The sequence below is a fragment of the Roseicyclus marinus genome (assembly GCF_030163795.1).
GTDB classification, from domain to species: Bacteria; Pseudomonadota; Alphaproteobacteria; order Rhodobacterales; family Rhodobacteraceae; genus Roseicyclus; species Roseicyclus marinus.
The window spans coordinates 1-228,063 of sequence record NZ_JASJOF010000007.1 but is presented as its reverse complement, the minus strand read 5'-3'; the positions used below and the strand labels follow the sequence as shown (position 1 = coordinate 228,063).

The 228,063-nt window shown below is 65.1% G+C and carries 215 protein-coding genes, 2 tRNA genes and 1 pseudogene (1 of these 218 only partly in view); 79 read left to right on the top strand and 139 right to left on the bottom strand.

The features are described 5' to 3' along the window. Positions 1-756, bottom strand: partial view of an SDR family NAD(P)-dependent oxidoreductase gene (locus tag QQK63_RS12905; RefSeq protein ID WP_277823943.1) — the 5' portion only. 66 nt of this gene lie to the left of the window's left edge; 756 of the gene's 822 nt are visible here — the first part of the coding sequence; its start codon is at positions 754-756; the stop codon falls past the left edge of the window. 78 nt (positions 757-834) lie between these two features. Then, entirely contained in the window at positions 835-1,794 is a 960-nt protein-coding gene (locus tag QQK63_RS12900) for a sugar ABC transporter substrate-binding protein (RefSeq protein ID WP_277823945.1), read from the bottom strand. Positions 1,795-1,997: 203 nt separating this feature from the next. Between QQK63_RS12900 and QQK63_RS12895 the strand changes: the two genes are divergently transcribed. The 8 genes from QQK63_RS12895 to QQK63_RS12860 all read left to right on the top strand — a co-directional run bounded on the left by QQK63_RS12895 (position 1,998) and on the right by QQK63_RS12860 (position 11,778). Next, positions 1,998-3,851 (top strand): ABC transporter substrate-binding protein, encoded by a 1,854-nt coding sequence (locus tag QQK63_RS12895; RefSeq protein WP_277823947.1) that lies wholly within the window; start codon positions 1,998-2,000, stop codon positions 3,849-3,851. Then, on the top strand, positions 3,833-4,639 hold the full coding sequence (locus tag QQK63_RS12890; protein WP_277823949.1) for an SDR family NAD(P)-dependent oxidoreductase: 807 nt from the start codon (positions 3,833-3,835) through the stop codon (positions 4,637-4,639). Before QQK63_RS12895 ends, QQK63_RS12890 begins: the two co-directional genes overlap by 19 nt. 67 nt (positions 4,640-4,706) lie before the next feature. Then, positions 4,707-6,005 carry a M24 family metallopeptidase gene (locus QQK63_RS12885; RefSeq protein ID WP_277823951.1) on the top strand — a complete coding sequence of 433 codons (1,299 nt, stop codon included), beginning with the start codon at positions 4,707-4,709 and terminating at the stop codon, positions 6,003-6,005. 90 nt (positions 6,006-6,095) lie between these two features. Further along, positions 6,096-7,073 carry a thiamine pyrophosphate-dependent dehydrogenase E1 component subunit alpha gene (locus tag QQK63_RS12880; protein WP_277823953.1) on the top strand — a complete coding sequence of 326 codons (978 nt, stop codon included), beginning with the start codon at positions 6,096-6,098 and terminating at the stop codon, positions 7,071-7,073. 11 nt (positions 7,074-7,084) lie between these two features. Continuing rightward, complete coding sequence (locus QQK63_RS12875) at positions 7,085-8,080, top strand: alpha-ketoacid dehydrogenase subunit beta (RefSeq protein WP_277823955.1); 996 nt, start codon at positions 7,085-7,087, stop codon at positions 8,078-8,080. Continuing rightward, positions 8,070-9,434, top strand: a complete 1,365-nt coding sequence (locus QQK63_RS12870; RefSeq protein ID WP_277823957.1) for a biotin/lipoyl-containing protein — start codon at positions 8,070-8,072, stop codon at positions 9,432-9,434. Before QQK63_RS12875 ends, QQK63_RS12870 begins: the two co-directional genes overlap by 11 nt. Positions 9,435-9,451: 17 nt before the next feature. Then, entirely contained in the window at positions 9,452-10,876 is a 1,425-nt protein-coding gene (locus tag QQK63_RS12865; RefSeq protein ID WP_277823959.1) for an NAD-dependent succinate-semialdehyde dehydrogenase, read from the top strand. 11 nt (positions 10,877-10,887) lie between these two features. Beyond that, positions 10,888-11,778, top strand: coding sequence for a 2-oxo acid dehydrogenase subunit E2 (locus tag QQK63_RS12860; RefSeq protein WP_277823961.1), 891 nt, complete (start codon positions 10,888-10,890; stop codon positions 11,776-11,778). Positions 11,779-11,833: 55 nt separating this feature from the next. On the opposite strand, the gene QQK63_RS12855 is transcribed toward QQK63_RS12860, so the two are convergent. The 3 genes from QQK63_RS12855 to QQK63_RS12845 are packed head-to-tail and all read right to left on the bottom strand — an operon-like array spanning position 11,834 to position 16,639. Beyond that, positions 11,834-12,406, bottom strand: a complete 573-nt coding sequence (locus QQK63_RS12855; protein ID WP_277823963.1) for a YdeI/OmpD-associated family protein — start codon at positions 12,404-12,406, stop codon at positions 11,834-11,836. A gap of 37 nt (positions 12,407-12,443) precedes the next feature. Then, positions 12,444-15,563 (bottom strand): efflux RND transporter permease subunit, encoded by a 3,120-nt coding sequence (locus QQK63_RS12850; RefSeq protein WP_277823965.1) that lies wholly within the window; start codon positions 15,561-15,563, stop codon positions 12,444-12,446. A 5-nt stretch (positions 15,564-15,568) separates the two neighbouring features. After that, positions 15,569-16,639: an efflux RND transporter periplasmic adaptor subunit gene (locus QQK63_RS12845; protein WP_277823967.1), complete on the bottom strand. Its 1,071-nt coding sequence runs from the start codon at positions 16,637-16,639 to the stop codon at positions 15,569-15,571. Positions 16,640-16,714: 75 nt separating this feature from the next. Here QQK63_RS12845 and QQK63_RS12840 point away from each other — a divergent pair, with 75 nt between their 5' ends. The 3 genes from QQK63_RS12840 (at position 16,715) to metG (ending at position 20,529) form a co-directional block, all read left to right on the top strand. After that, positions 16,715-17,341: a TetR/AcrR family transcriptional regulator gene (locus tag QQK63_RS12840; RefSeq protein ID WP_277823969.1), complete on the top strand. Its 627-nt coding sequence runs from the start codon at positions 16,715-16,717 to the stop codon at positions 17,339-17,341. A gap of 135 nt (positions 17,342-17,476) precedes the next feature. Beyond that, complete coding sequence (locus tag QQK63_RS12835; protein ID WP_277825881.1) at positions 17,477-18,697, top strand: MFS transporter; 1,221 nt, start codon at positions 17,477-17,479, stop codon at positions 18,695-18,697. A gap of 110 nt (positions 18,698-18,807) precedes the next feature. Continuing rightward, a complete protein-coding gene (gene metG, locus QQK63_RS12830; RefSeq protein ID WP_277823971.1) occupies positions 18,808-20,529 on the top strand; it encodes a methionine--tRNA ligase in 1,722 nt (573 codons plus the stop codon). A gap of 335 nt (positions 20,530-20,864) precedes the next feature. Here metG and QQK63_RS12825 read toward each other — a convergent pair whose 3' ends face one another. The 10 genes from QQK63_RS12825 to coxB form a co-directional block, all read right to left on the bottom strand. Next, on the bottom strand, positions 20,865-22,262 hold the full coding sequence (locus tag QQK63_RS12825; protein WP_277823973.1) for an FAD-binding oxidoreductase: 1,398 nt from the start codon (positions 22,260-22,262) through the stop codon (positions 20,865-20,867). Positions 22,263-22,293: 31 nt separating this feature from the next. Continuing rightward, positions 22,294-22,878, bottom strand: coding sequence for a GNAT family N-acetyltransferase (locus QQK63_RS12820; RefSeq protein WP_277823975.1), 585 nt, complete (start codon positions 22,876-22,878; stop codon positions 22,294-22,296). Further along, positions 22,878-24,140, bottom strand: coding sequence for a M16 family metallopeptidase (locus QQK63_RS12815; RefSeq protein WP_277823977.1), 1,263 nt, complete (start codon positions 24,138-24,140; stop codon positions 22,878-22,880). The genes QQK63_RS12820 and QQK63_RS12815 overlap by 1 nt, the downstream gene beginning before the upstream one ends. Further along, on the bottom strand, positions 24,137-25,522 hold the full coding sequence (gene thrC, locus QQK63_RS12810) for a threonine synthase (protein WP_277823979.1): 1,386 nt from the start codon (positions 25,520-25,522) through the stop codon (positions 24,137-24,139). The genes QQK63_RS12815 and thrC overlap by 4 nt, the downstream gene beginning before the upstream one ends. 15 nt (positions 25,523-25,537) lie before the next feature. Further along, positions 25,538-26,212 carry an SURF1 family protein gene (locus tag QQK63_RS12805; RefSeq protein ID WP_277823981.1) on the bottom strand — a complete coding sequence of 225 codons (675 nt, stop codon included), beginning with the start codon at positions 26,210-26,212 and terminating at the stop codon, positions 25,538-25,540. Positions 26,213-26,442: 230 nt separating this feature from the next. Further along, positions 26,443-27,261 (bottom strand): cytochrome c oxidase subunit 3, encoded by an 819-nt coding sequence (locus tag QQK63_RS12800; RefSeq protein ID WP_277823983.1) that lies wholly within the window; start codon positions 27,259-27,261, stop codon positions 26,443-26,445. 26 nt (positions 27,262-27,287) lie between these two features. Continuing rightward, entirely contained in the window at positions 27,288-27,869 is a 582-nt protein-coding gene (locus QQK63_RS12795; protein ID WP_277823985.1) for a cytochrome c oxidase assembly protein, read from the bottom strand. After that, positions 27,866-28,060: a hypothetical protein gene (locus tag QQK63_RS12790; RefSeq protein ID WP_277823987.1), complete on the bottom strand. Its 195-nt coding sequence runs from the start codon at positions 28,058-28,060 to the stop codon at positions 27,866-27,868. The genes QQK63_RS12795 and QQK63_RS12790 overlap by 4 nt, the downstream gene beginning before the upstream one ends. Beyond that, complete coding sequence (gene cyoE / locus QQK63_RS12785) at positions 28,060-28,998, bottom strand: heme o synthase (RefSeq protein ID WP_277823989.1); 939 nt, start codon at positions 28,996-28,998, stop codon at positions 28,060-28,062. The genes QQK63_RS12790 and cyoE overlap by 1 nt, the downstream gene beginning before the upstream one ends. A 92-nt stretch (positions 28,999-29,090) precedes the next feature. After that, positions 29,091-29,981, bottom strand: coding sequence for a cytochrome c oxidase subunit II (gene coxB / locus QQK63_RS12780; RefSeq protein WP_277823991.1), 891 nt, complete (start codon positions 29,979-29,981; stop codon positions 29,091-29,093). A 190-nt stretch (positions 29,982-30,171) separates the two neighbouring features. Here coxB and tldD point away from each other — a divergent pair, with 190 nt between their 5' ends. From tldD to QQK63_RS12755, 5 genes are all read left to right on the top strand, one after another. Next, entirely contained in the window at positions 30,172-31,596 is a 1,425-nt protein-coding gene (tldD, locus tag QQK63_RS12775) for a metalloprotease TldD (RefSeq protein ID WP_277823993.1), read from the top strand. A 261-nt stretch (positions 31,597-31,857) separates the two neighbouring features. Continuing rightward, the gene (gene dprA, locus QQK63_RS12770; RefSeq protein WP_277825883.1) at positions 31,858-32,994 is read left to right on the top strand and encodes a DNA-processing protein DprA; all 1,137 of its coding nucleotides are present in this window, start codon (positions 31,858-31,860) and stop codon (positions 32,992-32,994) included. A 141-nt stretch (positions 32,995-33,135) separates the two neighbouring features. Further along, a complete protein-coding gene (topA, locus tag QQK63_RS12765) occupies positions 33,136-35,865 on the top strand; it encodes a type I DNA topoisomerase (RefSeq protein ID WP_277823995.1) in 2,730 nt (909 codons plus the stop codon). Positions 35,866-35,989: 124 nt separating this feature from the next. Continuing rightward, positions 35,990-36,571, top strand: coding sequence for a nitroreductase family protein (locus QQK63_RS12760; RefSeq protein ID WP_336618793.1), 582 nt, complete (start codon positions 35,990-35,992; stop codon positions 36,569-36,571). Next, a complete protein-coding gene (locus QQK63_RS12755; protein WP_277823997.1) occupies positions 36,568-37,275 on the top strand; it encodes an EI24 domain-containing protein in 708 nt (235 codons plus the stop codon). The genes QQK63_RS12760 and QQK63_RS12755 overlap by 4 nt, the downstream gene beginning before the upstream one ends. Here the strand turns inward: QQK63_RS12755 and QQK63_RS12750 are convergent. Together QQK63_RS12750 and mce are read right to left on the bottom strand one after the other, a co-directional pair. After that, entirely contained in the window at positions 37,244-37,525 is a 282-nt protein-coding gene (locus QQK63_RS12750) for a DUF1467 family protein (RefSeq protein ID WP_277823999.1), read from the bottom strand. The two genes, QQK63_RS12755 and QQK63_RS12750, sit on opposite strands and share 32 nt — an antisense overlap. Further along, entirely contained in the window at positions 37,525-37,929 is a 405-nt protein-coding gene (gene mce, locus QQK63_RS12745) for a methylmalonyl-CoA epimerase (RefSeq protein ID WP_277824001.1), read from the bottom strand. Before mce ends, QQK63_RS12750 begins: the two co-directional genes overlap by 1 nt. Positions 37,930-38,109: 180 nt before the next feature. Here mce and QQK63_RS12740 point away from each other — a divergent pair, with 180 nt between their 5' ends. Next, positions 38,110-38,820, top strand: a complete 711-nt coding sequence (locus QQK63_RS12740) for a response regulator (protein WP_277824003.1) — start codon at positions 38,110-38,112, stop codon at positions 38,818-38,820. A 69-nt stretch (positions 38,821-38,889) separates the two neighbouring features. Here the strand turns inward: QQK63_RS12740 and aspS are convergent, their stop codons facing one another. The 3 genes from aspS to QQK63_RS12725 form a co-directional block, all read right to left on the bottom strand. Beyond that, positions 38,890-40,677, bottom strand: coding sequence for an aspartate--tRNA ligase (aspS, locus tag QQK63_RS12735; protein WP_277825887.1), 1,788 nt, complete (start codon positions 40,675-40,677; stop codon positions 38,890-38,892). A 134-nt stretch (positions 40,678-40,811) separates the two neighbouring features. Next, positions 40,812-41,612 (bottom strand): FG-GAP repeat domain-containing protein, encoded by an 801-nt coding sequence (locus QQK63_RS12730; protein ID WP_277824005.1) that lies wholly within the window; start codon positions 41,610-41,612, stop codon positions 40,812-40,814. Continuing rightward, positions 41,612-41,935, bottom strand: a complete 324-nt coding sequence (locus QQK63_RS12725) for a 2Fe-2S iron-sulfur cluster-binding protein (RefSeq protein WP_277824007.1) — start codon at positions 41,933-41,935, stop codon at positions 41,612-41,614. The genes QQK63_RS12730 and QQK63_RS12725 overlap by 1 nt, the downstream gene beginning before the upstream one ends. 81 nt (positions 41,936-42,016) lie before the next feature. Here QQK63_RS12725 and QQK63_RS12720 point away from each other — a divergent pair, with 81 nt between their 5' ends. Beyond that, the gene (locus tag QQK63_RS12720; RefSeq protein ID WP_377133430.1) at positions 42,017-42,436 is read left to right on the top strand and encodes an OB-fold nucleic acid binding domain-containing protein; all 420 of its coding nucleotides are present in this window, start codon (positions 42,017-42,019) and stop codon (positions 42,434-42,436) included. 85 nt (positions 42,437-42,521) lie between these two features. Beyond that, on the top strand, positions 42,522-43,079 hold the full coding sequence (locus tag QQK63_RS12715; protein ID WP_277824011.1) for a peptidoglycan-binding domain-containing protein: 558 nt from the start codon (positions 42,522-42,524) through the stop codon (positions 43,077-43,079). Positions 43,080-43,141: 62 nt separating this feature from the next. Here the strand turns inward: QQK63_RS12715 and QQK63_RS12710 are convergent, their stop codons facing one another. The 7 genes from QQK63_RS12710 to QQK63_RS12680 all read right to left on the bottom strand — a co-directional run bounded on the left by QQK63_RS12710 (position 43,142) and on the right by QQK63_RS12680 (position 50,260). Further along, positions 43,142-44,545, bottom strand: a complete 1,404-nt coding sequence (locus tag QQK63_RS12710; RefSeq protein ID WP_277825889.1) for a Do family serine endopeptidase — start codon at positions 44,543-44,545, stop codon at positions 43,142-43,144. Positions 44,546-44,817: 272 nt separating this feature from the next. Continuing rightward, the gene (locus tag QQK63_RS12705; RefSeq protein WP_277824012.1) at positions 44,818-45,018 is read right to left on the bottom strand and encodes a DUF2065 domain-containing protein; all 201 of its coding nucleotides are present in this window, start codon (positions 45,016-45,018) and stop codon (positions 44,818-44,820) included. A gap of 11 nt (positions 45,019-45,029) precedes the next feature. After that, complete coding sequence (gene hflC / locus QQK63_RS12700) at positions 45,030-45,923, bottom strand: protease modulator HflC (protein WP_277824014.1); 894 nt, start codon at positions 45,921-45,923, stop codon at positions 45,030-45,032. Further along, positions 45,923-47,089, bottom strand: coding sequence for an FtsH protease activity modulator HflK (gene hflK, locus QQK63_RS12695; RefSeq protein ID WP_277824016.1), 1,167 nt, complete (start codon positions 47,087-47,089; stop codon positions 45,923-45,925). The genes hflC and hflK overlap by 1 nt, the downstream gene beginning before the upstream one ends. A 94-nt stretch (positions 47,090-47,183) precedes the next feature. Beyond that, positions 47,184-48,626 (bottom strand): FAD-dependent oxidoreductase, encoded by a 1,443-nt coding sequence (locus QQK63_RS12690; protein ID WP_277824018.1) that lies wholly within the window; start codon positions 48,624-48,626, stop codon positions 47,184-47,186. An 87-nt stretch (positions 48,627-48,713) separates the two neighbouring features. After that, on the bottom strand, positions 48,714-49,502 hold the full coding sequence (gene rpiA, locus QQK63_RS12685) for a ribose-5-phosphate isomerase RpiA (RefSeq protein WP_277824020.1): 789 nt from the start codon (positions 49,500-49,502) through the stop codon (positions 48,714-48,716). 38 nt (positions 49,503-49,540) lie between these two features. Further along, on the bottom strand, positions 49,541-50,260 hold the full coding sequence (locus tag QQK63_RS12680) for a thiamine diphosphokinase (protein WP_277824022.1): 720 nt from the start codon (positions 50,258-50,260) through the stop codon (positions 49,541-49,543). 125 nt (positions 50,261-50,385) lie between these two features. On the opposite strand from QQK63_RS12680, the gene QQK63_RS12675 reads away from it, so the two are divergent. Continuing rightward, a complete protein-coding gene (locus QQK63_RS12675; RefSeq protein ID WP_277824024.1) occupies positions 50,386-52,533 on the top strand; it encodes a hypothetical protein in 2,148 nt (715 codons plus the stop codon). A 69-nt stretch (positions 52,534-52,602) separates the two neighbouring features. On the opposite strand, the gene QQK63_RS12670 is transcribed toward QQK63_RS12675, so the two are convergent. Continuing rightward, positions 52,603-52,830 carry a DUF2842 domain-containing protein gene (locus QQK63_RS12670; RefSeq protein WP_277824026.1) on the bottom strand — a complete coding sequence of 76 codons (228 nt, stop codon included), beginning with the start codon at positions 52,828-52,830 and terminating at the stop codon, positions 52,603-52,605. Between the two features lie 27 nt (positions 52,831-52,857). Continuing rightward, positions 52,858-54,153, bottom strand: coding sequence for an adenylosuccinate synthase (locus tag QQK63_RS12665; protein WP_277824028.1), 1,296 nt, complete (start codon positions 54,151-54,153; stop codon positions 52,858-52,860). A gap of 314 nt (positions 54,154-54,467) precedes the next feature. Between QQK63_RS12665 and secG the strand changes: the two genes are divergently transcribed. Next, complete coding sequence (gene secG / locus QQK63_RS12660; protein ID WP_277824030.1) at positions 54,468-54,833, top strand: preprotein translocase subunit SecG; 366 nt, start codon at positions 54,468-54,470, stop codon at positions 54,831-54,833. A gap of 169 nt (positions 54,834-55,002) precedes the next feature. Then, positions 55,003-56,646 (top strand): CTP synthase, encoded by a 1,644-nt coding sequence (pyrG, locus tag QQK63_RS12655; protein ID WP_277824032.1) that lies wholly within the window; start codon positions 55,003-55,005, stop codon positions 56,644-56,646. A gap of 77 nt (positions 56,647-56,723) precedes the next feature. Here pyrG and QQK63_RS12650 read toward each other — a convergent pair whose 3' ends face one another. Beyond that, the gene (locus tag QQK63_RS12650; protein WP_277825891.1) at positions 56,724-57,932 is read right to left on the bottom strand and encodes a DegT/DnrJ/EryC1/StrS family aminotransferase; all 1,209 of its coding nucleotides are present in this window, start codon (positions 57,930-57,932) and stop codon (positions 56,724-56,726) included. A gap of 56 nt (positions 57,933-57,988) precedes the next feature. Further along, positions 57,989-58,654, bottom strand: a complete 666-nt coding sequence (locus tag QQK63_RS12645; RefSeq protein ID WP_277824034.1) for an HAD-IA family hydrolase — start codon at positions 58,652-58,654, stop codon at positions 57,989-57,991. 158 nt (positions 58,655-58,812) lie between these two features. Between QQK63_RS12645 and glmU the strand changes: the two genes are divergently transcribed. From glmU to QQK63_RS12590, 11 genes are all read left to right on the top strand, one after another. After that, positions 58,813-60,180 (top strand): bifunctional UDP-N-acetylglucosamine diphosphorylase/glucosamine-1-phosphate N-acetyltransferase GlmU, encoded by a 1,368-nt coding sequence (glmU, locus tag QQK63_RS12640; protein ID WP_277824036.1) that lies wholly within the window; start codon positions 58,813-58,815, stop codon positions 60,178-60,180. 4 nt (positions 60,181-60,184) lie between these two features. Beyond that, the gene (glmS, locus tag QQK63_RS12635; protein ID WP_277824038.1) at positions 60,185-61,993 is read left to right on the top strand and encodes a glutamine--fructose-6-phosphate transaminase (isomerizing); all 1,809 of its coding nucleotides are present in this window, start codon (positions 60,185-60,187) and stop codon (positions 61,991-61,993) included. A gap of 2 nt (positions 61,994-61,995) precedes the next feature. Further along, positions 61,996-62,307, top strand: coding sequence for a hypothetical protein (locus tag QQK63_RS12630; protein ID WP_277824040.1), 312 nt, complete (start codon positions 61,996-61,998; stop codon positions 62,305-62,307). After that, positions 62,304-62,900 (top strand): GNAT family N-acetyltransferase, encoded by a 597-nt coding sequence (locus QQK63_RS12625; protein WP_277824042.1) that lies wholly within the window; start codon positions 62,304-62,306, stop codon positions 62,898-62,900. Before QQK63_RS12630 ends, QQK63_RS12625 begins: the two co-directional genes overlap by 4 nt. Next, positions 62,897-63,580: a DNA alkylation repair protein gene (locus QQK63_RS12620; protein ID WP_277824044.1), complete on the top strand. Its 684-nt coding sequence runs from the start codon at positions 62,897-62,899 to the stop codon at positions 63,578-63,580. Before QQK63_RS12625 ends, QQK63_RS12620 begins: the two co-directional genes overlap by 4 nt. Before the next feature lie 168 nt (positions 63,581-63,748). After that, a complete protein-coding gene (locus QQK63_RS12615; protein ID WP_277824046.1) occupies positions 63,749-64,393 on the top strand; it encodes an SDR family NAD(P)-dependent oxidoreductase in 645 nt (214 codons plus the stop codon). Between the two features lie 139 nt (positions 64,394-64,532). Then, on the top strand, positions 64,533-65,771 hold the full coding sequence (locus QQK63_RS12610; RefSeq protein WP_277824048.1) for an aspartate kinase: 1,239 nt from the start codon (positions 64,533-64,535) through the stop codon (positions 65,769-65,771). Positions 65,772-65,946: 175 nt separating this feature from the next. Continuing rightward, a complete protein-coding gene (locus QQK63_RS12605; RefSeq protein WP_277824050.1) occupies positions 65,947-66,174 on the top strand; it encodes a hypothetical protein in 228 nt (75 codons plus the stop codon). 117 nt (positions 66,175-66,291) lie between these two features. Further along, positions 66,292-68,535 (top strand): phosphoenolpyruvate--protein phosphotransferase, encoded by a 2,244-nt coding sequence (gene ptsP / locus QQK63_RS12600; protein ID WP_277824052.1) that lies wholly within the window; start codon positions 66,292-66,294, stop codon positions 68,533-68,535. Positions 68,536-68,631: 96 nt separating this feature from the next. Further along, positions 68,632-69,903, top strand: coding sequence for a SulP family inorganic anion transporter (locus QQK63_RS12595; protein WP_336618794.1), 1,272 nt, complete (start codon positions 68,632-68,634; stop codon positions 69,901-69,903). A 67-nt stretch (positions 69,904-69,970) separates the two neighbouring features. Further along, a complete protein-coding gene (locus tag QQK63_RS12590) occupies positions 69,971-71,584 on the top strand; it encodes a GMC family oxidoreductase (protein ID WP_277824054.1) in 1,614 nt (537 codons plus the stop codon). A gap of 75 nt (positions 71,585-71,659) precedes the next feature. Here the strand turns inward: QQK63_RS12590 and QQK63_RS12585 are convergent, their stop codons facing one another. After that, positions 71,660-72,136 carry a GNAT family N-acetyltransferase gene (locus tag QQK63_RS12585; RefSeq protein WP_277824056.1) on the bottom strand — a complete coding sequence of 159 codons (477 nt, stop codon included), beginning with the start codon at positions 72,134-72,136 and terminating at the stop codon, positions 71,660-71,662. Positions 72,137-72,215: 79 nt separating this feature from the next. On the opposite strand from QQK63_RS12585, the gene QQK63_RS12580 reads away from it, so the two are divergent. From QQK63_RS12580 to QQK63_RS12560, 5 genes are all read left to right on the top strand, one after another. Then, positions 72,216-72,821, top strand: coding sequence for a flavin reductase family protein (locus QQK63_RS12580; RefSeq protein WP_277824058.1), 606 nt, complete (start codon positions 72,216-72,218; stop codon positions 72,819-72,821). Positions 72,822-72,946: 125 nt separating this feature from the next. Next, on the top strand, positions 72,947-73,816 hold the full coding sequence (locus QQK63_RS12575) for an S-methyl-5'-thioadenosine phosphorylase (protein ID WP_277824060.1): 870 nt from the start codon (positions 72,947-72,949) through the stop codon (positions 73,814-73,816). A 7-nt stretch (positions 73,817-73,823) separates the two neighbouring features. Further along, positions 73,824-74,717 (top strand): alpha/beta hydrolase family protein, encoded by an 894-nt coding sequence (locus tag QQK63_RS12570; protein WP_277824062.1) that lies wholly within the window; start codon positions 73,824-73,826, stop codon positions 74,715-74,717. Positions 74,718-74,829: 112 nt separating this feature from the next. After that, positions 74,830-75,477 carry a DUF2927 domain-containing protein gene (locus QQK63_RS12565; protein ID WP_277824064.1) on the top strand — a complete coding sequence of 216 codons (648 nt, stop codon included), beginning with the start codon at positions 74,830-74,832 and terminating at the stop codon, positions 75,475-75,477. 29 nt (positions 75,478-75,506) lie between these two features. Then, positions 75,507-76,046: an adenine phosphoribosyltransferase gene (locus QQK63_RS12560; RefSeq protein ID WP_277824066.1), complete on the top strand. Its 540-nt coding sequence runs from the start codon at positions 75,507-75,509 to the stop codon at positions 76,044-76,046. On the opposite strand, the gene QQK63_RS12555 is transcribed toward QQK63_RS12560, so the two are convergent. Next, entirely contained in the window at positions 76,031-76,810 is a 780-nt protein-coding gene (locus QQK63_RS12555; RefSeq protein ID WP_277824068.1) for a hypothetical protein, read from the bottom strand. The genes QQK63_RS12560 and QQK63_RS12555 overlap by 16 nt on opposite strands. 146 nt (positions 76,811-76,956) lie before the next feature. On the opposite strand from QQK63_RS12555, the gene QQK63_RS12550 reads away from it, so the two are divergent. Continuing rightward, positions 76,957-77,042, top strand: a tRNA-Leu gene (locus tag QQK63_RS12550). A 158-nt stretch (positions 77,043-77,200) separates the two neighbouring features. On the opposite strand, the gene QQK63_RS12545 is transcribed toward QQK63_RS12550, so the two are convergent. The 5 genes from QQK63_RS12545 to QQK63_RS12525 form a co-directional block, all read right to left on the bottom strand. Next, positions 77,201-77,524, bottom strand: coding sequence for a DUF6280 family protein (locus QQK63_RS12545; RefSeq protein WP_277824070.1), 324 nt, complete (start codon positions 77,522-77,524; stop codon positions 77,201-77,203). Positions 77,525-77,781: 257 nt separating this feature from the next. Further along, complete coding sequence (locus tag QQK63_RS12540; RefSeq protein ID WP_277824072.1) at positions 77,782-78,639, bottom strand: rhomboid family intramembrane serine protease; 858 nt, start codon at positions 78,637-78,639, stop codon at positions 77,782-77,784. A 63-nt stretch (positions 78,640-78,702) separates the two neighbouring features. Continuing rightward, positions 78,703-79,971 (bottom strand): hypothetical protein, encoded by a 1,269-nt coding sequence (locus tag QQK63_RS12535; protein WP_284283220.1) that lies wholly within the window; start codon positions 79,969-79,971, stop codon positions 78,703-78,705. Positions 79,972-80,142: 171 nt separating this feature from the next. Further along, a complete protein-coding gene (locus QQK63_RS12530; RefSeq protein ID WP_277824076.1) occupies positions 80,143-81,528 on the bottom strand; it encodes a TolC family outer membrane protein in 1,386 nt (461 codons plus the stop codon). A gap of 74 nt (positions 81,529-81,602) precedes the next feature. Next, positions 81,603-82,256 (bottom strand): protein-L-isoaspartate O-methyltransferase family protein, encoded by a 654-nt coding sequence (locus QQK63_RS12525; protein ID WP_277824078.1) that lies wholly within the window; start codon positions 82,254-82,256, stop codon positions 81,603-81,605. 151 nt (positions 82,257-82,407) lie between these two features. Between QQK63_RS12525 and QQK63_RS12520 the strand changes: the two genes are divergently transcribed. Continuing rightward, positions 82,408-82,481: transfer RNA gene (locus QQK63_RS12520), tRNA-Cys, on the top strand. A gap of 87 nt (positions 82,482-82,568) precedes the next feature. Here the strand turns inward: QQK63_RS12520 and QQK63_RS12515 are convergent. The 23 genes from QQK63_RS12515 to urtA all read right to left on the bottom strand — a co-directional run bounded on the left by QQK63_RS12515 (position 82,569) and on the right by urtA (position 110,399). Then, positions 82,569-83,600, bottom strand: coding sequence for a tyrosine-type recombinase/integrase (locus QQK63_RS12515; RefSeq protein WP_277824080.1), 1,032 nt, complete (start codon positions 83,598-83,600; stop codon positions 82,569-82,571). A gap of 589 nt (positions 83,601-84,189) precedes the next feature. Next, positions 84,190-84,906 (bottom strand): M48 family metallopeptidase, encoded by a 717-nt coding sequence (locus tag QQK63_RS12510; protein WP_277824082.1) that lies wholly within the window; start codon positions 84,904-84,906, stop codon positions 84,190-84,192. Next, a complete protein-coding gene (locus tag QQK63_RS12505) occupies positions 84,903-88,133 on the bottom strand; it encodes a type I restriction endonuclease subunit R (protein WP_277824084.1) in 3,231 nt (1,076 codons plus the stop codon). The genes QQK63_RS12510 and QQK63_RS12505 overlap by 4 nt, the downstream gene beginning before the upstream one ends. Then, complete coding sequence (locus QQK63_RS12500) at positions 88,130-89,842, bottom strand: DUF6119 family protein (protein WP_277824085.1); 1,713 nt, start codon at positions 89,840-89,842, stop codon at positions 88,130-88,132. Before QQK63_RS12500 ends, QQK63_RS12505 begins: the two co-directional genes overlap by 4 nt. Beyond that, a complete protein-coding gene (locus QQK63_RS12495; RefSeq protein WP_277824087.1) occupies positions 89,839-91,098 on the bottom strand; it encodes a restriction endonuclease subunit S in 1,260 nt (419 codons plus the stop codon). The genes QQK63_RS12500 and QQK63_RS12495 overlap by 4 nt, the downstream gene beginning before the upstream one ends. Continuing rightward, complete coding sequence (locus QQK63_RS12490) at positions 91,091-92,611, bottom strand: type I restriction-modification system subunit M (RefSeq protein WP_277824089.1); 1,521 nt, start codon at positions 92,609-92,611, stop codon at positions 91,091-91,093. The genes QQK63_RS12495 and QQK63_RS12490 overlap by 8 nt, the downstream gene beginning before the upstream one ends. Before the next feature lie 58 nt (positions 92,612-92,669). Next, positions 92,670-92,975: a hypothetical protein gene (locus QQK63_RS12485; protein WP_277824091.1), complete on the bottom strand. Its 306-nt coding sequence runs from the start codon at positions 92,973-92,975 to the stop codon at positions 92,670-92,672. A gap of 8 nt (positions 92,976-92,983) precedes the next feature. Next, on the bottom strand, positions 92,984-93,661 hold the full coding sequence (locus QQK63_RS12480) for a restriction endonuclease subunit S domain-containing protein (protein ID WP_277824094.1): 678 nt from the start codon (positions 93,659-93,661) through the stop codon (positions 92,984-92,986). 273 nt (positions 93,662-93,934) lie between these two features. Continuing rightward, on the bottom strand, positions 93,935-94,819 hold the full coding sequence (locus QQK63_RS12475; RefSeq protein ID WP_277824096.1) for an ArdC family protein: 885 nt from the start codon (positions 94,817-94,819) through the stop codon (positions 93,935-93,937). Between the two features lie 528 nt (positions 94,820-95,347). Beyond that, on the bottom strand, positions 95,348-96,490 hold the full coding sequence (locus tag QQK63_RS12470) for an SAVED domain-containing protein (RefSeq protein ID WP_277824098.1): 1,143 nt from the start codon (positions 96,488-96,490) through the stop codon (positions 95,348-95,350). A 19-nt stretch (positions 96,491-96,509) separates the two neighbouring features. Then, a complete protein-coding gene (locus QQK63_RS12465; protein WP_277824100.1) occupies positions 96,510-96,980 on the bottom strand; it encodes a Mov34/MPN/PAD-1 family protein in 471 nt (156 codons plus the stop codon). After that, positions 96,958-98,703 carry a ThiF family adenylyltransferase gene (locus tag QQK63_RS12460; protein ID WP_277824102.1) on the bottom strand — a complete coding sequence of 582 codons (1,746 nt, stop codon included), beginning with the start codon at positions 98,701-98,703 and terminating at the stop codon, positions 96,958-96,960. The genes QQK63_RS12465 and QQK63_RS12460 overlap by 23 nt, the downstream gene beginning before the upstream one ends. Continuing rightward, positions 98,700-99,935 carry a nucleotidyltransferase domain-containing protein gene (locus QQK63_RS12455; protein ID WP_277824104.1) on the bottom strand — a complete coding sequence of 412 codons (1,236 nt, stop codon included), beginning with the start codon at positions 99,933-99,935 and terminating at the stop codon, positions 98,700-98,702. Before QQK63_RS12455 ends, QQK63_RS12460 begins: the two co-directional genes overlap by 4 nt. A gap of 544 nt (positions 99,936-100,479) precedes the next feature. Further along, complete coding sequence (locus QQK63_RS12450; RefSeq protein WP_277824106.1) at positions 100,480-100,854, bottom strand: hypothetical protein; 375 nt, start codon at positions 100,852-100,854, stop codon at positions 100,480-100,482. An 18-nt stretch (positions 100,855-100,872) separates the two neighbouring features. After that, on the bottom strand, positions 100,873-101,280 hold the full coding sequence (locus QQK63_RS12445; RefSeq protein ID WP_277824108.1) for a hypothetical protein: 408 nt from the start codon (positions 101,278-101,280) through the stop codon (positions 100,873-100,875). A 10-nt stretch (positions 101,281-101,290) separates the two neighbouring features. Further along, complete coding sequence (locus QQK63_RS12440; RefSeq protein ID WP_277824111.1) at positions 101,291-102,988, bottom strand: relaxase family protein; 1,698 nt, start codon at positions 102,986-102,988, stop codon at positions 101,291-101,293. Further along, complete coding sequence (locus QQK63_RS12435) at positions 102,982-103,395, bottom strand: plasmid mobilization protein (protein WP_277824113.1); 414 nt, start codon at positions 103,393-103,395, stop codon at positions 102,982-102,984. The genes QQK63_RS12440 and QQK63_RS12435 overlap by 7 nt, the downstream gene beginning before the upstream one ends. A 41-nt stretch (positions 103,396-103,436) precedes the next feature. Continuing rightward, a complete protein-coding gene (locus QQK63_RS12430; protein ID WP_277824115.1) occupies positions 103,437-104,291 on the bottom strand; it encodes a helix-turn-helix domain-containing protein in 855 nt (284 codons plus the stop codon). Between the two features lie 191 nt (positions 104,292-104,482). Next, positions 104,483-105,184, bottom strand: a complete 702-nt coding sequence (urtE, locus tag QQK63_RS12425) for an urea ABC transporter ATP-binding subunit UrtE (RefSeq protein ID WP_277824117.1) — start codon at positions 105,182-105,184, stop codon at positions 104,483-104,485. A 1-nt stretch (position 105,185) separates the two neighbouring features. Next, on the bottom strand, positions 105,186-105,926 hold the full coding sequence (urtD, locus tag QQK63_RS12420) for an urea ABC transporter ATP-binding protein UrtD (RefSeq protein ID WP_277824120.1): 741 nt from the start codon (positions 105,924-105,926) through the stop codon (positions 105,186-105,188). Beyond that, complete coding sequence (gene urtC, locus QQK63_RS12415; protein WP_277824122.1) at positions 105,923-107,092, bottom strand: urea ABC transporter permease subunit UrtC; 1,170 nt, start codon at positions 107,090-107,092, stop codon at positions 105,923-105,925. Before urtC ends, urtD begins: the two co-directional genes overlap by 4 nt. Before the next feature lies 1 nt (position 107,093). After that, positions 107,094-109,061, bottom strand: coding sequence for an urea ABC transporter permease subunit UrtB (gene urtB / locus QQK63_RS12410; protein ID WP_277824124.1), 1,968 nt, complete (start codon positions 109,059-109,061; stop codon positions 107,094-107,096). A gap of 69 nt (positions 109,062-109,130) precedes the next feature. After that, a complete protein-coding gene (urtA, locus tag QQK63_RS12405) occupies positions 109,131-110,399 on the bottom strand; it encodes an urea ABC transporter substrate-binding protein (protein ID WP_277824126.1) in 1,269 nt (422 codons plus the stop codon). Between the two features lie 128 nt (positions 110,400-110,527). Between urtA and QQK63_RS12400 the strand changes: the two genes are divergently transcribed. Further along, positions 110,528-111,403, top strand: coding sequence for a LysR family transcriptional regulator (locus QQK63_RS12400; protein WP_277824128.1), 876 nt, complete (start codon positions 110,528-110,530; stop codon positions 111,401-111,403). 8 nt (positions 111,404-111,411) lie between these two features. On the opposite strand, the gene bhcR is transcribed toward QQK63_RS12400, so the two are convergent. Next, the gene (bhcR, locus tag QQK63_RS12395) at positions 111,412-112,260 is read right to left on the bottom strand and encodes an HTH-type transcriptional regulator BhcR (protein WP_277824130.1); all 849 of its coding nucleotides are present in this window, start codon (positions 112,258-112,260) and stop codon (positions 111,412-111,414) included. A gap of 171 nt (positions 112,261-112,431) precedes the next feature. Here bhcR and bhcA point away from each other — a divergent pair, with 171 nt between their 5' ends. The 4 genes from bhcA to bhcD all read left to right on the top strand — a co-directional run bounded on the left by bhcA (position 112,432) and on the right by bhcD (position 116,863). Beyond that, entirely contained in the window at positions 112,432-113,622 is a 1,191-nt protein-coding gene (bhcA, locus tag QQK63_RS12390; protein WP_277824132.1) for an L-aspartate--glyoxylate aminotransferase BhcA, read from the top strand. 10 nt (positions 113,623-113,632) lie between these two features. Beyond that, positions 113,633-114,598 (top strand): beta-hydroxyaspartate dehydratase BhcB, encoded by a 966-nt coding sequence (gene bhcB, locus QQK63_RS12385; RefSeq protein WP_277824134.1) that lies wholly within the window; start codon positions 113,633-113,635, stop codon positions 114,596-114,598. Between the two features lie 103 nt (positions 114,599-114,701). Beyond that, on the top strand, positions 114,702-115,865 hold the full coding sequence (gene bhcC, locus QQK63_RS12380; protein ID WP_277824136.1) for a 3-hydroxy-D-aspartate aldolase BhcC: 1,164 nt from the start codon (positions 114,702-114,704) through the stop codon (positions 115,863-115,865). A gap of 32 nt (positions 115,866-115,897) precedes the next feature. Further along, complete coding sequence (gene bhcD / locus QQK63_RS12375) at positions 115,898-116,863, top strand: iminosuccinate reductase BhcD (protein ID WP_277825895.1); 966 nt, start codon at positions 115,898-115,900, stop codon at positions 116,861-116,863. Positions 116,864-116,992: 129 nt separating this feature from the next. Here the strand turns inward: bhcD and QQK63_RS12370 are convergent, their stop codons facing one another. Next, complete coding sequence (locus QQK63_RS12370; protein WP_277824138.1) at positions 116,993-117,442, bottom strand: nucleoside deaminase; 450 nt, start codon at positions 117,440-117,442, stop codon at positions 116,993-116,995. Here QQK63_RS12370 and QQK63_RS12365 point away from each other — a divergent pair. Next, positions 117,441-118,322, top strand: coding sequence for a pseudouridine synthase (locus QQK63_RS12365; RefSeq protein ID WP_377133482.1), 882 nt, complete (start codon positions 117,441-117,443; stop codon positions 118,320-118,322). The genes QQK63_RS12370 and QQK63_RS12365 overlap by 2 nt on opposite strands. Here the strand turns inward: QQK63_RS12365 and QQK63_RS12360 are convergent. From QQK63_RS12360 to ftsY, 3 genes are read right to left on the bottom strand one after another with little or no spacing between them, the layout of a single operon-like run. Continuing rightward, positions 118,276-118,908 (bottom strand): inner membrane-spanning protein YciB, encoded by a 633-nt coding sequence (locus tag QQK63_RS12360; protein ID WP_277824140.1) that lies wholly within the window; start codon positions 118,906-118,908, stop codon positions 118,276-118,278. The genes QQK63_RS12365 and QQK63_RS12360 overlap by 47 nt on opposite strands. An 11-nt stretch (positions 118,909-118,919) precedes the next feature. Beyond that, positions 118,920-119,822: an EamA family transporter gene (locus tag QQK63_RS12355; protein ID WP_277824142.1), complete on the bottom strand. Its 903-nt coding sequence runs from the start codon at positions 119,820-119,822 to the stop codon at positions 118,920-118,922. Between the two features lie 32 nt (positions 119,823-119,854). Beyond that, a complete protein-coding gene (gene ftsY, locus QQK63_RS12350) occupies positions 119,855-121,003 on the bottom strand; it encodes a signal recognition particle-docking protein FtsY (RefSeq protein ID WP_277824144.1) in 1,149 nt (382 codons plus the stop codon). 130 nt (positions 121,004-121,133) lie between these two features. Between ftsY and QQK63_RS12345 the strand changes: the two genes are divergently transcribed. Then, positions 121,134-122,249, top strand: coding sequence for an alkane 1-monooxygenase (locus QQK63_RS12345; RefSeq protein WP_277824146.1), 1,116 nt, complete (start codon positions 121,134-121,136; stop codon positions 122,247-122,249). 61 nt (positions 122,250-122,310) lie between these two features. On the opposite strand, the gene QQK63_RS12340 is transcribed toward QQK63_RS12345, so the two are convergent. From QQK63_RS12340 to QQK63_RS12315, 6 genes are all read right to left on the bottom strand, one after another. Further along, on the bottom strand, positions 122,311-123,150 hold the full coding sequence (locus QQK63_RS12340; protein WP_277824148.1) for an ATP-binding protein: 840 nt from the start codon (positions 123,148-123,150) through the stop codon (positions 122,311-122,313). A gap of 5 nt (positions 123,151-123,155) precedes the next feature. Then, positions 123,156-124,022, bottom strand: a complete 867-nt coding sequence (gene tatC / locus QQK63_RS12335; protein ID WP_277824150.1) for a twin-arginine translocase subunit TatC — start codon at positions 124,020-124,022, stop codon at positions 123,156-123,158. Continuing rightward, positions 124,019-124,552 carry a Sec-independent protein translocase protein TatB gene (gene tatB, locus QQK63_RS12330; RefSeq protein WP_277824152.1) on the bottom strand — a complete coding sequence of 178 codons (534 nt, stop codon included), beginning with the start codon at positions 124,550-124,552 and terminating at the stop codon, positions 124,019-124,021. The genes tatC and tatB overlap by 4 nt, the downstream gene beginning before the upstream one ends. A gap of 102 nt (positions 124,553-124,654) precedes the next feature. Beyond that, entirely contained in the window at positions 124,655-124,888 is a 234-nt protein-coding gene (locus QQK63_RS12325; protein WP_277824154.1) for a twin-arginine translocase TatA/TatE family subunit, read from the bottom strand. A gap of 128 nt (positions 124,889-125,016) precedes the next feature. After that, a complete protein-coding gene (locus tag QQK63_RS12320; protein ID WP_277824156.1) occupies positions 125,017-126,099 on the bottom strand; it encodes an ABC transporter ATP-binding protein in 1,083 nt (360 codons plus the stop codon). A gap of 79 nt (positions 126,100-126,178) precedes the next feature. Beyond that, the gene (locus tag QQK63_RS12315; RefSeq protein ID WP_277824158.1) at positions 126,179-126,958 is read right to left on the bottom strand and encodes an SDR family oxidoreductase; all 780 of its coding nucleotides are present in this window, start codon (positions 126,956-126,958) and stop codon (positions 126,179-126,181) included. 126 nt (positions 126,959-127,084) lie between these two features. Between QQK63_RS12315 and QQK63_RS12310 the strand changes: the two genes are divergently transcribed. From QQK63_RS12310 to QQK63_RS12295, 4 genes are all read left to right on the top strand, one after another. Beyond that, on the top strand, positions 127,085-128,092 hold the full coding sequence (locus QQK63_RS12310) for a Hint domain-containing protein (protein ID WP_277824160.1): 1,008 nt from the start codon (positions 127,085-127,087) through the stop codon (positions 128,090-128,092). A 166-nt stretch (positions 128,093-128,258) separates the two neighbouring features. Beyond that, entirely contained in the window at positions 128,259-129,869 is a 1,611-nt protein-coding gene (locus QQK63_RS12305) for a peptide chain release factor 3 (RefSeq protein WP_277824162.1), read from the top strand. Between the two features lie 146 nt (positions 129,870-130,015). Further along, the gene (locus QQK63_RS12300; RefSeq protein WP_277824164.1) at positions 130,016-130,636 is read left to right on the top strand and encodes a hypothetical protein; all 621 of its coding nucleotides are present in this window, start codon (positions 130,016-130,018) and stop codon (positions 130,634-130,636) included. A gap of 269 nt (positions 130,637-130,905) precedes the next feature. Next, complete coding sequence (locus QQK63_RS12295) at positions 130,906-132,615, top strand: DEAD/DEAH box helicase (protein ID WP_277824166.1); 1,710 nt, start codon at positions 130,906-130,908, stop codon at positions 132,613-132,615. A gap of 72 nt (positions 132,616-132,687) precedes the next feature. On the opposite strand, the gene QQK63_RS12290 is transcribed toward QQK63_RS12295, so the two are convergent. The 37 genes from QQK63_RS12290 to QQK63_RS12110 all read right to left on the bottom strand — a co-directional run bounded on the left by QQK63_RS12290 (position 132,688) and on the right by QQK63_RS12110 (position 166,631). Beyond that, the gene (locus QQK63_RS12290; RefSeq protein WP_277824168.1) at positions 132,688-134,364 is read right to left on the bottom strand and encodes a ribonuclease J; all 1,677 of its coding nucleotides are present in this window, start codon (positions 134,362-134,364) and stop codon (positions 132,688-132,690) included. Continuing rightward, positions 134,361-135,140, bottom strand: a complete 780-nt coding sequence (locus QQK63_RS12285) for a type III pantothenate kinase (RefSeq protein WP_277824170.1) — start codon at positions 135,138-135,140, stop codon at positions 134,361-134,363. Before QQK63_RS12285 ends, QQK63_RS12290 begins: the two co-directional genes overlap by 4 nt. 12 nt (positions 135,141-135,152) lie before the next feature. Continuing rightward, positions 135,153-135,929 carry a biotin--[acetyl-CoA-carboxylase] ligase gene (locus QQK63_RS12280; RefSeq protein WP_277824172.1) on the bottom strand — a complete coding sequence of 259 codons (777 nt, stop codon included), beginning with the start codon at positions 135,927-135,929 and terminating at the stop codon, positions 135,153-135,155. Next, positions 135,919-137,367 (bottom strand): NADH-quinone oxidoreductase subunit NuoN, encoded by a 1,449-nt coding sequence (gene nuoN / locus QQK63_RS12275; RefSeq protein ID WP_277824173.1) that lies wholly within the window; start codon positions 137,365-137,367, stop codon positions 135,919-135,921. Before nuoN ends, QQK63_RS12280 begins: the two co-directional genes overlap by 11 nt. 9 nt (positions 137,368-137,376) lie before the next feature. Further along, the gene (locus tag QQK63_RS12270) at positions 137,377-138,921 is read right to left on the bottom strand and encodes an NADH-quinone oxidoreductase subunit M (RefSeq protein ID WP_277824175.1); all 1,545 of its coding nucleotides are present in this window, start codon (positions 138,919-138,921) and stop codon (positions 137,377-137,379) included. 10 nt (positions 138,922-138,931) lie between these two features. After that, on the bottom strand, positions 138,932-141,058 hold the full coding sequence (gene nuoL / locus QQK63_RS12265; RefSeq protein ID WP_277824177.1) for an NADH-quinone oxidoreductase subunit L: 2,127 nt from the start codon (positions 141,056-141,058) through the stop codon (positions 138,932-138,934). 5 nt (positions 141,059-141,063) lie between these two features. Then, the gene (nuoK, locus tag QQK63_RS12260) at positions 141,064-141,372 is read right to left on the bottom strand and encodes an NADH-quinone oxidoreductase subunit NuoK (RefSeq protein ID WP_277824179.1); all 309 of its coding nucleotides are present in this window, start codon (positions 141,370-141,372) and stop codon (positions 141,064-141,066) included. A gap of 85 nt (positions 141,373-141,457) precedes the next feature. Further along, the gene (locus QQK63_RS12255) at positions 141,458-142,072 is read right to left on the bottom strand and encodes an NADH-quinone oxidoreductase subunit J (RefSeq protein WP_277824181.1); all 615 of its coding nucleotides are present in this window, start codon (positions 142,070-142,072) and stop codon (positions 141,458-141,460) included. A 1-nt stretch (position 142,073) separates the two neighbouring features. After that, the gene (locus tag QQK63_RS12250; protein WP_277824183.1) at positions 142,074-142,490 is read right to left on the bottom strand and encodes a carboxymuconolactone decarboxylase family protein; all 417 of its coding nucleotides are present in this window, start codon (positions 142,488-142,490) and stop codon (positions 142,074-142,076) included. Further along, positions 142,487-142,981: an NADH-quinone oxidoreductase subunit NuoI gene (gene nuoI, locus QQK63_RS12245; protein WP_277824185.1), complete on the bottom strand. Its 495-nt coding sequence runs from the start codon at positions 142,979-142,981 to the stop codon at positions 142,487-142,489. Before nuoI ends, QQK63_RS12250 begins: the two co-directional genes overlap by 4 nt. 1 nt (position 142,982) lies before the next feature. Then, positions 142,983-144,020: an NADH-quinone oxidoreductase subunit NuoH gene (gene nuoH / locus QQK63_RS12240; protein WP_277824187.1), complete on the bottom strand. Its 1,038-nt coding sequence runs from the start codon at positions 144,018-144,020 to the stop codon at positions 142,983-142,985. A gap of 10 nt (positions 144,021-144,030) precedes the next feature. After that, a complete protein-coding gene (locus QQK63_RS12235) occupies positions 144,031-144,345 on the bottom strand; it encodes a hypothetical protein (RefSeq protein WP_377134113.1) in 315 nt (104 codons plus the stop codon). 95 nt (positions 144,346-144,440) lie between these two features. After that, the gene (gene nuoG / locus QQK63_RS12230) at positions 144,441-146,462 is read right to left on the bottom strand and encodes an NADH-quinone oxidoreductase subunit NuoG (protein ID WP_277824191.1); all 2,022 of its coding nucleotides are present in this window, start codon (positions 146,460-146,462) and stop codon (positions 144,441-144,443) included. A 77-nt stretch (positions 146,463-146,539) separates the two neighbouring features. Continuing rightward, positions 146,540-146,968, bottom strand: coding sequence for a DUF5333 domain-containing protein (locus QQK63_RS12225; RefSeq protein ID WP_277824193.1), 429 nt, complete (start codon positions 146,966-146,968; stop codon positions 146,540-146,542). Positions 146,969-147,098: 130 nt separating this feature from the next. Next, positions 147,099-147,353 carry a hypothetical protein gene (locus QQK63_RS12220; protein WP_277824195.1) on the bottom strand — a complete coding sequence of 85 codons (255 nt, stop codon included), beginning with the start codon at positions 147,351-147,353 and terminating at the stop codon, positions 147,099-147,101. Positions 147,354-147,529: 176 nt separating this feature from the next. Continuing rightward, entirely contained in the window at positions 147,530-147,871 is a 342-nt protein-coding gene (locus tag QQK63_RS12215; protein WP_277824197.1) for a hypothetical protein, read from the bottom strand. A gap of 99 nt (positions 147,872-147,970) precedes the next feature. Next, positions 147,971-148,228, bottom strand: coding sequence for a hypothetical protein (locus QQK63_RS12210; protein WP_284283219.1), 258 nt, complete (start codon positions 148,226-148,228; stop codon positions 147,971-147,973). Positions 148,229-148,302: 74 nt separating this feature from the next. Further along, positions 148,303-149,598 carry an NADH-quinone oxidoreductase subunit NuoF gene (gene nuoF / locus QQK63_RS12205; protein ID WP_277824216.1) on the bottom strand — a complete coding sequence of 432 codons (1,296 nt, stop codon included), beginning with the start codon at positions 149,596-149,598 and terminating at the stop codon, positions 148,303-148,305. A 53-nt stretch (positions 149,599-149,651) separates the two neighbouring features. Then, positions 149,652-149,888: a DUF5337 domain-containing protein gene (locus QQK63_RS12200; RefSeq protein WP_277824218.1), complete on the bottom strand. Its 237-nt coding sequence runs from the start codon at positions 149,886-149,888 to the stop codon at positions 149,652-149,654. Positions 149,889-149,970: 82 nt separating this feature from the next. Next, positions 149,971-150,480 carry a hypothetical protein gene (locus QQK63_RS12195; protein ID WP_277824220.1) on the bottom strand — a complete coding sequence of 170 codons (510 nt, stop codon included), beginning with the start codon at positions 150,478-150,480 and terminating at the stop codon, positions 149,971-149,973. 41 nt (positions 150,481-150,521) lie between these two features. Continuing rightward, the gene (locus QQK63_RS12190) at positions 150,522-151,232 is read right to left on the bottom strand and encodes an NADH:ubiquinone oxidoreductase (protein WP_277824222.1); all 711 of its coding nucleotides are present in this window, start codon (positions 151,230-151,232) and stop codon (positions 150,522-150,524) included. 66 nt (positions 151,233-151,298) lie between these two features. After that, positions 151,299-151,541, bottom strand: a complete 243-nt coding sequence (locus QQK63_RS12185; RefSeq protein WP_277824224.1) for a hypothetical protein — start codon at positions 151,539-151,541, stop codon at positions 151,299-151,301. Positions 151,542-151,648: 107 nt separating this feature from the next. Beyond that, positions 151,649-152,773 (bottom strand): NADH-quinone oxidoreductase subunit E, encoded by a 1,125-nt coding sequence (locus QQK63_RS12180; protein ID WP_277824226.1) that lies wholly within the window; start codon positions 152,771-152,773, stop codon positions 151,649-151,651. Between the two features lie 96 nt (positions 152,774-152,869). Continuing rightward, positions 152,870-154,090 (bottom strand): NADH-quinone oxidoreductase subunit D, encoded by a 1,221-nt coding sequence (locus QQK63_RS12175; RefSeq protein ID WP_277824228.1) that lies wholly within the window; start codon positions 154,088-154,090, stop codon positions 152,870-152,872. Next, complete coding sequence (locus tag QQK63_RS12170; protein WP_277824230.1) at positions 154,087-154,704, bottom strand: NADH-quinone oxidoreductase subunit C; 618 nt, start codon at positions 154,702-154,704, stop codon at positions 154,087-154,089. The genes QQK63_RS12175 and QQK63_RS12170 overlap by 4 nt, the downstream gene beginning before the upstream one ends. Positions 154,705-154,735: 31 nt before the next feature. Then, positions 154,736-155,260, bottom strand: a complete 525-nt coding sequence (locus QQK63_RS12165; RefSeq protein WP_277825899.1) for a NuoB/complex I 20 kDa subunit family protein — start codon at positions 155,258-155,260, stop codon at positions 154,736-154,738. Beyond that, positions 155,260-155,625: an NADH-quinone oxidoreductase subunit A gene (locus QQK63_RS12160; RefSeq protein WP_277824232.1), complete on the bottom strand. Its 366-nt coding sequence runs from the start codon at positions 155,623-155,625 to the stop codon at positions 155,260-155,262. The genes QQK63_RS12165 and QQK63_RS12160 overlap by 1 nt, the downstream gene beginning before the upstream one ends. A 140-nt stretch (positions 155,626-155,765) precedes the next feature. After that, a complete protein-coding gene (locus QQK63_RS12155; RefSeq protein ID WP_277824234.1) occupies positions 155,766-157,331 on the bottom strand; it encodes an AMP-binding protein in 1,566 nt (521 codons plus the stop codon). An 82-nt stretch (positions 157,332-157,413) separates the two neighbouring features. Then, entirely contained in the window at positions 157,414-158,391 is a 978-nt protein-coding gene (locus tag QQK63_RS12150; protein ID WP_277824236.1) for an NADPH:quinone reductase, read from the bottom strand. A gap of 97 nt (positions 158,392-158,488) precedes the next feature. Next, complete coding sequence (locus QQK63_RS12145) at positions 158,489-159,268, bottom strand: crotonase/enoyl-CoA hydratase family protein (protein WP_277824238.1); 780 nt, start codon at positions 159,266-159,268, stop codon at positions 158,489-158,491. Then, positions 159,255-160,115 (bottom strand): hydroxymethylglutaryl-CoA lyase, encoded by an 861-nt coding sequence (locus QQK63_RS12140; protein ID WP_277824240.1) that lies wholly within the window; start codon positions 160,113-160,115, stop codon positions 159,255-159,257. Before QQK63_RS12140 ends, QQK63_RS12145 begins: the two co-directional genes overlap by 14 nt. Next, positions 160,108-160,770, bottom strand: a complete 663-nt coding sequence (locus QQK63_RS12135) for a glutathione S-transferase family protein (RefSeq protein ID WP_277824243.1) — start codon at positions 160,768-160,770, stop codon at positions 160,108-160,110. Before QQK63_RS12135 ends, QQK63_RS12140 begins: the two co-directional genes overlap by 8 nt. Beyond that, on the bottom strand, positions 160,767-162,722 hold the full coding sequence (locus QQK63_RS12130; RefSeq protein WP_277824245.1) for an ATP-binding protein: 1,956 nt from the start codon (positions 162,720-162,722) through the stop codon (positions 160,767-160,769). The genes QQK63_RS12135 and QQK63_RS12130 overlap by 4 nt, the downstream gene beginning before the upstream one ends. Positions 162,723-162,816: 94 nt before the next feature. Continuing rightward, positions 162,817-164,442 carry a carboxyl transferase domain-containing protein gene (locus tag QQK63_RS12125; protein ID WP_277824247.1) on the bottom strand — a complete coding sequence of 542 codons (1,626 nt, stop codon included), beginning with the start codon at positions 164,440-164,442 and terminating at the stop codon, positions 162,817-162,819. After that, the gene (locus QQK63_RS12120; RefSeq protein WP_277824249.1) at positions 164,439-165,008 is read right to left on the bottom strand and encodes a hypothetical protein; all 570 of its coding nucleotides are present in this window, start codon (positions 165,006-165,008) and stop codon (positions 164,439-164,441) included. Before QQK63_RS12120 ends, QQK63_RS12125 begins: the two co-directional genes overlap by 4 nt. Further along, positions 165,005-165,289 carry a hypothetical protein gene (locus QQK63_RS12115; protein ID WP_277824251.1) on the bottom strand — a complete coding sequence of 95 codons (285 nt, stop codon included), beginning with the start codon at positions 165,287-165,289 and terminating at the stop codon, positions 165,005-165,007. Before QQK63_RS12115 ends, QQK63_RS12120 begins: the two co-directional genes overlap by 4 nt. A 178-nt stretch (positions 165,290-165,467) precedes the next feature. Continuing rightward, a complete protein-coding gene (locus tag QQK63_RS12110; RefSeq protein WP_277824253.1) occupies positions 165,468-166,631 on the bottom strand; it encodes an isovaleryl-CoA dehydrogenase in 1,164 nt (387 codons plus the stop codon). A gap of 132 nt (positions 166,632-166,763) precedes the next feature. Between QQK63_RS12110 and QQK63_RS12105 the strand changes: the two genes are divergently transcribed. The 13 genes from QQK63_RS12105 (at position 166,764) to QQK63_RS12045 (ending at position 180,065) form a co-directional block, all read left to right on the top strand. After that, a complete protein-coding gene (locus QQK63_RS12105) occupies positions 166,764-167,630 on the top strand; it encodes a PhzF family phenazine biosynthesis protein (protein WP_277824255.1) in 867 nt (288 codons plus the stop codon). A gap of 42 nt (positions 167,631-167,672) precedes the next feature. Continuing rightward, the gene (locus tag QQK63_RS12100; protein ID WP_277824258.1) at positions 167,673-168,122 is read left to right on the top strand and encodes a tellurite resistance TerB family protein; all 450 of its coding nucleotides are present in this window, start codon (positions 167,673-167,675) and stop codon (positions 168,120-168,122) included. 10 nt (positions 168,123-168,132) lie between these two features. Further along, positions 168,133-168,858 carry a phosphate/phosphite/phosphonate ABC transporter substrate-binding protein gene (locus tag QQK63_RS12095; RefSeq protein ID WP_277824260.1) on the top strand — a complete coding sequence of 242 codons (726 nt, stop codon included), beginning with the start codon at positions 168,133-168,135 and terminating at the stop codon, positions 168,856-168,858. 120 nt (positions 168,859-168,978) lie between these two features. After that, entirely contained in the window at positions 168,979-169,755 is a 777-nt protein-coding gene (locus QQK63_RS12090; RefSeq protein ID WP_277824262.1) for an ABC transporter ATP-binding protein, read from the top strand. A gap of 39 nt (positions 169,756-169,794) precedes the next feature. Further along, on the top strand, positions 169,795-170,514 hold the full coding sequence (locus tag QQK63_RS12085) for a transporter substrate-binding domain-containing protein (protein ID WP_277824263.1): 720 nt from the start codon (positions 169,795-169,797) through the stop codon (positions 170,512-170,514). A gap of 168 nt (positions 170,515-170,682) precedes the next feature. After that, complete coding sequence (locus tag QQK63_RS12080; protein ID WP_277824265.1) at positions 170,683-171,564, top strand: ABC transporter permease; 882 nt, start codon at positions 170,683-170,685, stop codon at positions 171,562-171,564. Then, a complete protein-coding gene (locus tag QQK63_RS12075) occupies positions 171,561-172,400 on the top strand; it encodes an ABC transporter permease (protein WP_277824267.1) in 840 nt (279 codons plus the stop codon). Before QQK63_RS12080 ends, QQK63_RS12075 begins: the two co-directional genes overlap by 4 nt. 10 nt (positions 172,401-172,410) lie before the next feature. Next, entirely contained in the window at positions 172,411-173,745 is a 1,335-nt protein-coding gene (locus tag QQK63_RS12070; RefSeq protein ID WP_277824269.1) for a glutamine synthetase family protein, read from the top strand. A 74-nt stretch (positions 173,746-173,819) separates the two neighbouring features. Continuing rightward, the gene (locus QQK63_RS12065) at positions 173,820-174,530 is read left to right on the top strand and encodes a type 1 glutamine amidotransferase (RefSeq protein ID WP_277824271.1); all 711 of its coding nucleotides are present in this window, start codon (positions 173,820-173,822) and stop codon (positions 174,528-174,530) included. Continuing rightward, positions 174,527-175,897 carry a glutamine synthetase family protein gene (locus QQK63_RS12060; RefSeq protein ID WP_277824273.1) on the top strand — a complete coding sequence of 457 codons (1,371 nt, stop codon included), beginning with the start codon at positions 174,527-174,529 and terminating at the stop codon, positions 175,895-175,897. The genes QQK63_RS12065 and QQK63_RS12060 overlap by 4 nt, the downstream gene beginning before the upstream one ends. Then, positions 175,894-177,195 (top strand): NAD(P)/FAD-dependent oxidoreductase, encoded by a 1,302-nt coding sequence (locus QQK63_RS12055; protein WP_277824275.1) that lies wholly within the window; start codon positions 175,894-175,896, stop codon positions 177,193-177,195. Before QQK63_RS12060 ends, QQK63_RS12055 begins: the two co-directional genes overlap by 4 nt. A gap of 126 nt (positions 177,196-177,321) precedes the next feature. Then, positions 177,322-178,563 (top strand): DegT/DnrJ/EryC1/StrS family aminotransferase, encoded by a 1,242-nt coding sequence (locus tag QQK63_RS12050; protein ID WP_277824277.1) that lies wholly within the window; start codon positions 177,322-177,324, stop codon positions 178,561-178,563. Between the two features lie 134 nt (positions 178,564-178,697). Then, positions 178,698-180,065 (top strand): aminotransferase, encoded by a 1,368-nt coding sequence (locus QQK63_RS12045; RefSeq protein ID WP_277824279.1) that lies wholly within the window; start codon positions 178,698-178,700, stop codon positions 180,063-180,065. Between the two features lie 36 nt (positions 180,066-180,101). Here QQK63_RS12045 and QQK63_RS12040 read toward each other — a convergent pair whose 3' ends face one another. From QQK63_RS12040 to QQK63_RS12025, 4 genes are all read right to left on the bottom strand, one after another. After that, positions 180,102-180,425 (bottom strand): hypothetical protein, encoded by a 324-nt coding sequence (locus QQK63_RS12040; protein WP_277824281.1) that lies wholly within the window; start codon positions 180,423-180,425, stop codon positions 180,102-180,104. Between the two features lie 4 nt (positions 180,426-180,429). Then, positions 180,430-181,005, bottom strand: coding sequence for a polyhydroxyalkanoate synthesis repressor PhaR (gene phaR, locus QQK63_RS12035; protein WP_277824283.1), 576 nt, complete (start codon positions 181,003-181,005; stop codon positions 180,430-180,432). 192 nt (positions 181,006-181,197) lie between these two features. Next, positions 181,198-181,644 (bottom strand): Phasin, encoded by a 447-nt coding sequence (locus tag QQK63_RS12030; RefSeq protein ID WP_277824286.1) that lies wholly within the window; start codon positions 181,642-181,644, stop codon positions 181,198-181,200. Positions 181,645-181,802: 158 nt separating this feature from the next. Then, positions 181,803-183,608: a PHA/PHB synthase family protein gene (locus QQK63_RS12025; protein WP_277824288.1), complete on the bottom strand. Its 1,806-nt coding sequence runs from the start codon at positions 183,606-183,608 to the stop codon at positions 181,803-181,805. Positions 183,609-183,725: 117 nt separating this feature from the next. Between QQK63_RS12025 and phaZ the strand changes: the two genes are divergently transcribed. Then, on the top strand, positions 183,726-184,988 hold the full coding sequence (gene phaZ, locus QQK63_RS12020) for a polyhydroxyalkanoate depolymerase (RefSeq protein WP_277824289.1): 1,263 nt from the start codon (positions 183,726-183,728) through the stop codon (positions 184,986-184,988). Between the two features lie 88 nt (positions 184,989-185,076). Here the strand turns inward: phaZ and QQK63_RS12015 are convergent, their stop codons facing one another. Both QQK63_RS12015 and QQK63_RS12010 read right to left on the bottom strand, forming a co-directional pair. Further along, the gene (locus QQK63_RS12015; RefSeq protein WP_277824291.1) at positions 185,077-186,054 is read right to left on the bottom strand and encodes an alpha/beta hydrolase; all 978 of its coding nucleotides are present in this window, start codon (positions 186,052-186,054) and stop codon (positions 185,077-185,079) included. Next, entirely contained in the window at positions 186,047-186,796 is a 750-nt protein-coding gene (locus tag QQK63_RS12010; protein ID WP_277824293.1) for an alpha/beta hydrolase, read from the bottom strand. Before QQK63_RS12010 ends, QQK63_RS12015 begins: the two co-directional genes overlap by 8 nt. A 188-nt stretch (positions 186,797-186,984) precedes the next feature. Between QQK63_RS12010 and thrS the strand changes: the two genes are divergently transcribed. Next, the gene (gene thrS, locus QQK63_RS12005) at positions 186,985-188,940 is read left to right on the top strand and encodes a threonine--tRNA ligase (RefSeq protein WP_277824295.1); all 1,956 of its coding nucleotides are present in this window, start codon (positions 186,985-186,987) and stop codon (positions 188,938-188,940) included. A 114-nt stretch (positions 188,941-189,054) separates the two neighbouring features. On the opposite strand, the gene QQK63_RS12000 is transcribed toward thrS, so the two are convergent. The 6 genes from QQK63_RS12000 to QQK63_RS11975 form a co-directional block, all read right to left on the bottom strand. Beyond that, positions 189,055-191,073, bottom strand: coding sequence for a M3 family metallopeptidase (locus QQK63_RS12000; RefSeq protein WP_277824297.1), 2,019 nt, complete (start codon positions 191,071-191,073; stop codon positions 189,055-189,057). A gap of 65 nt (positions 191,074-191,138) precedes the next feature. After that, positions 191,139-192,188, bottom strand: a complete 1,050-nt coding sequence (locus QQK63_RS11995; protein WP_277824299.1) for a HesA/MoeB/ThiF family protein — start codon at positions 192,186-192,188, stop codon at positions 191,139-191,141. After that, positions 192,188-192,655, bottom strand: coding sequence for a dUTP diphosphatase (gene dut, locus QQK63_RS11990; RefSeq protein ID WP_277824301.1), 468 nt, complete (start codon positions 192,653-192,655; stop codon positions 192,188-192,190). Before dut ends, QQK63_RS11995 begins: the two co-directional genes overlap by 1 nt. Positions 192,656-192,703: 48 nt before the next feature. Further along, on the bottom strand, positions 192,704-193,900 hold the full coding sequence (gene coaBC / locus QQK63_RS11985; protein WP_277824303.1) for a bifunctional phosphopantothenoylcysteine decarboxylase/phosphopantothenate--cysteine ligase CoaBC: 1,197 nt from the start codon (positions 193,898-193,900) through the stop codon (positions 192,704-192,706). Positions 193,901-193,962: 62 nt separating this feature from the next. Next, positions 193,963-194,817 (bottom strand): ChaN family lipoprotein, encoded by an 855-nt coding sequence (locus QQK63_RS11980; protein WP_284283218.1) that lies wholly within the window; start codon positions 194,815-194,817, stop codon positions 193,963-193,965. 87 nt (positions 194,818-194,904) lie between these two features. Further along, complete coding sequence (locus QQK63_RS11975) at positions 194,905-195,786, bottom strand: RNA polymerase factor sigma-32 (RefSeq protein WP_277824307.1); 882 nt, start codon at positions 195,784-195,786, stop codon at positions 194,905-194,907. A 428-nt stretch (positions 195,787-196,214) separates the two neighbouring features. Between QQK63_RS11975 and QQK63_RS11970 the strand changes: the two genes are divergently transcribed. After that, a complete protein-coding gene (locus tag QQK63_RS11970) occupies positions 196,215-197,765 on the top strand; it encodes a YifB family Mg chelatase-like AAA ATPase (RefSeq protein ID WP_277824309.1) in 1,551 nt (516 codons plus the stop codon). Here the strand turns inward: QQK63_RS11970 and gshB are convergent. The 3 genes from gshB to rsmI form a co-directional block, all read right to left on the bottom strand. Then, the gene (gene gshB / locus QQK63_RS11965) at positions 197,762-198,694 is read right to left on the bottom strand and encodes a glutathione synthase (protein WP_277824311.1); all 933 of its coding nucleotides are present in this window, start codon (positions 198,692-198,694) and stop codon (positions 197,762-197,764) included. The genes QQK63_RS11970 and gshB overlap by 4 nt on opposite strands. Before the next feature lie 111 nt (positions 198,695-198,805). Continuing rightward, on the bottom strand, positions 198,806-199,162 hold the full coding sequence (locus tag QQK63_RS11960) for a YraN family protein (protein ID WP_277824313.1): 357 nt from the start codon (positions 199,160-199,162) through the stop codon (positions 198,806-198,808). Continuing rightward, on the bottom strand, positions 199,159-200,052 hold the full coding sequence (gene rsmI / locus QQK63_RS11955) for a 16S rRNA (cytidine(1402)-2'-O)-methyltransferase (protein WP_377133537.1): 894 nt from the start codon (positions 200,050-200,052) through the stop codon (positions 199,159-199,161). The genes QQK63_RS11960 and rsmI overlap by 4 nt, the downstream gene beginning before the upstream one ends. A 114-nt stretch (positions 200,053-200,166) precedes the next feature. Here rsmI and QQK63_RS11950 point away from each other — a divergent pair, with 114 nt between their 5' ends. Genes QQK63_RS11950 through murJ form a run of 3 tightly spaced genes read left to right on the top strand, consistent with a single transcriptional unit; the run spans position 200,167 to position 205,736 of the window. Continuing rightward, positions 200,167-201,336 carry a penicillin-binding protein activator gene (locus QQK63_RS11950; protein ID WP_277824317.1) on the top strand — a complete coding sequence of 390 codons (1,170 nt, stop codon included), beginning with the start codon at positions 200,167-200,169 and terminating at the stop codon, positions 201,334-201,336. Continuing rightward, a complete protein-coding gene (locus QQK63_RS11945) occupies positions 201,296-204,124 on the top strand; it encodes a [protein-PII] uridylyltransferase (protein ID WP_377133540.1) in 2,829 nt (942 codons plus the stop codon). Before QQK63_RS11950 ends, QQK63_RS11945 begins: the two co-directional genes overlap by 41 nt. Position 204,125: 1 nt before the next feature. Beyond that, positions 204,126-205,736: a murein biosynthesis integral membrane protein MurJ gene (murJ, locus tag QQK63_RS11940; protein WP_277824319.1), complete on the top strand. Its 1,611-nt coding sequence runs from the start codon at positions 204,126-204,128 to the stop codon at positions 205,734-205,736. A gap of 99 nt (positions 205,737-205,835) precedes the next feature. Here the strand turns inward: murJ and QQK63_RS11935 are convergent, their stop codons facing one another. Further along, entirely contained in the window at positions 205,836-206,519 is a 684-nt protein-coding gene (locus tag QQK63_RS11935) for a rhomboid family intramembrane serine protease (RefSeq protein ID WP_277824321.1), read from the bottom strand. A 103-nt stretch (positions 206,520-206,622) separates the two neighbouring features. Here QQK63_RS11935 and trpS point away from each other — a divergent pair, with 103 nt between their 5' ends. Beyond that, positions 206,623-207,648: a tryptophan--tRNA ligase gene (gene trpS, locus QQK63_RS11930; protein ID WP_277824323.1), complete on the top strand. Its 1,026-nt coding sequence runs from the start codon at positions 206,623-206,625 to the stop codon at positions 207,646-207,648. A 13-nt stretch (positions 207,649-207,661) separates the two neighbouring features. Here the strand turns inward: trpS and QQK63_RS11925 are convergent, their stop codons facing one another. The 13 genes from QQK63_RS11925 to QQK63_RS11865 all read right to left on the bottom strand — a co-directional run bounded on the left by QQK63_RS11925 (position 207,662) and on the right by QQK63_RS11865 (position 217,437). Then, positions 207,662-208,390, bottom strand: a complete 729-nt coding sequence (locus tag QQK63_RS11925) for a ZIP family metal transporter (protein ID WP_277824325.1) — start codon at positions 208,388-208,390, stop codon at positions 207,662-207,664. 71 nt (positions 208,391-208,461) lie between these two features. Then, the gene (locus QQK63_RS11920) at positions 208,462-209,610 is read right to left on the bottom strand and encodes a WD40/YVTN/BNR-like repeat-containing protein (protein WP_277824327.1); all 1,149 of its coding nucleotides are present in this window, start codon (positions 209,608-209,610) and stop codon (positions 208,462-208,464) included. Between the two features lie 69 nt (positions 209,611-209,679). Continuing rightward, positions 209,680-209,820: a hypothetical protein gene (locus tag QQK63_RS11915; RefSeq protein WP_277824329.1), complete on the bottom strand. Its 141-nt coding sequence runs from the start codon at positions 209,818-209,820 to the stop codon at positions 209,680-209,682. A gap of 167 nt (positions 209,821-209,987) precedes the next feature. Then, a complete protein-coding gene (locus QQK63_RS11910) occupies positions 209,988-210,767 on the bottom strand; it encodes a succinate dehydrogenase iron-sulfur subunit (RefSeq protein ID WP_277824331.1) in 780 nt (259 codons plus the stop codon). A gap of 28 nt (positions 210,768-210,795) precedes the next feature. Continuing rightward, positions 210,796-211,068, bottom strand: coding sequence for a hypothetical protein (locus tag QQK63_RS11905; RefSeq protein ID WP_277824333.1), 273 nt, complete (start codon positions 211,066-211,068; stop codon positions 210,796-210,798). Between the two features lie 5 nt (positions 211,069-211,073). Next, positions 211,074-212,894 (bottom strand): succinate dehydrogenase flavoprotein subunit, encoded by a 1,821-nt coding sequence (gene sdhA, locus QQK63_RS11900; RefSeq protein ID WP_277824335.1) that lies wholly within the window; start codon positions 212,892-212,894, stop codon positions 211,074-211,076. Positions 212,895-212,901: 7 nt separating this feature from the next. Further along, positions 212,902-213,273, bottom strand: coding sequence for a succinate dehydrogenase, hydrophobic membrane anchor protein (gene sdhD / locus QQK63_RS11895; protein WP_277824337.1), 372 nt, complete (start codon positions 213,271-213,273; stop codon positions 212,902-212,904). 12 nt (positions 213,274-213,285) lie between these two features. Continuing rightward, complete coding sequence (gene sdhC / locus QQK63_RS11890) at positions 213,286-213,669, bottom strand: succinate dehydrogenase, cytochrome b556 subunit (RefSeq protein ID WP_277824339.1); 384 nt, start codon at positions 213,667-213,669, stop codon at positions 213,286-213,288. 186 nt (positions 213,670-213,855) lie between these two features. Continuing rightward, positions 213,856-214,896, bottom strand: a complete 1,041-nt coding sequence (locus tag QQK63_RS11885) for a MaoC family dehydratase (RefSeq protein WP_277824341.1) — start codon at positions 214,894-214,896, stop codon at positions 213,856-213,858. Continuing rightward, on the bottom strand, positions 214,897-215,100 hold the full coding sequence (locus QQK63_RS11880; protein WP_277824343.1) for a DUF1737 domain-containing protein: 204 nt from the start codon (positions 215,098-215,100) through the stop codon (positions 214,897-214,899). It lies immediately after the preceding gene. A 7-nt stretch (positions 215,101-215,107) separates the two neighbouring features. Further along, positions 215,108-215,662: an NnrU family protein gene (locus tag QQK63_RS11875; protein WP_277824346.1), complete on the bottom strand. Its 555-nt coding sequence runs from the start codon at positions 215,660-215,662 to the stop codon at positions 215,108-215,110. Next, complete coding sequence (locus QQK63_RS11870) at positions 215,662-216,573, bottom strand: HpcH/HpaI aldolase/citrate lyase family protein (RefSeq protein WP_377133551.1); 912 nt, start codon at positions 216,571-216,573, stop codon at positions 215,662-215,664. Before QQK63_RS11870 ends, QQK63_RS11875 begins: the two co-directional genes overlap by 1 nt. A 111-nt stretch (positions 216,574-216,684) precedes the next feature. After that, positions 216,685-217,437 (bottom strand): sulfite exporter TauE/SafE family protein, encoded by a 753-nt coding sequence (locus QQK63_RS11865; RefSeq protein WP_277824350.1) that lies wholly within the window; start codon positions 217,435-217,437, stop codon positions 216,685-216,687. A gap of 158 nt (positions 217,438-217,595) precedes the next feature. Between QQK63_RS11865 and mdh the strand changes: the two genes are divergently transcribed. Beyond that, the gene (gene mdh / locus QQK63_RS11860; protein WP_277824352.1) at positions 217,596-218,558 is read left to right on the top strand and encodes a malate dehydrogenase; all 963 of its coding nucleotides are present in this window, start codon (positions 217,596-217,598) and stop codon (positions 218,556-218,558) included. A gap of 43 nt (positions 218,559-218,601) precedes the next feature. Further along, positions 218,602-219,261 carry a class I SAM-dependent methyltransferase gene (locus QQK63_RS11855; protein ID WP_277824354.1) on the top strand — a complete coding sequence of 220 codons (660 nt, stop codon included), beginning with the start codon at positions 218,602-218,604 and terminating at the stop codon, positions 219,259-219,261. 78 nt (positions 219,262-219,339) lie between these two features. Here the strand turns inward: QQK63_RS11855 and QQK63_RS11850 are convergent, their stop codons facing one another. Continuing rightward, positions 219,340-220,275, bottom strand: a complete 936-nt coding sequence (locus QQK63_RS11850; protein ID WP_277824356.1) for a hypothetical protein — start codon at positions 220,273-220,275, stop codon at positions 219,340-219,342. Positions 220,276-220,421: 146 nt separating this feature from the next. Between QQK63_RS11850 and pepT the strand changes: the two genes are divergently transcribed. The 6 genes and pseudogenes from pepT to QQK63_RS11820 form a co-directional block, all read left to right on the top strand. Further along, positions 220,422-221,666, top strand: coding sequence for a peptidase T (pepT, locus tag QQK63_RS11845; protein ID WP_277824358.1), 1,245 nt, complete (start codon positions 220,422-220,424; stop codon positions 221,664-221,666). 183 nt (positions 221,667-221,849) lie between these two features. Continuing rightward, entirely contained in the window at positions 221,850-223,043 is a 1,194-nt protein-coding gene (sucC, locus tag QQK63_RS11840; RefSeq protein ID WP_277824360.1) for an ADP-forming succinate--CoA ligase subunit beta, read from the top strand. Between the two features lie 16 nt (positions 223,044-223,059). Next, positions 223,060-223,326, top strand: a complete 267-nt coding sequence (locus QQK63_RS11835) for a hypothetical protein (RefSeq protein ID WP_277824361.1) — start codon at positions 223,060-223,062, stop codon at positions 223,324-223,326. Between the two features lie 11 nt (positions 223,327-223,337). Beyond that, on the top strand, positions 223,338-224,219 hold the full coding sequence (sucD, locus tag QQK63_RS11830; RefSeq protein WP_277824363.1) for a succinate--CoA ligase subunit alpha: 882 nt from the start codon (positions 223,338-223,340) through the stop codon (positions 224,217-224,219). Positions 224,220-224,291: 72 nt separating this feature from the next. After that, a complete protein-coding gene (locus QQK63_RS11825; protein WP_277824365.1) occupies positions 224,292-227,252 on the top strand; it encodes a 2-oxoglutarate dehydrogenase E1 component in 2,961 nt (986 codons plus the stop codon). A gap of 4 nt (positions 227,253-227,256) precedes the next feature. After that, a pseudogene (locus QQK63_RS11820) lies at positions 227,257-228,039 on the top strand (biotin/lipoyl-containing protein); the annotation flags it as partial. Between the last annotated feature and the right edge of the window lie 24 nt (positions 228,040-228,063).

The following is a 228,063-nucleotide window of genomic DNA, read 5'->3' as shown; positions in this document are numbered from 1 at the left end:
GGCGAGGAAGGTGGTCGTGCCGGTGATGTCCTGCGGTCGCGCGACGCGGCCTTTCAGGATCTCGGAGGAAAACTCCTCCATCGCCTGGCCGGGGCGCTCGGCGGCCCCGATGTCCATCAGGTCGCGGTCCACCTGCTCCCACATCTCGGTGGCGACGACACCCGGGGCGAACCCTGTCACCGTGATGCCATGCTTGGCAAGGTCGCGGGCCGCCGATTGTGTCAGACTGACTACGGCCCATTTCGAGGCGCAATAGGGCGCCACGTTGTCGAACCCCTGACGCGACGCGACCGAGGCGGTGTTGACGATCTTGCCCACCGTCCCGTCCGGCGCGGGGCCCTGCGCGATCATCTGGCGCGCGGCCTCCTGCATGCCGATCAGGCATCCCAGACCGTTCACATCCATGATGAGATGCCAATTGTCCTCGGTCACGTCGAGAAAGTTCATCGGCTTGTTCACGCCGGCATTGTTGAACACCACGTCCACCCGGCCAAAGGCTTTTGCGGTCGCTTCGATCATCGCGCGGACCTGCGCGCGGTCGCGCACGTCGACGCCGACGGACAGAACGGCCTCGGGGGCGATCCCCGGCCGCGCCCGGTTGGCTTCGGCCACCTCGGCCACCTGATCGGCGTTCAGATCCGCCAGACAGACCGTTGCGCCCTCATCCAGAAGCGCCTCGGCGATGGCGCGTCCGATCCCGCGCGCCGCACCGGTCACGATGCAGACACGCCCTTCTACCCCACGCGGTTCAGCCACGGTGAATACCTCTGTCGTCTGGCAATGGTCTGGAAAAAAACGGGGCGACGGCAGGCCGCCGCCCCATCAGGGAGGGGATCAGAAGACCGGGCGGGTAAACTCGCCCATGTTGTCTTGGGTGATCTTGGGCGTGTCGAAGTAGTTCAAGAACGGAACATCTTCGCCGGCCAGGATATCGAGCGCGGTCTGAAGCGCCGCCTCGGCATCGTCGACCGGGGATTGATAGATCGAACCCCAGTATTCGCCGCGCTCCATCGCGTCGTAGCCGACCGCGAAATTGGTCGCGCCGACAAAGGTGATGCCTTCGGCACGGCCAGCGGCCAGTGCCGCATTCAGCGCGCCGACACCCATGTTGTCGTCACCCGAATAGACGCCGTCGATATCGTCATATTGGACAAGGAAGGCCTCCATCACGCGCTGGCTGTCCTCGCGGTTCCAGTTGCCCGGCTGGCTCGCCACCAAGGTGACGTTCGGGCACACCTCGGGCAGACGCTCCTCGAAGCCCTCGGCGCGTTCGATGGCGGTCGTATAGCCCGGCTGACCGGTGATCTGCACGATCTGCGCCTCGTCCTGAATGCCCATCGCGGTGAAGCGCTCGCACATGATTTCGGCGGCGCGCGCGCCTTGGGTCACGTTGTCCGGCCCCGAGAAGGAGCGGATGAACTCGAACCCTTCCTCGGCGATGTTCGAATTGGTGATGACGACCGGGATATCGGCCTGATGGGCCTGCCGCACGGCGGGGATCACGGCCTGTCCGTTGGTCGGCCAGATGATCATCGCGTCGACCTCTTGCTGCACGAGGTCCTGGATCTGGGCGATCTGGCGGGCGACGTCGCCGCCGGCGTCCAGAACCACGACTTCGACATCGGGGTTGGCTTCCGCCGCCGCGATGAAGGCCTGTTCATAGGTCGTCTGGTAGCTGTCGACGCCCACGTTGTTTTGCGTGATTCCGATCGTATAAGTCTGCGCCGCCGCGGCACCGCCCATCGCGATGAGCGCGGTCGAGCAGGCAAGCAAAAGCTTGGTGTTGCGGGTCATGTCTTTCCTCCCTGTGTCGGTCTGGTGATTGCCGCTGCCTCCCAGCCCGGGAATCGCCCGGTGCAATCTGACCCGATCCAGCGCTGTTTCACCCCCCGAAGACTCGTCCGGTTTTGTCCGTTTTGGACATTTTGATATCCATTTTGAACATTTTCAGCCATCGTATCCGGATATCAAATTGAACATTGCATGGAGGATAGCCCATGACGCGCTCCCCGATCCGGGTCGCCGGGCAACGTGCCAGCGGAACCATGAACAAGCAACCGAGCGAAATCCTCCAATTCGGACAAGACGCCACATCGCTCGGCGGCCGTCTTGGCGTGGCCTCCGCCGAGGCGGAACTGGCCCGCGTGGTCGATTTCCTCGGTGAGCTGTGCCGCGAGATCGACACCTCGCTCGACCCGACCACACCCAATCCGCACCTCAACATGATCCTGCACCTGATGCGCGGACATATCGAGGGGCGGATGGTTTCGTCCTCCTCCATGGCTTCCGCCTCGGGGGTGCCCTATGCCACCGCGATGCGCAAACTGGCCGAGATCCAGTCCGCAGGCCTTGTCGAACAGCGCCCGCGCACGAAATCGGGGCGGACCTTTTCGCTCCACCCCAGCGAACAGCTGCTCGAAGAATTCGGTCAGGTCGCAAGCCGCATCGGACGGTTGGCGCGGGCCACCTTCGACGCGGCGCCGCCCGAAGAGACCGAGGATTATTTCTACGGCGGCTCCTATGTCTCGAGCCAGGCGGCCATCGCGCCCCCCCGCGCGCTGCTCGCGCCGCTCAAGCTGGCGGGCGGCCTGCGCATCCTGGTGCATGGCGATCCGACCTTCATGGTCATGGAAAACCTCAAGCGCCAGTTCGAACAGATGGTGGGCACCGACATCCACCAGCGCGCCTTTTCCATCGACCGCCTGCATCAGGAAACGCTGCGCAACGCCGAGCGCAAGCGCAGCGCCTATGATCTGATCGCGGTCGATCTGCCGTGGATCGGCGAATTCGTGACCAAGGGCGTGATCCGCCCCCTGACCGAGGTGATGGATACCGACCGGCTCGATCCCGGCGATTTCCACACGGCGGGCTGGCGCGCGACGCATTGGAACGGCGTGCCCTACGGCGTGCCCAGCCAGACCACGCCGGAACTGATGTTCTACCGCAAGGATTGGTTCGCCCGCGATGGCATCACGCCCCCCGTCACCGCCGACGAGGTGATCGAAGCCGCCCGCCATTTCCACGACCCGCGCGCCGGACGCTACGGTGTGGCGTGGAATGCCGCGCGCGGCACGGCGCTTGGCCATACCTTCATGATGACCTGCGCGGCCTTCGGCCAGCCCATCATCGACCTGCCCGAAATCGCCGGCGGATATGACGCGGCCCGCCTTGGCCATGGGCCATGGCAGCCCCGGCTCGACACCGACCGGGCGCTTGCGGCCGCTGAATACCTGATGGAGCTTCTGGATTATTCACCGCCCGATATCTTGTCGATGTCGTGGTACGAACGGGTCCGCCCCTATGCGGCGGGCAAGGTGGCGATGGCCTATGGCTACACGCTGCTCGCTCCGTATTTCGAGTTGGATGAAACCTGCCCCGCCCATGGCAACACCGGCTACCTGCCCCATCCCCATGGACCCGAGGGCGCGCCGATTGCGCCCGTGGGTGGCTATGCGCTCTGCATCCCGGCCAATCTCGCCCCCGAACGGGTAGAAGATGCCGCCGAGGCGCTGATCGCTTTCACCTCGCCCGGCGCGCAAAAGCTTTACGTGCAGAACGGCAGCCGCACCGCGCCCCGCTATTCCGTGGGTGCCGACCCCGAGGTGCGCCGCCTGTCGCCGATTTTTGAGACCGTCGACCAGATGTCCTGGCGCGACGAACTGCAATTCTGGCCGCGCCCGCCGATCCCGCAGGTGTCCGAGATCATCAAGCTTTGCGGCCTCGAACTGCATGACATGCTGCGCGGCCTGACCCGGCCCCGCGACGCGCTGGCCCGGATTCAGGCCCGCGCCGAAGAGATTCTGGAAGACACGGACCACGAGGGAGGAAACCGATGGACCCCGAACGACTGAAGGGCAAAAACATCCTGATCACCGGTGCCGCGCGCGGCATGGGTGCCGCCAACGCAGAGGCCTTCGCCGCGCAAGGGGCCAATGTCTGCCTCGGCGATCTGGATCTGGACGCGGCGCAGGAGATGGCCAACCGGATCAATGCCGCCGGAAACGGTCGCGCCATCGCCGTCCGCATGGACGTGACCAAGCGCGCCGACAATGCCGCCGCCGTCGCCGCAACTGTCGAGGCCTTCGGGTCGATCAACGTGGGCCTGTTCAATGCGGGCCTGAACAAACCCCGGTTCTTCATGGACATCGACGAGGACAACTGGGACCTCATCATGGATGTGAACACCAAGGCGATGTGGCTGGGCATGCAGGAAACCGCCCGCCAGATGATCGCCCAGGGCAAGGACGGCGGCCCCTACAAGCTGATCAACGTGGGCTCCATCGCCTCGCGCAAGCCGCTGATCGACGTGACCGTCTATTGCACCTCGAAATACGGCTGTCTGGCGCTGACCCATTGCGGCGCGCTGGCGCTGGCTGAACACAACATCACCGTCAACGGCTATGCGCCGGGCGTGGTGGTCACGCCGCTGTGGGAACAGCTCGACAAGGACCTCGTCGATATCGGCTTCAAGGACCGCGAAGGCCAAGCCTACGAGGACATCGTGCGCGATGCGCTCCAGATCAAGCGCGTCTCCTACCCCGACGACATCACCGGCACCGCCTCCTTCCTTGCCAGCAAGGACAGCGACTACATGACCGGCCAGATGATCCACATCGACGGCGGCTGGTGCATCCAGTAACGCCATCCGTTTCCGCAAGAGACCCAACCGTGACGGCAGGCCCCGCGCCCGCCGGGAGGAGATTTTCATGTCACGCGCCCTGATGCCGAACCTGCTGACCCCCCAGGACCTCAACCCCAATTGGGAATGGCGTGACCGCCTGCCCGCATGGGGCCACACCTCGGTGGATTTCGAACGCCGCATCGACCATGACCGCCTGCGCCGCTATCGGTTGGCCCGCACCCGCCAATCGCTTCAGGCCTCGAATGCGGGCTCGTTGTTGCTCTTTGACGTCAACAACATCCGCTATGTCTCGGCGACCAAGATCGGCGAATGGGAACGGGACAAGATGTGCCGTTTTTGCCTCCTGACCGGCGACGACAGCCCCTATGTCTGGGATTTCGGCTCGGCCGCCGTCCATCACCAGCGCTATTCCGACTGGCTGGAGCCCGATCATTGCCTCGCCGGCGTGGTCGGCATGCGCGGCACCATCCCGCCCGAATTCGGCCTGATGAAGAAATACGCCAAGATGATCGCCCAGCTGATCAAGGATGCGGGCATGGCCGACATGCCGGTCGGCGTCGATTACGCCGAAACCGCCATGTTCCACGCGCTGCAGGAAGAAGGCATCAAAGTCGTCGACGGCCAGCAGATCATGCTTGCCGCCCGCGAGATCAAGAACTGGGACGAGATCCAGTTGCTCACGCAGGCCGCCGCCATGGTCGATGGCGTCTACCACATGATCTACGAGGAACTGAAACCCGGCGTGCGCGAGAACGACATCGTCGCGCTCTCGAACAAGCTCCTTTACGAGATGGGTTCGGACGATGTGGAGGCGATCAACGCCATCTCGGGCGAGCGTTGCAATCCGCATCCGCACAATTTCACCGACCGGCTGATCCGGCCCGGCGACCAGTGCTTCTTCGACATCTTGCAAAGCTACCAGGGCTATCGGACCTGCTACTACCGCACCTTCAACGTCGGGAGGGCGACGCCCGCGCAGAACGACGCCTACGTCAAGGCGCGCGAATGGATCGATGCCTCCATCGCCATGATCAAGCCCGGTGTCACCACCGACAAGGTGGCAGAGGTCTGGCCGACCGCCGAAAGCCTGGGCTTCCCCAACGAGGACGCGGCCTTTGGCCTGCAATTCGGCCATGGTCTGGGTCTCGCGCTGCATGAGCGCCCGATCATCAGCCGCGCGGTCAGCCTCGATCATCCGATGGAGATCCAGACCGGCATGGTCTTCGCGTTGGAGACCTACTGCCCCGCCGCCGACGGCTATTCCGCCGCCCGCATCGAGGAAGAGGTGGTGGTGACCGAGACGGGCTGCGAGGTGATCAGCCTCTTCCCGGCCGAGGACCTGCCCATCGCCAACCGTTACTGAACCTTCGGGAGATGGGGGGCTGTCTGCCCCCCATACCCCCCGAGAGTTTTTCACCAAGATGAAGGACGCATCCGTCCGGGGACCAGATCCATGGCAAAGCCCAAGACCAATACCGAGGATTACCTGCGCATGTATGCCCAGATGGTCCGCATCCGCACCTTCGAAGACAACGCCAACCAGCTCTATCTTTCGGCCAAGATGCCGGGGCTGACCCATATGTATTCCGGCGAGGAAGCCGTCGCCGTCGGCATCTGCGAGGCGCTGACCGACAGCGACCGCATCACCTCCACCCATCGCGGCCATGGTCATTGCGTGGCCAAGGGCGCGGAATTCAAGGCGATGTTCTGCGAGCTTCTGGGCAAGGCCGAGGGCTATTGCCGGGGCAAGGGCGGCTCGATGCATATCGCCGACCAAAGCCACGGCAACCTTGGCGCCAATGCCATCGTGGGCGGGTCCATGGGGATCGCCACCGGATCGGCCCTGCGCGCGAAACTCTTGGGGCAGGACGATGTGACGGTCTGTTTCTTCGGCGATGGCGCGACCGCGCAGGGCCTCATGTACGAGGTGATGAACATGGCAGCCCTTTGGAAGCTGCCGGTCATCTATGCCTGCGAGAACAACGGGTATTCCGAATACACCAAGACCGAGGAAATCGCCGCGGGTTCGATCATCGCGCGGGCCGAGGCCTTCGGGATCGAGGCGCATCAGGTCGACGGGCAGGATGTGCTGGCCGTCAACGAACTGACCCAGAAACTGGTCGCGCGCGCCCGCAAGGGCGAAGGTCCCTTCTTCATGGAACTGATGACCTACCGCTACCACGGCCACCACGTGGGCGACATCAACCGCGAATACTACCGCTCCAAGTCCGAGGAGAAGGACTGGAAGGACAATCGCGACCCGATCATCCGCTTCCGCGCCTTCCTCGTGGAACAGGGCATCGCCACCGAAGCGGAGATCGAGGCGATGAACGCCGAGATCGAAAAGGATGCGGCAGAAGCCGTGGCCTATGCCGAAAAGGCGCCCTACCCCCCGGCCCATGAGGTCGACATGCACGTTTACGCGGAATGAGGAGAGAGACGATGCGGGAAATCACCCTGTCCCAAGCCGTGAACGAGGCGCTGGCCGAGGAAATGCGCCGCGATCCGACCGTGTTCATTCTGGGCGAGGACGTGGCCGAGGCGGGTACGCCCTTCAAGGTCCTGTCCGGTCTTGTAGAAGAATTCGGCACGTCCCGCGTCATCGACACGCCGATTTCCGAACCCGGTTTCGTCGGCATGGCGGTGGGCGCCGCGATGACCGGCGCGCGGCCTGTCGTCGACCTGATGTTCGGCGACTTCATCTATCTCGTGATGGACCAGCTCTGCAATCAGGCGGCCAAGCAGCATTACATGTCGGGCGGCAAACTGACCGTGCCGATGGTGCTGCGCACCAACCTTGGCGCGACGCGGCGCTCGGCGGCGCAGCACTCGCAATCCCTGCAGGCGCTCGTGGCCCATATCCCCGGCCTCAAGGTCGCGCTGCCATCATCGGCCTACGAGGCCAAGGGCCTGATGAAGACGGCCATCCGCGACAACAACCCGGTCGTCATCTTCGAAGACAAGCTGATGTACCAAGACAAGGCGCCCGTGCCGGAGGAGGAATACCTGATACCCTTCGGTGTCGCCAACGTGAAGCGCGAAGGGCGCGACATCACCCTGATCGCCACCTCGTCGATGGTGCAAGTGGCCGAAAAGGCCGCCGCCCTTCTTGCACAAGAAGGTATCGAGGCCGAGGTGATCGACCCCCGCACCATCGTGCCCTTGGACGAGAAGACCCTGCTCGACAGCGTGAAAAAGACCAGCCGCGCCATCGTGATCGACGAGGGCCACCAAAGCTATGGCGTGACCGCCGAGATCGCCAGCCGCCTGAACGAAAAGGCCTTTTACCACCTCGATGCGCCGGTGGTGCGGATGGGCGCGATGGATGTGCCCGTCCCTTTCAGCCCCGCGCTCGAGGATCTGACCGTGCCCACCCCCGAGGCCGTCGCCGCCAAGGCCCGCAGTCTCTGCGCCGGGGAGATGACAGATGCCGCGTGACGTGACCATGCCCCAGCTCGGCATGGCGCAGGATGCGGGCAAGATCGTGTCCTGGCTGAAATCGCCGGGCGAGGCCGTGACCAAAGGCGACGCGCTCTTCGAGGTGGAAACCGACAAGGCCGTGATGGAGGTCGAAAGCCCCGCTGACGGCTACCTGACCGGCGTGGCCTATCCCGAGGGCGCGGATGTGCCCGTGGGTCAGGTCATCGCCCGCATCACCGACAGCCCCGAGGAGACGGGGCCGGACGACGCAGGCGACGCCCCCGCCCCCCAAGCCGCCCAAACCGCCCAAGCCGCCCCGGCCGAGACGCCCGCGGCCGAGGACATCCTGCCCGAGGGCCATCAAATCACCATGCCGCAACTGGGCATGGCGCAAGACAGCGGCCTTCTGGTGTCGTGGCTCAAGGCCCCGGGTGATGCCGTGGAGCCGGAGGATATCCTCTTCGAGGTCGAGACCGACAAGAGCACGATGGAGGTGGAGGCTGGCCGCAAAGGCTGGCTTGCCGCGACACTGGCCGCACCGGGAGAGGACGTGCCCGTGGGCGCGCCCGTGGCGATCTTGTCGGATATGGAGCCCAAGGCCCCCGTCGCCCGCGCGCTCAAGGACAAAGCGCCCAGGGCTCGCGCGAAACCGGACCAGTCCAAGGCGGACCGGACCGAAACGGCCCCGGCCAAATCGGCACCCGTTGCCGCCAAACCGGCCCCGGCTGCCGCCGCCCCCACACCATCGGGCGGTCGCATCCTCGCCTCGCCCAAGGCCCGCCGCCTCGCGCGGGAACAGGGGCTTGACCTCGCCCGGCTGGCAGAGGCCGGACATCCCCAGCCTTTCCATGTCGCCGATCTCGACACGCTCCGGGCGCTGCCCGCGGTCACGCCCAACGAAACCCGGGCACAGGCCGCGGCCTCCCGCCGCCTGACGGCGCTGTGCCCCGCGGACGGGCTGACCCCCTTTGCCGCATGGGCCGCGCGCGACCTGTCGCTCACCGATGCCGATGCGATCCTCGCAGGCCTTGCGGGGGCGAGCCTTGGCCGCCCTGACCCCGTCACGATCGCGGTCGACCGGTTCGGCACCACGCGACACTTCACCGTGCCGCCGGGCCGTGCGCTGGGGGGCGTCACCGAAACCGAGACCGACGCGCCGCCCGCGCTCCGGCTCCGCGACCTGCGCGCCACGCGCGTGGCCAGTGTCGCGATGGGGGCCGAGGATGCGCCCGTCCTGACGCTTGCCCCGGACGGTGCGGGCCTGTCGATCACGCTGGAATGCGCCGCAGACCAGCTTTCCACCGAGGCCGCTATCGCGCTTCTGACCGAATTCGCAGGCCGGATGGAGCAGCCGCTCCGCCACCTGCTCTGACGCGGGGGATAACCCAGATGCTCTACACCGACCTTTACATCGACGGCGCATGGCACAAGACCGACACGCGCTTCGACGTGATCAACCCGGCCACCGAAGAGGTCATCGCCTCCGTCGCTTCGGCCGATATCGCCGATGCGGATGCCGCGCTGGATGCCGCCGAGCGCGCCATGGCCGATTGGGCAAAACGCACCCCCCGCGAACGCTCCGAGGTGCTGCGCCGCGCTTGGGAACTCATGACCGCCCGCCTCGATGATTTCGCGCGTCTCATCACGCTCGAAAACGGCAAGGCCGGGTCCGACGCCCGGGGCGAAGCCGCCTATGCGGCCGAATTCTTCCGCTGGTTCGCCGAAGAAGCCGTGCGCGCCGATGGCATGATCACGCGCGCCCCCGCCTCGGGCGCGCGCATAATGGTCCAGCACAAGCCCGCGGGCCTCGCCGTGCTGGTGACGCCATGGAACTACCCCGCCGCGATGGGGACGCGGAAAATCGCGCCCGCGCTGGCCGCAGGCTGCGCCGTGATCATCAAGCCCGCCTCCGAAACGCCGCTCACCATGCTGGCCCTGATGCCCCTGCTGGAAGAGGCGGGCGTGCCCAAGGGCCTTGTGAACGTGCTGCCGTCGAAACGCACGGGCGCGCTGGTCGATCACATGCTGCACGACCCCCGCGTTCGCGTGGTCAGCTTCACCGGCTCGACCGGCGTTGGCCGCAAGCTCCTGAAATCCGCCGCCGATCAGGTGCTGAAACCGGCCATGGAACTGGGCGGCAACGCGCCCGTTCTCGTGCTGCATGACGCCGACATGGACGCCGCCATCGAAGGCACGATGCTGGCCAAGATGCGCAATCTGGGCGAGGCCTGCACCGCCGCGAACCGCATCTATGTCCACGACAGCATCGCCGCCGAATTCACCAAGCGGCTTGCCGCGCGGATGTCCGCACTCAAGCTGGGCGATGGCAGAGATCCCAGCGTCGATGTCGGCCCGCTGGTCAATGCCGATACCCGCGACAAGGTGGCGGCCTTCGTCGCCGATGCGCTGGCCAAGGGCGCCACGCTTGAATGCGGCGGCACGATTCCCGAGGGTCCGGGCTATTTCTACCCGCCCACGGTCCTGTCGAATGTCTCGCAAGACGCCGATTGCGTCCATGACGAGATCTTCGGCCCCGTCGCCGCGATCCAGACCTTCACCGACGAGGAAGACGCCATCGCGCGCGCCAATGCGACCGAATACGGGCTGGTGGCTTACGTCTTCAGCAGCGATTTCCGCCGCGCCATGCAGGTCTGCGAACGGCTCGATTATGGCATGGTGGGCCTCAACCGCGGTCTCGTCTCCGACCCGGCCGCGCCCTTCGGCGGGACCAAGCAATCGGGCTTGGGCCGTGAAGGCGGGCATGAGGGGATGCTCGAATTCATGGAAACCCAATACATCTCGGCAGAATGGTGAGGGAAACAGCCATGAGCGATATCTCGGCCAGCCCCACGACCCGGCGTCTCGCGCTGGAAAAGGGCATCGACATCGACGCGCTGGCGCAGCGCCTCGGGCGCACCACGCTCGGCCCCGAGGATCTGGAGGGCGCGGATCGCGCCGCCCCCGGTCCGGCAGCCCCCGCCGCCGATACCGCCTATTGGGATGTGGATCATTCCGCCCATGGCCCGGTGACCCACGAACCCATGAGCCGCTTCGCGCAGGTCGCCGCCCGCAACCTCGCGGCGGCGCAGGCGCTCATCCCTGCCGTCACCCATCACGACCGCGCCGACATGACCGCGATCGAAGGACTGCGCAAAGCTTGGAAACCCGAGGCCGAGGGGCGCGGCGTGAAGCTGACGGCGCTGGCCTTCCATGTCGCGGCCCTGGCGCGATCCTTGCGCGCCTTTCCCCGGTTCAACGCCTCGCTCTCGCCCGACGGGACGACACTGATCCTCAAGGATTACGTCCATATCGGCATCGCCGTGGATACCGAACATGGCCTGATGGTCCCCGTCATCCGCGACGCCGACCGCAAGGGGCTCTGGACCATCGCGGCCGAGATCGCCGATCTCGCCGCCCGCGCGCAGGTCCGCAAGATCGGCCCGCAGGACATGGGCGGCGCCTCCATGACCATCACCAATCTGGGCGGCATCGGCGGCACGGCCTTCACCCCCATCGTGAACCCGCCCGAGGTGGCGATCCTCGGCCTGACGCGCACCGAAACCGTGACCGTCTGGGACGGCGACACGCCGCGCCCGGTGCCCATGGTCCCGCTCGACCTCTCCTATGACCACCGCGTCATCAACGGGGCCGATGCCGCGCGCTTCCTGTCCCACTATGCAAAGCTGATCGCCGATCCGCGCCGGATGCTCGTCTGACGGGGCGGCGCTGGCGCGGCCCCGCGCCCGCCGCCACAGGTCCGACCACCCGCCCCTAGTATTGCGGCACCTTCCGCGCGAGGGCGGCATGATCCGCCACGATGCCGATCCGCTTGGCCCGCGTCTCCGGCCGCTTGGCCGTGGCGATCCATCTCAGGATGTTGCGCCGATAGGACGGCGCAGCCGCGCGCCACCAGTCAAGCCCGCCTGCCGCCGCCAACCCCGCGACCAGATCGTCGGGCTCCTCCAGCGCATCCACCGCCTCCAGCGCCTCCAGTAGCCCGCTTTGCCGCGCGCGCTCGAACGCAGCCCGCCCCGCCGGTTTCACCCGACCCTCCCGCTCAAGCCGCGCGAACCTGTCCCTGTAGCTCCGCGCCCAGACCTCTTGGCTGCGCGGCGCGATCAATTGCATCGTGCGATCGGCATCAAGCTTCATCCGCCGTCCGTCGATCCAGCCATAAGCCAACAGCGCATCCAGAACCTCGTCGCGCGACACGTAAAGCTCGGGGAAAGCGGCCTTCCACGTGACAAGCCACACACTCTCGCGCTGACAATGATGGGCCTCCAACCACGCCCACAGGTCGCTGGCCGAACGGACCTCCACCTTTCCCACATCCTTGGCCGCCATCGGCGCTCTTTCCCTGCCTGTCTTCCCGAGGCCCCGCCTATTCCGCGGCCAGCCGGTCGCGCCGCGCCATGCCCTCCGCCGGTGCGCGCCCCTCTGCCCCACGCACGGCCGCTTGGCCCGCGCGTCGTTCGCGGCGCAGGTAGCTGTGGTAGATCGCGGGCACCCCGATCAGCGTCAGGACCGAGGCAAAGCCCAATCCCGCCATGATCGCCACCGCCATCGAGGCAAAGAACGCATCCCACAACAGCGGCGTCATCCCCAGGATCGTGGTCGCCGCTGCCAAGAGGACCGGCCGCAGGCGGCTGATCGAGGCGGTGACGATGGCCTCGTCCTGCGACAGCCCCTCCTCGGCCTTCTGCGCATCGATCTCCTCGACCAGAACGATGGCGTTCTTGATCAGCATCCCCGACAGGCTCAACAGCCCCAGAAGCGCGGTAAAGCTGAACGGCAAGCCGGTCCACAACAGGCCCAGCCCCACCCCCGTGACCGCCATCGGCACCACCGTCCAGATCACCAGCGTCTGGCGCAGCTTGCCAAACAGCAAGAGCGTGATCAGCAACATCGCGCCGAAGGCCAGCGGCATCTGCCGCCCGAGGCTCGCCTGCGCCGTCGACGCGCTCTCGTATTCGCCACCCCACGCCATCCGGTATCCGGGCGGCAGCTCCATCGCCTCTATGGCGGCGCGGACCTCGGCAAAGGCTTGCGCCGGCAACACATCGGCCTTTGCGAAAGCCTGCACGCTGATCGTCGGCACCCGGTTGCGGCGCTGCACCAGCGTGTCGCGGGCGATCACCTCGAACCCGTCCACCACTTGGTCCAGGCTGACGAAGCGGTCCGCCACCGGGGCATAGACCAATTGGTCGACAAGCTCGGCACCGGGCACCTGCTCGGCGCGCGGGGTCCGCACGATGACCGGGATCAGCCGATCGCCCTCGCGGATCGCGCCCGCCTGCACCCCGTCGGTGGCCAAGGCCACGGCCTGCGCCACATCCCCGCGCGCGATGCCCAGCGCCTGCGCGCGGTCGGCGGCAAAGATGGGCCGGGTGACAAGCTCGCGGTCGCGCCAATCGGTCCGCTCCACCGTCAACAGGTCGGTCTCCGTCTCGAGGATGCGCTGCGCCTCGGCGGCCAACCCGCGCAGGACGACCGCATCCGGCCCGCTCAGCCGCACCTCGACATCGGCCCCCACCGGCGGGCCGTAGATGATCTGCTGCACCCGCGTCTCGGCCCATGGCACCTCCTCGGCCGCAAAGGCCGACAGCGCGTCGCGCAGGGCCGGGATCTGCGTATGATCTTCGACCCGGATCACGATCTGGCCATAGGCCGGGTTCGGATCCTCGGGCGTGTAGGTCAACAAGAACCGGGTCATCGGCCCGCCGACGGTGGTGGTCACCGCCGTCACCTCCTCCCGCTCCAGAAGCCAACCCTCGATCCGCGCCAGATCCTCCGAGGTCGCCGCGATCGACGTGCCCTGCGCGGCCATGTAATTCAGGTAAACCAACGGCGTCGTCGCGGGCGGAAAGAATTGCTGCTTGACCAGCCCCATCGCGGACCCGCCCGCGACAAAGGCCCCGATCAGTCCCACAAGCACCAGGTACCGCAGGCGCAACGCGCCGCGCACGACCAGGCCATAGGCCCGGAAAAACGCCGTGTCATAGGGGTCCGCGGCATCCGCCCGCGTGTCGACGCGAAAGAAATAGCTGGCCAGCAAGGGCGTGACCGTGACCGCCAGCAACCACGACAGCAACAGCGATATGCCGATCACCGCAAAGAGCGAAAACAGGAATTCCCCCGAACTGTCCGGGCTCAACCCGATCCCCGCAAAGGCGAGGATCCCGATGATCGTAGCCCCCAAAAGCGGCACCTGCGTGCGCCGCGCGACCTCGGCCGCGGCCTGCGCGGCGCGACGGCCCCGCCGCATCTGAACCTGCATCCCCTCGGCCACCACGATGGCATTGTCGACCAGCATCCCCATCGCGATGATCAGCGCGCCAAGGCTGATCCGTTCCACCTTGATGTCGAAAAGATTCATGAAAAAGAATGTGAAGGTGACGTTCAGGAACAGCGTGCCGCCCACCACCACGGCCGCCCGCCACCCCATGAACAACGCCAACACCCCGATCACCACACCGACCGACAGGGCAAGGTTCACCACGAAATCGCCATTGGCCTCGGCCACGACGCGGTGCTGCTCGTAGATCGGGTCGATCGTGACCCCGACCGGCAAAAGCTGCGCGATCTCCGACAGACGCGCCTCGACCGCCGCGCCGACCGTGACGATATTCTCCGATGTCAGCCCCGAAATCCCCAGCGTGAAGGCCGCGACACCGTTGTGGCGGATGATCTGCCCGGGGTCGTCCACCGTCCCCCGCGTCACCCGCGCCAGATCCGTCAGGTTCAGGACCTCGCCCGCATGGCCAAAGCTCAACGCCCCGATCTCGGCGGCGCTGTCTTGCAGGGCGGGCGCCTCGACGCGCAGATCGCTGCGCCCCTGCGACAACGACCCCGCGGGCGACAGGGCATCGGCCTGCGTGATCGCCCCAAGGATCGCGGCGGGCGGCACGCCCAGCGCGGCCAGCGTGGCACTCGACGGCTCGACATGGATCGCCTCTTCCGGCAGCCCGCGCAGTTCCGCATTGGCGACACCGGGCACCGCCGCCACCTCGCGCCGCAGAAAACTTGCGATCTGGTGGATATCGGCATCGCCGTAACCGGGCGCCGACACGGCATAGAGCAGCCCGAAGACATCGCCGTAACTGTCGTTGAACATCGGCGTCAGGGCTCCGGGCGGCAGGTCCGGTGCGACATCGGCGATCCGGTCGCGCAGATCGTCCCAGATCTGGGGCAATTCCTCCCCGCCAAATGTGTCGCGCACCTCGACCTCGATCACCGACAGGCCCGGCCGGTTGGACGAGGTGATCGTCGCCACCTCCCCCATCTGCTGCAATTCCGCCTCCAAAACCTCCGAAACCTCGGTGGCAACCTCCTGCGCCGTCGCGCCGGGATAGGGGGTCAGAACCAGCGCCGATTTCAGCGTGAAGGCCGGATCCTCCAGCTTGCCGACCCCGACATAGCCCGCCAATCCGCCAAAGACGCAAAACAGGATCAGAAGCCAGGTATACAGCGGCCGTTCGATGGCCAGACGCGCGATCTGCAAGGCTCTCACTCCGATCCGCCGATCAGACCCGCGTAGCGGGCCAGCGGCGCACCGTCCGGCACCTGCTGCGCCCCGATGGCCACGATCTCGGCCCCGGTCTCCACCCCCTCGACAACCAGCGCGCTGCCGGTCGGCGCGCCCACATCGACCGCGACATGCCGCGCGACGAGGCCCGGATCGCCAGCCTCCACCGCCACGACATATGTCGCCCCTTCGGGCGTCGTCGCGATGGCGGTCGCGGGCACAACCGGCCCCGGCTCGGCGACGGGCAGTTCCGCCCGCACCACCACGCTCTGCCCCGGCAACAGCGGCGGCAAATCCTCGCCCAGAACTGCAAGCGACACCCTGTAGCTCTGCCCCACCGGTCCCGTCTCGGCCCGGAATTCGCGCAGCGCCAGCGGAAATTCCGCCCCGCCCCCGGGCAAAAGACCGACAAACGTCACCGCCTCGGGGTCACCGACCGCGCGCAACACGCGCTCCGGCAGATCAACCTCGACGCGGAGTTCGGACAGGTCATGCAGCCGCACGACCGGCTGTCCCGGCTCGACGATGGCCTCGGCATGGGTCAGCCGCGCCGCGATCATCCCGTCGAACGGCGCGACAAGCCGCGCATCCTCCAGCGCGGCCCGCGCATCGCGCAGCGCCACATCGGCCAGGTCCCGCGCCGTCCGCAGCATGTCCACATCGACCGTCGCGGCCACGTTGCGCGCGGCCAGCGTCGCGGCGCGATCAAGATCGCGCTGCGCCTGCGCCAGATCCAGCGCCGCGCGCTCCACCGCCCGCTCGAACGGCCCTAGCTCCAGCGCGGCAAGCAGACTGCCTTGGCTCACCGCGCGGCCCTCGACCAGGTCCACGTGGTCCAGCCTGCCCCCGACCTCGAAGGCCAGTTCCACGGTATCGCGCGCCGCCACCTGCCCGAAAAACTGTCGCGCGACCGCGGCCTCGGGCGCAGTCAGAACCAGCGTGCGGACAGGGATCGGCGCCGCCCGATCCTCCTGCGCCGGGGCAATCGGCGCCGACAGGGCCAGACCCGCCGCGGCACAGGCCCCCAAAACCATCCGTTGAAACTTCATCATTGCAAACCATCTTCCCGTCGGGGAGAACAAACCAACCGACCGGTTGGTAGGTTAGGAGGGAGAAGGTCCCAGTCAATGGCAGAGCTGCAGAAAACACGCGCCGGCACGCGTCGGCACGAGATCGTCGAGATCGCGACGCGCCTCTTTCTCGAAAACGGCTTTGCCGCGACCTCCATGTCGATGGTCGCGGCGGCGGCGGGCCTGACCAAGGCGTCGCTTTACCACCACTTTCCCGGCAAGGAGGATCTCTTCGCGGCCTGCGTCACCGATGGCTATGCCGCCGAATTGTCCCAGCTTCGGACCATCGCCGAAGATCCCTCCACACCACCGCCCGACAAGATGCGCGCGGCGCTGATGGCGCTCTACGACACGATCATCACCTCGCCGGTGGGGCGCATGTCGCCCCTGATCGCCGAGGTGTCGCGCGCCTTTCCTTCCGTCGCCCGCTCCTTCCACGACGATTACATCGCCCCCCAGCACCAGATCCTTGCCCGCATCATCGCGGACGGGGTGCGCAGCGGCCATTTCAACGACCTAGACCCCAAACTCTTCCTGCATCTCGTCTTCGGGCCGATCGTGACCCTTTCCCTCTCGCGCGAGATGTTCGCGACCTTCGCCGACCTCGACCGGTATTTTCCAGTCACGGACCTCAGGGACGGACATATCGACACCCTGATGCGCCTGCTCGCCCGCTCCGGCTGACCCGGCAGGGCGGGCGGTCCCGGCCCGCCACGCGCACATCCTCCCGAAAACCGACCCCCGGCCGACGAAAACATGGGTGCATCCCGCGCCATCGCCCGCTACGCAGGTCTGGCACATCTCCAAGACCCGACCACCATGCGCCTCATCATCTCCTTCGCCGCGCTGTTTCTCTCGGTGCTGCTCTTGCAACTCTCCTCGGGGGGCGTGGGGCCGCTCGACGTGCTGTCAGGCACGGAACTGGGCTTCACCAACGGGCAGATCGGCCTTTTGGGCTCGGCGCATTTCTTCGGCTTCTTCATCGGCTGCTGGTGGGCGCCGCGCGTGATGGGCTCGGTCGGCCATTCGCGCGCCTTCGCGGCCTTCATCGCGGCGGGCGCCATCGGGCTTCTGGCCCATATGATGGTCGTCGATCCCTATGCCTGGTCGGCCATGCGCGCGGCCACCGGTTTTTGCGTCGCGGGCTGCTACACGGTGATCGAGGCGTGGTTGCAGGCCAAGACCGACAATGCCAACCGGGGCCGCACCATGGGTACCTACCGCATGGTCGACACCGGCGGCAGCCTGATCGCGCAGCTGATGATCGGCGTCCTCGATCCCGCCTCCTATGTTTCCTACAACCTCCTGGGCATCCTGTGCATCGCAGCGCTTCTGCCGCTGACGTTGACCCGCACCCCCCAACCCGACACGGGTGCCGCCCCCCGCCTGCGCCCGGGCCTTGCCTGGCGGCTCTCGCCGCTGGCGGTGGCGGGCGTCATCGTCTCGGGCGTCTCGGGCGCGGCCTTCCGGATGGTGGGGCCGCTCTACGGCGCGCAGGTGGGGCTGACGGCCGATCAGATCGGCCTCTTCCTCGCCGCCTATGTCCTTGGCGGGGCCTTCGCGCAATGGCCCGCGGGCTGGGCCGCCGACCGCCATGACCGGCGCACCGTGCTCTTGTGGTTCTCGGCCTTTTCCATCGCCGCTTGCGGCATCACCGTCGCCTTTTCGGGCCTCGGCGTCGCCGCGATCTTCGTCGCGGCCCTCGTCTTCGGGGCCGCGACCTTCCCGATCTATTCCATTTCCGCCGCCCATGCCCATGACTGGGCCGAGGATGACCAGCGCGTCGAACTGTCGGCCGCGCTCATGTTCTTCTACGCCATCGGGGCCATCGCCGCCCCCGTCGGCACCGCTTGGCTGATCGCGGCCTATGGGCCTGCCGCCCTCTTTGCGTTGATCGCGCTGGCCCATGTCGGCCTTGTCGTCTTCGGCGTGATCCGGATGCGACTGCGCCCCCCCGCCCAACCGCGCGGCCCCTATGTCTGGATCCCGCGCACCTCGTTCCTCGTCGGGCGCATCTTCCGCCGCACCGGCCGGGATTGAGGCCGCGCGCCGCCCGCGTGGCCAACCCCTCACGCATCCTGCCATCCCCTCTGGCCATGCCCGCGCCCGCCCGCTAAACCCACGCCCACGCGCATCCGAAGGGCAAGGCCATGGCACGCATCCTCATCACCTCGGCGATCCCCTACATCAACGGGATCAAGCACCTCGGCAATCTCGTCGGCAGCCAGCTGCCAGCCGATCTCTTCGCCCGCTACAAGCGCGCCCGCGGCGACGAGGTGCTGTTTCTCTGCGCCACCGACGAACACGGCACCCCCGCCGAGCTTGCCGCCGCCAAGGCGGGCAAACCCGTGGCCGAGTATTGCGCCGAAATGTGGGCGGTGCAGGACGCGCTCGGGCGCGGCTTCCGGCTGTCCTTCGACCATTTCGGCCGCTCCTCCTCGCCCCAGAACCACCGCCTGACCCAGCATTTCGCGGGCCGACTGGCCGAGGCCGGCCTGATCCGCGAAGTGTCGGAAAAACAGGTCTATTCCAACGCCGACGGCCGTTTCCTGCCCGACCGCTATATCGAGGGCACCTGCCCCAATTGCGGCTATGACAAGGCCCGCGGCGATCAATGCGAAAACTGCACCAAGCAGCTCGACCCCACCGACCTCATCAATCCCCGCTCCGCGATTTCCGGCGCCACCGATCTGGAGGTGCGCGAGACGAAACACCTCTACCTGCGCCAATCGGCGATGCGCGACCAGCTGCGCGCCTGGATCGACAGCAAATCCGACTGGCCGATCCTGACCACGTCCATCGCCCGCAAATGGCTCGACGATGGCGACGGGCTGCAGGATCGCGGCATCACCCGCGATCTCGACTGGGGCATCCCGGTGAAGAAGGGCGATCAGGACTGGCCGGGCATGGAAGGCAAGGTCTTCTACGTCTGGTTCGACGCCCCCATCGAATACATCGCCTGCGCCGCCGAATGGGTCGAGGCGGGCAAGGGCCCCGGATCGGAGAAAGGTTGGGAACGCTGGTGGCGCACCGACAAGGGCGCCGATGACGTGCGCTACGTACAGTTCATGGGCAAGGACAACGTGCCGTTCCACACGCTCTCCTTCCCCTCGACGATCCTCGGATCGGGCGAGCCGTGGAAGCTCGTCGATTACATCAAATCCTTCAACTACCTGAATTATGACGGCGGCCAGTTCTCCACGAGCCAGGGCCGCGGCGTCTTCATGGACCAGGCGCTCGAGATCCTGCCCGCCGATTACTGGCGCTGGTGGCTCCTGTCCCATGTTCCCGAAACCTCGGACACCGAATTCACTTGGGAAGCGTTCCAGCAGGACGTGAACAAGGACCTCGCCGATGTGCTGGGGAATTTCGTGAGCCGGATCACCAAGTTCTGCCGCTCGAAATTCGGCGAGACCGTGCCCGAGGGCGGCACCTACGGCCCGCAAGAGGAGGCGCTGATCGCCGATCTCGAAACGCGGCTCCGTCGGTACGAGGCCCATATGGACGCGATCGAGATCCGCAAGGCCGCGGCCGAGCTGCGCGCGATCTGGGTCGCGGGCAACGAATACCTGCAATCGGCAGGCCCCTGGACCGTGTTCAAGGAAGACCCCGACCGCGCCGCTGCGATCACGCGGCTCGCGCTGAACCTCATCCCCTTCTACGCCGGGCTGTCATCGCCCTTCATCCCCGATGCCGCCGCCACCATGGCGGGCGCCATGGGCGTGGATCTTGCCTGGCACGATAGCGCCGAAACGGCCCTCGGCGCCCTGAAGCCGGGTCATGGCTTCAGCGTGCCGGATGTCCTCTTCGCCAAGATCGACGATGCCACGCGGGAAGATTGGGCCGCGCGCTTCGCAGGCGTCAGGCGCTGACGGCAGGGGCAGAGGGGGGCCAGCCCCCCGTCGCGCTTTGCGCGCCTCCCCCCGGGATATTTGGAAAACAGAGAAGGCTCTAAACGCTTTCTTCACCCTTTTCGGCGCAGCTTGGTCTTGCGGTACAGGCGGGGACGCCGATGACCGCAAACGGAGAAGCCCCGACCGGCTGCTTGACCGGTCGGGGTCATCCTTGTCCCCGTCTTCTCTGTTTCAAAAATATCCCCGCCGGAGGCTCCAACAGACCTCACAAGCACGCCGCCAGCCATGGCATTGGATGCGCCACCACCCCAAGGAGCGCCCCCAACAGGGGCGCGACGCGGGGATCGCCGCCCTCAGGCCCGCAACACCGCACCGGGGTTCAAGATGCCCAAAGGGTCCAGTGCCGCCTTGATCGCCCGCATCGCCGCCAGTTTCCCCGGATCGCCGTAGCGCTCGAGGTCCTCGACCTTGAGCCGCCCGACCCCGTGTTCCGCCGAGACCGACCCACCCAATTCCTGAACAAGGTCATGCACCGCCCGCTTGATCGCGCCGCGCTGGTTCTCGTGATCGGCGGGCGATTTGCCGGGCATCGGGAAGACGTTGTAATGCAGGTTCCCGTCGCCCATGTGGCCGAAACAATTCAACCGGAATTCGCCCACGGCGCCTATCCGCTCGGGGGCCATGGCGATGAAGCGCGGGATCGCCGCGACAGGCACCGAGATATCATGCGACGAGATCGCGCCGATCCGGCGATTGGCCGCCGGGATATTCTCCCGCAGCGCCCAGAACTCGGCCCGCTGCGCCTCGGATTGCGCGATCACGCCATCGCTGACCAGATCCCGCTCATAGGCTTCCGCGAAGAGCGCCTCCAGCGCCTCTTCCGGGCTTGCCCCCGCGCCCATGCCCAGATCGATCAGGCAGATCCAGTCAGGGCGCGGATCGAAGGGCTGGCGCGTTTCCGGCCCCACCGCGTCGAGGAACAGCAACCCCTCGCGCCCGATCAGTTCGAACGCCGACAAAGACGGGCCCACCATCGCCTGCGCCAGTTTCAACAGCCCCAGCGCCGCCTCGGGCGAGGGCACGACCATCATCGCCGCCCCAACGGCCGCCGGTTTCGGAAACAGCCGCAACGAGGCCGCCGTGATCACCCCCAGCGTCCCCTCCGACCCGATCAGCAGATGCCGCAGGTCATAGCCCGTGTTGTCCTTGCGCAGGGGCGACAGCGTGTCGATCACCGTGCCATCGGCCAACACCGCCTCGACCCCAAGCACCAGATCGCGCGCATTGCCGTAGCGGATCACGTTCACGCCGCCCGCATTGGTGGCCAAAAGCCCGCCCAGCCGCGCCGATCCCTGGCTTGCCAGCGTCAGCGGGAAAATCCACTCCTCGGCTTCGGCGGCGGCATGGATCTCCGCGAGGATCGCGCCCGCCTCCACGATCATCGTGCCGGCCTCGGCGTCAAAACTGCGGATCGCGCGCATCCGTTCCAGCGACAAGATCACGGGCGGCGTGCCCTCTTCGGCCAATTGCCCGCCGACCAGCCCCGTACCCCCGCCATAGGGGATGACCGGGGCGCGCATCTCGCTGCACAGCCGCAGCACGGCCGCGACCTCCGCCACCGATCCCGGCGCCACGATGGCCGCCGCCTGCCCGTGCCAGCGTCCGCGCGGTTCCTCCAGGTAGCTGGGGGCCACCGCGCGCAGCGCCGCGGCAGGCAGGATCGCGGCCAGTCTTTGGGCAATGTCGCTCATGGTCTCGTCCCTCCCCCGCCCTGGCCCGGCCTCAGCCGATCTCGGTCCGCCCGCGCCGATCATGGCGCAGATGGGCGTACAGCACATGATTGCGCCAGCGCCCCGCGATCTGCAGATAGCTTTGCGCCACGCCTTCGTATTTGAACCCCGCCTTTTCCAGCACCCCGCGCGAGGCGGCGTTTTCCGGCAGGCAGGCGGCCTCGACCCGGCTCAGATCCTGCTCGCGAAAGGCATGATGCACCACCGCCCCGATGGCCTCGCGCATATACCCTTGGCGGGCATGGATCTCCCCGATCCAATACCCCAGCGTCGCCGATTGCGCCGGCCCCCGCCGGATATTGTCCAGCGTGATCGCCCCCAAAAGCACCTCGTCCGCCCGGCGAAAGATGAAAAGCGGCACCGCACTCCCCTGCCCCAGCGCCCGCTGCGACCAGTAGACCCGGCCGGTGAAGCTCTTGCGGCTCAGGTGGTCGGCGGCCCATGTCGGCTCCCACGGCGCGAGGAATTCGCGCGACGCCTCGCGCAGCGCCGCCCAGGACCGGTAATCGCCATGCCGCGGCAGGCGCAGCGTCAGGCGCTCGGTCTCCAGCCTCAGATGCCGTTTGCGCGCCAGCATCACGCCGCCAGACGCTCCCGCACCCGGCCCAGATCCGGGGCCTTGCCGACCGGCCCGTAAAGCGCCATCGCCGCTTGACCCGAGGCGACCAGCGCCCCCGCATGCTCCCTCAGCCCCGCCAGATTGACCGCGTCGATCCGCTCGACCGTTTCCTCCAAGGGCGGCACCCGGTTCCAGATCGCGACCAACCGCGCCAACCGCTCCGCCCGCGACGAGGGGCTTTCAAGCCCCATCAAAAGCCCCGCCTTCATCTGCGCCCGCGCCCGCGCCAACTCCGCTTCGGTCATGTCCTCGGCCGAGCGGCGCAATTCATCCACCGTCAGCCCCACCAGTTCCGGCAATTCCTTGCCCGATGTCCCGGCATAGATCGTCAGCATCCCGGTATCGTCGTAGCTGCCGACAGAGGCATAGATCGTGTAGCACAGCCCCCGCTTCTCGCGGATCTCTTGGAACAGCCTCGACGACATGCCGCCGCCCAGCGCACTGGCATAGATCTGCGCGGTATAGATATCGTCCGACCGGTAACCGGGCGCTTCCAGCGCAAGGGTGAAATGCGCCTGCTCCAGCTTCTTCACCACCCGCCGCTCGCCGCCCGCGAAAACCGCCGCCTCCGGCACCACGGGCAAGGACCGCGGCAGATGGCCAAAGGCCGCTTCGGCCAACCGCACGATCTCGTCGTGATCGACCGCACCCGCCGCCGACAGGATCAACTGGCCCGCCCCGTAATGCTCGGCCACGAACCGGTCGAAATCCCCCCGGTCAAAGGCCCGCACCCGTTCGGCGGGGCCAAGGATCGTCCGCCCCAGCGCCTGCCCCGGATAGGCCTCTTCCTGCAACCAGTCGAAAATGATGTCATCGGGCGTATCGGCGGCCTGCCCGATCTCCTGCAAGATCACGCCCCGCTCCACCTCGATCTCGCGCGGATCGAAAACCGGGTTCAGCACGATATCGGCGATCAGGTCGAGCGCCAGAGGCACATCTTGCCGCAACACCCGCGCATAATAGGCCGTCACCTCGCGGCTCGTATAGGCGTTGATATAGCCGCCCACATCCTCGATCTCTTCCGCGATCTGAAGCGCGCTGCGCCGCGCCGTCCCCTTGAACGCCATGTGTTCCAGGAAATGCGCGACCCCGTTCTGCTCGGGGGCCTCGTGCCGCCCGCCCGCCGACACCCACAGGCCCAGCGCGGCCGATTCCAGCCCCGGCATATACTCGGTCACGATCCGCAGACCGTTCGACAGGGTGTGAATAGCCACGCTCATCGGGCCAAGGCCTCGCGCACATGGGCCTCGAGGGCCGCAAGATCATTGGGAACCCGGCTCACCCGCTCGGGACGTTCGAACAGATCGGCCATGCGGGGCGGCAAGCCGGGCCGGATGCCTGTCGCCGCCTCGACCGCGTCGGGGAATTTCGCCGGATGCGCGGTCGCCAACGTCACAAGGGGCGTGGCCCCAACGAAATCTTGCGCCACATGCACACCCACCGCCGAATGCGGGCACAAGAGTTCGCCCATCTCGGCCCGCGCCCGCGCGATCATCGCGGCCGTCTCGGCCTCCGACGCGCGCCCGCTCGCGAAATCGCCCCGCAACGCCTCCAGCGCCCCTTGGCTGATGTGAAAGCCCCCGGCCTTCAACTCCGCCATCAATTGCGCCACCGCGCCCCCGTCACGCCCATAGGCGTCGAACAGCGCGCGCTCGAAATTCGAACTGACCTGGATATCCATCGACGGGCTGATCGAGGGCGCAACGCCTTGCGTCACGTAATCCCCCGTCGACAGCGCGCGGTGCAAGATGTCGTTCTGGTTCGTCGCCACCACCAGCTTCTCGATGGGCAATCCCATCCGCTTGGCGAGATATCCGGCAAAGATATCCCCGAAATTCCCCGTCGGCACGCAAAACGACACCTTGCGATGCGGCGCGCCCAAGGCGACGGCGGCAGTGAAATAATAGACCACCTGCGCCAGAACGCGGGCGAAATTGATCGAATTCACGCCCGCCAGCCGCACCTCGTCGCGAAAGGCGAAATCGTTGAACATGTCCTTCAACCGCGCCTGCGCGTCATCAAAGGTCCCGTCGATGGCCAGCGCATGGGCATTGGCCTCGGTCACGGTGGTCATCTGGCGGCGCTGCACCTCCGACACCCGGCCATGGGGATAGAGGATGAAGACATCGACATTCGACAGGCCGCGAAAGGCCTCCATCGCTGCCGACCCCGTGTCCCCGCTCGTCGCCCCCACGATGGTCACGCGATCGCCCGACCGCGCCAAGGCCGTCTGGAACAGCTGACCGATCAGCTGCATCGCGAAATCCTTGAAAGCCAGCGTCGGCCCGTGGAACAGCTCCAGCAGGAAATGATTGTCCTGCAATTGCTTGAGCGGCGCGCGCGCCGCATGGCCGAACCCCGCATAGGCCCGCGCGATGCAATCGCCGAATTCCGCATCGGTGAAACTCTCGCCCACGAAGGGCCGCATCACGCGAAACGCGACCTCCTCATAGGACAGGCCCGCCAGCGCCGCGATATCGCCGGCACTCATTTTGGGCAGCGTCTCGGGCACATACAGCCCGCCATCGCGCGCCAATCCCGTCAGCATCGTGTCTTCGAAGGTCAGCACCGGGGCCTGACCCCGGGTCGAGATATAGCGCATGGGCGCAGGTGTCCCCTAGTCTGGTCGCAGCCTGATACGCCACAGCAGAAACACTGTCATCCCCAACCAGACCAGCGCCAGCAAAAACCATGTCACGGCGTAGTTCAGATGATCGTTGGGAATGCCCTCGCTGGTCACCGGCAACGGCGTAACCCCCGCCTCCGCAGGCTCCATCGCCCGCGCGATCACAAGCACCGGCTCCGTCCCCAGATGTGCCGCCATCACGCCCACATCGCGCGCGAACCAGATATTGCCGGCCACGTCATTTTCGGGCGTGAACCCGTCCCGCTCCTCGGGCCAATGCAGATTGCCCAACACCGCAACCACGCCATCGGGCGGCGCGGGCAGGTCATCCGCCACCGGCAAGACACCCCGGTCCAGCAGAACCCGCCGCCCGCCCGCGGTCTCCAACACGGAAATCAGCCGGTAGCCTGCCCCGATCCCGCGCTGGCTCACCAGAACCCGCAGGGCCTCCTCCCCGATCCGGCCCGCCACCTCGACCGGCAGGTAGCGATCGGCCTCCGGGTCGGGCGCATCGGGCAGGGCCACGGGCGCATCCGCGATCCGCGCCTCGATATCGGCCAAGATGGCTTCCTTCCAGCCCAGCCTCTGCAGCTGCCAGACCCCCAGCGACACGAGGATGGCGATACCGACCGCCCCAAAGACCGCAACGCTGATCATCCGCCCCATGGCATCCTCCAAGGAAAAAGGCCCGCCGCATCTGGCAGGCCTTCACGTTTCATCAAGGTTAACGTCCCCGCCCCTTCATCTTGGCCCGAAAACTCCGGGGGGAGGCCGCAGGCCGTTGGGGGGCAGCGCCCCCCGAACTAAAGACTCTTGGCAGAGCCCCCCACCACCTAAAGAGTCGTGGCAAAGCTCCAGTCAGGACAAAACCGGGGGGATCACCCCCCGGCCCATCCTCAGCCGATCACGACCGCCTGGCCCCAGATGTAGACCGCCAGGAACAGGAACAGCCACACCACGTCGACGAAGTGCCAGTACCAGGCCGCTGCTTCGAAACCGATATGCTTCTCGGCGGTGAAATGGCCCTTCAGCACCCGCAGCCAGCAGACGAACAGGAAGATCGTCCCGATGACCACATGCGCGCCATGGAACCCGGTGGCGAGGAAGAAGGTGGCAAAGAACTTGTCGCCACCAAAGCTCCAGCCGTAATGCGCGATCAGCTCGTAATATTCGAACGCCTGCAACCCGGTGAAGATCAGGCCCAGCACGACGCCGATGATCAGCCCGTTGGCCACGTCCTTGCGCGGCCCGCCATGAACCAGCGCATGGTGCGACCAGGTCACGGCACAGCCCGACAAAAGCAGGATCAGCGTGTTGATCAGCGGCAGGTGGAACGGGTCCACCGCGTAGATTTCCGGCGGCACGTAGGCGGAGGCCACGTATTCGTTCATCGGGTAGAGCGCGTGTTTGAAGAACGCCCAGAACCACGCGACGAAGAACATCACTTCGGACATGATGAACATGATGAAGCCGTAGCGCAGGCCGATCCGCACCACCGGCGTGTGATCGCCCGCGTTGCTTTCCGACACCACGTCGGCCCACCAGCCGAACATGACGTAGAGCGTGGCGACAAAGCCCATGGCGAACATCCAGGGCAGGCCGCCATGCATCCAGTTCACCGCCCCGAAGAGCATGACAAAGGCCGCACCGGCCGCCATCAGCGGCCAGATCGACGGGTTGATGATGTGGTAATCGTGGTTCTTGGCGTGGGCCATGGGTGTCGTCCTCGGTCCGGTTTTCTCTAGTTGGCCACGGCGGCCGGGGTGGCCAGCGCGGCATAATCCTCGGGGATGTCCGTCACGTGGAACGTGTAGGACAAGGTGATCGCGGGCGTGCCGCGTGCCTCGGGGTCGTCAAGGATGGCAGGATCCACGAAAAACGTCACCGGCATCTCCACCCGCTCGCCCGGCTGCAACACCTGCAACTCGAAGCAGAAGCAATGGATCTTGACGAAATATCCGCCCGTCTCGAAGGGCGCGACATTGAAGCTCGCCGTTCCCGCGATGGGTTCGTCGGTCGGGTTGTAGGCCTCGTAAAAGGCCAGCCCCGTCTCCCCGATCCTGATGTCCATATGCGGCTGCATCGCCCGGAATTCCCACGGCATGTCGCGCGCGCGGCTGGCGTCGAACCGCACCCGGATCGTCTGGTCCAGCACCGTTTCGCTGCCCGCTTCCGCCACCTGCGTGGTGCCGCCAAAGCCAGTCACCCGGCAAAACCAGTCGTAGAACGGCACCGACGCCCAGGCCAGGCCCGCCATCACCACGATCACGCCCAGGCAGCGGGCGACGATCTGGCCATTCGACAGTTTCGTCGTCTCGCTCATTGTCCCGTCTCCACCGGCGGCGTGATCGACACGCGCGGCGTGTGGTCATAGGCCTCCATCGACGCGCCTTCGCGGATCTTGGCGATGGTCAGGCCAAAGACGATGGCGGCAAACCCCACAAGGCTCAGCGCCACGCCGATGTTGCGCCCCATCCGGCGCTTGTGCAGGTCATGCGTCTGCGTGATCGGCATCAGGAAATCCCCCAGGCACGCAGCCCGGCATCCGCCAGAAGCGCGCCGAAATGCAGGAAAAGATAATAAAGCGAGAACCGGAAGAACCGCTTTTCGACGACATAACCATCAGCCTGCGCGGCCTCCTCGGCCCGGCGCCAGATATCCCACGCGCCTTTCAGGAAGATCGCGTTCAGAACCAGCGCCGCCGCAAGATAGACCGGCCCCGCCACCGAGGTCAGCCCAAGGCCCAGCGCCACGGGAACCAGCAGCACCGTGTAGATCCAGATCTGCCGCCGCGTCTCGGACCGGCCATGGGTGACGGTCAGCATCGGCACCTTGGCCTCGTGGTAATCCGACTTCATGAACAGCGCGAGCGCCCAGAAATGCGGCGGCGTCCACATGAAGATCAGCGCGAACATCAGCACCGCCTCAAGGCTCACCGACCCCGTCGCCGCCGCCCAGCCGATCATCGGCGGGAATGCACCGGCCGCCCCCCCGATCACGATGTTCTGCGGCGTCGCACGCTTGAGCCACATCGTGTAGATCACCGCGTAGAAAAAGATGGTGAAGGCCAGGATGCCCGCCGCCAGCCAATTGGTCGCCAGCCCCAGCATCGCCACCGAAATCACCGACAGCCACAGACCCAGCGACAGCGCCTCGCCCGCCGTGACCTTGCCCGCGGGCACGGGCCGCTTGGCGGTCCGGCGCATCACCGCGTCGATATCGGCATCATACCACATGTTCAGCGCGCCCGAGGCCCCGCCGCCCAGCGCGATGAACAAGATCGCGGTAAAGCCGATCATCGGATCGACCGATCCCGGCGCCACCAACAAGCCCACCAGCGCCGTGAACACGACAAGCGACATCACCCGCGGCTTGAGCAGCGCGACATAATCGCCGAACCGGGCCTCGCCCTCGGCGGTCTGGATCGTGGTGTTGGTCGTCAGGTCGCTCATGCGTCTTGTCGCTTCATCTTGACCGTAGGCCGGGCCGTCTGCCCGGCCTTGCTTTCATTGCTCGGGCCGGGCGCCTGCCCGCCCCGTCCCGATCACTCGGCCGAGGCCAGTTCGATCACGCCCGGCGCGCGCATGTCGCCGATCGACGCGAATTCCTGTGCATCGCCGTTGATCCATGCATCGTATTCTTCCTGCGTCACGGCGAACACGGTGATCGGCATGAAGGCATGGTTGACGCCGCACAGTTCCGAACACTGGCCGAAATAGACGCCCTCCTGCCCTTCCTCGACCTCGAACCACAATTCCGCCAGACGGCCCGGAACGCCGTCCTGCTTCACGCCAAAGGCGGGCACGGTCCACGAATGGATCACGTCGGCCGCCGTCACCTGCACCACCACGGTCGCGCCGGTCGGCACCACCATCGCGGTATCGGTGGCCAGCAGATGCTCGTCGGGCGAATAGCCGAAATCGGCCAGTTCTTCCTCGGTCAGCATGAAGCTGTCGTAGGCGATGCCGTGCTCGGGATATTCATAGCCCCAGTACCACTGGTAGCCGGTCGCCTTCACCACGACATCCGCCTCGGGAATGGTCTGCTGCTTGAACAGCACCGGCAGCGAGAAGGCACCGATCACCACGAGGATGATCAGCGGCACGACCGTCCACGTCACCTCGATCTTGGTGTTGTGGGTAAAGGTCGCCGGCGTGGGGTTGGCGCGCTCGTTGTGGCGGAAGACCGACCACAAAAGCAGCGCGGTCACGAACAGCACGATGACCGTCATGATCACGATAAGAAAGGAATCGAGCGCCCGGATATCGCGGGCGAGTTCCGTCACGCCCGGCTGAAAGCCCATGGCTCCCGGCACCGGCGCCCCGATGATCTCCAGCCCGTCGCGCAGGCCCGCGGTCTGGGCCGCGGCCGCGCCCGCGACCAAGGTTGCACCAATACCGGCCCATAGGCCGCACAGGGTCTTGCGAAGCATCATGTTGGTCTGTCCTGTCGTTCACGGCGAACCCGCCCGCGCGATCTGCGCGGCAGGCCTACCGTTGCGTTCTGTCTGGGGCGGACCATATAGCTGGGGGCCGGGCAAGGCATTTGGTCTAAATGTCTCACCCCCCGCCCGTTTGATCTGGATCATGTCGCAGATGCCGCGAAACCCCAGCCCCGGAGGCCCGATGTCCGACCCCACGCCCTTCCGCCCCTTCGACACCCACCTCGACGAGGGCGCGGCGCTTGCCATCCTGCGCGCAGCGACCGACGGGGCCGAGGATGGAGAGCTGTTTTTCGAACGCCGCCGGTCCGAAATGCTCCTGTTCGATGACGGACGGGTCAAGACAGCCAGCTACGACGCCGCCGAAGGGTTCGGCCTGCGCGCCGTCAAGGGCGAGGTCGCAGGCTATGCCCATTCCACGGAAATCTCCGAAAATGCTCTGAAACGCGCCGCCGAAACCGCGCGCCTCGCCGTCGGTGCGGGCGGCGGCACGCTGGCCGATGCGCCCAAGGGCACGAATGCCCGCCTCTATACCGACGCCGACCCGATGACCGGCGCGGAATTCGGCGTCAAGCTCGACACCTTGGCCGAGATCGACGCCTATGCCCGCGCGCTCGATCCCCGCGTGGTTCAGGTCTCCGCCTCCATGGCCGCCAGCCATCAGGAGGTCGAAATCCTTCGCCCCGAAGGCGGCCGCGTCCGCGACGTGCGCCCGATGGTGCGCCTCAACGTCTCGGTGATCGTCGAAGAGAACGGCCGCCGCGAATCGGGCAGCGCAGGCGGCGGCGGCCGGATCGGCCTGACCGGCCTGATGACCCCCGACCATTGGCAGGCCCTGGCGCGCGAGGCACTCCGCATCGCGGTCGTGAACCTCTCCGCCGAAGCCGCCCCCGCAGGCGTGATGGACGTGGTCCTCGGCCCCGGCTGGCCCGGCATCTTGCTGCACGAGGCCGTGGGCCACGGGCTCGAGGGCGATTTCAACCGCAAGAAACAATCGGCCTTCGCGGGCCTCATGGGCCAACGCGTCGCCGCCCCCGGCGTCACGGTTCTCGATGACGGCACGATCCCCGACCGACGCGGCTCCATCACCGTCGACGACGAAGGCACGCCCAGCGCGAAGAACGTCCTGATCGAGGATGGCATTCTGGTGGGCTACATGCAGGATCGCCAATCCGCCCGCCTGATGGGCGTCGCCCCCACCGGCAACGGCCGCCGCGAAAGCTACGCCCATGCGCCCATGGCGCGGATGACCAACACCTACATGCTCGGCGGCGATGCCGATCCGGCGAGCATCTTGTCGGACCTAAAGGACGGGATCTATGCCGTGGGCTTCGGCGGCGGTCAGGTCGACATCACCAACGGCAAATTCGTCTTCTCCTGCACAGAGGCCTACCGCGTGAAGAACGGCGTCGTGGGCGCGCCGGTCAAGGGCGCGACGCTGATCGGCGACGGCGCGACCGCGCTCCAGCAGATCCGCGCCATCGGCAACGACATGGCGCTCGACCCCGGCATGGGAAATTGCGGCAAGGCCGGTCAATGGGTGCCGGTGGGCGTGGGTCAACCGACGCTCCTGATCGGCGGTCTCACCGTCGGCGGCTCCGCCGCCTGACAGGAGGGGGCGGGCGGCATCCGGCCGCCCGACACCCCCCTCAGGCAGGGTTTCCTGATGAAACCTTGCAAGCCGCGCGCGGCCTTAACGATCCATCAAGATGTGCCGCCGAAATTTAACCCGTCGGCAACGGATGCCGCCAAACTGGCAACTTTCGGTAAGCACCCGTTAACCGATTGCGGCCAGTCTCGCCTCATGTGGCGCCTGTCCGAATCCTCCCCCGCCCCGCCCTATCCGGTCCCCGATCCGTGGTCCGACGCGATGGACCATGCCCTGTTCGAGGCACCCACCTCCTACATCCCGCCCCCCGTCCGCGACCCTGCCGAACGGCTGGCCCGCCTCCGCCTGATCCGCTCCCGCCGCGTCGGCCCCGCCACCTACCTGCGGCTTCTGGCCGAACATGGGTCAGCTGCCCAAGCGCTTGAGATATTGCCACAAATCGCCCACGCCGCCGGGGTCGAAAGCTACCAGCCCTGCCCCGAACCCGTCGCCCTGGCCGAACTGAAAGCCGCCAAACGCATGGGGGCAACGCTCCTCTGCCTCGGCGATCCCGAGTATCCCGCAGCCCTCGCAGGCATTCCCGACGCCCCGCCGCTCCTCTGGGCACGGGGTCGTAACGACCTGTTGTCAAGGCCAATTCTGGCGCTCGTCGGCACCCGAAACGCCTCCGCGCTCGGCAGCCGGATGGCCCGAAACCTCGCCGCCGATCTGGGCGCGGCGGGCTTCGTCGTGGTCTCGGGCCTTGCGCGCGGCATCGACGCGCTGGCCCATCGCGCAAGCCTCGACACCGGCACGATCGCGGTGATGGCGGGCGGGCTCGACGTGATTTACCCCACTGAAAACACGGAACTTTCCCATGACATCGCCCGGCGCGGCCTGCTGCTTTCGGAAATGCCCTTCGGCTGCGAACCGCAGGCCCGCCACTTCCCCCGCCGCAACCGGATCGTGGCGGGCCTCGCCCAGGCCGTCATCGTGGTGGAGGCTGCCGTGCGCTCCGGTTCCCTCATCACCGCGCGCCTTGCCTTGGAACAGGGGCGCGAGGTCATGGCCGTGCCCGGCCACCCGCTCGACAGCCGCGCAGGCGGCGGCAACCTCTTGATCCGCGACGGCGCAGCCCTCATCCGAAATGCCGAGGATGTTCTTGAAATCCTTGGCAATCCGTCGCCTGCGCCCAAGCCAACCAAGTGCGACGCCAGCGCGCAAAAGACCCCCAACGCCGCCCCCGAAGGCGGCGTGGAAGGTGCGATCCTCGCGATCCTGACCGAAACCCCCGTGGCCGAGGATCAGCTGATCCGGACCTTGGGCCAACCGCCCCGCGCCGTGGCCCAGGCGCTTGCCATTCTCGAAATGGCCGGCCGCATCACGCGCGGCGCAGGCGGCATGGTCGCCCGCAGCTGACGACGGCCTTTCCGTCGCGACAGGAATTCCCGCATTGAAAATGCGGGCTTTTCCCCTCATCCCCTGCCGCATTGACAAGCCGGGCCCAGACCCCACATGGTCCGCCGCCACATGGCCCCCCGGCCCAACAGGAAGTTCCGCATGCCCGTCGTCGTCGTCGAATCGCCCGCCAAGGCCAAGACAATCAACAAATATCTGGGCAGCGACTACATTGTTCTCGCCTCCTACGGCCATGTCCGCGACCTGCCCTCCAAGGACGGATCGGTCGACCCCGAGGCGGGATTCGCGATGGAATGGGAAATCGCGACCGACAGCAAAAAACATGTGAAAGCCATTGCCGAGGCACTGAAATCCGACCCGGTCCTGATCCTCGCCACCGACCCCGACCGCGAGGGCGAGGCGATTTCGTGGCACCTGCAGGAGGCGCTGACCAAGCAAAAGGCGATCAAGGCCGGCACCGATGTCAGCCGCGTGGTCTTCAACGCCATCACCAAATCCGCCGTGACCGAGGCGATGAAAAAGCCCCGGCAGGTCGACATGGAATTGGTCGAGGCTTATCTCGCCCGCCGCGCGCTCGATTACCTTGTGGGCTTCAACCTATCGCCCGTTCTGTGGCGGAAACTCCCCGGCGCGAAATCGGCGGGCCGCGTGCAATCCGTGGCGCTGCGCATCATCACCGACCGCGAGATGGAGATCGAGGCCTTCCGCGCCCGCGAATACTGGTCGGTCCGCGCCATGCTGCAAACGCCCCGCGGGCAGGAGGTCGAGGCACGCCTGACCCATCTGCGCGGCAAAAAGCTCGACCGCTACGACCTCGCCACCGCCGCCGAGGCCGGCCTTGCCGTGCAGGCCGTAGCCTCCCGCGCGCTCAGCGTCACCGATGTCGAGGCCAAGCCCGCCAACCGCAACCCCGCGCCGCCCTTCATGACCTCCACCCTCCAGCAGGAGGCGAGCCGCAAATACGGCATGGGCGCGCGCCAGACGATGAACGCGGCCCAGCGTCTCTATGAAGCGGGCCACATCACCTACATGCGGACCGACGGCATCGACATGGCCCCCGAGGCCGTCCACGCCGCCCGCGACACGATCAAGACGCGCTACGGGGCCGAATATGTCCCCGCCGACCCGCGCATGTACAAGAACAAGGCCAAGAACGCGCAGGAAGCGCATGAATGCATCCGGCCCACGGACCTGTCCAAGGCGCCCGATGACATCCGCCTGTCCGAAGATGACCAGCGCAAGCTCTATGATCTGATCTGGAAGCGCACCATCGCCAGCCAGATGGAGGCCGCACGCCTCGAACGCACCACCGTCACCATTGCCAGCGCCGATCAGCAGGTCGAATTGCGCGCGACCGGGCAGGTCGTGCTTTTCGACGGATTCCTCAAGGTCTACGAGGAAGGCCGCGATGACGAGGCCGACGAGGACAGCCGCCGCCTGCCGCAGATGGCGCGGGGCGAGGCGCTGAAACCCGCCGCGGACGCGCTGAAAGGCGAATGGACCAAGCTTGCAGGCGATGGCGCAACCGCGGCGGGGGGCGATCTGCGCAAGTCGGATGCCGCCCTTTTGTCCGCCGATGGCGCAACGCTCGGCCAACAGCATTTCACCCAGGCGCCCCCCCGCTATACCGAGGCGACGCTGGTCAAGCGGATGGAGGAACTGGGCATCGGGCGACCCTCGACCTATGCCAGCATTCTCGACACGATCGTGGCGCGCGGCTACGTCCGCAAGGACAAGAACCGCCTGATCCCCGAGGACAAGGGGCGGCTCGTCACGGCCTTTCTCGTCAATTACTTCCGCCGCTACGTCGAATACGACTTCACCGCCGATCTGGAAAACCAGCTCGATGAGGTCAGCGCGGGTGACCGCGCCTACAAGGATGTCCTGACCGCCTTCTGGCGCGATTTCTCGGCCTCGCTCTCGGAAACCTCGGAACTGCGCATCACCGATGTGCTGGACAAGATCAACGAGGTGCTGGAACCGCATCTCTTCCCGCCGCGCCCCGACGGGTCCGACCCGCGCGCCTGCCCGTCTTGCGGGGCCGGGCGGCTGTCGATGCGCACCGCGCGGTCGGGCGGGGCCTTCATCGGCTGTTCCAACTATCCCGAATGCCGCTACACCCGCTCCTTCGGCCCGCCCAATCCCGACGGCGATGACGGCACGGCCATCGGCCCCGACGGCAAGATGCTGGGCGTCGATCCCGACACGTCCGAACCCGTGACGCTGCGCGACGGCCGCTTTGGCCCCTATGTCCAGCTGGGCGACGCGACCGAGGACAACCCCAAACCCAAACGCGCCTCGCTCCCCAAGGGGTGGCAGGCCGATGCGATGGATATCGAAAAGGCGCTCAAGCTTCTGTCGCTGCCGCGCATGGTCGGGTCCCACCCCGAGGACGGCCAGCCGGTCGAGGCTGCGATCGGCCGTTTCGGCCCCTACGTCAGCTACAAAGCCAAGGAGGCGGCCAAGCCGCTCTACGCCAACCTCCCCGAGGTAGACGAAGTCTGGTCCATCGGAATGAACCGCGCGGTCGAACTGCTGGCCGCCAAGGCCGCAGGCCGCAGCGGGCGCGGCTCTGCCGCCGCCCCGCTCAAGGAACTGGGCGAGCATCCCGAACATGGCGGGCCGGTTCAGGTCATGCCGGGGCGTTACGGGCCCTACGTGAAATGGGACAAGGTCAATGCCACGATCCCCAAGGATATCGCCCCCGAGGCGGTGACGCTGGAACAGGCCGTGGAGTTGATCGCGGAAAAGGCGGCGAAATCGCCGGCCAAAGGCAAGGCAAAGGCCAAGCCGAAAACCGCCAAGGCCAAGACAACCAAGCCCAAGGCAGCCGCGAAACCCAAGGCCAAGGCGGCGGCCAAAAAGACCTGACCGGGCGAAAACACGGAAAAACAGCAGTTTTTCGACGCGGAAACCTGCAGTTTTCCGCCCCCGTCACAGATCGTGCCCAATCGCGCGAACAGCGCCCCTTGATCCCCGCCCTCGGACACCTGACATGACCGGCATGGATACGCGCACACCCCTTGATTTTCTCCTGACCCGCCGCTCGGTGCCGGTCCGGATGCTCTCGGCCCCCACGCCCGACGACGCCACGTTGCGGCAGCTTTTGACCGCGGCCGCACGGGTGCCCGATCATGGCAAGCTCGTCCCCTTCCGCTTTGCCGTGCTGCGCAAACCCGCCGTCGACCGGCTGGCCCGCGTGACGCAGGACATCGGGACCGCGCAAGGGCGCGACCCCGACAAGCTGGTCAAGCAGGCGCAGGCTTTTCTCGACGCGCCGATGACGGTCGCGGTCATCTGTACCCCGCGCCCCGACACGCCGATCCCGCTGGTGGAACAGGAACAGACCGCCGCCCTTGCCTGCCTCAGTCTCGTGAACGCGGCAGAGGCGGCGGGCTTCGGCGGCCATTGGCTGACCGGCTGGATGGCGCGCGACCGCGATTTCTTGCAGGCCGCGCTGGGGCTCGAGCCGCCCGAACTCGTGGCGGGCTTCGTCCATCTCGGCACGCCCCGGGGTGAACCGCCAGCCCGCCCGCGCCCCGATCCCGACGCCATCACCCAATGGATCGAGACATGATCTTTTCCGCCTTTCTCAAGGCTTTGGGCCAGATCTCGGACCGACGGTTCCTGCTGGTGCTGGCCTTGGGCGTGGGGCTGACGCTGGCCTTGCTCATCGGCTTTTACGTCGCCTTCGTCGCGTTGGTCGGCTGGCTCCTGCCCGAAAGCTTCACCCTGCCTTGGCTGGGCGAAATCGCATGGGCCGATGCGGCGATCAGCTGGGCGGCCGTGCCGATCTTCTTGCTTTTGTCGGTCTTTTTGATGGTGCCTGTCGCCTCGGCCTTCATGGGGATTTTTCTCGAACAGGTGGCCGACGCGGTTGAGGATGTGCATTACCCCGGCCTGCCGCCCGCGCGCAGTGTCGGCATTCTCGAAGGGATGGGTGATGCCGCCCGGTTTCTGGGCGTGGTGCTGGGCGTGAACCTCGTGGCACTGGTGGCCTACCTGATCTTCGCGCCCATCGCGCCGATCCTGTTCTGGGTGGTCAATGGCTTTCTCCTGGGCCGGGAATACGGCCAACTGGTGGCCCTGCGCCGGACCGATGCGGCAGGCGCGCGGGCCTTTCGGCGGCGCAATTCAGGGACGCTCTTCGCCGCCGGTGTGCTGATGGCCGTGCCGCTGACGATCCCGGTTGTGAACCTGCTGGTGCCCATCCTCGGGGCAGCGACCTTCACCCACCTGTTTCACAGGCTCAACCGGGCTGCCCCATCCCGAACCGGGTGAACAGGTCGATATCCTCGATCGTGACGACACCGCTCAGGATGATGCCCGCGATCACCGCCCAGATCACCGCCGCCACGCCCGAGGTGACCAGAAACCGCCGCTTGAGCTGCGGGTTCACCGGGGCCGAGCCATGGGTGCCGACGACCCGTTCGCCCGCATCCGACTGGCTGGTCACGCCGACCTGCAACACGACGAACAGCGTCATGAACCAGATGATCGCGTAAAGCACGAGACCCGTGACGACACCCATCAGACCTGCTCCAACTCGACGAGGGTTCCGGTGAAATCCTTGGGATGCAGGAACAGCACAGGCTTGCCATGCGCGCCGATCTTGGGCTCTCCATCGCCCAGAACACGCGCACCTGCGGCCTTCAGCTTGTCGCGCGCGGCAAGGATATCCTCGACCTCGTAGCAGACATGGTGGATGCCGCCCGACGGGTTCTTGTCCAGAAAGCCTTTGATCGGGGAATTCTCGCCCAAGGGGTACAGCAATTCGATCTTGGTATTGGGAAGTTCGATGAAAACGACCGTCACGCCATGGTCGGGCTCGTCCTGCGGCGGGTTCACCTTCGCGCCCAGCGTGTCGCGGTATTGCGCGGATGCAGCCTCCAGATCGGGGACGGCGATGGCGACATGGTTCAGGCGGCCGATCATGGGCGCTTCCTCCTTGGTGGCTTGGCCGACATATGGCCGCCCATACCCGCCCTGCCAAGGGATGAAGCGCCGCAGGCGGTGCGTTAACACATGCTCAACCTTGCCCCGCCCTAATCGGTGCGCAACAGCGACTCGGTCGGGCTGCGCCGGCCGAGCGACCAACAGAGGGGCTTGGGGCCGATGGACGATATTTTTCAGACCTTGGGCGGCAAACCACGCCCGACACCCGACCGCCCGCTTTTGGGCCTGACCATTCTCGTGGTGGAGGACAGCCGCTTCGCGTCCGAGGCGATGAGGCTTTTGTGCCTGCGGTCCGGCGCGCGGATCCGGCGGGCGGATTGCATCGCCTCGGCCGAACGGCATCTGACCTTGTACCATCCGTCCGTCGTCATCGTGGACCTCGGGCTGCCCGACGGATCGGGGCTTGACCTGATCGCGCGGATCCACGCCCTGCGCCCGCGCGTGCCCGTCGTGCTGGGCACGTCAGGGGCCGACCCGTCCGAGGCGGAAGGGGAGGCCCGCGTGGCCGGGGCCGACGGGTTCCTGCCCAAGCCCGTGGAAACGGTAGCCGCATTCCAGGCTGCGATCCTCGCCCTTCTGCCGCCGGAGATGCGCCCGGGCCTGTCCCCCCACGCGGTCGAGGGCGGCACGGTCACGCCCGATACCCTCTCCTATCGGGAGGATCTGAGCCATGCGATGGCGCTCTTGGCGCAGCCCGACCCGCCGCTGGGCTATCTGCGGCGGTTCCTCGTGGGCGTGGCACGCAGCGCGCAGGACGAAGCGCTCGAGGGGCGCGCCGATGCGCTGGACACGGGGCTGGACCCGGCCGGGCAGCAAGCCTTGCGGCACTACCTGTCGCATCGCATCGCGGGCCTACCCCTGGCGCTGTGACGACGCCCCGACATGAAAAAGCGGGCCGGCGGCCCGCTTTTCCCCGAATTTGTGGAAAGCCCCCGCCGCTCAGTCGCGCGGAATGACGCGCAGGCCCAGTTCCATCAACTGGTCGCTCGTCGGGTCCGAAGGCGCGTTCATCATCAGATCTTCGGCGCGCTGGTTCATCGGGAACAAGATGACCTCGCGGATGTTCGACGTGCCCGCCAGGATCATCACCAACCGGTCGATACCCGCCGCACAGCCGCCATGGGGCGGCGCGCCGTACTGGAACGCATTGACCATGCCGCCGAACCGCTTGCGCACCTCCTCCTCGCCATAGCCCGCCAGTTCGAAGGCCTTGAACATGATCTCGGGCTTGTGGTTGCGGATCGCGCCCGAGATGACCTCGTAGCCGTTGCAGGCCAAGTCGTATTGGTAACCCAAAACCTTGAGCGGATCGCCCGAAAGCGCATCAAGCCCGCCCTGCGGCATCGAAAACGGATTGTGGGAAAAGTCGATCTTGCCGGTCGCCTCGTCCCGCTCGTACATCGGGAAATCCACGATCCAGGCAAAGGCGAAGCGGCTCTCGTCGATCAGGCCAAGTTCCTGCCCGATGGCCGTGCGCGCCCGGCCCGCGATGGCTTCGAATTCCGCAGGCTTGCCCGCCAGGAAAAACGCCGCATCGCCTGCCTTGAGGCCAAGCTGAGCCCGGATCGCTTCCGTCCGCTCGGGGCCGATGTTCTTGGCCAAGGGGCCCGCCGCCTCGAGGCTTCCATCCTCGGCATCGCGCCAGAAGATATAGCCCATCCCAGGCAGCCCCTGCCCCTGCGCCCAGGCATTCATCCGATCACAGAACTTGCGGCTGCCGCCCGTGGGGGCGGGAATGGCGCGCACTTCGGTGCCGTCCTGTTCAAGGATACGCGCGAAAATCGCGAAACCCGAGCCTGCGAAATGTTCGGACACCACCTGCATCTCGATCGGATTCCGGAGGTCGGGCTTGTCGGTGCCGTATTTCAGCGCCGCTTCGGCATAGGAGATGCGCGGCCATTGATCCGCGGGATCGGTGCGGCGGTCGCCGCCGAATTCTTCGAACACGCCCTGCAGCACGGGGCCGACGGTGCCAAAGACATCCTCCTGCTCGACAAAGGACATCTCCATGTCGAGCTGGTAGAAATCGGTGGGCGAACGGTCGGCGCGCGGATCCTCGTCGCGGAAACAGGGCGCGATCTGGAAATAGCGGTCGAAACCCGACACCATCAGGAGTTGCTTGAACTGCTGGGGCGCCTGCGGCAGGGCATAGAACTTGCCGGGATGCAGACGGCTTGGCACCAGGAAATCGCGCGCGCCCTCGGGGCTGGAGGCTGTGATGATCGGCGTCTGGTATTCGCGGAAGCCCAGATCCCACATGCGCCGCCGGATCGAGGCCACGACATCCGAGCGCAGCTTCATGTTCTCCTGCATCGCCTCGCGGCGCAGGTCGAGGTAGCGGTATTTCAGCCGCGTCTCCTCGGGGTAATCCTGATCGCCGAAGACCTGCAGCGGCAGATCGCCCGAGACCCCGCCCAGAACCTCCACGTCGCGGATGAACACCTCGATCTCGCCGGTGGGGAGTTTCGGGTTCACGAGCGATGGGTCGCGCGCCTTCACCACGCCGTCGATGCGGATGCAATATTCGGCGCGCAGCTTTTCCACCTGCGCAAAGACCGGGCTGTCAGGGTCGCACAGAACCTGCGTGATCCCGTAGTGGTCGCGCAGGTCGATGAAGATGACCCCGCCATGATCGCGCCGACGATGCACCCAGCCCGACAGGCGGACGGTCTGCCCGGTGTTCTCGGCGGTCAGGGCGGCGCAGGTATGGCTGCGATAGGCGTGCATCATGGGTCCCTTCGGGCGGTTCTGGCGTCGCGCCGATAGACCGCTGGCGCGCGTCGAAGTCAACCCCGGCGGGGCGCAAGTGGCAGGCTGCGGGAGCCTCCGGCGGGAGTTTTTCGGCCAAGATGAAGGAGGGGTCAGTCCCGGCAGGCCAGCGCCGCGACCACAGCGGCGGCGGAGAAGGGCGCAAGCGCCCGTGCGGTCAAGCCCCCGGCCCCAAGGCTGACGCCCATCAGTCGCGACCAATCGGCATCGGCCAGCACCAGTTCGGGGCCGGTGCCGCAATCGCGCAAGCCGCCGGTGATGAAACCCTCGCCGATCCGGTGATTGGTCAGACCGGGCAGCGCCGCGACCTCGACCAGCGCGCCTTGGGCGGGCAGGTAGCGCCAGACGCGCAGGGTGCGGGCAAGATGCGGGCGGTCGACATAGGCGATTTCGATCGCGCCATCCCCGTCCAGATCGGCCGCCGCGACCGGGGCGAGCCAGCGGTTGCGCTGGCCGATATTGGGCGTGGCGGTGAGCAGCCGGAGGCCCGGACCATCGGGCGTGATCGCGTAGACCGCGAGCCGCGCGCCAAGGTCCCGGTGCGATTGCACCACGAGGATCTCGGATCGCCCGTCACCATCGAGATCGGCCAGACGCGGGGCGAGATCCTCGAAGACCTCCGCCTCGGGCAGGGTGACACGGGCCACGGCACAGGACGGATCGTCGGACAGCAGCACGGCGAGCGTGCCCGCCTCGACCCCGTCGCCCAGCACGGCATGGGCGTAGCGCGTCGTGGGATCCTCGAACCAGGCGGCGGCGGGGCCGGGCGCAGGCGCGGGATTGACGGCAAGCGATCCGTCCATGGCCCGACCGGACCAGGGCGGCGCGTCGCAGGCGACAGCGGGCGTCGCGGCAAGACAGGCGGCCAGGACAGGCCCGACCGCCCCGCGCATCAGATCTGTTTCTCGGGCATCTGCACGACCAGACCATCCAGCGCATCCGAGACCTTGAGCTGGCAGGTCAGCCGCGAGCGGCTCGGGTCGGGCTGGTAGGCGAATTCCAGCATGTCCTCTTCCATCGGATCGATCTCGGGCAGTTTCGCAACCCAGTCGGGATGGACATAGACATGGCAGGTCGAGCAGGCGCAGGCGCCGCCGCAATCGGCCTCGATCCCGGGAATGTTGTTGTCGCGGGCACCTTCCATCACGGTCAGGCCGTTGGGCACGTCCACGACATGTTCGGTTCCATTGTGCTCGATATAGGTGATCTTGGCCATCTGGTTCCCTGCTCTGGCGATCCGGTACTGCTTCGGCAGTCAGGTAATACGCGAGAGGCCCGCTTTCCAGCCCGAATTCGGATGCTTGCGCCGCAGTCTTTATGTTCTACATTCGTTCTCATGGAACCCGCCACGCGCCCCCCCGATTGGCCAAGACCGCCGGCCTGCCTGCCGCATCACCTGCTGCACCTGCCGCCCGAGGGCGCGCGGGTGGCGGTGGCGGGGCTCGTGCTGGTGCGCCAGCGGCCCGGCACGGCCAAGGGGGTGATCTTCGTCACGCTGGAGGATGAATTTTCCACCTGCAACGTGGTGATCTGGCAGGCGATCTACCAACGCTTTCGTCGGGCGGTGATCGCCGGGCGGCTCTTGCGCGTCACCGGGCGGGTGCAGCGGCAGTCGGGGGTGACCCATGTGGTCGCCGAGACGGTGGAGGATCTGTCGCACATGCTGGACGATCTGGTGCGCCTGCACGAGCCGACACGCGCCGCCGATCAGCCCTGAGCGACAGCGCGCTTTCGCAAAAGGGCGAAACCCGCTATCCTGTCCACCAACGAAAAGAGCCAAAGCGCGGCGAGCAGTCATCCAGATGCGTCCCCTGTTCCTGATCCCCGGGCTTCTGGCCCTGTCCGCCTGCCTACCCGCGGGTGAGCGCAGCGCCTTTGCCGATCCGTTGATCGCGGGGGAAAGCGCGGTCGAGGTGATGCGCGGATCGGGCCCGCCGAATGCCGATCCCTCCGCCTGCTACGCGCAGCAATCCACCCCCGCGGTGATCGAGACGGTGACCGAACAGGTGATGATCCAGCCGCCGCAGCTGACCAGCGACGGGCGCGTTCTGGAACCTGCCATCTTCGTCAGCGAAAGCCAGCAGCGCATCGTGCGCGAACGCCGCGAATTGTGGTTCGAGGTGCCCTGCGAGATCCAGGCGCGCGATGCGGCCTTCATCACCTCGCTGCAACGGGCGCTGGCGGCGCGCGGTCTTTATGGCGGGCCGATCAATGGCGAGATGACGCGGCGCACCGAACGCGCCGTGCGCGATTTCCAGGCACCGCAGGGATTGGACAGCCCGATCCTGTCGCTGGCCGCAGCCCGGCAGCTGGGCCTGTCGCTCTGGGACCCGGAACTGGCGGCGGCCGGCGGCGGCTGAAATCCCACGAAAAAGGCCCCAACCTTGCGGCCGGGGCCCCGTGATCTGCCGTCGAAACGGCCTTATTCTTCGAGGCTGAGCGCGACGAACCGCGGATTGCCCGCCCGCCGGATCAGGAGAAGCACGGATTTCTGGCCCGCATCCGTGGCCGCACGCACCCGCGCGCCGAAATCCGACACGCTGGTGACAGGCTGCTGCGCCACCTCGGTGATGATGTCGCCGGCTTGCAGCCCCTTGGCAGCGGCATCCGAGGCGGGATCGACCGTTTCGATCACCAGCCCGTTGGCCACGCCCTGCGCCCCGAGTTGCTGGCGCAATTCGTCGGTCAGCGGCACCAGCTCCATCCCGAGCACCTCGGCCGAAGGGGTCGGCACGGGCGCGCCGTCCGGCGTCGTCGCGGACAGGCCTTCGGCTGTCTCGCGCCGTCCCAGCGTCACGTTCAGGGTTTCGGTGCCGCCGTCGCGGAAGACGACCACGCGCACCGTCTCACCCTCGGCGCTTTCGCCCACGATCCGGACCAGACCCCGCGTGTCGTCGATATCCGCCCCGTTGAACGTCAAGATGACATCGCCCACCTCGATACCGCCGTCGAGCGCAGGGCCCTCGGGCACGTCGGTGACAAGTGCGCCGCGCGCTTCCTCGAGACCCAGACCTTCGGCCAGCTCCTCGGTCACGTCCTGGATCCGAACGCCCAGCCAGCCGCGCCGCGTCTCGCCGAATTCGCGCAGCTGGCCGACCACGTTGGTCACGACATCGGAGGACATGGCAAAGCCGATGCCGATGGATCCGCCCGTGGGCGACAGGATCGCGGTGTTCACGCCGATCACCTCGCCCGCGAGGTTGAAGAGCGGCCCGCCCGAATTGCCGCGGTTGATGGCGGCATCGGTCTGGATGTAATCGTCATAAGTACCCGACAGCGCGCGACCCGAGGCGGATACGATCCCGACCGAAACGGAAAAGCCCTGCCCCAGCGGGTTGCCCATCGCCATGACCCAATCGCCCACGCGCATGGCCGAACTGTCGCCAAAGGGCACAAAGGGCAGCGCCTCGTCGGCCTCCACCTTCAAAAGCGCGATATCGGTGTTGGGATCGGTGCCGATGATCTCGGCCTCCAGCGTGAAACCCTCGCGGAATTCGATCAGGATCTCGTCGGCCCCTTCGATGACGTGATTGTTCGTCACGATATAGCCGTCCTCGGAGATCACGAACCCCGACCCCAGGGCCTGGCTCCGGCGCGGCGGGCGCTCGGGATTGCCGCGATCGAGGAAGTCGTTGAAGAAATCCTCAAGCGGCGAGCCCTCCGGCACGATCGGCGCGGGGCCGCCCTGCCGGCCTGCGACGATGGCGGATGTGGTGATGTTCACGACGGCATCGCCGACCTGATCGACCAGATCGGCAAAGGTGGCGGGTGGCGCCGATTGCGCGCGGGCCTGCATCGCGCCCATGATGGTCGCAAGGGCAAGCATCGCCGCGATCAGCGCGCCGATGGTCCGGCGATAGATGCTCGCCACATCCTCGCGCGGCGCGGCCAGCGCGCGGGCACGGTGCGGCTGGCGGGTCTCTTGGGCCTGGTGGATCGTCACGGAATTTCCCTCCTGTCAAGCCATGCAGACCACCGCGGCTCGCGGGTGGCCCATTCCTCAGATATTCGGTCGCAGGGCCCGCTGTTCAATCCCTATCACGTCATCGCGGGGTGACATTCCTGTCACGACGGCGTGAAACCGCTGCGGTCGGCGGATCACATCGCGCCCGCGCTGATCGCCCAGGACACGAGGACAGCGCCCAGCGTCACCGCAGCCAATCCGATCAGGCGGCGCGTTTCGACCGGGATCTGGTTCATCAGCTTCAGCAGGTCTTCAAGACGCGAAGGGGCCAGTGCGAACACCAGCCCCTCGATCACGAGAACCATGCCAAGCCCTAGAACAAGGATCAGTCCCAAGGCGCCGCCCGTTACTGGATCGGCGCGGGCACAGCGAGACCCGAACCGCCGAGGTACTCGAAGAACTCGCTGTCGGGCGAGATCACCATGGTCGAATTGCGCTGCATCAACGCCCGCTCATAGGCCGTCATCGAGCGGTAGAATTCAAAGAATTCCTGATCCTGACCGAAGGCATTGGCGAAGATCCCGTTGCGCTGTGCGTCAGCCTCGCCTCGGATGATCTCGGCCTCCCGACGGGCATCGGACACAAGCTCGACCACGGTCCGGTCGGCCTGTGCGCGGACGCGCTGCGCCGCTTCCTCGCCGCGGGCGCGTTCGTCGGTCGCCTCGCGTTGCCGCTCGGCCCGCATCCGGGCGAATGTCGCCTCGAGGTTCTGGATCGGCAGGTTGGTCTGCTTGAGACGCACATCCAGCACCTCAAGCCCCAGCGCCGCGGCGCGCAGACGTGCCTCGGCGGTGATCTGGTCCATCAGGCGCGACCGCTCGGACGACAGGATCGTGTTCGAGGTCACGCCATCCGCACCCAGAACCGCGCGGATCGTCGGGTTCAGGATGCCTTCCAGCCGTTCCTCGCCCGCACGGATACCACCTGCACCGACAGCCTGCCGGAACTGCACCACGTCCATGATGCGGAACCGGGCAAATGCGTCGACCACCAGACGCCGGTCATCGGACGGCGTCACCTCGATCGGCGTGGTGTCGAGCGACAGGATACGGTCATCGTAATACACGACCTCCTGGATGAACGGGATCTTGAAGTTCAGGCCCGGCTCTTCGATCACCTGACGGATCTGACCGAATTGCAGCACCAGCGCGCGCTGGCGTTCGTCGACCACGAAGACCGAGCTCAGCAGGACCGCGAAGCCCAGCACGACGACGGGAATGATGTAAGTGATACGGCGCATCAGTTCGAGCTCCCCGTCGTGGTGGTGGTGCCGGGGTTCCGGCGCAATTGGTCAAGCGGCAGGTAGGGCACGACGCCGTTCGATCCACCGCCTTCCTGGTCGAGGATGACAAGATCCACATCCCCCAGAACGCGCTCCATCGTCTCCAGATACAGACGGCGGCGCGTCACCTCGGGTGCCAGGCGGTATTCGTTGAGAACGGCAAGGAAGCGGCTCGCCTCACCCTCGGCCTCGTTCACGACCTGCGCGCGATAGGCTTCGGCCTGTTCGAGGATCTGGGCGGCTTCACCGCGCGCCCCTGCCAGAACCTGGTTGGCATAGGCATCGGCGCGGCGTTCCAGCTGGTCGCGGTCCTGTTCGGCGGCCTGCACGTCGCGGAAGGCGTCGATCACCTCGCCCGGCGGGTCGGCCCGGTCAAGGTTCACACGCACCACGTTCACACCGGAATCGTAGCTGTCGAGGGTCGATTGCGTCAGTTCCAGCACCGTATCGGCGATCAGCCCGCGGTCGCGGTTCAGGATCGGCGCAAGCTGGCTTGCCGCGATCACCTCGCGCATCGCGGCCTCGGCCACGGCGGTCACGGTCGCCTCGGGATCGCGCAGGTTGAACAGGAACAGCGACGGGTCGGTGATGTTCCAGACAACCTGGAAATCGATGTCGACCACGTTTTCATCGGTCGTCAGCATCAGGCCGTCATTCGACGACCCCGCGCGCGCCACACCGATGGCAACCGTCCGTTCCGAGGTCACGTTGACCACTTCGGCGGTGATGATCGGCCAAGGTGCGAAATTCAGACCGGGCTGCCCGATGGAATGGAATTCCCCGAACAAAAGCTCGACCGACTGTTCTTCGGGACGCACCGTGTAGATCGAGTTGAACGCCCAAAATCCCAAGGCCGCCACAAGGCCCGCGATCCAGATGGTGCGCGGGCTGACCGGCAGATCGCCGCCGCCACCGCCACCACCGCCCGAGCGGCCGCCGCGACCGCCCATCAGGACGCGCAGCTGTTCCTGCCCCTTGCGGACGATCTCGTCGAGTTCCGGGATCTGCTGGTCGCCGCCACCGGGACGCCGGCCGCCCGGCCCGTTGTTGCCACGGTCGCCGCGGTCGCCACCACCGCCCGAGCCGCCACCGCCGCCCCAGGGTCCGCCATTATTGCCAGCCATCGATCGTCGTTCCCCTCACACTGGTCGTCTGTGTCATGTCATATGGGGCGTCGCGCCCCGATTGCACCGCAAGCTGTGCGTTTTTCCGCACAAATCAAGCCGTGCGAACCGGCGTTCTCATCGTCACCAGTTCCTCGGCCATGGTCGGATGCACCGCGACGGTGCGGTCAAAATCCTCTTTCGTCGCGCCCATCTTGACCGCGATGCCCGCCAGCTGGATCATCTCGCCCGCATTGGGCGCGACGATATGACAGCCCAGCACGACCCTCGTTTTCTTGGAAACCACCAGCTTCATCAACACCCGATCCGCCCGCCCGGCAAAGGCGGTGCGCATCGGCCGGAAGGACGTGCAGTAGATCTCGACCGGTTCGCGGTCCCGCGCTTCCTCTTCCGTCAGGCCCACGGTGCCGAATTCGGGCTGGGTGAACACCGCCGACGGGATCAGGTCGTGATCGACGGGCGTGGGGTTGCCCTTGAACACCGTTTCGACAAAGGCCATGCCCTCGCGGATCGCCACCGGCGTCAGGTTGACGCGGTTCGTCACGTCCCCGATCGCATAGATCGAGGGAACGGCCGTCTGGCTGAAGTCATCGACCACGATCTCGCCGCGCCGCCCGATCTCGACGCCCGCCTCTTCCAGCCCCATGTCATGGGTGTTGGGGGTGCGCCCGGTGGCAAAAAGCACGGCATCGAACACCTGCTCCATCCCGTTCGACGCCTTGACCCAGACGGGGCCATCGCCGCGTCCCTCGGGGGGCGGGGGCGTGTCGGAGGATGGCAGGCCCATGCCCTCTTCGCTCGGCACCGACAGATGTTCGGCATCGGCCGCCGCCATCTCGACGATATTGGTGCCCAGATGCAGGTTCACACCGCGTTCCTGCATCTGGTCGGAGATCAGGCCCCGCGCCTCCTCGTCGAACCCGCGCAGGATCTGCGCCCCGCGGTAGAATTGCGTCACCTCGACCCCCAGCCCGTTCAGGATGCAGGCGAATTCGCAGGCGATATAGCCGCCACCGACGATCAGCATGGATTTCGGCAGGCGCTGCATCTGGAACAGGTCGTCCGACACCATGCCCAGATGTGCGTTGGGCATGTCGGGCCGCTGCGGCCTGCCGCCCGTCGCGATCAAGATATGCTTGGCCGTCCGCGTGCTGCCATCGGCCAATCGGACGGTATGGGCATCGGCCAACCGCGCGCGCTGGTCGTAGATCTCGACCTTGGACCCTTCCAGAAGCCCCCGATAGACGCCTTCGAGCCGGTCGAGTTCCCGGTTCAATTGCCCCGAGAACCGCGCCCAGTCGAAATCGCCATCCTCCAGATCCCAGCCATAGGCGCGGGCATCGGCGAATATCTCGCGGTACTCGCTGGCAAAGACCATGAGCTTTTTCGGCACGCAGCCCCGGATCACGCAGGTCCCGCCCAGCCGGCTGTCCTCGGCCAGCGCGACGCGCGCGCCGCCTGCGGCCGCAACACGGGCGGAGCGAACGCCCCCCGACCCGCCACCGATTACGAAGAGGTCATAGTCGAAATCCGCCATGCGAGGGGTCGCCCTGTCTGTCCGTGGTTGCTCAACAGGGTATCCCACGGTCCGGCCCGCGATTCCAGCCCGACCGGCCCGGCTGCGTCATTCCGGGGTGTCGGCGAACAGGTTTTCGCGGTCGGTGATGTCGATGCGCTCGCGCTCCACCGTGCCGTTGTTGATGTCGCGCACCTCGACCGTCCCGTCGGCATTACCGATCACGAGAACGTCGCAGATATCGAGAAACAGGCCATTCTCGACCACGCCGGGGATCTGGTTCAACACCAGCGACAACTGCGCGGGATTGGCGATGCGCCGCAGGTGAAGATCGAGGATGTAATTGCCCTCGTCGGTGCGGAACGGATCCGCCCCGTTCAGACGCAGGCTGGCCGAGCGTCCCAGAACATCGACATTCGACAGCATCTCCTCGATCAGCGCCTTGGTCGTCTGCCAACCAAAGGGGATGACCTCCACCGGCAGGGGAAAGGCGCCCAGCGTGTCGACCTGCTTGGACAGATCCGCGATCACCACCATCTGGTCCGACGCCGTGGCCACGATCTTTTCATGCAGCAAGGCACCGCCGCCGCCTTTGATGAGGTTCAGGTTGGGGTCGTATTCATCCGCCCCGTCGATCGTCAGGTCGAGCCAACGCACTTCGTCCAGCGTCTTGACCGGCACACCCACCTCGCGCGCCAACTCGGCGGTGCGCGCGGATGTGGCAACGCCGGTGATCTTCATCCCCTCGTCCCGGATCAGATCACCAAGACAGCGCACCATCCACGCGGCGGTGGACCCGGTCCCGAGGCCGACGCGCATCCCGTCCTCGACGAAATCGACGGCGCGGCGCGCGGCGATGTACTTGGCCTTGTCGATGGGGGAAAGCGCAGCGGTCATGGAAAGCCGATCCTGTGTCTCGATCCGTCACGCCTCGTTCATACCCAAGCATCCTTCGATGCGCGAGACCAAAGTGACGCCGCCTGAAGCGCGCGCGCCGCACCGGCCAGATGCGCGCGCGGCAAGATCAGCAACATGCCCGCCCCATCCAGTGCGATCCGCACCCGCCCGCCGCTCGCACGGTTCGAGGTGCCGATCCGCGTCGCGGGATGAAAGGCATGGCCATCGAGCGGCCAATCCAGCCCCTCCGACCGCCCCGTGACGCGCGCCAAGGGAAACAACGAAACCCGCGTGCCCTCGGGCAGATCCAGCGCGATCTCGGGCGGGGCGTGCAGCACGATATCTTGCGCGCCCAGCACGATGCAGCGCGCCTCGGCGCGCGCAATGAGCCCGTGATAGACCGACAATTCGTGATCGACCCGCGCGCCCGTGAACCCCACGGCCACCACGAAGGGCGCCCGCACATGGCGCAGCGCCTTGTCGAAATCTGTCGTCATCTGTTCGGGGATCGCATGGATGCGACCGGCCGGGATCCGCACCCGATCCTCGGCACTCAGGCTGTCCATGTCGCCGTAAACCGCCTCTGGCACAAAACCTGCATCGAGCGCCGCAACGGCACCGCCATCGGCGGCCACGATCCTCGGGGCAAGCGCAAGCGCCTCGTGCAGATCGTGCGGCGCGGCGGGGCCACCACCCACGAGGGTCACGCCCTCATCCGAGGAAAAAAGCGGCGCATCGAACGGCACATTGTCGCCCATATTCGGAAAATTCTCCTTTGAAACGCCCAATTCCCGTCGCGTTTGTGGGGAATCACTTTGGCAGACAAGGAACAACAGGTAAGAACATCCGGCCCCGTCCGGTCGAGCAGAACTGGTTGAGACCCATGAGCGACGCGAACAAGATCCTCACTGTGTCCTATGGCACCTTCTCCTGCACGCTGGAAGGGTTCGACAACCCGTTCCAGGCGATGAAGGCGATCGCCGAATATTTCCGCGACCTCGCGGCGGAGGACCGGTATTTCGGCGCGGAACCACCCACCCCCGACACGGAGATGCTGCATCGCATCACCGAGGCCGCCATCCAGCGCCGGGTCGAGGCGCGGATGATGGAAAGCGGTCTCCTCTTGCGCCAACATGCGGACGCGGCACCTGCACCCACCGCAGCGCCCGCTGCCGCCGCAGCCGCAGCGACCGTGACTGAACCCGCACCCGAGGAAACGCCGACGGCCAAGGCTCCGGCTCCGGCTGCGCCTGCACAAACCGACAGCGAAGCAAAAGCCGCCCCCGCGCGCGAGGTGCCCTCCGACATGGCCGAGGTGGCTCAGGCCCCCGAAGACGCTGCACCGGCCCCGGTGCAAACGTCCGAGGCACCCACCGATGCCCCGCAAGCCGCCGAGGAAGACAGCACCCCCGCGCCGGTCGACGCCACACAGACCGAAGCGGACCCGATCGCCGCTGACATGGACATCGGGACGGACGGCGACGACACCATCGCCGCCGTCGCCGCCGCGCTCTCAAGCGACGACACCGACGCCGCCACCACGCAGGACACGCAGGACACGGATCCCGTCGAGACCGATTTCCTCGCCGCCGCTGACGACGAGGACGAAGACGAGGACGAAGACGACGATCAGGACGATGACGATGACGCCCTCCTGTCCGAGGAGGAAACGACTTCGATCTTCGCCGCCAGTGATGATGCGGACGAAGCCGCGGACCTCGACGACGACGGCTATTTCGGTGACACGCCCGCGATGGATGGCGCCTCGGTCGCCGAACGGCTGGCACAGATCCGTCAGGCCGCCACCGAAGCATCCGAGGTCGAGGACACGGAACCCGAGGCCAGCGCCGCGCCCGAAGCCGCGCCCGCCCAGCTTTCCGCCGAACCTTTCGCATCCGATGATTTCGAGGATGACAACGCGCCCACCGATGACGACGCGGCCATCACGGCAGCCATCGCCTCGGTCACGGCACAAATGCCCGCACCAGCCCCGGCGGCCGATCTCGCACCGGCCGCAGCACCCGCGCCCGCAGCAGCCCCGGCGCAGGCCGAGGCAGATACCGATGACGCGATCCTCGGCGCGGTCGATGCGGCGCTGGCCACCGACACCCCGCTAGAGGCACCCGCCGCCGAGCACGCGCCGGTGCCCGCAGGTGTCGATCTTCGCCTGCTGTCCGAGGCCTCGGATGCCGATCGGCTCTTCGACGCGACGGATGCCCGCCTTGCCGATGCCGACACCTCGCGGCGCCGGGCCAATATCGAACATCTCAAGGCCGCCGTGGCCGCGCGCAGCGCCGAACGCCAACTGGCACCCGAAGGCGATGATGCTGCTGCCGACAGCACCGCCGATTACCGCGATGACCTGGCGCAGGTGATGCGCCCCCGCCGTGTGCGGGTCGATGTCACCCGCCGCGCGGGCGAGACGCGCCCCGCGCCGCTGGTCCTCGTGTCCGAGCAGCGCGTCGAGATGGACGAACCCGTTGCGCAACCCGCCGAACAGATTCGCCCGCGCCGCGTGGCCATGGGCGGCGGCGAGGCGCAATCGCCCGTCCGGCTGGCCAACACCGCCGACGCGCGCGTCGTACCCCGGTCGCGCCCGGTGGCCAACAGCCTCGTGCAACTGGCCCAGCGCGCCAGCGTGATCATGAGCCTTGGCCGGAACGGCGAGGCGCCGACCACCCAGCCCACGCCCGCCGAGCCTGCGCAGCCCGCGGCACCTGCCCGCGAAAACCGCCCGGCTGACGTCGATACCGGTCTCAGCCATGGTGACCGTTTCGCCATCCGCCTCGAATCCAGCGACGCCGTCGAAATCGACGAAGTCGTCGAACTGGCGGCCGTCTATGCAAGCGAGACCTTCGGCACCGAAGGCTTCGACCGCACCGCCTTGTTCGACATGATCGTCGAGGCGACGGAACACTCGATCCCCCGCCGGGACATCATGGAGGCATTCAGCGCGTTGATCCGCGCGGGCCGGATCGAACGCCTATCGAATGGCACGTTCCACCTCGTGGACGCCCCCGACGCCCCCTGAAGGCGCCCCCGCAAACGCAAAAGGCCCCGCATACTCCTGCGGGGCCTTTTCGCATTCATGCGCCTATTGTCACTCGTGCGGCGGCGCGTCCGGATCGGCCTGTCCCACACCCTTGAACACAGCCTTGAGCGGCAGGGCCCACAGGATGCCCAGAATGGTGTAAATGCCCAGTTCCAGCCAGATCGACGGGCGGTCGAACAGGCTCATGATCCACCACGCCAGCGCGATATAGGCCGGCAGACCGAAGATCAGGATGACCAGCGACAACCGCCGCCGGGTTTTGTAGCTCAACGCCATGGGTGTCCCTTCCGGGTCGTTCGGATGTCAGTCCGCGAACGGGTCGGTGACAAGTATCGTGTCGTCCCGTTCGGGTGAGGTGGACAGTAGGGCCACCGGGCATTCGATCAACTCTTCGATGCGGCGGACGTATTTCACCGCTTCGCCCGGCAGATCGGCCCAGCTGCGCGCACCCTCGGTCGAGGCGGACCAACCCGGCATTTCCTCGTAGACGGGAACGCAGCGCGCCTGCTGTTCGGCGGCCGTGGGCAGGTAGTCGAGCAGCTGGCCGTCGAGGTCGTAGCCCACGCAGATCTTCAGCGTGTCGAAGCCGTCCAGAACGTCGAGCTTGGTCAGCGCGATGCCCTTGACGCCGCTCGTGGCGCAGGTCTGGCGCACAAGGCAGGCGTCAAACCAGCCGCAGCGCCGCTTGCGCCCCGTCACCGTGCCGAATTCACGCCCCCGCTCGCCCAGCCGCTGGCCATCGGCATCCTTCAGCTCGGTCGGAAACGGCCCCTCGCCCACGCGGGTCGTATAGGCCTTCACGATGCCCAGAACGTAATCGATGGCGGTGGGCCCAATGCCGACACCCGTTGCCGCCTGCCCCGCGATCACGTTGGACGAGGTGACGAAGGGATAGGTGCCGAAATCGATGTCCAGCAGCGCGCCCTGCGCCCCTTCGAACAGGATGCGCTTCCCGGCCTTGCGGTTCTCGTTCAGCACTCTCCAGACCGGCGCGGCATAGGGCAGGATCTCGGGCGCGATGGCGCGCAGCTTGTCCAAAAGCGCGTCCCGATCGACCTCCTCGATCCCGAGGCCCCGCCGCAGCGGGTTGTGATGTTGCAGCGCCCGGTCGACCCGCGCCTGCAATGTCGCATCATCGGCCAGATCCGCCACCCGCACCGACCGGCGGCCCACCTTGTCCTCGTAGGCCGGGCCGATGCCCCGCCCGGTCGTACCGATCTTGGTGCCGGCGCTCGCCGCTTCCTCGCGCGCCCGGTCCAGTTCGCCATGGATCGGCAGGATCAGCGGCGTGTTCTCCGCGATCATCAGCGTCTCGGGCGTGATCTCGACGCCCTGCTGCCGGATCGACGCGATCTCGCCGACCAGGTGCCAGGGGTCCAGCACCACGCCATTGCCGATCACGCTGAGCTTGCCGCCGCGCACCACGCCAGACGGCAGCGCGTTCAGCTTGTAGACCTTCCCGTCGATCACCAAGGTGTGACCGGCATTGTGACCGCCTTGGAACCGGGCGATCACATCGGCCCGCTCGCTCAACCAGTCGACGATCTTGCCCTTGCCTTCATCGCCCCACTGGGCGCCGACGACGACAACATTGGCCATGGCGGATCCTCCGGTTCTAAAGCCCCGGGCGCTATACCGGGGCCGTGTCCGGGTTGAAAGCAGAGTCTCGCCTGCCATGCCGTCCTTGTCGAAAGATGCGACATGCCGCCGCGCATCCCGCCACACCACGGGTCGGCGGAAAGAAACGGTATACATTCGTGTCCCGTGGCGGGTTTCGCTTCACTTGCAACAAAATTCTTGCATGTGAAAGCCCGACTCGCGCTATGGTTGTCGGCACGGGTCTTGCGGCGGCATGCCGCATCCCATAGAGAGACGCGAAATTACGAGCCCGGCCTCGCAAAGGGACCCCGCCCATGGAAAATGTCATCCTCGTCGTCCACCTGATCCTCGCGATCTGCCTGATCGGCGTGGTGCTGTTGCAGCGCTCCGAAGGGGGCGGTCTGGGCATGGGCGGCGGTGGCGGCGTGATGACGGGACGCCAGGCCGCCACCGCGCTCGGCAAACTGACCTGGGCCTTCGCCATCGCCTTTCTCGCCACCTCGATCACCCTGACGATCCTCGCCGCGCAGAACTCGGCCGGGTCCTCGGTCCTCGACCGCGTGGGAACGGGCACGACCGAACAGGCGCCCACCGACGATGGCTCGCTCCTGCCGCCCGCCGATGCGCTTCTGCCGCCTGTGACGGGCGATGCGCCCGCCCTGCCGCCGCGCACCGACTGAGGCAAAAACCTCGTATATCTAGGGGATTTTCCCCCAATTCTCACAGGATTTAGCGGTTCGGCTTGCAGGGTCGGGCCGAATCCGGTTATTCTCAAATCCCGTGGTATTGGGATTGGCAGACAGGGTTGCGGACGCATCGCAGCCCACCCGACGCGGGAGAGCTTTCGACATGGCGCGCTATATTTTCATCACCGGCGGTGTGGTCTCCTCGCTTGGCAAGGGTTTGGCCTCGGCGGCGCTGGGGGCGCTCTTGCAGGCCCGCGGCTTCACGGTCCGCCTGCGCAAGCTCGACCCCTATCTCAACGTCGACCCCGGCACGATGTCGCCCTTCGAGCATGGCGAGGTCTTCGTGACCGATGACGGCGCGGAAACCGATCTCGACCTTGGCCATTACGAACGCTTCACCGGCGTCGCGGCCCGCATGACGGATTCGGTCTCTTCGGGCCGAATCTATTCCAACGTGCTCGAGAAAGAGCGGCGCGGCGATTACCTCGGGAAAACGATCCAGGTGATTCCCCACGTCACCAACGAGATCAAGGATTTCCTCCGCATCGGCGAGGATGAGGTCGATTTCATGCTTTGCGAAATCGGCGGCACCGTGGGCGACATCGAAGGCCTGCCCTTCTTCGAGGCGATCCGCCAGTTCGGTCAGGAAAAGCCGCGCGGCCAATGCATCTTCATGCACCTGACGCTCCTGCCCTTCATCAAGGCCTCGGGCGAGCTGAAAACCAAGCCCACGCAGCATTCGGTCAAGGAACTCCGCTCCATCGGCATCGCGCCCGACATCCTCGTCTGCCGCTCCGAAGGGCCGATCCCTGCCAAGGAACGCGAGAAACTCGCGCTCTTCTGCAACGTCCGCCCCGATGCCGTGATCGCGGCCCAGGACCTCGCCTCGATCTACGAGGCCCCGCTCGCCTATCACCGCGAAGGCTTGGATCAGGCCGTGCTCGACGCCTTCCAGATCAGCCCCGCGCCCCGGCCCGACCTGACGATCTGGGAAGACGTGGCCGACCGCATCCACAACCCCGAGGGCGAAGTGCGCGTGGCCATCGTCGGCAAATACACGCAGCTCGAAGACGCCTACAAATCCATCGCCGAGGCCCTGACCCATGGCGGCATGGCCAACCGCGTCAAGGTCAAGGCCGAATGGATCGACGCCGAGATCTTCGAACGCGAGGATCCGGCCCCCTGGCTCGAAGGGTTCGACGCGATCCTCGTCCCCGGCGGCTTCGGTGAACGTGGCACCGAGGGCAAGATCAAGGCGGCCGAATTCGCCCGCACCCGCAAGGTGCCTTATCTCGGCATCTGTCTCGGCATGCAGATGGCCGTGATCGAAGCGGCGCGCAATCTCGCCAGCTTGGGCGACGCCGGCTCCGAGGAATTCGACCACGAAGCCGGAAAAAAGCGTTTCACGCCCGTGGTCTACCATCTCAAGGAATGGGTTCAGGGCAACCACAAGGTCAAGCGCAAGCTGACGGACGCCAAGGGCGGCACGATGCGCCTCGGGGCCTATGACGCCGTGCTCAAAGAAGGCTCCAAGGTGGCCGAGGTCTATGGATCCTTGGCCATCGAGGAACGCCACCGCCACCGCTACGAGGTCGACATCAAGTACCGCGAGGCGCTCGAGGCGCAGGGCCTCAAGTTTTCCGGCATGTCGCCCGATGGCCGCCTGCCCGAGATCGTCGAGGTCGAGGATCATCCGTGGTTCATCGGCGTTCAGTTCCACCCGGAACTGAAATCCAAACCCTTCGCGCCGCACCCGCTGTTCCGCGACTTCGTGCGCGCGGCCAAGGAAAATTCCCGTCTGGTCTGAAGAGAGCGGAAAACTCGAGTTTTCGGCGCCGGAAATCTCGGGATTTCCGTCCCGTTTTCCTGCAGGAAAACGCTCCCTTACTCCGCCGCCTGCGCGCTCGCTCCCATGACCTCGTCGCGGATGATCGACCCGATCAACCGCACATCGGCCTCCGAGAATGTCAGCGGCAGGCGCATGTCGATCAGCCCCGCAAGGATCGCATCGGTCCTCGGCAGGTACTGCGGCGGCGCATAGCGCCAGCTGTCATAGCGCGAGGTGAAGGCGACGGGCTCCCTCGCCCCGAACCATTTCAGCTCCACCCCCCGCGCCCCACAGGCCGCAACCAAGGCGCGCACCGCCTCCCCTGACCAGTCCGGCAACAGGAACTGGAAGGACGAACCGACGATGCTTTCCTGTGGCGGGCGTTCGATCAGCCGCACACCCGGCAGGTTGCGCAACCCTTCCTCCAGCGTGCGGTAAAGCGCGTTCCACCGCGCAACCTGCGCCGGCAGATCGGCCAGTTGCGGGCGCAAGATCGCGGCCCGCAAATGATCCATCCGGCCCGAGACATTGGGCGTCTCGTATTTCACCGTCGCGAACCGGTCGACGGATGGCCCCGCCGTGTGCCGCCCAAACAGCATGTAGGACCCCGACAACATGATGGCGCGCGCCATCACATCGGCATCGTCCGACACCAGCAGGCCGCCCTCGCCCGAATTCATGTGCTTGTAGGTCTGGGTCGAATAGCAGCCGATCACCCCATGACGCCCCGAAGGCGTGCCGCGCCACGCGGCCCCCATCGTATGCGCGCAATCCTCGATCACCTGCAGGCCATGGACCCGCGCCACCTCCATCAGCCGGTCCATGTCGCAGATATGCCCGCGCATGTGGCTGAGCAGCAGAACCCGCGCCGCCGACGCACGCGCCTTCACCGCCAGATCGTCGATGTCTATGGTCAAGGCTTCGGTCGTCTCGACGAATACCGGATCCGCCCCAACGCTGGCGATGGCCCCCGGCACCGGCGCGAGCGTGAAACCGTTCGACAAGACACGGTCTCCATGGCCGACGCCGAGCGCCCTGAGCGCACACCCCATCGCATAGCCGCCCGACGCGACGGCCAGCGCGTAGCGCGCGCCGGTATAGGCCGCAAATTCGCGCTCCAGCGCCGAAACCTCGCCCTCTTCCTCGCCGATCAGGTTGTAACGGTGCAGGCGGCCGGACCGCATGACGGCGACCGCAGCCTCGATCGCCGCCTCGGGGATCGGTTCTTGCTGGGTGAACTTGCCTTTGAAGACGGGTTTTTCCATGGGGCGAGAATTGGCGGGCGTGGCCGCTTCGTCAATGGCCCCTCGCCCGAATAGCGTCATGGGATCAGCCGGTCGATGATCGCATCGAGCGCGTCGTAATGCTCGATCAGGGCTTCGGGCTCCAGATCGGCCACCGCCTGCCCCATTGGCCCGAAGGTAACGAGCGCGCAGGGCCGTCCGGCGGCGCGCGCCGTCTCGCGGTCCGTCACCGTATCCCCGATCAGGATCGACCGTTCCATCGCCCCGCCCGCCCGCATCACCGCCTCGCGCAGCGGTGCGGGATCGGGTTTGCGCACCGGCAGCGTGTCGGCCCCGATCAGCGCGCCGAATTCCCCGCGAACCCCCAGACGGGTCAAGAGCGTCTCAGCCAAGCCCTCGGGCTTGTTGGTGCAGATGCCCACCGCCACGCCCCGCGCCTTCAACCGCGCCACCGCCTCCATCGCGCCGGGGTAGAGCGTCGTATGCGTGTCGATCGCCGCGCCATAGGCGTCGAGCAGCAGCGGATAGCCCGCCTCGACCATCGCGCCGTCATCCTCCAGCGCCATCCGCTCTGCCGCCAACCGCAGCATCGCCCGCCCGCCGCGCAGCGCGACGCCGTCATCGGCCCCCATCGCCAGTTGCGGGGCATGGCCCATCATCCCGAGCGCGGCATTGGCCGCCGCGATCAGATCGCCCGCCGTATCCGCCAGCGTCCCGTCGAGGTCGAAGATCACGCAGCGCATGAGTATCCTTTCGTTAAGATCTCGGCAGTTTCGTTAAGATCTCGGCAAGTTTCTGCCCCCGTTTGTAACAGGGCGTTAAGCAAAGTGAAGCAGCCCGCGCTTGCACCAGCACCGGCCATAGGTAAAACGGGCGCAAGCAAGAGAAAGCAGGCAGACCCATGTCCGAACCGCAGGCCGCAAGGCCCATCGCCCTCATCATTCTTGCTGCCGGGCAAGGCACGCGGATGAATTCGGACCTTCCCAAACCCCTGCACAAGCTGGGCGGAATGCCACTTGTCGCCCATGCGCTTTTCGCGGGCGCCACGCTCGAGCCGTCGCGGATCGTCGTCATCACCGGCCACGGCGCCGAAGCGGTGGAGGCAGCCGTCGAAGATCTCATGCCCTTTGCCACCTGCGCCCGTCAGGAACCGCAGCTGGGCACTGGCCATGCTGTCCTGCAAGCCGCTGATGCGCTTGCAGATTTTGAAGGCGACGCCATCGTCCTTTACGCCGACACGCCCTTCATCCGCCCCGAAACACTGGCCGCGATGCAGGCCGCGCGTGCCACGCATGACATCGTTGTGCTGGGCTTCCGCGCCGCCGATCCGGGCCGCTACGGACGCCTGATCCTCGACGGCGACCGGCTCGACCGCATCGTCGAGGCCAAGGATGCCACGCCTGCGGAACTCGCCGTCGACACCTGCAATTCCGGCCTTCTGGCCGCCGACGCCCAAACGCTCCTGCGCCTTCTGGCCAAGGTCACAAACAACAACGCGGCAGGCGAGTATTACCTGACCGACCTGCCCGCGCTCGCCCGCGCCGAGGGTCTGTCGGCCACCGCCATCCTCTGCCCCGAGGCGGAAACGCTCGGCATCAATTCCCGCCCCGAACTCGCCGCAGCCGAAGTCACGTTTCAGACCAACAAGCGCTTGGAAATGCTGGACAATGGCGTCGCCATGCAAGCCCCCGACACGGTGTTCTTCGCGCTGGACACATGGATCGGCCGCGATGCCGAGATCGAACCGAATGTCGTCTTCGGCCCCGGCGTCACGGTGGAATCCGGCGCGCAGATCCGCGCCTTTTCTCATCTCGAAGGCTGCCACGTCAGCGCGGGCGCGGTGATCGGCCCCTACGCTCGCCTGCGCCCCGGCGCGGAAATCGGCAATGACGCGCGCATCGGCAATTTCGTCGAGGTGAAAGAAGCCCAGATCGGCGACGGGGCCAAGGTCAACCACCTGACCTATATCGGCGACGCGACCGTGGGCGAACGCACGAACATCGGCGCGGGCACCGTCACCTGCAACTACGATGGCGTGATGAAGCACCGCACCACCATCGGGCGTGACGCCTTCATCGGCTCGGACACGATGCTGGTGGCCCCCGTCACGCTGGGCGACCGCGCCATGACGGCTAGCGGGTCGGTCATCACCGAGGATGTCCCCCCCGGCGCATTGGCGTTGGGGCGGGCAAAACAGGTCAACAAGCCGGGGCTCGCCGTCAAGCTGATGGACCGGCTGCGCGCGATCAAGGCGGCAAGGAAAGGCTAGACCCATGTGCGGTATCGTCGGCATTCTCGGCACCCACGAGGTTGCCCCCCTGATCCTCGAGGCGCTCAAGCGTCTGGAATATCGCGGTTATGACAGCGCGGGGATCGCCACGCTCGACGACGGCGATCTCGACCGCCGCCGCGCGGTGGGCAAACTCATCAACCTGTCCGACCGGCTGGTCCACGAGCCCCTTCCCGGCAAAACCGGCATCGGGCACACCCGCTGGGCCACCCATGGCGCGCCCACCGAGGCCAACGCCCATCCCCACCAGAAAGGCCCGGTCGCGGTGGTCCACAACGGGATCATCGAGAATTACCGCAGTTTGCGTGCCGAACTTGCTGGCGCGAATTTCGAAAGCGAGACGGATACCGAAACCGTCGCGCATCTGTGCGCCCATTATATGGCTCAAGGCCTGTCCCCGCGCGATGCCGCGCTGGCAACCACCGCGCGCCTCGAAGGGGCTTTCGCGCTTTGCTTTCTCTTCGACGGCGAGGATGACCTGATCGTCGCCGCCCGAAAGGGATCGCCGCTGGCCATCGGTCATGGCGAGGGCGAGATGTTCGTGGGCTCGGACGCCATCGCGCTCGCGCCCCTCACCGACCGGATCACCTATCTGGAGGAAGGCGACCACGCCTTTGTCACCCGCGCGGGCGTCGAGATCGTCGACGAACACCACAATCCCGTCAGCCGCGCCGAAACGCGGATCGAAGCCCGCGCCGCCGTGATCGACAAGGCGGGCTACAAGCATTTCATGGCCAAGGAGATCCACGAACAGCCCCTGGTCTTCACCGAGGCCTTGGGCCGCTACGCGCCGGGCGCGGCCCCGGTCTTTCCCGAAGCGCTCGATTTCACCCGCTTCGACCGGGTCGTGCTGGTCGCCTGCGGCACCGGCTATTATTCCTGCCTGACGGCCAAATACTGGTTCGAACAGGTGGCGGGTCTGCCCTGCGAGGTCGATGTCGCCTCCGAATTCCGCTACCGCGAACCGCCCGTCGCCCCGCGCACACTGGCGCTCTTCGTCAGCCAATCGGGCGAAACCGCCGACACTTTGGCAGCCCTCCGCTACATGCGCGGGCGTGCCGATCTGGTGGCAAGCCTCGTGAATGTCGGCACCTCCTCGATCGCGCGCGAAAGCGATGTGGCGCTCGCGATCATGGCAGGGGTCGAGGTCTCCGTCGCCTCGACCAAGGCCTATGTGAACCAGTTGGGCGTTCTGGCGCTTCTGGCGCTCCATGCGGCGGGCCAACGCGGCGTGATGAGCGCCCCCGAACTCTCCGCCGAGATCGAGGCGCTGCGCCATGTCCCCGAACAGATGCGCCATGTCCTTGCCCTCGAACCCCGGATCGCGGCCATCGCAGCCGGTCTGGCCGAGGCGAAATCCGCCCTCTTCCTCGGGCGCGGGGTGATGTATGCCACGGCGCTCGAGGCGGCGCTGAAGCTCAAGGAGCTCAGCTACATCCATGCCGAGGCCTATGCCTCGGGCGAACTGAAACATGGCCCCATCGCGCTGATCGACCGCAGCCTGCCGGTGCTGGTTTTCGCGCCGCATGATGCGCTTTTCGACAAGACCGTCTCGAACATGCAGGAGGTCATGGCCCGGGGCGGTCAGGTTACGCTGGTGACCGATGCCGCAGGCGCCGCCACCGCCGCCGATGGCACGGCCGCCGTCCTCACCCTGCCCTCCGCCGGGCGTCTGACGGCGCCCATGCTCTACGCCATCCCTGCCCAGCTTTTGGCCTATCACACCGCCATCGCAAAGGGCACGGACGTCGACCAGCCCCGCAACCTCGCCAAATCCGTGACGGTGGAGTGACGATGCAGCGCGACGTGTTCCAAAAGGAATTTCCCAACGAAAAGGGCATCGACCGGCACACGCTCTCGGCCGGATACGACGCGGCGAAATCGCTCTTCCTGCTGTCGGCCTGCGACGCGGGTCCCCTGCACGAGTCCATGGCGGGCGACTGGGACCACGAATACGGGCGCGAGATCACCCAAGACGAAATGGCGGCACTCTGGCCGCTCATCGTCCGCGAACTGGCCAAGGTTCACGGCGAACGTACCATCGCGCTGATCGACGCGCTGTCGGCCGAGGCGGGGATCGATCCGCAAAGTTGGTCCTGGACGTGAGCCGCCTCGGCCCGCCCGACCTGAGCCTGACCGGGCGGAATGTCCGGCTGGTGCCACTGTCCCCCGACCATGCAACAGCCCTTGCGGCTGAAGTGAAAGCCGGTCGGCTGCATGAGCTTTGGTACACTTTCGTCCCGCCGCCCGAGGGCATGGCGGCCGAGATCGACCGCCGCCTCGCATTGCGCGACCGGGGGGAGATGATCCCCTTCACGATCCTCGACCCGACCGGCGCGGCCGTCGGCATGACCACCTACATGCATATCGACCATACGACCCCAAGGGTCGAGATCGGCTCGACCTGGATCATCCCGTCGGCGCAGCGCGGCCCCGTGAACACGGAAGCAAAACGCCTGATGCTTGAACAGGCCTTTGACGTCTGGGGCTGCCTTGCCGTCGAATTCCGCACCCATCGCCTGAACCAGCAATCCCGCCGCGCTATCGAGCGGCTTGGCGCGCAACTCGACGGTATCTTGCGCGCGCATCTTAGGATGCCCAACGGCACGATCCGCGACACGGCGGTTTATTCCATCACCGCAACCGATTGGCCGACAGTGAGGGCGCATCTCGATTGGCGGATCGCGCGGCCCAGATGACGCCCGCCGACGCCCTCGCCACGCTCCGTTCCCACGCGGATGTTGCCCGCGCCGCCGAGATGGCCACCTATCACAAACAGAGCCGCGAGGTTCTGGGCCTGTCCAATGCGCTGACCGGCGAACTGGCCGAGGCTTGGCGCAAATCACTCGACCAGCCGGGCCTCGTAACGCTTGCCGAAGGCCTCTGGGCCAGCGACATCTTCGAGGCACGGATCGCGGCCGGTAAACTTTTCATTCAGGCCCGGATGCGCCCCGACGATGCCCTCGCTTGGGACTGCATCCTTGGTTTCGTGCCCGGTTTCGACAGTTGGGCCATCGCCGATGCCGTGGCCCAAGGTGGCCAGAAACGCGTGGTGCAAGATCCCGCTCGCCTCGACCGGATCCAGACCTGGGTGGGCAGCGACCACGTCTGGACCCGTCGCGCGGCGCTGGTCTTCACCCTGCCCTTCACCAAGTCGCGTCACCCGAACCCGACCGAGGCCGCCGCCCGCGCCCGCATCCTCGGCTGGTGCGAAACGCTGGCCTCGGACCCGGATTGGTTCATCCAGAAGGCCATCGCCTGGTGGCTGCGCGATCTGTCGAAACGGGACCCGGCCATGGTAACGACCTGGCTTGCCAGCCATGGCCAAACGCTCAAACCCTTCGCCCGGCGCGAAGCCGCCCGGTACCTGCCCGATTAACCTGCCATCAAGGTTAACGGCCCCTTCATCTTGGCCGAAAAACTCCGGGGGAGGCGCGCAAGGCGCGACGGGGGCAGAGCCCCCCAGGACAGGGCGCGCCACCCGCACAGACCTTGCAATTCCTGTCATCCCCGTTACCCCGGGCCCTCGGAAACAGGAGGATCGACCATGCATGTTCTGATCACTGGCGCCAGTCGCGGCATCGGCAAGGGTCTGGCCGACGCCTACCGCGCCGAGGGGGCCGAGGTGACGGCGACCGCGCGCGGCGCGACGGGCGCGGCGCGTTTGGACGTGGCCGATCCCACCTCGGTCAAGGCGCTGGCCGACCGGATGGAAGGCCGCGCCATCGATCTCCTGATCTGCAATGCCGGGATCTATTCCGACAAGGGTCAGTCGCTTGACGATGGTTTCGCGCCCGCACTCTGGGCCGAGACCTTCTCGGTGAACGTGACCGGCGTTTTCCTGACCATACAGGCGCTTTTGCCCAATCTCTCCTTGGCGCAAAGCCCCAAGATCGCGATCATCGGTAGCCAGATGGGCTCGAACACCCGCGCGCCGGGCGGCAGCTACATCTACCGCGCTTCCAAATCCGCCGTTCTCAACCTCGGACGCAATCTTGCCGCCGATCTCAAACCGCGCAAGATCGCGGTCGGCGTCTATCACCCCGGCTGGGTGCAGACCGACATGGGCGGAGACGCTGCAGAGATCACGACCGCCGAGGCGATATCGGGACTGACAGCGCGTTTCGCAGCGCTTGATCTGACCCGCACGGGCTGTTTCGAAACCTGGGATGGGCGCGACCACCCGCTTTGATCCCCGCGCCGCGCGAGCCCGGCCGTGTGTGTGCAAATTCGTGGAAAGATGAAGCCAGGGGCCTGCCCCGATCCCGCCCGCTCTTGCAGGCGGGCACCTGTCGCCGTATGACGCGCGGCGTCTGGCAAAGGGACGGGCCATGTCCATTCTGGTGATGAAATTCGGCGGCACGTCGGTCGCCACGCTCGACCGCATCCGCCGCGCCGCCAAGCGCGTCGGCCGCGAGGTCGCGAACGGACATGACGTGATCGTCATCGTCTCGGCGATGGCGGGCGAAACCAACAAGCTCGTGGGCTTCGTCGAAGAGACCTCGCCGCTCTACGATGCGCGCGAATATGACGCCGTCGTCTCATCGGGCGAGAATGTCACCGCGGGACTGATGGCGCTGACGCTTCAGGAAATGGATGTGCCCGCGCGCAGCTGGCAGGGGTGGCAGGTGCCTTTGATCACCAGCTCCGCCCATGCGGCGGCCCGGATCGAGGAGATTCCGACCGAGAACATCCTCAAGAAATTCGGCGAAGGCATGAAGGTCGCGGTGATCGCGGGCTTTCAGGGCATCAGCCGCGAGGGACGGATCACCACGCTCGGGCGCGGCGGGTCGGACACCAGCGCGGTCGCCTTCGCCGCCGCCTTCGACGCGGTGCGCTGCGACATCTATACCGATGTCGATGGGGTCTACACGACCGATCCCCGCATCACCTCCAAGGCGCGCAAGCTTGACCGCATCGCCTTCGAGGAGATGCTGGAACTGGCTAGCCTGGGCGCCAAGGTCCTGCAGACGCGGTCGGTCGAATTGGCGATGCGTTACAACGTGAAGCTGCGCGTGCTCAGCAGTTTCGAGGAAATGTCGGATGACGCGGGCACGCTCGTCTGTGCCGAGGAGGATATCGTGGAAAGCAATGTCGTGGCCGGTGTGGCCTATTCCCGCGACGAGGCCAAGATGACGCTGCAAGGCGTCGCAGACCGCCCCGGCATCGCCGCAGCCATCTTCGGCCCCTTGGCCGAGGCCGGCGTCAATGTCGACATGATCGTGCAGAACATCTCGGACGGCGGCACGACCGACATGACCTTTTCCTGCCCGGTGAACGAGGTGAAGCGCGCCGAAAAGGCGATGGCGGACGCCAAGGCGGCGGGCGCGATCGATTTCGCGGGCCTCGTGGCCGATACCGATGTCTGCAAGGTCTCGATCGTTGGCATCGGCATGCGCAGCCATGCAGGCGTCGCGGCCAAGATGTTCCAGACGCTCCGCGACGAAGGGATCAACATCAAGGTGATCACCACCTCCGAGATCAAGGTGTCGGTCCTGATCGACCGCAAGTACCTGGAGCTGGCGGTGCAGGCGCTGCACGACGCCTTCGGGTTGCATCGCGCGGCCTGAGACAGCGAACCTTTCCCGCCCCGCAGCGCGATCCGCGCGCGGGGCAGGGATGCAAAACCACGCCGGGCCTTGCGCTCCGTGCAATGCTGCATTGCAGCATTGGCCCTAACCGAGATTGGGGCGCAGCCCTATTTCCTGTCGTGATCGAACACAAACTCTATCGACAGAGGCCATCATGGCAACCCAGACCCTTTCTCAGAATTCCGCCAACCACCCGCTTGTCGCGCAGCTTGGCCACTTCTTCGCCGCGCTCGCGCGCGCCTTCGCACTGTCCAAGAACGCCGAGGCCCGCTTTGACGAGATCCGGTCGCTTCAAGCGCTGAGCGATGCCGAACTGGCCCGCCGTGGCATCGCACGCGAAAACATCGTGCGTCACGTCTACGCGGATCTTCTGAACGACTGACCCGGAATTTGCGCGCGACGGGACAACCAATCCCGTTGCGCGCCCCCATCCCCCCGCGCTATCCCTGATCCCCGGAACAAGGGGCGCCCCGTCGCAGGTCGCCCGTGGGCGAGGGTGATGGCACAAGGGACCGAAACCGAAAGCCGCAAGCTGCTGAGCCGCTTGCAGGCCGTCATGGCGGATGCCAGCGCCGGGCAGGAACGGCTCGACCGCATCACACGCCTGATCGCGGATTCGATGGGCACGGAAGTGTGCTCCATTTACCTGCTGCGCGATTCCGACACGTTGGAACTTTGCGCCACGCAAGGCCTCGCGCCCGAGGCCGTCCATGTCACCCGGATGCGGATTGGCGAAGGATTGGTGGGCCGTGTCGCCCGCGCCGCCCAGCCGATCAACACAGCCAACGCACCCGCCGAACGCGGCTTCCGCTACATGCCCGAGACGGGCGAAGAACGCTATTCCAGCTTCCTCGGCGTGCCGATACAGCGCCTCGGCGAACGGCTGGGCGTGCTGGTCGTGCAATCCAAGGATGCGCGCGAATATTCCGACGACGAGGTCTATGCCCTCGAGGTCGTCGCCATGGTTCTGGCCGAGATGACCGAGCTTGGCGCCTTCATCGGTGAGGGCGCGGCGCTTGCGGAACGCCACAAGAGCCAGGCGATGTTCCGCGGCGCCTGCGCACAGGAAGGCACGGCCATGGGCCATGTCTGGCTGCATGAACCCCGCGTGGTCGTGACCCGCCCCGTCGCCGACGACCCGGAAGCGGAACTGGCCCGCCTGCGCGGCGCGGTAGACCAGTTGCGCCTCGACATCGACGACATGCTGACCCGCGCGCCGCTGGCCGATGGCGAACAGCGCGAAGTGCTCGAAGCCTACCGGATGTTCGCCCATTCCCGCGGCTGGATGCGCCGCATGGAAGAGGATATCGCCCGCGGCCTGTCCGCCGAAGCGGCGGTGGAAAAGGAACAATCGACCGCGCGGGCGCGGATGGAAACCGTGGCCGACGCCTATATGCGCGACCGGCTGCACGATCTCGACGACCTGTCGAACCGGCTCCTGCGGCGGCTGACGGGACAAGGCAAGGACACCGGCGCCGAATTGCCCGCCGACCCGGTTCTGGTCGCCCGCAACATCGGGCCCGCCGAATTGCTCGATTACGGGCGACGCCTGCGCGGTGTCGTGCTCGAGGAGGGCTCGGTCGGCAGCCATGCCGCCATCGTCGCCCGCGCACTGGCCATTCCGTTGGTGATCCATGCGCGCCCCATTCTGACCGAGGCGTTGAACGGCGATGCGATCCTCGTCGATGGCGATCAGGGCATCGTCCACCTGCGCCCCGAGGAAAATGTCGCCGCCGCCTTCCGCGACAAGCTTGCGATGCAGGCCGAGGCGCAGGAGCGCTACGCCTCGATCCGCGACAAACCGGCCGAGGCGCTGTGCGGCACGGTGGTCTCGCTTCAGATGAACGCAGGGCTGATGGCCGATCTGCCCTCGCTGCCCTCATCAGGGGCCGAAGGCGTGGGGCTTTTCCGGACCGAATTGCAATTCCTGACCCGCAACAAGGTGCCGCGCAGGGGCGAACTGGCCGCGCTTTATGCTCGTGTCATGGAGGCCGCGGGGGCCAAGCGCGTGGTTTTCCGCACCCTCGACATCGGGTCGGACAAGGTGCTTCCCTACATGAAGCCGACCGAGGAACCGAACCCCGCGCTTGGCTGGCGCGCGATCCGGGTGGGTCTCGACAAGCCGGGCGTGATGCGGATGCAGCTGCAGGCGCTGATCCGCGCGGCCAATGGTCGGCCGCTGTCGGTGATGTTCCCCTTCGTCGCGCAGCTCGAGGAATACACGCAGGCGCGCGATCACCTCTTGCGCGAGATGGACCGCGAGGCCGCACTGGGCCACACCCTGCCCGAGACGCTGGAAATCGGCGCGATGCTGGAAACCCCCAGCCTCGCCTTCGCGCCGCGCCGTTTCTTCGAGGAGTGCGATTTCATCTCGATCGGCGGGAATGACCTGAAACAATTCTTCTTTGCCGCCGACCGCGAGAACGAGCGCGTGCGCCGCCGCTACGACACGCTCAACGTCAGCTTCCTGACCTTTCTCGAACAGATCGTACACCGCTGCGGCGACACCGACACGCCGCTCAGCTTCTGTGGCGAGGATGCGGGCCGCCCGGTCGAAGCCCTGTGTTTCGCCGCCATCGGCCTGCGCACCCTGTCGATGCGCCCGGCCTCCATCGGACCGGTCAAGTCGCTGATCCGCCGCGTCGACCTGCGCGAGGCGCGGGCGGTGATCAACGAGGCCCGCGCCAGCGGCGCACAATCCGTGCGGCCCGCCGTGATGGACTGGCTCAAGCGTCAGGGCTGAGCGCCCCTTGCACCCGCTACCGGCGCGGCGCAAGGATAGGCTACGGGCGGTGATCCCGGGGGACGGCCCCGGAACGACGCTCCGCGAACGTGCCTCATGCTGACGCCCAAGATCCTGACCACGCTCCCCCAGAGCACGCCCAAAAGCGTGCTGGCCGATCTCGTCGCCGGCGTGACCGTGGCCATGGTCGCCCTGCCCCTCAGCCTTGCCATCGCCATCGCGTCCGGCGCGGCCCCCGAAACGGGGTTGGTGACGGCCATCGTTGCGGGCTTCCTGATCTCGGCGCTTGGCGGCAGCCGGGTCCAGATCGGCGGCCCCACCGGGGCTTTCATCGTGGTGGTTCATGGCGTCATCGCCACCCATGGGTTCGACGGTCTGGTGCTTGCGACACTGATGGCGGGGGTGATCCTGATCATCGGCGGCCTGCTGAAGGCGGGCAACCTGATCCGGCTGGTCCCTGAACCGGTGATCAACGGTTTCACCATCGGCATCGCGGCGATCATCGCGCTCAGCCAGCTGCCCGATGCAATGGGCATCAAGCTGCCCGAGGGCACGCCCGCCGATGCGCTAGACCGCATCCCCGCGATCTGGGAGGCGCGGGCAAGTTTCGATTGGCCGAGCTTTGCCATAGGTCTTGGCGCGATCCTCGGTATCATCGCGTTGCGCCGCCTCTTTCCACGCTTTCCGGGCCTGATCGTGGCCGTCGGCGCGGTGTCGGTCGTTGTCGCGCTCCTGAACCTGCCGGTCGACACGCTGGGTTCCCGTTTCGGGATGCTCCCCGACCGGCTGCCCCTGCCCCGATTGCCCGAGATCACGCTGGCGCGACTGATAGATCTTCTGCCCTCGGCGCTCATCATCGCCTTTCTTGCGGGGATCGAATCGCTTTTGTCGGCCATGGTTGCCGACCGGATGGTGGACGGGCGCCACCGCCCCAATGCCGAAATCCTTGCGCAGGGCGTGGCCAATGTCGGCTCGGCCCTGATGGGGGGCTTGCCTGCCACCGGGGCCATCGCGCGCACCGCGACCAATGTGCGGGCGGGCGGGCGCACGCCGCTTGCGGGCATCTTTCACGCGGTGGTGATCCTTGCCGTGATGATGCTGGCGGCCCCGCTTGCCGGCTATCTCGCCATGCCGGCGCTGGCGGGGCTTTTGTTGGTCACGGCTTGGAACATGTCGGAACCTCAGCATTGGCGCGGCTACCTGACCTCGGGCCGCGTATCGGACCGGATCTTGCTTCTCCTGACCATGATACTGACCGTTCTGGCCGATCTGACGGTCGCCATCGGGGTGGGCGTGGCATTGGGCCTTGCGCTCCGGCTTGCCCGCCGCGACGTGCCGCCCGCGGACTGGACGCCGCCCGACAGGTAGCGGTAGACCGGTGCGCGGGAATGGTGCGGGGATGGTGGGCAGGATTGCCCACCCTACGGGGGCAGGCATGATCACGCAGGATTTCGGCGAGTGGGACGTGGTGATCGTCGGCGCGGGCTCGGCGGGCTGCGTGCTGGCCAATCGCCTGTCCGCAGATCCAGAATGCCGGGTCCTGCTGCTCGAGGCCGGCGGCAGCGACAACCGTCTTTGGGTCCATGTGCCGGTCGGCTACCTCTACGCCATGGGCGATCCGAGCCTCGACTGGTGCCTCAAGACCGAAGCCGAGCCGGGCCTGAACGGACGCGCGCTGAACTATCCGCGCGGCAAGGTTCTTGGCGGCTGCTCCTCCATCAACGGCATGATCTACATGCGCGGGCAGGCGCGCGACTATGATCTTTGGCGACAGATGGGCAATACCGGCTGGGGCTGGGACGACGTGCTGCCCTACTTCAAGCGCTCCGAGGCCTATCACGGCGGCGGTGACGACACCCATGGTGACAGCGGCGAATTGCGCGTCGAACGCCAGCGGCTGAACTGGCCCATCCTCGACGCCGTGGCCGAGGCGGCCGAGGAACTGGGCATCCCCCGCAGCCCCGATTTCAACCGCGGCGACAACGAGGGCGCGGGCTATTTCGAGGTGAACCAGAAACGCGGCCTGCGCTGGAACGCGCGCAAGGCGTTTCTCGATCCGGTGCGCCGCCGCCCCAACCTTCGCATCGTCACCGGGGCCGAGGTGCGGCACCTCTCCTTCGACGGCAAGCGCGCAACCGGGGTCATCTTCGTCCAGGACGGGGCGGCCCATCACGCGCGCGCAGGCGGCGAGGTTGTGCTGGCGGCAGGCGCCATCGGCACGCCGAAGATTCTCGAATTGTCCGGCATCGGGCGGCCCGACATCCTGCGCCCCCTAGGCATCGAGATGCGGCACGACAGCTCCGGCGTGGGCGAAAACCTTGCCGACCACCTTCAGATCCGCACGATCTTTCGCATCACGGGCGCGCGCACGCTCAACGACACCTATGCCAGCCTCCTCGGCAAGCTGAAGATCGGCCTCGACTACGCGCTGACCCGCTCCGGCCCCTTGGCGATGGCCCCCTCGCAACTTGGGATCTTCACCCGCTCCTCCTCCGAGCATGAGACACCCAATATCGAATACCATGTCCAGCCGCTCTCGCTCGAGGCCTTTGGCCAGCCGCTGCATCCCTTCCCGGCGCTCACCGTCTCGGTCTGCAACTTGCGGCCGGAAAGCCGCGGCTCGGTGCATGTCACACAGGCAGACCCGGCCGCCCCACCCGCGATCCGACCCGGCTACCTGACCGCCCCCGCCGATCAGCGCGTGGCCGTCGACTCGATCCGCCACGCCCGCCGCCTGATGGCGACGCGCCGGATGGCGGAATTCGCGCCGACCGAGATCAAGCCGGGCCCCGAGGTGGATGGCGAGGCGGCACTCCTGAAAGCGGCGGGCGACATCGCCACGACGATCTTTCACCCGGTCTCGACCGCGCGGATGGGCCCCGACCCCGGCGCGGTGGTCAGCCCCGACCTGACCGTGAACGGGATCGGCGGTCTGTCCATCGCCGATGCCTCGGTCATGCCGTCCATTCCCAGCGGCAACACCCATGCACCCGTGACGATGATCGCGGAAAAAGCGGCCGAGATGATCGCGGCGCGCCTTCGCGGCTGACGCGGCAAAACTGCAGTTTTGCCCGACGAAAAACTGCAGTTTTTCGTCACGGAAAACGCGCGTTTTCCGCCGCCCTCACCGCGTCCAGCGCGTAACCTTGCCCGTGACGCCTGCCCAATGGCCGATGCCCAGAACCCGGTCCGGGTTCGTCGGCGGCGGCATCTCCACGCCCTCGAGCTTTACGAAACCGAAGCGGCGGTAATAGGGCTCATCCCCCACCAGCATGATGCGCGGCCAGCGGTCTTCCTCTGCCCGCTTCATCCCTTCGCGCATCAAAAGCCCGCCCAATCCCTCGCCCTGCCGCGTCGGGTGAACCGCCACGGGGCCGAGCAAAAGCGCCTCGGCCCGCCCAACGCGCACCGGCCAGAAGCGGATCGCGCCCGCAAGGATGCCGTCGGGATCGCGCGCCACAAGGCAAAGCCGCGCCACCGGCGGCACAGCTTCGCGCAAACGGTAAGACGACAGCGCCTCGCGCCCCGGCGCGAAACATGTGTCGTAAAGCGCCTCCACTTCCCAGCGGTCCGCCGATGTTTCCTGCTCCAGCCGATACATGCCCGCCGTGCCCTGCCTCTGGCCCTTGGCCTAGCATGCCGCTAGGTCTGGCACAAACCCGAGCAAGGAGATGCCGCCCATGTTCTATCGCCCCGCCGATGGCCACGGCCTGCCCCACAACCCGTTCAACGCCATCGTGACGCCCCGGCCCATCGGCTGGATCTCCACCCGGGGCGCGGACGGCTCGGAAAACCTGGCACCCTATTCCTTCTTCAACGCGGTCGCCTATGTGCCGCCCCAGGTCATGTTCGCCTCGACCTCGGCCAAGGAGGATCGCGGCGACACCAAGGACAGCGTCGCCAACATCCGCGAGACGGGCGTCTTTTGCGTGAACGTGGTGGAATACGCGATGCGCGACGCGATGAACCGCACCTCGGGCCCGTGGCCCAAGGAGACGGATGAATTCGCGCTGGCTGGCATCGACCGGGTCGATTGCGAAACCATCCCCTGCTCGCGCGTGGCAGGCGCACCCGCATCGCTCGAATGCCGGCTGACGCAGATCGTGCGGCTGGAGGGTGAGGCGAATTTCGCCGTCTTCGGGGAAGTCACGGGCATCCACATGCGCGACGATTGCCTGAAGGACGGGGAATTCGACGTCCTGTCCTTCAACCCGCTGACGCGCATGGGCTATCGCGATTACGCCGTGATCCGCGAGAAATTCAGCCTGAAGCGGCCCGGAGAATGACGGCGCGCGGGCGGCGCAGGCCGGGCTGACCGTATTTGGGGGAAGATGAAGGGGACAGGGCTTGCTGTGCGCCCCTCGGGATGCTTGGCTGAGGCGCGCGGCGGTTGGCACGAAAGGGCAAGGCGATGCAGACCATGATCGGGGTGATCGGCGGATCGGGCGTCTACCAGATCGACGGACTGGAAGAGGCCCAATGGGTCGAGGTGCAAAGCCCCTTCGGCGCGCCCTCGGATGCGGTGCTGACCGGGCGGCTCGGCGGCGTGCCCATGGCGTTTTTGCCGCGCCACGGGCGCGGGCATGTGCATAGCCCGACCTCCGTTCCCTACAGGGCCAATATCGATGCGCTGAAGCGTCTGGGCGTGACCGACGTGATTTGCGTCTCCGCCTGCGGCTCCTTCCGCGAGGAGATGGCGCCGGGCGATTTCGTGATCGTCGACCAATTCATCGACCGCACCTTCGCGCGCGAAAAGTCGTTTTTCGGGCCCGGCCTTGTCGCCCATGTCTCGGTCGCCCACCCGACCTGTCCCCGGCTGGGCGCGGCCTGTGCGCAAGCGGCCCGCGCCGAAGGCATCACCGTGCATGAGGGCGGCACCTATCTGGCGATGGAAGGGCCGCAGTTCTCGACCCTGGCCGAATCGAAGCTCTACCGCGAGGTCTGGGACTGCGACGTGATCGGCATGACCAACATGCCCGAGGCGAAACTCGCCCGCGAGGCGGAGCTGTGCTACGCCTCCGTCGCCATGATCACCGATTACGACAGCTGGCATCCCGACCACGGCAGCGTCGACATCAGCGACATCATCCGCGTCCTGAGCGGCAATGCCGACAAGGCCCGCGCGCTGGTCGCACGCCTGCCGGACCTGCTGAGTGCGGACCGCGCGCCCTGTCCGCATGGGTGCGACCGGGCGCTGGATCATGCCATCCTGACCGCCCCGGACCGGCGCGACCCTGCGATGGTGGCGCAACTGTCGGCTGTGGCGGGCCGCGTGTTGTGACAGTGCGATGCTGAATGCCGCGCGTCTGTGGCAGCTTCTGGGCCAGCCGGGCGGCACGACCGACAGGGCGCGGGGCGACCCCGGCGCAGGCGTGGAACTGGGCGCGCACAGGCTGCACCGCTTTATCCTGACCATCGGCAGCACGCAGATCCCCGCGATCTACCTCCGCCCGACCGGAGCAGGGCCTTATCCTGCCGTTCTCTACTGCCATGCCCATGGCAACCGCTACGAGATCGGGGCCGAGGAACTGGTGCTCGGCCGTCCTGCCCTGCACGGCCCCTATGGCCCGGCGCTGGCCGATCTGGGCGTCGCAAGCCTGGCCATAGACCTCGCCCCCTTCGGCGGACGGCAGGACGAGGGGCCCGAGGCGGCGCTGGTCAAGGCCGCGCTCTGGCAGGGTCGGCCGCTGATGGGGCGGATGCTGGCGGACTTGCACGCCGCCTTTCGCTGGCTGGAAGCGCGCCCCGAGGTGGACGCGGCGCGCATCGCCACGCTGGGCCTGTCGATGGGCGGCACCCATGCCTATTGGCTTGCGGCGCTCGAGCCGCGCATCGCGGCCTGCGCGCATCTGTGTGTCCTTGGCGATATGGCACCTCTGATCGCCACGGGCGCGCATGACCTGCACGGGCCCTACATGACCGTGCCGGGCCTTCTGACCGAAGGCGACATGGGCGATGTCGCGGCCCTTGTCGCGCCACGCCCGCACTTCGTGGCCTTGGGCCAAACGGACCCGCTGACGCCGCCAGAGGCGTACGATCCCGCGGTGGCGCGGCTGACGCAGGCCTATGCCAATGCGCCGGACCGGCTGCACCTGCACCTTTCGCCCCGGACGGGCCATGTGGAAACGCCCGAGATGCGGCACGAGGCGCTGGCCTTTCTCGCCCGTCACCTGGTCGGCTGATCCGCTCCGCCCGCGATCTTCGCGCAACAGCCAGCCAACCCCTTGGCGCGACCCGCTTGCGCGCGGGCACGGCTTGCCGTCACCTGTCGCCATGCGTAACGGGCTTATCCTTGTGACCGGCCTCACCCTTGCCGCCACGGCGGTCGAGGCGCAGGAATTCGTGCCCTTGCCCGGCTTGGTCTCGGATCACGATTTCTACCGCCTCGTCGCCTGCGGGGCCGAACCGGGCGGGCCCTGCACCAAACCGATGATCCGCTGGCCCGAGGCGCGGCGGGGCGAGATGCGCGTGGGCATCGCTGCTGTCGCCACGACCTTTCCCTCCTACAAGTTCGACCTCATCGACCGCGCCATCGATGCCGCCATCGACCAGATCAACGCCTCGGGCGCGGATCTGCATCTGACCCGCGCCTACGAAGGCGATCTGGACGTGCCGCTGTTCCTCGTCGACACGCCGCAGGGCGGCAGGATCTCGGGCACGAGCCTGCCCGATCTCGACGGAGCCGACATGGCGATTGCCCGCGTCGCGCTCCGCTCGCGCGGGGAGGATATCGTTTCGGCCGCCATCGCCATCAGCCAGGACATCAACCGGCGCGAGATCGCCTCGGTCGTGCTCGAGGAACTGGTGCAGGCGATGGGCCTGCCGACGGATGTCGACAGCCCGTCCTATGGCACTTCGATCTTCGCCGAATACAGCAATTCCACCGTCTGGCTGCGCGGTCAGGATGCCGCCGCGCTGCGGCTCCACTATCCGCGCCCCTGAACGCGCCCACAAGAAGGACAAGATCCCCGATGACCGCCCACAAAACCGTTCAGGATTACATCCGCACGATCCCCGATTTCCCGCATGAGGGGATCCTGTTCCGCGATGTCACGACCCTGTTTCAGGACGCGCGCGGATTCCGGCTTGCGGTCGATCAATTGCTCTCGCCCTATGTCGGCGCCCGTATCGACCGCGTGGCGGGGCTGGAGGCGCGGGGCTTCATCCTCGGCGGCGCAGTGGCGCACCAGCTGTCCAAGGGTTTCGTGCCAATCCGCAAAAAGGGCAAACTGCCCGCGCGCACCATCGAACAGGACTATGAACTGGAATACGGCCGCGCCACGGTGGAAATCCACGATGATGCGCTGGAGCCGGGCGAAAAGGTCCTGATCGTCGACGATCTTCTGGCCACGGGCGGCACCGCCGAGGCGGGCATCCGGCTGGTCGAACGGCTCGGGGCCGAGGTGGTGGGCTGCGCCTTCGTGATCGACCTGCCGGATCTGGGCGGCCGCAAGCGGATCGAGGCGATGGGCGTGCCCGTCCACGCGATCTGCGCCTACGAAGGGCTCTGACCCCCGCCGAGGCAGTCGAGGATCACATCGAGCGTCACCTGCGGTCCGCCGATGACCTGCCCGTCCACAACGACGGAATAGACCGCATCGGGCCGGACGGCGCGGGCGCGCAGGTCGCAGGCCTCTGTCGGGCGGTCGTGTCGCGCGGGGATGCGCAGCGCCGACAGGGCGCCCAACATCCGCCGCGCCCGGTCTTCCAGCGCGCCGCATTCGCCGGTGGTCTGGATCACCACGCCCGGCCCCAGCGCCATGGCCCGCCTGTCCCAGTCGTCCGGCAGGTGCGGCAGGGCCAGGGGGCCTTGCAGGATACGCCCGATCAGCCGCACGCCACAGGGCCCCTCGTCCAGCGTGAGCCAGCCGCGACCAGGCGCAACCTCGGGCGCGATCAGGCCCGGTCCCCGCCCGATCAGGGCCAGAACTGCCCCAAGCCCGTAATAACGCGCGAATCCTTCCGCGACGGACCACAGCCGCGCCGCGCCGTCGCGGGCCACCAGATCCGGCGCGATCCGCAGATCTTGCACCACTAGCGCGCGGTCCGCTCCCTCGATCGGACGCCACGCCAGCTTGCCGGGCTGAAAGATCACCAGACCTGTCGCAGGCTGTCTGAGCAGCCGGATCTGCAAACCCTCGGAAAATCGCGCCATCAGCCAGTCGCGGTCCATCGGCGCGTGACCGGCGGGCAGATCGGCATCGACCCGCGCAAAGGCGCTGCGCTCGAACGTCGGCGGGGAAACCGTTACCGTATCGCGTCCGTGGTGGGGCATGGCACCTCTCCTGGCCATCCGGGGCTGCGCGTCCGGGTCCAGAATGCGGCAAAGCCGCCGCCGCCGCCTTGATCTGTCGCAAGGTCGCGCGACAGGTCGCCGCCCGATTGCCAAGCCTGCGCCAAGCCGCTAGCCATGCGCCCGATGCGGGCGTGATGGAATGGTAGACATATCGGACTTAAAATCCGTGGGCCTTTGTGCCGTGGGGGTTCAAGTCCCCCCGCCCGCACCAATCAGACCAGATGCCGGACCGCGCCGGGCGCGTCGCGGCGATCATTCGCCCCGGTAGATGCCCAAGGGCGGGCACAGCCCGGCTGAGCGATATTCTTGAGTGCGAAAAAGAAAACGCGCCCCGGAGGGCGCGTTTTTCTGGTTTTGGTCCGATCCGCCTCAGGCGGCTTCGGCCTCGGCGTCGGCCTGATGGCGGCGTTCGCTCTCTTCCCGGCTCAGTGCGACCGACGTCCGGACGCCCTGCGCAACGAAGGCCATCAGGCCCTTCACCACGCGCTCGTTGGGGTCGATGCCGGCGCAGCTCAGCACTTCACGGCCGTCGCGCGACCGTGCCCAGCGGGCGATCTGCTCGGGGCCATTGCCGTATTTCTTGTCATCCGCGATCGCATCATCAAGCGCGGCAAGCACCACGGCGGCAAAAAGCTTGCGCGCGCGTTGGCCTTGTTCGAAGTTGAAGGCAGTGCCATCAACGAAATCCCGCATTTCGTCGTCCTTTTTTGCTCTTGCGTTTCCGGCGTGAGGACCCTTCTGCCCGATCTGTGTGCGATTCTGTGATGCGATTATCACAACCTTGCTATGCGTTCTGCGCATGGCTTGATCGGGAAGTACACAGATTCCAGTAGGTTTTCGATCCCCAGAGCGCCAGATATAGGCGCTGCCTCACGTTCATCAAGATTTTGTTAATGTTTTGCCACAATTGGGCACAGCAAATCCTCTTGCGTCGGCCAAAAACGGCGTTCTCAGTCCCGACCGCCCGACCAGGGCGTGCGCGGCCCACGGCGGCTGCCACTGCGTGGGATACGCGACAGGTCGGCCAATGGCCGGGTCGAGGCCCGATCGCTGCGCACCTGCCGAACACGGGGAATGGGGCTGCGGCGGCTGCGCTCCATGACATATTCCACCTCGTCATGCGGCGGCTTGCCATGCCAGTGCGCCCAATAGTCGGGGCCACCGCGCCGCAGCCATGCGGGCAGCACCAGCAGCACACCGGCCACGAAGCCGCCCGCATGCGCCCAATAGGCCACGCCGCCGCCCGCCACATCCATCGACAGGCCGTTGACCAGCTGCAACCCGAACCACAGGCCCAGCATCAGCCAAGCGGGAATGGTGAAAACCCGGATCAGGAAGACGATGATCACCAGCACGTCGATCCGCGCGCGCGGGAAAAACAGCAGATAGGCCCCCATCACCCCGGCAATCGCCCCCGAGGCACCGACCATCGGCACGGTGGATCCCGGCCCCGCGATGATCTGTCCCGCCGCCGCCGCCACGCCCGAGGCGAGGTAGAAGCCCAGAAACGTCACATGCCCCAGCAGATCCTCGAGATTGTCGCCGAAGATGTAGAGGAACAACATGTTCCCGATCAGGTGCATCCAACCGCCGTGCAGGAACATCGAGGTGATGACGGTATGCCCGTCCTGCCCCCGCAACACCTCGGCGGGCACCAGCGCCCAATCCGCGTAGAACCCCATCAGCAGCCGCTCCGAGCCTGACAGGGCCGGATAATAGCTTAGGAAGATCAGCACGTTCAGAACGATGAGGCCCCAAGTGACAAAGGGGGGCCGGTTCGACGGGTTATGATCGCGCAGCGGGAACATGGATCCTACCTTGGACCGGCGCGGCCACGGGTCAAGGGTGGGCGCACATTGCGGCCGCCCACCTCACTCCAGATCCTGCGCGGCAAGGGCCAGCCTGACCTCGCGGCGGACCATCTTGCGCACGTTGCGCGTGATCCGCTGCCCTAGAACGCCCTGCAATTCCTCGCGCACCACCTCGGCCACGATCTGGCGCAAGGTCTCCTCGTCCAAGATCCCATCCTCGGCCTCGGGAAAGGTGAAGGGCTGCGGCTCGTCGCCCAGATCCTCGACATCCGGATCGTCGTCCTGATCCTCGACATGCGGCTCGCCATCGCCATGCTCAGCGGGCTGAGCCTCGTGACGGCCCTCGGCGGAAGGTGCTTCGGTGCGTTCCTCGGCGGGCGGAGCGTCGTTACGCTCCTCGGCGACAGGCGCCCCGGATGGCGCATCGGTATTTGTGGTGGCCGCGCGATCTACGGCAACAGGGCGCAACACCACCCGGCGCGGCGCCAAGGGAACCTTGGCCCCGGTGCGCTTGGCCCCGGTGCTTTTGGCCTCGTCCACCGGGTCCTCCCCGATCGCCGTTTCGTCGGTCATCGGGCTCTCCCTCCGGTCCGGGTTATCCTGCGCCGCGCCGGTGTTGGCTGCCTCGCCCGCAGGCCGGGCGGTCTTATCCTCGCCCGCAGGCCGGGCGGTCTTATCCTCGCCCGCAGGCCGGGCGGTCTTATCCTCGCCCGCAGGCCGGGCGGCCTTTTCCTCGCCCCCTGCCTCAGCCTCAGCCTCAGCCTCGGCAAAGCCCGTGGCTTCAGTGACCGGCGTGTGACGATCGGCTACCGCGTCCTCGCTCATGCCCGTTCCCGCAGCGACATCCTCGCCGCCGGTCTGACCGCGCACCATCGCCAGATCGCGCAAGGCCCGCGTCGCGCCCGCATCGGGCCAGTTCGTATCGCCGGTTTCAGGCTCGAAGACGGGCTCCTCCGCATCACCCTCAGCCGCCGGCTCGAAGGAGCTTGCATCGGCTGCGGGACCGGGCGGGACCGGCGCCGATTGCTCGGCTATGGCATCCTCGATCGCTTCCTCGGCGCTGCTCTCGATTTCGCCCCAATCCGAAAGACGATCCTCAAGTCCCCAAGCGGGATCCTCGGATGTCGCTTCGGTTGCGGGCGATGCGGATGGCACCGGCGTCCAAGGATCGTCAGGTTCGGTGACGCGCTGCGCTGCCGTCAGCACGAGGCGCGGGGCCGCTGAGGTCGGGGCCGCCACCAGCGGCGCACCCTGCCCCTCGGAGACAAGGCGACGGATCGAGGCCAAAACATCCTCGATCTCGCTCACGGATTTTGCAGGATCCGACATGACCGCTCACTCCTCGACCGGACGAATACCCCGCATGGCGCAGAAGTCACGACCGGAACGCACGTCCCCTCGACCCGGGGGGCTTGCCCCGGACCATAGCCGGAACCGCTTCACCGCACAACGGATAGCTCGCTGTCCCGACTGCCGCGCCCGGGGCCGGATCACGCCGCCTCAGTCGCGCCCGATCGCCTGCAACAGCGTGTCCAAACGGTCTCCCTGCGGCGAGGCGACACGCGGCCGCCCCCCGGGAAAGGCGGTCGAATAGGCGCCCACGTCATATTCCGGCACCGGAAGCTCCAGATGCGCGACCGTCATCAGCCCCGACGCCGCTAGAATCCCATAGGAGGCCGCGTAAAGATCCGATTGCGCCTCAATCCGGCCAATCCGCGCCTCCAGCAGGTCCTGCTCGGCATCCAGCACGTCAAGCGTGGTCCGCGCGCCCAGCGAAGCCTCTTCACGCACACCCTCGAAGGCCAGCTGCGCCGCACGGATCCGCTGATCCGAGGCCTGGATCTGCGCCGTGGCGATGCGCAGCCGCGCATAGGCATTGCCGAGGTTCTGCAAATTGATCAGCACCTGCTGGTTCAGGCCGAACCGCACCGCCTCGACCTGTGCCAGCGCCTGCCGCTCCAGCGAAGCAAGTTGCCCGCCGCGATAGATCGGTTGCGTCAGGGTCAGGCCGATGCTGGCGCTGTTGCCCTCTTGCCGGGCCGTCGGCGCGCTGGTGGTCTCCCCGCGCGACAGGTCGAGCGTGATGTTGGGCCGGGTGGCGCCCCGCGCCTCCTCGACCCCGAATTCCGCCGCCGTCACCTCGAACTGGCGCGCCAGAACGGAGGGATGCACCTGACGGGCCAATTGCTGCGCCGCCTCTTCCGACGCCGGAAGCCGCGGCAGACCGCCCGGATCGGGCAGGCCGTTGGGGTAGCGCCCCACCGCGATGTTGAACAATTCCCGCGCGATCTCCAGCGTGCCTTGGGCGGCGGCCAGGGCCGAGCGTGCCGTGGCCAGCTGCGATTCGGCCTGCGCCACATCGGTGCGCGTATCCTCGCCCACCTCGAACCGGTCGCGCGCCGCGCGGAGCTGCTCGGTCAGGACCCGCACGTTGCGTTCGCGCACGCCCACGATCTGCGCCGCTTCCCAGACCTCCAGATAGGCGGTGACCGCATCCAGCAGCACCTGCTGCTCCAGCGCGACCAGTTGCTGGCGCGCGGCATTGACCGCCGCCTCCGCGCCCTGCCGCGCGGCGATCCGCGACCCGCCTTGGTAGATCGTCAGCTCGCCCAGCAGCCGGAAGGTCGTGGTGGTCGTATCCGCCACCAGATCGCGCGAGGTGGAGGCGACGAAATTGACCGTCGGCAGGAGCGCCGCATAGGCTTGGTTCACGCCCTCGTCTTCGATCCGCAACAGGTAGCGGTTCTGCTCCAGCAGTTGTGAATTGGCATAGGCATCCGCCAAAACCTGCCGCAAGCTGTCGGCATGCGCCGCCCCCGGCAGCATCAGCGCCAGCGCCACCGCCGCGGCGATACCCCGCCCGATCCTCGAAACCCTGCCCATCATCGCCTCACCCCGTCACCTGGCCCCGTTCGGCCGCTCACGGATCCCGCCTGTGGAACCCCGGCGCGTGGCGCGCCTCAAAATACGAAACTCGGTGCCCGCGCAAAGCCCGGCAGCACGGGAGCCGTCGCGTTGAATTCCATCTGCCACGACACCTTGCCACGCGCCTTCACGCCCAGCCGTGCCTCGCCCAGTGCCCCCTGCATGAAGACGGCAACGATACGGCCCCCGTCCTTCAACTGGTCCAAGATAGCCTGCGGAATCTCCTCGACACCGGCAAAGACCGCGATGGCGTCATAGGGGGCGTTGCGGGCCGACCCCTCGACCAGCGGGCCGGTCAGGACGGCGGCATTGTCCGCGCCCTGCGCCAACAGCGCGGCTTCCGCCTCGCGGGCCAGCGCCTCGTCCTCCTCGACCGCGACCACGGCCTCGGCCATCCGCGCCAGAAGCGCGGTGGTATAGCCCGTGCCCGGCCCGATCTCGAGCACCAGATCCTTCGGCGTGACCTCCAGCGCGTTCAGCATCTTGGCGATCGTGCGCGGCTCCATCAACTGACGCCCGCCGCTCAACGAAACGGGGCCGCCGACATAGGCCAGATCGCGCGACGCGGCGGGCACGAAGGCCTCGCGCGGGACGACCAACATGGCGTCGATGACGGTGAAACTGGTCACATCCGACGGACGAACCTGTGTGTCGACCATCGTGCGGCGGCGCTCTGCGAAGTCAGCCATGGGAACTGAACCATTCCGTATAGTTTTCCTGAAAACGTCTTGGCACAGCCCGCCCGGGTGCGCAACGGCGGCGTGGACCTATGCGACGATGAACCCCTATCGCGGCTTGCGCAGTCTCCCCGCTTGGGATACGTCACACGCCACACCCGGCGGCGAGTTGGCGGAGTGGTTACGCACCGGATTGCAAATCCGTGAAGACCGGTTCGATTCCGGTACTCGCCTCCATTATTTTCAACGGGTTAGTGCTGACTGTGTTCATTGGGGTATCACCTCGGGTATCAAGTTCCTGTTCCGGTCATGTTCCGTTCGCCGCTATAGCCGCGCCCATAGCTTCCTTTTCTCCGCCGCCGAAGTCGCACGCATGATCTGACGAGCAAGCCCAGCATATTTGATGATCATCGCTTTAGACGTGTGACCGCTGTAACTAGCGATTTCGTCGTCAGAGCAACCCGACCAAGCCAGCTCCATCACCCCGCGATAGCGCAACGCGTGTTGATCGTAGGCCATCAGGCCAAGCCGCTTGCGTTCGTTGATCATGATACGAGCCATCGCGTGATAATCCATTGCGGAGCCATCGGTGCGAGTGAGGATATGGCGCGACGGATGCGGCTCAAACCCGAGGCAAGCCTTGTGACGGTCCAGCGCTGCCTTCAATTGCGGAGTACATGGCAGTCTCAGGTCAACCTTGGTCTTGTTCTGGCTCAACTCAAGGTGCCAGCCGTCATAGTCACCCCATAGAAACTCGACCCAATCGCCAGGACGCTGGACGCTACCGACGCCGATTTCGAAGATCAGCAGAGGCAAAGCCTTGCCTTCATTTCGCATCTTCTCCACTGCCCAATCCGTCCACGGCAAGTGTGGTTTCTGTCGGCTCTTTGGAACCTTGAGCGGTTCAATGTCGATTGCCGGGTTATCCTTGCGCCAACGCTTGCGGATCGCCAGCTTGGACAACATGCTCACCGCCGTTGGAATGTAGTTTGCAAAACGAATGCGGTGGCGGTTCTTTTCCATTGCATCGTAAATATCGGCTTGACTGAGGCGGGCCACGTCTGCGTCACCGATCTTGTTCCTGAGATACTCGAAAACCAGTTCAAGGTCTTTACGGTACCGCGGAGAAAGGCTGGCCCACTTATCGGTTTCCAGCATATCATCAATAAGTGTGCCCCAAGACGTCTTCGCGGCAGCCCTCTTGCCACTTACGATTTCCCAATACTGTCGATCAAATTCGGCGCTACCTTCGTCTGCTGTGATCCGCCCCAGATAGACCATCTTACGATTTAGGTATTTGCGCACATACCAGCGACCCGCCGGGTGTTGCCAAAGAAATTTCTTGCGGCTTACCATTCTATTAATCCAATTCCCGCTGCCATCCTGCCAGTAACAATCGCTCGAAGTTGCTCCACGTCCCAACGCTCGAGACCTCCGATTGCCATTGGCTTTGGCAGAACGCCTTGCCTCACTAAGGATCGAAATTCTGCAGGCTTCATGTCGAGAAGGAGCGCAGCAGTTCGTTCGTTGGCGAACAAGGGAGTGATTGAGCGCACAGCGTAAGGCCCCAAGTCGTCCTGGCTTCGTCAGATGCACGAGTGTTGCTCCCCAACAAAGTAATCGACAAGGAGGCACTCGACGAAGCCTCGCATGGTTCCATTTGCGAAAATTCGTGAATTTCCGCTGCGAAAATCCATAGGTCAAAGACATAAATTCACCTCGCCGATCAAGGTTCGTTGGCTGCGAGAGGTCACCGAACCCAACGACATGCGATGCGAAAAAAACGAAAAGCCGCCTGTGAAAATTCTGCAGGAATACCAGATTTAATGCTGGAGACAGATACGTTTTTCCCGCGATGCGGCATTTTTGTCACATTTTTACCCATCGAAGCGACTGGCGTCGCGCAAAACTCACCGAGGTCACAAGGGCGTTCTGAACTCTGCGGTCAGGCGAGTTGTCGCTCAAGTCTGAGCTTTCGTTCTTCCCATTCGGGCATCACGTGCGCCAGTAGCCCGAAGAAAGCAGGTCCATGATGGGGATGTGGAATATGGCACAGTTCGTGGGTAATGACATAGTCAATGGACTCCGTGGAGGCCCCGATCAGCGCCCGGTTGAGAATCAAATTGCGCCGCCCTGTCATTGATCCCCACCGCAAATTCAGCTCTCGAATGATAATGCTGTTCGGAACGACCTTCTCGGGGTCTGGAAAGCGCCCTCGACAGATGTCCAAGCGTTCCGCGAATTTGATCTGGGCACGCTGCAACATCCAGTCTCGCACGAGCTCACGGGTGTGGGCGGATCGACTTGGCTTGGTGCTCAAAACCATCAGACGACCGCGCTGCATCTTGACGGCGTTCTGTATCCCAGGGACCACTTTAAGCTTATATTGGCGACCTAAGTACAGGTGGGTCTCGCCACCGATATAACGCCGTTCTGGCGTTTTGGGCTGGAACTGGTCGTAGTAGCGCAGCTGCTTGCAAATCCACGGCGCGCGTTTACGTACCTTTTCTATGATGCGTTCAGAGCTCGCGTCTTCGGGCGCGACAACCTCGACCCGCTGGTCGGGCAAGACGCTTATTGACAGGGTTTTACGAACCCGCCTCACGACAGAAAAACGGATCGTCTCACTGCCGAAGCTTGCCTCAAGAACCTCGGCATTCATCCGGGGAACCTCGCCCGCGCGATATCCATAATCCGCAGCTCGATGTCGTCGAGAAGGTCGAGGGGAATGTCGATGCCCTTCTCGTCGCGCACGACATCGAAGAAGTAGTCGTCGATGGCGTTGCGCATGTTGTTCTGCGCCATCTCGTTCGACCAGACATCGACGATGTGGTGATCCTTGACGATCCCGATGATCGACCGCGCGACATCGGCTGTCACCGTATCCTCAACGCCGCCGTTGATCTCCTTCAGGATAGGCTCAAGGACGCCGAAGACGGCTTGAGCGTCCGTGTCGCCCTTGATGCTTTCGGGCATGTCTCGGCCATGATCACGGCGCGCAACGCGCCCCGCCAAGTCCATGACTGTCTTGAGGTAGTCCTTCTCCGAAATCCGCTTCTCGCGGTAATCGCGGATCGTTTCCGCCAGCATCTCGGAGAACTGCCTGTAGAAGGAAGGGTCTTCCTCCATCTTTTCCGTGATCGTGCGTTTGGTGGCGCTTGCAATGCGGTCTGCCTTGGAAGCGGCGGTCGTGCCTTCTTCTTCGATCACGGCGTTCAGAGCGTCAGGATCGTTGATGTTCACCAGGTCGATGATGACCTCGGCAGGTTTTGCCGTGACATGATCGTCGAGCAACTTTTGAATCTTGGGCTCGAACTCCTTCACATCGACGGTTTCCTGATAGCGTAGCTGAACGGAACGCTTCAGCTCTGAGAAGGCTTTCCAATCTTTCGTGAAGGTGGCGACCGCCGCCTCGTCGAACACGTCATAGAGCTTCTCGGAGGACAGCGAGATGTGCAGGCAGCGACCATAGTCCTTCAGTCGAGAGTAGAAGTCTTCCCGCTTGGCATCATCCGCCAAGAGCTGCTCGAACTGCTCCATGTCCTTCTTGTTGCGAACCTCCTTGAAAACATCCCAGAGCTGGTCGTGCAGCTGCGGCAGCCTGCGGATTTCCTCGCGAATGTCGTGCAGCGATCCGGCAACATCCTCGCCGTCGAAACCTTCGAAAGCGCTGTAGGTTGTAAGCGCTGCGTCGAGCTCGCCAAGCAACCCTTCATAATCGACGATGAAACCGAACTGCTTCTCCTTGTCGTCGTCCTCATAGAGACGGTTCACACGGGCGATGGCTTGAAGAAGATTATGTTCCCGCAACGGCTTGCACACATAGAGCACCGTGTTGCGCGGAGCGTCGAAGCCAGTCAGAAGCTTCGAGACGACAATCAGGATTTCGGGATCGCCTGAACCCTTGAAGGCGTCGATGATCTGGCGATTGTACTCGTCCTCGGTTTTGTGCTTGGCCATCATCTTGTCCCAGAACTTGCGCACCAAGTCCTTGGATTCCTGATCGACCTCCTCGTTCCCTTCCTTGTCGTCAGGGGCGGAGATGATGATCTCGCTCGTCACATGGCCTATTTCGTCGAGAACCTCCTTGAAGCGCACTGCAGCGGCCTTTGAAGGTGCCACCAGTTGCGCCTTGAAACCTGTGCCCTGCCAATACTGGCGGAAGTGCTCTGAGATATCGAACGCCTTAGCGCGGATGGCTTGGCTCGTCTTTGACAAGGCATCCATGCGCGAGAATTTTCGCTTCAGATCAGCTTTCTGCTTTTCCGTCAGCCCCTCGCTGATCTTGTCGAACCATGTATCGACGACATCGCCGCTGACCTGCTGCTCAACCAAGCGCCCTTCGTAGAGCAACGGGACAACAGCTTCGTCCTTCACTGCCTGATCAATCGTATATTTGTGGATCAGCCCCCCAAACGTATCGAGGGTGTTCTTGTCCTTCTTCAAGAGCGGTGTGCCGGTGAAGCCGAGATAACAGGCGTTCGGCAAGATGCGCCGCATCTTCAGGGCGAACTTGCCGTGTCCGCCATAGCGGCCTGTCTGGCTGCGGTGGCTTTCATCGACGAGAACGAAAATGTCAGCGCTGTCGTCCTTGAAGTCGCCCGCCTTCATGGCGGTATCGAACTTGTTGATGATCGTCGTGACCAAAGGCGTGCGGTTCCTGATCAGCTCGATCAGATTTGCCCCCGTGGCTGCTCGCACGGGTTCAAGGTCGCAGGACTTGAACGTCCCCTTGATCTGCTTGTCCAGGTCATCGCGATCCGTGACGATCAGGATACGGGGGTTCTTCACGTCCTTGTCGAGAGCAAGAGCGCGCCCAAGCATCACCATCGTCAGGCTCTTCCCTGAGCCTTGCGTGTGCCAGATCACGCCGCCTTTGCGACGCCCTTCCAGATCGAAACCTTTCAGTCGAGCGAGGGCTATTCTGATGCTGAAAAATTGCTGATGACGGGCGATCTTGCGCACCCCTCCATCGAAAACCGTGAACCGGCGCACAAGGTCGAGAAGGCGTTTTGGGCGGCACATCGCATAGATGGCGCGATCCTGCTCACTGATCGACCTCTCCCCTCCCGCTGCCAGCTCCTCGAAGAAGCCCTGTGCATCGGCCAAGTAACCGGAGAAGACAGCGTTCTTTTCCTCTGCACTCAGCGGGCGATTGATCGCGGCGAAGATATCCGCGTCCTGATCCTCTTCATTGCGCCAAGTTTGCCAAAACTTGCGCGGCGTGCCCACGGTGGCATAGCGAGCTTCCTGCCGCTTCATGCTCATAAGCAGTTGGGCGTAGTGAAAGAGCTGCGGGATGTTGTCTTCGTTCTGATATCCGATCAGCTGGCTGTCGGCTTTCTTGAGCGACTCCGTAGGGCGCTTGTTCTCAATCACGATGAACGGAATGCCGTTCACGAAACAGACGATATCGCAGCGACTTGGCTTGGTACTGGCCGTCCGCTCGACACTCATCTCCGCCGTCACATGGAAGACGTTGTTCTCGGGTGTCTCCCAGTCGATGTACTTGAAGGAATAGCTCTTGCTATCACCTTCAATCGCCTTGGAAATCGTCGTGCCCAGAACCAAGAGATCATAGATGTCCTGGTTCGTGCCCTTCAGCCCCTTGAGTTTGTCAGGGGTCGGCTTGAGGCGGCGTAGCGCCTCGTGAGCGTCTTCCAGATCGAAGGAATAGGTCTTGCCGCGATAGCTGTAGCTGTTGAGCTTCAGCATCTGCTCCACAACGATGTCGTCGAGGATCACGTTGCGGGGTTTCCCCCGCAGCTGATCGACTCTCGCCTGTGACAAGGGCTGGAAGCCTAGCGCCACCAGAGTTTGGATCGCTGGTATCTGTGATTGATACTTTTCTGCGGGGTTGAAACCTTGAGGTGCAGAGTACTGATTCATGCTGCCTCCTCAATCACATCATCGATACCTTCGTCGTCATCATTTCCGCCATCACCATCGCCATCGTCAGAATCTGAAGCAGGCTTTTCAATAAGCTCGATTGCGACTGGAATGCCGAACTGTGCGAGGCGCTCGGCAGCGGCTTGGAAACTTACCTTGCTGAAGAACGGCAAATCGAGAGTCCCGTCTGCATAAGGGGGTCTCATGATGCCATAGACGACACGGTAGTCCTCTCGAACCACTTTTTCGGTACTCTTGGGAAGGTGGACCTCGAAACCGGCCTTGACTGACTTTACCTTGGCGCGAAGCTTCTTTCTGAACTCCTTGTCAGAGACGAAGGCATCCGCACTGACAACGCCCTGCGACCAGAGGTGACTGATCGGTCCGGATGAGTTTCCATCTTTCAGATGGATGAAATCCTTCTTGTCCGAAAAGAAGTCGCAAGGTTCGATATTTGCATATCGCACGTTCTGCGGGTTGATCTTAGTCCGATCCAGCTTGACCAAGTCGTCGCGACTGGCCTCAAGGTGGTCAATTAGTTCTTCCTCGTTTCGGCAGGTGGTCTTGCCAACAATGGTAACCCGCTCAATCGCGTTGAAGGCGGCTTCGATACGGTTCTTGAACGATTTCTCGACTTTGTACCAATCACCAGCGAAGAGGACATAATACTCTTCGCTCGCACCTGTGCCGAGCGTTGTTTCATAAACAAAACAATCATACACACGCCACTTCTCAGAAAACTCGCCTTCGTCATCAGCCTTCGCCTTGACGCGGTGCTTCTCCTTGATTTCGGAGATTTCGCCTTTGAAGGCGCAGCGCTTCAACTCTGCGATATAGTCCTTGATGGAAAGGCTGTGGAAATTTGTGCCGTGGCTTCCAAAACCGTTGTAATGTAGCAGAGACCCCTCAGTGTAATTTACGATTTCTGGGGGCGTCATGTGTAGATCGCTTGCCTTGCCCGCCTTCAGATCCTTGATCGCCTTTTCGATACTCGCGTCTAGCTTCTCGATTGTATCTTTTTCCTCGACTCTCCGCATGTTATCGACCCATGCGAACTCTTTTTGATAGGTCGTTTTGGTGTACTCCGAGATGATCTCCGCGCACTTCTCATGGAACTTGTCCGGTTCCACTCGGCACGTGATCGACAAGCTGTCCTTACCGGCAACGAAACTGGCAAAGGCAGGTTTGCGTGGCGTGCCACCCGCGACTCGGGCGAGATCGCGAAGCATATCAACACCGAAAGCCTGGACATCGCTGTCCTTGCTCGCTTGCACACGTTTCTGAAACGTGACGGCATCTGGTGTTGCCAGATCAATGGATCGAAGCTTGTCTCTCGGAACACTGTTGAGCGTGACCCGCAAGCCGAACTGACGCTCGAAAGCGTGATCGTTCAATGCGATATGGGCATGACCGAAACACACGGCGGCAATGCGATCCGCGACGGGAATGAAGACAACCGCGCCTGCACCGCCTGTGAAGATGCCTTCGGGCAAATCGGGGCTGACTTGCTGCAAAAGATCACGCCAGCGAGGCGGATTAGAGTAAATCTGTCCGATGAACAGCCGTGCTCCGTCGCCCGCGCCCCACGGCCGTTCTTCAAGTGCTCGATCAGCGTCTGGTGCAAATGTCTCAGTGAAGGCGTCTTCAGGCGTACGTCCTTTCCGTAGGAGCCGGACGTTGAGCGTACGCATTTTTGTTTTCTCAGTCATGCCGCCGCCTCTTCATCGTCCGAGACTTCGACACGCCATTCGCCCGTCAGAAGCTTCTGCATCAGGCCGCGCTTCTGGTCGGTCAGGGCTTTGATCTCGGCATCCAGACAGGCCAACTCGGCATGTGAGGCGTTCACGACATCGGCGATTGCCGCTTGCTCGTCAGGGTCCATCGGCAGATGGAGCTTCCCTTCGAGGAACTGCTTGTTGGTCACGGCAATCGTGTTCTTGGCACCCTTCTGCACCAACGGGTGCAGATAATTGCGCGCAGCCAAGGGCGACTCGAAGAGCGCGTCGAGGATGACGCCAAGCGCATAGCTCTGCGGCGTGTAAACGCCATAGAGCGGGGAGACGATGACCTCTCGGTCGATCTTGCTCTGCTTGATGATCCCAAGCGGGAAGTCGCCCGTGGGGCTCTTGGTGTAGACGATATCGCCAGGCAAAACACGGTTGTAGTGATCGGTGCTCGCCGCCGAGAAAGACCGCCCGAGATGCTCGACCTGATTGACCAACCCCTTGTGAACCGAGACGGAGTAAACCTCCTCAGCGCCAGTGGACTTCGAGCCATGCTCGTGCAGAACGTCGCTCAGGGGTACCTTGCACCATTCGCCAGTGAACCCGTGCAGACGCGCCTTGCCCGTGAAGAGATGGGTGCGCAGCCATATACGGCGACGGATATTCAGAGCCCGCAGGGCGCTGAGCTTTTCGAGCGCCTCGTCCCAGGTCCGCAGAATCGCCGCGATCTTCAGTTGCTCGGGAAGCGGAGGAAGTAAAACCTCGACAGTTGCGAGGTCTGGTGCATGAATATGGACAACAGATTGCCCTTTTCCCAAGCGAGCCTTCTGGCGAACCACGGGATCAGAGTTCAAAGCGTGAGCGAGAAAGACAGCGTTTTGACCATGCCCTCTCAAGATGACTGTATCGCCCCCAACCCAAGCCCGCTCCTTTCCCGTGTAAGTTACGACTTTTCCGATTTCCTCAGCAGTTTCCCCTGAAGCCGCAAATACGATATCACCGTGCTCCAAAGCGCAGGCTTGGTCGGCGGCTGAAGGCGATACTTTAGAGACAAGACCCGTGGTTACGGTCTCATACGTTGAGTAGATTTCTCCATATCGCAAACATGGATACCCCTCTTCACAGACGTCAGAACGGGCTATTCCTTTGCCTTTTACGAATACACCGAGCTCGCCAAGCTTAATTTTCGCCCATCCTGTCTTCGGTAATAGTTCTTCGATTGTCAGCTCATGTTCACGCATCAATTCCGAGCTCCTTCAGATAACCCGACATCTTGGCGCGTACGTCTGCTAGCTCGCCCTCGATCCGCACGATGTCCGCCTGCACGGCGGCAACGTCGATCTCTTCCTCCGGCTCGAAGGTGTCGACGTAGCGCGGGATGTTGAGGTTATAACCGTTCTCAGCAATCTCATCGGTGCTGGCGAGGTGGGAATACTTATCAACCTCGGTGCGGGCGCTGTAAGTATCAAGCACCCGTTTGATGTGGGTGTCCTCGTCCATCACGTTCTGGGCTTTGCCAGGCGTGAACTCCTTGCTCGCGTCGATGAAGAGCACGTCCTTGCGATCCGCGTTGGCACCGCCTTCCTCGCGGGAACGGTCGAACACAAGAATGGCGACGGGGATGCCCGTGGTGGTGAAGAGGTTGGCAGGCAGCCCGACAACGGCGTCGAGGAGGTTTTCCTCGATCAGCTGCTGGCGGATTTTGCCCTCTGCCCCGCCCCGGAACAGCACACCATGCGGGACGATCACCGCCACGCGCCCTGACTGGCGCTTGGCGATCTCGATCATGTGCGTGATGAAGGCATAATCACCCTTGGACTTGGGCGGAATGCCCCGCCAGTAGCGGTTGTATTGGTCTGTATCCGCATCATCCGCGCCCCACTTGTCGAGCGAGAACGGAGGGTTGGCGAGAACGACATCGAATTTCTGAAGGTGGTCGCCCTCGATCAGCGCAGGGCTGTTCAGGGTATCACACCATTCGATGCGCGCGGCGTCTCTGGCGTGCAGGAACATGTTCATCCGCGCCAGTGCCCAGGTCGCGCCGTTCACCTCCTGCCCGTAGAGGGCGAAGTTGTTCGAGCCGACCATTTCAGAAGCCTTGATCAACAGCGAGCCAGAGCCACAGGCAGGGTCACAGATCGTGTCGCCTTCCTTTGGTGCGGCGAGTTTCGCCAGCAAGCCCGAGACGGGAGCTGGGGTAAAGAACTCCCCTGCCTTCTTGCCCGCGTCCGAGGCAAAGCGGGAAATCAGGTAGATATAGGTTTCGCCGATGATGTCTTCCTTCACCCGCGACGGGCGCAGGTCGAGGGCAGGCTTGTTGAAGTCTTCGAGGAGGTTCTTCAGGCGGCGGTTGCGATCCTTGGTGCGACCAAGGTTCGATTCCGAGTTGAAGTCGATGTTGCGGAACACGCCTTCGAGCTTGGTGCGGTTCTTGTCTTCGATGTCTTCGAGGGCGATGTTGATCAGCTCGCCGATATTCGGCTCGTTGCGCTGCTCGTAGAGGTCATAGAAGCTTGCGCCTTCGGGCAGGTAGAAGCGCTCGCGCTCCATGCGGCGGCGGATGCGCACATCATCGTCACCATACTGCTTGCGGTAGGTCTCGAAGTGGTCGTTCCAGTTGTCCGTGATATACTTCAAGAACAACATCACCAAGATGTAGTCCTTGTATTGCGCGGGATCGACCGCGCCCCGGAAGGTGTCGCAGGCAGCCCATGCTGCGTTGTTCACTTCCGCCTGTGTCAGTCTATCGTTCATTTTCAAATCCTTTTGCGTCTGATTTAGGGGCGGGACATGTGCCCGCCCCAAGTTTCTCTCAAATCAAGCCACACGGCGGGTTGAACTGCGCGCGAAGCTGACGCTCGATCAGGACACGATCTCGGGCATCGGCATAAATTGCGGCCACCGACAGCTCCGAGTGCCCCTGGCCGCGCCAACACGGAGCGCGGTCATGGTTGGAGACACGTTCCCGGATATTCTGCGACTCGCCGACATCGACCACGCTCCAGGACGACATCGTACTGCGCCGACCAAGGATCACGTAGACGCCGGAGCGCGCCTGCAAGTTGTTTTCATTGCCGAAGGGGCCTTCAGCGTGGTAGCTTCCGATGGTGATGGACATTGTTCGCCTCATGAGTTTGTCCGTTGCGATTTGCCCACGGTTTTTGAGGGGCCATGGGCACCGTTATGCTCAGCTTCATTGCAGTGAAGCTGAGCACTTCGCACCTGCTGGAGCAGGGCGAATCTCGTGAATTTCCTTTTCGCTTCAGCCAATTCGTGCAGGAGTCGCGTTTCCGTTGCGGACAACGCGTCAAGTTCTGCGATCATCCGCTGCACGTCCAGACTGGGGATGTGCAGCGGCAGTGTTTCGAGGCACTCCCTAGGGATCATCCGAAGGTTTGTTCCTCGCGCGCCTAGGTCCAAGTAACGCTGCGCTTCATGCTGATTGATCGACCACACCACGTATTCAGGGAGGAGACCTGCCACTTTCGGGCGGATTATCATCACAGGAAGCAAGGCCACCGTAGCCTCGCCAGCCCCCCCCACGACAAGGCTGGCAGTGTTGTTCTCTCCGCGAGAGCGGAAAAGTACATCGCCGAGCTCAATCAGGTAGCGGTCGAGCTTACCGTCGAGATCATATCTCCCCGCAGAGCCAAGATCGACTTGCTCGCCATGCAGGTCTCGGAGCTGGATCGCGCGAACACCCTCCCCGGCACTCTCTTTGAGGGCGGCCCTGGCAGTGTAGCCAGCTCGGATTTCACAGGCTTCGCCCAGTGTGACATTTTTTATACTGTAGGTCATGCTCATACAAATGAGCTTGGGGTGTCTCTCTGTCAAGAATTTTTTCGTAGGTCATCCTACAGCAAATTTATTATGAGCCAGCGCTTTTCCTTTCATCGCCCTGTGGGGCTCGCGGGCATCTCATGCCCGTCCGCGCGAAGCGCTAGGCCTGTCGGTGGGTGGCCTTCAGGTTGCCCGCCGGCAGGTCACCCAGAAACCGCCCTCGACCATGATCACGCAAGAACGCGAAAGACCCCCGCCTTCTGACGGGGGCCTCGATCATTTCGGCGGTGCGAGCTGTTACTCGGCTGCCACCCGGTCGGCCTGCGCGGTGCGGGCCATGATGTAATCCACGGCCTTCTGTGCCTCCGACGCGGCGCGGAATATCGCGCGGTTGTCTTCCTTCATCGCGGCAAGCCACCCTTGGACATAGGCTGCGCTCTGGTCGAATTCCGGCTCCATCCCGATCTGCGCGCAAAGCATGCAGTTTCCGATTTCCGCGACCAGCTCCTCGAAGGCGTAGGACTTGCGGTCGCTGAACCGGCCCCAGCGGTCCAGCCGCTTTGTCGCCCCGGTCCAGTGGGTCAGCTCGTGGGCCAATGTCCCATAATACCCTGCCGCCCTGTGAAACGTGCCGATCGGCGGCATGTGGATCCGGTCCGTCTTGATGTTGTAATAGGCGCGCGGCTCCTCGGTCACGTCGATCTGCGCGCCGGTCGCGGCAAAGAACGCCTCCAGCTCAGGGTCGGCTTTGGTGCCAAGATCACGCGGTGGTTCGGGCAGGATGTAGTATTCAGCGGGCAAGCCCTCGATCTGGTCGGCGTTGAACACGCGGTAGGCCTTGGCATAGGGGATCTGGCGCTCTTCGCCGGTCTCGTCCTCGCGCTCGATGGTGCCGAATTTCACCACGGTGGCGGATTTCTCGCCCTTGCGAACGTGACCCCCAAGCTCTTTGGCCTGATTGAACGTCATCCAGCGGCTTGAGCAGTAGCCCTTCGACATCGCGGTGGCCCAGAGCATCAGGATATTGATCCCCCGATAGACTTCCCCGTTGAAGCGTTCCGGCAAGCTGACCGATGCCCCGGAACCGGTCCACGGCTTGCGCCAAGGCGGCGTCCCCGCCTCGATCTGCGCGACGATCTGGTTCGTGACGTGCGAATAAACGTCAAACTTCTCTGCGGTCATTTGTGACCCTCCTTGAGTGACGCGGGCCGGGACTTCTCCCCTTTCCGCCAATGGGCGGGCCTTCCTGTTCTGATCTTTGGAATGCCCATGCATTCCGAAGGGCAGAGCAGGTAAGGGCAAAGCCCGTCCTGCGGCCTGGCGGGGCCGAGACAACCGGGTGGAGGGCGTGAATTTGGGAGGGAACCGCGCGCCTGCGCGTGGGAGGAACCGGAATTCTCGACCGGAACCTACGCCATAGGCGGCGCTTGCCGGTTTTCTCGGATCTGCCGGGATGGCAGACGGATCAACAGGGTTAGGTAGAAGAGTCAGGGTTGGGGTGAGCGGGCTTTAGCCCGTCGACCTCCCTGCCCTGTCAATCTTTAATTGTGCAACGGTACGCAACCGAGACTACGAAACTTCACCAAGTGCCAAACAAATGTACTGCGGCGGAAAATAAGCTGAGCAAGCCAATGGCTATGCGTCCATCGGCGAAAACACGATCGGCCCAGAGCGGACTTTCGTTGTCCTTTTAGGCGCTGCGGCGCAGCTTCACCGAAGCGGTCGTTCAGGACCCGAAGCCCCAAATGTTGCACCCAGCTCTGAGCGATAGACTACTTTGGCATCGTCAAGGCCAGCGACGGGCATGGATACACCCCACGGATAGGCGACGGGTTTTCCGCGCTCATACTGATAAACTACGATTTCCGGCAGATTCCGCTTATCATAGCGCCTACCAAATGTGAAAACCACGCTGTTTGGTGCGGCGAGCACAAAATGCAATCGCTTTACGCCTTTCGCGGCAAGGTTTTTCACGACCTCCAGAAATTCCTGCGCCAGGCGATTCTGCTTTTGTTGCGACCAATGCCCGTCTGAAGACATACCATCGAGAGTCAGTTTGACCCTCGGTAGATTAAACGTCGTCGCCAAGTCGTCATTCTGGATCGGGTAGGAGACTGCCGTTGCCACCACCACCTCTGGCGCATCTTCTATCGCTTCGATCCCGTCCACTTTGAATTGGGCGCCGTCGTCAGGCCCCTCGACCTTGCGCCATGCTTCCTGAGAGCGGTCCCAGTCATAGGTGACGATGTTGCCTTCATCGTCGAGCAAGACGCCCGTCAGGAACGTGTAGGGGACTGAAGTCAGTCCGCCATAGACGGTCGTCAGATTAGCCCGGTCACCATCCATCTTGTTCTGCAGAACGGAACGATGCATTGCTGTGATGTCGTTCACGGCTCTTTCTGGCGCGATCACCTGACCGTCTAACCTGTTTCTCAAGTCCAGCAAGACGGGCACCACTGTGCCCTTCCGGTGTTTCGCCACCGTGTCCGCCAGTGAGTTGCCGTTGTCGTCCCGCAAACCGCGCGCCTCGATAACGATGTTCCGCAACTTCGATCGCGCCCGGGCATCTCCCACGAATCTGGTGGTCGCCAATACTAGGCCGACGAAAATGAGAAGGAACGCGGCCCCAAAAATGAGGACATCGATGGTTTCGAGCCCCGCCTCAATGCGGACAACGCCTTCTGGAAGGGCCCCAAGCGCAAATCGCAAAAGCTCAAGGATCAAGGGCACTCCGCCAAAGATCGCGATCAATAGACCTGCGCCCGTTCCGATCAGGAACCGTTCGATCGTTGTGACGCGAAACCACCAGTCGATGAGCTTGGTAAGAACGGTGTCGAAGTGTCGTCTCAGCATTCCTGAATAGGTCTTTCTTCTAAGTGGCGGACTCCACACGTATGACGCTGACCACGGACGGGGGATGGCCGCGCACAAAGAGATGCGCGCTGCATTCAAAGCACCAATACCATCTCAGCCGACTGATGAAGAGCACGGCAAAATCAACGCCTCCAGAGCCGTCCACGAGGTCCTGCATGGCATGCACGTCTTGAAGACTTGGGTTTACGCTGAAGCTCGGGTGGCTGTGCCATTCGCCCAGATAGTTGAAGCGAGTGTAGTTGGCGCCCGTTCTTTCGAAGAAGGCCGAAAGGGCCGCATCGTGATGATCGGCGTCGCGCAAGAATTGCGCGCGCGTTCCGCCGGATGTGTCAACGCTGAAATCGACGATACGAAATAGTTGGTCGGCGATCTCTTCTCCCATCAAGATGCCGCCGATCTCACGTGACCCTGACCTGAAAAGATGGCGTCGCATACGTCGTAGAACATCAGTCGGCAGCTGCACCTGCATCGGCGTCCTCCCTTGGAGGCAAATGAGCCTTGACAATTTCAACCAAGGCGTCCGCGTCAAGCGGTTCGACTTTTTCACCCCATTCGCCAGCAGGGATCAAATCGATTGGCCGCGTGTCAAAAGGTTGATCGAAGAGCCACTCTGACGAAAGGCCTATGACGTAAGCAGAGAAGGGAAAGATGCTGCCGTCCGGGCGGGCCAGCAGATCGATCACGAAGCGACTGGCATGCGCGGCAATGACACTAACCTCAGCGTCGTCAGCCACCATCGGAGTCCCGTCAGCGCCCTGCCCGCCATAGCGCTCTGGATCAACCGGCCTGATCCACTCAACGCCTTGATCTTCGCACCACCTGTCAATCTGTCCCCGTGCCAGCAGCGGCACTGGATCGACGTGGGGCCGCGCTCTTCCGACAAGGCCTCCAATTCCTCCAGCAAACACCTGAGCCCAGACCATTGGCTTGCTTTTGCGCGAGGCCATCGACGCAATCATGTTAAATGCGGTGGGCGACCCGGTGGCGTCTATGAGCACATCGCAGTCGCCAAGTGCCTCAAGCGCGCCGACCATCGACGCCGCACTTTCCTGGCCGCCAAGTGTCATGCGAAATACTCTGACACTGACCTCAGGCGCCAGGTTCTTAAGTCGCTCGCGCAGGCCAAACGCTTTGTGCGCGCCCGTTGCACTCAGGTCCAACTCGTTGCGCACCGTATTTCCGGGGAAGAAGATGTCTTCATCAATCAGGAGGAATTTGCCGACACCAGTTCTGCAAAGACCGGCCGCAACCTTCGACCCAACGGAGCCACATCCAACGATTCCAACGGTCTTGTCGGCGAGCACCTTGAACTCGTCTGGCAAGCGTTGTTGCGCGGCCGGGACCATCACAGTCTTGTACGGGATGATTTTACGGTCGTCTGCTTTGCCGAAGATCGAGAACAGTTCCCACTTATCTTCGTCACCCAAGAGCAAATAGGTGAACGCATCAGTGTCGAGCAAGCGACCGCAAAGGTCGCCGAGATCTTGTTCGTACAGAAAGGCGCCAAGGGTTTTTGCACTGACAGCACGAATATCCCCGGCGCCCGGCACCCGCACAACAGTCCCAGTTTCTGGCGCATATCCTTCGGGCAGTATCAGGTCGCTTACCCAAATGGGATCATCCTTCAGCCCGATCCGCGTCATTGAAGCGACATAGATGGTTGCCGTTTTCCGCTCTGAAAACGTGAACTCGTATTCTTGGCCATCCGGCAAGCTGTTGATCGCGACCAAATCCCTCTCGCTCATCAAGAACCGACAAGGCTGAGAGCGAAGGTCGCGTCCGAGCGATGCGGTATGTGCGGATCGCGCATGCACGATCTCGCCGGTCTCGGGCTGCTCTTCGGAAATCAGGCGCTGGCAGCTTGCTACCATATCAGCGCCCGTAATCGAAGGATGCCAATTATCTGGGCGGTGTTCGAGACAAAGCTCGCCCTCAGCGCCGTACTGATGGTTTGAAATCCGCGATGCGTCGTCCGTGAAAATCATCGGCGGGGCATCTGGAAAGATGCTCGGATACCGCATCCGAAAGCCAAAGCGCTTGTCGCCATGCATGATGGCAAAAGTGACGCACATTTCGAGATCACTGTTGGCCTGCCAGTTCTCGACAGACAGCCAATCCACGCCGCTCTCGAGCTCGGCGAGGGCGGCCTTTTCGCTCACCAGTCTTGAATGCTGTAACAGCCACCAAGTCATGCAAAACCATCAGGCTTTTTGGGAGTACGAGGCGCATCAGAAAAGGAAACATTCGGAGCAGAGGCCGCGGATGCAACCCCTGCCGCTTTCACAAGACCGGGCGAGCCTGGCCGCGTCGGCTGCAACGCAGCATCACTGGCCTGATCGGTGAGGTCCCGCCCCATACGGCCTGCCAGCACCGTCGACATTCGCCGGTGTTCTACCAGGCGGCTTGCGGTGGAGAAATCCTCTCGCGCTTGCTTCAACCAATCGAAAAACGCGTCAGCACGCTCGGGATACTCCTCCCACTTGTCCGCGAAATTCTCGAGCGCGTCCGTTGGATTCTTGATGACGTATTTCGTCCCATCGTGCTCAATGGCCTCTTCCATCCGGCTCAGGATCGATAACAGAGCATAACCGATCGTTTCTTCGCCTTGGTAGGCGTGCGCGGCGAGCGTGGAGATGATGATCGAAATTGGTTTGTCGGTGGGATCGTCAGCGAACATGGTGTCACGGTGCCGCTTCAGAATCATGATCGCGGACTGCAGCGGAGTGCGAACGCGGTATGTCGGGATGTCTTCGATACTGGCGGTCACACCCTCAGCACGCATCTCTTCCAAAATCTGCTGTCGCCTGCGAAGGAAGACGTCGCCCATGCGCGATTTGAACCACTCCGCGTAGCCACGCGGATTGGAGCGCGGCCATTCGTCCGTGATGACGTCATACGCCGCTTCCTCATTGTCCGTGATGGCAATGGCCGTGTCGGCGTAGGTTGCATCGAGACTGCGGGCCTCGAGCATCAGCCGCTGGTCCTCGGCGTTCGGAATACAGGGCACAATGTCCATGTGAAATTTCACGCCATCGGCGTATTCGAGGCGCCAGCAGCGTCGGCCCTCGTGCACCGGTTTCTTGATGCCTTTGCTGTCTCGGTAGAGCTTGATTTCTTTACCCAGTAGGTCCTTCAGATCGTGCTGCGAAAGGTCCGACTTGCTCAGACTTGTGAGCGAACAGGCACAGTCCACGTCATACTCTTCATCTTCAGACACTGGCCTGATGACCGTGCCCAGCCGAAAGGAACCCTGTACAAAGATGTCGGGATTATGGTCCCGGACACTGGACGAGTCCCGATGCAGCCAATCACCAAGTGATTTATAGCTCTTTTCAGCCTGTTCGTAGCGCGCAGATGGAATTTCGAGCGCCTTTGCCAGAGCTTCAAGATATGCTTCAGCCTGCTTTGTGATCGTGACAGCCATGCTCAACTATTCCCCTTCGTTCCTCGACCATATGAGTTTCTGGTAGGCAGATTACAACGCGCTGAACGTCCGTTGCTTCTTATCTGACAGTGTTCCATCGCACCCCCAGAGAACGACCGCTTGCTCGTCGGCAAGCCAGGTCTATCGCGCCCGCAACGAACGTCGGCTTCCCGCCCAGATCGTTTATGCGGCGCTTGACCTTCATCCTTACGCTGCTCAATCCACAGCTGTCTGAATACATCGCGAGATCACCCAGCCCCATCCGGGACCATCCGCCGCGCTGCAATCTCATTGACAGCAAGATCGAAGATCTCTTGGCAATCAGCCGACAAATCGACACGTTCCTCGAACTCATACATCAACGCGGCGCTTGGGAGCATATCCAGAGTTCCTGCGGTTCGAAGGACAGCCTCGAAAGCTTCGAGAGCTTCGGGCCCGCACCCTTCAAGGCTCGACACAAAAATTGGGGAACCGTTCATCGCCTTCCGTTCCATGGAGTGTCTGAACCGCCCTTGTTTTAATAGGGTGGCTTCAAGCCGTTCAGTCAGGGCCGTGGCCCCCGTTCGATCTCGGCTTCAAACGGGTCGCCTGGGAAAAGATTGGGCCCAGAGATCTCATCATCCTCTATGTCACTATAAAGGCGATCGACCGCCTGAAAGGGTGTCGAAAGGGGAAGCCCCGCGCTGCTCATAGCTTGAACAATCGAGCGCGTGAGCGTCGTCGCCCTTTCGACAGGGTTCTTTGCGGGGTCGGCTATGCTTTGCAGAAGGGACGTCTCTCCTGTGATCCCGTATGTTGTCGCATGCGCAAGCCAAGCGGCAGCGTTCCCAGCGGTCAAACGATCTAACGCCGAGCTTTTGTGGTCGCTCGCAAATGCGCGCAAGCGCGCAAACGCGGCAAGGGTGGGGTCATTGGTCATGTGATTAGCCTTTTTTGATTATAGAAAGCGAACGGCAAGCAATACACCGATGACGCTGCCCAGTAGGCCTGACACGGCGGTCGCGGCCACAATCATCATTACCATTTCGCGAATGCTTTGCCGGTGTCGTTCCAGCTCCCCTACCAGAGGCATGGTCGAATTCGCGACTTTGGCGACATGGGCCTTTAGGTCGGCGTCGACATGAACGGTCACGCCGGCGTCAATCTGTCCTTGAAGGCTTTGGTAGATGCGCTTCGTAGCGGCCGCCTGTTCCTTGATTTGTCCCTCGGCGCTTATCAGCAGCTTGACGGTCTTGCGAAGTGCATCCACCTGATCGCGCGCGTTGTGCAGGAACCGCCGGAGGTCGTGCTCTAGCAAGTCCACTGGTTCGGATGCATAATCGGGGTGTTGAAAAGGATCTGTCATTGGCTTTCTCCTACGGCTTTGGTTTGGGGGTCGGACTTGATACACGCGGAACGATCACCGAAATCGGGCGCAACCTGTGGCGCGCCTGGAACGACATTTGGGGGGACGAGTTGTTAAGAACCGCTGCGCTGCGCGTCGCGGCATTTGGCCCGCCTATCCGCGCGAGCATCCCAAGACTCTGGCTGAGATGCCGGCGTTTCAGTTCTGTTTCAGCTTCTCTTCGGCGGACTTCGCTAGCCGAAAGCTCTCTTGCAACTGTTTGTCCAGCGATTTGAAGTTCGCTTCTTCGACGAACAAGCCAAGCAATGCGGTTATCAAGGAACTTTGAGACTGGCTGAGCAAGCTCATGCAATCGGCCAAGCCAGCCAGCCGTTTCTCGATCATGTTCGTCGAGCGCTTTTCCAAACCGCTCAATTCCTTGGCGGAGGTCTCGCAGGCTGAAACTAACCGCTCGACGCAGGCGAGCAAGTCGCGCTCCAAGGGCGTCAGGCTCATTCACTCCTCCAGAATTTCGATGCAGTAGACTGAATGGCCGTCGACTGTGCAGGTCCTCAGCTCGGCTCGTGCAGGATCGAGCGTCAGCCAGATTTGACCTCTCCGCTCGATCCGCGTCAGGCCTAGGTCGGCCAACTCGGACCGCTTCATCTGCAAAGCCCAAAAGTAGCTCGCGACCATCATCGAGGCGATCCCCGTCACAATCAGCCCCGAGATCACGTAAGGCGAGATCGTCAGCCAGCGCCGGATCTGCTTGTTCCGCGTCTCGAACAAACTCCTGTTCTCGTTGAGGAATTGTTGCATATCGCTCTCGATGGTACGCTGCGCGGCGCTCGCAATAGCTTTCAAATCGGTTCTGAAGCTCTGCAGCTGGGATGCCGTCGAGACGACGTGTTCCTGCCTGATCACGTCGAGCTCCTCGTTCAGCTTCTCGCTCAGCCGGATCGGCTTGCCAGCGTTCATGGAAAATCTCTCCTTTCAAGCGCCAGCGTTCACCGGTCTCGGGGTCCTGGACGGTCAAGTAGGCCTTGCCAACGCGGGGCAGTTCAAACCCCGCGTCCGTGAGCACGTCGATCATGCTGGCGCGATCTTCGATCAGACACATAGAAATCTGGTCGAGGATCCACGCATGCAGCTCATCGCGGCCCTGGGCACGGGTCGGAGCCTCGATGGTGTCGCGCACTTCCCGGACGCGCTCTGGGTCCATCGGGTCAGCCCAACCGTGACGCTGGTTCATCAGGTCACGCAAACTATCATAGGCATCCTGATAGCCAGGCGGCGCGATGTTCAGGCTGCGTCCGGTGGTCAGTTCAAGACGCGGCATGCAGAAGTGCAGCTCGACGCGGTGCTCGTGGCTGTGGCGAATCCAAAGTATGTCGAATTGCTCGCCGTCCAGACCCGCGAAGGCCAGCTTCTCGAAGGCTTCCATGACTTCGGATTGCTGTGCGTCAGTCGGCGCGTCCTGAGCCTCAAAGCTGATCACGCCCGAGCGGTAGGTCCACTGGTGGCAGCTGGCGTCGATCAAAGCCTCGGTGCGGCTGGGGTCGCCGTGCAACACCTCGGGCAAGGGGGCGCGGATCACTGTCAGCGGCTGACCATCGGCATCGCGGATCAAGTCGCGGTTGCCGTCATAGTCCAGCACGCACTCGGCCAAGAGGTAGCCGATCGGCCCCGCGCCCGCGCCCTTGCCGTTGGGGAAGAATTTGATCAGCACCGCCGTGCCTCGTCTAGAAGCAGGGCTAGCTGGCGTTCGATCATCACGAGGCTGCGCGCTATGGTCAGGCTGTCGAGATCGGTGCGACCCACCAGCATCGCGCGGTTCAGCCAACGCGCGATCTGGTTGAGGTTGCCGCCGATGCGCCCCACCGCCAGCACCAGGGCTGGATCGACGCGCGGCACGGGCTTGCGGCGGCGCGCTGCGGTCAGGCCAAGAGCCTCACGCAAGAGCGTTGCGGCAGGAAGACCAGCGGCTTCGGCCTGGGCGCGCAGCTCGGCCTTCTCGTTGGCCGTGCAACGGAAAACGAAGGTCTCCGTCAGCGCCTCCTTTGCGCGGGTGGGGTTCGAAGGGGAGGCTTGCCGCCCCTCGCAAGGTCCCGGGTCAGCAGCGCCAGCGTATGACATGGGTCGCCTTGCTGTTTGCGCTTCGGTGGAATTGGTGGCGCTCATGATCTAAGCCCAGCCGCCTGGATTTGCGCCTGTGTCACCAGCTTTATGGCCAGCAATGCGTCGACCTGGCTGGGTGTGATGTGGCGGCAGAGCGGATGGCGGTTCGTGACCCAACCCGCCAAGCCCGCCAGCGCCTTGGCCTGATTTGCCTTCGTCTCTTCTCGGCCCGTGGCAATGTCCTCGATATAGGCCCGCCACTTCCAAGACTTGAACCAGTTGTCCGAGAAACAGACCTTAGACCGGGTGAAGCCCGTGCTCTCGTTCGCGTAGGCCCTCACAGCCTGCAACAGGTCCTCGAACTCCGTCCCGGCATCCAGGGCCTCCCTGATCCGCCTGAGACAATCCGCCTTCCCCCGCACCCGGTCAGGAGGATAGGCCGCCAATACCTTCTCAGCCTCCTCATCCTCCGCCGCCGCGCGCTCGCGCGTAGGAGGTTTATGGATGAATTTAGGATGGTTTGGGGGCCGTGGTGGCCCCGGTACCCCGGCCACCGTGGCCCCCGTTCCGGGGCCAGTCTGGACGGGGTCCACTGTGGCCCCCGTCTCGATTTCGGGTTCTGCGGTCAGTTCCAGCGCCTCGACCTTGGCCAGATCGATCCGGTAAGCGATGGTGAAACCGTTCTTGCATTTGCGCACGCCAGTCTCGACCAGAATACCTTCCCTCCGCAACTCCCGGATCGTCCGTTTGACCGTGCTCTCCCCCAGCTCAGTGTGCCGTTGAATCGTGCCCTTGGAACACCAGATGCCCGAACCATCGTCGCTCGCCTTGTCGGCCAGAAACATGATGATCTGCTTGCGCGTGGCACTGCCAAACTTCCGCTCGGCACACGCATTCGCCACACGCCAGCTCATCGAGCAGCCCCCGGGGCGAGATGGGGGCAATTTTCGAAGGTATCAGGTTCTCTTACTGTTCGGCATATGTCCTGATACCAATTTAAGCCTAAGTACTTGTTTTGATTTACATGATGGAGGGATTTCAAATCCGTGAAGACCGGTTCGATTCCGGTACTCGCCTCCACCCTTTCCCTTCCAGTGGCAGTCCCTCACCCTTTCAGGCTGAAGGCGTTTTGCACCGCCTCGCGCGTCGTGTCGGCCTTTGCCGCCGAAAACACCGTCGCGCCCCGGCTCAGCACATGGAACCGATCCGCCAGCGCATAGGCGAAATCGAAATATTGCTCGACCAGCACGATGGCCATCTCGCCCTCGGCGCGCAGCTGTTCGATCACCCGCCCGATCAACTGGATGATGTTGGGCTGGATGCCCTCGGTCGGCTCGTCCATCAGCAAAAGCTTGGGCCGCGTCACCAGGGCCCGCCCGATGGCCAACTGCTGCTGCTGCCCCCCCGACAGATCGCCGCCGCGCCGGTTCTGCATCTCTTTCAGGACCGGGAACATCTCGTAGATCCGGGCGGGCACGACGCGTTCGGACTTGGGCAGGCAGGCAAGCCCCGTCTCGAGATTCTCGCGCACCGTCAGCAGCGGAAAAATCATCCGCCCCTGCGGCACATATCCCACCCCCATCTGCGCCAGCCGGTGCGCGGGCAGTTTCGGCAGGCTCTGCCCGTTCAGGATCACCTCACCGCCCGACCGCGCATGGGTGCCCGCGATGGCTTTCATCAGCGATGTCTTGCCAACCCCGTTCGTGCCCATGACGCAGGTCACCTGCCCCTTGGGCGCGGTCAGCGACACCTTGTTCAGGATCTGGCTGCCGCCGTAGTGAAGCGTCAGATCGCGGGTTTCCAGCATCTCAGCGCCCCAGATAAACTTCGATGACCCGCTCATCGGCCATCACGTGATCGAGCGAGCCCTCGGCCAAAACCGATCCCTCGTGCAGGACCGTGACCCGGCACTCCAGCCGCCGCACGAATTCCATGTCATGTTCCACCACGACGACCGCATGGCTTTGCGCCAGCCGCTTGAGCAGCGCGGTAGTATGCTCCCGCTCCTCGGTCGTCATGCCCGCCGCGGGTTCATCGACCAGCAAAAGCCTCGGGTCCTGCGCCAAGAGCATCCCGATCTCCAGCCATTGCTTCTGCCCATGGCTCAGGATGCCGGCGGGCCGGTCCAGATGGTCGGACAGGCCGATCTCGGCCGCGATCTCGTCGATCCGCGCGCGATCCGCCTCGGTCACCCGGTCGAACAGCGCAGCGATGGGGCCTCGCGGTTTCTTGAGCGAGACCCGCAGGTTGTCCCACACGCTCTGATCCTCGAAAACGGTTGGGCGCTGGAACTTGCGCCCCACACCCACCTGCGCGATCTCGGCCTCCGACAACGCCAAAAGCGACCGCCCCGTCTCGCCCCAGCGCACGCTGCCGGTATCGGGGCGCGTCTTGCCGGTGACGATATCCATGAAGGTCGTCTTGCCCGCGCCATTTGGCCCGATCACCGCCCGCATCTCGGGGCAGCCGATGACGAAACTCAGGTTGTTGATCGCGCGGAACCCATCGAAACTGACGGAAATCCCCTGCACCTCCAAAAGCGAGTTCATGCGCGGTCCTTCCTGACGATGTAATCGACCAGCCCGCCCAGACCCTTGGGCGCGAACAGCGTGACAAGCACAAAGCCAAGGCCCAAAAGGACCGGCCACCAATCGACCCATTCGATCGTATAGATACCCAGATCGATATCGGGCGCCCGCCCGCCGGTGAAATAGGTCGACAAAAGCGACACCGCCGCCGCCCCGATCACCGCCCCGTAAAGCCGCCCGCGCCCGCCGATGGCGACCCAGACCGCAAGGTAGATCGAGGCGATGGGCGCGATCTCGTCGGGGTTCACGATGCCCGCCTGCGGATAATACAGCGCCCCCGCGATCCCGCAGATCACGCCCGACAGCGTGAACACGAACAGCTTGTAGGCCTCGACCCGGTAGCCAAGAAACCGCACCCGCTGCTCGTCGTCGCGGATGCCGCGAATGATGTTGCCGAACTTGCCCGACACCAGCCAGACCGCGCCCACATAGGCCAGCCCCAGCGCGGCGGCCGAGGCCCAGAAAAACCAGATCGAGATCCTGTCCTGCCCCACTGTATCCAATCCGGGGATATTCTGGAGGCCCGACAGACCATTGTTTCCGCGCAGCCCCGTGTCGTTCTGGAACAGGTACAACGACAGGGCGAGCGTCATCGCCTGCGTCAGGATCGACAGGTATACCCCCGTCACCCGGCTGCGGAACGCCAGCCAGCCAAAGACCAGCGCCAGCACCCCCGGCACCAGCACCACCAACAACAGGCTCAGAACCAGGCTGCCCGAGGCCGCCCACATCCACGGCCAGTCCGTTGCCCCCACCACCGAAAAGATCTGCGCCGCCGTGGCGTCGCTCACCTCGGCTTCGGTCGGCGGGATCACCCCGCCCATGAGATTCGCGCGCACCACATCCTCGGTCCGGGCCGTCATCAGCCACATGCCGATGCCATAGCCCCCCAGCCCGAAGAACGCGAAATGCCCAAGGCTCAGGATGCCGCAATAGCCCCAGACCAGATCCATCGCCAAAGCCGCAAGGCACAGGCACAGCGTCATGCCCAGAACCTTGGTGAAACTGACCGAAATGGCCCCGGTCCCATAGGCTTCCGACATCACCGTCACGCCCAAGGCCAACAGCGTCAGCACCCCGATGAAGATCGGCACCGACGGGTTGCGGGCAAAGATCGAGCGTTCCATCTCAATCCCCCGCCGCACGGCCGCGCAGCGCGATGATGCCGCGCGGACGGAACTGGATGAACAAGATCACGAACAAGATCATGTAGGTCTGCGCGGCCAGCGTGTTCGTGGGGTTCAGCCATTCGATGAATTTCTGCAAACCCCCGATCATCCCCGCCCCGATCAGCGTGCCGAAAATGTTGCCGACGCCGCCCACCACGACCGTCATGAAACTCTGGACGATGTAATTCGACCCCAGATCCGGCACGACCTGCGCGAACAGCCCGATGGCCACCCCGGCAATCCCCGCGATCCCCGATCCAAGGCCGAAGGTCAGCATGTTGATCCGGTCCGGGTTGATCCCCATCGAGGCCGCCATGGCCGGGTTCTGCGTCACCGCCCGCACCTCCAGCCCCAGCCTCGTGCGGTTCAGCACCAGCCAGAGGAGCACGAAAAAGATCACGCCAAGCAGGAAGATCGCGATCCGGATCGACGAGATCGACACCACGTCATTGATCGCAACCGACCCCGCCAGCCAGTCGGGCGGCGTCAGCGGCCGCGCCTGCGTGCCGAAGATCTGGCGCACGATCTGTTGCAGCGCGATGGAAATCCCGAATGTCGCCAGAAGCGTCTCGAGCGGGCGATGATACAGCCACCGGATCACCAGCCGCTCCATCGCCACCCCGCCCGCGAATGTCACCGCAAAGGCAAGCGGGATCGCGATGGCGATCGAAAGCGTGTAATCGGGCACGATGGTCTGCACCACGTAGCCGGTGTAGGCCCCGATCATGATGAATTCGCCATGGGCCATGTTGATGACCCCCATCACGCCGAATGTGATGGCAAGCCCGATGGCCGCAAGAAAATAGATCGAGGCAAGCGACAACCCGTCCAGCGACAGGTCAAGCACCCGGTAGGCGCCGACCCGCATGTCGATCCCCTCCAGCGTGTCGCGCGCGGCATCGGTCACCGCCACCGACGCCTCCCTGTAGACCTCGTAGAACACATGCGCGTCCAGCGCCGCCGTCACGTCCGCCTCGGTCGGCGCGGGCAGGGCCAGCCCCTCGGCCACTAACGCGGCATAGGCCCGGTCGCGCGCGGCATCGGTATCCAGCTGCGCCACCGGAACGCCGCCCACGCGCCCCTCGACCACATGCGCGGCGAGGATGTCGCGCTGTTCCGCCCGGCTGATCCGCGCGGGCGCCAGCCCCGCCTCCACCAGCATCGCATAGGCCGCGACCTCGTCGATATCGGACCCCGGCTCCAGAACGCGGGCAAGGTTCCCAACCTCGGGCAGCGCCACGCCCACGCCGCTCGTCACCGCCAGGAGCGGGTTCAACGTCGCCCGCGCCACAAGGCTCACATTGCCCGCAAGGCTTTCGATCGCCGCCACCCGGTCGGCATCATCCGTGTCGAAGGCGATCACCAGCTTGGGCAGCAAAACCTCGGCCAATTCGATCACATCCGGATCGCTCTCCGTCGCCAGCAGGTCGCGCAACAGCGCCAGATGGCTCTCCTCCGGCGCATTGTCGATGGCCGCCAGCGCCGCCAACCGCTCCGCCGGATCCTCCGCCCCCAACTGGAACGCCACCAGCGCCGAGGCGATGACCGTCTGCACGCCCCTGTTGGGCCGTAACTGCGCCACCTCGCGGCTGGTCGCCGTCCCGATCTCGGCCCCTGTGACGATATCCACCAAAACCAGCGGATCGGCATCGGGATCGGCCACATAGACGAACAGCCCGTCGGATTGCCGCTGGTACACCTCGCGCGCGGCCCAGCGCGTCAGAAAGCCCGGCACCTCGGGCAGATCGCTGGCGATCAGCCTGTCCAGAACCTGCTGCACCGTCTGGCGCGAGGCATTGGCCACGAGATCGGCCTCCACCTGCAACAGCGCCTGAAGACCCGTGCCCGCATCTTGCGCCAAGGCGCGCGGCCCATGACCCAGCGCCAAAAGCGCCACGGCCAGCACCACGATAAAACGTCGTATCATTCTGGAACTGCTCGGAAAAAAGGGTTGCGGGTGGCCCCGGGATCAGGGCCACCCGCCGCAAGCATCGGCTCAGTAATTCGACTGGATCTGCACGCAGGTGCTGGTCTGGGTGTTGTACATCCCACAGCCCAGACCCGGCCAATCGCTTTCAAGAACCGCCGATTCCGGCAAGAAATCGGTCCAGGCATCGCCCGGCACCGGATCGGTCTGGCTGATGATGTCGAACTGCCCGTCCGCCCGGATTTCGCCGATCAGCACCGGCTTGGTCAGGTGATGGTTGGGCAGCATTTCCGCGATGCCGCCGGTCAGGTTCGGCACCTGGATGCCGTACATGGCGTCACGCACCGCATCCACATCGGTGGTGCCAGCCGCCTCGACCGCCTGCACCCACATGTTGAAGCCGATGTAATGCGCTTCCATCGGGTCATTGGTCGGGCGCGCCTCATCACCGATGAAGTCATGCCATGCGGTGATGAAGGCTTCGTTCTCCGGCGTATCGGCGCTCATGAAATAGTTCCATGCCGCCAGATGCCCCGCCAAGGGCGCGGTGTCGAAACCGGCCAGTTCCTCTTCACCGACCGAGAAGGCCACGACCGGAATGTCATCGGCCGAAACGCCCTGCGCCGCCAGTTCCGCGTAGAACCCCACGTTCGCATCGCCGTTGATGGTCGAGATCACGCCAACCTGCTGGCCACCCGCGCCCAGCGCCACGACATCGGCCACGATCGACGACCAATCCGACTGACCGAAGGGCGTGTAGTTGACGAAGATGTTTTCTTGCGGAATGCCCGCATCGAGCAGGTATTGCTCCAGAATGCGGTTCGTCGTGCGCGGATAGACGTAGTCGGTCCCGAGCAGGGCGAAAACCTCGACCCCCAGCTCGTTCAGGTAGTAATCGACCGCCGGGATCGCCTGCTGGTTCGGGGCGGCGCCGGTGTAGAACACGTTGCGGCTCGATTCCTCGCCCTCGTACTGCACCGGGTAGAACATCAGCCCGTTCAGTTCCTCAAGCACCGGCAGCACCGACTTGCGGCTCACGCTGGTCCAGGCGCCAAAGATCACATCGACTTCGTTCACGGTCAGCAATTCGCGGGCGCGCTCGGCAAACAACGGCCAGTCAGACGCGGGGTCCACGACCACAGGCACGATCTCTTGGCCCAAAAGACCACCGGCCGCGTTCTGCTGTTCGATCAGCATCAGCATGACATCGCGCAGCGTCGTTTCCGAAATTGCCATGGTCCCGGTCAGCGAATGGAGGATACCGACTCGGATTTCCGCGCTTGCAGCATGGGCGGAAACTACGGCCATTGCGCTGGCAAGAAGGAGTTTTTTCATCATTTTGTCCCAGGTTCACAGGCAGTCACTTCGCTGCCGCAGCAAAGTGAACGCGGATTGACCCTGTGTTGTCTGCCGTTAATTTGGCCCCGGAGTGGTGCAATTTTTGCATCACGCCTCGGGGGTCGCTGATGCGCCATCTCAAGATCTACCGCACGATCCGGCTCATCCAGCGCACCGGATCCATCCGCAAGGCGGCCGAGATCCTGTCGATCTCGCCCTCTGCCCTCAACCGCTCCGTGCAAAGCTTCGAGGAAGAACTGGGCCTGCCCGTCTTCGACCGCGTTCCGGGCGGCGTGCGCCTGACCATGGCGGGGGAATTGCTGCTCGACCTTCTGGATCGCCACCTCGTGGCCTTCGACGACCTGCGCGCGCAACTGGGCCACCTGCGTGAGGGCGTCAGCGGCACCCTCTCCATCGGCCTTGGCGCCGACATAGGCGCGGGTGTTGTCCTACAGGCCGTGCGCGCCTTCGAAGATGCCTTTCCCGGCGTCTCCGTCACCCTCATGACCGACGACACGACACAGCCCCTGCACAGGCGCGAGGTGGATCTGGCGATCTTGACCAATCCCGAAACCGATGATGCGGTCGAGGTGGTCCATGCCCTCCGCATCCCCATCACCGCCCATTGCGCCCAGACGGAGGATGCGCCGCCAAAAACCCTGTGGGACATGGTGGATCACCGCCTGCTCCTGCCGCCCCTGCCCACCGGCACCCGCACCGTCTTCAGCCATGCGCTGCGCCGCCACCGGCTTGACCCGGGCACCACCACCACGCTGGCCGCGGCGCAGGTCGCAAGCCTTCTGTCACACCCCGGCCGGATCGCCGTCTTTCCCGAAACCGTTTTTCTGGGCGATGCGCCTGCCACCCTGCGCCTGCCCGTCGCCTTGGGCGATGTGCAGATCTGTGTCCTGCGCGCGGCGCGCGTGCCGCTGATCCGCCCGGCCCAGACCTTTCTCACCATCTTGCAACGCAGTCTCGACGCCGCGCTGCCTGCCCCGGTCTAGACCGCGCCTCAGCCCCGCGCCTCAGCGCCCAGCGCCGCCGACAGATCCGCCGCAGCCCGCGCCACCGCCTCGGCCAGCCTTGGCGTCTCGCGCACCGAAACCCGGCTCACCGGCCCCGACACAGACAGCCCCGCCACCGCCTCCCCGGTCCAGTCGAACACGGCCGCCGCGATGCAGCGCATCCCCTCGTTCTTCTCCTCGTCGTCGATGGCATAGCCCCTCGCCCGCGTTTCCTGCAGATCGGCGCGCAGATCGGCGGGATCGGTCAGCGTCCGCGACGTGAACCGGTCCAAGGGTGCGGTGGCGATATAGCGCGACAGCCGGTCATCGGTCATCTGCGCGAGCAGCGCCTTCCCGATCCCCGAGGCATGCATCGGTGACAGCGTGCCGGGCGGAAAGAACGCCCGGATCGAGGCATGGCTTTCAACCTGGCTCACGAACAGCACATGCGCCTCCCGCGCGATGCCGAGGTTCGCGGTTTCCCCCGTGGCCTCCATCAGCTTGCGCAGGATCGGCCGCGCCCGGTCCACCACGGATGTCCGCCGCAGATACCGCGCCCCGATCAGAAAGGCGCGCGGCCCGATATGCCACAGCTGCGCCCCCGCCTCGAATTCCACCAACCCCCGCGCCTCCAGCGTGGTCAGGATGCGATAGGTCGTGGCGGGCGACTGGTCGGTGTCGGCGGCCAGTTCCGACAGGGTCGCGCCGGGCATGGCCGACAGATGCTCGAACACCGCCATGGCCCGATCCAGAGATTTGATCGTGTTCTGGTCGGTCTTGTCGTCCCACGCCTTGGGCCGCCCGCGGGCGCGCTGGCCCCCGGAGCGGGCGGATTCGGCGGCTTGATCGTCACGCATCTGACCCTCGCTGCAGTGCAGTGAAAAACTCTTTCACCATATGAAAAAATATAAACCACTGAAAAATATTACAATACCTTCACGCTACCATTTTTGAAAAACCTTTTCAAAAAAATTGTGCGCTGGATGCGCAAGCCCTACCTTCCTGTCAAGAGATGAGGAGAGACCCTGATGAGCCTGCAAAACCCGGTCTTCATTCCCGGCCCGACCAACATGCCCGAAAGCTTGCGCCGGGCCTGCGACATGCCGACGATCGACCACCGCTCCGACCTGTTCAAGGATATCCTCCACCCCGCCCGCAACGGGGTGAAGCGGGTGATCCGGTCGTCCGTGGCCGAGGTGTTCCTCTTCCCCTCCACCGGCACCGGCGGTTGGGAAACGGCCATCACCAACACGCTTTCGCCCGGCGACACCGTTCTGGCGGCGCGCAACGGCATGTTCTCCCAGAAATGGATCGACATGTGCCAGCGCCACGGCCTGACCGTCGAGATCGTCGAAACCCATTGGGGCGAGGGCATTCCCACCGCAAGGTTCGAGGAAATCCTCACCGCCGACACCACGCACAAGATCAAGGCCGTTCTCGCCACCCATAACGAGACCGCGACCGGCGTGCGCTCCGACATCGCCGCCGTCCGCCGCGCCATGGATGCGGCCAAGCACCCCGCACTTCTCTTCGTCGATGGCGTCAGCTCCATCGGTTCCATGCCCTTCGAATTCGACGGCTGGAAAATCGACGTCGCCGTGACCGGGTCGCAAAAGGGCTTCATGCTCCCCGCGGGCCTCGGCATCGCGGCCTTCTCGCCCAAGGCGATGGCTGCTGTGGAAACCGGCGGCCTGCCGCGCACCTATTTCGACATCCGCGACATGGTGAAGGGTTACGCCGTCAACGGCTATCCCTATACGCCCGCCGTGGGCCTCCTGAACGGGCTCAAGACCGCCTCCGACATGCTGATGGAAGAAGGTCTCGACAACGTCTTCGCCCGTCACACCCGCATCGCCTCGGGCGTGCGCGCCGCCGTCGCCGCCTGGGGGATGCCGCTTTGCGCCGTCCGGCCCGACCTCTATTCCGACACGGTCAGTGCGATCCGCACCCCTGAAGGCTTCGACGCAGGCCGCATCGTGACCCATGCCAGCAAGCGCTACGGCATGGCCTTCGGCGCAGGTCTCGGCCAGGTCGCGGGCAAGGTCTTCCGCATCGGCCATCTGGGCAGCCTCACCGACTCGATGATGCTCTCGGGCCTGGCCACGGTCGAAATGGTCATGGCCGATCTCGGCCTCGACATTCGCCTCGGCTCGGGCGTTGCCGCCGCACAAGAGGTCTATCGCTCCACCGCCGCGCCCGTCGCGCTGGCCGCCGAATAAGGGGAACATCATGAAAGACGCGATCGAGACCCATATCCCGACCTATGACGACGTGCTTGCCGCCCATGAGCGGATCAAACCCTACATCCACCGCACGCCCGTCCTGACCTCGCAATTCATGAACGAACTGACCGGCGCCGATCTGTTCTTCAAATGCGAAAACTTCCAAAAGGCCGGCGCCTTCAAGGTGCGCGGCGCGTCCAACGCCGTCTTCGGCCTGTCCGAGGAGATGGCGGCCAAAGGCGTGGCGACGCACAGCTCGGGCAATCACGCGCTGTCCCTGTCCTATGCCGCAGGGCGTCGTGGCATCCCCTGCCACGTGGTCATGCCCCGCACCGCCCCCGAGGCGAAAAAGGCCGCCGTGCGCGGCTATGGCGGCACGATCACCGAATGCGAACCCTCCACCACCTCGCGCGAGGCCGTCTTTGCCGAGGTTCACGCCCGCACCGGGGCAGATTTCGTCCATCCCTACAATGACCCCCGCGTCATCGCGGGACAGGCCACCTGCTCGCGCGAGCTGATGGAACAGGTCGAAGGCTTGGATGCCGTGATCGCCCCCATCGGCGGCGGCGGCATGGTCTCGGGCTGCTGCCTGACGCTGTCCAACATCGCGCCCCATGTGGAAATCTACGCCGCCGAACCCGAACAGGCCGATGACGCCTATCGCTCGTTCAAGGCGGGCCACATCATCGCCGATGACGCGCCCAACACCATCGCCGACGGGCTCAAGGTGCCGCTCAAGGAAAACACCTGGCATTTCGTGTCGCAGCACGTCACCGATATCCTGACCGCCAGTGAACAGGAAATCATCGACGCCATGCGGCTCACATGGGAACGGATGAAGATCGTGATGGAACCCTCCTGCGCGGTCCCGCTCGCCACGATCATCAAGAACCCCGACATCTTCCGCGGCAAGCGCGTCGGCGTGATCATCACCGGCGGCAATGTCGACTTGGGCAAGTTGCCCTGGATGTGAGGCAAAGGGTGGGCAGGATTGCCCACCAGTCCGGAACGCCCCGATCCGAACCTTCATAAGGTGGGCAAACCCCACCATTCCGCACAAACCCGGAGAGACCCCCATGAAAGACCACATCGATATCGAAACCCTCGAAGTCGGCTACGACATCCCCGCCCTGCCCGGCATGCCCGAGAACGAGATCCAGACGCCCTGCCTGATCCTCGACCTCGACGCGCTCGAGCGGAACATCAAGAAGATGGGCGATTACGCCAAGGCCCACGGGATGCGCCACCGGGTGCATGGCAAGATGCACAAATCCGTCGACGTGGCGAAACTCCAGGTCGAACTGGGCGGCGCCTGCGGCGTCTGCTGCCAAAAGGTGTCCGAGGCCGAGGTTTTCGCCCGTGGCGGCATCAAGGACGTGCTCGTCTCCAACCAGGTCCGCGAACCGGCCAAGATCGACCGCCTCGCCCGGATGCCGAAACTGGGCGCGCGCACCATCTGCTGTGTCGATGATCTCGCCAACGTGGCCGACCTGTCTGCCGCCGCGGTCAAGCACGGCACCCAGATCGAATGCCTCGTCGAAATCGACTGCGGCGCGGGCCGCTGCGGCGTGACCACCACCCCTGCCGTCGTCGAAATCGCCAAAGCCATCGACGCCGCCCCCGGCCTGAAATTCGCAGGCCTCCAGGCCTATCAGGGCGCGATGCAGCACATGGACAGCTACGAAGATCGCAAGGCCAAGATCGCCGTCGCGGTCGCCATGGTCAAAGACGCCGTGGACACTCTCAAGGCCGAAGGGCTGGAGTGCGACATCGTCGGCGGCGGCGGCACCGGCTCCTACTATTTCGAGAGCACCTCGGGCGTCTATAACGAGCTTCAGTGCGGCTCCTACGCCTTCATGGATGCCGATTACGGCCGCATCCTCGATCAAAACGGCAAGCGCATCGACCAGGGCGAATGGGAAAACGCGCTCTTCATCCTGACGAGCGTCATGTCCCACGCCAAGGCCGACAAGGCCATCGTCGACGCAGGGTTGAAGGCGCAATCGGTCGACAGCGGCCTGCCGGTCATCTTTGGGCGCACCGACGTGCAATACGTCAAATGTTCAGATGAACACGGCGTCGTCGCCGACCCCGAGGGCGTGCTGAAAGTGAACGACAAACTGCGCCTCGTGCCCGGCCATTGCGACCCCACCTGCAACGTCCACGATTGGTATGTCGGCGTGCGCGGCGGCAAGGTCGAGGTCGTCTGGCCCGTCTCGGCACGCGGCAAGGCGTATTGAGCATGGATGGCGGCAAATCCCCCGCCCATGAGCTGGCGATCATTCCCGAGGGGATGATCGCCGACCTCCTGACCCGGCAGGCCTCCTTCGACGCGGTGGAAAAGGTCTTTGCCGCCATGGCCTCGGGCGATGCGGTGAATTTCCCCGTGGTGCGCGAGGCGCTGGGCCACGAGGATGCGCTCTACGGCTTCAAGGGCGGCTTCGATGCGGTGGGCGGTGTTCTGGGCCTCAAGGCCGGTGGCTACTGGCCCCACAACCTGGAACGGCGCGGGCTGATCAACCACCAATCCACCGTCTTCCTCTTCGATCCCGACAGCGGCCGGGTCAAGGCGATGGTGGGCGGCAATCTCCTGACCGCACTCCGGACGGCCGCCGCCTCCTCCGTCTCGATCAAGCACCTGGCCCGGAAGGACTCCAAGGTGCTGGGCATGGTCGGCGCAGGCCATCAGGCGAAATTCCAGCTCCGTGCAGCCCTCGAAACCCACGCCTTCGACGAGGTCATCGGCTGGAACTACCACCCCGACATGCTGCCGGGCCTCGCCGCCGTGGCCGAGGAGATGGGCCTGCCCTTCCGCGCCGTGGACCTGCCGGGCCTCAAGGCGGCGGATGTGATCATCACCATCACCTCCAGCTTCGCCCCCTCGCTTCTGGCCGAGCATGTCTCGCCCGGCACGCACCTGGCCTGCATGGGCACGGACACCAAGGGCAAGCAGGAGGTGGAGGCCGCCCTTCTGGCGAAGGCCACCGTCTTCTGTGACGAGGTCGCCCAATCCGTCACGATCGGCGAGGCGCAACATGCCGTCGCCGCTGGCCTGATCGGCGCGGAGCGCGTCACCCCCATCGGCGCGGTGATCAACGGCACCCACAAGGGCCGCCGCACACCGGACGAGATCACGCTCTTCGACGGCACGGGCGTAGGCCTGCAGGATCTGGCCGTGGCCGATGCCATAGTGACAACCGCGCTGGCCCAAGGTCTGGCCACCGTCATCCCCATCTGACCCGTCCCGCCGGTGGCCCCTTGGGGAGCCTCCGGCGGGAGTTTTTCGGCCAAGATGAAGACAGGAGTCCCGCTTCATCTTGGCCCATAAACTCCGGGGGAGTCCGAAGGACGGGGGCAGAGCCCCCAACTACCTCCGCGCCGCGAAGAAGTCCTTCAGGAGTGCGGCCGCCTCCGCCTCCCCGATCCCACCATAGACTTCCGGCGTCCAATGCGCCTGCGGATGGTCGAAGACGCGCGGCCCCTGCGCCACGCCGCCCGATTTCGGGTCGGAGGCGCCGTAATACAGCCGCGACAGCCGCGCCGCCGCGATGGCCCCCGCGCAGGCCGGGCAGGGTTCCAGCGTCACCCAGAGATCGCAACCGGTCAGCCGCTCCGATCCCAGCACCCGGCACGCCTCCCGGATCGCCAGCATCTCGGCATGGGCGGTCGGATCGACCAATTCCCTCATCCGGTTGCGCGCCCGCGCGATCACGACGCCCTCGCGCACCACGACCGCGCCCACCGGCACCTCGCCCGCCTCGGCCGCCGCCCGCGCCTCCTCCAGCGCCGCATCCATGAATGAGGTGAAACCGCCCATGCCCCGTGATCCCGCCTTTCGCTTTGCCTGTCAAACCGCTATGCGGGCGGACATGTCAGACCCCGAACGCATCGCCAAACGTCTCAGCCGCGCCGGCATCGCCTCCCGCCGCGAGGCGGAGCGCATGATCGCTGAGGGCCGCGTCACCGTGAACGGCTCGATCATCGACAGCCCCGCCCTGAACGTGACCGAGCGCGACCAGATCACCGTCGACGGCAAACCCGTGGCCGAGGCCGAACGCCCGCGCCTCTGGCTCTACCACAAGCCCACGGGCCTCGTGACCACGGCCAAGGATGAAAAGGGCCGCGAGACGGTTTTCGACAAGCTCCCCGAGGATATGCCGCGCGTGATGAGCGTCGGCCGCCTCGACCTCAATTCCGAGGGGCTGCTGCTTCTGACCAATGATGGCGGCATCAAGCGCAAGCTCGAACTGCCCGCGACCGGCTGGCTCCGCAAATACCGCGTGCGGGTCAAGGGCGCGCCGACCGAAGCCACGCTCGAGCCGCTGCGCAAGGGCCTCGTGATCGAGGGCGAGCGGTTCCAGGGGATGGAGGCCACGCTCGACCGCCAGCAGGGCGCCAATGCCTGGCTCACCATCGGCCTGCGCGAGGGCAAGAACCGCGAGATCCGTCGCGCCATGGCCGAGATCGGGCTGGAGGTGAACCGCCTCATCCGCATCTCCTACGGCCCGTTCCGGCTCGGCACGCTCAAACCGGGCGAGGTGGAAGAGATCAAGCCCCGCGTCCTGCGCGACCAACTGGGGATCGAAGCCGCCGTCGAAGGCCATGCCGTCGCCAAGGACAAGCCCAAGCGCCCGCCGGTGCGCAAGAAATCTACGCCCCGTCCCCTCGACCGCCCCGGTCGTCCGTCCCGGCGCTGAGGCTCTCGCGCTCCAGCAGTTTCGCCTGCAGCATGAAGGCCGCAAACAAGAAGGCGGGCAGGCCGAAGGTCTCGAACGTCACCCAGAACTCCGTCGATTGTGTGCGCCAGACGATTTCATTGGCCACCGCCATCACCGCAAAGGCCAGCGCGATCCGCCGCGACAGGATCAGCCAGCCGCGATCCGTCATCGGCAGCATCTCTCCCATCAAGACCTTGAGCCAGCCCTGCCCGCGCAAAAGCCCGATCCCGAGCGTCACGGCAAAGAACCCGTAGACCAGCGTCGTCTTCATCTTGAAGAACCGCTCGTCATTGAGCCAGACGGTCAGCCCGCCGAAGACCACCACCATCACGGCGGTGAAAACCTGCAGCCGGCTGATCTTGCCCGTCAGTTTCCACAGCACCGCCATGGACAGGAGCAACAGCGGCACGAACCCCGCGGTGACCAGGATGAACCCGTCGTAATCCCGCCCCCCGATGGTCCAAGTCACGTCCTGAAATCGCGTATAGGCGAGGAAGAACAGGATCGGCGGACCCAGCTCCAGCGCCTGCCTGAGCCAGGGGTTCACGCGTCGTTCCATCTGCATCGGCGGTCCTTTCATCGACCCACCTGAACTATCACCGCCCCTGCCGCGATCAACCCCATCAGCGCCAGCCGCCGCGGCCCCACCTTTTCGCCCAGCACCAGCCAGCCGATCAGCGCGGCAAAAACGGTCGAGGTTTCGCGCAACACCGCCGCCTGCCCCACCTGGTCAAGCCGCGTGGCCAGCATGATCGATCCGAAACTGGCGAAGGCGACAAGGCCCCCGAACACGCCGCGCAGCGCCAAGGGCCCGATGGGCGGCTTCTCGGCCAATCCGCGCCAGAACCGCAGCGCAAGAAAGGGAAAAAGCAGCCCGTCGATGAAGAAAAACCACGCCAGAAAGGTAAAGGGATCGGCCGTCGCCCGGATCGCATAGGCGTCATAGGTCGTGTAAAGCGCCACGAAAAGGCCGGTCAGAACCGCGAACCACAAGGCCGGCACCAGCGTCTCGCGGTCGAGCGTGACATGGATCATGTTGTAGGCGGCCAGCCCGTACAGCCCCGCCAGCAATACCGCCACGCCCAGCCATTGCAGCGGCGTGAAGATCTCTCCGAACACCAGCCATGCGCCAAGGATGGCGAATAGAGGCCCCGTGCCCCGCATGACCGGGTAGACGACCGTATAGGCCCCGCGCCGGTAACTGGCGAGCGTCGCCCATTTGTAGAAGGCATGGATGACGAAGGCGCCCGCAAAGATCGGCCACATATGCGGCTCGGGCCAAGGCACGACGAAAAAGGCAAAGGGTGCCGCCATCAGACCATAGCAGGCGTCGATCGCACCCCGCGCCAGAAGCGGATCATGCCGCCCCTTTTGCAGCGCGCCGAAAATCGCGTGCAACACCGCCGCCATCAGGGCCAGCATCGTGGCCCAGCCGCCCGCCGCCGCCGTCCCCTCGATCGAGGCGATCCACGCGCTCATGTCGGTTCACTCACAGCGGCTGTGGACAGGGGTCAGGATTGGTCAAGACCGACCAGCGCATTGGCGAAATCCTCGGGGTCGAAAGGTTGCAGATCATCAATCTGCTCGCCCACCCCGATAGCATGGATCGGCAGGCCGAACTTGTCGGCCAGCGCCACCAGCACACCGCCCTTGGCCGTGCCGTCGAGCTTGGTCATCACCAGGCCCGAGACATCGGCCAGCTTCTGGAAGGTCTCGACCTGGCTCAGCGCATTCTGGCCCGTGGTGGCGTCCAGCACGAGGATCGTGTTGTGCGGCGCATCCGGGTCCTTCTTGCGGATCACGCGCACGATCTTGGCCAGTTCCTCCATCAGATCGGCACGGTTCTGCAACCGGCCCGCCGTGTCGATCATCAACAGATCCGCCCCCTCGGCCTCGGCCCGGCCCATCGCGTCATAGGCAAGCGCCGCCGGGTCCGATCCTTCGGGTGCGGTCAGGACCGGCACACCGGCGCGGCTTCCCCAGACCTGCAATTGCTCCACCGCCGCCGCGCGGAACGTGTCGCCCGCCGCGATCACCACCGATTTGCCCGCCGCCTTGAACTGGCTGGCCAGCTTGCCGATGGTCGTGGTCTTGCCCGACCCGTTCACGCCGACGACCAGCACCACCTGCGGTTTCTTCGGATAGATCGGCAAGGGCCGCGCCACGGGTTCCATCACCCGGGCGATCTCGGCCGCCATCAGCCGCTTGATGTCGCTCGCCGACATCATCCGCCCATAGCGCCCCTCGGCCATGTTCGCGGTCACCCGCAGCGCGGTATCCACGCCCATATCGGCCGCGATCAGCAATTCCTCGAGGCTTTCGAGCATCTCGTCATCCAGCGCCCGGCGCGGCTCGGCGCTGCGCCCGACAAGGCGGCCAAGGAACCCGGGCTTGGGCGCTTGGAGCTCGGTGACGGTCTCGACACGGATCGGGACCGGCTCGGGCGTAGGCGCGGGCTTGGGCTGCTCCGCCGGCCGTGCCTCGGGTGCTGCGGCAGGCTTTTCCACCGGCGCTGGCGCTGACGCGGGCGGTAGCTCTTCCGGCTCTGGGGAAACGTCTTCCGCCGCCTGCGCCCCCTCCTCGATGATCGCGTCCAATCCCTCGTCGATCTTCGAGGATGACCGCAGCATCCGGTCCTTCAGTTTTTTGAAAAACGACATGGGCGGCCTTTCGCCTGCGATCACTCGCAATTGACCTAATACGGGCGGCCCGCGAAAGAAAGGCCATGGTTTTGCCCGAAATTCCTGTCAGGATGCCCAACAACCCCGATAGACCACCAAGATCTGTTCAATGCCAGTGATCGCTCGTTATGCGTTTATAACCCTCACCCCCGCGATGCTCATTGCCGTCGGGGCAACGCTCTGGCCGGGCGCGGGGCTTCTCGCGCTGCTCTGGCTCACGTTGATCGCGGCCGCGATGGACCGATTGCTCGATGCGCCCGTTGCCAACGATGGCGATCACGCGCCGTGGTCCGACAGGTTGGCCCTGACACTGGGCGGGGTCCACCTCGTTTTGGTGCCGCTCGTCCTTCTGACGCTCGACGATCCCGACCGCTCCGCCGCGCAAAAGATCGTGCTGTTTCTGGCCTTGGCCAGTTTTGCCGGACAGGTCAGTCACCCCAATGCCCATGAACTGATCCACCGCAAATCCGCGCTCCTGCGCGGTATCGGCGCGGCGGTCTATACTTCCGTCGGGTTCGGGCACCATGTCTCGGCCCACCGTCTCGTGCATCACGCCCATCTCGGCACGCCAGACGACCCCAACACCCCGCGCCCCGGCGAAAGCTTCTGGACCTATCTGCCGCGCGCCTGGCGCGGATCCTTCGCCGCCGGCCTCATCTGCGAATTCGCCAAGCTGGAACGGCGCGGCCGCCCGGCCAATGACCCCCGCAACCCCTACGCGATCTGGATCGGCGGCGCAGCGGTGTCCTTGGCGCTGGCGACGGGTTTCGTGGGCGCGATCGGGACGCTGGGCTGGGTCGTGCTGGTGCTTTTGTTCGGCGGGCAGGTGTTGATGTCCGACTACATCCAGCACTACGGGCTACAGCGCCTGACCCTTCCCAACGGACGGGTCGAACCCGTAGCCGCTCACCACAGCTGGAACGCGCCGCAGGGCTTCAGCAGCTACCTGATGCTCAACGCCCCCGCCCATTCCGAACATCACATGCACCCCGACCGGCCCTATGACCGGCTCGACCCGCAAGCCGATGTGCCGACCCTGCCCCATTCGATGCCGGTGATGGCCATGCTGGCGTTGGTCCCTTCGGCCTGGCGCCGGGTGATGGACCGCCGCGCGCGCGAGGTGATGAACCGCGCCGCCGCACGGATGGCCGCCCCCCGTCGCCCGCTGACGCAACCTCAAATCGCTCTGGCAGCCCGCGCAGAGGGCAACCGCGTCACGCACTGACGCGCAGAGGCAAACCGCGTCACGCACTGACGCGCGCCGGAACCGCACACCGCCCCGTCGCTCACAAGGCGACGCCGTGCCGTCCCGCCAAATCGGAGAAAAACTGCCACGCCACCCGGCCCGACCGCGACCCGCGCGTCGCCTGCCATTCGATGGCTTCCGCCACCACAACAGCCTTGTCCACCTGCACGCCATAGGCCGCGCAATAGCCCTCGATCATCGCAAGGTATTCGTCCTGCGAACAGGGATGGAACCCCAACCACAGCCCGAACCGGTCCGACAGCGATACCTTTTCCTCCACCGCCTCGGACGGGTTGATCGCGGTCGAACGTTCATTCTCGATCATGTCGCGCGGCATCAGGTGGCGACGGTTCGACGTTGCGTAAAAGATCACGTTGTCGGGCCGCCCCTCGACGCCGCCATCCAGCACCGCCTTCAGCGACTTGTAATGCTGGTCGTCATGCGAAAACGATAGGTCGTCGCAAAACAGGATAACCCGCACCGGCGCCGCGCGCAGCAAGGTCAACAAACGCCCGATCGTCCCCAGATCCTCGCGCTGCACCTCGACCAGCTTCAGATCGGGGGTCTCGGCCAGACAGGCGGCATGAACCGCCTTCACGAGCGAGGATTTCCCCATCCCCCGTGCGCCCCACAACAACGCGTTGTTCGCAGGCAGCCCGCGCGCGAACCGCGCCGTATTCTCGAGCAGCGTATCGCGCGACCGATCCACCCCATGCAGCAGCGACAGGTCCACCCGGTTCACCTTGGTCACCGGCGACAACCGGTCCGGCTCGGCATGCCAGACAAAGGCCGTGGCCGCCGTCCAATCCGGGGTGGGGGCGGGCGGGGGCGCGATACGCTCCAGCGCCGCCGCGATGCGCATCAGGGCCTCGTCGCTCATCGGCATCACAGCTCTTCGTCTTCGTCCAGAATGCCCTCGGCGCGCAGCTTGCGCAGGCGCGACCGCTCAACCATCCGCACGAGCACGATCGACACCTCGTACAGCCCGTAGACGACGGTAAACAGGATCAGCTGCGTCACCACGTCGGGCGGCGTCACCAGCGCGGCAAGGGTCAAGATGCCCACGACCGCCCATTTGCGCACATTGCCCAGCCCCGCCGCTGTCACCAACCCAGCCTTGCCCATCAGCGTCAGCAGGACCGGCAATTGGAAACACAGCCCGAAGGCAAAGATGAACTTCAACGCAAGGTCGAGGCTTTCCCGCACCGATCCCAGGAACACGGTCTGGATCCCGCCCTCCTGCGCCGCAGGCGCTTGGAACGTGCCATCCCCCGCGATCAGGTTGGCCAGCGCCGGGATCGCGTCCGAGAAGCCGATGAAGAAATTCATCGCCAAGGGCGTCACGACGTAATGCGCGAAAGACGCCCCCATCAGGAACAGGACCGGCGAGGCGACGAGGAAGGGCAAGATCGCCCCCTTCTCGGATTTGTAGAGACCGGGCGCCACGAACCGCCACAGCTGGTGCGCGATCACCGGGAAAGACACGGCAAAGCCCATGATGATCGAAATCCGCACGAGGACGAAAAACTTCTCCTGCGGGGCGGTAAAGATCAGCCGCGCATCCTCGCCGCGCGCGCGCAACACTTCGGCCAAGGGCTGCGAGATGAATTCGAGAATCGTCTCGGCCACGGTGAACATCGCCACCATGCCGACGACAAAGGCCAGAACCGCCCGGATCAGCCGGGTCCGCAACTCGGCCAGATGCTCGATCAACGGGGCCGAGCTGTCCTCGATCGGGTCTTGTGCGCTCATGATGGGTCGGATCCGCTGCGGGCAGGTTCCGCCGCCGCGCCGGTCCCGCTCTCGGGGGCGGGGGCGTCAACGGGGGCCTTGACCGCCGCCTTGGCGGCCGCGGTCTTGTCGGCGATGGTCTGGTCGATCTTGGCCTTGCGCAACGCCTCGGCCTCTTCCTTGCGGGCCTTGGCAGCGGCGGCCTTTTCCTCGGCCAGCTTCCGGCTCTGGCTGCCCTCGGGATACTTGCCGGGATCCAGCTCCAGATCGATGTCCAGATCGTCGCCGAACGTGTCCTTGAACGCGTTCATACCGGCCTTGCGCGGGTTGCTGGCGAAATTCGTCGCCTTGCGCAGATCGCGGTTCAGCTCGGTCATGCCGCTCTCGTCGGCGGCCTCGTCCATGGCGCGCTGGAAATCCTTGGCCATGGCCCGCACCCGGCCAGTGAACTGGCCGACCTTGCGGAACATCATCGGAAGATCCTTGGGCCCCACCACGATCAGCGCGACGATGCCGATCACCAGAAGCTCCATCCAGCCGATATCAGGCATCAGCGTCCCTATGCGCTAGGCGGCAGGCGGTCCCCGGTTGCACGCGGGGGCCGGGCCGCGATCAGAACCCGGCCCATGCCGGGCTCCGGTTCAAGCCCGGTCTCAGGCGTTATCGCGCTCGGCGCGGGGGGTCACGTCACGGGCCGCCGTGCCGTCTTCCGACGCGCTGGTCGAGGCATTCTCGATCTCGCTCGTCGAATCTTTCACGCCGCGCTTGAAGGCGGTGATGCCCTTGCCGACCTCGCCCATCAGGCCCGCGATCTTGCCGCGACCGAACAGGACAAGAACGACGATGGCGATCAGCAGCAGGCCCGCCGGTCCGATATTGTTGAGCATGGCTCTCTCCCTGACACAGCATCCGCGCCGATCCCGACGGCGCGCTTCGCTGGTTGCATTCCGGACTCCATAGGTAGGCGTTCCGCGCGCCAGATCAAAGCCCCAAAACGCAAGACACCCCGCGACGATCAGCGCCTTTTCGCAAAGACGAAACACCGGTCCCGCCGCACGGTCAGCCACAGCGGCGTGCCCGGCTTGGGCAAAAACACGGCCGGAACCGTCGCCTTCACGATGCCGCCGTCGAAATCCATCCGGAATTCCACAAGGCTCTCATGCCCCATGAACCGCGACCGCGCGACCACGCCACGCGCGGGCGTGCCGTCCTGCGGCGTCGGGTTGGGCCCCCGCCCGCCCCGGTCGAAATCGATCTTCACATGCTGCGGCCGGAACACGATCTCCACATCCGTGCCATCGGCATGGCCGGGCGCAAGGAACTGGCCAAAGGCCGTGTCGACCAAGGCGCCCTGAACCCGTCCCGCGATCACGTTGATATCGCTGAAAAAGGCCGCCGCCGCTTTGTCGCAGGGCGCGTTGTAGATGTTGTAGGGCGCGCCCTTCTGCACGATCTCGCCATCGCGCATCAGGGCAATCTGGTCGGCCATGCGCATCGCCTCTTCGGGCTCATGCGTGACCAGAACGACCGCCGTCCCCTCGTCCTTCAACAGCTGCAGGGTTTCGTCGCGGATCCCGTCGCGCAACCGGTTGTCGAGACCGGAAAACGGCTCATCCATCAGCATGATCCGCGGCCGTGGCGCCAAGGCGCGGGCCAGCGCCACACGCTGCTGCTCGCCACCCGACAACATGTGCGGCACCTTGTCGGCATAGCCGCCCAGATCGACCCGCTCCAGCAATTCTCCGACCCGCGCCCGCACCTCGGCGCGCGTACCGCGTAGCCCGAATGCGACGTTCTGCCCGACCGTCAGATGCGGAAACAGCGCGAAATCCTGAAAGATCAGGCCCACACCCCGCGCCTCGGGCGGCAAATGCGTCGCCCCGTCCGACAGGATCGCACCATCCGCGCGCACCGCGCCCCCGGTCTGCCGCTCGACGCCCGCGATCACCCGCAGCGTCGTGGATTTCCCGCACCCCGACGGACCCAAAAGGCACAGGATCTCCCCCGGCCCCACCGCAAAGGACACGTCGCGCACCACCTCGCGCCCGTCGAACCGACAGGTGACATGATCGACCTCAAGACGCGGGGCGTCAGCCATCAGGGAAATACCCGATCAATTCGCTCGGCGACCGGAGCTAACAGGCCCGCCCCGCCGGGGCAAGACAGACCCGCCCCGCTCAGATCGTCGCGCTCGTCTGCCCGCCATCCAGCAGGATGTTCTGCCCCACGATGAACCCCGCATGCTCAGAACACAGGAAGGCGCAGGTGTTGCCGAATTCCGTGATCGTCCCGTAGCGCCCCGAAGGAATGGACTTGCAGCGGATCTTGCGCGCTTCCTCCAACGACACGTCCTGCGCCTTGGCGACACCCTTCTCCAGTGCCACCGCGCGGTCGGTGTCATGCGATCCGGGCAACAGGTTGTTGATCGTGACCCCATGGCCCGCCACCTGCCGCGCCGTGCCCGCGACATAGCCGGTCAATCCCGTCCGCGCCGCGTTCGACAGGCCCAGCTGCGGGATCGGCGCCTTCACCGATTGCGAGGTGATGTTGACCACGCGGCCCCAACCGCGCTCGATCATGCCCGGCAAAAGCGCCGTCATCAGCGCTATGGGCGTCAGCATGTTGGCATCCAGCGCCTTGATGAAATCGTCCCGCGTCCAGTCCGACCACAATCCGGGCGGCGGCCCGCCCGCATTTGTGATCAGGACATCGACCGCGCCCGCGGCCTCCAGAACCCGCGCCCGGCCCGCCTCGTCCGTGATATCCGCGGCCACCGCCGTCACGCTCACGCCATATTCCGCGCGGATAGCCTCGGCCGTCGCCTCCAGCGCTTCCGCGCCACGGGCGTTCAGCACCAGATCCACTCCAGCCGCCGCCAATGCCTCGGCGCACCCGCGCCCCAACCCTTTCGACGACGCGCAGACCAATGCCCGCTTGCCCCTGATCCCAAGATCCATGCCCGATCTCTCCCCTGTTCGTTGCGGTTGGCCCCTCCTAGCAGCCACCGCATCCCGCTGCCAGCCTTGACCCCTCCCCCGCCGCGCACTACGCAAAAGATGCAGGCTTTGATCCAAAGATTTCCGATGACCGACCTGGCACCGCTTTGCCGTTTCACGATCTACCCGGCGCAGGCCCTGCGCGCGCTCACCGGCGCGAACGAAGGCGATCCGATCGGCCTCGGCGATGCCGCCCTGCCCGGCGACACCTACCGCCTGAACCGCGACGCGCGCCCTGCGCGGCTCGCGATCTGCGACCGGCCCGGCGGCGGCCAATGCGTCGCCACCGGCTCCGAGATCGGGCGGCCGGGCGATCCGCTCGCCATCGCCGATTGCCACCGCTTCATGGGTGCCAAGGGCCAGATGGTCGAGGTCCTCGTCCTGCGTCAGCACAGCGAAGCCGAGGGCACGCTGCTCCACCTCCTGCCGCTCTCGCCGCTCGAACCCGGCACCGAATACGATCTGATCGGCTCGGCCCGCGACAGCGCGCCGGAACGCTTCGCCGACATCGCCTCGGTCAGCTTCTTCGCAGGCACCCACCTGACGCTCGCGGATGGCGCGCAGGTCCGGGTCGAGGATCTGACCGTGGGCGACCGCGTGCTGACCCGCGACCATGGCCCCCGCCCGATCCGCTGGATCGGCCAACAGACCCGTCGCGCCACCGGTGCCGCCGCCCCGATCCGCATTGCGCAGGGCACGCTCAACGCCGCCCGCGACCTGCGCCTCTCGCCCCAGCACCGGCTCTTCATCTGGCAACGCCGCGACCGGCTCGGCACCGGCCGGTCCGAGGTGCTGGTCCGCGCCGAAATGCTGGTCAACGGCACCACCGTCACCCGCGAGGAAGGCGGCCATGTCGACAGCTACCAGATCCTCTTCGACAGCCACGAGATCATCTTTGCCGAAGGCATCGCCGTCGAAAGCCTGCTTGTCACCGCCGAAATCCGCGCCCGCCTGCCCGCAGACCTCGCAGACGCGCAAGCGACCCTCAGCCCCGGTGACGCGGCCCGCCTCGAGGTCGATGAAACCATCCTCGGCGACACCCTGCACGCCGCCGACCGCCTGACCCGCGCAAGCCGCGGGTACGATCAGGACTGACCCGCGCCAGCCGCGGGCACGACCAAGACTGACCCCCTTCATCTTGGCAAAAAACTCCGGGGGAGGCGCGCAAGGCGCGCCGGGGGCAGAACCCCCATACCCGCCTGTCGCCCGCGCCGCCGCAACCCCGATTGCCCCGACCCCGGCCCATCGCTATATCGCGCCCATGCTGGATCATGCCCAAACCAACCGCCCCGCCCTGCCGCCCGAAATCGCGCGGCGCAGGACCTTTGCCATCATCTCGCATCCCGATGCGGGCAAGACGACGCTGACCGAGAAATTCCTGCTCTTCGGCGGCGCGATCCAGATGGCGGGTCAAGTCCGCGCCAAGGGCGAGGCGCGCCGCACCCGTTCGGACTTCATGCAGATGGAAAAGGATCGCGGCATCTCGGTCTCGGCCTCGGCCATGTCCTTCGATTTCGACCGCTACCGCTTCAATCTCGTCGATACGCCCGGCCACAGCGATTTTTCCGAAGACACCTACCGGACGCTCACCGCCGTTGACGCCGCCGTCATGGTGATCGACGGGGCCAAGGGCGTCGAAAGCCAGACCCGCAAACTGTTCGAGGTCTGCCGGATGCGCGACCTGCCCATCCTGACCTTCTGCAACAAGATGGACCGCGAGGCGCGCGACACCTTCGAGATCATCGACGAGATCCAGGAAAACCTCGCCATCGACGTCACGCCCGCCTCTTGGCCCATCGGAATGGGGCGCGAGTTCATCGGCTGCTACGACATCCTCCACGACCGGCTCGACCTGATGGACCGCGCCGACCGCAACCGCGTGGCCCAAAGCATCCGCATCGACGGATTGGACGACCCCAAACTCGCCCAACACATTCCCGCCGACCTGCTGGCGAAACTGCGCGAAGACCTCGAGATGGCGCAGGCGCTCCTGCCCGCTTTCGACCGCGACCGCTTCCTCGAAGGGTCGATGACGCCCATCTGGTTCGGCTCCGCGATCAATTCCTTCGGCGTCAAGGAACTGATGGCCGGCATCGGCGAATTCGGGCCACCGCCCCAGCCGCAGCGCGCCGAACCACGCCAGGTCGCCCCCGAGGAACCCAAGGTCACGGGCTTCGTCTTCAAGGTGCAGGCCAACATGGACCCCAAGCACCGCGACCGCGTGGCCTTCGTCCGCCTCGCGTCGGGCCATTTCGAACGCGGCATGAAATTGCACCATGTCCGCGCGGGCAAACCCATGGCGGTGACCAATCCGGTCCTCTTCCTCGCCGCCGACCGCGAACTGGCCGAAGAGGCCTGGGCGGGCGACATCATCGGCATTCCCAACCACGGGCAACTCCGCATCGGCGACACCCTGACCGAGGGCGAGACGCTCAAGGTCACGGGCATCCCCTCCTTCGCGCCGGAATTGTTGCAAACCGCGCGCGCGGGCGACCCGATGAAGGCCAAGCACATGGAAAAGGCCCTGATGCAATTTGCCGAAGAAGGCGCGGCCAAGGTCTTCAAACCCATGATCGGCTCGGGCTTTGTCGTGGGCGTCGTGGGCGCCCTGCAATTCGAGGTTCTGGCCAGCCGGATCGAACTGGAATACGGCCTGCCCGTCCGGTTCGAGGGCTCGCAATTCACCTCCGCCCGCTGGGTCCACGGCCCGAAAGACGCGGTAGAGGCCTTCTCCGCCGCCAACAAGCAGCACATGGCCTCCGACAATGACGGCGACCCGGTCTATCTGACCCGCCTGCAATGGGACATCGACCGCGTGGCGCGCGACTATCCGCAGGTGCAGCTCTCCGCGACCAAGGAACTGATGGTCTGACATCCCCGCTGGCGGCAGGAAAACGCACGTTTTCCTGCCGGGAAACCCCGGGGTTTCCCGACGTTTTCCGCGCGGAAAACGCCGCCCTTGCCAGGGCTGCCCGCCGGGCGCACCCTGCTCCGCAGCAACCAGATGGTGCAGCCCGAATGCCCCTTCAGAACCGCGTCCTGCCCACGGGCGAGATCGTCACCGACCCCGCGCGGGGGCTTTTCACCGGCAACCGGGGCATTCTGCACACCCCCGACCAGAGACTCGGGCCCCGCCGCTGGACCCATCCCCATTGGCTGATCTGCACGCTCACCCATCCGCGCGGCACCTATCACGGCCCGATGCCCGACCGTCGCTGGACCGCGCTCTTCTTTCTCGACGAAGCCGTGGCGCTGGCAGCCGGTCATCGTCCCTGCGCCGAATGCCGCCGCGACGCCTTCACCCGGTTTCGCGCGGCTTGGGCCACCGCATTTGGCACCCTGCCCCGCGCGCCCCAGATCGACGCAAGGCTCCATCCCGTCCGCGTCTCCCGAACCCGTGCGCAGATCCGTCATCAGGCGGCGGCACGCGACCTGCCCGATGGCTGCTTTCTCCTCTTGCAGGGTCGCGCGCATCTGCTCTCGGGCGCGCACCTCCTCCCGTTCACGCCCTCGGGATACGGCGCGCCCTTCGACCGGCCCGAGGGGACGGTCACCGTGCTGACCCCACGCCCGACGCTCGCGGTGCTTGCCGCCGGATACCGGCCCCACCTGCACCCGACGGCGACGCCCACAGCCTGATCTTGCCAAAACCCTAGCGCAGAGGCGCGGCATTAACCCCGGATTCACACGCGCCCCGGCATTTTAAGCCTTCGGCAAGACATCGCTCGAGATCTCAACCATTTGGTCACCATTCTGCGCTCCGAAGGCGCGGTTTGACGGCACGGCGGTTTTCCCGTATGTGCCACCCATCCTCGCGATCCGCGCGTGGGCACGATCCGTGGGGCGCTACGGTCTTTGATGCGCTCCAACTCACCCCGCCGGGAGTGTCCCGGCCAGACTGGACGCATATGACGAGCTTTTCCGACCTCAACCTTAATCCCAAGGTTCTCAAGGCTGTAGCCGAAGCAGGCTACGAAACCCCCACCCCGATTCAGGCCGGCGCGATCCCCCATGCGCTCGAAGGGCGCGACGTTCTGGGCATCGCCCAGACCGGCACCGGCAAGACCGCCAGCTTCACGCTGCCGATGATCACCATCCTCGCCCGTGGCCGCGCCCGCGCCCGGATGCCGCGCAGCCTCGTGCTGTGCCCCACGCGCGAACTGGCCGCGCAGGTGGCGGAAAATTTCGACACCTATGCCAAATATGTCAAACTTACCAAGGCTTTGCTGATCGGCGGCGTCAGCTTCAAGGAACAAGATGCCCTGATCGACAAGGGCGTTGACGTGCTGATCGCGACCCCCGGTCGCCTGCTCGATCACTTCGAACGCGGCAAACTGATCCTGACCGACGTCAAGGTCATGGTCGTCGATGAAGCAGACCGGATGCTCGACATGGGCTTCATCCCTGATATCGAACGCATTTTCGGCCTCGTGCCCTTCACCCGGCAGACCTTTTTCTTCTCCGCCACCATGGCGCCCGAGATCGAGCGGATCACCAATACCTTCCTCTCGAACCCCGCAAGGATCGAAGTTGCACGGCAGGCCAGCGCGTCGGAAACCATCGAACAGCGTCTTCTGGAATTCCGCCCCTCGCGCCGCGACCGCGAAACCGCAGCCCGCGAAAAGCGCGAGATGTTGCGCGCCTCGATCCGGGTAGAGGGAGAGGCCTGCACCAACGCCATCATCTTCTGCAACCGCAAGATCGACGTGGATGTTGTCGCCAAGTCCTTGAAAAAGCATGGCCTGAACGCCGAGCCGATCCATGGCGACCTCGATCAGTCGCAGCGGATGCGCACGCTTGACGGTTTCCGCGAGGGGCGTGTGCGGTTCCTCGTCGCCTCGGACGTGGCCGCGCGCGGTCTCGACATTCCCAGCGTCAGCCATGTCTTCAACTACGATGTGCCCAGCCATGCCGAGGATTACGTCCACCGCATCGGCCGCACCGGTCGTGCCGGGCGCTCCGGTGTCGCCATATCGATCGCGGTTCCGGCCGACGACAAGTATCTGGCCGCAATCGAGAAATTGATCGAAACCACGATCCCCCGGACGCCCCTGCCGTGGAGCCCGGAGGAAGGCAGCGCCGAAGCGCGGCCGCGTCCGACCGAAGAGGCCGAAGCTGAGGACACCACCCGCAGCCGTGGCAGAAGCCGCAGCCGCAGCCGGTCCAAACCCGCCGCCGAACGCGCAGTCGAACCCGCAGCCGAGGCCCCGGCACCCGAGGCGGCAAAGCCCGAGGTCAAGGAACGTCCGCGCTCCGAGGATCGCCCACCGCGCGACCGCGACGACCGCCCGCAACGGGACCGGAACGATCGCAATGATCGCGGCAGCCGCGACCGGGGTGGCCGCGTGATTGGCATGGGCGATCATCTTCCCGATTTCATCGCGCTGAGCTTTGACGAACGCCGCGGCGGCCCGCCCCGCAGCTTCACCGAAGCCGAGGATGAAACCATCGAGGCCCCCGCAGAGGTGGTGACGGAGGTCGCTGAAAATACAGAAGAAAAGCCCAAGCGTAGCACACGCCGGGTGCGCAAACCCCGCAGCAGCACCAAGCCTTCGGCAGAAGGTGAGGCGGCACCGGACACCGCGTCCGACGCAGGCGCGGCAAGCGACGCGGTCTGATCCGACCCGAAGGGCGAAACGAAAAAACCCGGCCAATTGGCCGGGTTTTTTGTTCCATCACAGCAGCTGCTTTCAGGCCGCCATCAGCCGCGAAATCAGGACAGCCACCTCGGGCTTCTTGCCAATCTCGGTCAGGCACAGGTTGCGCACGATGCGGCGCACCGCCTCTTCCAGCTTGTCGTCATCCATGACGGTGCGCGCATCGATCCTCGGGATCGCCTCGGCCAGATCATCCTCGATCATCTCGGCCAGGTCGGCACCACCATTGGTCACTTCGGGCAGGCCGCGCAGCTGGACCCAGCTGTCCTCCAGCAAGACGTCATCCTCGTCCACGATCAACGCCACCGCAACAAGCCCGTTCAAGGCCAGCTTCATCCGGTCACGGATCACCCCGTCCAGCGCGCCGACAAAGGCCGTGCCGTCGAGATAGGTCTTTGATACATCGATATAATCCACGATGCCCGGGGCATTTCCGGACAATTCCACCATCGACCCGTTGGCCGCGATGATGCCGGTCATGCCCTTGGACAGCGCCAGCTGCGCATGTTCGCGCAGATGCCGGTATTCACCATGGTTCGGGATCAGGATGCGCGGACGCAGGATGTCATGCATCGCCTCGAGATCGGGACGGTTCGCGTGACCCGAGACATGGTAGAACCCATGGCTGTCGTCGATCACATCGACGCCCTTTTCGGCCAGCGCGTTCTTGATGCGGGCAACGCCCACCTCGTTGCCGGGGATCGTCTTGGAGGAGAAGAGGAACATATCCCCTTCCTTCAGTTCATGGCCAAGATAGCTGCCCCGCCCCAGCGCGGCCGATGCCGCGCGGCGTTCGCCCTGGCTCCCGGTGACGATCAGCATCAGGTTCTCGCGCGGCACGTCCAGCGCATCCTCGGGGCTGAGCGTCTTGGGGAAATTCGTCAGAACCCCCGCCTCGACACCCGCCGTCACCATCCGCTTCATCGCGCGGCCCATCAGGCAGATCGACCGCCCGTTGGCCACACCCGCATCGGCCAGCGTCTTGAGGCGCGCGATGTTGCTGGCGAAGGTCGTGGCGACGACCATCCCCTTGGCGCCTGCGATCAATTCCCCGATGGGTTCGGGCAGCTGGCTTTCGGACCGGCCCGGATGGCGCGTGAAAACGTTGGTCGAATCGCAGATGAACGCCGTGACGCCATCCTGCGCGATCTGCCGCCAGAGCGTTTCGTCGAACGCCTCGCCCACCACCGGGTCGCGGTCGATCTTGAAATCGCCCGAATGAACGACCCGTCCCGCAGGCGTGTCGATCACCAGCGCCGAGGCCTCGGGGATCGAATGGCTGACGGGGGCGAATTGAACGGTGAAGGGGCCGACCGTGACCGCCTCGGGCCAAGGCAGGGTGACGCGGACCTGGCCTGCGTCATGGCCCGCTTCCTCAAGCTTGCGGGTGGCGTGGATCGCGGTGAAGCGGCGGCAGTAGATCGGCGCCTTGAGCCGCCCCCAGAGATGGCCGACCGCGCCGACGTGATCCTCATGCGCATGGGTGATGAAGATGGCATCGATCCGGTCGCGCCGTTCCTCGAGCCATGCGATATCGGGAATGATGACATCGACGCCGGGCTGGCCATCCATGTCGGGGAATGCCACGCCAAGGTCCACCACGATCAGGCGTTCCTTGCCCGCGGGGCCGTAGCCGTAGACATAGCAATTCATCCCGATCTCCCCCGCGCCGCCGAGAGGGAGGTAGATGAGCCGGTTCCGGTCGGTCATAGGGTGCCTTGATCCTTGTTGTATTTGTGGATGACCGTCAGGCCATGCATGGTCAGATCGTCTTCGATCCGGTCAAATAGCACATCGCCCTGCGAGAACAACGACGCAAGCCCCCCAGTGCCGATGATCCGCATGGGGCGGTCATATTCCGCGCGCACCCGGTCACAAATGCCGCGGACAAGGCCGATATAGCCCCAGAACACCCCCGATTGCATGCAGGCGACCGTATTGGTGCCGATGACGCGCTGGGGTTTCGACACGTCGACATGGGGGAGAGCGGCTGCCGCGCGGTGCAGCGCCTCGAGACTCAGGTTCACGCCGGGCGCGATGATGCCGCCGACATAGGCCCCGTCATGGGCCACCACGTCGAAGGTGGTGGCGGTGCCGAAATCGACCACGATCAAGTCGCCGCCATGCCGGTCATGCGCGCCGGCCGTGTTGACCAGCCGGTCAGGGCCGACCTGTGTGCCCTCATCCACCCGGGGCGGGCGCGGGAGAAGGCATTCGGGCTTGCCCACGACCAGCGGGCGGCAGTCGAAATACCGGTCACACAGCACACGCAGGTTGAACACCACGCGCGGCACGGTCGAGGAGAGGATGCATTCCGTGATTTCGACCGGAATCCTGTGATGCGCCATGAGCGTCGAGAACCAGACGAAATACTGGTCTGCCGTGCGCTGGTGATCTGTCGCGGTCCTGAGCGTACAGAGGAACCGGGTGCCATCCCAGACGCTGAAGACGGTGTTGGTGTTGCCGCAATCGATGCACAAAAGCATGGGACCGCCCCTTCAGAAAAAGATGTCGGCTGCCGCGATCTTTTGCGGGCCATGGGCCGTTTCCAGCACGAGTTGCCCGTCGCTGTCCACGTCCACGAAGGTGCCGGTGATGCTGTCGCGCGGGGTGCGGGCGGTGATCGTCTCGCCCAGCCTTGCCGCATCGGCCAGCCATGCGCGGCGGATTGGGGCAAAACCCTGTTGGGTGTAGACCCGCTCCCAATGGTCGTAGGCAGTGGCCAGATGGGTCAGGAAGGTCTCGGGCGCGACAGAGACCCCGGTTTCGCCCGCCACACTGACAGGCGGCACGGCACCCGGTTCCAGCTCGGCGGCGGCAGGTGCGGCGGCAAGGTTCACGCCAATCCCGATGACGAGTGTATCGATCCGCCCAGCGGCACCTGTGCTTTCCAGCAAGATGCCCGCGACCTTCCCCCCGTTCAGAAGCACGTCATTGGGCCATTTGAGCGACAGCGCCCCCATCCCACCCGTCACGCCAGACAGCGCGTCGCGCAAGCCAAGCGCCGCCACAAAGGACCGAAGCGCCGTCTCCGCCGCCGTTCCGGTAGGACGCAGGATGAGGGAGGCTGCGAAATTGCCCGGCGGCATGACCCAAGTCCGCCCGCGACGCCCGCGTGCCGCGGTTTGTTCCTGCGCGCAGATCCACGTGGGGCCTGCCAAATCGGGCGCGCGGCGCGCCGCCTCGGCCATGGTGCTGTCGGTCGTTTGCAAGATCAGCCGGCCCAGATGGTCGGGCCAGCTGGGGGGCGCGGCGGCAGTAGCCTCAGCGGACAAGAGTTTGCGCAGCCGCGGCGGCCATGCCTTCCAGACCAAGCAGGTTCAGCCCCGGCAACCACGCCAGCGCGATCAGCGCGGCCATGGCCATCAGCCCGGCATAGGTTACCAGACCCATCCGGCCATCGAGACCCTCGCGGTCCTCACCGAAATACATCAGGTAGACGATCCGCAGGTAGTAATAGGCCCCGATGACAGAGGCGATGACACCTGCGATGGCGAGCCATGCCATCCCGGCCTCGACCGCCGCGAAGAGGACCGCGTATTTCCCGAAAAAGCCCACCAGAGGCGGCACACCCGCAAGGCTGAACATCAGCACCAGCAGGGCCAGCGCCTTGCCCCCTTCGCGGCTGGCGAAGGACGAGAGCGCGCTGATATCGGTCACATGCCGCCCGTCCTTTTCCATCGACAGGATGAAGGAGAAGGTCCCGATGTTCATCGTGACGTAGATGGCGATGTAGATCAGCATCGCCTCGACGCCCTGCTCGGTCCCTGCGGCCAGACCCATGAGCGCAAAGCCCATATGCCCGATCGAGGAATAGGCCATCAGGCGCTTGATATCCGTCTGTCCGATCGCCGCGATGGAGCCGAGGAACATGGACAGAACCGCCAGAAGCGCCACGACCTGCTGCCATTCGCCAACCGCACCGCCGAAGGCGTCATGGACGACCCGGGCGAATAGCGCCACCGCCGCGACCTTGGGCGCGGTCGCCAAAAGGGCTGTCACCGGCGTCGGTGCCCCTTCGTAGACATCGGGCGTCCACATGTGGAAGGGCGCTGCCGACACCTTGAAGGCAAGGCCCGAGATCAGGAAGACAAGCCCGATCAGCAGGCCGACCGGCATTTCGCCCGCCGTGGCCGTTTCGATGATGCCCGCGAATTGCGTGGTGCCGGCAAAGCCGTAGACCAAGGACGCGCCATAGAGCAGCAAGCCCGACGACAGCGCGCCGAGGATGAAGTATTTCAGGCCCGCCTCGGTCGAGCGAACACTGTCGCGCCGGAGCGAAGCGATGACGTAAAGCGCCAGCGACTGAAGCTCGAGCCCGACATACAGCACGATCAGGTCGCCCGAGGAGACCATGACCATCATCCCGATGACCGACAGCGTCACGAGGATCGGGTACTCGAACCGCAAAAGGTCGGATTTCTGCATGAATTCGATCCCCACGATCAGGATCGCCGCAGCCGACAAGAGGATGGTGATCTTGGCAAAACGCGCGAAGCCGTCATCGACGAAGCCGCCGTTGAACCCCACCCGCACACCTTCGCCGGTGACGGCGATGTAGAAGGCCATCACGACGAAGATCAGCGCCGTGCCCCATGTCAGCGCAGGGGCAACCGCGTCTTTGGACGTGTAGACGGCAGCCAGCATCGCGGCCATGGCAAAGACCGCAAGGACGATCTCGGGGATCAGGATGGACAGGTCGGCACCGATCATCGGATCACCTCAATGGTTTGCAGCATGCATCGCGTCGGGCACATGGGCCGCAACCGCGAGATCATAGGTGGAGACGAGCGCCTCGACCGAGGGGCCGATCATGTCGGTCACAAGGCTGGGATAAACACCCAGAAGCAGGGTCATGACGACCAGCGGCGCAAAGATCGCCCGCTCGCGCCGATCCATGTCGGTGATCGACTTGAGGCTTTCCTTGATGAGGTCACCAAAGACGACCCGGCGATAGAGCCACAGCGCGTAGCAAGCCGACAGGATCACACCCGTCGCGGCCAGAACGCCCACCCAGGTGTTGACCTGGAAGACGCCGATCAGCGTCAGGAATTCGCCCACGAAACCCGATGTGCCGGGAAGGCCGACGTTCGCCATGGTGAACAGCATGAAGATCGCCGCATAGGCCGGCATCCGCACGACCAAACCGCCATAGGCGTCGATATCGCGGGTATGCATCCGGTCGTAAATCACGCCGACACACAGGAACAATGCGCCCGAGACGAAGCCATGGCTGATCATCTGGAAGATCGCGCCATCCACACCCTGCTGGTTCGCGGCAAAGATGCCCATGGTCACGAAACCCATGTGGGCGACCGAGGAATAAGCGATCAGCTTTTTCATGTCCTCCTGCACCATCGCGACAAGCGAGGTGTAGACGATGGCGATCACCGACAGCCAAAGCACGAGCGGTGCCATGATGTCGGAGGCGACGGGGAACATCGGAAGCGAGAAACGCAAGAAGCCGTAACCGCCCATCTTCAAGAGGATGGCGGCCAGCACCACCGAACCCGCCGTGGGCGCCTGAACGTGCGCATCAGGCAGCCAGGTGTGCACGGGCCACATCGGCATCTTGACCGCGAAGCTCGCGAAAAAGGCGAGCCAGAGCAGCGTCTGCACGCCGCCCGCGATCTGCCAACCCATCAGGCTGATGGGCCCTGCGCTGAATTCATGCGCCAGAAGCGCCACGATATCCGTCGTGCCCGCATCGACATACATCGCGATCATCGCGACGAGCATCAGGACCGAGCCGAGGAAGGTGTAGAGGAAGAACTTGAAGGCCGCGTAGATGCGATCCTTGCCGCCCCAGATGCCGATGATCAGGAACATCGGGATCAGGCCCGCCTCGAAGAAGAGGTAGAAGAGCACCAGGTCCAGCGCCACGAACACGCCGATCATCAGCGTTTCCAGCACCAGCATGGCGATCATGTATTCCTTGACCCGATGCGTAACACCCCAGCAGGACGCGATGGTGATCGGCATCAGAAAGGTCGTCAGCAGCACGAAAAGGACGCTGATGCCGTCGATGCCGACCTTGTAGGTCAGCCCGAACAGCCATTCGCTTTCCTCGACCAGCTGAAAGCCGGTGTCGTTGGGGTCGAATTCGACAAGGATCGCAAGCGAGATCAGGAAAGTCGCGGTGGTCGCGGCCAGCGCAAGACGCTTGGCGTTCAACTGCGCCGCGGCATCATCCCCGCGCAGGAACACGCCCAGGATCACGGCCGCGACAATCGGCAGGAAGGTGACGATGGAAAGCAGGTTGTCCATGACGCGTCTCTCAGCCTCCGGCCCGCAGGGTCACCCAGGTCACAAGGACCACGAGGCCCAGAACCATGGCGAAGGCATAGGTGAAGATATAGCCGGATTGCGCCCGGCCCGCGAGGCGGGTGAAGAAGGGGATGATCCCGAGCGCAAGGCCGTTGATGCCCCCGTCGATCACCGCCCCATCGCCACCCTTCCACAGGAAGCGGCCGAGCGCACGGGCGGGACGCACGAAGAGGAAATCGTAGGCTTCGTCGAAATACCACTTGTTCAAGAGGAACTGGTAAAGCGGACGCTGGCTTTCGGCCAAACGGCGGGGCAGCGACGGGTTCACGATGTAGAACCAGAAGGCCACGACAAAGCCCAAGAGCATCGCGAAGAACGGGCTCCACTTGACCCAATAGGGCACTTCATGGGCTTCGTTCAGGATGTTGTTGTCGGGGGCTGCATGGATCGCTCCCTCGCCCGGGGCACCGACGAGATTGTAATGGGCGTAGCCGTGATCGCCTTCGGCGCTTTCGGCGCTTTCGGTCGCGTGGGTATCGGCGGCGGCATGTGCCTCATCGGTCGCGCCATGCGCGCCTTCCTCGACATGCTCTTCCTGCGCGTAGGGCACGCCGAAGAACCGGCCGACCTCGTCGGTATGGCCGAAGAAGGAATTGTACCAAACAACACCTGAAAAGACCGCTCCCACGGCCAGCACGCCAAGGGGCGCGAGCATGGTCCAGGGGCTTTCATGCGCATGTTCATGCGTGTGCTTGCTGCCCCGCGGCTCGCCAAAGAAGGTGAGGAAGATCAACCGCCAGGAATAGAAGCTGGTGAAGACGGCGGCCACGATCAGCGACCAGAAGGCGAATTGCCCAAGGTCTCCGCCAAAGGCAAAGGCGCTTTCGACCACCGCATCCTTGGAGAAGAAACCGGCAAAGCCGAAATAGGTCGTGGGGATGCCGACACCGGTGATCGCCAGCGTTCCGATCATCATGGCCCAGAAGGTCAGTGGGATCTTTTTCCGCAGCCCCCCGTAATTCCGCATGTCCTGTTCATGGTGCATCGCATGGATCACCGACCCCGCGCCAAGGAACAGCATCGCCTTGAAGAAGGCGTGGGTGAACAGGTGGAACATCGCCACCGAATAGACGCCGACGCCCGCCGCGACGAACATGTAGCCCAGCTGAGAACAGGTCGAATAGGCGATGACGCGCTTGATGTCGTTCTGCACAAGACCGACGGTCGCAGCAAAGAACGCGGTGACGGCACCGATGATGATGATGAAATTGCCCGCCATGGGCGCGTATTCGATGATCGGCGACATGCGGCAGACAAGGAACACACCCGCCGTCACCATGGTCGCGGCATGGATCAGGGCCGACACGGGCGTCGGGCCTTCCATCGCGTCCGGCAACCAGGTGTGCAGCAAAAGCTGCGCCGATTTGCCCATCGCGCCGATGAAAAGCAGGAAGGCGATGGTTTCCGCCGCGTTCAATTCCATCCCGAGGAAGGTGATGGTCATCTGCGCAAGCTCGGCGCCCATGGGCAGGATCACGTCGAACTGGATCGAATCCGTCATCCAGAACAGCGCAAAAATACCCAAGAGAAAGCCGAAATCGCCCACCCGGTTCACGATGAACGCCTTCATCGCCGCAGCCCCGGCAGAGGGTTTGCGGAAATAGAAGCCGATCAGCAGGTAGGAAGCGACCCCCACCCCTTCCCAGCCGAAGAACAGCTGAAGGAGGTTGTCGGCCGTCACCAGCATCAGCATCGCGAAGGTGAAGAACGACAGGTAAGCGAAGAACCGCGGCCGGTAGCTTTCGCCGTCCTTGAAGTTCTCATCATGGGCCATGTAGCCGAAGGAATAGAGATGCACGAGAGCAGAGACGCTCGTGATCACGATCAGCATGATCGCCGTCAGCCGGTCGATGCGGATCGCCCAATCGGTGAACAGCGTACCGCTTTCGATCCAGGTGAACAGCGGCACTGTGTAGGTTTCGCCGTCGAACCCGAGAAACACCGCCCAGGACAGGATACAGGCGAGGAACAACATCGCGGTCGCCGCAACCTGCGCACCGGTCTGACCGATCATGCGCCAGCCGAAACCCGCGACCAGCGCGCCGACGAGAGGGGCGAAAAGGAGGATCGTTTCCATGTGCCTCAGCCCTTCATGTTCGAAACGTCTTCGACCGCGATCGTGCCGCGGTTGCGGAAGAAACAGACAAGGATGGCAAGGCCGATGGCGGCCTCGGCCGCGGCGACGGTCAGCACGAAGAGGGTGAACACCTGCCCCGTCAGATCGCCGAGAAAGGCGGAGAAGGCGACAAGGTTGATGTTGACCGCCAGAAGCATCAATTCGATCGACATCAAGATGACGATGACGTTCTTGCGGTTGAGGAAGATCCCGAAGATCCCGATGACGAACAGCGCTGCCGCCACCGTCAGGTAGTGTTCAAGTCCGATCGTCATCTCGTCCCTCCGCGCGGCCCATTTGCCCCGCATGGTCGTTCAACTCGTGCCGCGGTTGGCCGCGGTCTGGTTCACATCCGGGCGGTCACAGACCTTGGCCCGGCTTCACATCCTTCAGTTCCAGCGCCTTCTTCGGGTCGCGCATCATCTGGGCGACGATATCCTGCCGCTTCACATCCGCCCGGTGGCGGAGCGTCAGAACGATGGCCCCGATCATTGCGACCAGCAGGATCAGCCCCGACACCTGGAAGGCGAGGAAGTAGCGGTCATAGAGGATCAGGCCCAAGGCTTGCGTGTTATGCGCCTGATCCAGCGCCGGCGTGGGGTTGGCCAACCGCCCCTCTATCCCATCCGCGAAGGTCCACGGCCCGAAGGCCAGCGCCAGCTGCATCAGCAGGACAACGCCGATAAGCCCCGCAAGCGGCATGTATTTCGCCATCTCGGCCTTGAGTTCGGCAAAATCGATGTCGAGCATCATGACCACGAAAAGGAACAGCACCGCGACCGCGCCGACATAGACGATGATCAAGAGCATCGCGACGAATTCCGCACCCACCAGCACGAAGAGCCCTGCCCCGGACAGGAAGGCGAGGATCAGCCAAAGCACCGAATGCACGGGGTTGCGCGCCGTCACGGTCAACAGCCCCGCGATGACCATCACGGCCGCGAACAGGTAGAAGGTGAAATCCGCAATCGTCATCTCAGGCCTTGCCTTCCGTATCGAGGGCTTCGGTCGCCAGCTCCATGGCCTTGTTCATCGACGGAACGCCGCCGAACAGCGCGGCAAGCCCGATGGTTTCGGCCACTTCCTGCCGCGTTGCGCCCGCCTCGACAGCATGGCGCACGGTCAGGCGGATCTGCGCCTCGGCCAATGCGCCTTGGATCGTCAGACCCAGAAGCGTCAGCAAAAGACGCGTCTTGGCATCCAGCCCGCCGGGGTTGAACTGGCGGCCCAGAAAGGCCTCCAGCATCTCGGCGGGAACGGTGGGCCACATCTTGTCCATCGCCGCAGGCGTGAAATTGGCCAGCGCCGGGTTGAGCGACTTGACCCAGGTTTCCGTCATTTCCTGGGTCTGGCGCATCAGCGCCTCGAAGGGATTTGTGGGGGTGTCGGTCATCGGTAGGGCGCATCCAGTTCGAGGTTGCGCGCGATGGCCGCTTCCCAGCGCTCACCGTTTTCCAGCAATTTGGCCTTGTCGTAGTACAACTCTTCGCGCGTTTCGGTGGCGAATTCGAAATTCGGCCCTTCGACGATGGCATCGACCGGGCAGGCTTCCTGACAGAAACCGCAATAGATGCACTTGGTCATGTCGATGTCGTAGCGCGTGGTGCGGCGCGACCCGTCCTCGCGCGGTTCGGCGTCGATGGTGATCGCCTGCGCGGGGCAGATCGCCTCGCAAAGCTTGCACGCGATGCAGCGTTCCTCGCCGTTGGGATAGCGGCGCAGCGCATGTTCACCGCGGAATCGGGGCGACAAAGGCCCCTTTTCATGCGGGTAGTTGATCGTGACCTTGGGGGCGAAGAAATACTTCATCCCCAGCCGGAACCCTGCCCAGATATCGGCCAGCAGGAAATATTTCGCGGCGCGTGTGTAGTCGATCTGGCTCATGTCACCCTCCGATCGCCCAGCGGGCATAGGCGCCGCCGAACAGTTCGAATTTCGCGGCAAAGGCGACCAGCACGACCCAAGCGAGGCTGAAGGGCAAGAACACCTTCCACCCCAGCCGCATCAGCTGGTCGTAGCGGTAACGCGGCACGATGGCCTTCACCATGGCAAAGAGGAAGAAGAAGAACGCCATCTTGGCGATCATCCACAGCGGGCTGTCGGGCAGGAACGGCACCGGCGACAGCCAGCCGCCGAAGAACAGCAGCGTGATCAGCGCGCACATCAGGAAGATGGCGATGTATTCGCCCGCCATGAAGAGCAGGAAGGGCGTCGAGGAATATTCCACCTGGTAACCCGCCACGAGTTCCGATTCCGCCTCCGGCAGGTCGAAGGGCGGGCGGTTGGTTTCGGCCAGCGCGCTGATGAAGAACAGGAAGACCATCGGCAGATGCGGCAGCCAGTACCAGCTGAACAGGCCCCAATCGCCATCCTGCGCCGCCACGATGGCCCCGAAGTTCAGCGAACCGGTCGAGATCACGACACCGATGATGATGAGGCCGATGGAAACCTCGTAGGAAATCATCTGCGCCGCCGAGCGCAGCGAGCCGAGGAACGGGTATTTCGAGTTCGACGCCCATCCCCCCATGATCACGCCGTAAACCTCGAGCGAGGACATGGCGAAGACGTAGAGGATGGCGACGTTGATGTCGGCCAGCACCCAGTTGTCGTTGAAGGGAATGACCGCCCAGGCGATCACGGCCAAAACGAAGCTCGTCATGGGTGCCAAGAGAAAGACGGGGCGGTCGGCGCCCGCCGGGATCACCACTTCCTTGACGACGTATTTCAACGCGTCGGCCACCGTCTGCAGCAGGCCGAAGATGCCCACCACGTTCGGGCCGCGCCGCATCATCACGGCCGCCCAGATCTTCCGGTCGCCGTAGACGAGGAACAACAGGCTGACCATGACGAAGCCGAGCACCAGCAGGCTTTGCGCCGCCATGATCGTCATCAGGCCCAGCGTGGTCGAAAAAAAGCCGTCCATGGGTCGTTCCCTAAACCGTCGGTATCCCCTGATCGGCGCACGCGGCCGCCACTACTTCGGCGTCGAGCGTCTGCAACCCCCGCGGGAGCGCCGGCGAGATGGTGTAAACCGCATCTCCGACCCAAACGCCACCCTGTTCCTGCACATTTGTGCGGACATGTCGCGCAAAGCCGAAGCCGCGGATAAGGGCGTATTGCGCAGCTGCGCAACGCGCGTAAGCGTCCACGTCGTCGCGGGTCGCCACACCCGTCATCTGAACGCGGAAATTGACGAGATCATCGTCCAGAAGCCGGGTTTCCACCCCGTCGTATGTCGCAGGCGGCATGGACCCGGGGCGCGGCCCCTCTCCCGCGGCGCAGGCCGCGACAAGGCCCAGGCCCAAAAGGCCCGAAACGCCACCCCGGACCCATCCCACCGCGCTTACTCCGCCGCCATCCTGGTCTCGGCGCGCGCCTTGGCCCGCGCCGACAGATCGGCCATCAGGCTCGAGGCCCGCGTGATCGGGTTGGTCAGGAAATGGTCGGCCACCGCGGGGACGAAATCCGCCTTGCCCAGCGCGCCCAGCGGCAGCGCTTCGCCGGTGTTTTCCGGCACCTCGTCAACCATGGCCAGATGCGGCACGGCCTTGACCATCTCGCGCCGCAGTTCCGCCAGCGTGTTCCAGCCCTGCATCTTGCCCAGTTCGGCCGAGAGCGCGCGCAGGATCGCCCAGTTCTCCTTGGCCTCCCCCGGCGGAAAACCGGCGCGGAGCGCCAGTTGCGGACGCCCCTCGGTGTTGACGAAGAGGCCCTGTTCCTCCGTCCAAGCTGCGCCCGGCAGGATCAGGTCGGCGCGGTGCGCGCCGCGGTCACCGTGGCTGCCTTGGTAGATCACGAAGGCACCCGGTGCGATCTCCACCTCGTCGGCGCCAAGGTTGTAGATCACATCGGCCCCGTCCACGGCGGCGGCAAGACCGCCTTCGGTCACGGCACCCACATCCATCGCGCCCACGCGGCCCGCGGCGGTGTGCAGGATCAACAGGTCCGAGCCCGATTCTGCCGCGATCTGCATCGCATGGGCCATAACGGCGGCGCCATCGGCCTCGCGCAGCGCGCCTTGGCCCACGATCACGAGGCTTTCGACACCCTCGGCGCTGTCATGTTTCGCACCGACCTGCGCCGCCAACGCTGCACGGTCCGTCCCCAGATGCGCATAATCATAGGTCAGATCGACTGCCTGCCCGATCAGCGACACCTTGGCGCCGCGCGCCCACGCCTTGCGGATGCGTGCGTTCAGGACCGGGGCCTCGGTTCGGGGATTGGTGCCGATCAGCAAAATCGCCTTGGCCGTGTCGATATCCTCGATCGCGGCGGTGCCGACGTAGGCCGCGCGGTTGCCTGCGGGCAGTTTCGCCCCATCGGTGCGGCATTCCACGGTGCCGCCCAAGCCCTCGACCAGCTGTTTGAGCGAAAACGCCGCCTCCGTCGGGACCAGATCGCCGATCAGGCCGGCAAGCTTGGTCGCGCCCTTCATCTTCCGCGCGGCCAGATCCAGCGCCTCGGGCCAGCTGGCCGCGCGCAGTTTGCCGTTCTCGCGGATATAGGGCTTGTCGAGCCGCTGGCGGCGCAACCCGTCCCACACATAGCGCGACTTGTCCGACAGCCATTCCTCGTTCACGCCGTCATGGTTGCGCGGCAGGATACGCATGACCTCGCGGCCCTTAGTGTCGATGCGGATGCTCGACCCCAGCGCATCCATCACGTCGATGGATTCGGTCTTGGTCAATTCCCAGGGCCGCGCGGTGAAGGCATAGGGCTTGGACGTCAGCGCCCCCACCGGGCACAGGTCGACGATATTGCCCTGAAGCTCGGATTCGAGCGTCTGCCCCAGATAGCTGGTGATCTCGCTGTCTTCGCCCCGGCCGGTCTGGCCCATTTCGGGCACGCCTGCGACCTCGGTGATGAATCGGACGCAGCGCGTGCAAGAGATGCAGCGCGTCATCTCGGTCTTGACCAGCGGTCCAAGGTCCAAGTTGTCGGCGGCGCGCTTGGGTTCGCGGTAGCGCGAGAAATCGACGCCATAGGCCATCGCCTGATCCTGCAGGTCGCATTCCCCACCCTGATCGCAGATCGGACAATCCAGCGGGTGGTTGATGAGCAGGAATTCCATAACCCCTTCGCGGGCCTTTTTGACCATGGGGCTGTTGGTCTTGACCACCGGCGGCTGGCCTTCGGGCCCGGGGCGCAGGTCGCGCACCTGCATTGCGCAAGACGCGGCAGGTTTCGGCGGGCCGCCCACGACCTCAACCAGGCACATCCGGCAATTGCCCGCGATGGACAGGCGTTCGTGGTAGCAAAAACGGGGGATCTCGATCCCTGCCACTTCGCAGGCCTGGATCAGGGTCATGGCGGGATCCACCTCGACCTCGTGGCCGTCGATGATGATCTTGCGCAGGTCGCTCATGGGATGCGGTCCTTCTTCCGGCGCGGGCGACGGGTCTGATGCATCGCCCCGCACTTCGGTTCGGGCCGCTTTTAGACCTACCGAAGCAATCTGCCAATGGGCGAACCGGCGGCGATTTCGTCGCGGCCTACGCGACAGGCCCCGTCGGTATCCGCATCGTCGGCCACACCGCGTTCCGCGAAATAGCTGCGCGCAAGCGCGATGTAGCGCTCCTGCTCGGCATCATCCTCGACATAGGCCGTCACGTCGGCCCTGCTGTAGCCCAAGCCCATCGCATGGCTGGCCAGCCCCAGAAGAAAGGCATTGGCCGCAAGGCTGCGGCGCTCGATCGACGGGCAGGTCCGTTCGATGTGGCGACCGATCGTGATCGCCAAAAGGCCGTTGTGGAGCCTCTCGTCATTGCGCAACGCGTCGAACCGATCCGCTCGCGCCGAGCCTGCCGCCGTCAGCAGCCCGGTCGCGATCACAAGGATCGATAGCGCCATGACCTTCGCATAGGGTTTCATGTCTTCTGCCTCGGAATGCCCGTATCCATTGCCGGACAGATGGGTCGCTCTCCCCTTGTCATGCAATAACAACGCGGATGCGACGGGGAGCCTCAGCAAGGCCTTGCCGATGCAATTGGGGGATTTGGGCCTAAATCCGCACGCCCCAGAAGATCACGATCAACCAGACCACGGCGGTGATCACCGCGATGGACAGCACGCCGTAGATGGCGGCCTCCATGCGTGCAGGCGTGTTGACCGCCATTGCCACACCCGAAGCCAGCATCGCCCCGATCACGACCCCGAGGATCGAACCGCCGATGCCCCATGTATAGCCAAGGATCATCCCCGTGACGCAGAACGCCATGTAGATGACCGCGACCCCGTACCAATACAATCGCGCCATGCACCGATACCCTTACCGCCACTGCCCGCCCGCGCTCTTTTGTTGGCGCGGATCATCCTTTGGGTTTCAGTTTAAGAAAAAGCGCGCATCCGCACAACGCCATAGGCAGCACTCGGCGCTGTGCTGAGTCGCTTTCGCAACATTGATAACGATTTCAAGGATCCGTATCGGGCGGCCTAGCGTTCCGCGCAGCGTCCGCCGACGATCGGTTCACCAGCCGCATTGCGCGCCACCGCCCAATCGCCGGTTACGGGATCCATCGTCCAATCCACGTCCGAAAAACCGGTCCGTTCGATGCAATGGCGCGTCGCCTCGAACCGGGCGCTTTCGCGGGCTTGGTCAACCGTCACACCGGGCGCGCGCACAAGCACCGTGAAATCGCGCCGCGTTTCCCCCGTAGACAGTCGCGCGTCAAAAGGCAGGCCGACGCTGCGTGGGCCGTTGTCGCGCAGGGCGCAGGCCGAGAGGCCGAAGACCAACCCGAAAAGCATGGCAAGACGCAGGATTTTGATCGTCATGGTCTTTTGTCCGCAAGCAAGGCCCGGGCGCGACATCGCCCTGTTCCGGTCTCGCCCATCCGTCCCTGTGCGTCAAGCACTCGCCGGTCGGGGCAGGTGTCAGCGCAGGCAACGGGCCATGAAATAGAACACCCCGTCGTCCAGCCGGATCTGGGTGTAATCGCGCGCGGGCGGCAGCGGGTCGTAGACCGCGCCCGATGCCGTGCAATGCGCAACCGCAGCGGCTTCGGCAGCAACCCAATCCTCGCGCATCAGCGCCAAGCCATCGCCCCGGCGCACCTCGATCGCGGGCAGAACCTGCCGGAACGGAACACGCCCGTTCAGGCCGCCGACCGCCAGTGTGGTTTCCGTCGTCACGAAAGGAGCGGGTGCACCACCGGGCGCACAGGCAGCAAGACCGGCCAGCGCAATGAAAATGACACGCGGGGTGATCACTCCGCCGCGATCTCGACCGCGCCGTCGCGCTTCACCCGGATCCGATCCTCGATCTCGTGGCGGAAATGGCGCACGAGACCCTGGATCGGCCAAGCCGCCGCATCGCCAAGCGCACAGATCGTATGCCCCTCGACCTGCTTGGTGACGTCAAGCAGCATGTCGATTTCCTCGACCCGTGCCTCGCCCTTCACCAGCCGGTCCATGACCCGCATCATCCAGCCCGTACCTTCGCGGCAGGGCGTGCACTGGCCGCAGCTTTCGTGCTTGTAGAACTTGGACAGCCGCCAGATCGCCTTGATGATATCGGTGGACTGATCCATCACGATCACCGCCGCCGTCCCAAGGCCCGAGCGCTGCTCGCGCAGCCAGTCGAAATCCATGATCGCACCGTCGCGCATCACCTCGGCAGGCAGCATCGGCACAGACGATCCGCCGGGAATCACCGCCTTCAGATTGTCCCAGCCGCCGCGAATGCCGCCGCAATGCCGGTCGATCAGCTCGTCGAAGGGAATGCTCATCGCCTCTTCGACGACGCAGGGGTTGTTCACATGCCCCGAGATCGCGAACAGCTTGGTGCCCGCGTTGTTGGGGCGGCCAAAGCCTGCGAACCACTCGGCACCGCGCCGCAAGATCGTGGGCACGACAGCAATGGATTCGACGTTGTTCACCGTGGTCGGGCAGCCGTACAGCCCCGCGCCCGCCGGAAACGGCGGCTTCATCCGCGGCATGCCCTTGCGGCCCTCGAGGCTTTCCAAAAGCGCGGTTTCCTCGCCGCAGATATAGGCGCCGGCCCCGTGATGCAGGTACAGATCGAAATCCCAACCGGATTTCGCGGCATTCTTGCCCAAAAGCCCGGCCTCGTAGGCCTCGTCGATGGCGGCCTGCAGTGCCTCGCGCTCACGGATGTATTCGCCGCGAATGTAGATGTAGCAGGCATGCGCCCCCATCGCGAAGGACGCGATCAGGCACCCTTCGATCAGCGTGTGGGGATCATTGCGCATGATTTCCCGGTCCTTGCAGGTGCCGGGCTCGCTCTCGTCGGCGTTGACCACCAGATAGCTGGGACGTCCGTCCGATTCCTTGGGCATGAAGGACCATTTGAGACCGGTGGGGAATCCCGCACCGCCGCGCCCGCGAAGGCCCGAGGCCTTCATGATCTCCACGATCTTGTCGCGGCCCAGACCGATCAGGTCCTTGGTGCCGTCCCAATGGCCACGCACTTTCGCGCCCGCAAGGCTGCGGTCGTGCATGCCGTAGATATTGGTGAAAATCCGGTCCTTGTCCTGAAGCATGTGGCCTCTCTCGCATGTCTCTGGCCCGGGTCTGGCGGGCCGAATGGCTGGCGTCAGCGGTCTGCGCGCCGTGCTTTCCATACCCAATAAGTCACAAACAGCGCCCAGACCAGTGCGGCAATCGCCGCAAGGTCGAACAGGAAGGCAAAGCGGGGCGGCAGGCCCAGTTGCCCGCCGAGGAAGCTTGCCCCCATCCAAAGGATCATGGTCGCGGCCATGACGATGGCGGCCAGCCGGATCTGACCACGGCGGCGGCGTTCGATCTCGGTGTCTTCGGGTCGGGGTGGCATGGCGGGCCTGGGCGGTTTGTGTCGGGGCCTGCCTAGCGGATCGGGCGGGGCCGGGGCAATCCCCCGCCCCCGCCGGAACAGGTCACATCCGCGCGCGCGCCTGCGCCACGATGTCGTGCCGGGCGCAAATCATGCGGAACCCTTTTTGTTGCGTGTCGAGCCACGCAATGCCTTCGTCGTCCAGCGTCGCGATCTGGTCGAAATGATAGATGCCGAAATCTTTCAGCGCCTCGGCCAGTTTCGGGCCGACACCCTTGAGTGTCGTCAGATCGTCACCCAAACCGTCGCGGGGCGCATCCAGCAGATGCGGCGAGGGCGTGGCGACAGCCACGATCGCAGGGGCGTCAGGCACCTCGGGCATAGCGTCGGGCACTGGCACCAGCGGGATCACCTCCGCCACGGGGGCATCCTCGGTGGGAGGTGCGACCGCAGCGCGCGACAACGCCGCCAGATAGGCACGCGGGGCGGTCAGTCCCAGGTGCATTGCCTGCAAAGCGGCCGTGCCGAAAAACGCGGCACTATAGGATACGAGGTGAAGGACATCTCGCTGCGCCGCTTGGCCGCGCAGCCACATCAATTCGGTGTTGGTCATACCCATTCCTCAGGATTGGTGGTCCAAAACCCTCCCGAAGGTCAGTATACCTCACCTTTATCGACTTTGCGCGAGAATTCTGTGTCCTCGCCCGCCGCCAACAGCCGCGCCTGTTCGACCCAAGTGTCGCGGGTGACGCGCCCTTTGAACCCTTCGAGGTTCTGATCGACCCACGCCACTTCATCGGCGGTCCAATTCGCGATCTGGTCGAAATGGTAGAAGCCAAGGCTGTTGCACAGCTTTTCCAGTTTCGGGCCGATCCCCTTGATCCGCTTGAGGTCATCGGCACCTCCGGCGCGCGGCCCGTCAAGCGCGGCAGGCCGCGTGCCCGGGCCAGACGACGCCTCCGCAGGTGCTGCGGCCGGCGCAGCAGGCGCGGGTGCGCCCGCAGCCGTTGCCGGTGCCGGAGCGGGTGCCGGTGCCGGTGCCGGTGCCGCCTTTGCGGTTACTGGTGCGGCCTTGGCCGGAGCGGCAGGCGCGCCATGCCCCGAGGTCGACGCCGCTTGTGCCGCCGTCAGGTCACGGCCCGCCCATCCCGCCGTCCCCGGTTTGACCGGACCCGGCAAGGGATTGAGAAACATCAGCGACAACACGATCCCGACGACGAAAAAGATCACCGCCGCCGCGAACAAGGCCTGCATCAGACCCCAATCGCCAAGGATCAGCAGGGCGGCCATGCCGCCGAAGCCGACCGCCGAGGCTACGCCCCAAGCGATTGCAAAGTTCAGGATGCCGCCGGATGTCGATTTCATGAGTTTTCCCCCGCTAGACGTGCTTTGGGGCAATCTAACGTGGCAAAACCTGTTTGTCTTGCCTCTTCAGGACGAAGTGTCGCGCCCTGTTGCGCTGTTGCGCCGCGCCTCCAGCACCGCGTCGAAATCGGTGGCAAAGACGAATTGCAGCACGATGCCGCCCACGATCGTCGTGCCAAGCCCCGCGAAGGCTCCGACGGCGACCCAAAGGCCCAGCCATCCCACGGCCGCCAAAGCCACCGTCAGGCCCATGATCGCCGAAAGCGTCCAGACCACCATGATCATGACGTAACGCTGTCCACTGCTCATCTTTGTCATCCTTCTCCGTTGCACCCCGTCTGGTGTGGGACGCAAGCTAGGGAGAAGGAGAGGCCCGGCCAGAGGCCGGGGCCGCGACAAGGTGACCTGTCAGAATATCAGCGCGCGGCGGCCAGCGCGGCGGCTTGCGCGATCCAGCCGTCACGCTCGATCCGGCCCTTGAACTTGAGCCGTGCGTCGACCCAAGCGACCTCGGCCGGGGTCCAAGCGGCGATCTGGTCGTAATGCCAGAAGCCCATCTCGTTCAAAAGCGCCTCGAGCTTGGGGCCGACACCCGAGATCTTCTTGAGATCATCGGCCGCCTGCCCGGCGCGGGGGCCGGTGAGCCGCGCGGGCTCTGCCTCTGCGGCAGGGGCGGCTTCGGTCGCAGACGAAGACGCGGCGGAGGGCGCAGGCCGCGCCTTGGCCTTGGCGGGGGCCGCCTGCTCGGTCACGCCGGTCGCATCGGCCGGACGCCCTTTGGCGGGGCGGGGATCCTTCACGGGACGTTCGGCCACTGCAACATCGGCACCCGACTGCTTGCCCCAAGGCGCCAGCATCGGCACCTCGGTCCCGTCGATGCGCTTGATCGTATCCCCGATATCCGTCGCGCGGCGTGCCGATATGTTCAGCGGGTCGCGCCCGGCCTCGTGATCCTTGAGCGAGGTCAGCCCGCCCTTGGGCTCGGACGCATAGCGCCCGTTCTGCGGCCCCGGCGTCGGCACGCGGCCGGCCGCCATCTCGTCGATGATCCAGGCCAGTTTCTCGGCGGTCAGATCCTCGTAATAATCCTTGCCGATCTGGGCCATGGGCGCATTGGCGCAAGCGCCGAGACATTCCACCTCTTCCCAGCTGAACTTGCCATCGGCAGAAAGCTGGTGCGCTTTTTGCGCGATCTTTTCCTTGCAGACGGCCACCAGATCCTCGGCACCGCAGATCATGCACGAGGTCGTGCCGCAGATCTGAAGATGCGCGACCGAGCCCACCGGTTGCAACTGGAACATGAAATAGAAGGTCGCGACCTCGAGCGCCCGGATATGCGCGAGCCCCAGCATGTCGGCGACATGTTCGATGGCGGGGCGGGTCAACCACCCCTCCTGCTCCTGCGCGCGCCACAAAAGCGGGATGATGGCACTGGCCTGCCGCCCCTCGGGGTATTTGGTAATCTGCGCCTCGGCCCAGGCCTGGTTGGCGGGGGTGAAGGCAAAGCTGGCGGGCTGGTCGGGGTGAAGGCGGCGGAGCATCTTACGGGTCCTTGAAATGTCGAGCGCGGCGGAGGCGTTACCTGCGGAAGCCTCCGGCGGGAGTTTTTTGGCCAAGATGAAGGGGCGCGGTCCCCGTCACCGATCCACCTCGCCGAACACGATGTCGAGCGAGCCGAGGATGGCCGACACATCGGCCAGCTGGTGGCCGCGGCACAGGTGATCCATCGCCTGCAGATGCGCATAGCCCGGCGCGCGCAGCTTGGCGCGGTAGGGTTTGTTGGTGCCATCCGCAACGAGGTAGACGCCGAATTCGCCCTTGGGCGCCTCGACGGCGGCGTAGATTTCGCCCTCGGGAACGTGGAAACCCTCGGTGTAGAGCTTGAAGTGATGGATCAGCGCTTCCATCGAGGTCTTCATGTCCGAGCGTTTGGGCGGGCTGATCTTGCCGCGCGCCATGATCTCGCCCGGGCCTTCCTCGCGCAGCTTGGCGATGGCCTGCTTGATGATCGAGGTCGATTCGCGCATCTCAGCCATCCGGCAGAGGTAGCGATCGTAGCAATCGCCGTTCTTGCCCACGGGGATCTGGAAATCGAACTCGTCGTAGCATTCATAGGGCTGGGCGCGGCGCAAATCCCACGCAAGACCCGAGCCGCGCGCCATGACGCCCGAAAAGCCCCAATCGAGAATGTCCTGTTCCGCGACGATCCCGATATCGACGTTGCGCTGCTTGAAGATGCGGTTTTCCGTCAGAAGCGTGTCGATGTCGGCAAGCGCCTTGGGGAATTCATCGGCCCAGGTGTCGATATCGTCGATCAACTCGGGCGGCAGGTCCTGATGGACGCCGCCGGGACGGAAGTAGGCGGCATGAAGCCGCGCGCCGCAGGCCCGCTCGTAGAAGATCATGAGCTTCTCGCGTTCCTCGAACCCCCAGAGCGGAGGGGTCAGCGCGCCCACGTCCATTGCCTGCGTCGTGACGTTCAGGAGGTGGTTCAGGATGCGCCCGATCTCGCAGTAGAGCACGCGGATCAGCTGCGCCCGGCGCGGCACGGGGGTGCCGGTCAGTTTCTCGATCGCCAGAACCCAGGCATGTTCCTGGTTCATCGTGCCGACGTAATCGAGCCGGTCGAAATAGGGCAGGTTCTGCAGGTAAGTCCGGCTTTCCATCAACTTTTCGGTGCCGCGATGCAGAAGGCCGATATGCGGGTCGCAGCGTTCGCAGATCTCGCCGTCAAGCTCGAGCACGAGACGCAACACCCCATGGGCCGCCGGATGCTGCGGCCCGAAGTTGATGTTGAAATTGCGGATCTTCTGTTCGCCGGTCTCGACGTCCTGGAACCCTTTGGAGCCGTCCATCATTTCGCCGCCTCCTTGGCCTTTTCATCGCCGGGCAGGACGTAATCTGCCCCTTCCCACGGCGACATGAAATCGAACTGTCGGTATTCCTGCACGAGCTTCACCGGCTCATAGACCACGCGCTTGAGCGCCTCGTCATACCGCACCTCGGTATAGCCCGTGGTCGGGAAATCCTTGCGCAGCGGATGCCCGCGGAACCCGTAATCGGTCAGGATGCGGCGCAGGTCGGCATGACCCGTGAACAGGATGCCGAACATGTCGTAGACCTCGCGCTCGTACCAGCCGGCGCCGGGATGGATGCTGGTGATCGAGGGCAGCACCTCGTCCTCGCGCAGCGCGCATTTCACACGGATGCGCTGGTTTTGGTACATGCTCAGGAAATGCCAGACCACGTCGAACCGGCGGTCGCGCGTTGGCCAGTCGACCGCGGTGATGTCCACCAGCGTGGAAAAACGGCAGGTCGGATCGCTGCGAAGCCACTCGATGAACCCGTGCACCGCACCCGGCACGATCTCGACCGTCAGTTCGCCATGCGCCGACACCGACGTGGCGATCACGGCATCGGGGTGGCGGTCCGCGATATGGGCGGCCAGTTCCTTGAGGCTTTCGACGCTCATCTGTCGTCTCCTTCGCGCGCGACGGGGCGCGTCAGCGGGTGATGGTGCCCGTGCGGCGGATCTTCCGCTGCAACTGGAGGATACCGTAAAGCAGCGCCTCCGCGGTGGGCGGGCAGCCCGGCACGTAGATATCGACCGGCACGATCCGGTCGCAGCCGCGCACGACGCTGTAGCTGTAATGGTAATAGCCACCGCCGTTGGCACAGGATCCCATCGAGATGACGTAGCGCGGCTCGGGCATCTGGTCGTAGACCTTGCGCAGCGCGGGCGCCATCTTGTTGGTCAGCGTGCCCGCCACGATCATCACGTCCGACTGGCGCGGGGAGGCGCGCGGCGCGATCCCGAAGCGTTCGGCGTCATAGCGCGGCATCGATGTGTGCATCATCTCGACCGCACAACAGGCAAGGCCGAAAGTCATCCAGTGCAACGACCCGGTGCGCGCCCAGTTGATGATGTCCTCGGTCGAGGTGAGCAGGAAGCCCTTGTCCTGAAGCGCGCGGTTCAACTCGGTCGTGGCGACCTCCCGGTCGGGACCGGCGGTATTCGTACCCGTCATCACTCCCATTCAAGCGCCCCCTTCTTCCACTCGTAGGCAAAGCCCACCGTCAACACGCCGAGAAACACCATCATCGACCAGAAGGCGACATCCGACAGCGTCGGAAAGGCGACGGCCCAGGGAAACAGGAAGGCGATCTCGAGGTCGAAGATGATGAACAGGATCGACACGAGGTAGAATCGCACGTCGAATTTCATCCGGGCATCGTCGAACGCGTTAAAGCCGCATTCATAGGCCGACAGCTTTTCAGGGTCAGGGTTCTGCACCGCCAGCACCACGGCGGCAAGGATCAACACGATCCCCAGCCCGATGGCGATGGCCAGGAAGATCAGGATCGGAGCATAGGATGTCAGCAGGTCCGACATGGCGGTCTGGTCGCCTTTCCTGAATAGGTCTGGTGCCGGGGAAAGCGCCCCGGCCGGTCCGGTCTCGTTGCGGTTGATTTACGCGCCACGCTCCGGAGGGTCAACGGGGCGTGGTGCGGCAAATCGGGGAGGCCGCCGCCCTACCCCCCTGCCTCCCGGGCAAGGTCCGCGCGCAATTCCCGGCGCAAGATCTTGCCGCTCGCCGATTTCGGCACGCTTGGAACGAACCGGTATTCGACCGGGTGCTTGTAATGGGCAAGGCAGCCCTCGACATGGGCGCGCAGCTCTGCCGCGCCGGTCTCCGCCCCCTCCGCGCGCACCACGAAGGCTATGGGCACCTCGCCCGCTTCCGCGTCCGGGCAGCCTATCACCGCGGCGTCGGCCACGCCGTCATGGGCGCAAAGCGCAGCCTCCACCTCGGCGGGCGCGACCTGGAACCCCTTGACCTTGATCAGTTCCTTCAGCCGGTCGCGGACGAACATGAACCCGTCTTCGTCGATCACCGCCAGATCACCGGTGCGCAACCAGCCATCCGGGGTCAGCGTCTCGGCGGTGGCCTGCGGGTTGTTCAGATAGCCCAGCATGACCTGCGGCCCCCGCACCCACAGCTCTCCCTCCTCGCCGGGGCCAAGGTCTTGCAACGTCGCCGGATCCACGATCCGGCATTCGGTCGATGGCACGGCCTGCCCGCTCGATCCGTGGCGCACATCGCCCGCAACCGTCATGTGGGAAATCGGCGCCATCTCTGTCATGCCGTAGCCTTGGATCGACCGCGCCCCGAACCGGGTGCCGACCGCCATCTCCGTCTCGGGCCCCAAGGGCGCGGCGCCCGAAAAGATCTCCTCCACGCTCGTGACATCGAAATTGTCCACCAACGGATGCTTGGCCAGGGCAAGCGCCACGGGCGGCACGATATAAAGCCGCGTGGCGCGATGCGTCTCGATCAGGCGCAAGAACATCTCGAGGTCGAAGCGCGGCATGGTCACCAGCTTCGCCTTTTGCTGCAGGAACAGGTTCATCAGAACCGTCATCCCGTAGATGTGAAAGAACGGCAGAAAGGCGATGGCCACATCGCGCGGCGTGATGCCCGCCACGGCCCCCGATTGGGTGACATTGGCGACAAGGTTGCGATGGGTCAGCATCACGCCCTTGGGCCGTCCGGTCGTGCCGCTGGAATAGGGCAGCACCACGACATGGCGCGCCAGATCGACCGGGGCCTGCACCATCAGCGGCTGGCCCATCACATCGTCAAGCGACAGGCACCGCTCGCCGCCGATCACGACGATCTCGCGCACGCCCGTTCCCTCGACGGCCGCCTGCGCCACCTCGGCGAAAGCGGACACTGTCACCAGCATCACCGCGCCCGCATCCTCCAGCTGGTGCCGGATCTCGGGGGCGGTATAGGTCGGGTTGATCGTCGTCACCGTGCCCCCGCCCCAGGCCACGGCGTGAAACACGATGGGGTATTCGGGCATGTTCGGCGCAAGGATGGCGACCGTACCACCGGGCAGGACACCGCGCTCGGTCAACCCGCCCGCCAGCCGCCGGATGCCCTCGACAACCTCGCCCGCAGTCAGGGCGCGGCCCGTTGGCCCGTCCACGATCACGACGGCCTCGTCCCGGCCCAACAATCCCTCGAACAGCTTTTCCGTGATCGACAGCGGCGCGACCTTGATCGTGCCGTGACGGCTGGCCTGTCCCGTCATCGCGACATCCTCCCCTGCGCGGGCCCTGCGGCCTCCCCGCCGCGATATGCCCCCCATTGTGCAGGCTAGCACGCCCGCCCGGTCAGATGTCCAGCACTACCGTGCCCAGTTTCGCACCCTGCGCGACCATGTCATGCGCCGCCGCGCAATCGGACAGGCCACCGCCCCGAACAACGGCATGGGACAAAACGCCAGCCTCCAGCCACTCGGTCAATTGCCGCTCGCCCGCCCGGCGCTTTTCGCCGGCCAACTGGTAGACGATCAGCATGTGCAGCCGAACATTCTTGAACATGAAAGGATAGAATTCGAGGCGCGGCAGCATCTCGGCCGCACTCGCATAGGCCGCGATCACGCCCCCGGGCTTGACCAGCGCCAGATCCGTGGCCTGGTTCGCTCCGAAGTCCACGTCGACGATCCGGTCCACCCCGGCCCCGCCGGTCAGATCCATCACCGCGCCCGCCACATCGGTGTCACGGTAGTTGATCCACTCGTCCGCAGTCGAATGCGCGCCCTTTTCCGCCGAGGAAACCGTCGCGATCACCCGCGCCCCTGCGGCGCGCGCCATCTGAACGGCATAGCGCCCCACGCTGCCCGCCCCGCCGGTGACAAGGATGGTCTGCCCGGCGACCGGCCCGTCGCCCATCACCGCGTACCAGGCCGTCATCGCGGGGATGCCAAAACAGGCCCCTTCCGCAAACCCCACCCCATCGGGCAAGCGCACCGCCTGCTCGGCAGGCAAGGCGACATGCTCCGCCGCCGTTCCCATCGCCCGCTGCCAGCCCGCATTCCAGATCCAGACCCGCTCACCGACACGGGCCGGATCGACACCCGCCCCCACGGCTTCGATCACGCCCGCCCCATCCGAATGCGGGACGATACGCGGATAGGCCATGACCGCACCTGCCCGCGCACCTGCACGCAGCTTCACATCCGACGGATTCACCCCCGATGCCTTGAGCCGGACCAATACCTCCCCCGGCCCCGCCACCGGATCTTGCATCTCGCCCAGCGTCAGAACCTCCTCCGCAGGCCCGAACCGCTCATACCAGACCGCCTTCATCGCGCATCCTTTCCTTCATCTTGGCCCAAAAACTCCGGGGGAGGCTGCAAGCCGGGGGCAGAGCCCCCCAAATTTTCATCAGAAAATTCGCAGGCTTTCATTCCACCCAACGCGCTTTCCGCTTCTCGAAAAACGCGGCGATGCCTTCGGCGCTTTCGGCGCTTTCCCAGCGCGCCACCAGCGCCTCGATGCTCATCGCCACCTGCGCCGCATCCGCCCCGCCCGCCAGATCCGCGACCAGCCGTTTTCCTTCTGCCACGGCACCCGGGGCCGCCACCAGATAGGGCGCGATCTCGGCCTCGATGGCCGCGTCCAGATCCTCCGCCGTCACAACGCGCGCCAGCAAACCCAGGTCCACCGCCTCCGCCGCGTCAAAGACACGGCCCGAGAAAAACACCCGCCGCGCCCGCGCCGCCCCCATGCGGGCCACCGCGTAGGGACCGATCGTGGCGGGGATCAGGCCCAGCCGCACCTCGGTCAATCCGATCTTCGTCCCTGAAACCCCGATGGCCACGTCGCAAACGCTCATCAACCCCACGCCGCCGCCAAAGGCCTGCCCCTGCACCCGCCCGATCAGGGGCTTGGGCATCGCATCGAGCGCGCCGAGCATCGCGGCCAAGGCACCGGCCTCCCGCGCGCGGGTCGCGGCATCGGCGGCCATCTGCGCCTGCATCCAGCCCAGATCGCCGCCTGCACAAAACGACCGCCCATTGCCCGTCAACACCACGACCCGCACCGCCGGATCGCGCCCCAACCGCGCGGCCATCTCGGTCAGTTCCGCGATCATCGCGGCATCCATCGCGTTGTGCTTGTCGGGTCGGTTCAGCCGCAGCCAAGCCACACCGCGCGCGTCGACCTGCAGCTCAAGCGTTTCCATCGCGCATCCCCCGTGCCATCGCCACTGCCGCCTCGATGGCGGCCAGATCCAGCCCCGTCTCGTATCCGCGCGCCGCCAGATGCCGCGCCACGGCCTCGGTCGCGACATTGCCCGCAGCCCCCGGCGCATAGGGACAGCCGCCAAGACCGCCCACGGCGGCATCGAAAACCCGCACACCGGCCTCCAGCGACGCATCGATATTCGCAAGCGCCCTGCCGCCGGTATCATGGAAATGCCCTGCAAGCTTCGTCACCGGCACAACCTCCGTCACCGCCGCCAGCATGGCCGCCACGCTCTCGGGCCGCCCAGCGCCGATCGTGTCGCCCAGCGACACCTCGTAACAGCCCATCTCGAACAGCGCGCCTGCGACCCGCGCAACCGCACCGGGCGCCACCGGCCCGTCATAGGGGCAATCGGTGACACAACTCACATACCCCCGGACAGGCAGGCCGATGGCGCGCGCCGCCTCCGCCACCGGGCGGAACCGCTCAAGGCTTTCGGCAATGCTCGCGTTGATATTGGCTTTCGAGAACCCTTCCGAGGCGGCACCGAAAATGGCGACCTCGTCCACACCCGCCGCCACCGACGCCTCGAACCCCTTCAGGTTCGGCGCAAGGGCCGCGTAGCGCACCCCCGGCACCCGCGCGATGCCCGCCATCACCTCGGCCGCATCGGCCATCTGCGGCACCCATCTGGGGCTCACGAAACTCGTCACCTCGATGCGTCGAAAGCCACAGGCCGACAAGGCATCGACCAGCGCGATCTTTTCGGCAGCCGGGATCAACCGCTTCTCGTTCTGCAACCCGTCGCGGGGGCCGACTTCGAAGATCTCGACGCCCTTACCCACCCGCCGGCACCTCGTAGAACTCCCGCGCATAGAAGGTCTGCGGCCCTTCGATCTCCGCCGCCTGCCGAAACGCGGGCCGCGCCTGCAACCTCTGCCAATAGGCCCGAAGCTTCGGATAAGGCTCCATCCGCACATAGAAAGGCGCGGCGAACAGGTTGAAGCCCAGCATCGCATCCGCCCCCGAAAACCCCGCGGGCAAAAGGTAATCGCCCGCCAGCATCCCCTCCAGCGCGCGCAGCGTGTCCGCCAGCCTCAGCGTGTTGAGCTTGACCACAGTGGGCGATGGCTTCGCCGGCGGCCGCAAGAACAGGTGGTTCAGGTTCAACTGCTCGATCAGGCTCGCTTGCGTTTCGGCAAATCCGATGGCTTCAAGGAACCGGACCCGCTCCGGATCGCCGGGCAACCGCCCGAACCCATGCCCCGCCCGCGTCTCGCACAGGTATTGCACGATGGCCCCACTCTCGAAGATCGTGATGCCGTCGATCTCCAGCGCCGGGATGCGGCCTGCGGGCGAGACGCCCATCAACGCCGCCTCCCGCATCGCCCGATCCCCGATCCGGTAGCGGATGATCTCGTCAGGCGGCATTCCCATCTCGCACAAGAGCCAAAGTACCCGGAACGACCGGCCCCAAGGCACGTGATGCAGCACGATCATGCGCCGCCCTCCGCTTCCTCATCCGCCAGCACGATCAACGCCGCCCCCGCTTCGACCTGCGCACCGACCGCGACGGGAACCTCCGCCACCAATCCGTCCCGTCCCGCGGTCAGGGAATGCTCCATCTTCATCGCTTCCAGAACGGCCAGCCGGTCGCCCACCGCGACCCTGTCGCCGGGTGCCACGAAGATCGCCTTGACCAGCCCCGGCATCGGGGCCTCGATCACGCCCGACGCTGCTCCCGCGCCAGCGGCAACCGCCAGCGGATCGACGATCTCGAACCCATGGGCATCGCCTGCGAAGACGATCGCCTCGCCCCCCGTCACGACCACCTCGGCGGACATGGGGGCCCCGTCGATGCGCCACCTTGCGCCCTCGCGCAGCACCTCGTGGGCCGCGTCGCCCACCTCGACCCGGAACCGCCCGCCCGGCTGCACCTCCACGACGGCCGGAACGGCCTCCCCCTCATGGTCCAGCACCACCTGCCGCCTCAGCGGCGCCCAAAGGGTGAAGCCAGAAACTGCCCCCTGCTCCGCATCTAGTCCCAGCGCGGCCAAAGCCGCCACGGCCATGATCCGCGACGACGCGACAGGCACGGCCGCCAATGCCTCCAGATCGCGCGCGATCAGCCCGGTATCGACATCGCCAGCGGCAAAATCACTGTGCCCCGCCAGACGCCGCAAAAAGGCGAGGTTCGTCACCGACCCTGCCACTTCGGTCCGCGCCAGCGCCTGTTCCAGCTTACGCAGCGCCACATCCCGCGTCGGACCATGCACGATGATCTTGGCGATCATCGGATCGTACCACGGCGAGATCTCGTCGCCTGCCCTGACGCCGGTATCGGCCCGCGCACCTTCGGGAAACCGCAGATGCGTCAACCGCCCTGTCGCGGGAAGGAAACCTTTCGGCACATCCTCGGCGTAAAGCCGCGCCTCGAAGGCATGGCCCGTGATCGCCAGATCCTCCTGCCCGCAGGGCAGCGCCGCGCCGGCGGCCACCCGCAATTGCCATTCGACCAGATCGACCCCGGTAATCGCCTCGGTCACGGGATGTTCGACCTGCAACCGCGTGTTCATCTCCATGAACCAGAACCCATCCGGGCGCAGCCCGCGTGACCCGTCCACGATGAACTCGACCGTGCCCGCGCCCGCATAGCCGATGGCCTCGGCCGCGCGCACTGCGGCCTGTCCCATGGCCGCGCGCATCGCGTCCGTCATGCCCGGGGCCGGGGCCTCCTCGATCACCTTCTGGTGCCGCCGTTGCAGCGAACAATCCCGCTCGAACAGATGCACCGCCCGCGTGCCGTCACCAAAGACCTGCACCTCGATATGGCGCGGCTTCTCGACGTATTTCTCGATCAGCACGGCCGCGTTCCCAAAGGCCGTCGCGGCCTCCCCCTTCGCACTCTCCAGCGCATCCATGAAATCCTCAGCGCGCTCGACCCGCCGCATCCCCTTGCCGCCACCGCCGGCAACGGCCTTGATCAAGACCGGGTAGCCGATGGTCTCCGCCGCCCCCGCCAGATGCTCGGGGTCCTGATTGGCTCCGTGATAGCCCGGCACGACAGGAACGCCCGCTTTCTCCATCAACGCCTTGGCCGCATCCTTGAGGCCCATCGCCCGGATCGCGCTGGCCGAGGGCCCGATGAAGATCAGACCCGCCGCCGCCACCGCCTCCACGAAATCGGGGTTTTCCGACAGAAAGCCGTAGCCCGGATGGATCGCCTCCGCGCCCGTCGCACGGGCGGCGGCGATGATCGCATCCCCCCTCAGGTAGCTGTCGGATGGCTTGGGGCCGCCGATCCGCTCGGCCTCGTCGGCCATCGCCACATGGCGTGCGCCCGCATCCGCATCGGAATAGACGGCGACCGTCCCCACCCCCATCTTGCGGCAGGTCTCGATCACGCGACAAGCGATCTCGCCCCGGTTCGCGATCAGGATCTTGCGAAACATAACCCAGCCCTCACCGATCCATCCCCTTCATCTTCCCGAAAATACGGCGGGGAGCGCGAGGGGCCGCGCCCCTCGCTCCCTCCCGAGCCCTCCGTCACATCCGGAACAGGCCAAAGCGCGTCTCCTCCACCGGCGCATTCAACGCCGCCGCAAGCGAAAGCCCCAACACCTCGCGCGATTTGCGCGGGTCGACCACCCCGTCATCCCAAAGCCGTGCCGAGGCATAAAGCGGATGCGACTGCCGCTCGAACATCTCGATCGTGGGGCGCTTGAATTCGGCTTCCGCCTCCGCCGGCCAATCCTGCCCGGCCCGCTCCATCGCCTCGCGCTTGACGGTGGCGAGCACCCCCGCCGCCTGCGCCCCGCCCATCACCGAGATGCGGGAATTGGGCCAGGACCACAGGAACCGCGGGCTATAGGCGCGCCCCGCCATCCCGTAATTCCCGGCCCCGAAACTGCCCCCTACCAACATGGTCACCTTGGGCACAGCGGTCGTGGCCACCGCCGTCACCATCTTGGCCCCATGCCGCGCGATGCCTTCGTTCTCGTATTTGCGCCCCACCATGAAGCCGGTGATGTTTTGCAAGAACACCAAGGGGATGCGCCGCTGCGAGCACAATTCCACGAAATGCGCCGCCTTCTGCGCACTCTCCGAGAACAGCACGCCATTATTGGCGACGATCCCGACATCAATTCCCATGACCTGCGCAAAGCCGGTCACGATGCTCTCGCCGAAGCGCGGCTTGAACTCGTCGAACCAACTCTCGTCCACGATCCGCGCGATCACCTCGCGGATGTCATAGGGCGTGGTCAGCGACGCAGGCACCACCCCCAGCAACTCCTCCGGATCATAAGCAGGCGCGCGACCCCGTAGGGTGGGCAATCTGCCCACCCCTGCCGGCAATCTGCCCACCTCTCCCCCGCCCAACGACCTGACGGCCCTGCGCGCCAGCGCCAGCGCATGCCCATCATCCTCGGCAAGGTAATCCGCCACCCCGGACAGGCGCGTATGCACATCGCCGCCACCAAGGTCCTCGGCGCTCACGACCTCCCCCGTCGCCGCCTTCACCAAGGGCGGTCCCGCCAGGAAAATCGTGCCCTGTTCCTTCACGATGATCGACACATCCGACATCGCGGGCACATAGGCCCCACCGGCGGTGCAGGACCCCATCACGACCGCGATCTGCGCGATCCCCTTGGCCGACATCCGCGCCTGGTTGTAGAAAATGCGTCCAAAATGATCCCGGTCGGGAAAAACCTCGTCCTGGTTGGGCAGGTTCGCGCCGCCGCTGTCCACCAGATAGACGCAAGGCAACCGGTTCTCTTCCGCGATCTCCTGCGCGCGCAGGTGCTTTTTCACGGTGATCGGGTAATAGGTGCCGCCTTTCACCGTCGCATCATTACACACGACCATGACCTGCCGCCCCTCGACCAGGCCCACGCCCGCGATCACCCCGCCGCAGGGCGCGGCACCCTCGTACAACCCGTGACCGGCCAGCGCCCCGACCTCGAGAAACGGGGAACCGGGGTCGAGAAGGTTCGCGACCCGATCCCGCGGCAGCATCTTGCCGCGCGACACATGCCGCTCCCGCGCCTTCGCGCCGCCGCCCGAAGCCGCCAGTTCCGCGGCCTCTGCGATCTCGGCCAGCGCAGCCAGATGCGCCGCCCGATTGGCCCGCGCCTCCTCAGATCCCGCGATGAATTGCGATTTGAGCCTCATCGTCCCTCCCCCTCGGGCCGCGCCACGGGCCGGAACGGCATTGCCTCCGCGACCCAACCCAGATCCGCGGCCGCACCCGCCACACCCATCAACCGCGCGACCTGCCACAGCGCCACCGCCTCGGTCAGCTTCAACCGCGCCTCATGCGTCTCGCACCAGGCCGCCACCGGATCATCGGCCCCCGCGCAATCATCCCCCGCCGAGGACCCGTGCGCCACGTCCCACAGTTGCGGGTAAAGCCCCGCCAGAACCTCGGGCGCGGGCACCTGCTCCGGCGCAGGCAAGCCTGCCAGAACCCTGTCACGCAACGCCCGCTGCTCGGACGCAAGCTGCCTCTGGCAGGCCTGCGGCGCCTCGCCCCGATCGCAGGCCACGATGGCCAGCGACCCGCAATGATGCACCCGGTCCCGCGTCACCAATGCGTAATCCTCAATGGCAGCGGCCGGGCCGGTCCGGGCAAATCCCATCTCGAAATGCGCGATGGCGCGCGAAAAACAGGTCTCGAAATCCTCTGCCGCCACCGGCCCGGCCCAGGCAATTGCCACGATCAGCACAAGGCCCCTCATGTCCCCGGCTCCACCGCAGGCAGGACGACGGGCCGCCCCCACTCATCCACCGCCAGCGCCCAATCCGCCCCGCAGGTCACGACCAGCCGCACCCCCGCAACCGGCGCAGGCCGCCCCGCGCATTCGGTCGCCGCCCCGCCCGTTTCGGCCACGTAGCGAGCCGCAGCCTCCAGAATGATCTCGGTTTCCGTGGGCGGCACGGCCCGCATCCCGACCAATAGACCCAGCGCCGCGGCCACGGCCACCAGCGCCGACAGCGGCAGGGCGATGCCCCGCATCATGCCAGCCCGCCCAAGGTCCGGACCGCATCCCGCAGCCCCCCCTTCATCTTGGCAAGAAAACTCCGGGGGAGCGGCATAGCCGCGGGGGCAGAGCCCCCAACCACCCCGACGACAGGCCACGGCCCAAGGATCGCGCGCCGCATGCCGCCAGATCCCCGCCTGTGCCCGCCCCGGCCCATCAGCCCATCAGCGCCATCAATTCGCGCCCCACCAGCATCCGCCGGATCTCGCTGGTGCCCGCGCCGATCTCCATCAGCTTGGCGTCGCGGAACATGCGGCTGACGGGGCTGTCGTTCAGGAACCCCGCACCGCCCATCGCCTGCACCGCCTGATGGGCGACCTTCATCCCCTCTTCCGAAGCATAGAGCACGCAGGCCGCCGCATCCTGCCGCGTCACCTGGCCCCGGTCACAGGCCTTGGCGACCTCGTAGGCATAGGCCCGCGCCGTGTTCAGCGCCGTGTACATGTCCGCGATCTTGCCCTGCATCAGCTGGAAATTGCCCACCGGCTGCCCGAACTGCTTGCGTTCCACCATGTAGGGCATCACCTCGTCCATGCAGCCCGCCATGATCCCGATATTGACACCCGACAGAACGACCCGCTCGTAATCGAGGCCGGACATCAGGACGCGCACGCCGCGCCCTTCCTCGCCCAGCACATTCTCGAAGGGCACCTCGACATCCTCGAACACCAGTTCGGCGGTGTTCGATCCACGCATCCCCAGCTTGTCGAAATGGGCACTGGTCGAAAACCCCTTCATCGTCTTTTCCACGATGAAGGCCGTGATCCCCCGCGATCCCGCCTCGGGGTCCGTCTTGGCATAAACGACCAGCGTATCGGCATCAGGCCCGTTGGTGATCCAGTATTTCGTGCCGTTCAGGACGTAGCGGTCGTTGCGCTTGTCCGCGCGCAACTGCATCCCCACCACGTCCGATCCCGCGCCGGCCTCCGACATGGCCAAGGCGCCGACATGCTCACCCGAAACCAACTTGGGCAGGTAGCGCGCCTTTTGCTCGGCCGTCCCGTTCAGCTTGATCTGGTTGACGCAAAGGTTGGAATGCGCCCCGTAGCTGAGGCCGATCGAGGCCGAGACGCGGCTGATCTCCTCCACCGCCACGGTATGGGCAAGGTACCCCATCCCCGCGCCACCGAAGTCCTCCTCGACCGTGATCCCCAACAGGCCCAGATCCCCCAACTCGCGCCACAGCTGGTTGGGAAAGGCATTGCTGCGGTCGGTCTCTGCGGCCAGCGGCTTGATACGCTCCTGCGCGAAGCGATGCACCATCTCGCGCAGCGCATTCACGTCGTCGCCCAGATCGAATGTCATGGACCCGAGGAACATGGCGCCAACCCTCCCATTAATTGAACGCTTGTTCAATTCATAGCGCGCAGGCGTTCCCCTGTCAAAGGATTCGGGCCTTGTCACCGACCGCGCGGGATGCTCCGCTTGACGGCAAGACAAGGAATTGCCGCGATGCTTCGCTTCCACATCTACGACGTGTTCACGACCACGCCCTTCACCGGCAACCCGCTCGCCATCGTCGAAGGGGCCGATGACCTGACGACCGCGCAGATGCAGACCATCGCACGGCAATTCAACCTGTCCGAAACACTCTTCATCCAGCGCCCCGAAGATCCGGCCCATACCGCCAAGGTCCGCATCTTCTTTCCCACCGCCGAAATCCCCTTCGCCGGTCACCCGACCATCGGCTGCGCCCTGCATCTGGCGGGCGAGACGGAAACCGACATCACGCTCGAAGAACAGGCCGGCCTCGTACCCGTCACGATCACGCGGCAGGGCGGCGCGGCGCTCGCCGAATTCACCGCGCCCAAAGCACCGCAACGCCACGCCTCAACACCGCCCCTGCCCCTGATCGCAACGGCCCTTGGCCTTGCGCCCACCGACCTCGGCCCGACCGATCCCGGCGTTTGGCAGGGCGGCCCTGCCTTTCTCTACGTCCCCGTCACCGACCTTGCCACGCTCGCCGCGGCGCGCCCGATGGAACCCGCATGGTCCGACCTCATGACCTCGGCCGATGTCGACAGCGCCTACCTCTACACGCAGACCGCCACAGGCTACCGCGCGCGCATGTTCTCCCCCACCGCCGGCATCCCCGAGGATCCAGCCACGGGATCGGCCAGCGCCATCCTCGCGGCACAGCTTCTCGCCACCGGCGCCCTACCCGAAGGCACGACCACGCTAGACCTGAAACAGGGCGTCGAGATGGGCCGCCCCTCCGACATCCGCCTGACCGCAACGGTCAAAGACGGCAGGCTAGGCCCCATCCGCATCGCGGGCCATGCGGTGCCCATCGCCAACGGCACGATCCGCCTTCCCTGACGTGGGCTTTGCAGCCCGTTGCGGGCGGTCTATATCCCACCCATGGTTTTCGATCTCCTGCGCCGCCTGACGGCCCCGAACCCCGAACCGCTGCCCTATGACGACGCGCGCCTCGCGCTTGCGGCGCTCCTCGTGCGTATCGCACGCGCCGATGGCGATTACGCCGGCATCGAGAAAACCCGCATCGACCGGGTTCTCGCCCACCGCTACGACCTGTCCGATCCCGACGCGCAGCAGCTGCGCGCCGAGGCCGAGGCGCTCGAGGCCGAAGCCCCCGACACCGTCCGCTTCACCCGCGCGATCAAGGACAGCGTCCCCTACGAAGACCGCCTGCATGTGATCGAGGCCCTCTGGTTCATCGTTCTGGCCGACGGCACCCGCGACAGCGAAGAGGATTCGCTCCTGCGGATGATCGCGCCCATGCTCGGCGTGAACGACCGCGACAGCAACCTCGCCCGCAAGCGCGTCGAAGCCAGCCACCCCGGCGCATAGGTCCGGGTCGGTGATCGCCGCCCTGCCCATGTATGACCGCCCGGAACTCCGGGCCGAAACCGATGCGCTTTGGGCAGGAATCCGCGACGCGCTGCGCGCCCGCGCCATCCAAGCCCCCGACACGCTGACCCGCGACCGCAACCCGTGGGAGATCTGGCAAAGCCCCGATCTTATCTTGGCCCAAACCTGCGGCCTGCCCTTCCGCGCGCGCCTCCACCCGCAGGTCACCCTCGTCGCGACGCCCGATTACGCCCTGCCAGGCTGTCCTCCCGGCCATTACAATTCGGTCATCCTCGCCCGCGATCCCGCCCTGCCCGACCGCCCCCGCGTCGCGGTCAACGATCCGCTCAGCCAATCGGGTTGGGCCGCGCTCCACGCTTGGGCCACCGCCCGCGCGCTCATCCTCGGCCCGGTCACGATCACGGGCAGCCATGCGGCCTCCGCCCGCGCCTTGGCCCAAGGCCATGCCGATCTTGCCGCCATAGACGCCCAGACATGGCGTCACCTCGTCCGCTTCGACGGGGCCGATCCCGCGCTCGAAATCGCGCGCACGCCGCCCACCCCCGGCCTTCCGCTCATCACCGCGCGGGGCCGCGACCCCGCCCCGCTCCGCGCCGCCCTGGCCGAGGCGCTCGCCGCCCTGCCCACCGCAACCCGGGCGGCTCTCGACCTCGCGGGCTTCGTGACGATCGACGCCGTCGCCTATCGCGCCATCCCGATCCCGCCCAATCCCTGACCATTCGCCCACAAATTCGTCGCAAACCGCAGCCTTCCCCGGCGGCACCCTGCACAAGACCGTTGCATTTGCGCCATGCTTGGGCACAAATCCGCAGACCAACGAGGGATATCCGTCCGTATGCCAGCTGCCCCGCCGGTCATCCAGATCACCGGCCTCCACAAAAGTTTCGGCGCGCTCGAAGTGCTGCGCGGCGTCGACCTGACGGCGCGGGCGGGCGATGTCGTGTCGCTGATCGGCTCCTCCGGCTCGGGCAAATCCACGCTCCTGCGCTGCGCCAACCTGCTCGAGGACAGCCAGCAGGGCGAGATCCTCTTCGAAGGCGACCCCATCCGATGGAAAGGCACGGGCCATCACCGCCGCCCCGCCGATGCCGAACAGGTCCGCCGCATCCGCACGAACCTTTCCATGGTGTTCCAGCAGTTCAACCTCTGGTCGCACCTCACCATCTTGCAAAACGTGATGGAGGCCCCGGTGACCGTGCTGGGCCAGCCCAAACACGAGGTGGAGGAGCGCGCCCGCGCCTATCTCGCCAAGGTCGGCATCGCCGACAAGGCCGACGCCTGGCCCTCCCAGCTGTCGGGCGGCCAGCAACAGCGCGCCGCCATCGCCCGCGCGCTCTGCATGGAACCCCGCGCGCTTCTCTTCGACGAACCGACCAGCGCGCTCGACCCCGAACTCGAGCAAGAGGTGGTGCGCGTCATCCGCGCCCTCGCCGAGGAGGGCCGCACCATGATCCTCGTCACCCATGACATGCGGATGGCGCGCGACCTCTCGACCCACACGATCTTCCTGCATCAAGGCAAGATCGAGGAGGAGGGTCCGCCCGCCTCCCTTTTCGGCGCCCCGACATCCGAGCGCCTCCAGCAATTCCTCAGCCACTCGCAGGCGGCCTGAGGCAAGACCACCCAGAACAACACCAGGGAGATACCCAACATGAAACACCTGATCCTCACCGCCGGCCTCCTGGCCCTGTCCGCCGGCGCTGTCGCCGCGCAAGATGTCGTCCGCATGGGCACCGAGGGCGCCTACCCTCCGTACAACTTCATCGATGACAGCGGCGAAATCGCAGGCTTCGAGCGCGTCGTGGGCGACGAACTTTGCGCCCGCGCGGGCCTCACCTGCGAATGGGTGACGAATGATTGGGACAGCATCATCCCCAACCTCACCTCGGGCAATTACGACACGATCATCGCCGGCATGTCGATCACCGAGGAGCGGGAAGAGATCGTCGATTTCACCCAGCCCTATTTCCCGCCCGCCGAATCCCTCTTCGTCGGCATGTCCGAGGATTTCACGCTGGAAGGTGCCGTCGTCGCGGCCCAGACCAACACGATCCAGGCGGGCTATATCGCAGCCTCGGGTGCCACGCTGATCGAATTCGCCACGCCTGACGAAACCGTCGCCGCCGTCCGCAACGGCGAGGCCGACGCCGTCTTCGCCGATGGCGATTACCTGATCCCGATCGCTGCCGAAGATGCCGACCTGATGATCGTGGGCGAACCCGTCCAGCTCGGCGGCGGCGTCGGCATGGCGCTGCGCGAAGGCGACGCACGTCTCGAAGCTTTCGACGCGGCCATCACCTCGATGAAGGAAGACGGCACGCTGAACGCGCTGATCCTCGAATGGTTCGGCCCCGAAGCCGCAACCTTCTGATCACATCCCGGGGGGCAGGCCAATCTGGCCCGCCCCCTTCACCTTTCATCAAGGTTAACGCGCGCCCTCTCTTGCCTCGGTCCCTGCTTCATCTTGGCAGGCAAACTCCGGGGGAGGCCGAAGGCCGGGGGCAGAGCCCCAAGATCCCGCCGCACGCCAAAGGCCCCGATGTTCGCCTTCTGCACCGACCCCTCGACCCTCGACACGTTCCGCTGGTTCAGTTGCTATCTGACCAACGGCGCGCATTTCCTGTTCTATCAATCCTTCCTCGTCGTCTTCGCGCTCTTGGCCGTCACCGCGCCCACGTCGCTGGCCTTCGGCTTCATCGCCGCCGCCGCCTCGCGCAGCCACATCCTGCCCATCAGCTGGCTGGGAAAGATCTACACCGCCATGGTGCGCGGCGTTCCTGACATCGTCTTCTTCCTCTTCTTCGTGCTCGTCCTCGATCAGGCCATCGAATACCTGCGCCATCAGGTCACCTGCCCCGACTGGACCGAGGAAATCCGGCAGGGCGCCAATTTCCTCGTCTGCCCCGAGGCGCGCACCCCATCCGGCAATGCCCCGCAATGGGTCCATGAAATCTACGGCTTCGCGCTTGCCGTCTTCACCTATGCCATCGTCTTCGGCGCGTTTTGCGGCAATGTCCTATACGGCGCGATGCAGGCCGTGCCCCGCGCGCAGCTCGAAACCGCCGAGGCCTATGGCATGTCCCGCCGTCAGGTTTTCTGGCGTGTGCTGGTGCCGCAAATGTGGATCTACGCGCTGCCGGGCCTGTCAAATATCTGGATGATCCTGATCAAGGCCACGCCGCTTCTGTTCCTGCTCGGGATCGAGGATATCGTCTACTGGGCGCGCGAACTGGGCGGATCGCGCACCTCCGCCTACCAATACCCGCACCCTGACTGGCGCTTTTGGTACTTCCTTGCGCTCCTTGTCTTCTACCTCGCCTTCACGCGGGTTTCCGAAATCGTTCTGGCGCGGCTCACCATCCGCCTCTCCCGCGGGCAGGCGACAGCGGGCGGCGAAGCGCTCCGAAAGGCCGCCGCATGACCTGCGTCGAAGCCTTCAACGCCTATGCCCTCCGCTCGCTCGGGATGGGCGAACGGATGCTGCCCACCGCCGATATCGGCTTTTGCGAACAGGCTGTGCTGATCGGCTCGGGGCTTATCTGGAACGTCTACTTCGGCCTTCTGGCCTTGACCTTCGGCTTTTTCTTCGCCGTGGCGCTCGCGGTTGCGAAAAACCAGCCCGCCCGCCTGATCCGCAAACCCGCCGAATGGTTCATCTTCATCTTCCGCGGCTCGCCCCTCTTCATCCAGTTCTTCATGGCCTACGAGGCCTTCGTGATGCTGCCGCGCGTCGGTATCGAATTCACCCTTTTGGGGGTCGAGATCGCGGCCGAAACCCGCTGGTTCTCACGCGCATGGCTGGGCGCGCTGATCGTTCTCTTCTTCAACACCTCGGCCTATGCGGCGGAAATCTTCTACGGCGCATTGCGCGCCATCCCCCGCGGCGATCTGGAAGCAGCCGATGCCTACGGCCTCTCGGGCTGGAAGAAATTCCGCCGCATCACATTCCCCACCATGATGCGGCTCGCTTGGCCCAGCTACACGAACGAGGCGATTTTCCTCTTCCACGCGACCGCCCTCGTCTTCTTCTCCAGCTTTCCGGCCTTCCAGCAACGCGGCGACGCGCTGTATTATGCCAATTACTTTGCCGACCGGACCTTCAACCCCTTCGTGCCCTACCCGATCGTGGCCGTCTATTTCGTCCTCCTGACGCTGTGCATCATCGCGCTCTTCGGGCTGATCAACCGGCGTCTCAACCGCCACCTGCCACAGAACCAAAGGCCACGGCTCCGCATCCGGCCCCAGGTTTTCAGATGAGCGTGACCCGATGAGCGACTACCTGTTCGAAAACCCCGAGATCAAATCGATCCGCGTCGCCGCCGCCGATCTCAACGGCCAGCCGCGCGGCAAGCGCATAGCGCGCCGCTACGCGCAAAAGGCGATCGACGAAGGCACGCGCTTTCCCTACTCGGTCCTCAACCTCGACATCTGGGGCGAGGATATCGACGACAGCCCGCTGGTCTTCGAAGCAGGCGATCCCGACGGCGTGCTCCGGCCCACAGAACGCGGCTTCGTGCCGATGCCCTGGATCGACGCGCCAACGGCGCTTCTGCCGATCTGGATGTTCCATGACGATGGCCGCCCCTTTGCGGGCGATCCGCGCCATGCGCTGGCCCGCGTGGTGGACCGCTACAAGGCGCGCGGCCTGACCCCCGTGGTCGCCACCGAGATGGAATTCTACCTGATCGACGACCGGGGCCGCGAATTGCGCGTGCCGCCCAGCCCCCGCTCGGGCAAGCGCCGCCAGCAGGCCGAAATCCTCGCGCTGCGCCAACTCGACGCTTGGGATGCCTTCTTCACCGCGCTCTACGACGCCTGCGAGGAAATGGACATTCCCGCCGATACCACGATTTCCGAGGCGGGTCCGGGCCAGTTCGAAATCAACCTGATGCACGCCCCCGACGCGCTCAAGGCCGCCGATGACGCGTGGTTTTTCAAGCTTCTGGTCAACGGCCTCGCCCGCCGCCACGGCTTTGCCGCCAGCTTCATGGCCAAACCCTATCCGGATTACTCCGGCAGCGGGCTGCACATGCATTTTTCCATCCTCGACGATCAGGGGCGCAACATCTTCGACGACGGCACCGCCAAGGGCTCGACCGCGCTGCGCCATGCGGTGGCGGGCTGTCTGCAGGCCATGCCCGGCTCCATGCTGATCCTCGCGCCCCATGCCACCAGCTACGACCGCTTCGTGCCCGGAGCCCATGCGCCCACCGGCATCGCCTGGGCCTACGAGAACCGCACCACGGCGCTACGCATCCCATCGGGCAACCCCGCCGCGCGCCGGATCGAACACCGCGTCGCGGGCGGCGACATCAATCCCTATCTCCTGATCGCCGCCATCCTCGGCGCGGCACTGAACGGGATCGAGGACGGGGCCGAACCGCCCCCGCCGATCACCGGCAACGCCTATGACAAGGATCTCGAACAGCTCCCCCGCACATGGGACGCCGCCATCGACGCCTTCGCCAAAAGCCCCGAGATCGCGCGCATCTTTCCCGCCGACCTGATCGCCAATTTCCTCGCCACCAAGCGGCAGGAACTGCATTACATGGCGGAGCTCGGCCCCGAGGAACGGCAAGAACTCTATCTCGACTCGATCTGACGCCCGCCCACGCCCCCTTGCCCCGTTCCGCAGGCAGGCATAGCTTGGCCGCATCCTTTGAACACGAGCACCCCATGATCCTCGGCATCCTGCAAACCGGCCATGTCCCTCCGGAGGTCGCCGCGCGCGACGGCACCTATACCGATCTCTTCGGCCGCCTCTTCGCCCATCGCGGCTATGACCTGCGGACCTTTTCCGTGGTGGACATGCAGTTTCCCGAAGGCCCGGATGCCGCCGATGCCTGGCTGGTCACGGGCTCTCGCCACGGTGCCTACGAAGATCATCCCTGGATCCCCCCGCTCGAGGATCTGATCCGCGCCATCCGCGATGCCGGGCGGCCCATGGTCGGCATCTGCTTCGGCCACCAGATCATCGCCCAGGCCCTCGGCGGCCGGGTCGAGAAATTCTCCGGCGGCTGGTCCGTCGGACACCGCAACTACACCGTCGGCGGTTGCCCCGTCTCGCTCCACGCCTGGCATCAGGATCAGGTGGTCGACCTGCCCCCAGGTGCCACGGTGCTCGGCTCGAACGATTTCACCCGCCACGCGGTCCTCGCCCATGGCGACCGCATCCTGACCGTGCAACCCCATCCCGAATTCCCCACCTCCGTGGTCGAGGAATTGATCGCGCACCGCTCCGCCACCGTGCCGGACGATCTTGTCGACGGCGCGCGCGCCACCTTGGGCCAGCCGACCGACAGCCGCCTGATCGCCGACTGGCTCGCCGATGTCCTCGAGGGCGCGCCGGCCACCCGCATCCCCTTTGCCACGAAGGCCAGCGCATGAGCTCCAATTCCGTCGCCGAACTTCTGGGCAAGCTGCCCGAGGTCTCGCGCAGCTATCTCGAAGGCCGCGCCATAGACGAGGTCGAATGCATCGTCGCCGACCTCGCGGGCATCGCGCGGGGCAAGGCCATGCCGGGCGGCAAATTCGCCCGCCAGCCTTTCTTCTACCTGCCCAATTCGATCTTCTTCCAGACGATCACCGGCGATTGGGCCGATGCGGTCGCCGACGGGTTCACCGAACCCGACATGACCCTGACGCCCGATTTCTCGACCGCCACCCCCGCGCCATGGACGGCGGACACGACGCTTCAGGTGATCCACGACATCAACGACCAAAAGGGCGATCCGGTCCCCTTCGCACCCCGCAACGTCCTGAAACGTGTGGTCGATCTCTACAAGGCGCGCGGCTGGGAACCCATCGTCGCCCCCGAGATGGAATTCTACCTCGTCGCCCCCAACACCGACCCCGCCCGCGAGGTCGAACCCCCCATGGGCCGCTCGGGCCGCCGCGCCGCCGCGCGTCAGGCCTATTCCATGTCGGCGGTCGACGAATACGGCAAGGTGATCGACGACATCTATGATTTCGCGGAAGTCATGGGCCTCGAAATCGACGGCATCTTGCAAGAAGGCGGCGCAGGCCAGATCGAGCTAAACCTGCGCCACGGCGATCCCGTCCGGCTGGCCGACGAGATGTTCTTTTTCAAGCGCATGATCCGCGAGGCGGCGCTGAAACACGACACCTACGCCACCTTCATGGCCAAACCGATCGAAGGCGAACCGGGCTCGGCCATGCACATCCACCATTCGGTCGTGGATATCAAAACCGGGCAGAACATCTTCTCCAACGCGGATGGCTCCGAAACGCCCGCCTTCCTGCATTTCATCGGCGGGATGCAGCGCAACCTGCCAGCGGTGGTGGCCCTGCTCGCGCCTTACGTGAACAGCTACCGCCGCTACGTCCCCGACTTCTCGGCGCCCATCAACCTCGAATGGGGCCGCGACAACCGCACCACGGGCCTGCGCGTGCCCGTGTCCGAACCCTCCGCACGGCGTGTGGAAAACCGCCTGCCGGGGATGGATTGCAACCCCTATCTCGGCATCGCCGCCTCGCTTGCCTGCGGCCTTGTCGGCCTTCTGGAACAGACCGACCCCTCCGATCCCTTCTCGGGCGACGCCTACCAGATGCAAAGCGGGGTGCCGCGCGGCCTTGGCGACGCGCTCGGCCTTCTGCGCGCCAACACCACGATCCAGCAGGTTCTGGGCGAGGAATTCTGCCGCGTCTATTCCGCCGTCAAGGAACTGGAACACAACGAGTTTCTTCAGGTGATCTCGCCTTGGGAACGTGAACACCTGCTTCTGAACGTATGAACCCGCTCTACCGCAACGACCGGCGCGGCGAACATGCGCCCAGCTGGTATGCCGCCAGCCTGCCGCCCGAGCCGGACCGCCCGGCGCTCACCGGGGCGGTATCCGCCGATGTCGTCATCCTCGGCGCGGGCTTCACCGGGCTCTGGGCCGCGCTGACGCTCGCCCGCGCGGGTCGGCGCGTCGTGGTGCTCGAGGCGCATCGCGTGGGCTTCGGCGCTTCGGGGCGGAACGGCGGGCAGGTGCAGTCGGGCTTCAACAAATCCCAGCGCTGGCTCGAAACCCATCTGGGCAATGGTCCCGCCCGCGCGCTCTGGAGCCTGTCGGAAACCGGCAAGGACCAGCTTCGCCAATTCTGCGAGACCCACGCCCCCGAGGCCGCCTACCGGCCCGGCGTCGCCCATGGCGAATACAGCGCCCTCGATCTGGCCGAGGCGCGGCTCGAGGCCGATCACATGGCCCGCCACTACGACACCACGATCGAGGTGATGGGCCGCGACGCCTTCGCCGATCTGGTGAAATCGCCGCTCTACGTCGGCGGCACGCTCGACCGCAGCGCGGGCCATATCCAGCCGCTCGCCTATGCCCGCGCGCTGGCCCGCGCCGCCGAGGCGGCAGGTGCGGTCATCCACGAACTCAGCGAAGTCACCGCCATCGTCACCCGCCCCCGCCTGACCCTCACCACGCCCCGCGGTCAGGTGACGGCGGGCCATGCCATCATCGCGGGCAACGGCTACCTGCCCAACATCTTGCCGCAGGTGAACGCCCGCGTGATGCCGATCAATTCCTTCATCGCCGCGACCGACCCGATCCCCGACCGTTGGCACGACGTGCTGGCCGAGGATATCGCCGTCTCGGACGCGCGCTTCGTGGTGAATTACTACCGCTTCAGCGCCGACCGGCGGTTCCTCTTCGGCGGCCGCGAAAGCTATTCGCTGGGCTTTCCGCGCGATATCTCCACCGCCCTTGTCGCGCGGATGGAAAAGCTTTTCCCGCAGCTTGCGGGCGTGGGCATCTCCCATGTCTGGGGCGGCTCGCTCGGCATCACCATGACGCGCCTGCCCCATGTGGTGCGCGCGGCCCCCAACATCCTGTCCGGTGCGGGCTTTTCGGGACATGGCGTGGCCCTGTCCGGCATGGCGGGCCGTGTCATGGCCGAAGCCGTGATGGGGCAGGAAAACGGGCTCACCACGCTCGCAGCCCTTCCCGTCCCGCGATTCCCCGGCGGCACCAGCTTGCGCGCGCCGCTCCTGACGCTGGCCATGACATGGTATGCACTGCGCGACCGTCTGGGCGTCTGACACCCGCACCTTGTGCCGCACCCGCCGGTTTCCACGACATTTTGATGACACCGTGACGTCATGCTGGATTCCCTTACCGTAACAGGATAAGAATTCCTGAAAGAGACATTTCGAAAAGGTGAAACCATGGCAGCTCTCGCGTCTGAGGCCCCGGCCCCGAACGTCTATGACGCCGAACCGATCCCCGACGCCGCCCGCGCCGAGATCGACCGCCTGCTGCAATCGGGCGACCTGTTCCGCTACACCGCGCCCGCCGATGCGCCCGTCGCCCTGCTGGAACGCGAATTCGCGGACATGATGGGCGTGAAATACGCGCTCGCCGTCTCGTCCTGCTCCGCCGCGATCTTCCTCGCGCTCCGCGCGCTCGATCTGCAACCCGGCGCACGGGTGCTGGTCCCCGCCTTCACCTTCGCGGCCGTTCCCTCGGCGGTTGTCCATGCCTTCTGCCAGCCCGTCCTGGTCGAGGTGGGCGAAAACTACCGCATCGACATGGATGATTTCGCGGCCAAGCTCGACGACAGCATCGAAGCGGTCATCATCAGCCACATGCGCGGCCACACCTCCGACATGGATGCGATCATGGCGCTCTGCGATGCGCGCGGCATCCCCGTGATCGAGGATGCGGCCCATTCGCTCGGCACGCTCTGGCATGGCCGCAAGATCGGCACCATCGGCAAGATGGGCTGCTTCTCCTTCCAGTCCTACAAGATGATCAACGCGGGCGAAGGCGGCATCTTGATCACCGATGACGCCGATCTGGTGGCCCGCGCGGTCATCATGTCGGGCGCCTATGAGCACAACTGGAAAAAGCACAAGGGCCCCGAGGGGCAGAACGACCCCGAACTGGCCATGGCCTTCGCCCGCTGGCAGAACCAACTGCCGCTCTACAACATGCGGCTCCAGAACCTCTCCGCCGCCGTGATCCGCCCACAGATCCCGGAGCTTGCCCGCCGGGTCCGCGACGGGCTCAAAAACCACGATTACGTGGCAGGTCTCCTGAACGCCTCGCCCTGGCTCGACGTGCCCCCGCCGCTCGCCCCCGAGGATCGCGCACCCGACTCGATCCAGTTCAACCTCGTAGGCTTCGACACCGACGCCGAGGCAAAGGCCTTTGCTTCGGCGGCCGAGGCGCGCGGGGTCAAGGTGCAGATCTTCGGCTTGTCCTCCGACAATGCCCGCGCCTTCTGGAACTGGCAGTTCATCCCCGGCGACAGGCCCGACCTGCCGCGCACGCGGGCCATGCTGATGCGCGCCTGCGACGTGCGCCTGCCCGTGCGTCTGACCAAGGCGGAACTTGACTTCATCGCCGATGCGCTGACCGCCGCAGCCGAGGATGTGAAGGGCGAAACCCGCGCCTACGGCACCTGATCCACGGGCGATCCGACGAAACACCTGCAAAAGGCCCGGCGCACCGTCGCCGGGCCTTGGCATTTCGCCCAGCCCGATTGCGGCGGCCCGCCCGCCCGGCTAGCCTGTGCCCAGACCGATCACAGGAGACGATCATGAAGGATCACGCCCCGAATTCATGGGAAGCCCGCGCCGAGGCCTATTCGCTCTACGGCTTCACCGATCTGCCCTCGGTGCAGGAACGGGGCACCGTCGTCATCACCCATGGCGAAGGCCCCTATATCGTCGACACCAACGGCAAGCGCTACCTCGACAGCAACTCGGGCCTCTGGAACATGGTCGCGGGCTTCGACCACAAGGGGCTGGCCGAAGCCGCCAAGGCGCAATACGACCGTTTCCCCGGCTATCACGCGTTTTTCGGGCGGATGTCCGACCAGACCGTCGCCCTCTCCGAAAAACTGATCGAGGTCTCGCCCTTCTCCCGCGGCAAGGTGTTCTACACCAACTCCGGGTCCGAGGCGAACGACACCATGGTCAAGATGCTGTGGTTCATGAACCGGGCCGAGGATCGCCCACAGGCGACCAAGATCCTGACCCGCTGGAACGGCTATCACGGCGTCACGGCCATCTCGGCCTCGATGACCGGCAAACCCTACAATTCCGTCTTCGGCCTGCCCCTGCCGGGCTTCATCCACCTGACCTGCCCGCATTACTGGCGCTACGGCGAGGCCGGCGAGACGGAGGCCGAATTCACCACCCGCCTCGCGCAGGAACTCGAAGATGTCATCGCCCGCGAAGGCGCCGACACGATCGCGGGCTTCTTCGCCGAACCGGTGATGGGCGCGGGCGGCGTCATCCCGCCCAGCGCGGGCTATTTCCAGGCGATCCAACCGATCCTCAAGAAACACGGCATCCCGCTTATCGCGGACGAGGTGATCTGCGGCTTCGGTCGCACCGGCAATGTCTGGGGCTGCCAGACCTATGATTTCATCCCCGACGCGATCATCTCCTCCAAGGCGCTGACGGCGGGCTATTTCCCCATGGGCGCCGTCATCCTCGGCCCCGAGATGACCGACCGCCTTCAGGCCGCCATCGACCCGATCGAGGAATTCCCCCACGGCTTCACCGCCTCCGGCCACCCCGTCGGCTGCGCCGTGGCGCTCAAGGCCATCGACGTTGTGCTGAACGAGGGGCTTCTCGACCGCGTACGCGAAGGCGCGCCACGGATGGAGGCGGGCTTGGCCGAAATCGCCAAGCATCCCAATATCGGTGAACTCCGCGGCATCGGCTACATGTGGGCCCTCGAAGCCGTGCGCGACCGCGACGGCAAGGTGCCCTTCGACGGCAAGCTGTCGGTCAGCGAACGCATCGCCAACACCTGCACCGATCACGGGCTGATCTGCCGCCCACTCGGCCAATCCGTCGTGCTGTGCCCACCCTTCACCCTGACGGATGCGCAGATGGACGAGATGTTCGAAAAACTCGACGCGGCGCTCAAACAGGTCTTTGCCGCCTTGGCATGACCACACCCCCGGGTGTTCTTTGGAATATCCGGGGCGCTACCCCTCTGCCGCCTCGGCGCAATAGCGCGCCGCGGCGCTCACCCGGTCGGCCATGAAGAAATGATCGGGGTCGGTGGGCCGCGTGACCGCATTGAGCCGTCCGGCAGCCTCATCCAGACGCGCGGCGATCACCGCCCTGAGCGCCAGATCATCGGTCGTGGCACAATCCGAGAAATCCGCCATCGCCGCGCGGTAGACTGCAGCTTCCGCGCTGGTCTCCGCCACGCGCGGGCCGAAGACGGCCTGCCACAGCCCGCAGCCGGACAAGACCGGCACCAAAAGCCCCAATACGCAGGGCGCAACCCAACCGGCACAGCGCATGGTGTCACATCTTGCTGAGCTTGGATTGCAGTTCGGCCAGTTGCCGCTTGATCTCGTCCAGCTCCTGCGCCGCCGACCTTTCGTCGCTCTCGTCCGCGCCGTCCTCGGTGGCAGGGCCCGACCATTGCGTGCCCAGCCCGCCGGTCATCGCCTTCATGAAAGCTTCTTGCTGCACGCGCATCGCTTCGAACCCGGGCATCTTGGACAGCGGATTTATCGCGGTCATGTTCTCGACCATCTTCGACTGGCCCTTTTTCAGCATCTCGAAGGATACGGTCAGGAAATCGGGCACCACGGATCCCGCCTGCGTCGTGTAGCTGCGCACCAGATCGGTCAGCACGGCGATGGGCAGGATCGTATCGCCCCGGCTCTCGTGTTCCGCGATGATCTGGAGCAGGTATTGCCGGGTCAGGTCATCGCCCGATTTCAGGTCGACGATCTTGACCTCGCGGCCCGTGCGGATGAACCCCGCGATATCTTCCAATGTCACGTAATCGGAGGTTTCGGTGTTATACAGCCTGCGGCTTGCATAGCGCTTGATGAGCAACGGCTCGCTTGTGTCCGGACGCGCCTTCGTCATGGTCCCTGCCCTCCTTCGCGCGCCGCAGCAATGGCCTCAAACGACGCGGTGCGCCGCAGCCTAGCCAGTTGACGGGGAAATGCAAATTTATTGTGCAGGGGCAGAAAACGCGAAGGGCGAGCCGGGAGGAGGCTCGCCCTTCTGGCATTCATGCCGGTGGGGAGGACACCAGCACGAAATGGGGTGCTGCGATTACTTCGCGGCGGCTTTCTTGGCAGCGGTCGTGACTTCGGCGGTTGCCTTCTTCACGGCGGCAGTTGCCTCTTCGGACACTTCCTTGCCGGCAGCCATCATCAGCTCGACGGTTTCCATCTGCACCTTCTTGGCGACTTCAGCGAAGGCGGCCATGGTTTCTGCAGCCATTTCGGCCTGCGCCGATGCGAAATCGGTCATCGCCTTGGAATAGTCGGTCGGCTCGGCCTTCACGGTGGTCACGTCGGCCAGCTTGGCGATCGTGTCCTTGGTGAACTTCGAGGAGATCTCGGTCGACTTGTCGGCAGCGTCGAGCATCACCTTCGACATCTTCTCGCCCATCGCGGCCGAGGATTTGAACGCGTCGTTCATCGCGGTCATGTCGACGGGGAAAGCGGACATCATTTCGGTCATGGTCTTGGTGAAATCGGTGGTCTTGGCGGGCATGTCATCTTCTCCAGTGTTGCTCCCCCGGCACGGGGGTTTCTGCATCTGCGAGGAATATGAATGCTGCGGCGCAGCATGTCAAGCCTTTTGCTGCAGCGCAGCATGGCTGAAAGATATTCTCGTTTATCAGAAGCTTGCGACCGCCGGTCGGGAAACCCTCACCCTTCGAGGATTTCCCTTACGTAAGTTCCGGGCGAATCGCACAGCGGCGGATAAGCCTCGGACCCGGGCACACGCGCCGGCACCATCGCCCCCGACCGCCCGGCCAGCCATTGGTCCCAGAACGGCCACCACGACCCTTCGTGATAGGTCGCGGCCTCCTTCCAGGCTGCAGGCGTTCCGATCGGCTCGGGGCCGCGCCAATGGCCGTATTTCTTCTTGGTGGGCGGGTTCACGATGCCCGCGATATGGCCCGATTCCGACAAGATGAAGGTCTTGTCCTTCGATCCCATCTGCACCATGCCGCGGAAACTGTCCTTCCACGCGGCGATATGGTCGGTCTCGCAGGCGATGGCGCAGACCGGCAGCGTCACGTCAGACAGATGCAACCGCTCGCCCAGAATGTCGAAACCGTCACCGGCAAAGCCATTCCCTTGGCACAGGCCGCGCAGGTATTGCACCGTCATCTTGCCCGGCAGGTTCGTGCTGTCGCCGTTCCAGAACAACAGGTCGAAGGCTGGCGGCGGCTCGCCCATCATGTAGCTGCGCACGGCCGGCCCATAGACCAGGTCCTTGGCCCGCAAATAGGAAAAGGTCTTGGACATGTAATAGCTGTCCAGATACCCCGCCTCGTCTACCTGCCGTTCGATCGCATCGACGAAATCATCGTCCAGAAAGGGCGTGAACTCGCCCTGATCGGTGAAATCCGTCAGCGTCGTGAAAAAGGTGGCCGACTTGACGCGGGCTTGCCCCCGCTTGGCCTTCAACGCCAGCGTCAGGGCCAGCGTCGTGCCCGCGACGCAATAACCGACCGCGTTGATCTGTTTTTCGCCCGTGATCTTGCACACCGTGTCGATGGCCGTCAGGTAGCCATCCTCGATATAGGTCTCGAACCCGGTGTCGGCATAGCTCGCATCGGGGTTCTTCCAGCTGACCACGAACAGCGTGTAGCCCTGATCGACGATCCACTGGATCAGCGAATTCTGCGGCTTCAGGTCAAGGATGTAGTACTTGTTGATCCACGGCGGAAAGATCAGCAGTGGGGTCTGATGCACCTCGTCGGTGGTCGGCGCATACTGGATCAATTCGATCATGTGGTTGCGGAACACCACCGATCCCTTGGCCGTGGCAAGGTTGTCTCCGACATGGAACGCCTTGGGGTCGGCCAGCGTCGGCAAGATCTCCCCGTGCCGCGTCTCAAGATCATGGACGAGGTTCTCCAACCCTTTCACAAGGCTCTCGCCCTCGGTCTCCACCGCCTTTTCCAGCGCGTCGGGGTTCGTGGCCAGGTAATTGGTCGGCGCGAACAGGTCGATGATCTGGCCCGCAAAGAATTCCACCCGCTTCTTGTCGCGCGGGCTCAATCCCTCCAACTCGTCAACCGCCTTCTGCATCGCCTGCGCGGTGACCTGGTACTGGCGCTTGATCAGGTTGAAATAGGGATGCGTCTTCCACAGCGGGTTGGAAAACCGCTTGTCCTCGGGCAGGTCGTCGTCGGACTGGATCACCATGTGCCCCTGCGCCAGCTCCTTCTGGATCTCGGCGAAATGGGACATGGCCTGCCCCCAGTATTGCACCTGCTGTTCCATCATCTTGGCGGGATTGGTCAGCATCTCCTGCCACATGGCCATCCCGGTCTTGAGGTAGAGATCGTGACCCGGCCCCGACAGGCCCGCATCTCCGGGCTTGCGCGCGCTCAACGCGGCCACCAGCCGCGCCGACAATTCCTCGATCCGCCGAAGGTTCTGGTTCAGCCGGTCAAGGGTCTCGCCCGCCACAGGCTCCTCTGCATCGTCGCGTGCCACCTTGATTTTACCCTTCCAATGGTTCACCTACACTCTAGCGATGCCGAGGTGAGGGGGCAAAGCGACGATTTGATCCGGGGCCGTGCTCCAGCTCCGTTTCTCAGGCAGGAGACGCCGATGCGCTACATGCTCACCTATGACCTCATGGAATCCCTGCGCGTAACGAATCAATGGATGGGTTCGACCGCGCGCGCGATGTGTTCCTATCCCCAGCTGGGATTGGTCGCCAATCCGATGATCCGCCTGACCGCCGCTTGGGGCGAGGTCACGGAACGCAGCTTTGCCCGTATGTCCGTCAAACCGGACTGGGGCATCTATTCCATTCCCGCCGAAGACGGGCGCGATCATACCGTGTCGGTCGAAACCGTCGTGTCCCGCCCCTTCGGCGACCTGATCCGGTTCAAGGTCAACGGCCGCGCGCCGACCGGCCGCAAGGTTCTTCTGGTTGCGCCCATGTCCGGGCATTACGCGACGCTCCTGCGCTCGACCGTCACCAGCTTGCTGCCCGATTGTGACGTCCACATCACCGATTGGCACAATGCGCGCGACATTCCCGTCAGCGCCGGCAAGTTCGACATCGAGGATTATACCCTCTACCTCGTCGATTTCCTGCGCGCGCTCGGCCCCGACACCCATGTCATCGCCGTCTGCCAGCCCGCGCCGCTGGCCCTTGCCGCCACCGCCTATCTCGCCGAGGAAGATCCCAGCGCGCAGCCCCGCACGCTCACCCTCATCGGCGGGCCGATCAACCCCGATGCCGCGGCCACCGATGTCACCGATTTCGGCAACCGCGTCACGATGGGGCAACTGGAACGCATGGTGATCCAGCGCGTCGGCTTCAAATACGCGGGCGCCGGGCGTCTGGTCTATCCGGGCCTGCAACAGCTGTCGTCCTTCATGGCGATGAACGCCGAAAAACACGCCAAGGCGTTTTCCGACCAGATCGTGCGGGTCGCCAAGGGCACGGCCAGCGACCACGACAAGCACAACAAGTTCTATGACGAATATCTCGCCGTGATGGACATGACGGCGGAATTCTACCTCTCCACCGTCGAACGCATCTTCAAGGGTCTGGAAATCGCCCAGAACCGCTTCACCGTGAACGGCAAGCAGGTCGATATCGGCAAGATCACCACCGTCGCGGTCAAGACCGTCGAAGGCGGAAAGGATGACATTTCCGCCCCCGGCCAATGCGTCGCGGCGCTCGATCTCTGCACCGGCCTACCCGACCACAAAAAGGCGAATTACCTCGAACCCGACGCCGGACATTACGGCATCTTCGCCGGAAAAAGCTGGCGCAACCGGATCCGCCCGCTGGTGCTCGAATTCATCGACGCCAATTGCGACGCACCCAAGACCCCGGTGCGCGCGGTCGGCTGACCGTGCCACCCTCTGCGGGGGCGGCCTGATCGGGCCATCCCCGCGGGCCCATCTGCGGACCGCGCCACCGCCAGATGCCACGGACGGATCAATCCGCCAGCGCAACCTCCGCCCAATCCAGAATCGTCTGAACCACCTCGTCCGTCATCGCCGGGCTCAAGATATCGCCCGCGATCACATGGTGGAACGGATCGGCCCCATCACCGGGCAGGCTTACCGGGGCCAGCGTCACCGGCCCGCCCCAGCGCGCCATCGCCGCCCGCGTGGCGGGGGCCGACACCACCCTGTCGCTGTCCGCAAACAACACCAACACCGGCTGGACCGCAGCCCCCAGATCGCGCGCTCTCAATTCCCGCAACAGCGTCCCAAGGCTGACCGTTGCGACCGTCGGATACTGCGTCGTCCAATGCGCCGCCTGACCCGCGTTCAGCGGCTCGAACCGCCGCTCAGCCCCCGCCACCAGCGGGATCCAGTGGCGCGCCAAGGGCTGTTCCAGCAAGAAACCCGCCCGGTTCGCCACCGCGAAATTCGGAGAGACCAGCACGACGCCCGCCACATCCAAAGCCATCGCCGGATCGCTCATCGCCCATGCGGCAAGCGTACCCCCGGTCGAGGTGCCGATCACCAGAACCCGCTCGCCCAGCCTGCGCCCGATCTCCAGAAACAGCGCGGTATCCTGCACCCAATCGCCCGCCCGCGCTTCGGCCATCGCCGCCCCGCTGCGCCCATGGCCAGCCAACCGCGCATAGATGAGGTTCGCGCCCAGCGCCTCGGCCACCCGATCGGGCACGGGGCGGATTTCCTCGGTCCCGGCGGAAAACCCGTGCAGGTAGACGATGGACAAGGGCGTCACCGCCCCCTCTTCGCCCGCCCAGACGATCCGCGCCGCCTCGCCCGGACGGATATCGTCGTATGCCCCTTCGCGCGCCGCCAAAAACGCCGCCGCATCCTCGAAATCGGGCAGCGCGCCGACCTCGACCCGTTCGCGCGGCAGCACGGCAAAGCCAAGGGCCAGCACCAAGGCTACCCCGAAAGCCCATGCAAAGCCCGGCGCCTTCCTAGACACGCGTCAGAACCTCCTCCACCGCGCGGGTGATGGTATCCAGACAACCCGCGTCGGAAAACCGGTGATCGGCCCCCTTGAGTAGCTCCAGCCGGATATCCTCCCCCTCCAGATGATCCAGCAGGCGCAAGGCGACCGCCATCGGCACATCGGCATCGGCTGTCCCCTGCAACATCCGGATCGGGATCGGCAGCGCCAGCGGCGCGCGCAACACCAGTTGGTTGCGCCCATCCTCGATCATGCGCCGCGTGATGATCATCGGCTCGCCATAGTCGGACGGCAGCGCCACCTGCCCCTCCTCCATGCAGGCGCGGCGCTGGTCCTCGGACCATTCGGCCCACATCCCGTCTTCGGTGAAATCCGGCGCGGCCGCGATGGTCACAAGCCCCGCCACCTTCTCCGGCATCCGTTTCGCCATCAAAAGGCTGATCCAGCCGCCCATGGACGAGCCCACCAGCACCTGCGGCCCCTCGGTCAATGCGGTGATCGCGGCCATCGCATCCTCGGCCCAATCGCCGATGCAGCCTTGGGTGAATTCCCCGCTGCTCTGCCCATGCCCCGAATAATCGAACCGCAAAAACGCGCGCCCCGTGCGCCGCGCCCAATCCTCCAGATGCACGGCCTTGGTGCCCGTCATGTCGGACCGCAAGCCGCCCAGAAACACCACCCCCGGCTCGCGGCCCGAAAAGCGGTGCCACGCGATCTTGCGCCCCGCGGCGGTCTCCAGAAATTCGGGCGTCGCCATGATCGTGCCTCCTGTCCTTGCCTTTGCGCGACCCTGCGACAGCAGACAGCGCGCGGCAATCCCCGCGCGTCCCCATGCGCGGTCTCTTGCCCGCCGTTGACTTCGCCCCGCGCCCCGGCCACATAGCGCCCACGACATACCCGCAACCGGGCGTTCCGTGGGCGCCAAACCGACGAGGAGGCCGATAGATGGCCCAGATCACCCTTACCTTCCCCGATGGCAATGCGCGCGAATTCCCCGCCGGCACCACGCCTGCCGAGGTCGCGGCCTCCATCTCCAAATCGCTGGAAAAAGCCGCGATTTCCGCAACCGTGAACGGCGCGCATTTCGACCTGCAATGGCCGATCACGGGCGACGCCACCATCGCGCTGCACACGATGAAGGACGAGGCGCAGGCCCTCGAACTGATCCGCCACGACCTCGCCCATGTCATGGCCCGCGCCGTGCAGGAAATCTGGCCCGACGTGAAGGTCACCATCGGCCCCGTCATCGAGAACGGCTGGTATTACGATTTCGACCGGACCGAACCCTTCACCCCCGAAGACCTCGGCCGGATCGAAGCCAAGATGCGCGAGATCATCAACCTGCGCGATCCGGTCCGGACCGAGCTCTGGGACCGCGCCCGCGCCATCGCCCATTACGAGGCCTCCGGCGAACCCTACAAGGTCGAGCTCGTCGGCATGATCCCCGAGGATCAACCGATCCGCATGTACTGGCACGGCGGCTGGCAAGACGTGTGCCGCGGCCCGCACCTGCAACACACCGGCCAACTCCCCGCCGATGCTTTCAAACTGATGAGCGTCGCGGGCGCCTATTGGCGCGGCGACAGCAATCGCCCGATGCTGCAACGCATCTACGGCGCGGCCTTCCAGAACCGCGACCAGCTGAAAGCCTACCTCACCTTCCTCGAAGAGGCCGAGAAACGCGACCATCGCCGCCTTGGTCGCGAAATGGGCCTCTTCCACATGCAAGAAGAAGCCCGGGGGCAGGTCTTCTGGCACCCCAACGGCTGGACCGTCTACACCACCCTGCAAGATTACATGCGCCGCCAGCAAAAGCGCGGCGGCTATGTCGAGGTGAACACGCCCCAGGTCGTCGACCGCAAGCTGTGGGAAGCCTCCGGCCACTGGGAAAAATACCAGGAAAACATGTTCCTCGTTGAGGTGGACGAGGATCACGCCCGAGAAAAGGCCGTGAACGCCCTCAAGCCGATGAACTGCCCCTGCCATGTGCAGATCTTCAACGTGGGCCTCAAATCCTACCGCGACCTGCCCTTGCGCATGGCCGAATTCGGATCGTGCAACCGCTACGAGCCCTCGGGCGCGCTGCACGGGATCATGCGCGTGCGCGGATTCACGCAAGACGACGCGCATATCTTCTGCACCGAGGACCAGATCGAGGCGGAAACCGCCCGCTTCATCACCTTCCTCTCGAACATCTACCGCGATCTGGGCTTCCCGGATTTCGAGGTCCTGTTCTCCACCCGCCCCGAACAGCGCGCAGGCAGCGACGAGGTCTGGGACAAGGCCGAAGCGGCCCTTCTGTCAGCCACCCGCGCGGCCGGCATCGAACCGAAGGTGAACCCCGGCGAAGGCGCCTTCTACGGCCCGAAACTGGAATTCACCCTCACCGACGCCATCGGGCGCAAATGGCAATGCGGCACCCATCAGGTCGATTTCGTCCTGCCCGAGCGGCTGGACGCCAATTACATCGGCCCCGATGGCGAGAAACACCGCCCCGTCATGCTGCACCGCGCCTGCCTTGGATCCTTCGAACGCTTCATCGGCATCTTGATCGAGGAACATGCCGGGAAACTGCCCTTCTGGCTGGCCCCGCGTCAGGTCGTCGTCGCCTCCATCGTCTCCGAAGGGGATGATTTCGTGCGCCAAGCCGTGGCCCAATTGCAGGAAGCAGGCGTCCGGGCCGAGGCCGATATCCGCAACGAAAAGATCAACTACAAGATCCGCGAGCATTCCGTGGGCAAGGTCCCCGTGATCCTCGCCATCGGCCGAAAAGAGGTGGAGGAGGGCACCGTCACGCTCCGCCGGCTGGGCGAGGCGCAGACCCGCGTCCTGCCCCTGGCCGATGTGGTGGCGGAACTGGCGGCCGAGGCCGTGCCGCCCGATCTGCGGCCCGCAAGCTGAAAGGGGGGCGGGGGGCTCTGCCCCCGCCACGGCCCGTTCCGGGCCGCGTCTCCCCCGGGATATTTTCAAAACAGAGAAGGGGCAGGGCCGGTGAGGCCCGCCCCACGCACAGGCTCAGGCGGCTTTGTCGAGGCCGCGCCCCTTCAACAGCGCCTCGACCCCCGGCATCCTTCCCCGGAAGGCGGTGTAGAGCGCGTCGGCCTCGCGGCTGCCGCCCGCCGACAGGATGAAACGCTCCAGCCGCGCCGCCGTTTCGGCATCGAAAGGCCCGCCCGCCTCTTCGAAGGCGTCGAAAGCATCGGCATCCATCACCTCGGACCACATGTAGCTGTAATAGCCGCTGGAATAGCCGTCGCCTGCGAAGACATGGGCGAAATGCGGCGTCGCGTGCCGCATCCCGATGGCGCGCGGCATGCCCAGGCGCGCCAGCGTTTCCGCCTGAGCCGCCATCGGATCGGCGGGGGCCGCACCATCGTGGAAATCCAGATCGACAAGGGCCGAGGCGACATATTCCACCGTCTGGAACCCCATGTCATAGGTCCGCGCCGCCAGAAGCCTGTCGCGCAAGGCGGGCGGCATCGGCGCACCGGTTTCCGCGTGGCGCGCGTGGCGATCCAGCACCTCGGGCACTTCCAGCCAATGTTCGTAAAGCTGGCTCGGCAATTCCACGAAATCACGCGCGACACTCGTGCCGCTGATCGAGCCATGGGTCACATCGGACAGCATCTGGTGCAGCGCATGGCCGAATTCATGGAACAGCGTGCGCGCATCGTCATAGGACAAAAGCGCCGGATCGCCCTTGGCGAAATTGCAGACATTGACCACGATGGGCCGCACATCGCCGCCAAGCTTCTTCTGGCTGCGCATCGCCGAACACCAGGCGCCCGAGCGTTTGGAGCCGCGCGCGAAATAATCCCCGATGAAGGTGGCGAGATGCGCGCCCCCGCGCGTCACCTCCCAGGCCCGCGCATCCGCATGGTAAAGCGCCACCTCGAGCGGTCGGAACTCCAGCCCGAAAAGCCTTCTGGCGCAGTCGAACGCCGCCTCGATCATCGCCTCGAGCTGGAAATAGGGCTTCAGCTCCGTCTCGTTCAGGTCATGTTCGGCCGCGCGGCGTTTCTCGGAATAATAGCGCCAATCCCACGGCTCCAGCGCGCCGTTGATCCCATCGGCATGCAGCATCGCCTCCAGCCGTTCGGCATCGGCTATGGCCTGCGCGCGGGCCGGTTCCCAGACGCGCATGAGCAGATCCCGCACCGCCTGCGGGTTGCCCGCCATCTCGGTTTCCAGCTTGTAGGCCGCGAAACTCTGATAACCCAAAAGCCGCGCCCGCTCCTCCCGCAGGGCCAGGATCTCGGCGGCAATCGCCCGGTTGTCCGTCGCGCCCCCGTTCATCCCCCGCGCGGTCCAGGCGCGATAGGCCCGCTCTCGCAGATCGCGGCGCGGGCTGAATTGCAGGAACGGCACGATCAACGAGCGTGACAATGTCACGACGGGTCCATCCTGCCCCTTTTCACGCCCCGCCGCGCGGGCGGCATCGGTGACGAATTTCGGCAAACCCCCCAGATCGGCCTCCGACAGGGGCATGAACCAATCGCGCTCATCGGCCAGAAGGTTCTGGGTGAACTCCGTACCCAGCACCGCAAGCCGCGCCTTCACCTCCGTCAGCCGCGCCCGCGCCTCCCCCTCCAGCGCCGCGCCCGACCGGGTGAAGGACCGATGCGTCAGGTAAAGTACCCGCATTTCCTCCTCTGTCAGGTCCAGCGCCTCGCGTCGCTGCCACAGATCGTCGATCCGGGCGAACAGCGCCGCATTGTTGGTGATCTCGGAGGCATAGGCCGACAGCTTGGGCGCAAACTCCCGCTGCAAGGCCTCGCGCGCGGCATTCGAATCCGATCCGGCGAGGTTGTAGAAAACCCCCGCAACCCGGTCGAGCGTCGCATCGGCCAATTCCAGCGCCGCGATCGTATTGGCGAAACTGGCAGGCTCGGGGTTGTCCGCGATGGCCCGGATCGCCGCGCGCCCTTCCTCCAGCGCCGCCTCCATCGCAGGCGCGAAATCCGCATCCGCGATGCGGTCGAACGGCGGCAGGCCAAAGGGCGTATCCCAAGTCTCGAGCAGCGGGTTGGTCATCGACAGCACTCCTTGGCTCTGGCGGATATCGGCCATCCTAGGCCCCGCCGCATCCTCTCGTGGCCCTACAAGCCGCCGCACACCGGGCAATCGGCCCGCCGTTTCAGCGCGATCTCGCGGGTTTCGGCATGAAGCGCGTCATGGATCATCATCCGCCCACGCAGCGTCTGGCCTGCGCCGGTAATCTCCTTGACCGCCTCAAGCGCCATCATCGACCCGATGACGCCCGGAAGCGCCCCGATCACGCCGGTCTCGGCGCAGGTGGCCGACAGGCCGGGTGCCGGCGCCTTGGGAAAGACGCAAGCCATGCACGGCGCACCGCCCGCCGGATCGTAGATCGTGACCTGCCCTTCCCAGGCCGAGATTGCCCCCGCGATCACCGGCCGCCCCGCCGCGACCGCGGCCTCGTTCACCATGGCACGCGTGGCAAAGGCATCGGTCCCGTCAAGGATCAGGTCATAATCGGCAAACAGCGTCGCGGCGATATCGGGGGTGAGCATCCGGTTGTAGGGCCGCAGATCGACATGGGGGTTCAGCGCCGCCACCGCCTTTTGCGCCGAAAACACCTTGGGCATTCCCTGCCGGTCATCGGTATGGATCACCTGCCGTTGCAGGTTCGACAGGCTGACCTCGTCGGCATCGATCACCCCGATCCGCCCCACGCCCGCCGCCGCGAGATAGAGGATCGCGGGCGAGCCCAATCCCCCCGCCCCCACGACCAGAACCGACGCCTCCTTGAGCGCCCTCTGCCCCGGCCCGCCGATCTCGCGCAGCGTGATATGGCGGGCGTAGCGCTCCAGCTCCTCGCCGGAAAACGGCCCCTGCTGCACCGGCGGGGCGACGCGCCCGGCCTCCACCACCTCCGCCCGCGCCCGGATGCGCGCCAGAACCGCCCGGTAGCCCACGACCAGCGCCCCCAGCGCCCCCAGCGTCAGCCATTCCGCCAGCGATCCCCCCACCGCCTCGCGCAAGGCATTGCCCGGCGGCAACGCGATCTGCACCGCCAGAACCGCAAGGTACAACAAGCCCAGCATGTAAAGCCGCGCCTGCACCGGGGCCTTCATCAGATGGCCCAGACCCCACAACAACCCCGCCAGAACCAGAACGAACAGCATCAGCTAACCCCGGTGGAGCCAAAGCCCCCCGCCCCGCGTCCTGTCATCCCCAATCGCGTGACCACCTCGAAGCGCGCCACCGACACTGGGGCGATCACCGCCTGCGCGATCCGCGCGCCATGCAGCACGCGATAGGCCTCACTCCCGAAATTCACCAAGATCACCCCAAGCGGCCCGCGGTAATCGCTGTCGATCGTTCCGGGGCTGTTGGGCAACCCCACCCCGTGCTTCAACGCCAACCCCGACCGCGGCCGGATCTGCATCTCGAACCCCTCGGGGATCGCCACGCGCAGCCCCGTCGGCACCAGCATCCGCGCGCCGGGCTTCAAGAGCAGCCCCGCCAACCGATCTTGCTCCCGCAAATTCGCGCGCAGATCGGCCCCCGCCGCCCCCGCCGTCGCGTAATCGGGCAAGGGCACGGCCGGATCGGCCCAATCCTCGCGCAAAACCTCGATCAGAACGGCCACGAAGCCCCCTTCATCTTCCTGCAAATACGGATATGCACCGCTTGCCGCTCAGGCCAAGGCCTGCGCGATGCGCGCGGCCAGACGCCGCGCCACCTCGGCCTTCGCCAGGCGCGGCCAGGCCTCGGCGCCCTCCGCCGTGATCAGCGTCACCGCATTCTCGGCCCCGCCCATGATCCCCGTCCCGGGCGAGACATCATTGGCCACGATCCAGTCACAGCCCTTGCGCGCGCGTTTCGCGGTCGCATGGGCCTCCACATTCTCGGTCTCGGCGGCAAAGCCCACGACCAGCCGGGGCCGCCCTGCCCCCATCCGCGCGACACTCGCAAGGATGTCGGGGTTTTCCGCGAAATCCAGCGACGGCAGCGCGCCCGTCCCGTCCTTCTTCATCTTCTGCCCCGCCGCATTGGCCACCCGCCAATCGGCCACCGCCGCGGCAAAGACGGCCGCCTCGGCCGGAAGCGCCGCCTCGACCGCCGCCGCCATCTCGCGCGCCGTCTCCACCCGAACCACCGAAACGCCCGCAGGCGGCGGCACGCTCGCCGGCCCGGTGACAAAGGTCACCCCTGCCCCAAGATCGCGCAAGGCCGCGGCCAGCGCCGTTCCCTGCGCCCCCGACGACCGGTTGGCGATATAGCGCACCGGGTCGATCGGCTCATGCGTCGGCCCCGAGGTCACCAGCACATGCCGCCCCTTGAGCGGCCCCTCGCCCAAGGCCCCCTCCACCGCCGCCACGATCTCCGGCACCTCGGCCATGCGCCCCGGCCCGAATTCGCCGCACGCCATCGCGCCTTCGTTCGGCCCTACGACCAGAACCCCGTCGCCCTGCAACAGGCCAAGGTTGCGTCGCGTGGCTGGATGCTCCCACATCCGCACGTTCATCGCGGGCGCGATCAGCACCCGCTTGTCCGTCGCCATCAACAGGGTCGAGGCCAGATCATTCGCCAGACCATGGGCCATCTTGCCCATCAGATCGGCGGTCGCTGGCGCGACAACCACCAGGTCGGCGGCGCGCGACAGCTGGATATGCCCCATCTCCGCCTCGTCGGTCAGGTCGAACAGGTCGCGATAGACCTTTTCCCCCGCCAAGGCCGAGACCGACAGCGGCGTCACGAATTCCTCGCCCGCCCGCGTCAGGACCGGCACGACTGACGCGCCCGCATCCTTCAGCCGCCGGATCAGGTCCAGCGCCTTGTAGGCCGCGATACCGCCGCCGATGATCAAGAGAATCCGCTTGCCCGCCAGCATGATGGCCACCTCATTCCACGGGGGGCGAAGGTAGGGGGCCGCCCGGTCAAGGGCAATCCATTTCAGCGAAAGGCGGCACAGGGGTCGGGCCGGTCCACCGGACCCGACAGCGCCCAAAGGTCAAAGGGCACATCGCCCTCCGGTTCCGCCTCGAATTGGCCAAGGCTGAACACCGACACCTCGGGCGCGGCGCGCGCGATCAGCGCGGGCACACCCCAATCGCGGCGCGCATGTCCATTGCCGGTGATCACGGCGACCGGCCCACCATGCGCGTCCAGCGCCGCCAGCGCCGCCGCGGCCAGCGCGGCGTCGCGCAGCCGTTGCGCCTCCACGAAACCGGGCAGGATATCGGGGGGCAGCGCATCGCAATGCGCCGCCATCTGCTCGGCCTCGCGCGCCGCCTGCTCCGCGTCGGGCAGAGCCTCGGTCAACCCGAACCGCGCCGCATCGCCTGCGAAAACAGCGGCGGCACCTTGGGCAAAGGCCCCTTGCGCCGCCTCCCGCCCGATCAGCGCGCCATATACAGGCACCTCCGCCCCGTAGGCAAAGAGCGGTGCGTAATAGGAAAAATCCGGCCAGCCGGAATTGGCCCAATCCAGAAGATCCGCCAAAGCCTGCGCCTCTGCGGCGATATCGGGCGTGATCCGCTGGGCCTCCTCGGCGCTCACCATCTCGAAGACGATGGCCGATGGGCCGATCCCGTCCAGAACATCCGCCTGCCGTGCGTGATGGCCGGGGTTGTCATGCACTTCGCCCAAAATCACGACATCCGCGCCGGATGCCGCCGCGACGATCGCGGACAGGTCGGACTGACCCGCCGCCGGAAAGGCCAGCGCGCTCAGCGCGCAGGCCAGCATCAGGCCCCGCCGCACCTCAGCGCAGCGCGACGAAGGCCACCGCCATCGACGGCGTGCCATCCACCCCGGGCAGATCAGCCCGCGGCGCGGCTGTCGCCAAAGAATAGGCGAAAAGCGCCACCAGAAGGGCCAGCGGCGCGTGAAGGATCAGGCGACGAAGAATGACCGAACCTCCTTCGACTGCGCTTCCAGCGTCTTGCGCATCTTGGCGAAAGCCGCAGCTTCCAGCTGACGCACCCGCTCCTTGGACAGACCCAGCTCTTCGCCCAGGCTTTCCAACGTGCGGGGCTCCTCGCGCAGCTTGCGCTCGCGCACGATGAACCGCTCCCGGTCGTTCAGCGCCTGCATCGCCACGATCAGCCAATCACGCAGCTGCTCGGTGTCATGCGCTTCTTCCACGATCTCGGCGGCCTGGGTGCTCGTATCCTCCAGCGCGTCGATCCATTCGCGGCCCTCGTCATCGACCGATTGCGTGGCGTTCAGCGAATAATCCGACCCCGCCAGACGCCCCTCCATCATCTCGACATCATGGAGCGGCACGCCCACCTCGGTCGCGATCATCTGGCGCATCTGGTGCTTGTCGAGGCTTTGACCCGCAGCCAGCGCCTCGCGCTCCAGCCGCGCCTGAACCCGGCGCATGTTGAAGAACAGCGATTTCTGGCTCGACGTGGACCCGGTGCGCACCATCGACCAGTTGCGCATCACGTAATCCTGGATCGACGCCTTGATCCACCAGACCGCATAGGTGGAAAACCGCACGCCGCGATCGGGGTCGAACTTGTCCGCGGCCTTCATCAGGCCCAGACCCGCTTCCTGGATCAGATCGTTCATCGGCGCGCCATATCGCTTGAACTTGGCCGCCATCGAAATCGCCAACCGCATGTAGGCGGTCACAAGGCGATGCAGCGCCTCTTCGTCGCGCTCGTCGCGCCACGCATAGGCCAGCTTCAGTTCCGTTTCCGCATCGAGCAGTTCCGCCCGCATCGCGCGGCGGCTGAGGCTCTGGTCTCCACCCATATCAAGTGCCATGTCGCACCCCCCGATTGGTTTTAGAAACGCCGCAGGCAGATCGCGTTTCATCCCTGTTACGCAGCCCGGACCGCTTCGGTTCACTTCGAGGAGCGGAATTTTTCGAAACATCGCGGATTTTCGCCCGCGCGCCCTTGTCATGAAGGCCAAAAGCCCCAGATCACGAAATCGCGATCAGGTGATCCGGCCCCAAACCGCGCCGTTCCGGTCGCGTGCGACATCCTCCCGACATCCGCATCGCGACCTTGGCCTCCCACGGGTGCTGCACTGTGCGGCCCGCCCCGTTTCCCCAATGCGTGAAGCCATCCTTGACGGCGCAGGCGCTTGTTCAGCTTTTGGAAAGCTTGGGCCCCGTTTCTTCAGCTTTCGGTAACGGATCGGCCGATCCCGTTTACGTTTCGCTAACGGCTCTGACGTAGCAATTAACCATGTTTGACGCCGCGCGCCCCGAAAGCCTGTCCCGCATCCACACCGTCGCTTTCGAGGGGCTCGAGGCGCGCCGGGTCGAGGTGCAATGCGCCATAACCCCCGGAATCCCGGCCTTCGCCGTCGTGGGTCTGCCGGACAAGGCCGTGTCCGAGGCCCGCGAACGGGTGCGGACCGCGCTCTCCGCCATGGCCATCGCGCTGCCCTCCAAACGGATCACGGTCAATCTCTCCCCCGCCGATCTGCCCAAGGAAGGATCGCATTTCGATCTACCCATAGCGCTCGCACTGCTAGCGGCCCTCGATATTGTGCCCCGCGACCGTGTAGACGCCGCGATGGCGCTGGGCGAATTGTCCCTCGACGGCAGCCTCGTCGCGGTCATCGGCGCGTTGCCCACGGCGCTTGCCGCGGGTGAGGATGGCCGCGTCCTCTATTGCCCCGCCGGTTGCGGAGCCGAAGCCGCCTGGGTCGGCGCAACCCCTGTCTTCGCCGCCCGGACCCTCGCCGACCTGATCGGCCACCTGACCGACCGCGCCCCCCTCGACCCAGCCCGCCCCGGCGAGGTCATCGACACGCCACACCTCAAATGCCTCTCCGAAGTGCGCGGTCAGGAACGCGCGAAACGCGCTCTCGAGATCGCCGCCGCAGGCCGCCACCACCTCCTGATGGTGGGCAGTCCCGGCTCCGGAAAATCCATGCTGGCCGCGCGCCTTCCCGGCCTCCTGCCGCCACTATCGGCCCCCGAAGCCCTTGAAACATCTATGATTCATTCCCTTGCGGGCCTCTTGGACGAAGGCGGCATTTCCCGCACCCGCCCCTATCGCGCGCCCCATCACACGGCCTCCATGGCCGCCATCGTCGGCGGCGGGCGCGGTGCCAAACCGGGCGAGATCAGCCTTGCGCACAACGGCGTTCTCTTCCTCGACGAATTCCCCGAATACCCCCGCGCCGTCCTCGAAACCCTGCGCCAACCCATCGAGACCGGCGATGTCGTGGTCGCCCGGGCCAACGCGCATGTCACCTATCCCTGCCGGTTCCTTCTGATCGCCGCCGCCAATCCCTGTCGCTGCGGACAACTGTACGACGCCGCGCAGGCCTGTGGCCGCGCGCCGCTCTGTGGCGAGGATTACATGGGCCGGATCTCCGGCCCCCTGATGGACCGGTTCGACCTGCGGCTGGAGGTGCCACCCGTCGCCTATGCCGATCTCGACCTGCCCGCCACGGGCGAAAAAAGCGCTGTCATCGCCGCCCGCGTGGCAGCGGCCCGCCGCATCCAGGCCGATCGTTTCACCGCCTTGGGCGCCAGCGCGCGGGTCAATGCCGATGCCGAGGGCGCACTTCTGGAGGCCATCGCGACGCCTGACGCGGCGGGAAAAGCGTTTCTTGTCAAGGCGGCGGAACGGTTCCGCCTGACCGCGCGGGGCTATCACCGGCTGCTGCGGCTTGCCCGCACCATCGCCGATCTGGAAGGCGATACCACGGTCGCCACGCCGCATATCGCCGAAGCGCTCGCCTATCGGCTGATCGGCTCGGGGACCGCCAACAGCGATTAGAGCTTGGCCGCGATTGCGTCCCAGATCTTGCCCGCGACATTGATCCCGTCGAACCGCTCCAGCTCCTGGATGCCGGTGGGCGAGGTGACGTTGATCTCGGTCAGATAGCCACCGATCACGTCGATCCCGACGAAAACCTGCCCCATCTCGCGCAGGCGAGGGCCGATGGCGGCGCAGATTTCATGCTCACGCTCGGTCAATCCGATCTTTTCCGCGCGCCCGCCGACATGCAGGTTCGACCGCGTCTCGCCCGCCGCCGGAACGCGGTTGATCGCACCCACGGCCTCCCCGTCGACCAGGATGATGCGTTTGTCACCTGCCGCGACATCGGGCAGGAATTTCTGCGCGATCAGGGGCTCACGGTTCATACCGGTGAACAATTCGTGCAGGGAGTTGAGGTTGCGGTCGCTGTCGGTCAGCCGAAACACACCCGCGCCACCATTGCCGTAAAGCGGCTTGAGGATGATGTCGCCGTGCCGATCCTTGAACTCGCGCAGCACCGACAGATCGCGCGCAATGGTGGTAGGCGGCGTGAGGTCTGGAAAATCCAGCACCAAAAGTTTTTCGGGGCAATTCCGGACCCAGAACGGATCATTCACCACCAAAGTCCGCCCCTTGAGACGATCCAGAAGATGTGTGGTGGTGATGTAGCCCATGTCGAAGGGCGGATCTTGCCGCAGCCAGACCACGTCGACATCGCCCAGATCCAGATCCTCGACCGGGCCGAGATGGGCATGATCGCCGCGCACGCGCTGCACGGTCAGGCTTTGGGCGCGCGCCATGATCCGACCTTCGCGGTAGCTCAGGTGATCGGGGGTATAGGCCCACATCTCGTATCCGCGCGCCTGTGCCTCCTCGGCAAGGCGAAAGGTGCTGTCGGCGTCGATGTTGACCGACCCGATCGGGTCCATCTGAAAGGCGACCTTCATGGCCCATGCTCCCCGCGGTTGCGACCTGTGCTTTCCGGCGCGAGGTCGCGCCGTGCCCTGTTTGGCGCGCTGCCGCGCCGGGCGCAAGACCACGTCGGGCGCGCGGATCGCTTAGGCCGCCATCAGCGCATTCGGCAAAACATCGATGCGGCCGCTTCGGTCGACCAAGGCCACATCGAAACGCGTCTCGGTCAGGGATCCGTGCGCACAGAACCCCAGCGCCGCCTCGGCACTGGCCAGAAGGCGACCGATCTGACGCTGCGACAGGCGCGTCACCGCCTCCGACCAGCTGCGCCCGCATTTCACCTCGACGAAGACGATCTCATCGCCGCGGGACAGGACAAGATCGATTTCTCCGACCGGACCCCGCCAGCGGCGGCACAGCACCCTGTAGCCGTCCTGCGCATACCGGGCGGCAACGCCGTCTTCCGCCGCCTTGCCGGAGAGATACGACCGTAATCCGCTCATTCTTCCGATCCTTCCTTCAGCGCCAGCGCGCGTTGATACACATCCCGCCGGGCCAGCCCCAGCGCCTCGGCCACATGGCTCGCCGCATCTTTGACGCGCATCCGTCCCAGCGCATCCAGAAGTGCGGCATCAAGGTCCGCCGCATCCGCCACAATTTCCAATGGGCGGCCGATCACCAGAACCACCTCACCCTTCAGGCTATCCCCCTCAAGCGCGTCCCTCAGGCTACCCAAGGTGCCGCGGCGCACCTCTTCGAATCGTTTGGTCAATTCGCGGCAGAGCGCCGCTTCCCGCATCTCTCCCCAGTGCTCGCAGAATTCCCCTAACAACCGGTGAACCCGCCTTGGGCTTTCGTAGACGATCAGGGTCGCGGGGATGTTGCCGATCTCCTCGATCCACCGCGTTCGCGCGCCCGCCTGGGCAGGCGGAAACCCCACGAACAGGAACCGGTCGGACGGAAGGCCCGAAATGCTCAGCGCCATGATTGCCGCCGAGGGGCCTGGGGCGGCATTGACCGGATGGCCAGCCGCGATGGCCGCCCGCGCCAGTTGGTAGCCGGGGTCGGCGACCACGGGCGTGCCCGCCTCGGAGCAATAGGCGACGCTGCGGCCCTCGGTCAGGTGGCGCAAGATGCGGGGTCGGGCCTCGGCCCCGTTGTGGTCGTGATAGGCAATGAGCGGCCGATCCCCGAGCTTCAGCCCGTGGATCTCCATCAGGTGGCGCAGCGTGCGGGTATCCTCGGCCACGAGCACCTCGGCGCTGGCCAGAATATCGAGCGCGCGCAGCGTGATGTCGCGGGCCGCCCCGATCGGTGTCGCGACGAACCACAACCCCGGCGCCAGCGCGACACGGCGGGCCACGCCCATCCCCTCTCCGGGCTCTCGATCCATCGGTGACATCCCGCCTGACCCGCCATCCCGCGCGCGGGCATCGTTTACTTGCCGTGGCGGACGCTCTAGCCTAATCGGAACAGGCTGCCAGCGTCCCACGGAGGTATCGGGTTCATGTTTTCCGCTTTGCGTGCCATCCGCAAGCCCTTGCGGCTCCTGTCGGTCCTCGGTCTCGCGACGGCGCTGGGGGCGTGCCAAGTGGCCGGTCCGCGTCTGGGCAACGGGCCCTCGGTCGGGGGTCAGACGGTGCAGGTGGCGATGCTTCTGCCGATCAGTTCGGCGCAGGGCGGCGACGCGACGATCGCCCGCAGCCTCGAGAACGCGGCGCGTATGGCCGCCGCCGACCTGACCGGCGTGACGATCGAGATCACCGTCTACGATACCGCAGGCCAATCGGCGCAAGCGGCCAATGTCGCGCGCGAGGCGGTTCAGGCCGGTGCCGACATCATCGTCGGGCCGCTCCGGTCGGACAGCGCAGCGGCAGCAGGCGTGGCCGTGGCCAATTCCAACGTCAGCATCCTGAGCTTTTCGAACAACACCGAGATCGCGGGCGGCAACGTCTTCGTGCTGGGCCACACGTTCCAGAACACGGCTGCACGCGTCGTCAGCTATGCGGCGTCGCGCGGCCGGGACCGGATCGTGGTGGCCCATGCCCAGAACCTCGCGGGCGAAGTGGCGCGCGATGCTGTCCTGCGCTCGGCTCAGGCATCGGGCGCAACCATCGTGCGCACCGTGCCTTATGAATTCTCGCAAAACGGGGTCATCAACGCGGTACCGCAGATCATGTCTGCCGTGCGCGAAGATTCGGCCAATGCGCTGATGCTGACCTCGGACAGTGCCGGCGCGCTGCCTTTCTTTGCGCAGCTTTTGCCGGAAAACGGGCTCGACACCGAGGTGGTGCAGATGATGGGCCTGACCCGTTGGGACACGCCGCCCCAGACGCTGGAACTTTCGGGTTTGCAGGGCGGGTGGTTCGCCGTACCCGACCCGCAGGCAGCCGCCGATTTCAACGCGCGCTACGAGGCCACTTATGGCACCCCACCCCATATCCTCGGCGCGCTCGGCTATGACGCGATCCGCGCCGTAGGCGAGACCGCGCTGGCGTCGGGCCGCCTCGGTGCAACCGATCTGACCGCAAGCGCTGGTTTCGCGGGCGCGAACGGGGTATTCCGTCTGCTCACCGATGGCACGAACCAGCGCGCTATGGCCATCGCCCAAGTGACCCAGAACCAGGTGGCCATGATTGACCCCGCCCCAAGACGCCTTGCCGGTTTCGGTTTCTGACCGGAACCCGAGCCTTCCGCCCACAGCCTCTGCCCCCGGCGCGCTGATCGCGCCGGCGGACGTCATTCTTGACGAAGCCGCGCTGCAGGCGCGGCTCGATCAAGCCGTGGCGGGCCTGTCCGACCCGGCCGCAATCCGGGCGGCCGCCACCCGGATCCTGCAAGAGGCCCAGACCGAAGGCCGCCGCGCCATCGAGGACGGGATCGCCACGAACCCCCTGACCGCGCGCCGCATCACCCGCGCTTATACCTATCTGACCGATGGTCTGGTGCGGGGCGTTCTGCACGTGGCGCAGACGCATCTGCACCCCAATGCCCGACTGGCGCAGGGCGAGCGCATGGCGGTGATGGCCATCGGCGGCTACGGACGCGGAGAAATGGCGCCCTATTCCGATGTCGACCTCCTGTTCGTGACCCCCGGCAAGATCCCCGCGCAGGTCGAGAGCGTGATCGAATCCGCGCTCTACATGCTGTGGGACCTGCACATGAAGGTCGGGCATTCCAGCCGCACGATCCGCGATTGCCTGCGCCTCGGGAAACAAGACATCACGATCCGCACCAGCCTGCTGGAAATGCGCTTTCTATGCGGCGAGGCTGCGATCGCGGAGGATCTGCGCCGGGCGCTGCGCGACCAGCTGTTCCAAGGCACGGTGGGCGAATTCATCGAGGCCAAGCTCGAGGAACGCGCCACGCGTCACCGCAAGCAGGGCGGTCAGCGCTACGTCCTCGAACCGAATGTCAAAGAGGGCAAGGGGGGCCTGCGCGACCTCCAGACGCTGTACTGGATCGCGAAATACGAACATGGCGTGAACCGCGCGGGCGAGTTGGTGGATCTGGGCGTCTTCACCGCCGAGGAATTCGCCGCCTTCGACGCGGCAGAACGCTTCCTTTGGGCCACGCGCTGCCACCTGCACCTGATCGCGGATCGCGCGCAGGACCAGCTGACCTTCGACAACCAGGTCGCGGTCGCGGAACGGTTGGGCTACCGCGATCATTCCGGCCGGCGCGCGGTCGAACATTTCATGCAGGATTATTTCCGCCACGCCACCCGCGTCGGCGAATTGACCCGGATCTTCCTGACCGAGCTCGAGGCGCGCCACGTCAAGCAGGAACCCAGCATCCTCGGCTTCCTGCGCGGGCGCACACGCCGAAAGAAGCTCAAACCGGGCTATGTCCTGAAACAGAACCGGCTCGCCATCGCGGACGAACAGGCGTTCTTCGCGGACAAGCTCAACATCCTGCGTCTCTTCGAAGAGGCCTTGCGCACCGGCTACCTGATCCATCCGGACACGATGCGCGCCCTGTCGGCGAACCTGCGCCTGATTGACGACGAGATGCGCCGCGACCCCGAGGCCTGCGCGATCTTTCTGGACCTGATGCTGAAACAGGGAAACCCCGAACGCGCGCTGAGGCGGATGAACGAGCTGGGGGTTCTCTCGGCCTTTTTGCCCGAATTCGCGCCCATCGTCGCGATGATGCAGTTCAACATGTATCACAGCTACACGGTCGACGAGCATACGATCCAGGTGATCTCGACACTGGCGCAGATCGAACGCGGTGAACTGGTCGAGGAATTGCCGGTCGCCTCGGGCATCCTCAAGCGGGGCGTGAACCGAAAGGTTCTTTACGTCGCCTGTCTGCTGCATGACATCGGCAAGGGCCGCAAAGAGGATCATTCCGTCGTCGGCGCCCGGATCGCGCGCGCGCTCTGCCCGCGTCTGGGGTTGAAGCAGGCAGAATGCGAAACGGTGGAATGGCTGGTGCGCTATCACCTGCTGATGTCGGACATGGCGCAAAAACGCGACATTGCCGATCCCCGCACGGTGCGCGATTTCGCCAAGGCTGTGAAAACGCGCGAAAGGCTGGAATTGCTGACGGTGCTGACAGTCTGCGACATCCGCGGCGTCGGGCCCAACACCTGGAACAACTGGAAGGCGACGCTGTTGCGCGGCCTCTTCCGGGCGACGGCGACCGCGCTCGACACCGGCCTTGAGGATCTGAACCGCGAGAACCTCGAGGGTGAGGCCAAACGCGCGCTCCGCGATGCGCTGGCCGATTGGTCCAAACCCGATCTCAAGGCCGAGATGGATCGTCATTACGGTCCCTATTGGCAGGGGCTCGACCTTGCGGCGCAGGTCACCTTCGCCGAGATGCTGCGGGGCATCGGGGACGACGAGATCCGCATCGACACGCGCGAGGATCCCGACCGCGACGCCACGCGCGTCTGTTTCGCGTTGAACGATCACCCGGGCATCTTCAGCCGGCTGGCCGGTGCGCTGTCGCTCGTCGGGGCCAATGTGGTCGACGCGCGCACCTATACGTCCAAGGATGGCTATGCCACCGCGGTCTTCTGGGTGCAGGATGCCGAAGGCAACCCCTACGAGGCGCGCCGCCTGCCGCGTCTGCGCGACATGATCGACAAGACGCTCAAGGGCGAGGTCGTGGCCTCCCGCGCGCTGGAGACCCGGGAAAAGATCAAGAAACGCGAACGCCCATTCAAGGTGCCGACCAACATCATGTTCGACAACGAGGGATCAGAAATCTACACGATCATCGAGGTCGATACCCGCGACCGGCCCGGCCTGCTGTACGATCTGACCAAGACGCTGGCGGCGTCCAACATCTACATCTCGTCCGCCGTGATCGCGACCTATGGCGCGCAGGTGGTCGACACCTTCTACGTCAAGGACATGTTCGGCCTGAAACTGCACGCCAAGTCCCGCCAAGAAGGTCTGGAACGCAAGCTGCGGGACGCCATTGCGCGGGTCGCGGAACGGGCGGGGGCCTGAGATGGCGGCCATCGCCCGGCCAATCCGGCTGATTTCAGGGTTCATAACGGTCGGCATGTGGACGCTGGGCAGCCGGCTTCTGGGCTTCGTGCGCGACATCCTGATCGCCGCCTTCATGGGTACGGGGCCGGTGGCGGAGGCGTTCTTCATCGCCTTTTCCTTGCCCAACCTGTTCCGCCGGTTTTTCGCCGAAGGCGCGTTCAACACCGCCTTCGTGCCGATGTTCTCCAAGAAGCTGGAAGCGGGGGAAAACGCGCTTGGGTTTGCGCGCGATGCCTTCGCGGCCTTGGCGACGGTTCTGATCGTCCTGACGCTTGTGGCGCAACTGGCCATGCCTTGGCTGGTGCTGGCGATGGCGGGCGGCTTTGCGGGCGATGTGCGGTTCGAACTGGCGGTGGATTTCGGGAGGGTGGCCTTTGGCTACATTCTCTTCATCTCGCTCGCGGCGCTTCTGTCGGGGCTTTTGAACGCCACCGGGCGCTTTGCGGCGGCAGCAGCCGCGCCGATCCTGTTGAACCTCGTGCTGATCGCGATGCTTCTGATCGCGGAAACCGATCTTGCCGCGGGCGCGGCCTTTGCCATCGACAGCGCCGGGCCGGGCGACGATCTGACGGGCCTGCGCCATGGCACCCTGCTCAGCTGGGGTATCCTTGTGGCGGGGCTGGCGCAGGTGGCGCTGGTCTGGGTCGTCGCCGCGCGCGCGGGCTTTCGCCTGACGCCGCGCCTGCCGCGCCTGACACCCGAATTGCGGCAACTGGCCATCATCATGCTGCCCGCGATGCTGGCGGGCGGCGTTGTGCAGATCAACCTGCTGGTGGGCCGTCAGGTCGCCAGCTTCTTCGAAGGGGCCATCGTCTGGATGAGCCTTGCCGACAGGTTGTACCAATTGCCGCTGGGCGTGGTGGGCGTGGCCATCGGCGTGGTGCTCCTGCCCGACTTGTCGCGGCGTCTGCGGGCAGGCGATGGCGCGGGCGGGCGCTACGCGCTGAGCCGGGCGGGCGAGATCTGCCTTGCCCTGACCGTGCCCGCCGCGGTGGCGCTTTGCGTCATTCCCGTGCCGCTGGTCTCTGTCCTGTTCGAGCGTGGCGCCTTTGACGCCAGCGACACCGCCCAGACCGCGCTGGCATTGGCGGCCTACGGCATCGGCCTGCCCGCCTTCGTCATGCAAAAGGTGCTGCAACCGCTTTATTTCGCACGCGAGGATACGAAAACGCCGTTCCGTTTTGCCCTTGTGGCCATGGTGGTGAATGTCGTGGTCGCCATCGGCCTTGCCTTCGTGATCGGCTTCGTGGGCGCGGCGCTGGCCACCTCCTTCGCGGCGTGGACGATGGTGTGGCTTCTGGCGCGGGGGCGGCGCAGCATGGGCGAGGTCGCGATGTTCGACGACCGCTACCGCCAGAGGCTGGGGCGGATCGTTCTGGCCGCGATGCTGATGGGTCTGGCCCTTGTCGTCGCCGCGACGCTCTTGGCCCCGATGCTGGCGACGCCGGGTCTGCGGTATCTGGCGCTCACCGCGCTGGTGTTGGGGGGGCTTGCCGTTTACGGGCTTGCCGGGCAGGCGCTGGGGGCCTTCCGGATCGCGGAGTTCCGCGACGCCCTCCGCCGGCGTTAGAGCATGTCGCGCAAAAGTGGGAACCGGTTTTGCGCTCCCCGGACATGCGAAATCAGAAGGTTAGAGAGCGGCGCGTGAAGCGAGCGAACGCACCGCTCTCTAACGGTTTCGCAGCTTCGACAGAACGCGCTGCCAGCCGCCGGGGCTGAGCACGAAGGACATCAAGAACCCCGCGACAAAGCCTGACAGATCGGCCACGACATTTCCGAATTCGCCCTGGATCAGCCCGAACAGAAGCTGGATCGCCAAAAGCATCCCGATCAGCCCGAAGGCACGATATCCCGCGCCCCCGCGCAGATGTTCGCGTGTCCACAAGATGAAGGTGAAGGCCCCGATCAGCCCGTAAACCCCGGGATAGCCCCCCACCAACGGATAGGGGCTGTTCATCAGGACGACGAAACCGACCGCACCCGCGATGGCCGAACCAAGGAACAAAGCGACAAAGGCCAGCGGCGAAAACACCTCTGCCACCATCTTGCCGATGGCGAGGATGAAGACGACGACAAAGGCCGCGTGGGCAAAGCCCGTATGGATCAGCGGGTAGGTGACCAGCCGCAGCACTTCGCTGGCGGGCCAGATGTTGTTGACCCACATGGCGCGCGCGATTTCATCGAAAATCCCGTAATCGCGGATCGCGTTCAGCCGCCAGCCGACACCACCCTGCCCGCCGAGGAACCCAGCCGTCGCCGCCTGGAACATAACCTCGAGGCCGAAGATCACGACCGCCAGCGCCACCACCACCGGGGGCAGCGCGTTGAAGGGGGAAACGCTGTGCCGATCCATCACGGGCCTGCCCTTGGTTGACGCCATCTGCCCCCGTGGGTAAGCGATGCGGCGGCACTTGGCCAGAGGCGGCCAGGCCACAGGCAGGCCAAGGGGCACGATCATGACGGCACCGCATTTCGCACCGCGCGTATTCTCGGGCATCCAGCCCTCGGGCGGGCTGACGCTGGGCAATTACCTTGGCGCGATGAAGCGCTTCGTGACCATGCAGGATGCGGGCACCCACCAGACGATCTACTGCATGGTGGATTTGCACGCGATCACGGCCACCCTGCACGATCCCGAAACGCTGCGCCGCAACACGCGTGAATTGTGCGCGGGCTTCATCGCCGTCGGGATCGACCCGGAAAAATCCATCCTCTTCAACCAATCCCAGGTTCCCGAACACGCGCAACTGGCGTGGATTTTCAACTGCGTCGCGCGGATGGGCTGGATGGGCCGCATGACCCAATGGAAGGACAAGGCCGGCAAGAACGCCGAGGCCGCCTCGCTGGGGCTGTTCGCATACCCTGCGCTGATGGCCGCCGATATCCTGATCTATCACGCGACCCATGTGCCCGTGGGCGAGGATCAGAAACAGCATCTGGAACTGACCCGCGACATCGCGGCCAAGTTCAACCACGATTACGGGCAGGAATTCTTCCCCATCACCGAACCCGTGATCGAAGGGGCGGCAACCCGTGTGATGAACCTTCAGGACGGGACAAAAAAGATGTCCAAGTCCGACCCGTCCGACAAGACGCGCATCAATCTGACCGACAGAGCCGACGATATCGCCAAGAAAATCCGCAAGGCCAAGACCGACCCCGATCCTCTGCCCGAGGCGTTGGCGGGGCTCGATGCCCGACCCGAGGCGCGCAATCTGGTGAACATCTACGCGGCACTGGCCGATATCAGCCCGCAGGCCGTGCTCGACCAGCATCAGGGCGCGCTTTTTGGGCATTTCAAGATGGCGCTGGCCGATCTCGCGGTCGACAAGCTTTCCCCTATCACGACCGAGATGTCGCGCCTGATGGCCGACCCCGCCGAGATCGACCGCATCCTCGGCCGCGGGGCCCAGCGTGCGCGCGAGATCGCAGCGCCGATCCTCGCACAGACCTACGACATCGTGGGGATGCTGCGCAGCTGAAACGCGACCGGCATCAGGTCATGGCCATGTGACCGGCCAGCCCCAGCGCGAACCCCATGACCGAGCCAAGCGCGGGCGCATAGGCTTTGTCGAGATGCGCTTGCGGGGCAATGTCCTGAAACAGCAGGTAGACGATCCCGCCCGAGGCGAAGGCCATGACAGCGGCCAAGATCGCGGGCTGGTCAGCCAGTAAAAACAGGCCCACCGCCGCCGCGACAGGCCCCAAAGGGGCAACCATCGCGAAAAGCAGGACCAACCGCCGTCGTGGCAGATGGCTGTCAGCCGCCATCTCGCGCCAAGCGCCGAAGCCTTCGGGCAGATTCTGCACCGCGATCAGCCCCGCCGTCACCAAGGCCACGCCCGGATCTGCCGTGATCAGCGCACCCAGCGCCATGGCCTCCGGCAGGTAATCGAGCATCATTGCCAGAAACTGCGCCACCCGCCCCCCGATCGCCGCGAGCATCCGGTCCACCGCGAAAAACACCAGACCGCCCCCGAGAAAACAGCCCAGCACCAACTGGGGCGTACCCCGCTCGACCGCCTCGGGGATCAACACCAGCGCCACAGCGGACAATAATGCGCCACCACCGAAGGCCACGACCGAATGGCGCAGCTCTGTCTCGAGCCAATCGGGATGGATGCGTTCAAAACGTGCAAGCGTTGCACCCAAGGGAACCGACAGCCCGGCCAGAAAGGCAAGCGTCAGCCCGGCAATCACAGGGTCGAGGCTATAAAAATCCAAGGCTGAAATCCACTTTCGGGGTCATCGAGCAGTCTAGCGTGCCGCGGTCATGTCGCAACCCGGCGCAAGGATCAGGTCATCCGCACCGCCTCGACGGACAGGATCGTGGGCAAGTGGCGGGCGATCTCGTTCCATGTCTCGCCCGCATCCGCGCTGGCAAAGACGGAGCCCGTGTTGGTTCCGAAATACACGCCGCCTGCAGCGGTATCGTCGGTCGTCATCGCCTGCCGCAGCACGGTAAAGAAACAGGCCGATTGCGGCAGGCCATCGCGCTGCGCAGTCCATGTGGCGCCGCCATCCTGCGACCGCCAGACCGCGGCGCTTGCGCCCGGCGGATAGCGGCCCGCGCTGTCGCCGTTCAAAGGCAAGGTCCACAGCATCAGCGGATCATACGGATGGACCGCCACGGGAAATCCGAAGGTGGAGGGCAGGCCTTCGGTGATGTCATCCCAATGCCGCCCGCCGTCGCGCGATCGCCAGACGCCGTGGTGATTTTGCTGATAGAGCAGGTCGGACCCCGGCGCGCGCACCATGTTGTGCACGCAATGCCCGGTTTCGCCCCCGCGCGGGGCCGCGGGGTGATCGTGGCCGTCGCAGGCGGCGGCATTTGACAGCCGGTTGCGCCTTTCCCAGCTTGCGCCGCCATCTTCGGAAGCGAAGACGCCCGCCGCCGAAATTCCCAGCCAGATCTTGCGCGCATCCTCGGGCGCCGTGACGATGGTGTGCAGCGTCAGGCCAGCCGCCCCGCCGTTCCAATCCTCGCGCCCCGGAAACGTGGCCAGCGCCTCGTTGGCGGTCCATGTCGCCCCGCCATCGCGGCTTTGCAGCAGGGTGGCGGGCTTGGCCCCGGCCCATAGCACCCCATGTGCGTGATGCAGCGACCAGATGGAATGGAGCGTGTCCCCGAAGGGCGCGGGAACGTCCTGCCACTCGATCATCGCGGCAAAGTCGGGATCCTTGGCTGCCCAGTGATCCATCTGACCCGACGACAGTTTGGCCAGCGCCCAAGTCTGGCCGCCATCGCCCGACCGCCAGACACCTGCACCCCACCAGTCACCACCGCCACCCGCCCAGATCATGCCGGACACGGGATCGGCCGCCATGTGGTTGATCGACCAGCCGGCGCAATGCGGGCCACTGACCGACCAATTCTCGGCCTTTCGGGACAGGATGAAGGCCCCCTTCGTGGTGCCGACCAGCAGATTCACAATCCCTGACATGCGCGACCCTCCCCGGATGCCCGGAGAGGATAGCATGATCGGACCCCAGCCAATGCGGATTTCCGGGGCTCAGGCAGCCAGCGGCAGGTCCTCGTAGGGATGTGCCTGTGGTGCCGGGCGCGGGCCCGGGGTGAAATAGGCCCAAGCCTCGTCCAAGAGACGCAAGGCTTCGTCGGGATCGAGGGCGGGGGTTTTCGGCTGCTCGGCCATGGGGATGTCTCCGTGACGGTTTCTGTCTCCCTCGGATCCAAGCTAGGGGCTCGGGCGCTTCTCTACATCCCGTGTTCGTGCATGGCCCCTCTGCGGGTGGCGCAACGGAAAACCCCGCCCGGTCAGGGGCGGGGTTTTGCAAGGGGTCCGCTACAGGCCCGAAGACCTCAGAGTTGGCGTTCCACCATCATCTTCTTGATTTCCGCGATGGCCTTGGCCGGGTTCAGACCCTTGGGGCAGGTCTTCGCGCAATTCATGATCGTGTGGCAGCGGTAAAGCTTGAAGGGATCTTCCAGATCATCCAACCGCTCGCCCGTCGCCTCGTCACGGCTGTCGATGATCCAGCGATAGGCATGAAGGAGCGCCGCCGGCCCAAGGTAGCGGTCGCCGTTCCACCAATAGCTGGGGCAGGACGTCGAACAGGACGCGCACATCACGCATTCATAAAGCCCGTCGAGCTTTTTGCGATCCTCGATCGACTGGCGCCATTCCTTTTCGGGCCGCTGGGTCTTGGTTTCCAGCCACGGCATGATCGAGGCGTGCTGGGCATAGAAATGCGTGAGGTCCGGGATCAGGTCCTTGATCACCGGCATATGCGGCAGCGGGTAGATCTTCACGTCGCCCTTGATCTCGTCCATGCCGTAGATGCAGGCCAGCGTGTTGATCCCGTCGATGTTCATCGCGCAGGACCCGCAGATCCCCTCGCGGCAGGACCGGCGGAAGGTCAGCGTGGGGTCGATCTCGTTCTTGATCTTGATCAGCGCGTCCAGAACCATCGGGCCGCAGCTGTCCATGTCGACCCAATAGGTGTCGACGCGCGGGTTTTCCCCGTCATCGGGGTTCCAGCGATAGATCTGAAACTTGCGCAGATTGGTCGCGCCTTCGGGTTTGGGCCATGTCTTGCCCGTGCGGATGCGGGAATTCTTGGGAAGCGTCAGTTCGACCATGGATCATGTCCTCCGGGTCAGAAGATCGTCACAGGATCAGGGGCCGCGTCGGGCCCGCGCCGGTGAGTCTGCGAAAACAGGTGTCATAGACAACGTAAGGGTCACGCCCGCGCAGGAAGTCGCTCGTCACGGTCAGATCGAACGAGGATGACACCCCGCCCGTTCCGGCCCCGATCCCGACCGACCCCCGCGGACGTTCTGCAAGCCGCGCCTGCTCGCTGCATTGCTCGTAGGCGCGCGTGGTGCTGACCGGCCCGCAGGCGGCCAACACAAGCGGCAGCAGGGCGGATACGGCCAGCATGCGGATCAATAGACCCTCGCTTTCGGCTTGATGCGCTCGAGGTCGATACCGCCCTCGTTATGGCCCATCAGCGGGTTCAGATGCACCGGGCGATAGGACAGGTCCACCTGCGCGCCGTCGACGGTCGCCAGCGAATGCTTGCGCCATTCCACGTCGTCGCGGTCGGGATAATCCTCGTGGGCATGGGCCCCCCGGCTTTCCTTGCGCGCCTCGGCCGATACGATGGTCGCCATCGCATTGGGCATCAGGTTGGTCAGTTCCAGCGTTTCCATCAGGTCCGAATTCCAGATCATCGACCGGTCCGTCACCTTGATATCGTCCATCTTGGAGGCCACGCCCTTCATCTTTTCGACACCCTCGGCCAGCGTCTTGTCGGTGCGGAACACGGCGGCATCGGCCTGCATCGTTTTCTGCATCTCCAGCCGCAGTTCGGCGGTCGAGGTGTTGCCCGAGGCATGCCGGATATCGTCGAACCGCGAGATCGCGAAATCGAGCGAGGCTTTCGGCACATCCGGCACCGCGCTGTCGGGATCGACGATCTGCCCCGCCTTGATCGCGGCGGCACGGCCAAAGACGACAAGGTCGATCAGGCTGTTGGAGCCCAGACGGTTCGCGCCATGCACGCTCGCACAGCCTGCCTCGCCCACGGCCATCAGGCCCGGCACGATGGCATCGGGATCCTTGGCGGTCGGGTTCAACACCTCGCCCCAGTAATTCGTGGGGATACCGCCCATGTTGTAATGGACCGTGGGCAGAACCGGGATCGGTTCCTTGGTCACGTCGACGCCCGCAAAGATCTTGGCGCTTTCGGAAATGCCCGGCAGGCGCAGCGCCAGCGTTTCGGGCGGCAGGTGGTTCAGGTGCAGGTGGATGTGATCCCCCTCCTTGCCCACGCCGCGACCCTCACGGATTTCCATCGTCATGCAGCGCGAAACCACGTCGCGCGACGCCAGATCCTTGTAGGTGGGCGCGTAGCGTTCCATGAACCGCTCGCCCTCGGAATTGGTCAGGTAGCCGCCTTCGCCGCGCGCACCTTCGGTGATCAGACAGCCCGCGCCATAGATGCCGGTCGGGTGGAACTGCACGAATTCCATGTCCTGCAACGGCAGCCCCTGCCGCGCGACCATGCCGCCACCATCGCCGGTGCAGGTATGGGCCGAGGTGGCCGAGAAATAGGCGCGGCCATAGCCACCGGTCGCCAAAACGACCATCTTGGCGCGGAACACATGCATCGTGCCATCGTCGAGCTTCCAGGCCACGACGCCGACGCAATGCCCTTCGTCGTTCATCAGAAGGTCGGTCGCGAAATACTCGATGTAGAATTCCGCGTTGTTCTTGAGCGACTGGCCATAGAGCGTGTGCAGGATCGCGTGGCCGGTCCGGTCGGCGGCGGCACAGGTGCGCTGCACCGGCGGGCCTTCGCCGAATTGCGTGGTGTGGCCACCGAACGGGCGCTGGTAAATCTTGCCATCCTCGGTGCGCGAGAACGGGACGCCGTAATGTTCCAGCTCGTAAACCGCCTTGGGCGCTTCACGGGCGAGGTATTCCATCGCGTCGGTATCGCCCAGCCAGTCCGACCCCTTCACGGTGTCGTACATGTGCCAGTGCCAATGGTCGGGCCCCATGTTGCCAAGGCTGGCCGCGATGCCGCCTTGCGCGGCAACGGTGTGGCTGCGCGTCGGGAACACCTTGGAAATGCAGGCCGTCTTGAGACCCTGTTCAGCCATGCCAAGCGTGGCGCGCAGGCCAGCGCCGCCGGCGCCCACCACGACCACGTCGTAGCTGTGGGTATTCAGATCGTAGCTCGGGGAAACGGTGTCTTTCATTTCGTCCTCAAAGTGCAATCTGCGCCAGCGCCACGACCCCGCCCGCGGCCAGCGCGTAGCACAGGATGGTCGTTGCGATCAGGCCGATCTTGCGGCTCAGGCCGCGCGTGTAATCCTCGATCAGCACCTGCATGCCCAGACGCATGTGGTGAAGCCCGACGACAAGGAAAGCCCCGACGATCAGCGCCGGAACCGGCCGCGACAACGAGGCCACGACCGCCTCGTGCGGTTGTCCCAGAAGGCCACCGATGATCCACAGGAAAAAGGGCGTCAGGATCAGGAGCGCGACCGACGTGACGGTCATCGTCCAGTGTTGTTCCGTGCCGGTCTTGGCCGAACCCAGACCTTCGACGCGTTTGCGGTCGGTTACATATGCCATCGTGCCGCCTCCTCAGATCGCGATCAGGGTCAGGGCGGTCAAGACCACCGACCCGATGATCATGCCCCAGCCCAACTTGTCCGAGGTTTCCACGTCCAGCGCCCGGCCCGTATCCCAGATCAGGTGCCGCACACCACCCAGCGCATGATACCACAGCGCCAGAACCGACAGCGCCATCACGATGTCGCCAAGGACAGACGTGACCAGCCCGTCGATCATGTCGAAATAGGCGGCGCCGCTGGCCGCGGCCATCAACCACCACACGACGGCGATCGCGCCCACGATCAACCCGTTGCCGGTGATGCGCACGAAGATCGAGGTGATGGAATTCAGCTGCGGACGGTAGATCGTCAAATGAGGGGAAAGTGGCCGGTTTCCCCGGTTCACGTCGGCCATGGCTTGGACCCTTCCGGTTGTTCTCAAAGGTCTGGCGGTTGTCTTTCCAGATGAATAGCGGGTTTTGCCACGCTGTCACGTGCAACGATTGCAGATTCCGCGCCTGATCTTGGGTCCAAACGCCGCAGATCGGTGCTTTGTGATCACAGTTTTCAAATCCGTGATCACAAAATCCGCACCGCGCGATCACACAGGCATCAGCGCCCAGTAATCGAGGTCGAGCAACACATGCGGCAGGTATTTGCCCTCCGCATCCTTCAGCTCGCCCGCCCGTCCGTCTTCCTTGACGGCCACCAACCGCAGCCGGATCGCACCGACGCCGGGGGCTGCCGTTGGCGCGGTCTCCAGCACCTCGGACCAGGCGCGCAGCGTATCGCCCGCGAAACAGGGATTCGCATGGCTACCGCCGTTGATCGCGACGATCATCTGCGCATTGGCCAGACCGTTGAAGCTCAGCGCGCGGGCCATCGACATGACATGCCCGCCATAGATCAGCCGCCGCCGGTCGGCGCGCGGGGTCACGTCGAAATGGGTTTTCGACGTGTTCTGCCACAACCGTGTGGCCATCATGTGTTCGGCTTCCTCGATTGTCACGCCATCGACATGGTCGATCACCTCGCCCACCGCGTAATCGCCCAGACGATGCGGCTCGCCCGCCAGCGTCAGGTCATAGCGGCTGAAATCCAGCCCCTCGGGCAGGATCAGCGTGGCGGGGTCCACGACCTTGGCCAGCTCCGGCACCACGGTCTCGGGCGCGGGGGCGGCCTCGTCGCCTTTGCGCACCATGACCCAGCGCACATAGTCCAGCACCGTCTCGCCACGCTGGTTGCGCCCTTCGGTGCGGACATAGACCACGCCCGTCTTGCCATTGGAATTCTGCTTCAGCCCGATCACCCGCGACGAGGCACGAAGCGTGTCACCGGGCCAGACGGGGCGATGGAACCGCCCTTCCGCATAGCCAAGGTTCGCCACCGCATTCAGCGAGACGTCAGGCACCGATTTGCCGAAGACCGTGTGAAAGGTGATCATGTCATCCACGGGGCTTGCCGTCAGACCGCAGGACCGCGCGAAGTCATCCGAAGAATACAGCGCATGCCGGGCCGGGTAGAGCGCGTGGTAGAGCGCGCGCTCGCCGCCCGACACCGTGCGCGGCACGGCATGCTCGATCACCTCGTCCAGCCGGTAATCCTCGAAAAACCGGCCGGGATTCGTCTTGGTTCCCGCCATCTATTGCTGCCCCAGCTTCATGTCGGGGCTATACGGGGTCTGGATCTCCTTGGTCACCGCCTGACCGCAGCGCATCACGCCGCGCCCGGCGTCAAAGGACATCACCGGGCTGCCGTGCAGTTCCCATCCCTTGGACAACGCCTCGGACACCTTGTGGCAAAAGGCCGAGGTGTCATCCTCGGTCAGCAGGCGATAGATCTTCATTCCAGCCTCACATCGGGAAGGGATAGTAACCAAGCCAGGTGTGGATCGCGGCGACGATGCCATAAAGAACCGCACCGACACCGAACGCGATGGCATCCTTGGCCACGCTGACATTGGCAGGCCGTTCCCATGTCCGCTGCGCCTTGTTGATCAGGATGACCGACACCACCGCCCAAGCCAGCATACCCCCGAACAGGATGATCGAGGCCAGATCGCCGTTCACCAGCAAATGCGCCACCGCCCAGGATTTCACACCGGTCAACTGCTTGTGCCGCACCCGCGCCGCCATCGTCCCGTTGATCGACGACAGCGCAAAAAACCAGAACCCGATCAGCACCAAGAGGTTCGCGATATGTATCATGAAGGCGGGCGGCACCCAGACGTTGACGAACCCCGCGTTCCGGTAGCCCACCACCATCAGCACGACACCGGCCAGCATCACGACCGACAGGATGCCCTTGCCCTTGTCGCCCCATGCCGCCCGCTTTTCGGGGGCCAGCCTCTTGACCCAATGCCCCCCCGCGAACAGCGCGATCCCGAGGATCAGAAGAATATAGCCCATCACGCAGCCTCCTGCCCGGCGATGGCGCCCGCCTTGGCCAGCGTGGCGCGTGCCGTGTCCACATGGAGATTCTCGACGATTTGCCCGTCGACAACCGCGACGCCCTCACCGCGCGCCAGCGCCTCTTCGTAAGCGGCGATCTGGCGACGCGCCAGTTCGATCTCGGCCTCCGACGGGGCAAAGGCGGCATTTGCAATGGCGATCTGCGCCGGATGGATCAACGTCTTGCCGTCGAAGCCGAAATCGCGCCCCTCCGCGCATTCGCGCGCCAGCCCTTCCTCGTCGCGAAACGCGTTGTAGACCCCGTCGACACAGACGATGCCCGCCGCCCGCGCCGCCAACAGGCAATGCTGCAACGCCGTGTGCATCGCGCCCCGCGTGCGGCAGCCCAGATCCTTGGCCAGATCGTTCGTGCCCATAACGAACCCCGCCATGCGCGGCGCGCGGGCGATCTCGGCGGCGTTCAGGATACCCACAGGGCTCTCCATCATGGCCCAGATCTGCGTGCCCGCAGTCTTGGGATGGGCATCGAGCCTTGCCGCAACCGCCGCCACATCCGCCGCCGATGCGACCTTGGGCAACAAGACCGCCTCCGGCCCGATCTCCATCATCGCGGCCAGGTCATCTTCGCCCCATGGCGTGTCCATGCCATTGATCCGCACGATCTGCGCCCGGTTGCCGTAGCCCCCCTCGGCCAGCCGCTCGGCCAGAAGCGCACGGGCATTCCCCTTTTCCTCGACCGCGACTGCATCCTCGAGGTCGAAAATGATCGCATCGGCGGGCAGCTCCTTGGCCTTTTCCAGCGCACGGTCGCGCGAGCCAGGAATATACAGGACGGAGCGGTAGGGGCGGGCGCGAAGGGTCAAGGGACATCTCCTTGGCTTTGGTCTAGCACGGGGCTTTGACGGCATGGGGGACCACAACTTTGCCGCGAAAGCAAGATGATCCCGCCGCGTCGCAGCAAAAAAATTTCGTCACGAAGCCTTTCAGCGCAAGAAAACCACCCGACCACCAAGTCGCGTTCAGGTCAGGCCGTCCCACAACAGTTTCAAACCGGTCAGCACCAGCGCGACATAGGCAACAGCGAAAAACGCCCGCTCGGGAATGACCTGATGCGCCCGGACCCCGGCAAAGGCCCCCAAAAGCGCAAAGGGGATCAGCGCCGCACTCCATCCCAGAAGCGACAGGGTGAACAGGCCCATCATGCTGTAAATCGCGGCCTTGAGCGCATTCACGATCCAGAAAACGATCACCGATGTCGCGTGATACTGCGTCTTGCCGATCCCGCCCTGCCCCAGCATGAACACGGAAAAGGGTGGCCCGCCGGCATGGGCCACGAAACTTGTGAACCCCACGGCCGTTCCCGCGATCCAACCCTTGCGCCGGTCGAATCCCTGAGGGCGTGGCGCAATCAGTCCACGGGCCAGCGCCACGCGAAACGCCACGAAGCCCACCGCCAGAAGGCCGATCATCACCCGGATGCCATCCGCCGACACGACGTAGAACAAGGCCGCGCCAAGGCCCAAACCCGGCAGCGCCCCGGTCAGGATCGCCCCGGCCGAAGGGGCGTGCCATTTCCCCCAAAAGGCGCGCACGGCGGCCACGTCGATGGCCATCAGGACCGGCAACATCAGCGCGAGCGCCACCCCCGGCTCCACCACCATGGCGAGAATCGCAGAGCCGGCAAAGCCCAGCGATCCGCCGAATCCACCCTTGGACAGCCCGGCCAGAAACGCGCCGAGGGCTGCCAGCGCAAACACCCATCCTTCCAGCATGGGCTCTCCTTTCCCAAGGGTATCAGCGGCTTGGACCCTGCCGCCCGCGCCGCCTGCGACGTCTGGCGCAGGGCGCCGCAGCGCGGCGGGCTTGCGCGCGCCACGGCGCAGGGCTACGCCCATCGCCGATATCAACGAGGGACTTGGAGATCAATCTCATGGCCAGACCCAAGATTGCGCTGATCGGTGCCGGGCAGATCGGGGGCACGCTCGCCCATCTCGCCGCGCTGAAGGAACTGGGTGACATCATCCTGTTCGACATCGCCGAAGGCACGCCGCAGGGCAAGGCGCTCGACATCGCCGAATCGGGACCGTCCGAACGTTTCGACGCCAAGCTCAAGGGCACCAACGATTACGCCGATATCGCGGGTGCCGATGTCTGCATCGTCACCGCCGGCGTGCCGCGCAAGCCGGGCATGTCCCGCGACGATCTTCTGGGCATCAACCTCAAGGTCATGAAATCCGTGGGCGAAGGCATCCGCGACCACGCCCCCGACGCCTTCGTCATCTGCATCACCAACCCGCTCGACGCGATGGTCTGGGCGCTGCAGAAGTTCTCCGGCCTGCCGCCCCACATGGTCTGCGGCATGGCGGGTGTCCTCGACAGCGCGCGCTTCCGCCACTTCCTCGCCGAAGAATTCGATGTCTCGATGAAGGACGTGACCGCCTTCGTTCTGGGCGGGCATGGCGACACGATGGTCCCCTCGGTCCGCTACTCGACCGTCGCGGGCATCCCCCTGCCCGACCTGATCGAGATGGGCTGGACCACCAAGGAAAAGATGGACGCCATCGTCCAGCGCACGCGTGACGGCGGCGCGGAAATCGTGGGCCTGCTCAAGACCGGCTCCGCCTTCTACGCGCCCGCCACCTCCGCCATCGAGATGGCCGAGGCCTATCTCAAGGACCAAAAGCGCGTCCTGCCCTGCGCCGCCCATTGCGACGGCGAATTCGGCCTGAAGAAGATGTATGTCGGTGTGCCCACCGTGATCGGCAAAGGCGGCATCGAACGCATCGTCGAGATCAAGCTGACCAAGGACGAACAGGCGATGTTCGACAATTCGGTCGCGGCCGTGAAAGGCCTTGTCGACGCCTGCAAGGCGATCGACGAAAGCCTCGCCTGATGATCTTCGCGGCGGCCCCCGAAATGCGGGGCCGCCGCATCCCATGACGCGGCCCCCCTCCCCCTATCTCGAACCCGGTTTCTATGACCGCGCGCTGCGTGACGGGCGGCACCGCGACATTGTCGGCGGCCGCTGGGAGGAAATAGGCCGCTTGCAACTGGCGCTTCTGCGCGCCCATGGCCTGCAACCTCACCACCGCCTCCTCGACATCGGCGCGGGCTCCCTGCGGCTGGGCTGCAAGGCGGTTCCCTTCCTCGACCCCGGCCACTACTGGGCCACCGACGCCAGCCGCGCCTTGATGCTGCGCGGGCGCGAGGTGGAACTGACCGATCCCGACCGCCTGCCCGAGGATCATCTGATCGAAGATGCCGATTTCGCCTTTCCCGGCCTGCCGCCCCATGTCGATTACCTCATGGCCTTCGGCCTCTTCACCCATCTGCCGCCGGGCCAGACAGCCCACGCGCTCGCACAGATCGCCCGCCGCTGGCCCGCCCCCCGCGTCTTTCTGTTCACGGTATTCCTCGCGCCCGAAGGGCAGGAGGACACAAGCCTTCGCCAACCCGATGGCGTCGTCACCCACCCCGACCGCCCGCCGTGGCACATGACGCAAGCCGCGCTTGAGGCCATGGCCGATGCCGCCGGCCTGACCCTGACGCGCCAACCCGACCGCCTGCCGCGCGGACAGGTTCTGTTCCGCGCCTGAGGGGGCGTATTCCTCGCGGAAAACGTGGGAAAAACTGCAGTTTCTCCAGACAGAAAACTGCAGTTTTCCGCCCGACCCTCAACCCGCAGGCTCGTTGCGCTGGTGCTGGTAGCGCCCGCCGAGATGCCGCCAGACCCCATAGGGGGGCGACACGCCGCGATAATTCTGCACCCAGATATCGGGAAACCCCTCCGACAGCTGGGCCAGATCGAGCCACAGGCTCACTCCCGTGGTCGCATAGGCCTGCCGGAACGGCCCGCCCGGATCGGCGGTGAAGACATAGGTGCCGACCCCCGTGATCCCGTAACTTGCCGTGCTGACCCCGTGCTCGGCGACCAGGATGCGCCGCCCATCGGGTAACAACGCAATACTCGCCACCACCTCCGTCCCCGGTTCTTGCGCCAGCATCTCCGCCAACAACCCACGCGCTAGATCCGTCGCCTCGGCATGGGCAAGCCCCGGATCGATCTGCACGAACCGCGCCGCATCCTGCGCCGGCGTGCCGCCGCCCATCCCCGCCACAACCGGGGCACCGCACCCCGCCAAGGCCGCATCGACCGCACCAGGCCTATTGCCCAGAGTATAGGCCAGCGGGTTCGACGCCGGATCATAAACCGCGATCTCGGCGACCCGGCCCGTGCGCAGCGCCGCCAACAGCGCGCCATGGCGACCCGGATCAAAGGGCACCGCCGCATGTTGCACGTCGAACAGGCTGAGAACATTCATCGACAGCGCATGAACCGGCCCACCATCAACGCGGATGAAAACGGGCAGCATGGGTTCCAACCCGAAATTGCCGCCATAGGCCATCATCCCAATTTCCAAGGGTCCGCCATCGCGGCAACTCAGCATCAGGCAGGCGCTGTTCTCCCCCCGGATCCAACAGGCCGCCTGACCCCGCCCCAGCCGCGCCTGATCAAGGATCGGTGCCCACCCATCGGCCTCTGCCGCGACAGGTTCGGCACCAAACAGGCCCAAAACACACCCGGCCATCGCCAGCTTTCTCGGGATCATGACGAAACGCGCCTCCACTCGATACCTGTGCACAACGCCGCAAAGTCTGCGGTCCGCTGCCCAGACCAGCAACCAAAAAAACACCCCGCTTGACACTGGCACAGACCGCGCCCCTCATCCCCCCAACCCGACAGGAGACCCCGATCATGCGCGATTTCGACACCGAGCTGGAAACCCGCCTCGTCCGCTACGCCGCCATCGACAGCCAGTCCGACATGGACAGCCCCGCCCAGCCCTCGACCGCCATACAACACGCGATGCTCGACCTGATGGCGCAGGAACTGGCCGAGATCGGCGCGGCGGAGGTGACGAAAACACCCTACGGTACGGTCATCGCCACGATCCCCGGCAATGCCCCCGGCCCCACCATCGGCTTTCTCGCCCATGTCGACACGGCGCCCCAATTCAACGCCACGGGCGTCAAACCCCGCGTGATCCGGGGCTACAACGGCGGCGCGATCACCTTTCCCGACGCGCCCGACCTGACCCTTTCGCCCGAGGATTTTCCCTATCTCGCAACCAAGATCGGCGAGGATCTCGTGACCGCCTCGGGCACCACGCTTCTGGGGGCCGATGACAAGGCCGGCATCGCCATCATCATGACCGCTGCGCGCCATCTGATCGACAACCCCGACCTGCCGCGCCCGACGATCCGCATCGCCTTCACCCCCGACGAGGAAATCGGGCGCGGCGTCGATCCGAAACTGCCCGCCGATCTGGGCGTCGATTTCGCCTATACGTTCGACGGCGGCGACGCGGGTGAGATCGTCTATGAAACCTTCTCCGCCGATTTCGCCGTGATCACCGTCACCGGCGTCTCGATCCATCCCGGCGAGGCGACGGGGAAACTGGTGAACGCCATCCACCTCGCCTCCCGCATCGTCGAAACGCTGCCGCAGGCGACCATGACGCCCGAAACCACCGCCGACAGGCAGGGCTTCATCCATGCCGTCGACATGAAGGGAACCGCCGACCAGATGGTCCTGCGCCTCATCTTGCGCGATTTCGAGCGCGACGGGCTGGCGGCCAAGGGCGATCTGGTGCGCCAGGTCTGCGCCGCCATCGCCGCCACCGAACCCCGCGCCCGGATCGACGTGCAGATCACGCCGCAATACCGCAACATGCGCTACTGGCTCGAGGAGGACATGACCCCCGTCAACCTCGCCCGCGACGCGCTCCGCGACATGGGCCATGAGCCCATCGAAGCCGTCATTCGCGGCGGCACCGATGGCTCCCGACTGACGGAAATGGGGGTCCCCTGCCCCAATCTCTTCACCGGGATGCAGAACGTGCACGGGCCGCTTGAATATGTCTCGGTGCAGGACATGGCCCTTGCCACGCAGTTGATGCTGCGCATCGCAGCGCGGGCGACAGGCGCGGAACCTGCCTGAGTCGCACCCGGCATACCGCTGCATACCGCTAACAGGAAAATCTTGTGATCACACGTTTTCAGGCTGTGATCACAAATGTCGCTTTTTTCCCGGAAAGCCCCGTCCTGCGGCACAAAGCCGGTTTATTGCGCGCTTCGGTTGTGCTTAGGCCAGTGCAAACACCAGCAACGACGGGACAGTTTCGTGAACATTCATGAATACCAGGCGAAAGCCCTGCTTCGCCAATACGGCGCACCGGTCAGCGATGGCCGCGTTGTTCTCAAGGCCGAAGAGGCCAAGACCGCGGCGGGCGAGATGGACGGGCCGCTCTGGGTCGTCAAGGCACAGATCCACGCCGGCGGACGCGGCAAGGGCAAGTTCAAGGAAGCCGATGCCGGCGAAAAGGGCGGTGTGCGCCTGACCAAATCGGTCGAGGAAGCCGCCGAAGAAGCCAAGAAGATGCTGGGCCGCACCCTTGTCACCCACCAGACCGGCCCGGCCGGCAAGCAGGTGAACCGCATCTACATCGAAGATGGCTCGGGCATCGAGCGCGAGATGTATCTCGCTCTGCTCGTCGACCGTCAGACCAGCCGCATCTCCTTCGTCTGCTCGACCGAGGGCGGCATGGACATCGAGGAGGTCGCCGCCGCGACCCCCGAAAAGATCCTGTCCTTCTCCGTCGATCCGGCCAGCGGCTACCAGCCCTTCCACGGCCGCCGCGTCGCCTTCTCCCTCGGGCTCGAAGGCAAGCAGGTCAAGGAATGCGTCGCCCTGATGGGTCTTCTCTACAAAGCCTTCGTCGAGAAGGACATGGAGATGCTCGAGATCAACCCGCTGATCGTCACCGACGAGGGCAGCCTGAAAGTGCTCGACGCCAAGGTCGGCTTCGACGGCAACGCGGTCTACCGCCACGCCGATATCGCAGCGCTCCGCGACGAGACCGAGGAAGACCCCAAGGAACTGGCCGCCTCCAAATATGACCTGAACTACATCGCGCTCGATGGCGAGATCGGCTGCATGGTCAACGGCGCGGGTCTGGCGATGGCCACGATGGACATCATCAAGCTCTACGGCTCCGAGCCGGCCAACTTCCTCGACGTGGGCGGATCGGCCACCAAGGAAAAGGTGACCGAGGCCTTCAAGATCATCACGTCCGACAAGAACGTGAAGGGCATCCTCGTCAACATCTTCGGGGGCATCATGCGCTGTGACATCATCGCCGAAGGCGTGGTGGCCGCCGTCAAGGAAGTGGGTCTTCAGGTTCCTCTCGTCGTCCGCCTCGAAGGCACGAACGTCGAAAAGGGCAAGGAGATCATCAACGCCTCCGGCCTGAACGTCATCGCCGCCGACAACCTGTCGGACGCCGCGGAAAAGATCGTGAAAGCGGTCAAGGGCTGAACCGGGAACCCCCGCCATGCGCCTGACCCCCATCCCCGCCACCCTGTCCCAGACAGCGGCAGAAGCAGCCCAGCCCACGCTGGTCGGCCCCGCCCTTGTCATCGGCAGGCGGCGCGCGATCTGGTCGGCGCTGCACCTTCTGGGCGCGGGCCTGTTCGTCCTGGCGATGATCACGCATCTGGCACAGGCCCAGCCCAACAGCGCGCCGTCCCCCGCCGGGACGGGCGCGGCCCAATCCCCCAGTTCGGAGCGGCCCCTGCCCTCCGACCCGCACAAGATTTAAGGAGAAAGACGATGGCCGTCCTCGTCGACGAAAACACCAAGGTGATCTGCCAAGGCTTCACCGGCAGCCAAGGCACCTTCCACTCCGAACAGGCCATCGCCTATGGCACCAAGATGGTTGGCGGCGTGACCCCCGGAAAAGGTGGCTCGACCCACCTGAACCTGCCCGTCTTCAACTCGGTCCACGAGGCAAAGCACGCCACGCAGGCCAACGCCACCGCGATCTACGTTCCCCCCCCCTTCGCGGCGGACAGCATCCTCGAGGCGATCGACGCCGAGATGGAACTGATCGTCTGCATCACCGAAGGTATCCCGGTTCTCGACATGATGCGCGTCAAGCGCGCTCTCGAAGGGTCGAAATCGCGTCTCATCGGGCCGAACTGCCCCGGCGTGATGACCCCCGATGCCTGCAAGATCGGCATCATGCCCGGCTCGATCTTCCGTCGCGGCTCGGTCGGCGTCGTGTCCCGCTCGGGCACGCTCACCTATGAAGCGGTCAAGCAGACCTCGGATGTGGGCCTTGGCCAGTCGTCTGCCGTCGGCATCGGTGGCGACCCGATCAAAGGCACCGAACATATCGACGTGCTGGAAATGTTCCTCGCGGACCCCGAAACCCATTCGATCATCATGATCGGGGAAATCGGCGGCTCCGCCGAGGAAGAAGCCGCCCAGTTCCTCGCCGACGAGAAAAAGCGCGGCCGCTGGAAACCGACCGCCGGCTTCATCGCGGGCCGCACCGCCCCTCCGGGCCGCCGCATGGGCCATGCCGGCGCCATCGTCGCGGGCGGCAAAGGTGATGCCGAAAGCAAGATCGAGGCGATGAAAGCCGCAGGTATCGTGGTGGCAGACAGCCCCGCAGGTCTGGGCGAGGCCGTGCTCAAGGCCATCGGCTGACCCGAACCCACACTTCTCCCGGGCGGTGAACGACCCCGCCCGGGATGCTCAACCCCAGTCAGGTGCGCACCCATGACCGACCAGAGCTCCAACGACCAGTTCCACGCCTCCTCCTTCATGCAGGGGCATAACGCGGCGTATCTCGAACAGCTTCAGGCACAATACGCCCGCGATCCGAACGCGGTCGACGAGGCTTGGCGCGACTTCTTCGCAGCCATGGGCGACAGCGCCGCCGATGCGCAGGCCGAGGCGCAGGGCCCTTCTTGGGCGCGCCGCGACTGGCCGCCCGTGCCGGGCGACGAGCTGACCGCCGCGCTGACCGGTGAATGGCCGCAGGCCGCGGCCGAGATCAAGGGCGCGGGCGACAAGATCAAGGCCAAGGCCGAGGAAAAGGGCGCGACCGTCACCGATGCGCAGGTGCAGCGCGCCGTGCTAGATTCGATCCGCGCGCTCATGCTGATCCGCGCCTACCGCATCCGCGGCCATCTGGTCGCCAATCTCGACCCGCTGGGGATGCGCGACCAGACCCAGCACCCGGAACTCGATCCCAAATCCTACGGCTTCACCGAAGCCGACATGGACCGCCCGATCTTCATCGACAACGTCCTGGGCCTGCAGATGGCCTCCATGCGCCAGATCGTCGAGATCGTGAAACGCACCTATTGCGGCACCTTCGCCCTGCAATACATGCACATCTCCGACCCCGAACAAGCCGCTTGGCTGAAAGAGCGGATCGAAGGCTACGGCAAGGAAATCGCCTTCACCCAGAACGGGCGCAAGGCGATCCTGAACAAGCTTGTCGAGGCCGAGGGCTTCGAGAAATTCCTCCATGTGAAATACATGGGGACCAAGCGGTTCGGCCTTGATGGGGGCGAGGCGCTGATCCCCGCGATGGAGCAGATCATCAAGCGCGGCGGCGCGCTGGGTCTGCAGGAAATCGTCATCGGCATGCCCCACCGGGGCCGCCTGTCGGTTCTGGCCAACGTGATGGGCAAACCTTATCGCGCGATCTTCAACGAGTTTCAGGGCGGCAGCTTCAAGCCCGAGGATGTCGACGGCTCGGGCGACGTGAAATACCACCTCGGCGCCTCGTCCGACCGGGAATTCGACGGCAACACCGTCCACCTGTCGCTGACCGCCAACCCCTCCCACCTCGAGGCCGTGAACCCCGTGGTTCTGGGCAAGGTCCGCGCCAAGCAAGACCAGATCGGCGACACCGAGCGCCGCAAGGTGATGGCGATCCTTCTGCACGGCGACGCGGCCTTTGCTGGTCAGGGCGTCGTGGCCGAAGGCTTCCAGCTGTCGGGCATCCGCGGGCACCGCACCGGCGGCACGATGCATATCGTGGTGAACAACCAGATCGGCTTCACCACCGCGCCGCATTTCAGCCGGTCCTCGCCCTATCCGACCGATATCGCCCTGATGGTCGAGGCCCCCATCTTCCACGTCAACGGCGACGACCCCGAAGCCGTGGTCCACGCCGCCCGCGTCGCCACCGAATTCCGCCAGAAATTTGGCAAGGACGTGGTGCTCGACATCTTCTGCTACCGCCGCTTCGGCCATAACGAAGGCGACGAGCCCAACTTCACCAACCCGGTGATGTACAAGCGGATCAAGACCCACAAGACCACGCTCCAGCTTTATACCGAGCGTCTGGTCAAGGACGGCCTGATCCCCGAGGGCGAGATCGAGGACATGAAGGCCGCCTTCCAGTCCCGCCTGAACACCGAGTTCGAAGCCGGCAAGGATTACAAACCCAACAAGGCCGATTGGCTCGACGGGCGCTGGTCCCACCTCAACCGCGAGGGCGAGGATTACCAGCGCGGCGAAACCGCCATCAAACCCGAAACCATGGCCGAGGTCGGTCGCGCACTGTCCACCGCGCCCGAGGGGTTCAACCTGCACAAGACGGTTGCCCGCCTTCTGGAAACCAAGGCCGAGATGTTCTCCTCGGGCAAGGGCTTCGACTGGGCCACCGCCGAGGCGCTGGCGTTTGGCTCGCTCCTGACCGAAGGCTATCCCGTCCGCCTCGCCGGTCAGGACAGCACGCGCGGCACCTTCTCCCAGCGCCATTCCGGCCTGATCGACCAGGAAACCGAGGATCGCTATTACCCGCTCAACCAGATCCGCGAGGGGCAGGCGAAATACGAGGTGATCGACAGCGCCCTGTCGGAATATGCCGTCCTCGGGTTCGAATACGGCTACTCCCTCGCCGAACCCAACGCGCTGGTGATGTGGGAGGCGCAATTCGGCGATTTCGCCAATGGCGCGCAGATCATGTTCGACCAGTTCATCAGTTCCGGCGAACGAAAGTGGCTGCGCATGTCGGGCCTCGTCATGCTCCTGCCCCACGGCTTCGAAGGCCAGGGCCCGGAACATTCCTCCGCCCGGCTCGAACGCTTCTTGCAGATGAGCGCCGAGGACAACTGGATCGTGGCCAATTGCACGACGCCGGCCAATTACTTCCACATCCTGCGCCGCCAGATCCACCGGACCTTCCGCAAACCGCTGGTTCTGATGACGCCCAAGTCGCTCCTGCGCCACAAGCTCGCGATCTCGGATGCCGAGGATTTCACAACCGGCTCCTCCTTCCATCGCGTTCTGTGGGACGATGCCGAAAAGGGTCACTCCGACACGGTTCTGGCCAAGGACGACAAGATCCGCCGCGTCGTGATCTGCTCGGGCAAGGTCTATTACGACCTGCTCGAGGAACGCGACGCCCGCGGCCTGACCGATGTCTACCTCCTGCGGCTCGAGCAATTCTATCCGTTCCCGGCGCTCGCGCTGACCAAGGAACTCGAACGCTTCAAGAAGGCCGAGATCGTCTGGTGCCAGGAAGAGCCCAAGAACCAGGGCGCCTGGTCCTTTGTCGAGCCGAATATCGAATGGGTCCTGTCCCGCATCGGTGCGAAACACACCCGCCCCCGCTATGCTGGGCGCGCGGCGAGTGCCTCGCCCGCCACGGGTCTGGCCAGCCAGCACAAATCCCAACAGACCGCGCTCGTGAACGATGCGCTGACCATCGAAGGGTAAATCCATGTCCATAGAAGTCCGCGTGCCCACATTGGGCGAAAGCGTCACCGAAGCCACCGTCGCCACCTGGTTCAAGAAACCGGGCGATGCCGTTGCGGTCGATGAAATGCTCTGCGAGCTGGAAACCGACAAGGTCACGGTCGAGGTTCCCTCGCCCGCCGCAGGCACCTTGGGCGACATCATCGCCGCCGAAGGCGAAACCGTTGGCGTCAACGCGCTTCTGGCCACGCTGAGCGAAGGCGCAGGCGCCGCCACGGCCAAGGCATCCGCCCCCGCCACTGCCGCCGCCCCTTCCGAGACGGGCGGCAAGGCCGTCGACGTCATGGTCCCCACGCTGGGTGAAAGCGTGACCGAGGCAACGGTGTCGACCTGGTTCAAGAAGGTCGGCGATACCGTCGCGCAGGATGAAATGCTCTGCGAACTGGAAACCGACAAGGTTTCGGTCGAGGTGCCCAGCCCTGCAGCCGGCGTCCTGACCGAGATCCTCGCGGCCGAGGGCACGACGGTCGAGGCATCGGGCAAGCTTGCCGTGATCGGCGGCTCCTCCGGTGCCGCCGCAGCGCCCGCTCCGCAGGCGGATCCCGCGCCCGCCGCCGCCCCCGAAGCCACGGGCAAGAAAGACATCGAACACGCCCCTTCGGCGCAAAAGCTGATGGCGGAAAAGGGCCTTACGCCCGCACAGGTAACCGGCACCGGCCGTGATGGCCGGATCATGAAGGAAGACGTGATGAAGGCCGCCTCCGCCCCGCAGGCCGTGCCCGCTCGCCGCCTTGCCGTCAACGCCCCCACGGGCTAGAGGGGGCGCGACCCC

Excerpts from the sequence above, each read along its gene's own strand:
- QQK63_RS12900 (WP_277823945.1), bottom strand. The coding sequence starts at position 1,794 with ATGACCCGCAACACCAAGCTTTTGCTTGCCTGCTCGACCGCGCTCATC.
- QQK63_RS12895 (WP_277823947.1), top strand. The coding sequence starts at position 1,998 with ATGACGCGCTCCCCGATCCGGGTCGCCGGGCAACGTGCCAGCGGAACC.
- QQK63_RS12890 (WP_277823949.1), top strand. The coding sequence starts at position 3,833 with ATGGACCCCGAACGACTGAAGGGCAAAAACATCCTGATCACCGGTGCC.
- QQK63_RS12885 (WP_277823951.1), top strand. The coding sequence starts at position 4,707 with ATGTCACGCGCCCTGATGCCGAACCTGCTGACCCCCCAGGACCTCAAC.
- QQK63_RS12880 (WP_277823953.1), top strand. The coding sequence starts at position 6,096 with ATGGCAAAGCCCAAGACCAATACCGAGGATTACCTGCGCATGTATGCC.
- QQK63_RS12875 (WP_277823955.1), top strand. The coding sequence starts at position 7,085 with ATGCGGGAAATCACCCTGTCCCAAGCCGTGAACGAGGCGCTGGCCGAG.
- QQK63_RS12870 (WP_277823957.1), top strand. The coding sequence starts at position 8,070 with ATGCCGCGTGACGTGACCATGCCCCAGCTCGGCATGGCGCAGGATGCG.
- QQK63_RS12865 (WP_277823959.1), top strand. The coding sequence starts at position 9,452 with ATGCTCTACACCGACCTTTACATCGACGGCGCATGGCACAAGACCGAC.
- QQK63_RS12860 (WP_277823961.1), top strand. The coding sequence starts at position 10,888 with ATGAGCGATATCTCGGCCAGCCCCACGACCCGGCGTCTCGCGCTGGAA.
- QQK63_RS12855 (WP_277823963.1), bottom strand. The coding sequence starts at position 12,406 with ATGGCGGCCAAGGATGTGGGAAAGGTGGAGGTCCGTTCGGCCAGCGAC.
- QQK63_RS12845 (WP_277823967.1), bottom strand. The coding sequence starts at position 16,639 with ATGATGAAGTTTCAACGGATGGTTTTGGGGGCCTGTGCCGCGGCGGGT.
- QQK63_RS12840 (WP_277823969.1), top strand. The coding sequence starts at position 16,715 with ATGGCAGAGCTGCAGAAAACACGCGCCGGCACGCGTCGGCACGAGATC.
- QQK63_RS12835 (WP_277825881.1), top strand. The coding sequence starts at position 17,477 with ATGCGCCTCATCATCTCCTTCGCCGCGCTGTTTCTCTCGGTGCTGCTC.
- metG (WP_277823971.1), top strand. The coding sequence starts at position 18,808 with ATGGCACGCATCCTCATCACCTCGGCGATCCCCTACATCAACGGGATC.
- QQK63_RS12825 (WP_277823973.1), bottom strand. The coding sequence starts at position 22,262 with ATGAGCGACATTGCCCAAAGACTGGCCGCGATCCTGCCTGCCGCGGCG.
- QQK63_RS12820 (WP_277823975.1), bottom strand. The coding sequence starts at position 22,878 with ATGCTGGCGCGCAAACGGCATCTGAGGCTGGAGACCGAGCGCCTGACG.
- QQK63_RS12815 (WP_277823977.1), bottom strand. The coding sequence starts at position 24,140 with ATGAGCGTGGCTATTCACACCCTGTCGAACGGTCTGCGGATCGTGACC.
- thrC (WP_277823979.1), bottom strand. The coding sequence starts at position 25,522 with ATGCGCTATATCTCGACCCGGGGTCAGGCCCCGGTGCTGACCTTCGAA.
- QQK63_RS12805 (WP_277823981.1), bottom strand. The coding sequence starts at position 26,212 with ATGGGGCGGATGATCAGCGTTGCGGTCTTTGGGGCGGTCGGTATCGCC.
- QQK63_RS12800 (WP_277823983.1), bottom strand. The coding sequence starts at position 27,261 with ATGGCCCACGCCAAGAACCACGATTACCACATCATCAACCCGTCGATC.
- QQK63_RS12795 (WP_277823985.1), bottom strand. The coding sequence starts at position 27,869 with ATGAGCGAGACGACGAAACTGTCGAATGGCCAGATCGTCGCCCGCTGC.
- QQK63_RS12790 (WP_277823987.1), bottom strand. The coding sequence starts at position 28,060 with ATGCCGATCACGCAGACGCATGACCTGCACAAGCGCCGGATGGGGCGC.
- cyoE (WP_277823989.1), bottom strand. The coding sequence starts at position 28,998 with ATGAGCGACCTGACGACCAACACCACGATCCAGACCGCCGAGGGCGAG.
- coxB (WP_277823991.1), bottom strand. The coding sequence starts at position 29,981 with ATGATGCTTCGCAAGACCCTGTGCGGCCTATGGGCCGGTATTGGTGCA.
- tldD (WP_277823993.1), top strand. The coding sequence starts at position 30,172 with ATGTCCGACCCCACGCCCTTCCGCCCCTTCGACACCCACCTCGACGAG.
- dprA (WP_277825883.1), top strand. The coding sequence starts at position 31,858 with ATGGACCATGCCCTGTTCGAGGCACCCACCTCCTACATCCCGCCCCCC.
- topA (WP_277823995.1), top strand. The coding sequence starts at position 33,136 with ATGCCCGTCGTCGTCGTCGAATCGCCCGCCAAGGCCAAGACAATCAAC.
- QQK63_RS12760 (WP_336618793.1), top strand. The coding sequence starts at position 35,990 with ATGACCGGCATGGATACGCGCACACCCCTTGATTTTCTCCTGACCCGC.
- QQK63_RS12755 (WP_277823997.1), top strand. The coding sequence starts at position 36,568 with ATGATCTTTTCCGCCTTTCTCAAGGCTTTGGGCCAGATCTCGGACCGA.
- QQK63_RS12750 (WP_277823999.1), bottom strand. The coding sequence starts at position 37,525 with ATGGGTGTCGTCACGGGTCTCGTGCTTTACGCGATCATCTGGTTCATG.
- mce (WP_277824001.1), bottom strand. The coding sequence starts at position 37,929 with ATGATCGGCCGCCTGAACCATGTCGCCATCGCCGTCCCCGATCTGGAG.
- QQK63_RS12740 (WP_277824003.1), top strand. The coding sequence starts at position 38,110 with ATGGACGATATTTTTCAGACCTTGGGCGGCAAACCACGCCCGACACCC.
- aspS (WP_277825887.1), bottom strand. The coding sequence starts at position 40,677 with ATGCACGCCTATCGCAGCCATACCTGCGCCGCCCTGACCGCCGAGAAC.
- QQK63_RS12730 (WP_277824005.1), bottom strand. The coding sequence starts at position 41,612 with ATGCGCGGGGCGGTCGGGCCTGTCCTGGCCGCCTGTCTTGCCGCGACG.
- QQK63_RS12725 (WP_277824007.1), bottom strand. The coding sequence starts at position 41,935 with ATGGCCAAGATCACCTATATCGAGCACAATGGAACCGAACATGTCGTG.
- QQK63_RS12720 (WP_377133430.1), top strand. The coding sequence starts at position 42,017 with ATGCTTGCGCCGCAGTCTTTATGTTCTACATTCGTTCTCATGGAACCC.
- QQK63_RS12715 (WP_277824011.1), top strand. The coding sequence starts at position 42,522 with ATGCGTCCCCTGTTCCTGATCCCCGGGCTTCTGGCCCTGTCCGCCTGC.
- QQK63_RS12710 (WP_277825889.1), bottom strand. The coding sequence starts at position 44,545 with ATGCTTGCCCTTGCGACCATCATGGGCGCGATGCAGGCCCGCGCGCAA.
- hflC (WP_277824014.1), bottom strand. The coding sequence starts at position 45,923 with ATGCGCCGTATCACTTACATCATTCCCGTCGTCGTGCTGGGCTTCGCG.
- hflK (WP_277824016.1), bottom strand. The coding sequence starts at position 47,089 with ATGGCTGGCAATAATGGCGGACCCTGGGGCGGCGGTGGCGGCTCGGGC.
- QQK63_RS12690 (WP_277824018.1), bottom strand. The coding sequence starts at position 48,626 with ATGGCGGATTTCGACTATGACCTCTTCGTAATCGGTGGCGGGTCGGGG.
- rpiA (WP_277824020.1), bottom strand. The coding sequence starts at position 49,502 with ATGACCGCTGCGCTTTCCCCCATCGACAAGGCCAAGTACATCGCCGCG.
- QQK63_RS12680 (WP_277824022.1), bottom strand. The coding sequence starts at position 50,260 with ATGGGCGACAATGTGCCGTTCGATGCGCCGCTTTTTTCCTCGGATGAG.
- QQK63_RS12675 (WP_277824024.1), top strand. The coding sequence starts at position 50,386 with ATGAGCGACGCGAACAAGATCCTCACTGTGTCCTATGGCACCTTCTCC.
- QQK63_RS12670 (WP_277824026.1), bottom strand. The coding sequence starts at position 52,830 with ATGGCGTTGAGCTACAAAACCCGGCGGCGGTTGTCGCTGGTCATCCTG.
- QQK63_RS12665 (WP_277824028.1), bottom strand. The coding sequence starts at position 54,153 with ATGGCCAATGTTGTCGTCGTCGGCGCCCAGTGGGGCGATGAAGGCAAG.
- secG (WP_277824030.1), top strand. The coding sequence starts at position 54,468 with ATGGAAAATGTCATCCTCGTCGTCCACCTGATCCTCGCGATCTGCCTG.
- pyrG (WP_277824032.1), top strand. The coding sequence starts at position 55,003 with ATGGCGCGCTATATTTTCATCACCGGCGGTGTGGTCTCCTCGCTTGGC.
- QQK63_RS12650 (WP_277825891.1), bottom strand. The coding sequence starts at position 57,932 with ATGGAAAAACCCGTCTTCAAAGGCAAGTTCACCCAGCAAGAACCGATC.
- QQK63_RS12645 (WP_277824034.1), bottom strand. The coding sequence starts at position 58,654 with ATGCGCTGCGTGATCTTCGACCTCGACGGGACGCTGGCGGATACGGCG.
- glmU (WP_277824036.1), top strand. The coding sequence starts at position 58,813 with ATGTCCGAACCGCAGGCCGCAAGGCCCATCGCCCTCATCATTCTTGCT.
- glmS (WP_277824038.1), top strand. The coding sequence starts at position 60,185 with ATGTGCGGTATCGTCGGCATTCTCGGCACCCACGAGGTTGCCCCCCTG.
- QQK63_RS12630 (WP_277824040.1), top strand. The coding sequence starts at position 61,996 with ATGCAGCGCGACGTGTTCCAAAAGGAATTTCCCAACGAAAAGGGCATC.
- QQK63_RS12620 (WP_277824044.1), top strand. The coding sequence starts at position 62,897 with ATGACGCCCGCCGACGCCCTCGCCACGCTCCGTTCCCACGCGGATGTT.
- QQK63_RS12615 (WP_277824046.1), top strand. The coding sequence starts at position 63,749 with ATGCATGTTCTGATCACTGGCGCCAGTCGCGGCATCGGCAAGGGTCTG.
- QQK63_RS12610 (WP_277824048.1), top strand. The coding sequence starts at position 64,533 with ATGTCCATTCTGGTGATGAAATTCGGCGGCACGTCGGTCGCCACGCTC.
- QQK63_RS12605 (WP_277824050.1), top strand. The coding sequence starts at position 65,947 with ATGGCAACCCAGACCCTTTCTCAGAATTCCGCCAACCACCCGCTTGTC.
- ptsP (WP_277824052.1), top strand. The coding sequence starts at position 66,292 with ATGGCACAAGGGACCGAAACCGAAAGCCGCAAGCTGCTGAGCCGCTTG.
- QQK63_RS12595 (WP_336618794.1), top strand. The coding sequence starts at position 68,632 with ATGCTGACGCCCAAGATCCTGACCACGCTCCCCCAGAGCACGCCCAAA.
- QQK63_RS12590 (WP_277824054.1), top strand. The coding sequence starts at position 69,971 with ATGATCACGCAGGATTTCGGCGAGTGGGACGTGGTGATCGTCGGCGCG.
- QQK63_RS12585 (WP_277824056.1), bottom strand. The coding sequence starts at position 72,136 with ATGTATCGGCTGGAGCAGGAAACATCGGCGGACCGCTGGGAAGTGGAG.
- QQK63_RS12580 (WP_277824058.1), top strand. The coding sequence starts at position 72,216 with ATGTTCTATCGCCCCGCCGATGGCCACGGCCTGCCCCACAACCCGTTC.
- QQK63_RS12575 (WP_277824060.1), top strand. The coding sequence starts at position 72,947 with ATGCAGACCATGATCGGGGTGATCGGCGGATCGGGCGTCTACCAGATC.
- QQK63_RS12570 (WP_277824062.1), top strand. The coding sequence starts at position 73,824 with ATGCTGAATGCCGCGCGTCTGTGGCAGCTTCTGGGCCAGCCGGGCGGC.
- QQK63_RS12560 (WP_277824066.1), top strand. The coding sequence starts at position 75,507 with ATGACCGCCCACAAAACCGTTCAGGATTACATCCGCACGATCCCCGAT.
- QQK63_RS12555 (WP_277824068.1), bottom strand. The coding sequence starts at position 76,810 with ATGCCCCACCACGGACGCGATACGGTAACGGTTTCCCCGCCGACGTTC.
- QQK63_RS12545 (WP_277824070.1), bottom strand. The coding sequence starts at position 77,524 with ATGCGGGATTTCGTTGATGGCACTGCCTTCAACTTCGAACAAGGCCAA.
- QQK63_RS12540 (WP_277824072.1), bottom strand. The coding sequence starts at position 78,639 with ATGTTCCCGCTGCGCGATCATAACCCGTCGAACCGGCCCCCCTTTGTC.
- QQK63_RS12535 (WP_284283220.1), bottom strand. The coding sequence starts at position 79,971 with ATGTCGGATCCTGCAAAATCCGTGAGCGAGATCGAGGATGTTTTGGCC.
- QQK63_RS12530 (WP_277824076.1), bottom strand. The coding sequence starts at position 81,528 with ATGATGGGCAGGGTTTCGAGGATCGGGCGGGGTATCGCCGCGGCGGTG.
- QQK63_RS12525 (WP_277824078.1), bottom strand. The coding sequence starts at position 82,256 with ATGGCTGACTTCGCAGAGCGCCGCCGCACGATGGTCGACACACAGGTT.
- QQK63_RS12515 (WP_277824080.1), bottom strand. The coding sequence starts at position 83,600 with ATGGTAAGCCGCAAGAAATTTCTTTGGCAACACCCGGCGGGTCGCTGG.
- QQK63_RS12510 (WP_277824082.1), bottom strand. The coding sequence starts at position 84,906 with ATGAATGCCGAGGTTCTTGAGGCAAGCTTCGGCAGTGAGACGATCCGT.
- QQK63_RS12505 (WP_277824084.1), bottom strand. The coding sequence starts at position 88,133 with ATGAATCAGTACTCTGCACCTCAAGGTTTCAACCCCGCAGAAAAGTAT.
- QQK63_RS12500 (WP_277824085.1), bottom strand. The coding sequence starts at position 89,842 with ATGACTGAGAAAACAAAAATGCGTACGCTCAACGTCCGGCTCCTACGG.
- QQK63_RS12495 (WP_277824087.1), bottom strand. The coding sequence starts at position 91,098 with ATGCGTGAACATGAGCTGACAATCGAAGAACTATTACCGAAGACAGGA.
- QQK63_RS12490 (WP_277824089.1), bottom strand. The coding sequence starts at position 92,611 with ATGAACGATAGACTGACACAGGCGGAAGTGAACAACGCAGCATGGGCT.
- QQK63_RS12485 (WP_277824091.1), bottom strand. The coding sequence starts at position 92,975 with ATGTCCATCACCATCGGAAGCTACCACGCTGAAGGCCCCTTCGGCAAT.
- QQK63_RS12480 (WP_277824094.1), bottom strand. The coding sequence starts at position 93,661 with ATGAGCATGACCTACAGTATAAAAAATGTCACACTGGGCGAAGCCTGT.
- QQK63_RS12475 (WP_277824096.1), bottom strand. The coding sequence starts at position 94,819 with ATGACCGCAGAGAAGTTTGACGTTTATTCGCACGTCACGAACCAGATC.
- QQK63_RS12470 (WP_277824098.1), bottom strand. The coding sequence starts at position 96,490 with ATGCTGAGACGACACTTCGACACCGTTCTTACCAAGCTCATCGACTGG.
- QQK63_RS12465 (WP_277824100.1), bottom strand. The coding sequence starts at position 96,980 with ATGCAGGTGCAGCTGCCGACTGATGTTCTACGACGTATGCGACGCCAT.
- QQK63_RS12460 (WP_277824102.1), bottom strand. The coding sequence starts at position 98,703 with ATGACTTGGTGGCTGTTACAGCATTCAAGACTGGTGAGCGAAAAGGCC.
- QQK63_RS12455 (WP_277824104.1), bottom strand. The coding sequence starts at position 99,935 with ATGGCTGTCACGATCACAAAGCAGGCTGAAGCATATCTTGAAGCTCTG.
- QQK63_RS12450 (WP_277824106.1), bottom strand. The coding sequence starts at position 100,854 with ATGACCAATGACCCCACCCTTGCCGCGTTTGCGCGCTTGCGCGCATTT.
- QQK63_RS12445 (WP_277824108.1), bottom strand. The coding sequence starts at position 101,280 with ATGACAGATCCTTTTCAACACCCCGATTATGCATCCGAACCAGTGGAC.
- QQK63_RS12435 (WP_277824113.1), bottom strand. The coding sequence starts at position 103,395 with ATGTCATACGCTGGCGCTGCTGACCCGGGACCTTGCGAGGGGCGGCAA.
- QQK63_RS12430 (WP_277824115.1), bottom strand. The coding sequence starts at position 104,291 with ATGAGCTGGCGTGTGGCGAATGCGTGTGCCGAGCGGAAGTTTGGCAGT.
- urtE (WP_277824117.1), bottom strand. The coding sequence starts at position 105,184 with ATGCTGGAAACCCGCGATCTGACGCTTCACTACGGCGGCAGCCAGATC.
- urtD (WP_277824120.1), bottom strand. The coding sequence starts at position 105,926 with ATGAACTCGCTTTTGGAGGTGCAGGGGATTTCCGTCAGTTTCGATGGG.
- urtC (WP_277824122.1), bottom strand. The coding sequence starts at position 107,092 with ATGGAACGCTCGATCTTTGCCCGCAACCCGTCGGTGCCGATCTTCATC.
- urtB (WP_277824124.1), bottom strand. The coding sequence starts at position 109,061 with ATGATACGACGTTTTATCGTGGTGCTGGCCGTGGCGCTTTTGGCGCTG.
- urtA (WP_277824126.1), bottom strand. The coding sequence starts at position 110,399 with ATGATGAAAAAACTCCTTCTTGCCAGCGCAATGGCCGTAGTTTCCGCC.
- QQK63_RS12400 (WP_277824128.1), top strand. The coding sequence starts at position 110,528 with ATGCGCCATCTCAAGATCTACCGCACGATCCGGCTCATCCAGCGCACC.
- bhcR (WP_277824130.1), bottom strand. The coding sequence starts at position 112,260 with ATGCGTGACGATCAAGCCGCCGAATCCGCCCGCTCCGGGGGCCAGCGC.
- bhcA (WP_277824132.1), top strand. The coding sequence starts at position 112,432 with ATGAGCCTGCAAAACCCGGTCTTCATTCCCGGCCCGACCAACATGCCC.
- bhcB (WP_277824134.1), top strand. The coding sequence starts at position 113,633 with ATGAAAGACGCGATCGAGACCCATATCCCGACCTATGACGACGTGCTT.
- bhcC (WP_277824136.1), top strand. The coding sequence starts at position 114,702 with ATGAAAGACCACATCGATATCGAAACCCTCGAAGTCGGCTACGACATC.
- QQK63_RS12365 (WP_377133482.1), top strand. The coding sequence starts at position 117,441 with ATGCCCCGTGATCCCGCCTTTCGCTTTGCCTGTCAAACCGCTATGCGG.
- QQK63_RS12370 (WP_277824138.1), bottom strand. The coding sequence starts at position 117,442 with ATGGGCGGTTTCACCTCATTCATGGATGCGGCGCTGGAGGAGGCGCGG.
- QQK63_RS12360 (WP_277824140.1), bottom strand. The coding sequence starts at position 118,908 with ATGCAGATGGAACGACGCGTGAACCCCTGGCTCAGGCAGGCGCTGGAG.
- QQK63_RS12355 (WP_277824142.1), bottom strand. The coding sequence starts at position 119,822 with ATGAGCGCGTGGATCGCCTCGATCGAGGGGACGGCGGCGGCGGGCGGC.
- ftsY (WP_277824144.1), bottom strand. The coding sequence starts at position 121,003 with ATGTCGTTTTTCAAAAAACTGAAGGACCGGATGCTGCGGTCATCCTCG.
- QQK63_RS12345 (WP_277824146.1), top strand. The coding sequence starts at position 121,134 with ATGCCAGTGATCGCTCGTTATGCGTTTATAACCCTCACCCCCGCGATG.
- QQK63_RS12340 (WP_277824148.1), bottom strand. The coding sequence starts at position 123,150 with ATGAGCGACGAGGCCCTGATGCGCATCGCGGCGGCGCTGGAGCGTATC.
- tatC (WP_277824150.1), bottom strand. The coding sequence starts at position 124,022 with ATGAGCGCACAAGACCCGATCGAGGACAGCTCGGCCCCGTTGATCGAG.
- tatB (WP_277824152.1), bottom strand. The coding sequence starts at position 124,552 with ATGCCTGATATCGGCTGGATGGAGCTTCTGGTGATCGGCATCGTCGCG.
- QQK63_RS12325 (WP_277824154.1), bottom strand. The coding sequence starts at position 124,888 with ATGCTCAACAATATCGGACCGGCGGGCCTGCTGCTGATCGCCATCGTC.
- QQK63_RS12320 (WP_277824156.1), bottom strand. The coding sequence starts at position 126,099 with ATGGCTGACGCCCCGCGTCTTGAGGTCGATCATGTCACCTGTCGGTTC.
- QQK63_RS12315 (WP_277824158.1), bottom strand. The coding sequence starts at position 126,958 with ATGGATCTTGGGATCAGGGGCAAGCGGGCATTGGTCTGCGCGTCGTCG.
- QQK63_RS12310 (WP_277824160.1), top strand. The coding sequence starts at position 127,085 with ATGACCGACCTGGCACCGCTTTGCCGTTTCACGATCTACCCGGCGCAG.
- QQK63_RS12305 (WP_277824162.1), top strand. The coding sequence starts at position 128,259 with ATGCTGGATCATGCCCAAACCAACCGCCCCGCCCTGCCGCCCGAAATC.
- QQK63_RS12300 (WP_277824164.1), top strand. The coding sequence starts at position 130,016 with ATGCCCCTTCAGAACCGCGTCCTGCCCACGGGCGAGATCGTCACCGAC.
- QQK63_RS12295 (WP_277824166.1), top strand. The coding sequence starts at position 130,906 with ATGACGAGCTTTTCCGACCTCAACCTTAATCCCAAGGTTCTCAAGGCT.
- QQK63_RS12290 (WP_277824168.1), bottom strand. The coding sequence starts at position 134,364 with ATGACCGACCGGAACCGGCTCATCTACCTCCCTCTCGGCGGCGCGGGG.
- QQK63_RS12285 (WP_277824170.1), bottom strand. The coding sequence starts at position 135,140 with ATGCTTTTGTGCATCGATTGCGGCAACACCAACACCGTCTTCAGCGTC.
- nuoN (WP_277824173.1), bottom strand. The coding sequence starts at position 137,367 with ATGATCGGTGCCGACCTGTCCATCCTGATCCCCGAGATCGTCCTTGCG.
- QQK63_RS12270 (WP_277824175.1), bottom strand. The coding sequence starts at position 138,921 with ATGGACAACCTGCTTTCCATCGTCACCTTCCTGCCGATTGTCGCGGCC.
- nuoL (WP_277824177.1), bottom strand. The coding sequence starts at position 141,058 with ATGGAAACGATCCTCCTTTTCGCCCCTCTCGTCGGCGCGCTGGTCGCG.
- nuoK (WP_277824179.1), bottom strand. The coding sequence starts at position 141,372 with ATGACGATCGGACTTGAACACTACCTGACGGTGGCGGCAGCGCTGTTC.
- QQK63_RS12255 (WP_277824181.1), bottom strand. The coding sequence starts at position 142,072 with ATGACGATTGCGGATTTCACCTTCTACCTGTTCGCGGCCGTGATGGTC.
- QQK63_RS12250 (WP_277824183.1), bottom strand. The coding sequence starts at position 142,490 with ATGACCGACACCCCCACAAATCCCTTCGAGGCGCTGATGCGCCAGACC.
- nuoI (WP_277824185.1), bottom strand. The coding sequence starts at position 142,981 with ATGAGCCAGATCGACTACACACGCGCCGCGAAATATTTCCTGCTGGCC.
- nuoH (WP_277824187.1), bottom strand. The coding sequence starts at position 144,020 with ATGGACGGCTTTTTTTCGACCACGCTGGGCCTGATGACGATCATGGCG.
- QQK63_RS12235 (WP_377134113.1), bottom strand. The coding sequence starts at position 144,345 with ATGCCGCCTGCGACATACGACGGGGTGGAAACCCGGCTTCTGGACGAT.
- nuoG (WP_277824191.1), bottom strand. The coding sequence starts at position 146,462 with ATGAGCGACCTGCGCAAGATCATCATCGACGGCCACGAGGTCGAGGTG.
- QQK63_RS12225 (WP_277824193.1), bottom strand. The coding sequence starts at position 146,968 with ATGAAACCCTATGCGAAGGTCATGGCGCTATCGATCCTTGTGATCGCG.
- QQK63_RS12220 (WP_277824195.1), bottom strand. The coding sequence starts at position 147,353 with ATGGCGCGATTGTATTGGTACGGGGTCGCGGTCATCTACATGGCGTTC.
- QQK63_RS12215 (WP_277824197.1), bottom strand. The coding sequence starts at position 147,871 with ATGACGATCAAAATCCTGCGTCTTGCCATGCTTTTCGGGTTGGTCTTC.
- nuoF (WP_277824216.1), bottom strand. The coding sequence starts at position 149,598 with ATGCTTCAGGACAAGGACCGGATTTTCACCAATATCTACGGCATGCAC.
- QQK63_RS12200 (WP_277824218.1), bottom strand. The coding sequence starts at position 149,888 with ATGCCACCCCGACCCGAAGACACCGAGATCGAACGCCGCCGCCGTGGT.
- QQK63_RS12195 (WP_277824220.1), bottom strand. The coding sequence starts at position 150,480 with ATGACCAACACCGAATTGATGTGGCTGCGCGGCCAAGCGGCGCAGCGA.
- QQK63_RS12190 (WP_277824222.1), bottom strand. The coding sequence starts at position 151,232 with ATGAAATCGACATCCGGCGGCATCCTGAACTTTGCAATCGCTTGGGGC.
- QQK63_RS12185 (WP_277824224.1), bottom strand. The coding sequence starts at position 151,541 with ATGAGCAGTGGACAGCGTTACGTCATGATCATGGTGGTCTGGACGCTT.
- QQK63_RS12180 (WP_277824226.1), bottom strand. The coding sequence starts at position 152,773 with ATGCTCCGCCGCCTTCACCCCGACCAGCCCGCCAGCTTTGCCTTCACC.
- QQK63_RS12175 (WP_277824228.1), bottom strand. The coding sequence starts at position 154,090 with ATGATGGACGGCTCCAAAGGGTTCCAGGACGTCGAGACCGGCGAACAG.
- QQK63_RS12170 (WP_277824230.1), bottom strand. The coding sequence starts at position 154,704 with ATGAGCGTCGAAAGCCTCAAGGAACTGGCCGCCCATATCGCGGACCGC.
- QQK63_RS12165 (WP_277825899.1), bottom strand. The coding sequence starts at position 155,260 with ATGACGGGTACGAATACCGCCGGTCCCGACCGGGAGGTCGCCACGACC.
- QQK63_RS12160 (WP_277824232.1), bottom strand. The coding sequence starts at position 155,625 with ATGTCGGACCTGCTGACATCCTATGCTCCGATCCTGATCTTCCTGGCC.
- QQK63_RS12155 (WP_277824234.1), bottom strand. The coding sequence starts at position 157,331 with ATGACGGGACAGGCCAGCCGTCACGGCACGATCAAGGTCGCGCCGCTG.
- QQK63_RS12150 (WP_277824236.1), bottom strand. The coding sequence starts at position 158,391 with ATGAAGGCGGTCTGGTATGAGCGGTTCGGGCCTGCGGAGGAGGTTCTG.
- QQK63_RS12145 (WP_277824238.1), bottom strand. The coding sequence starts at position 159,268 with ATGGAAACGCTTGAGCTGCAGGTCGACGCGCGCGGTGTGGCTTGGCTG.
- QQK63_RS12135 (WP_277824243.1), bottom strand. The coding sequence starts at position 160,770 with ATGATCGTGCTGCATCACGTGCCTTGGGGCCGGTCGTTCCGGGTACTT.
- QQK63_RS12130 (WP_277824245.1), bottom strand. The coding sequence starts at position 162,722 with ATGTTTCGCAAGATCCTGATCGCGAACCGGGGCGAGATCGCTTGTCGC.
- QQK63_RS12125 (WP_277824247.1), bottom strand. The coding sequence starts at position 164,442 with ATGAGGCTCAAATCGCAATTCATCGCGGGATCTGAGGAGGCGCGGGCC.
- QQK63_RS12120 (WP_277824249.1), bottom strand. The coding sequence starts at position 165,008 with ATGAGGGGCCTTGTGCTGATCGTGGCAATTGCCTGGGCCGGGCCGGTG.
- QQK63_RS12115 (WP_277824251.1), bottom strand. The coding sequence starts at position 165,289 with ATGATGCGGGGCATCGCCCTGCCGCTGTCGGCGCTGGTGGCCGTGGCC.
- QQK63_RS12110 (WP_277824253.1), bottom strand. The coding sequence starts at position 166,631 with ATGTTCCTCGGGTCCATGACATTCGATCTGGGCGACGACGTGAATGCG.
- QQK63_RS12105 (WP_277824255.1), top strand. The coding sequence starts at position 166,764 with ATGCTTCGCTTCCACATCTACGACGTGTTCACGACCACGCCCTTCACC.
- QQK63_RS12100 (WP_277824258.1), top strand. The coding sequence starts at position 167,673 with ATGGTTTTCGATCTCCTGCGCCGCCTGACGGCCCCGAACCCCGAACCG.
- QQK63_RS12090 (WP_277824262.1), top strand. The coding sequence starts at position 168,979 with ATGCCAGCTGCCCCGCCGGTCATCCAGATCACCGGCCTCCACAAAAGT.
- QQK63_RS12085 (WP_277824263.1), top strand. The coding sequence starts at position 169,795 with ATGAAACACCTGATCCTCACCGCCGGCCTCCTGGCCCTGTCCGCCGGC.
- QQK63_RS12080 (WP_277824265.1), top strand. The coding sequence starts at position 170,683 with ATGTTCGCCTTCTGCACCGACCCCTCGACCCTCGACACGTTCCGCTGG.
- QQK63_RS12075 (WP_277824267.1), top strand. The coding sequence starts at position 171,561 with ATGACCTGCGTCGAAGCCTTCAACGCCTATGCCCTCCGCTCGCTCGGG.
- QQK63_RS12070 (WP_277824269.1), top strand. The coding sequence starts at position 172,411 with ATGAGCGACTACCTGTTCGAAAACCCCGAGATCAAATCGATCCGCGTC.
- QQK63_RS12065 (WP_277824271.1), top strand. The coding sequence starts at position 173,820 with ATGATCCTCGGCATCCTGCAAACCGGCCATGTCCCTCCGGAGGTCGCC.
- QQK63_RS12060 (WP_277824273.1), top strand. The coding sequence starts at position 174,527 with ATGAGCTCCAATTCCGTCGCCGAACTTCTGGGCAAGCTGCCCGAGGTC.
- QQK63_RS12055 (WP_277824275.1), top strand. The coding sequence starts at position 175,894 with ATGAACCCGCTCTACCGCAACGACCGGCGCGGCGAACATGCGCCCAGC.
- QQK63_RS12050 (WP_277824277.1), top strand. The coding sequence starts at position 177,322 with ATGGCAGCTCTCGCGTCTGAGGCCCCGGCCCCGAACGTCTATGACGCC.
- QQK63_RS12045 (WP_277824279.1), top strand. The coding sequence starts at position 178,698 with ATGAAGGATCACGCCCCGAATTCATGGGAAGCCCGCGCCGAGGCCTAT.
- QQK63_RS12040 (WP_277824281.1), bottom strand. The coding sequence starts at position 180,425 with ATGCGCTGTGCCGGTTGGGTTGCGCCCTGCGTATTGGGGCTTTTGGTG.
- phaR (WP_277824283.1), bottom strand. The coding sequence starts at position 181,005 with ATGACGAAGGCGCGTCCGGACACAAGCGAGCCGTTGCTCATCAAGCGC.
- QQK63_RS12030 (WP_277824286.1), bottom strand. The coding sequence starts at position 181,644 with ATGCCCGCCAAGACCACCGATTTCACCAAGACCATGACCGAAATGATG.
- phaZ (WP_277824289.1), top strand. The coding sequence starts at position 183,726 with ATGCGCTACATGCTCACCTATGACCTCATGGAATCCCTGCGCGTAACG.
- QQK63_RS12010 (WP_277824293.1), bottom strand. The coding sequence starts at position 186,796 with ATGGCGACGCCCGAATTTCTGGAGACCGCCGCGGGGCGCAAGATCGCG.
- thrS (WP_277824295.1), top strand. The coding sequence starts at position 186,985 with ATGGCCCAGATCACCCTTACCTTCCCCGATGGCAATGCGCGCGAATTC.
- QQK63_RS12000 (WP_277824297.1), bottom strand. The coding sequence starts at position 191,073 with ATGACCAACCCGCTGCTCGAGACTTGGGATACGCCCTTTGGCCTGCCG.
- QQK63_RS11995 (WP_277824299.1), bottom strand. The coding sequence starts at position 192,188 with ATGCTGTTCGTTCTGGTTCTGGCGGGGTTGTTGTGGGGTCTGGGCCAT.
- coaBC (WP_277824303.1), bottom strand. The coding sequence starts at position 193,900 with ATGCTGGCGGGCAAGCGGATTCTCTTGATCATCGGCGGCGGTATCGCG.
- QQK63_RS11980 (WP_284283218.1), bottom strand. The coding sequence starts at position 194,817 with ATGGCACGCCGTCGATGGCGGTGGCCTTCGTCGCGCTGCGCTGAGGTG.
- QQK63_RS11975 (WP_277824307.1), bottom strand. The coding sequence starts at position 195,786 with ATGGCACTTGATATGGGTGGAGACCAGAGCCTCAGCCGCCGCGCGATG.
- QQK63_RS11970 (WP_277824309.1), top strand. The coding sequence starts at position 196,215 with ATGTTTGACGCCGCGCGCCCCGAAAGCCTGTCCCGCATCCACACCGTC.
- gshB (WP_277824311.1), bottom strand. The coding sequence starts at position 198,694 with ATGAAGGTCGCCTTTCAGATGGACCCGATCGGGTCGGTCAACATCGAC.
- QQK63_RS11960 (WP_277824313.1), bottom strand. The coding sequence starts at position 199,162 with ATGAGCGGATTACGGTCGTATCTCTCCGGCAAGGCGGCGGAAGACGGC.
- rsmI (WP_377133537.1), bottom strand. The coding sequence starts at position 200,052 with ATGGATCGAGAGCCCGGAGAGGGGATGGGCGTGGCCCGCCGTGTCGCG.
- QQK63_RS11950 (WP_277824317.1), top strand. The coding sequence starts at position 200,167 with ATGTTTTCCGCTTTGCGTGCCATCCGCAAGCCCTTGCGGCTCCTGTCG.
- murJ (WP_277824319.1), top strand. The coding sequence starts at position 204,126 with ATGGCGGCCATCGCCCGGCCAATCCGGCTGATTTCAGGGTTCATAACG.
- QQK63_RS11935 (WP_277824321.1), bottom strand. The coding sequence starts at position 206,519 with ATGGATCGGCACAGCGTTTCCCCCTTCAACGCGCTGCCCCCGGTGGTG.
- trpS (WP_277824323.1), top strand. The coding sequence starts at position 206,623 with ATGACGGCACCGCATTTCGCACCGCGCGTATTCTCGGGCATCCAGCCC.
- QQK63_RS11920 (WP_277824327.1), bottom strand. The coding sequence starts at position 209,610 with ATGTCAGGGATTGTGAATCTGCTGGTCGGCACCACGAAGGGGGCCTTC.
- QQK63_RS11915 (WP_277824329.1), bottom strand. The coding sequence starts at position 209,820 with ATGGCCGAGCAGCCGAAAACCCCCGCCCTCGATCCCGACGAAGCCTTG.
- QQK63_RS11910 (WP_277824331.1), bottom strand. The coding sequence starts at position 210,767 with ATGGTCGAACTGACGCTTCCCAAGAATTCCCGCATCCGCACGGGCAAG.
- QQK63_RS11905 (WP_277824333.1), bottom strand. The coding sequence starts at position 211,068 with ATGCTGGCCGTATCCGCCCTGCTGCCGCTTGTGTTGGCCGCCTGCGGG.
- sdhA (WP_277824335.1), bottom strand. The coding sequence starts at position 212,894 with ATGAAAGACACCGTTTCCCCGAGCTACGATCTGAATACCCACAGCTAC.
- sdhD (WP_277824337.1), bottom strand. The coding sequence starts at position 213,273 with ATGGCATATGTAACCGACCGCAAACGCGTCGAAGGTCTGGGTTCGGCC.
- sdhC (WP_277824339.1), bottom strand. The coding sequence starts at position 213,669 with ATGGCCGACGTGAACCGGGGAAACCGGCCACTTTCCCCTCATTTGACG.
- QQK63_RS11885 (WP_277824341.1), bottom strand. The coding sequence starts at position 214,896 with ATGGCGGGAACCAAGACGAATCCCGGCCGGTTTTTCGAGGATTACCGG.
- QQK63_RS11880 (WP_277824343.1), bottom strand. The coding sequence starts at position 215,100 with ATGAAGATCTATCGCCTGCTGACCGAGGATGACACCTCGGCCTTTTGC.
- QQK63_RS11875 (WP_277824346.1), bottom strand. The coding sequence starts at position 215,662 with ATGGGCTATATTCTTCTGATCCTCGGGATCGCGCTGTTCGCGGGGGGG.
- QQK63_RS11870 (WP_377133551.1), bottom strand. The coding sequence starts at position 216,573 with ATGCCGTCAAAGCCCCGTGCTAGACCAAAGCCAAGGAGATGTCCCTTG.
- QQK63_RS11865 (WP_277824350.1), bottom strand. The coding sequence starts at position 217,437 with ATGCTGGAAGGATGGGTGTTTGCGCTGGCAGCCCTCGGCGCGTTTCTG.
- mdh (WP_277824352.1), top strand. The coding sequence starts at position 217,596 with ATGGCCAGACCCAAGATTGCGCTGATCGGTGCCGGGCAGATCGGGGGC.
- QQK63_RS11855 (WP_277824354.1), top strand. The coding sequence starts at position 218,602 with ATGACGCGGCCCCCCTCCCCCTATCTCGAACCCGGTTTCTATGACCGC.
- QQK63_RS11850 (WP_277824356.1), bottom strand. The coding sequence starts at position 220,275 with ATGATCCCGAGAAAGCTGGCGATGGCCGGGTGTGTTTTGGGCCTGTTT.
- pepT (WP_277824358.1), top strand. The coding sequence starts at position 220,422 with ATGCGCGATTTCGACACCGAGCTGGAAACCCGCCTCGTCCGCTACGCC.
- QQK63_RS11835 (WP_277824361.1), top strand. The coding sequence starts at position 223,060 with ATGCGCCTGACCCCCATCCCCGCCACCCTGTCCCAGACAGCGGCAGAA.
- sucD (WP_277824363.1), top strand. The coding sequence starts at position 223,338 with ATGGCCGTCCTCGTCGACGAAAACACCAAGGTGATCTGCCAAGGCTTC.
- QQK63_RS11825 (WP_277824365.1), top strand. The coding sequence starts at position 224,292 with ATGACCGACCAGAGCTCCAACGACCAGTTCCACGCCTCCTCCTTCATG.